The organism is Chryseobacterium phosphatilyticum, assembly GCF_002899825.2.
GTDB lineage: Bacteria > Bacteroidota > Bacteroidia > Flavobacteriales > Weeksellaceae > Chryseobacterium > Chryseobacterium phosphatilyticum.
On the sequence record NZ_PPED02000001.1, the window covers coordinates 1,152,377 to 1,383,062 of the forward strand.

Here is a 230,686-nt window from a genome sequence, read left to right on the forward strand (position 1 = left end):
GGAATAGTTTTCGGATAAAGTTATTCTTACTAAAGGCATTGTATTGTTATTTTATTACAATGCAAAATTCAGCAGAAATAATTACTTTTGATCTTGATGTAGATCAAGACTTTTAATTCTCGATAGCGTTTCAGGACGAATTTTAAGATAAGAAGCTATAAGATGTTGAGGGAAATCCTGCTCCAAATGAGCTCTTTCATGTATTAATGCCCAATAACGTTCTCTGGCCTTTAATTTAATTAATGAAGTTTCTTTAAAACACTTATTAATAAATAATTCGTCTGACACTTCTTTAAATACCAAAGCCCATTCCTGAGATTGCATCAATTCGCTGTAGGTTTTCTTTTCAATTACATAAATTTCTGTATCCGAATACGCTTTTATATAAGCAGGTGACGGAATCTCAGTTAAAAAGCTTCTATAGGATGTTACAATAGATTGCTTGTTATACAATTCATTGACAATCACATTGGCATCCGAATCTTCAAAATAAGAATACAGAGTCCCACTTTTTACAATACCTAAATGATTACAAACCTCATTCTCTTTCACAAAATAATCATTCCGCTTTAAAGCCACTGTATGACTGATGTCTATTATTTTTTGTAAAGTTTCGGATGAAAGCATAAGATGATCAATATGGGATACAATTTATTCAAAAATTAAATATCATTATAAAATTTATTGTTATTTCTTCATCTTCTTTTTAGTGGTAATGATAACGACTCCTCCTCTCGCCTTTTCAGCAAATATCTCAAATGCTTTCTCTCCTTTTAACACCTGAACTTTTTTAATCAAACCGGGCTTAAGGGACTTTACCTTCTCATAACTGAATATTTTCCCGTTGATGACATATAGTGGTTGGTATGTAGCAGTCCCGATTGACGGAGCACCTCCTATGGTATATGTACGATTGATAATGGTGTCCTGTGTAACGGGAGGAAAGGAAACAACTTTTCCTATCATTATTTCTTGTTTTACAACGTCATTTCTGGGGATACATTGTTGGGCATCAACCGTTATCATTCCTCCTGTTGTAAGAACAAAACCAACAGCAAACTTTACAAAAAGAGAGTTGATGAAAGAGTAATGCAGTTCCCTGTTAAGTTGCGAAGTTCTAAAATTACCACAGATACTTTCTGAAGAGTTTGAAAATGCATCTATAATCTCATCATCATGAGCTTCTCTGAAATCTCTGACTGTTTTAGAGCATACAGTACAGAATCTTCCTTTTTCTTCAGGAGTCATCGCCTCCCATTTCTCATTGCATGGTTGAGGTACAGTAATCTTCATAGAATCTTTTTATATAAAGATGCAGCAACGACCGAAAAGGTTGGAAAAGGCTATTAAAAATGTATTCATTATACAATAAAACCTGCCTCACAGCAGGTTTTTATTTAAATCTTTATTCAGAAATATGGGTAAGATGAAAATACCGCGGATCCGGATATTGAAATTCAAAATTCAGATCTGCAATTAATCTGGCCGGTGAAATGGTTCTGCCTTCAGCAGTACGCTCTCCGGAATAAGGCAGATCTTTTTGGGCATTGATTATTTCTTCTTTATTAGGATGAACAGGAGCCACCACATTATATACTTTGGACTGAGATTGATTATCCAGCATCTTTTCAACAACTGAACAAATATCAGCATAATGAATATGATTAACCAGCAGCTCCAAATTTGAAATATTATAATTCTTTAAAAGTCGCTGATCTCCCATTAATCCGGCTAATCTCAGAATATTGACCTGAGGAAATGTATTTTTTATAACGCTTTCACTTGGAACATTATCTGCAGATTTGTCATCTTCTGTAAATTCTTTTTCGTCATTCGGATATACCCCTGTAGAACTCATCAGATAAACCTGACCTTTATAATCTCCAAGAAAGGATATCAAATTGTGAGCTCTATCATGTAAAGGAATTTCTGCACCTCTTATCCCTGAAAAAGGAACTGTAATAATCACGGCATCTAATTGTTGCGCAATATCCCATTTCATAATGGTTTCTGATATATCATGGTCCGGAAAGTCAACTTGTGTCACATGGTATCCTTTATCAGACAGGTCTTTTATTTTAGATTCTGAAGTAGTAGTGGCAAAAATTTCATATTGACCGGATAATCTCTCCGCAATATGACCACCCAACCAACCACATCCTATTATTCCAATTTTTTTCATCCTTAAAGGTATAAAACTTATCTCAGAATATCAATGATAAGCTTTTATATAGATTCAATGTTCTACTTTTTACTTTCAATAATAATGATTCCATTTTGCCCCAGTTTTCCATAAAGTTTCACTGCTCCTTCACCGGAAAGAACTTTGATCCTCTTGACTTTATCGCCATCTATTTTTTTCATCTTTTCTTCGGAAATCCTTTTACCATCTAATAATATCACCGGTTGCGTAGATTCAATATCTTCTTTTGTAGGCATTCCCAGCCACATCGTTTTATGTAAGGTTTTGTTGATAACCTCAACTCCATCGATTCCTTTTTTAAAGTCCATTTTTTTAACTTCTTCTCCTTTTAATTCCTGCCCGTTAACGGTTGTTAAAGCTCCGCCTACAGCCAATAAACTCACAGCAATTTTACCCGTTAATGAAAAATTCAAATTTCTTCCCAACTGATCACCTCTGAATCTCCCACAGATATTTTCATCAGAACCAAGACTATTGACTAATTCTTCGTCTGAAAAATCAGTAAAGTCATGAATCGTTTTGGAACACGCCGCACAAAATCTTCCTTGTTCATCAATTGTCATATTCTCCCAATTTTCCTGGCAGGGATTTGATATGGTAATTTTCATAGAATGTCTTTTTATATATAGATGCAGTAAAGGAGAAAAAGGTTGGAAAGACTTTACATTTTTTGCTCCTCATACAACTATTTAAGCAGTAAAAATATTTTTTTTCTGAAAATAAAAACCAATAAACATGAAAACATAAATGCGCAAACAGATATCAACATTTCTATCAGATGAAATCTTCTCAAAGGATTGGTATGAAACTTTGCTTCTTTAATTAGTTTTTTTTCAACTTGCCTATCTATAGGTATTGGATGTAAATTGATTCTTTCTTTTAAAAGTGGATCTTTAAAGCCATACTCCTTTGCTTTTTCATAATCTTCCATAGCTTCTTCTTTATCTCCATACAGATAAGAAACATTTCCTAAATCAAATAAAAGCTGAGCAACAATTTTGTCGACTGGTTTCACAAAAGTCATCCTTTCATTTAATTGATAATACAATTGCTCTCTAAGAGAATGCAATTGTTTTTTATTTAAAGTTGATACCGGAATTTTCGTATTCCCAAAATCGTGGTTAATTAAAAACTGAGAGGTAATATATTGATCACCTTTAATTTTCGCTTTTAAAATATTAGCATGAATCCATTCTGAACCATAATGGGAGTCAGGCATAATTTCTATCGCTTTCTCAATCCAGTACAAAGCTTTTTCATTATTGCCCATCAGCTCATAAGCTGTTCCTATATTTGACGCTGTGGAATATCTGTCAGGGTCTGATTTTTCAATTTTGTTGTAAAGTTCAATTGCCTCCTGATATTTCCCTTGTATAATTAATATCAAACCTTTATCTGAAAGGAAATTCAAATTTTTAGTTTCATGATATCCTTTTTCCAGTGACAATAGAACCTCACTTAATCTTTTATTGTCTCCGAATTGATGTCCATGAGGGACAAAACCATCATAATCTTCATAAAGAATTGTTCCGTCTTCAAGTTTTAGGGTTTCTCCATTCAGACAAGCAAAAACGGGAATTGATATTATCCCGAGAATAAGGCCGAACATTTTTTTTCTCATACATTTAATCGCTTCGTTAGCTATAGTTTTTGGGGATTAAAAATAAAAAAACTTTGTCATATACTATAACAAAGTTTTTCCTGAAAATTTTTAAATCAACTATAACCTTCCGTCAACATCTCTCCATCCTTTAAAATCAAATACCCTTGCCCCACTTCCTCAGAAGTTTTCCGCAGGTCCCCATCATCAAACAATTGTGGAATATAACATTTTTTATGGGCAAATAACCCATAATGAATAGGAACCAGATATCTGGCATGCAATAAATGGGCTGCGGCAAAGGCTTCTTTAAGGTTGAGAGAAGCCGGAACCGGGCTGTATTCCAGGCCGATGATCTCAAAGTTGACAACGACTCCGTTGACGGGTAAAAATGCGTAATCAATATTAGGATTTTCCTTTCCCAACTTCCAGAATTGGTTGTGCCATATTGTATCACCCCCGTGAAAAACTTTAGTACTTTCATCCTCCACAATCCAGGAAGACTGGATCTCTCCAACACCATCCATCGCAAAAACCGGTTTAAAAGTAATATTGTGTTCAGTAAAGATTTCATTCAAATCCAAGACGATCATCTCAACCTCACCTGCATATTTTCTGACAAAAGATTCCAATCCTGAGTAAACAATAAGTTTACCGTCTTTCTTCAGGCACTTTTTGATTACTCCCTGGTCAAAGTGATCTAGGTGCAGATGGGTAAACAGAATATAATCTGCACGTATTTCTTCTGAAAATTCAATGAGGTTTTCTACGGCATCCCCAAGGACAGGTTTATAATAAGAGAAATCTTCTACGGCATCAATTAAGATAATTTTATCTTGAGAAATAAGTTTTATTCCTGCCCAGTTTAACTTTTGTATTTCCATATTTTCTTTTTTAGCAAAGGAAAAAACTTATGGAAAGTCAAACAATAAACAAAAGATAATAAATAAAGGTTGGAAGTTGGAGGTCAGAAGATGGAAGTTACGCTTATCTCAGGAAATTCGTTTTCTGATCCTGCTTAAAGAAATAGGGGTAATTCCGATATAAGAAGCCAGATATTTCAACGGGATATTTTGAATATAGTGAGGTTTGTGATTCAAAAGGTATTTGTATAAATCTTGTGGTGTATTTTTAAGCAAAAGCATTTCACGCTTCATCGCAGCATTTAGTTTTCTGCTTAAATAATAGTTTTGAACAAAGCGGCATTGTGGATTAACGAAAAACATTTCTTTAACCTCTTCCAATGTAATTTCCCATGCCAGGCCATTACTTATAGCTTCATAAATACCTTCAGAATCTGTTTCTCCAACAGTAAAAATATCACCGGGAAAGTAAAAATCTGCACATATTTCTGTCTCAATATCTGAAGAATGATTGATATAATATTTACGGACAAGCCCATCTTCAACAAGATAGGCTTTATCGTCCGGAAATTTATTTTTCTTTGAAAACTGAACTTCAGCAAATTTTTCCCATACGGGATCATTATCCTCTACATTGAGGTGTGAAAATATTGCTTTATTAATATTGTTCAAAGCTTCCTTTTTATATTACAGTAAATTTTCATCTACAAGGTTAGGAAGTGTCACTTTCAGATTCGGTTCCACTTCCATCGCTCTTTTAATGGCAAAAATAGCACCTTCATTTCTGGCCCAGCTTCTTCTGGAAATACCGTTATTGACATCCCAAAAAAGCATCGACTTCAGCCTTCTGTCAGCATCAGCACTTCCGTCCAGTAACATCCCGAAACCTCCGTTGATGACTTCTCCCCAGCCTACTCCACCACCATTATGAATGGATACCCAGGTTGCCCCGCGGAAGCTGTCACCAATCACATTATGAATGGCCATATCTGCAGTAAATCTCGATCCGTCATAGATGTTGGAAGTCTCTCTGTAAGGAGAATCTGTTCCGGATACATCGTGATGATCCCTTCCCAGAACTACAGGGCCTATTTCTCCATTTTTAATGGCATTATTGAAAGCTTCAGCAATTCTCATTCTTCCTTCGGCATCAGCATAAAGGATTCTTGCCTGTGAACCCACAACCAGCTTGTTTTCCTGTGCACCTTTGATCCACTGGATATTATCTTTCATCTGCTGCTGAATCTCTTCAGGAGCACTTTTGATCATCTCTTCAAGTACTGCACAGGCAATATCATCTGTTTTCTGAAGATCTTCCGGCTTTCCACTTGTACAAACCCAACGAAACGGCCCAAAACCATAATCAAAACACATAGGTCCCATAATATCCTGAACATAACTTGGATATTTGAATTCTCTTCCTAATGTAGGATTATCCGCCATCACATCAGCTCCTGCTCTGGAAGCTTCCAGTAAGAAAGCATTTCCATAATCAAAGAAATAGGTTCCTTTTTCTGTATGTTTATTGATAGCAGCCGCATGCCTTCTCAATGTTTCCTGAACTTTTTCTTTGAATAATTCAGGATCCTCAGCCATCATTGTATTCGATTCTTCAAAACTTTGTCCCGCAGGATAATAGCCCCCCGCCCATGGATTATGAAGAGAAGTCTGGTCAGATCCGATATCTATTCTCAGGTTTTCCTGATCAAATTTCTCCCAGACTTCTACAATGTTTCCAAGGTAAGCCAGAGAAACAGTTTCTTTATTTTCCTGTGCTTCTCTTACTCTTTTTACCAATTCATCAAGACTTTCATGGATCTCATTCACCCATTTCTGATCGTGACGTATTTTTGTAATCTTCGGATTTACTTCAGCACATACCGTAACACACCCAGCAATATTTCCTGCTTTTGGCTGTGCACCACTCATTCCTCCTAATCCTGAAGTCACAAAAAGACCTCCTTTTGGTTCTTTATTTATTTTTCTGAAAGCATTCAGTACCGTAATGGTAGTCCCGTGAACAATTCCTTGCGGACCAATATACATATAACTTCCTGCCGTCATCTGCCCATATTGAGTCACCCCAAGAGCGTTGAATTTTTCCCAGTCATCCGGTTTTGAATAATTCGGAATCATCATTCCGTTGGTTACAACAACTCTTGGAGCATCTTTATGGGAAGGGAATAATCCCATCGGATGTCCGGAATACATCACCAACGTTTGTTCATCACTCATTTCGGATAAATATTTCATCGTCAGCAGATATTGTGCCCAGTTGGAAAAAACCGCACCGTTTCCACCATAGGTAATCAGCTCATGAGGGTGCTGGGCAACAGCATAATCCAGGTTATTCTGAATCATCAGCATAATGGCTTTTGCCTGCTCGGATTTCCCCGGATAATCAGTGATTGATCTTGCTTTCATCTCATAATCCGGACGAAAACGATACATATAAATTCTTCCGTAGTCTTCCAGTTCCTGTTTAAATTCAGGAATTAACTCGGCATGAAACTGAGGATCAAAATAACGTAAAGCATTCTTTAATGCCAGTTTTTTTTCTTCTTCCCCTAAAATCTCCTTACGTTTCGGAGCATGGTTGATATTTGTTTCATATGGTTTCGCCAGTGGCAGCTGAGTAGGAATTCCCTGTTGGATTTGTTCTTGAAATGTCATATTGCTATTTAAAGTTCTATGTTTAAACAATTTTTTATGTTTTAAAGATATTCAAATTATAAAATATAGGCAAGTAGAGGTGAAAAGCGAATTTGTTTATTTTAAATTATCAATCTGAATTTATTATTTAATACTAAATTTGAATTTTGGAGGGTAATTTCTTCTTAGGGACTTGGATTATCATTTCAAAAAAATAAAACCTCACTGAAGCTCAGTAAGGTTCATATTGTAAATATCTGTTCAAAGTTTCAGGTTAAAACATCATCATTTTCCTCCTCATGATCGTCATCATTATCACTTAAGCTCCAATAATTATTTTCTTCATCTTCTGCTCCTATTTCTTCCATCTCATCATCATCTTCTGCTCCCGGGATATCCAGGCCTTTATCAATTTTATCATCATTTGCATCTTCATCAAAGATCGGGTTTCCGTCTCCATCCAGTGAGATGTGTTTTTCTCTTTTAAATAGATCTTCATTGGGATTATAATCCATTTGTTCTAATCTCCTGTTTTGCTCATTAATATTTTTTTCTGGTGCCATAATGTTGAGATTTTAGGTTTATACAGAAAGAACAAAAATAATTCCAACTTATTATGATAAATGAGAATAAACTTCAGGGTTGGCGCAATAAGGCATTTTCTCACCTTTTGAAAAAGCAACCAGATTTTCTGCAGCGAGTCTCGCCATACCATTCCTGGCTTCCATAGTGGCAGAACCGATATGGGGTAAAATACATACATTCGAAAGTTCCAGAATAGGATTATCGGAAGACATCGGTTCAGGATTGGTTACATCAAGCCCTGCCCCCCAGATCTGTTTTGAGATCAGAGCTTCATAAAGATCGTTCTCATTCTGGAAGCCACCTCTTGCCGTATTGATAAAAATAGCATTCGACTTCATTTTTTTAAAAACAGCCTGATTGAAAAGTTCTTTATGTTCAGGCGTAAAGCTGGCATGAACACTCAATACATCCGAACCGGCAATTAAATTCTCAAAGGAAACATATGTCGCTCCCAGCTCTTTCTCCGCTTCTTCATTGCGATGACGGTTGTGATAGATGATATCCATATCAAAAGCATTACGAGATTTTTTAGCCATTTCAAAACCTATTCTTCCCAACCCAAAAATCCCGAGTGTTTTACCATATAATTCCTGTCCTAATGCGTGTAATGGATCAAAACTTCCCCAATTTCCATCTTTTACTTTCTGAAAATTATAACTTGCCCTTCTTGCCACGGCCTGCATCAGTAAAAATGCTACATCTGAAGTGGCTCTGCTTAAAACGTCAGGAGTATTTCCTATGGGAATTTTTCTTATGACTGCCTCTTTGATATCAACATGATCAAAGCCTACCGAATACAGAGCAATTGTTTTGATATTCGGACATTCGTCAAAGAATTCTTTATTGTACTTAAAATCGTTTCCGATGCTTAGGAGGGCATCCACATTTTTACAATACTTCAGCCATTCTTTATGGGATAGAATTTCATTTTCCGGAAATATTACTTCCAGTCCTCCTTCTTTCAATATATTGAGCCCTATTTCAGGAATCATTTTATTCACAAAAACTTTCATTGTACTATTGATTGATTTAAACAAAAAACCTTACTCTGTCAAAAGTAAGGTTCTAACTTTAATATTAAAAATTATTTCTCTTCATCCAAATGTCTTCTTTGTTGATCCCAGGCTTCAGAAGCCATCTCCTGAATTTCTTCCCAGACTTCTTTTGCCGACTTTTGAGCATGGCTCATAAATCCTTGCTTCGTGGCTTCCTGATCTTTCTTTTTCATCTCACTGAGACAATCTTTTACCTGCTGAGAATAGCTTTCGGCATGATATCCAGGATTATTTTGTAAGTTCTTCTGAACGTTACTAAAATCGTGTGATGACTTGAATCTATTCGTATCCATAATAATAAGATTTTAAGTGGTTGATCTCCTAATGAAGTTCAATTTCCATTCCGAAACAGGTATAAAAAATTATTAAAAAAGATAAAATTTATTAATTATATAAATCACATACATCTTATTTCTGAACTCTTTAGGTTACTTCATTGTTCAAAAACTTTTGGGACTTTTTAGTAAAATATGTCCTGTAAAATGAAACTTTATTGATTGGTACTTCCCAGCATGGGAACAAATTTATAGGCTCCGAATTCTTCTTTTTCAAATTCTGTAGGTCCTATTTTGGTAAATCTGAACAGTACCTGCTCGTCAGTAGGCCCCAATGGAATCACCATTTTCCCTCCTATGTTCAGCTGTTTCAATAATTCTGTAGGTAATGTTGAAGCACCACAGGTCACTATAATTTTATCGAAGGGAGCAAATGTCGGCAATCCTGCAAAACCATCTCCAAAGCTTTGAAATTTTGGAAACAAATGCATCTCCCTTAGTTTCTTTTTAGAAAAATCAAAAAGATCTTTTTGTCTTTCAACCGTGTATACATGTGCTTTCATCGCCAGTAAAACGGCAGTCTGATATCCACACCCGGTTCCTATTTCCAGTATTTTTTCTCCTGCTTTTACCTGCAGTAATTCAGACTGTTCCGCCACCGTGGAGGGATGCGAAATGGTCTGATGTGCCAGAATCGGGAACGCCCGGTCTTCGTAGGCAAAATCTTCAAAAATACTTTCGATAAAAAGGTGTCTCGGAACTTCACTCATTGCCTGAAGTACATTCTCATCCGAAATTCCAATTCTGTGTCGAAGATATTCAACTAAAATCTTTCTTTTTCCTTTATGTACAAACGAATCATGCATCTGGCAAAAGTAAGAAATTAGATTTGAGATTTAAGGGATCCATGAAAAGAATTATCCACAAAAAGTAATTTCTGACCTTTGGAATCTAACTTCTTTCTTATCTTTACAAAAATTTAATACAGCTATGTTAAAAGCAGGTTTGGTAGGTGCCGGACACTTGGGAAAAATACACTTAAAACTTCTTAATCAATCAGATAGATATGAACTTGTAGGTTTCCACGATAAAGATGTTGAAAACGGAAAAAAATTAGAAGCCGAATTCGGATATAAATATTTTGAGAATTTTGATGAATTGCTGGATCAGATCGATATGCTGGACATTGTCACTCCCACAATCTATCACTATGATTATGCTTTAAAAGCCATAGAGAAAAAACTTCATTTTTTCATTGAAAAACCAGTAACGCAAACCCTTGAGCAGGCAGAAGAAATTTTAAGACTTTGCCAGGAAAACGGGATCAAAGCACAGGTAGGTCATGTGGAAAGGTACAATCCGGCTTTTATTGCGACTAAAGATTATATCAAAAATCCAATGTTCATTGAAATTCACAGGCTGGCAGAGTTCAATCCTCGTGGAACGGATGTTTCTGTGGTATTGGACCTTATGATTCATGATCTTGACATCTTGTTGAGTATGACAAGGTCTAAAGTTAAGGATATTCATGCAAGCGGAGTTTGTGTGGTAAGCAAAACACCGGATATTGCCAATGCGAGAATTGAATTTGAAAACGGATGTGTAGCAAACCTTACCACTTCCAGAATTTCGATGAAAGCAATGAGAAAAAGCAGGTTCTTCCAGAAAGATGCCTATATCTCTGTTGACTTCCTTGAGAAAAAGGCTGAAGTGATCAGAATGAAGGATGCTCCCGAAACTCCTACTCCATTTGATATGATTATTGAAAATGCTGAGGGGGAAAAGAATCAGATCTTATTTGAATATCCGAATATTCAACCGAATAATGCCATTCTGGATGAACTTAATTCTTTTGCAGACGCCATTACTACGGACAGAAATGTAGAAGTTTCTCTTGAAGACGGTACAGAAGCCCTGAAAGTAGCATTAAAAATCATACAACTGATCAGCTAAAAAATGAATATAAAGCCTGTTATACATATTTTAACGGCTATTACCACTCTATCTTGTAGTCAAAAGAAGAATGGCTACGAGGTAGGGTGTAAATTATCAAAAAAGACAGGCACAAAATAATTTTAATTATAAAAATTATACCTGGACCATTTTCTCCGGCTTAGGCTATGATGATCCCGGTGAAGAAGAATTCAAAATACTTCTGAATCAAAATCATATAAAAAACCAAAATATTTCTCTTTCCCGTATCACCTCCCCTAATGATAAATTTGCAAATTGCAGAGAAATCGAGATGAACAGACTTATCCAAAAACAGTTTGGCAATAAATTCATTTGATTCATTGCGTTATATTACAAAACAGAATTTTGTTAAAAAGCACTCTGAAGAAGTTTTTTCATACGAGTAATGTGATCAAAACTCGCGATACCCCAATTCTACCATGGATAATCAATTCGATAAAATACAAGCCGATTATCTTTTAAAATATCCAACTTCTACTCAACACAACAGGAACAACGAAGTATATTATTCTTATACTTCTGCGATGTTCATTCTTACAAAAGATGGAAGAATGAAAGATTTATTTGCAGAAAGCTACCTTCAAAACAAAAAAAACAATATATTTGAAAAACAATTCAATAATCAATTGAAAGATTTTGTTTTACATACCCGATGGATTTCTACTAAAATAAGCGGTCTGAATGTAGACTCTTATTATGATGTTACCATTCACTATGATTAAATTCTAAAAGTCCCCAATAATCTAAAATCAAAAACGACTATGAAAAGAACCATCTTACTATCCGCTTTATTATTGTCTCAATTTGGGACATCTCAATTATTAAAAACCAGCGGTCAAAAAATTGTTAATGACAAAGGTGAAAATATTCAATTGAGAGGCCTTGGTCTGGGAGGCTGGATATTGCAGGAAGGTTATATGCTGAAGACAGCTGATTTTGCGGGTCCTCAGTATAAGATTAAGGAGAAAATTGCGGGGTTGATTGGTGAAGATGGGATGAAGGAATTTTACAAAGCTTATCTAAAGAATGGTATTACCAAACAGGATATTGATTTTCTTGCTAAGGCAGGATTCAACTCTATCCGACTTCCGATGCATTATAACCTATATACCCTACCGATCGAAAAAGAGCCTGTAAAAGGCAAAGATACATGGCTGGAAGAAGGTTTTACAATGACTGATAATTTGCTTCAATGGTGTAAGGAAAACAAGATATATCTGATTCTCGACCTCCACGCGGCACCGGGTGGACAGGGAAATGATGCCAATATTTCCGATAATGATAAATCTAAACCTTCACTATGGGAAAGTGAAGAAAACCAGAGAAAAACAGTTGCCCTCTGGAAAAAACTGGCGGAACGTTATAAAAACGAGCCCTGGATTGGCGGATATGATATTATCAATGAACCGAATATTAATTTCACAGGAAAAAACCCAAATGGTACGGATGAAATGTCGAATGCCCCTCTCTGGAAATTGCAACAAGATATCACCACAGCCATTCGGGAGGTAGACCAAAAGCACATTATATTTATTGAAGGAAATGGCTGGGGAAATAATTATAATGGCTTACCGCAGATCTGGGATAAAAATATAGCTTTCAGTTTTCATAAATACTGGAATTATAATGATGATAAAACCATTCAATTTGCACTGGATCTACGGGAAAAGCATAATATACCGATATGGCTGGGAGAAACCGGTGAGAATTCAAATGTCTGGTTTACTGAGTTAATCCAATTACTGGATAAACATAATATCGGATATGCTTTCTGGCCAATGAAAAAGATTGATAATATCGCAGGAATTACCAATGTAAAAACAACTCCTGAATATGAAAAGCTTTTAGAATACTGGAAAAAAGGAGGTGAAAAACCATCCAAAGAATTTGCTAAGAAAGCCATGATGCAAATCGCTGAAAACTACAAGTTCAGTAATACAGAGGTCAAAAATGATGTTGTTGATGCCATGTTCAGACAAGTTAATGATATGACTACAAAACCATTCAAAAATCATTCTGCTCCCGGAAGAGTATTTGCTTCAGATTATGATTTGGGAAGAATGGGTTCTGCGTATCTGGACAAGGATTTTATCAATCTGTGGGTAAGTGATCCTGACAAAAGATCGGAATGGAATTCTGGTCAGCAAATGAGAAATGACGGCGTTGATATTTATCTGTGTAACGACAAAATAACCAACAAATATTATGTAGGAAAAACGGAATCCGGCGAGTGGATGCAATACACCATCAATTCCAAAGTGGATAAAAATTATACGTTCGAAGTCAGATATTCCAGTATACATCCTACGAAAGTAAGGTTTGAAGATGCTTCGGGAAAAATATTGACGACTCTTCCTTTGCAGGCTACCGGAAAAAATGAAAATTGGGAAACCACGATTGCCAAAAATATCCAGCTTAAAAAAGGAGAAAATAAGATCAGAATATTCTTTGAAAACGATGGTACTAATCTTAACTATTTTGACATAAAATAACAATAAATATCTTAAATTGCACATCCCTTTTAGCCCCTAAAAGGGATTTCTTTTTAATCTTATTACTATGAAAAAAATAACATTTCTATTACTCATGGTTTCTGCATTGGCCACCGCACAGAAATCTGCACTGGATCAAAAAATCAAAGCTGTTATAAAAGGCAAAAAGGCGACTGTAGGCATTTCTGTTTTAGACTTCGACAATAACTTCGAATACAATAAAAACGGAGATAAAAAGCTTCCCTTACTAAGTGTTTTCAAATTTCATTTAGCCAGTGCTGTATTGGATATGGCAGACAAAGGAAAGTTTTCAACCGATCAGAAGTTTTTGATTAAGAAATCAGATTTGTTAGAGAATACATGGTCACCTCTCCGCGAAAAATATCCTGAAGGAAATGTTGAGCTTTCATTAGGCGAAATTATCACTTACACTGTTGCTCAAAGCGATAATAATACCTGCGATTTCCTTTTAAGACTTATTGGAGGAACACAAACGGTACAAAACTTTATGGATTCTAAAGGAGCCAAAGATCTTAAGATCCAATACAATGAAGATGATATGCATAAGGACTGGAAAAACCAATATGGAAACTACAGTACCACCAATTCTGCTGTTGATCTTTTGAAAAAATTCTATGATGGTAAGCTACTTTCCAAGAAGTCTACAGATTTCCTAATGCAGATTATGCTGGGAACAACTACAGGAACCAACAAAATTGTTGAGCAATTACCCAAAGGGACACCTGTTGCCCATAAAACGGGATCTTCAGGGAAGCCGGATAATGTACTTACAGTTGCAGAAAACGATATGGGAATCATTACGCTACCCAACGGAAAACATTATGCAATCGCCGTATTTGTAAACAATTCCACAGAAACAGAAAAGGTAAATACCCGAATGGTTTCTGATATTTCAAAGATCGTTTGGGATAATTTTAATAAATAAAATATTAAGCTTAATTTTAGCACGGAAATTGAGTGAATTCTCAATTAAAATCATACGTATGAAAAAAGTCATATTAGCGGCAGCTTTGTTTTCTTTCACATTCTTTTATTCACAAAAGAATCAAAACTATTTGGTGATCAGTTATGGAAGTTCGTGCTGCGGACCGCCATCTGAAAAACCTGTTATCAGTTATCTGAAAGAGTTTAAAACAAAAAATCACTTGAAACGATTAGAAATCTTACAACAAAGTGGTTTGGGGAGAGAGGGCGAGTTTAAATTGTATGTAGGGACTGATTCTCTTACGGATAATCAAAAAAGACGTCTTACCCGAGGTCTTATGGCTGCAGTATCTAACCAAAACAACAGCAGAAAACAGAAAAGTGACGGAACTGTTTTTTTTGATTCGGCCACCACGGTACAACAACAGGACCTTGTGAATGCAAAAAATTTAACTATCTATAAAAAATAAAGTAAAAAATGATCAAAAACATTGTAGTTATCGGAGCGGGAACCATGGGGAATGGTATTGCACATACTTTCGCACAAAGCGGTTTTAAAGTAAACCTGGTAGATGTATCTCAGGAAGCTTTAGACAGAGGATTAAAAACCATTACTACCAATCTTGACAGAATAATTGCAAAGGGAAACCTTACTGAAGAGCAAAAAGCAGAAACATTAGGAAATATTACCACTTTTACTGCATTGAACGATGCTGTAGGATCGGCAGATCTAATTGTAGAGGCTGCTACCGAAAATATGGATCTTAAACTGAAAATCTTCGGTCAGATGGATGAATTGGCTCCTGCAGGTTGTATTCTGGCCACCAATACCTCTTCTATTTCCATCACAAAAATTGCTGCTGCGACTAAAAGAGCTGATAAAGTAATTGGTATGCACTTTATGAATCCGGTTCCGATTATGAAGCTGGTAGAGATCATCAAGGGATATTCTACTTCTAAGGAGACTTTTGATTCAATTTATGAAATGAGTAAAACGTTGGGTAAAGTTCCTGTAGAGGTCAATGACTATCCTGGTTTCGTTGCCAACAGAATACTAATGCCAATGATCAATGAATCTATTGAAACACTTTACAATGGTGTTGCAGGTGTAGAAGAGATTGATACAGTAATGAAATTGGGAATGGCTCACCCGATGGGTCCACTTCAATTGGCAGACTTTATTGGCCTTGATGTATGCCTTGCTATCCTGAATGTGATGTATGACGGTTTCAAAAATCCTAAATATGCTCCCAACCCATTGCTTGTAAACATGGTAACAGCGGGGAAACTGGGTGTAAAATCAGGAGAAGGGTTCTATGATTATTCTGAAAGCAAAAAAGCTGAAAAAGTTTCAAAAATGTTTTTGAACTCATTTTAAGTCAATAATTTTATTTATCTTTGAGCAAGTTAAAACATTAAAAAAATGAAATTACCAAAGTTTTTATTAGCAGATAATTCGGAATTTCCAGAAGATTTATTCGTAGTACACACTGAGTATCCAAGATTTATCTTAAACGTTGAGGAAGAAGAAGTTGAGTGGTTAGATGATCTTGAAGGTGACGATGAAGAAACTATGGCAGACGAAGCTACGAAAGTGGTAGAAGCAGCATTCAAATGGTGCGACGAAGAGCTGGCTAAGTATGACGAAGAAGAGGAAGATTAATCACAGTCTAAAACATAAAAAAAGGAACTCAAATTGAGTTCCTTTTTATTTTATTCAGATTTTGTAAATTTCAATAGTAATAAATTGTCTTTATACAGTTCTAAAGTATTTCCGGAAATTACATATTTATTTGCTTTTCCCATCATATCCATAAAGTTCTGCTCTACCCCGATATTGTTACACATCATTTTTGTAGATCCCATTTGCCCTGCAGAGAACCCACCTGTAGACGGATCAATTTTAGCAGTTCCAAAATAATTATTACAACCGGCATTACCTGTTATCTTTTCTCCTTCAATATTCAATGTTGGGATTTTACCTTTTACATTGTCAGCCAATGTCCATTTTGTATTAACAAGCGCAGGCTGGGCTTTTCCTACTTTAGACGCAGATGGGCTGGTCATAGATCCACATGATGCCAATACTGCTGCTGCACATATACTTAAAAAAAGATTTTTCATTTTTTTCTTTTTGAATTCATCCAAATTTACGGAAATAATATTATTTAAACGGGTTGCGATGAATTTTATTATTCTTTAACACCTGGTAATTTGAATATTTTTCTGAGCTGACTGTAAGAAAAAGTAACACATCGCAGAGTGTAGATCTTTTTCAATAACTTAAGGAATGATAAGTCAGATCAACATCATCACATAAGACGATACCTTCAAAGTTTGCCATTCCGTAGAACTCAAAACTTACTATAATCATGGGTTACAATCTTTCTCAGATTGATAAAAAATCCAAATAGATAAAAGAAAAAACGGACCTGTAGGTCCGTTTTCATATTATTTTTATCCTGATTAAGATCTCAATTCTGCGCTGAATTCTTTCTGGAAAGATTTGATCAGGGAATCCATTACTTCTGAGATTTCCTTTTCTTCAAGGGTTTTCTCTTCGTTTAAGAGCTCAAAACTCATTGCATAAGACTTTTTCCCTTCAGGAAGATTTTTCCCTTCATATACATCAAATAAGTTGATGCTCTTAATGAATGGAGATTTATTCTTCTTAGCTGTTTGATATAAATCTTGGTAGTTTACTGTTTTATCAATCAATAAAGCAAGGTCTCTTCTGATCTTATTGAATTTTGGAATGTCTTTAAACTTCAATTCATTCTTAGCTCTCAGTTCCTGTGCAAACTCCAATTCAATTTCAGCATAGAAACAATCCTGGTCGATATCAAAATCCTTCAATAACGCTGGAGCTACTTTTCCGATTCTCACCAAAGCTTTACCATCAGCTTCATATACTAAAGCATCAGAGAATCTTTCATCAGATAGTGCTGCTTCTTTATAATTGATTGCTATTCTTTCTAATAAAACTTTTACATAAGCTTTAAGGTTGTAGAAACTTACTGCAGATTTAGGCTGCAACCAGTTCTCCGCTACCTCTCTTCCGGAAACAAGAATAGCTAATTGTTTTCTTTCTTCATATTTATCTTTTTTATGATAAATTTTTCCGAATTCAAAGAACTTGATATCCTGATTTTTTCTGTTGATGTTATATACTGCATTCTGAAGAAGCCCTTCCAGTAAAGATTTTCTCATAAATGCTAAATCGTTACTTAAAGGATTCAATAGTTTTACAGCATCCGTCTCATCTTTCACTGAAGTCAATGAATTATTCATCACCTCATTGAAACCAATGCTTTGTAAGGTTCTTGCCCAGCTGTTTTCCAATTCGTCCTGATCGTTGGAGCTTAGCTTAACAGGGGTAAATGAAAATTTCTGTGGTGCATCGATTTTATTGTATCCGTAGATTCTTAAAATCTCCTCGATCACATCAATCTCTCTTGTTACATCTGCTCTGTAAGCAGGTACAGAGATTTCAAAACCATTAGGAATTTCATTTAAAACCTGAATTTCCAATGCTTTTAAGATTTCTTTTACCTTTTCTCTGTGAATTTTTGTTCCTAAAATTTGTTCAATTTTAGAGAATCTAAGAATCACATAGCTGTCTTCTATTTTCTTAGGATATTCTTCCAATAAATCACCTACCAATTTTCCTTCAGCAATTTCCTGAATGAGCTTGATTGCATGAGTGATTGCCGTTCTTGTAAGGTTCGGGTCTACTCCTCTTTCGAATCTGAAAGATGCATCAGTATTCAAACTGTGAGCTTTTGCCCCTTTTCTTACTGCAATTGGGTTGAAATATGCACTTTCAAGGAATATTGTTTTGGTGGTTGCAGATACTCCTGAGTTTTCTCCTCCGAAAACACCGGCAATACACATCGGATTATCTTTACCATCTTTGATCATAATTTCAGTACCGATCAGTGTTCTTTCAACTCCATCCAGAGTTGTGAATTTTGTTCCCGGCTTTACTACCCCTACCTTCACTTTTTTATCTGCAATTTTATCAGCATCAAAAGCGTGAAGCGGTTGCCCGTATCCGTGAAGAATATAGTTGGTAATATCTACAACATTATTGATAGGACTTAATCCGATAGCTTTTAATCTGTCTTTTAACCAGGCTGGAGATTCTGCCACTTTTACATTCTCAATAACGGCACCAATATACCTTGGAGCTAATTCTGTATCTTCAATTTCAAGGGTAAAATCATGGGAGCCTTCATTATTTAAAGCTTCAGAAGCTACTTTATTGAACTGCGATTTCAACTGATTGGTAGAAAGGTAAGCATGCAAATCTCTGGCAACACCATAATGAGACATTGCATCCGTTCTGTTGGGAGTTAAACCTATTTCAAAGACCTCATCGTTCGTCAACTCAAAATAGTCAGCAAAGTTTTTCCCTACTTCATATTGGGTTTCATCCAACACCATGATTCCACCATGATCTTCGCTAAGGCCAAGTTCATCTTCTGCACAAATCATTCCCTGAGAAACTTCACCTCTGATCTTTGCTTCTTTGATTTCAAAAAAGTTTCCGGTCTTGTCATAGATTTTAGTTCCGACAACAGCGACAGGAACCGTTTGCCCTGCTTCTACATTAGGAGCTCCGCAAACGATATTCAATATCTTTCCGTTTCCTACATCTACTGTGGTCTTCTTTAGTTTATCAGCATTCGGATGTTTTTCACAGGTTAAGACTTTACCCACAACAATTCCTTCCAGACTGCCCTTTACACTTTCAAATTTATCTATCCCTTCAACTTCAAGACCTATATCTGTAAGAAATTCACCGATTCTTTCAGTTTTCAATTCCGTTTTTACAAAGTCTTTCAGCCAGTTGTTTGATATTTTCATCTGATAATTTTATTTTTTCTAAGGCCGGATGAAATGCTTAGTTTCCTCCGAAGTATTTTCAAAAATTTATTTGAATTTTGTTCGATTACAACCGAACAATTTTAAGCATACAAATGTCGTGTTTTTTTGAGAAATACAGAAATTTGGAGACAACTTTAAGATAATAAATTTTCGTTAATTCTACTTTTACAGTTCAGGCAAATAACTCACATATGGGCATTATTTTAGACCATAGGTTTTCAGAATTATAGCATCGATTCAAATGTTTTTATTGTTTTACAGCTTTTTTCAGGCTATCAGAAAACAATACCAGCCCGGTTGCCATCATGATAATATCCTTTAGAACAAGGCGTCCTGCTCCAGACAAATAAGGAAATCCATACTGGGGAGAAGGATAATCTCCATCAAGATCAGGGACGTATGCTTCGGGAGTAGTAATCAGGAATGACAGGGTGACCAGCGACATAAGGAATGTCAAGGCACCACCAATAGTACCTATTTTAGGAAACCAAATACCTAACACCACCAAAATGCCGATCAATAGAATCATAACTCCTAAACCATAAGCAAAGGTATAAGTTCCGTTTTTCTTGTTCCAGTCAATATTTTTCTGTACAATTTTCCCTTCAGGATTTTTATATAATGTATATTCTGAAACCAGTTTCTGATCTTCATTCACTACTTTATTTCCTGCATTTTTATAGAAAAAACTCATAAAAGGACTGTTAGCAACAAAGGGAACAATTCCATCCGCTTCATATTGAAATGCTTTAAGGCCGCCAATCCAGGCCATCACAACAAAGATTGAAATTCTCAGAAAATTGAGTGCATAAATATCTAACTTTTGCAGACTATTGAATAATTTACTGTTTTGCATATGATTTACTTTTTTCACAAAGGTATTCACATGCATTACTCGCTAACATAGATATTTAAGGCCATTACATGGACATTTTTGCCACTACAGAAATTCCCACTTTTTCTCTGTAATTTTTGGGAGAGTATCCTACCGATTTCTTAAAGTACCTGCTAAAATAAAATTCGTCGTCAAATCCCAGCTCCGAAGCAATTTCCTTCACAGACCGGTATGTCAGATGCAATAGTTTCTTGGACTCCAGAATCACTCTTTCATTAATAAGCTGAGTGGGTGTTTTGGCAAATTCTTTTTTAACTACCTTACTTAGGGTGTTATTGGTAATATTTAACCGGCTGCTATAAAATGTCAGTTCTTTTTCAGTTTTATAATACGTTTCCAGTAATTTTTGAAATTCTGAAGCATTTTTATTGGGTATCTTTTCAGTAGACATCAGGCCTCCTTCAATACTGCTTTTTTGCTTGCTGCAGATTGCAAGAATAAGCTGTATGTATGTTTTGATAATTGATTCTGAAAATGGGTGTTTTTCAGATTCTTCCTGTTTAATGTGGTCAAAAAGTTCTAAAATATATGCGTAGTTTTCTTTGGTAAGCTCAATGGCAGGATTCAAATAAATATTATTGAAAAGAAGTCCATTGCAGGCGACTTCTTCTTTATGATACTCTATACAGTAATAGTCCCCGTGAAAGAAAAGGATAGACACCTTCTCATCAGACTCTGATAGCAGCCTTAATTTTTGGTAGGGTGAAAGAAATAAAATATGGTAACCACAATACGCATAATTGATGGTATCCACAGAAAAAACACCCGTGCCTTTCCATAATGCCACACTGTAATTTTCAGTAGTAAATTCTGAAGAAAAATCTGACGTATAATAGGATTCTATTTTTTTGCCCATAAATGTATTGATGGATGAACACAAAAATCGGAAAAATAAAGTATTCAAACAGCAAAGCTGCCAATTTTTTCACGAAAAGTACAAGCTTCCGGAAAATCGTAAAAATTATGCTTTAGATTTGGGTAATCAGTGTTTTTAAAAACGCAAAGATCCTGAAATTACAAAGTATATATTGATAAAAACAACAAAAAATAAAACCTGCTCAGTTTATTATTTCTAACTGACATTACAATATATTCTAATATTTACCCGGGAATTTTAATAGTCTTTCGAATAAGTTTTCTTCTCTACTAAATATTCGCCTCTGGCTCCGTTACCTGTTTTAAAAAGAGTTTTTAAAGTTTCTCTATATTTTTCATTCTCTACTCTCGGAAGGTAGCATACGAAATGTAAATGAGGGCCCTTACTCCATCCAGTGTTTCCACTTAGCCCAATAACATCCCCTTTTTTTACCTGATCTCCAATATGCACTTTTACTCCATTCTGTTTTAAATGGTAATATTGAGCAAAAGTACCATCAGGATGTAAAATAGTAATATAATTGGCCATATTCACGCAAGCTCTGGTCGGGCAACCTCTGTTATTAGTTGCAACTACATCAGTGACTAATCCTTCCCGAGCGGCTACTACTTCGGTACCTTCCGGCATTGTAAAATCTAAAGAATTCTCATTTTGATGCGAAAAACCTCCATTATATCCCTGATAGATATTGAAAGATTTACCTTTTTTAAAAGGAAGGTCATATTGGTAATCTTTATCAAAATCTTTCAATGTAACATTCCCAATATACATCATATAACCCGGGATTTTTTTCACCCGCCATGCTTTTGTCTTATCATCAACAACGAAATAGACAATTCTATTTTTCAAGGATTTAGCCGGAACAATCCGAATGTTTTCAAATGGTATAGGAGTTCTCATATTTTCAACTTCCGGAGTTCCCGAAAACACCAGGGACATAGGATAAATTTCAAGGTTATCAAAATACAGACTAAGAGTATCCCCCTTTTTTTCGTGGTATACTTTAGTATTATTTTGACATAATACATTGATGAACTGTAATAATAAAATGAATATCAGAATTCTTTTCATAGTTTATTTAGTATTACAAAAAAGAGGTCTTATTGCTTAAGACCTCTTTTTGTTTTATATAAAATATTTCTTTCTACGCGTCTACAACCCGATAACCGGCATTGATAACATTAAGATATTTTCATTTTCTTCAAGACCGTCAAGAGGTTCAATGATCCCTGGTCTGTTTGGCTGTGACATTTTCATTGTAATATCGTCAGATCCTAAGATTGTTAACATTTCTGTCAGGAACTTTGAGCTGAATCCGATATTGATATCTTCTCCATTATAATCACAAGGAATCTGCATATCTGCTTTGTTTGCATATTCTGTATCTTCGGCATGAAGGTGAAGAATATTTCCTGAAAGCTTAAATCTCACCTGATTGGTAGATTTATTAGACATGATAGATGCTCTTTTGATTGCACCCAACAAAAGGTTTCTGTTGATGGTCAACACATTAGGGTTTTCCTTTGGAATCACCGCTGTATAGTTTGGATATTTACCATCAATCAGTCTACAGATCCAGATATGTTTGTCAAAAGTAAACTTAGCCATATTCTCATTGAAGTCGATTTTCACTTCTTCATTAGAACTTGCCAGGATATTTTTGAAAATATTCAAAGGTTTTTTAGGCATGATGAATTCCATAGGCTCGGCATTCATCAGGTCTGCTCTTTTATAGACCACCAATCTGTGTGAGTCTGTAGAAACGAAATTGGTTTCGTTTTCTCCAAACTGGAACAGAACGCCTGTCATTACGGGGCGAAGAGAGTCGTTACTTGTAGCAAAAAGGGTATTGGTAAGTGCTTCAGACAGTACTCCTGCAGGCATTACAACGCTTTGGGAGGCATCAAATTCAGGTAACTCAGGATAGTCATCAGCATTATCCAATGCTACTGCGAAATTGTCTTTTTCATCTAAAATCTCAAGCTGACTTCCAGTCCCTTCCGCATTGTCTTTTACAACAAAAGTAAGAGGCTGCTCGCCATAGGTCTTGATAAAATCTTGAAAAATTTTAGCAGGAACAGCAAATTTACCTGAGTCATCAGACTTTACTTCCAGAGAAGTTACAAGAGTCGTCTCGCCGTCAGATGCTGTAATGGTAACATTATTTCCGTCTAGTTCAAAAAGATAGTTTTCTAAAATCGGTCTCGATTGAGAGCTTGATATTACGCCACTTACAGTTTGCAAAGCCTTCTGCAGTTCACTACTTGAAATAATAAATTTCATAGATTTAAAAATAAGTTTCTACAAATATAATAAATTGAGATAACAAAGAAAAAAATAATCTGTAGGAGTTTTTAACAAATATCATTAATCCGTTTTAAGACTTGATATTACGTTTAAATTTCTATAATCATTTAAATTCACATCAAAAATATCCGCTACATAATAATTTACGGTCACTTTTTTGTTCAATAATGTGTTGTATTCTGTGGGAAGATCAAGATTGGATTCTATGGGGGTCACCCAATTCAATTTTTTTAAATTTTTATTTTCATCTATCAGATGAAATACCACAAAATTACTTTTCTCAATTTTCACAATACTTCCACTCAATACGGATTCTTTTTCTGTATCTTTTTTAGACTCCCCACTTTTCAGGAAATTAAAAAAGGTATCTGAACATTCTGTCATCATCAACATTGACAGGTCCTGGAAGAAAACATCCATTTTCGGGTCATTATTATCATCCCCCATATCTTTAATGTCAAAACCATACTCCTTTTTCAGCTCCTTAGAATAAGGCATTGAAGATTTTATCACACATAGTCCGAACTGGGTATTTACTTCACCTGCGCTTATGTTTTTGCTCTTCATATCGGCTGTACATTCACATGATGCTTTTGCTATTTTCTGTTTGTAATCCTGTGAAAACAAGGATAACGAGGATAAAGCAAACAACAGTATAAATAATTTTCTTTTCATAGTTAATACTCTATCCCAAATATAGCAGATAACCTGCAACAATCAAAATACAAAACCTATCTTTGTTAAAAATAAAAAACATGCAAAAGCCTCCTGTTCATAAAAGTTTTCTGAATGCTTTCCGGGGAGTCTTTGCCATGATGAGAACAGAAAGAAATTTTCAGATTGAGCTTGTCGCTTTTTTTATCAATTTATTTTTAATTTTTTTCTTAAAGCTCTCCTGCATTGATGCAGCTCTTATCCTTCTGGTTTCTTTTGCTGTTTTAAGCGCTGAAATTTTTAATACTGCTATTGAAAAAATCTGCGATATCATCCAGCCTGATTTTGATAAAAGAATTGGTTTTATCAAAGACATTGCAGCAGGAGCAGTTGTATTAATGGCTGTTGCCTCGGTCATTGTTGGAATCCTTGTGTACTGGAAGTATATTTTTCATGAAGCTATCCTGTAGGCCACCCCGTCAAATCTGAGATTTGACACCCTCCGGAGGAGAGAAATTTGACATCTTCAGTTCAAAAGTTTGTGTGGGTACAGGATTATTCCAAAACTTATTTTACAGCAATTAAAATATCAACCTCGGCATCCGAAGGATTCTGTGCTTTTTCGCCATAGACTTCAAAATCGGCTGTAAATACTCTGTCCATATCCATTTCCCAGATTTTCAACCATTCACGAATGACCAGATCTTTTTTGAGGTCTCCTTTTGCAGTAAATTTCACGTAGTCTCCACCTTCAAAAGACTTTCCGATCAAGCCTTCCGGAATATGATCCAAATTTTCTACCTGGCATCCTAATATAGTTGTATAAGGCCTTGTATGGTCTTTTTCATAGTCCGTATAGATAGAATAGATGGTAGCATCAATCTTGTTGGGGATCATGTTCAAAATATCTTCGCCCATCAGTTTTTCCCATAATACAGGAATATCTTTTGCCGCCTGATTGTTTTCATTGGTAGTTCTTACTGAGATTCCGATTACCTTAAAAGGTTCAATTTTTACGTTATTCATTTTTATTTTTGTTGTAGAACAAAGATAAAGGCAGCTTGTGACAAGAGTATGTCAGGAGTTTTTTAAGTTTTGGCTAAATCCGGTGGATTTATATTTTTAGAGTGAGTGGGCCATAGCCCACTCCTACTGATTATTTTAAATAAAGTTTTGCTGAGGAATTATTTTCCTACATAAATAAATCCTTTTTTACCGGAGACAAAAATGGTTTCAATTCTTTTATAATCATCTACTTCATATTCATCTGCCTGAAGGATTTCGTTTTCCGTTACTTCAAAAAGTATCCCCTCTACCTGATCTTCATTATTGCCTGAAAAGTGTAATACAGGATGATATTTCTGTCCGCTTTTCCGAAGAACTTCAGGGTCTGTAATTTCTATCAGCCTGAGTTTATATTCGGACAGTGTATCTTTTTCACCTTGCAAGATTCGTCCGAACGTTTCGAGCTGTACCTGCTCTTTCTGCAGGGTTCCATAAGAGAATAAATGTGGCATTATAAATATTTTTCAATGATAGGTAATGCAATTTCGGCCATCATTCCATAGCCTTTTTCATTGGGGTGAACTCCGTCAGCCGAAAGTAAAAGTTCTTTATCTTCTAAAAATGCAGTATAAAAATCAATATATATCAGGGAATAATTGGCAGCAAGCCCTTTAAGAATCTGATTATAAACTACTACTTCTTCATTGGTTCTCAATTTTCCGGAACCTACTACTACGCCATCTATTTTTTTAGAAACAGGAAGAATACTTACCAGATAAATATCATTTGAAAATTGTTTTGTCTGCCTGATAGCAGCTTCCATATTACTTTTAAAAATTTCCGGAGAGATGATATAGGCTCCATCCTTTATGGCAAGATCATTGGCTCCGTAGGCAAGGAAAACTAAATTTCCATCAGCAGAATTTCTTGCACTCAATTCATAAGGTAATCGTTTCATCAGCCCTTCTGTACTTTCTCCTCCGATTCCTAAATTAAAAAGGATTAATTCATCACCATTTCCCTCATGAAATCTTTGAAGAGCATATCTTTTCAGAATATCTACCCAACCTCCAAACACACCGTCATATTCTCCGTAAGTAATGCTGTCACCGAAGAACAGCCCATAAATAATTTTCTTCATTCAATTCTTATTGTTTCCTTTTTGTTAAAGTAAAAATAGTGAGAAAAATTATTAATATCTTTCAACTTGCATAGTTTTTAACGCAAAAGGCGCTAAGTATTTATATTTAATTCTTATGTTTTCGTTCGCAAATGCGTTTCACTCAGCAATAGATGTATTTTTAACTTTGTTGCACGAAGTGATTTGAACCATTATGATTTGTGAAGAGGTGAAGAATTATGAATGTAATAGCTAAATTTATTATTAAGCAAACTGCTTTATTCATCATAATGAACCTTAACTTACCTTAAAGACTTTACTATTCTTAATGGTTAAATATTTTCTATATTTTTTTGACCCAAAGATTTTATTGGTATTATTTTGATTCCAGGGGGCAAAGAAGGAATCAACAAGTTGATTTGATGAAGCTAACTGGAAAATGTCAATATTTCAAAATTTCCACTCATTACTCATCATTCTAACCTCAGCGTAATATTGGTATGGGATTCTATTATTTCCACCAGAATATCAAACAACGTCTGTCCTTTTCCTTTATGTAATTCATCCAGTTTCAGTTGAATCAGTTCTATATTGAATGGTTTTCCTTGTCTGATCTTGTTTTCGTAGAATTTCTGAGTGGGCTGAAGCCCTAAATCTTCTTTCGATTTCTCTGATTCTTTCCAGATGATGTCTATTTCTTCTCTGCCTTCTATTACTCCGAAACCTCCGTAGAGAATATCATCAAAGCCATCAAGCGTTCCTACTTTCCAATCTGCATCTTTCATTAAAACATGGGAAGCTTCTTCGTAGAAACCGGCTAAAGACGAAAAATGACCGCCATGGATGACGATCATTTTCCTATTATTATTTGAAGTATTCAACTCCATTTTTGAATATATTGTGATAATTCGCAGTTGGTATATTTTTCATGAGACCTTCAGCAAATCGTTCCGGGTGTCCCATTCTTCCATAAATCTTTCCACAAGGGCTGGTAATTCCTTCGATTCCGAATAATGAATTGTTCGGATTGAACGGCATTCCGTGAGCGATGTTTCCATCAAGATCGATATACTGGGTAGCAATCTGTCCGTTTTCATACAACTTCTTGATTTCTTCTTCTGAGGCCATGAAACGTCCTTCTCCGTGAGAAATTGGAATCGTGAAATTCTGTCCTTTCATTCCTTTTAGCCAAGGGCTTTCGTCATTGACTACTTGTACAGTCACCATCTGAGAGATGTGTCTTCTGATTGCATTGTGAGCTAATGTTGGAGAGTTTTCATCCAGATCTTTAATTCTTCCGTAAGGCAACAGCCCTGACTTCACAAGAGCCTGGAATCCGTTACAGATCCCAATGATCATCCCGTCTCTGTCTAATAATTCATGAACTGCATTTCTCATCTTTTCGTTTTTCAGAACGTTGACAATGAATTTTGCAGAACCATCCGGCTCATCACCTGCAGAGAAACCTCCGGAGAAAGCCAGAATCTGAGAGGTTCTGATCTCTTCTACCCATGCATCAATGCTTTCATCCAATAATTGGTGATTGATATTGATTAAAGGTAAGCTGTTTACTACAGCACCTTCTTTCTGGAATGCATTTAATGTATCATACTCACAGTTGGTTCCCGGGAACACCGGAGCAAAAACTTTCGGCTGTGCAATTCCGTGTTTTTTAATGATAATATTTCTTGGATTGATGGAGTTTGATTTCTCATCAATTTCAATCGTTATCTTATCTTTTTCTACTGTTGGGAAAAGGTTTTCGAATGTATTTGTATATGCAGCTTCGAGGTTTGTGATTCGGGTTTCGAGATTGTTAATCTTTAAAATACCTGAATCTTTTACTTCTCCGATAAGCTGAAGAACAGCCGAGCTCAATTCTTCTTTTGATTCAATGATCAAGCTTCCGATATTTTTCGACAACAATGTATTTTCGTCTGCATTAATCTCTGCACCTAATCTGTTTCCGAAGCTCATTTTTGCTAAAGCAACAGCTAGCCCACCTTCTTTAATGGTTTTCACGGAAACAATTTTTCCGGTTTTGATATTTTCGAAAATAAATTCAAAAATTTCTTTTAAAGCCTCATAATTCGGAAGTCCGTTTTCTTGTGGAATGTGGTTGAAGAAATACAATTTATTTCCTGCATTTTTCAATTCAGGAGAAATGATATTTCCTTTATCTCCGTTAGCACATGCAAAAGATATCAAGGTTGGTGGTACATTCAGATCCTGATATGTTCCGCTCATAGAGTCTTTGCCTCCAATTGCAGCTAAACCAAGGTTAATCTGAGCATCATAAGCTCCCAACAAAGAAGCGAGAGGTTTACCCCATTTCTCAGGATTTTGTCCTAATTTCTCGAAATATTCCTGAAAGCTTAGTCTGATATTTTTAAAATCACCTCCCATCGCAACAATCTTAGCAACACTTTCTACTACTGCATAAGATGATCCCAGGAGTGAATTCTGTTTTGAAATTTCAGCATCAAATCCCCAGCTTGCCAAAGAAACGGTTTTAATATCTTTTGCTCCTAAGATTGGTAATGTCTGAACACTTCCTTCCATCAACGTTTGCTGATATTTCCCTCCTAAAGGCATCGCCACTGTAGTCGCTCCAATTGAAGAATCAAACATTTCCAGCAACCCCTTTTGAGATGCTACATTTTTATCTTTCAGGGTGTTCAGGAAGTTTTCTTCGTTGAAAGTCTTAGTTTCTTCTTTTACTTCTTCAAGATGTGTGATTTTTACTTCCTGAGATTTTGAACATCCGTTGGTAACAAGGAATGCTCTTGAAAGGTCAACAATTTTATCCCCTTTCCAGAACATCTGCATTCTTCCTGAATCTGTTACTTTTGCTACTTCTACAGCAACAATATTTTCAGCCTCACAGAACTTGATGAACTGCTCTTTATCTTTCGGATCTACTACAACGGCCATCCTTTCCTGAGATTCAGAAATAGCCAGCTCGGTTCCGTTTAATCCTTCATATTTTAATGGTAATACATCCAGGTTTACTTCTAAAGAGTCTGCAATCTCACCAATTGCCACAGAAACACCTCCTGCTCCGAAGTCATTTGATTTTTTAATCAGCTTCGTTACTTCAGGATTTCTGAATAGTCTTTGAATTTTACGTTCTTCTACGGCATTTCCTTTCTGAACTTCTGAACTCATGGTGTGGATAGAAGTTTCGTCCTGTTCTTTTGAGCTTCCGCTTGCTCCTCCTACTCCGTCACGACCTGTTGCACCTCCTAAAATAATGATTGAGTCACCATTTTCAGGCTTTTCACGTCTTACCCAATCCACTGGAACAGCTCCGGTAACGAAACCGACTTCCATTCTCTTGGCTTTGTATCCTTCGTCATAGATTTCAGAAACCATTGTCGTCGCAAGACCAATCTGGTTACCGTAAGATGAATATCCGTTGGCAGCCTGTTTTGTAATGGTTTTCTGAGGTAATTTCCCTGGTAATGTTTTATCAACCGGTTCTAAAACATCCGCAGCTCCTGTTAATCTCATCGCCTGGAATACAAAAGATCTTCCGGATAATGGGTCTCTGATTGCACCTCCTAAACAAGTTGATGCACCACCAAACGGTTCAATTTCCGTAGGGTGATTATGGGTTTCGTTTTTGAATAATAAATACCAAGGTTCTTTTTTACCATCGTATTCTGCTTCGATCTGGATGGTACAAGCATTGATCTCATCAGAAATTACAAGGTTATCAAGATTCCCTGTTTTGTGGAAATATTTTCCGCATACTGTTGCCAGATCCATTAATGAAATCGGCTTTAGCTCACGGCCTAAGAATTTTCTTTTTTCAATATAATCATTGAAAATCGTTTCCAATGTGTGTTTGAACTGACCTTCAAACTGAATGTCTGACAATTCTGTTTCAAAAGTCGTGTGACGACAGTGGTCACTCCAATACGTGTCTAATACTTTCAGTTCTGTTTCCGTAGGATTTCTTTCTTCAGTTTTGAAATATTCCTGAATAAATTTCAAGTCATCCAATCCTAAAGCAAAACCATGACTATTAAAGAAGTTTTCAAGTTCAGCATCGTTAAAATTGATAAAGTTTTCGTGAACGATCACTTTTGATGGTACTTCATCTGCCGGAATATCTAAGACAGCAAGGTCTTTTTCCTGAGATTCTACTTTGTTGATCAAAAGATCTTTAATCTTAACCAGATCTGTTTCAGAAACTCCATTAAATTCGATCAGTTTACCACTTCTTACTTTTGATTTTTCATTTTCTGTCAACAATGCGATACACTGCTGCGCAGAATCTGCTCTCTGATCGTACTGGCCAGGCAAAAATTCCATTCCGAAATGGATACTTTTTGCAGGGTTTTCTGTATGTAGGATATCGGTAACAGGATCTACGAAAGTATTGTTCACTACTTTTTCAAATTCTCCGTCATTCAAATTGAAAATGTCATACACATTGTAGACTTTTACACTTTGAATTCCCGGAACCACCGCTTTTACCTCATCAAAAATTTTTGGACTTTCAACATCGAAAATTCCTCTTTTTTCTACGAAAATTCTTTTGTTTTTAGACATTAGATGTCAGATTTTTAATATTAGATTTATTTTTTATTTTCAAATTTATTTCTTGCTATCTCTATTGAACGATGCAATTTTTCAAGCAAAACTTTTTCTGAAGGTAAGATAAGTAAATATTCTGCAACTTTTATATTATCCCCTTCCAGATTCATAAGTTCAATATGTTCGGAATTTTTTCCTGAACAAAGAATTAAGCCAATTGGCGGATTTTCACCTTCTATTTTTTCATACTTATTAAGATATGAAAGATAGAGTTCCATTTGCCCTTTATGAGCAGCCTCAAATTCCCCTAATTTCAGTTCGATAACGACTAAAGATTTTAATTTCCTATGATAGAAAAGTAAATCCAGATAGTAATCTCTGTTATCTATTGTGATTCTTTTCTGTCTTGAAAGAAATGCAAAATCACTTCCTAATTCAGAAATGAATTTTTGAAGTTCCACGATAATGGCTTCTTCTAAATCTTTTTCAGAAAAGGTATCTTTCAATTCTAAAAAGTCAAGAAAATAAGGGTCTTTAAAAACCAGATCAGGGTTTAAAATATTATTTTCAGACCAATTTTTCAGTTCTTTATCTATTATTTCCCCGGGCTTTTTGCTTATTGCTGTTCGTTCAAAAAGCAGAGAATTGATTTTTTCTCTTAAGACTCTGACACTCCAATTTTCAATTTTACAAACTTCAAGATAAAAGTTTCTTTTAGTATCTTCAGAAATAGGAATGAGAAGCAGAAAGTGAGTCCAGGATAATTGTCGCATCGCTGATGCGACAATATTAAAATCACTGAAAACAGACGCAAACTGCATCATTTTTCGGATATTTTTTTCAGAAAATGAATTTCCAAATTCTAACGCAAGTTGTTGAGAGATTTGTACAATAACTTCTTTGCCATACTCTGCTCTCTTATTATCTAAAACATCTTCATTTATTCTTTTTCCTATTTCCCAGTACAAAACCACCATTGCCGAGTTTACCTGAGCTGCAACCTGACTTCTTGTCTTGTCTACCAGCTCCTTAAGATCGGTCATTAATTGTTGATGATTTTGATTCTGTAACATTATTAAAAATTAGATGTCGATTTTTAATATTAGATTTATTTTTCTTTTTAATTTTTCTGAACTTAAAGTTTCTTTCTTTAAATCCATCTCTATTGGAAAATTTTGAAAGAGATTTTCCCTTCAACCATTATTCCCTACAAATTTAAAGGAATAAGTCTATCTTCTTCAAATTTGAGTCCTGGAATTTCCAATTTTATTTATTTCTAAATTTATTCGGATTATCCTGATGTTCTTTCTGATAGTCCTCTGCATTTTTTATTTCTTCTTTCAGCCATGTCTCAAAAGGAACTTTCTTTTCATTAAAATCCTCAATGGCATAAAATGTTTTTCCATCTTCTGAAACCAGGAACTTGAAACGATAAAGCATATCCAAATCTTTCTTCCTGTAATTATAAGTATTCAACTGATAATACGGGAAGTTTTCTTTTGGCCTTTCTACAATTTCAAAAAAAAGTTTTTTTTCGTTTTCAGATAATTTGTTATAGAAATTCACATAATAAAGATCCGAGAGTTTTTTCTCCTGTTTTTCAAAGAACTGAAGAATATGCTTCTCTTTTTCATTGTATTGAAATGGATTTGGATAAAATTTCCCATCTACTTCAACTTCATCACCTGATTGTTTTGCAACTGGCTGAACGGTTTGTCCTTTGACATTCATCACCCCCCATTTTCCACCTACGATAGATCTGTGCTCGTCATTGGTTTTTTCCCAATCACAGCCGTCACAAAATGCAGCATATCCATAATTAAAGGGTGATGCAAAATCATGTTCAGCTTCAATGACTGTTTTTCCATTTCGGTCTGCAAATCCTACTTTACCATTTTTAACCAATCTCCTCACTCCTTCTGAGAAGTAATCTGCACCATTATCATAAAGGAAAGGTTGATACAGAAATTTTCCGTTTTTATCATAGACATATCCCCACGCATTTTTTTCTGATTTTTCGCCCTCTTTACTGCCATCAAAAAGAATGGTTTCTCCTTCTACAGGATCTCCATCTTTGAGGTATCCGAAGATTTTAAATTGTGCAGGAACAATAATTTTACCTGCTTTATCCTTTACTCCAACCAGAGAGTCTTTATTTTTAAAATAATATAATACTTCTTTTTGCTGAGCAAAAGAAATCATTGGTGTTAATAAAATGGTTAATAGTAGTTTTTTCATATTAATTGGGTTGGAAATAAAAAATGCAGCCCAGAAGGCTGCATATGTTTTATACTTTAAGATCAGCTTCCAATCCTATCAGGTCTTTATTCTCGTCCAAAATCGGCTGAACTTCATTCTTAATGAATTCCTCCGTTTGAATTGGTGCAAAACCGATAAAGTTCTTAGGATCTAAAACTTCTTTTAATTTTGATTTGTCTAATTTTAAAGAATCATCGTTTAAGATTCTTTCGATAAGATCATTTTCCTTACCTTCTACTTTCACTTTTTTGGAAGCTTCCATGGAATGAACCCTGATCACCTCATGGATTTCCTGACGGTCACCCCCTGCCTTCACTTCTTCCATAATGATGTATTCCGTTGCCATGAAAGGAAGCTCTTCCATAATGTGCTTGTTGATTCTGTTCGGATAAACTACGATTCCGTTCATGATATTGTTCCAGATCAACAGAATTGCATCAACAGCTAAAAACGCCTGAGGAATTGTTAATCTCTTATTTGCAGAATCATCCAGTGTTCTTTCGAACCATTGTGTGGAAGCTACCATTGCAGAACTCGTCGTCAATGACATTACATATTTTGCCAATGCCCCGATTCTTTCACTTCTCATTGGATTACGTTTGTAAGCCATGGCAGAAGAGCCAATCTGGTTTTTCTCGAATGGTTCTTCAATTTCTTTAAGATTTTGAAGCAAACGTAAATCGTTGGTGAATTTATGGGCAGACTGAGCGATATTTCCTAATAAGGCAACAACTTTAGCATCAATTTTTCTGTCGTACGTCTGTCCTGAAACTCCGAAAACTTTTTCGAAACCGAATCTTTTTGAAAGTTCTTTATCCAGATGTTTTACTTTCGAATAATCGCCGTTGAAAAGCTCAAGGAAACTTGCAGCAGTTCCTGTTGTTCCTTTTACTCCTCTGAAACGAAGCGTTTCCAGGAAGAAATCCAATTCTTCAATATCAAGAACCAAACTTTGTAACCAAAGAGTTGCTCTTTTTCCAACTGTTGTCAACTGAGCCGGCTGGAAGTGTGTAAATCCTAAAGTCGGAAGATCTTTGTACTGAATAGCAAAATCAGAAAGACCTTTCATAACGTTCACTAACTTCTTCTTCAAGATTAAGAGTCCGTCACGGATCTGGATTAGGTCTGTATTGTCTCCTACAAAAGCTGAAGTTGCGCCTAAGTGGATAATTCCTTTTGCTGAAGGCGCCACATCACCGTACGTGTGAACGTGAGCCATTACATCATGACGAAATTTCTTTTCATACTCTGCTGCTTTCTCATAATCGATGTTTTCAGCATTAGCTTTTAACTCAGCGATCTGCTCGTCTGTAATTTCAAGTCCAAGGTCTTTTTCGATTTCAGCAAGAGCTATCCAAAGTTTTCTCCAATTCTGGAATTTGTTATTATGTGAGAAGTTAAATAACATTTCTTCACTGGAGTAGCGCTCTTCCAATGGATTTTTGTAGGAATTCATTCGTTCTTTTACTTTTTAGATGTACAAAAATACGGTTTTTCAGTGAGAGATGAAAATGCTGTTTTTATGATTTTTGAACCTTAAATTTTGAAAGGTTTTAAATAAAAAATAAAATAACTTTTTCTCTTTCTACGCCTAACATTGGATTGTTATCATCATAAAAGCTAAAAATGCACCTAAAATAGCGGCTATACTTCCCAATATATTCAACCCCAGCATTACAGATCTATGGCTCAGGTTATTGAAAAAAGTTATTACTGCTGGAATCATAAAAATATTTGAAATCATTAACAGTATAGAAAAATTGAATCCTCCCTCAAAGGGAGCAAAACCTTTTTTAATGATATATAAATTCACTGATAGTATAATGACATTAAGAATAATGATACAAACAGCAAGTATATAGTTTGTTTTGGACCGCACGAAAATTGTGTAATTAAAAGCTAAAAATAATGAATAAATAAGTAAAACCAGAAATTTTTTATTTACATTTTATCTTGAAACAAAAGTATACAAAAGTTCAAAATTGGAAGCTTCCACTAAAAATTTAAATTGACTTCTAAAATTTCCAAACTCGCATAGATCATACGGTTCTGCTTCGGTTCTTAGTAAGTTCCATATTCAGACCCGAGTCTAATGATGTAAATACAACAAGCTGTCCCATTTCTGAGGCAGCCTGTTTTTACGTTATTTTCATGAATCAGATTAATCAATAAGTCCGCACGACGACCCCACAGGAATACATTTTTTCACAAATGAGCACCAGAAGTATCCTGGCAGACACATTGGGATACCTCCCTGAACTGTTTTTAATTCTCGTTTTGAAAGTTTTCTTAGGTTTTTCATAATACTATTTTTTGATTTTTTCCTACTCTGTATGCTTTTCGGATTACGCTTTAATTTGGTAAAACCAATATACATATTTTTCGCATAACAAAATATAACCTATTCATTTAATACAATTTATAACTTATTTTTCTCTTTCGTATATACCTATATTCAATGTCACAATGCTTATCAAAGGTTTCATTACAACATAATCAACCGAACCTTATACAATAAAAAAAGGCTACTCTTCCGAATAGCCTTTGACTTCTTTACATGTAATTTTATTGATAAATCACAACATCATCTTTCTTAATCTGGTAGCCGGTCTTTTTATAAGGAACTAACATATAAGTTTCTTTAATATGGCTTCCGCTTTTCCAGATTTTACTTTTTCCTTCTCTGTCAAGGATAATACTTTTTGCATTTCCATCCGGAATGAAAATTTCGGCCCGTTTCATGTCTTTACTAAAAATAACGGCGGTCATTGTAGTATAACTTTTATCCGGGTTTACTTCCTTTAATTTGATTTTTTGATCAAAAACCCTCACACAATTATTTTTAATTTGTGAATAGGTATAACCTGCAGAGCCTTTGCAGCCATGAACATCCCTGTCCCCTCCCAGAACCGGAGCTGCCTGTTGCGCAAAAGTTAAAGAGCCAAGGAACATCGTGTAAAATAAAATTGTTTTTTTCATATTTAAATTATTAAGGTTTTTGGTTTGGTAAAAGTATTTCGGAAATAAAGATATTAATTTCATTCTTAGTTACAAAAACCTTTATTACTGAATCAGTTATCATAATTGATTCCGTTTTTACCCTCTGCAATGTTCCACTATATAAAAAGGCCACTCTTCCGAGTGGCCCTTGATTTTTTGAAAAATTGATCTTATTGATAAATTACTACATTATCTTTTTTAAGCTGATATCCGCTTTTTTTAAAAGGAACCAATGTGTAACCATCTTTTTTCCAGGCTTTCGCTTTCCCTGCTCTGGTTAGAATTAAGCTTCCTTTTTCAACATCTTTCACAAAAACTTCGGCTTTTTTCTTGTCTTTACTGAAAATAACGGCAGCCATATAGTCTCCATTAGTAGCAACTTCTTTTAACTTAATTTTTTGTTCAAAAGTTCTTACACAGTCATTTTTGATCTGCGAATACGTATACCCCGCTGAACCAATACACCCATGTGCATCTCTGTCGCCACCTAATACCGGTGTTTTTTGGGCAAATACTAAAGTTCCAAGGAACATTGCGCTAAGTAAAATTGTTTTTTTCATGTTGTTTTGTATTATTTTGATAACTGCTTATCTATTAATAAAAATCATGCCAAAAAAACATAAGACACATTTCCGTGAATAAATATCCTCCGTATTTTACTTTGTCCAGTTGATTTTTGAGTGCTTTACTTCATCAGAATTAGTACCAATCATTAGATCAAATTCACCTGATTCCCAGTCATATTTCAAATCTCCGTTATAGAATTTCAGGTTTTCAGGAGTGATATCAAAACTTACTTTTTTGGATTCTCCTTTTTTCAAAAATATTTTTTGGAAGCCTTTCAATTCTTTTACCGGTCTGGTAATCGTTCCTACCATATCTCTGATATACAACTGCACCACCTCAGCACCATCATAGTTGCCATTATTGGTAACCGTTACTGATGCCTGGATCGTTTGATTTCCCTTTGGATTAGCATTCGAAACCGTCATATCAGAATAATTGAATTTTGTATAACTCAATCCATATCCGAAAGGGTATAGTGGTGTGTTACATTCATCCATATAATTGGAGCGGAATCTCTGGTATTCGCATTTTTCTACCAATTTCTGATCTAAAGGGCGACCGGTATTTTTAGCATTATAATAAATCGGAACCTGTCCAAGGCTTCTTGGGAAAGTCATCGGAAGTTTTCCTGAAGGATTTACTTTTCCAAAAAGAACATCTGCCATCGCATTTCCTGCTTCAGAACCAGGGAACCAAGCATTCAGAATTGCATCAGGAGTATCTTTTACATTCGTTAATGCTAGGGGACGACCTGTGAAAAGTATCATCGCTATTGGTTTTCCTGTCTTTTTCAACTCATTTAACAGATCAACCTGAGACTGAGGAATTGTAATTTCACTTCTTGAAGAAGACTCCCCGCTCATTTCGGCAGATTCACCGATAGCCAATACAATAACATCTGCTTTATTGGCAGCATCAACAGCTTCTTTTAATAATTCTTCTTTTGAACGATTATCCCTGTCCGTTTTTTTACCGTGAGCCGCATAAATTTCTTCCAGTTTTGCGTCGTAATCAATATTGGCACCTTTAGCAGAAAGGAATTTAACCTCTTTTCCGTAATTAGCCTGAAGCCCCTGCATCAAATTAACAGAAATGGCATGTTTGGTCGCTACGCTCCACGTACCGGCCATATTCATTGAGTTATTCACCAATGGTCCAATCACAGCAACAGTTCCTGACTTTTTCAAAGGCAATACCTGGTTTTCATTTTTCATTAAAACCATAGATTGTGCTGCAATATTTCTGGCTATTGTACGGTTTTCCATATTGTAAACCTCTTTAGCCGCCAATTTTGCATCTCCGTGCTTGTAAGGATTATCAAATAAGCCCAAATCATATTTTGCCTCAAGAATTCTTCTCGCAGCCGTATCAATTTCAGCTTGTGTAACTTTTCCTTCTGATAAAGATTTTTTGAGAGTTGTTAAAAAGCCTTCACCTACCATATCCATATCGATACCTGCTTTTAAAGCCAATGCAGATACCTGTTGAATATCTCCCATTCCGTGATCAACCATTTCATTGATCCCTGTGTAATCGGTTACAACAAATCCTTTGAATTTCCACTGATTTCTCAATACTTCGGTCTGAAGCCACCTGTTTCCGGTAGCCGGGACTCCGTCTACTTCATTAAAAGAAGCCATAACAGAGGCTACTCCTGCATCCACTGCGGCTTTATAGGGTGGAAAATATTCATTGAACATTCTTACGTGGCTCATATCCACTGTATTATAATCTTTTCCTGACTCCCCTGCTCCATATAAAGCAAAGTGCTTTACACAAGCTAATATATTTGTCCCGTTGGCTAAATCTTTACCCTGGTAACCATACACCATATTTTTAGAAATTTCACTTCCCAGATACGGGTCTTCACCTGAACCTTCGGAAACCCTTCCCCATCTTGGTTCACGGGAAATGTCCACCATCGGAGAGAAGGTCCAGTTGATTCCATCTGAAGCAGCCTCTCTGGCAGCCACTCTGGCTGATTGCTGAACTAAATTCATATCCCATGAAGCAGCTAATCCTAATGGAATAGGAAAAGTTGTTTCATATCCATGAATGACATCCATTCCAAAAATCATCGGAATTTTGAGACGGCTTTTTTCAACAGCTACTTTCTGAACGGCTTTGATTTTGTCTGCTCCTTTTATATTGAACAATCCACCAACCAATCCCTGCTCTACTTTCTTTCCAATATCTGAGCTCTGAGCCATTCCTGTCGTAAAATCTCCGGAAGTCGGCAAATTGAGCTGGCCAATCTTCTCGTCCAGGGTCATTTTAGATAAAAGATTATCTACAAAAGCTTTCTTTTTTGCCTGATATTGGGCTGTCTGATAAGACTGTACGGGTTTATCTACCATTTCCTGTGCCGAAAATACCGGGGACAGGGCTAAGGCAGCAAGTACGATTAGTTTTTTCATAAATCTAACTTCTTATTGTTCTATTTTGATTAACGCGATGGCGTTATTTTTCTCTAATGATGATCTAATTGACCCGTTTATTATTGTCTCTAAAAAAGACAATAATCAAAAATAGGAAAATTATTCTATATTTATTAACAATTCAGAGGGTTGATTTTCTAAATTGTCGGTTAATTAATTCCGGAAGCATGCCACGATTACCCATAATCTTCTGTGTTTCCATGGTTATTTCTTCTTCGAAAGCATCCAATCATACAGCTTAGGATCCGAATAGGCGGAGTCCCATGAATTATGATTATCATTCGGGAAGATAGTTAATTCAGCGGAAGGATTAACCGGATGAAGCTTTTGATAAAACTTAAAAGCATTTTCCGGCAGGACGATATCATCCATTCCACCGTGATACATTTTTATATTCAGATTTTTATATTGCTGGATATTAGCGGTCATCACCTGATCGGTGGGTGCACATACGGAAGCTACTGCGGCAAACATTTCCGGATGTTCCATCGCTAATTTTAAAGTACCCCAAGCTCCCATGGATAATCCTGTCAGATAAATTCTGGAGGCATCTATTTTATATTTTTTCTGAATTTCTTTTATTAAATTGTAAACAGTAACGGTATCCCACCATGTATCTGCGGGACATTGCGGTGCAAGAATAGCTACCGGTTCTTTAATCAAATTTTTATACGTAAAAGGGCTGTGCACTTTTACCATCTCCAGATTATTTCCTCTTTCACCTGAGCCATGCAAAAACACGATCAAAGGAACATTCCCTTTGGTTTTTTGAGGATAATCCAGAATGTAGGACATTTTTTCAGTCCTTTTAATTTCTTTATTGAGCTCAGCTTTTATTTCCTGACCATTCAATTGTAATGAAATTGACAGAAGTAAAAACGGAATATACTTTAATTTGAATTTCATACTGTATTAAGGTTTTGGCTAAAGCCATCGAATATTTATAAATTTATTTAAACGGGGTTAAAGACCATTTCTAATGATCTGTCTTCAAGTTTGTATAGCTCATTCAAACCAGTTATTTGATACCGTATTTAGAGGATTGGAAACTTAATTTTTTCAACCCTTGCTGAATTTCCGGAGCATTCATAAACAATTTCCAAAGGAATCCGGTTCTATAATTTTCAATCATCGGAGCTATGGTACCCTGATCGATGGCCAGATATCTTGGAGTAAACCAATTGTTGTAATTGATAGAAGTAGCATCATAAGGTCCTGCAGAGCCTATAAATTCAGGTTTCCGGGTATAGATAAACCGTAAAAAATCCATGGATTCTTTAGGAGTATACGGAAAACTGCTCAAAGCAGCAGTAGGGGTTATTACTCCATGATCATTAGTTGGCATATGAGCCGTATATCCTGTAGAGCCATCATTATTTCTGGTATATCCGGCAGTCAGTCCCCAATAGTTTTTACCGTATCCTTTCCATTGTTTTGGATTTTCAATACAATATTTATAATCGATGAGGGCTTGATTTTTATTGACCTCAAAATAATTTTTGACCAATTTATCAGATAAACCGGTAGGGTCAAGGCCAATGTACGAATATTGCCCCCAGAATAAGGGACCTCCATATTCTTCAGCATAATTATGTTTTACATATAATGGTAATCCGTATTTTGTTTTGTCTGTAAGATAAGTGCCGTTTCTTGTCCATCCTTTATAATAGGTTTCAGCATCAATAGGATATGTAGGGGAAGAAGCAGCTAAAATATAGGTGATCAGACATTCATTGTATCCTTCAAGAGGAAAGTTCATTTCCCATTGATATTCCGGAGACCAATGCCAGTATAATACTTTTTCACCTCCTTTGGTATACCCGTTCCATTGTATTTGTTTCCATAGCATATCACATTTACTGGCCAATACCTTCTCGTCCGGACTCCCGTCTTTAAAATATTCACGGACCATCAGAATTCCTGAGGCAAGAAATGCGGTTTCTACAAGATCACCTCCATTATCTTTTTTACCAAAAGGAACTGTTTTGCCGGTTTCACCATTAATCCAGTGTGACCAGGCTCCCTTGTAACGGTCTGCCTTTGCCAGAAAGCTCATCATATGAGAAAGCCTTCTCACAGCTTCTTCTCTTGAAATAAACCCTCTGTCTATTCCTACCAGAATTGTTGCCAGGCCGAATCCTGAACCTCCCGTCGTGATTACATGTTTGTCATTATCGGGGTAAACACCATCTTCATGATACCGTTCTCTTCCCATGAAAGAGTTGGGTTCTGCATAATCCCAGAAATATTTTAAAGCATCTCTCTGTACTTTATCCATTAATTGTTCGTCGGTGATAGAATTCTTAATGGTTTTATTTTGAACTGTTTTCTGATTGGCAAGTGGGTTGTTTTTACAGGAGTAAGTAAAAAACAAAGAAGCAACGGCCATTGAAAATACAATCTTTTTCATGAGTAGTATGAGATATTGGGTTATAAAATCAGAGGAGAATTTTCACTCTCCTCTAAACTTATGAAATTTTTTAATAATTAGGGTTTTGCTGAGATAATCCTCCGGCTTCCATAATAAATTCGTAAGGAAGCGGGAATAATTCATGCTTTCCAACTATGAAATTCTTACCGCCATCTGCTGCCATGGCATCTTTCGCCTGCCCCGTTCTTACAAGATCAAACCACCTGTCATGTTCAAAAGCCAGCTCCAATCTTCTTTCTTTCCAGATTGCCGTTCTTACGTCTGCCTGAGAGACTGCCGTAGTAACAGCAATTTTGGCTCTCTCTCTTACTTTATTCAATAACGGAATCGCAACACTTGTCTGTCCTAATTCGTTAAGAGCTTCAGCTTTGATTAATAAAACCTCAGCATATCTCAGATAGCGAATGTTTGTATCTGTATTTTCCTTATCATAAAATGCCGACGAATAGGCTTTATAATTGTAATATTTATTTTCTACTGTATTAGGAATATACCTTCCATCGTACAGGGTCATATCTCTGTGAATGATCGTTGCATCTCTTCTTTCGGTATCCCCTTCTGCGGTATAAGCATCATAAAGCCCTTGTGTAGGTGTTGCAAAACCCCAGCCCCATCCTCCGGAGCCACGTACTCCCTGTACCTGACTATACTGTTTGATAGCTCTACCGGCATCGCTCCCTGATCCTTGAATTTCAAAGATAGATTCTGCATTATTTTCACCGGAAACTTTATAAATATCAATAAAGTTAGGTGTCAGAGAATAGCCTGTAACCAAATCACATTGATCTGAAGCTAATTGCCATTTTTTCTGATAAAGATAAACTTTTGCTAAAAGAGCATGAGCTGCTCCTACAGACGCTCTTCCTACATCACTGCCTCCATAGGCTGATTTGTTGGGCAATGCCTCAATAGCATCTTTCAGATCTTTTTCAATAAAAGCATATATTTCTTCTTTTGAAACTCTTGTAAGCTGCATCTTTTTATCATCATCATTTCCTAAACTAGGAACATGATCTACCAAAGGAACGCCTCCAAAAGATCTTACCAGAGTAAAGTACATGAATGCCCTAAGGAATTTGGCTTCTCCCATTAGTCTTGTACGCAATTCAGGAGTTGCTTTATCTAATTGGGGAATATACTTTAATGCCTGATTAGCCCTGTTGATCCCTTGATAGTTTGAAGTGAAAAGCTCTTTAAAGGAAGGAGTAGTTGATGTAATATTCAGAGCATCCAAAAGATTTTTATCGGATCCGTTATCTCCATCTGTAGACCCTTTATCTGCATCATCTGAAATGATAGAGGTTACTCCTATCCAGGCAAAGGTGCTCATATCCCAATCTAGAAATTTAGCATAGATAGAATTTACAAAATACGTAGCACCGTCATTGTTATTGAATTTTTCAAGGTCATCAATCGTCATCGACTCTGAAGGTTTTACATCAACAAAGTCATCACTACAGCTCTGCACAGCAGTTACTGTTCCTAATAACATTAAAGAGATTAATAGTATCTTATTTCTTTTCATTTTTTCTAGAAGTTTACGTTTACACCAAATACAAAAGATCTTAAAGTAGGATAAGCATTGAGCTCTACCCCTGCCATTTTATAAGGATCACCTTCTGTTTTTGAATCAGCCGGATCATATCCTGACAATTCTGTTGTGAATCCCGAATACTTTTGCCATACCAGAGGATTTATTGCACTTACATAAAACTTTACAGATTTTACGTAATCTACTACATTTTTGATCGTATATCCGATTGATATATTATTAATTCTGAAGTAATCTCCATCTTCAAGGTAATACGTTGAGGCCAATGGATTGTCGGTTGCTGGTTTCGGATTCGTTCCATTTGGGTTGGAAGAAGTCCAGTAATCCTGCGCTACTGAAGATTCAATATTTACATTATTACTTCTCTGTGCTTTTTTACCATTATAAACACTAAATCCAAACGCTCCGTAACCATTGGCTGCAAAATCCCAGTTTTTATAACTTACAGAAACATTTAGTCCCAACATTGATTTTGGAATATAAGAGTTAAAATATTTTCTATCTCCTGCATCTGCACGTCCTGTAACACCATTTCCATTAAGATCTTTATACTTCATATTTCCATTAGCATCCAACCCGTCATATTCCCACAGATAGAAACTTCCCAAAGCATGTCCTACTGTTGAACCGTTGAATAGTTTCACCCATTCTCCGTTTCCTAAGCTCCCACCACTTAACTGGGCAATATTTTTCTGAGTATCAACTCTGGTAAGGGTATTTTGGTTGTAAGAATAGTTAGCTCCTAAAGAGTATGACCAGTCTTCTCCTACTTTGTCTGCCCAGTTTAATGAAAATTCAAGACCTCTGTTTCTTACTGCTCCTACATGAGAATAATAGGTTTCAGACTGTCCTGAAGTCATATAGTTGGTGATTCCCAGGATAAGGTTAGTTGTTTCTCTGTTATACGCATCAATACTACCTGTCAATCTTTTATTGAACAATCCGAAGTCTAAACCTAAAGATGTCTCTTCAGTCACCTCCCAGCCCAATACAGGGTCATACCCTTTATTTACAGTAATTCCATTACTTACAGGATTAGCATTTCCAAATCCATAATTGTAATTGGTACCCGAGTTTAAAGGAAGATAGTTCAAAGGAACTCTTTGATTTCCTAATTTACCCCATCCTCCTCTCAGTTTTAAAAGATCAAAAAAGCCATCTTTCATGAAGTCTTCTTCAGTAATAACCCATCCTGCTCCAAACGATGGGAAAGTTCCCCACTTTTGTCCGGCAGCAAATTGTGAAGAACCATCACGTCTTATTGTTGCACTTAATAAATAACGATTCATCAATTTATATTGTGCTCTTGCAAAATAAGAAACTGTTGTATTTCTGTCAAATTTTGTAGAATTGAGACTCTGAATATTGTTTATATAATTGGTATCTTTAATATTCCAATAGTTCTGATCATTCAGTAATAAGTTTTTCCTCTTCACGATAAGCTGATCAATTCCATTTCGGACAGTAGTTTCAGTACCAATAGTCGCTTCAATATCATGGACTCCAAATTTCTTATTATATGTTAAGTAATTCGTTAAAGACCAGTTATAATAATCTTCTCTGACATTTTCCAGAGTATTCTTTGGATTACTGTTAGAAAAACCGCTTGCCACTCTTGTAGGATCTGCCGCAAGCCAGATTGCTACTTCATCTTTAAAGTTATAAGATTTATAATTGCTATACTCACCATTAAATTGAGAAGTAAACTTCAATCCTTTAATGATGTCGATATCTAGTTTTAATCCTCCTTGTAACAGCGTACTCTTATTTTGTTCATTATTCAGCAAAAGCTGGCTTACGGGATTCGTTACATCATTAAACTTGTAACCTGTATAATCAACTATACCTGTAGTCTGATTCACATATGGCATTCCAAATTGTCCTGAAGCATAATATACAGGAACCATTGGAGATTGTTTGTAAGCAGTTGTGAATGCATTAAAAGGTTTAGGAGTTGCTTTAGTAAAAGCAACACTTATATTTTGAGATAGTGTAATCCCTTTTGCAATCTTGAATTCATTATTGGATCTGATGGTTGCCCGGTTATAATCTGTTCCTCTCAGAATGGACTGTTCGTCATAATTACTTAAACTGAAGAAGTACTTGACAGCTTCAGAAGAACCGGAAACAGAAAGATTATGCTGATTATAGACTCCTGTTCTCGTAATTTCCTTAAACCAATCTGTATTAACCGGTTGGTCAGTAGAGAATCTATTTTGATTCAGTGCAATATTGTTATATGCGGCAAATTCTGATGCATTGGCCATCTTAACTGTTTTCAAAGGTGTTCTTATTCCTACTAACCCATCATAAGTAACACTTAATTTTCCTTTTCCGGATTTTGTAGTAATAATAATTACCCCATTCGCAGCTCTATTTCCATAGATAGCTAATGCTGCTGCGTCTTTTAAAATATCATAGGTAAGAATATCATTAGAATTGATGTTATTGATGTTTTCTAAAAACATTCCATCTACCACATAAAGTGGTGTTCGACCTCCTGTTACAGTCCCAAGCCCCCTGATCATCACTGAAGGGGTAGACCCCGGAACATCAGAAGCTGTAATCTGTACCCCTGCTGCTTTTCCCTGAATAGCCTGTGAAGCATTTAATACCTTTGTTTTGGTAACTTCTTCTGCACTGATGGAGCTGATGGAGGTGGTATTGTCAACTTTCTTACGACTCCCGTATCCGATCATGACTACTTCGTCAATTTTCTGAACTTTAGCAGAGTCTGATGTAACCTGCGCATCCACGTTCATTCCGAAATACAATACGGCGATGAGACAAGAATACTTTAAATTACTTTGTTTCATATAGTTTCAATTTTATTCGTACAATCAAATTCAGTAAATGTCCTGTTTCAAAGAAAATCAATTTCTCAAAAAAAGACATTAGCCAAAAATATAAAAAAAAATCAACCATGTTAAAACATCTTAAAAATTTAAAAAGAATCAGTATTTAATACACAAAACATGAATAACAACTAAATTTTATGAATTTATATTGAATAATTCCACCATTTAATCACTATATCATTAACAACAAAAGGTTATTATCAGTGAAAAAAATCACCAAATACAGCTTCTACATTTAATATTTTGTTAAATAAAGAATAGTATTTACCTTTGGTGCAGTTTTTGAAAAAAGGAATAAAAAGATCAATGAAAAAATATATCGTTGCAGCCGCGCTCATTATTGGGACCGGTGCAGTTATTACTACTACCGTACAATCATGTACCACCCTGGCAACTTCAGACATGGGACTTTCCATTATCAAAAGAATGCTGCTCAACGGTATTGACAAAGGAATGGGTATCTATACCAATAAAGAAGCTTTCTTACAAAATAATATGGTAGACAAAGCACTCCCAAAACAGCTTAGAGAAATCAACTCTATGCTGGAAAAGGTTGCTCCTTCTCTGGTTGCCAAAGAAAGAGATTTTATTGCACAGGCAGCAGCATATACCGTGAATACTTCAAGACCTATCCTGCAAGGTGCTGTGAACAGCTTAAATGCTCAGGATGTGACAAGAATTATCCAGGGAACTACTGCTACCCAGATCCTGAAAGAAAAAACATCCCAACAATTGATAGCAGCGATCGCTCCTAAGGTAGATGAGAAATTAAATGAATACGGAATTGTAAAAACAATCAATACGGCTTTATCAGGAAGTAATTTTTTAGGAAGTCTTTTGGGGGGAAATACCAATACTGTAAACGCCGGCGGATTGAGCCAACTGGCTTCTGAGCAACTCGTAAGCGGATTGTTCAATATTATCGAAGATTACGAACACCAGAACTCCAAATCGCTGTTGGGGCCATTTGGAAAATAGGGATTTTTTCGTTATATTTATATTATATTATTAACTGCAGATGGATATATTACAAGGAAATCAACACGCAAATCCTGAAGATTTTTATAAATCTTTAAAGGAAAAACTGGAGGGTCATCATGACTTTCCTGAGGATTATTTATTTAAATTTATTATTCCTACAGACCAGGCAAAACTTACTGAAATTTACAAAGTTTTTGATGGGATCAAATTTACATTAGGAAACCGTGAAAGCAAAAATGGAAAATACACTGCCTGCAATATCAATGCATTTGTATTGGATGCCAATCAGGTGGTAACTATTTATAAAGAAGTAGCAAAAATAGAAGGCGTTATTCTATTGTAACAATAAAAAGACTGTCAGATGTGACAGTCTTTTTATTTTCAGTTCAAAATCTGGTGTATTCATTTCATATTGAAAATTTTCGTAAAATAATCAGGCCTATTTTAAGATCTCATTCTGAAGCTCTAATAATTGATCTGGCCTCAATTTTACAGGCGGATACATATTTTTTTTCCTTGACCAATTGATTTCCATTTGATAAAACGTCTCCGGTTCAGTAATTTTTCCCTGTATAGCATCCTGAATAAATAAAGCCCAACGCTGGGTGTAAAGAGAACCCAACAACCCATTCCATTCTTTGTGAGCATAATCCCGCACAGATGTCCCAGATGCATTGTCAGGACCCCAAAAAGTGATCTGTGTTTTTGCATTATAGATAATATTGGCCTGATCGTCCTTGAATGGTTTACCAAATTCTTCTGCTTGTAGCAACCAACGATTAAGCGTAAAGTATTTACTATTTCCTGTCAACTGATCTTGCATATTGATTAGCTGTAAAAAACAGCTTCCTGTCTGTTTTATTTTCTCGGTTTTTTTTTCCTTAATTGATGCTACCAAATTATTATACACCTCTTCTCCTTTGTTAGCCAATACCTGTCTGAGAAAATCTATTTTGTCTGTAGAATAAGTTTCTGAATTAACAAATTCATCCTCTGCCTCCAGAAAAAGTTTCACCGCTTTTTTAAAACGTTCCTGATCATAATTTCTGGTTCGTGTTCCCCAGGAAGAAACCGATTTAATATCGAGCGAAGGACGCGCACAATATATACTTTCTGGTGGCCCTTCCTGATATGCTTCAGGACTATTGTAAATAGTTTGTGCAAATTCTTGCCAGGCATTGATAATATTTTTGTTATATTTTCCATAACGATATTCTGTGTAATACTTTAGCCAATAATCAAGATCAGGCTTTTCATCATACCAGGCTAAATCCAGCATGAGATCATAGGCTACCGGATTATTATAAATGCCTTCCGGAATAATGCCCACACCTTTAAGTTTATCACTGTATTCACTATTTTTTATCCTGAAAGGTTCATCAATAAAACGTTGTAACTTTCCATACATACCACTTTTATCACCAAAATTACTCACATTACACCAAATAAAGTTCGTTCCGTTATATCCTTTCCTTTTTAACCAGTTATCTGTATTTTCCCCAAACAATTCAATAATTAGGGTATTTTCTTTTTTTAATCCTTTTAATAATTCATCGGAGGGATTATTCTGCCAACCCTGCAGCACCCATGTACTGTTTGGAAAATTATGAAGCATAACAGACTGAATATCCGTAGCAGCCTCTCTTATACTAATTCCTTCAGCATTTCCACCTTCATGAAAAGGTTCACCGCCAAAAAAACGGATAGTATTGCCATACAGCTTTTTCAATTCTCCATAATAAGTATCTGCAATTTTGGTGAAAGTGATAGTTGTAGGATCTAAAATATCCGGTCGTTTAAACACAACCCATTTCCCCTGGTCCAATACTTTTGCCGAAGAAATTTTATACTTAAGGGAACGGGGCACCATTCCATAAAACCCTTGCAATATAGGTTCTATTCCAAGCTCATTCATTCTTCCTAGGATTTTTTTCTGAAGCTCTGCCTGTTGTTTTATTAACTGTATGCTTACGGAACCACCCCAGCCTTCCAAATTTCCCATTAGCCACCAAGCAGTATAAGCGGGCCCCGGTATAAAAGCTCGTGCTTCGGAATCCGAATAGCCTAATTGCAACATAGTATTATACCAGATAAGTTCAGTACCTACCGGCGCCAACATCAAATTGACCCCATTAAGTGCCATCCAGTCCAATTCCTGTTCCCAGTCTTCCCAGGTATAAAAGCTATACGAATAATTTATAGTACAGTAATTAAGTGCATATCGATATGTCACAAATGATTTTCTCTTTACCGGAATCTCAACAACTGGTAACCTCTCTAAATTCTCCACATTATTTCCAAGGTGAGAAATACTTTGATGAGCATATTTTTTTACATACCAATCTAATCCGCGGGAGGCTGCACTTATTGAAGAAGCTAAAATTTTTAGTTTATTATTTTCAGTTTGAATAATAGATACATCCTGATTATTTTCGAAAGGTATTTTTTGTATGACTATTTTGTTTTTCAGCCAGGGAAAGCGACGGTCAGCTAACTGTTGAACGGCTGTAAAATCCTGAGCTTCTATTAACAATGCTAAAAAAACAAAGAAAAATAAAAATATTTTTTTTAATCCTTGCATAACGGTTATGTTTCAATTGTAAATAATCTAATATACTAAAGAATATACTCCCTTTAAACAAAAAGAATAATTTCCATAATATCTAAGTATTTAACAAATATCACTATCTAAAGACATACGAAAAAGAAATTGTTATCTGTATTTTAGAATAATTACTCGAAATGATTTTAAAAAAGTAAGTACTCATTGTAATTTAAGAAAACAAAAAACGACCATTCCAGAAGTTGAAATGGTCGTTTTCTTTTAATTTATGTGTTACTTTTCAATAAAGAACTTTACATTTTCAATGGGTCTTCCCAGCATTGCTACTGACCCTTTCACAATAATAGGTCTTTGTATCAGTGAAGGATTTTCAGACAAAATTTTTATCCACTCTTCTTCAGAATAGTTTTTATCCGAATAGTTTTCCATATACAATTTATCAGTCTTACGAATGATATGAAAAACACTTTGATTCAACTTTTTGAGAACAGTTTTAATTTCCAGTATGCTTAAAGGGTCTTCAATAATATTGATGATCTCAAAAGGCACTCCATTCTCATCAAGATACTCCAGTACTGCATTTGATTTTGAACAGTTTCCGTTATGTAAAACCTTAACTACCATTTTTAATGATTTAGAAATTATACTTGTATATCCAAATTTACCGAGAAATGAATTGATCTTGTCTTAATCTTCTGATAAATATTTGTTAAAACAAGCCATGTAATTCTGCTTCAATTTTTTCAAGAATAAGTCCAAAATCTTCAGGTTTTTCCACAAAATCAAGATCATCTACCTCAATTACAAGAAGTTTACCTTCCGTATAATTGGAGATCCATTTTTCATATTTCTGGTTTAGCTTTGAAAGATATTCAATGCTGATGGATGCTTCATACTCACGGCCTCTCTTGTAAATTTTCTTTACAAGATTCGGAACGTCTGATTTAAGATAGATCAATAAATCCGGTGCGGAAACAAAAGATTTCATCAAATCGAAAACCGATGAATAGTTATTAAAATCTCTGTCAGAAAGCAACTTCATATCATTTAAGTTCTCCGCAAAAATATGGGCATCTTCATAAATAGTACGATCCTGAATAATGTTTTTTCCACTTTCTCTGATTTCTTTTACCTGACGGAATCTACTTCCCAGGAAATATACCTGCAGGGCAAAACTCCATTTGCTCATATCTGAATAAAAATCCTCCAGATAAGGATTATGGTCTACATCTTCAAATTGTGCATCCCATCCGTAATGCTTGGAAAGCATTGTCGTTAAAGTTGTTTTTCCTGCTCCAATGTTTCCTGTAACCGCAATATGCATATTCTTTTTCCTTGTATTTACTGATTAATTGATAAGCTTTTCTACAGCCTCAGTCTGAACTTCCGGAATGTCTTCGATCAGTTTTTCTAATGTATTTCCTGAAGACGATTCTTTCACTTCCGCCCCACTTGGTTTTTCATCAGCTTTTTCCACCGGTTTTTCTGTAGGTTGCTGAGGAATTTCGGGCTGGGATTCCGGTTCATTTGACTGTTTGTGTTTCTTTACTTTTTCAAGGTTGTAAAGATAGAGTTTGTTCCCGTTGATTTCAAAATAAGAAAGAATGTTTTTATCCACAATTTGTGCTTCCTGATCTTCAAAAATAGGAGTCATCCCTTTTTCAGGAACATATTTTAAAATTGAATTGTTGGTAATTACCAGAATAGTATCATTTTCTCTTCGGAATCTCTTTCCGTTATTCACCGGAGCTTCAAAGAGCTTCTCGAACTTCAGGTTGTAGACTCTGATATGATTTCTTGTCAGAATATAGACTTTAGTTTCATAGACCAGAAGGTCTGTTAAATCCTCAAAGCTGATATCAAAAGGATAAGAGTTGATGGTGGTATCATTTCTGAAGTTATATTGTATCAATCTTTTGGTACTATCATCCAGAAGCCACAGTTGTTGTAAATCTTCCACATAAGCCATTCTGATAAAACCAAATTTTTGTTTAAAATCAATTTTCTGAATTTCATTCATATTCTGATCCACAAACTTCATTTCCTGAGCATTTTCAGAAAACAAAGGAACATTCAGGGGATTTTGTACCGACTGAACTTTATAGGGAACGGTAAGCATCATTTTCCCGATCTGTTTGCCCAAAGAATCATATTTGGTAAAGCTGAAATCTTTATTCTTATAGATGTACAGATTTCCATAGTCATCGGCAAGCATATCTTTGGCTTCCTTCAGCTTAAGGGTATCTAAAGGAAGGATTTTCTGTGCTGAAGACGAACAGAAAATGAAAATACCTATTAAATATATTAATCTCAAATTGTATATTGTTACGTAATAATCTCCTTCATCAGAACATTGGCAATTTACATACTTTTATTTGAAAAATAGCGTTCCCCGGGAACGCTATTTTTCATCTATATATTTTCATTAAATTTATTTGATCTGAACTTCATAAATCTTTGGCCAGTTCTTCCCTGTCACCAACATATTTTCACCTTTAAAGGCTATTCCGTTCAAAACATCATCACTTCCTTTGGTATTTTGTTTTGCAATTTCTGTAAAATCAAATGTACCCACTACTTCACCGTTAGCTGGATTAATTTTCAGGATAACCGGCTTTTGCCAAACGTTAGCGTAGATAAACCCGTTATGGTATTCAAGCTCATTCAATTGGTCATAAGCCTGAGAACTACCTGCTACAGCAATGTATTTAACCAGTTTTGAAGGGTCGGCAGGATCCAGAAAATACAATAATTTGCTTCCGTCTGAAGCAATAAGGTTCTTTCCGTCATAGGTCAATCCCCAACCTTCTCCCAAAACGTTAGGATAAGCAAATTCTGAAAGCAGTTTTAAAGAATTTTTATCATAGATATATCCTTTTTTACTCTGCCATGTCAGTTGGTATACTTTATCACCGACGATGGTACTTCCTTCAGAAAAATCTTCCGGAGCCTGTTTTGTAGAAGCCAGCGGAGTTGTGGTGCCCAGTGTATACTTTAATATCTGGGAAGATCCGTTCTGACCGTCACTTTCATAAATTGTATTGCCCTCAACCTGAAATCCCTGTACGAAATTTTTAGGATCATGAGGATATTCTGCTATAATCTGGTAGGTTATATTTTTTTCAGGATTCTTTGCAAATACATTGATGGTTGCATCCTGATTCAATACTTCTCCTCCTTTTGTTTTGATATTGAATGTTACGGCATTGTCTCCTAATGTAAAAAACTTAGGATCAATAGTTAAATCTGTAGTTTCTTTATCTCCGAAGCTAATGGTTACACTTTCTGCATTTTCTGTTACCTCTTTCGGAAGCTGAAGTTTATCCCCAAAATGATATCCTTTTGCTTCCATTGAATTATTATAAGTATTCAATGTATTAAGAATCTCTTTATCCTTATTACAAGAGGCCAGCAATAAAATCGCTGCAAAACCTGCTATTATATTTTTTTTCATTGACTTTCTAAATATTTCCCCAAAAATAGCAAATTTTATTCCGTATTACCAATATTCTGCCTAGGTTCACCAAATTGCAGGATATATCCGTTATTATCGTAGATGGCAAATTCTCTCATTTCCCATTCAAAGGTTTCAATTTCATAACAAATTTTTGTCTTTGTTTTAAGGTCTTCCCATAGTTCATCCACTTTATCAACGTTGAAATAAAATGAGCCTGTGAAGCCAATTGTTTTGAAATCTGCTTCTTTATTGGGTTCAGAAACCATAATATAAATATCGTCTTTGCGAAGTGAGGCCCATTGCCATTCATCGTTCCGGGCTAGTAATTCAAAACCCAGAATAAGCATATAAAAACTTATGGTTTCATCTAGATTTTCCGTCCAAAGCAATGGACGAAGGCCTGTAAATTTCATGAGTTCTGTAATTGAAAATTCTTTTTTTGGATTTTCATATTCAATGAAATCCATATTTCCTGGTCAATCTTTGCTTCACTTTTCACATTGGGATCAAAAATGAAACCTACCTTTTTATAACATTCTATAGCACCGGTATTCCAATCATAGACGTTGAGTTCTGCGGTTTTTTTGTCAAAATGACTAAACCCGTACTTCAGAAGTTCCTGCATTACTTTCTTTCCATAGCCTTTCCCTCTGTTGTTTTCGTCCCAGATGAGAATTCTACCCAGCAGAAATGTATCTTCTTTTAGGAACATCTGAGCATGGCCTATACCGTTCCCGGTGGTTTGATCAATAATTTTGAATAACCTTCTTTTCTCATTCAACAGATCGGCTTCCAGCTGATTTTCGGTTAAGGGAAAATGATACATCGGACCTGCAAACTGAAGAAGGGCTCTCTCATCTTTAATCTTTGAAATCAATGCCGGAGCATCTTCTATTGTAAAAGGTTGCAATTCTATCATATTTTATTTTTCTAAATATCCTTTTAAACTTTGTCCGATAATTCCGTTCCAGCCTTCTGTAAAACTTTCTCTTGAGAAGTTGCTTCCCAGTTCGTTAAAATTTTCAATTTCATCATGTGTTAATCTGACTACAGTCCCACCCTCTTCAGGCATCAGTTCCCAGGTCACTGTCGTTTTCAGTTTTGAATAATCCGGGTAAGACCAGGTATGTTTTAATTTTTTGTTGGGAATCATTTCGAGAATCTCACATTGATGATGGTATTTGCTTTCTCCTCCTGGCTCAAAAAAGTTAAATACTTTTCCAACTTCCGGCTCAAAATCCTTAATATCAAAATACCAGGATTTCATTTCATTTTTATCGGTTAACGCTTCCCAAACCTTATCGATTGGCGCATTGATCTTGTATTGAACAGTTACAGGTGTGTCCATATTGCTAAAATTTAATTCAATATCTTAACTACAAAACGAAAATTATCTCTTTTCAGTCGACGAATCTTATTTTGACAAAATCAAAAGTCACAAAAGAATCTGAACACTTAGGTTATTGTAAGGTTACTATTCTTACTATTGAAAAGAGCTCTTAAGTTTTGATAATCCGTAGATTTTCACCTTATGAATCTTATGCAAGTTAACCTTAATTTTAGACTTAGCTTAAATCCTTTTGTGACTTTTGTAGTTTAATTTTTTTTTATCGAATTATCCGTGTGAAAATCCGGTAATCTTTGCTTCATCAAAATCCAGTTGCATTTCGATTGTTCTCATCACATGGTCATCAAATATTTTCTCTCTTTTCATTCTGTGGAGTTCGTTTCGCTGTGCCTGGATAATCTGCCTTAGCACATCTTTATTTTCATTGATAGCCGTTACATAATCTCCCGTAGATGCCATACATTGTACTTTATCTGTCATCAACATCATTTCGTTTTCCAGTTTGTGTTTTTGGTGACGTACAAGACTATTCGTCTCAGCCAGTTCAGCAAAGTCATTATCCAGTTTGTGTAAAGCAGTTTCTTTTAGTTTACGCATCAGGATCACTTCCTGTTTTTCCTCCGGTAATTCACTCCCGGCATCATTGATTTTCAGCAATTTCAAGATAGGACTCAGAAGTAAGCCTTGCCCAACCAGAGTAATCAATATAATAACGAAAGTTACAAATAAGATAATATTTCGGTGTGGAAATGCCTCTCCATTGGGTAAAAATGCCGGAATAGATAATGCTGCTGCCAATGAAACTACTCCCCTCATCGCTGCAAAACTAATGATAAAGGGTTCCCGCCAGTCTGGCCTGGGAACTTTCAACCTTAATTCTTTGGAACATATTCTTGGAAAATACATCAATGCATAACTATACAATATCCTTGTTGCAATAATGGCTCCACCAATCACAATACTATAGAAAATACCTTCTGAAATGGTATAGTCTTTCATTGCCTCAACCACTACAGGCAGCTCAAGGCCAATCAGGATAAAGATGATCGTATTCATCAGGAAAATTAAGACACTCCATACATTTCCGGATTGAATTCTCGAGGTATGACTCAGATAACAATGCGAATTGTAAGACATTAATAATCCTCCTGCCACTACAGCCAAAACCCCTGAAAAGTGGAAGTGTTCAGCACCTACATACATAATGTACGGAACAATAAGGGTAATCACTGTATCAATATTTGAATTGGAGGGTATAATTTTTAGTAATGCCCCAAAGAGAAAACCCACAGCCACTCCTACAGCGACCCCTCCGATTGCCATGGTAAAAAAATCCTGAATAGCATCTCGCCAGATAAACTGACCAGAAATGACTGCCGCCAAAGCAAATTTAAATACAATCAAACTGGAGGCATCATTGATAAGACTTTCTCCTTCCAAAATGCTTGTAATTTTTTTTGGAATTTTCATATGTTTCAATACTGAAGTAGCGGCGACTGCATCAGGTGGGGAATTCACTCCTCCCAAAAGGAATCCCATTGCTATTGTAAGTCCGGGAATGATAGAAGATGACAAATAGGCCACCACTACTGAAGTCAGAAATACCAATCCGAAAGCCATTGAGAAAATCTGCTTTCGCCATTTATGAAAATCTTGCCAGGAAGTAAACCAGGCAGCTTCAAATAAAATGGGGGGCAGGAAAATAAGAAAAACAAGATCCGGTTCTATTTCAATCGTTGGTATTCCGGGAACAAAGCTTATCAAAAGTCCTGCAATCACAAGAAAAATCGGATAGGCAACTCTTAATTTCTGCCCAATCATCACTAATATCATCACAGAAAGAAGTACTGCAATGGATATTATAACATAGCTGTGAATCATTTTTATTTAGTTTTTTTGTGTTATTCGTTAATAAAACTCCCATAGATTATTCGGGTTACATTTCTCTGCAGCTTTTAAATCAATGGGATTGTTTTTATACTTTTAAAGGAGTTTTAAAGCACAATATTATTTTTTGGAACAATAGCAGGTGGAAGATCAGTTTCATCCAGCATGTCTCTCATATCAATTTCAATCGTACGGCTTATCTGGGTAATCGGCACATCATTCGGGCTTCCTTCAAAGGGGTTTACCGATGCTTCTCCTACACTGTCTAAAGTATGGAAACACCAGGTCACCAATAACGAGAAAGGAATATTAAACCATAAAGTCATACCTTCAAGGGCTGTACCTTCTCCCAATTTATCAAGCTCTTTGATCAATCCGAATGGTACAAAAAGAATAAACAACAACAAAAGGTAAGTCGTAATGGAAGAAAAATTTCGTGGATAAGGAAAGTTTTTGATTCTTTCCGCTTTTCCCTGATCATCAGTAAATTTCACCAGTTGCTGGTTGATTTGTGACCATTGAAAATCATTGATTTCTCCATTTTTATAGGCTTCAGACAATTCTTTACTTTGGCTGGCCATAAGTTGTGTTGCTCTGTTTTTCTTGCTTAAGATATAGTGAAGTTCGTCTTCAGAAAGATATTTTTTCAATTCTTCATCAATCTTGGTCAGCCTTTCCGGAATATCATATTTCCTGGAATATTCATCGAATTGTGCGGTCCCCATATTTTCCCAGGCTCTGGGTTCTCTGAGTTGAAAACGAAGGGCCGTAAGCCATGCATAATGGCGCAGAAACATTTCTTTTACCTTCACAGGATTGGTCCCTACCAAAGAATCTCTTAAGATATATCCAAAACTCCGGCTGTCATTAATGATAGAGCCATAAATTTGTCTTGCTTCCCAAAGTCTGCTGTAACTGGCATTATTTTTAAATCCGACAATAAAGGCTACTGCCGTTCCTAAGATGGCAATCGGTTGCCATGGAATAGACAAAAACTTCCATCCCAAAAAATAGAGCACAGTAGGAATGGCTGAAAATATTGTTAAAACGTAAATACTGCGTCTCGTCCATTTCATGAACTCACCCGCTCCAAATCTTTTCCCTGAATGCATATAAGTGTGTTTTTATTTTGTTATGATTAGCTCGTTGTTTTCTACAATAGCTGTTTTCAATTTCATCCCGGCATTCAGCAAAAACAATTATTGTTATTTTTTTGTAAATGGAATATTGTTATAAAAACCAATCTGAATCTGTCCTCTGTTTTTATTTTCCTGAAGCTGATTCATATACCCTGCTTCAATCCTCATATTTTTATTAATCACATATCCTAAAGCCCCATAGACTCTGTTTCTATCAAAAACCGGACTATTGAAATGCAGGAAAATCTCATTATAAACAGATGCATAAAAGGCTTTTGGTACCATCTCTTTTTGTGTGATAGGGATCGTTACTCCTAACATGTAACGGAATCTCATCCTAAAATCATCTTCGAGAAAACGTTCTTCTAAACGATAACGATGCTGAAGGTTAAAACGCCCGAATTTCTGTTTAGTGATAAACTGCTGAAAAATTCTATGCTCTATATTTTCTTTTTTTTCCCCTTTCACATAGGGCTGGCTTAGAATAAACCCATATCCCAACAAAACATTATTGTTATTTTCACTCAGGTCATACCCTATCCCTGTACGAATTAAAAGTTGTTCCAGATCGCCGACAGCATCAAAGTTCCTGTATTGAATTTCGTTATGTAAGTTTAATTTTTTGCTGATCTTATTATTTCCAAAATACATATACCATGCACCCAGATCATTCTTTTGGGCAAAAGCAGATATCGATCCTAAACTTGCAAGGGTAAGAGCCAACTTCGTAAAAACCTTTCTCATGTTCATTAATTACTATTATCTATCGTTTTTAACAAAATTAATATTTTAAATCAATAATAACAAACAATATTTTTGAACTGAAATTCTGAGATTAAAAAAGCAGGTGATTTTAAATATGAAAGTTTTTATCTCTTTACCCGGGAATCATCTCTGTCAGAACACTATCACCACTTCTATCAAAATAAGTACAGTTCATTGAATTCAAATCCATTTTCCACCCTTTTATTCCGTTTTCTGCACAGTCATTACAGAATGTCTTGTAATCCGTTCCTCCCTGCTGGTGCAGCTTTAGTCTCACCTTGAAATAATCAAGATTTACATTGTTTGAAATGGTAAGAAGATCATACTTACTCCCGGTTTGTACAGATTGATTGTCTTCATCAAAAAATTCTGTATTACCATCTGAAATATAGGTTGTATAATGAGAAACACCCAATTTCTTTATAGCCCGGATGTACTGAGGGAAATCTGCTCCGGTTTTTACTTTCTGATGTTCAGCGATAATAGTTTCAATTGTAATTTTCATCTTTTTATATTTTGTATGAATCAATAGATTATTTCTTTGATCAGGCCAAAGGTAAAGATTTAAGAAATTAAAATAAAAAAAACCGACAGAATTACTGCCGGTATATATTGTAATGAGGTTCTACAAAAAAACATCTTACGGATGTTGCTGCATTTTTGCAGGATCATCGTAATTGACCATCCAATTGATTCCGAATTTATCGGTAAGCATTCCAAAATAAGCTCCCCAGAAAGTATCTGCCATGGGCATGGTAACCTGTCCTCCTTCAGAAAGACCGTTGAATAATTTGCCTGCTTCATCTTTTGATTCTGCATTGACAGAAATAGAAAAATTATTTCCTGCTTTGAAGCTAGAAGCCCATTCTCCACCTGTATCACTGCCCATTAATACTGTTTCCTTAGAAATCGGAAGAGTAACGTGCATGATTTTGTCTTTATCTTCTTCCGGTGTTTCTTTACCTTCCATAGGAGGCATTTCTCCGAAAGTTCCGATATAAGGATATTCTCCTCCGAAAACTGATTTATAGAAGTCGAATGCTTCTCTGCAGTTTCCATTAAATATTAAATAAACGTTTACTGATGCCATGATTGTTTTTATTAGTTAAGTTTTAATATGTTTTTTACTTCTCACTAGCGATGTTGATCGATTAAGATCATATTGCCATCCGGGTCTTTCAGATAAATATGTTCCGGGCCGGAAGTAGTTTCGTCAGCTTCTTTGTCAATTTCTATACCCTGGTCTTTTAAACGTTTCTGAATCACACGTACATCTTCAAAAGATTCAAGATTTTGTGCATTTTCATCCCACCCCGGGTTAAAAGTCAGCATATTCCCGTCAAACATTGCCTGAAACAGCCCTATGATCGTACTGCCATTCTTCATGATCAGATAATTGTGGTCTATATTTCCGCCCATTGCAGAAAAACCCAGCTTTTCATAAAACTCTTTAGATTTTTCAAGATCTTTCACACTTAAGCTTAATGAGAATACTCCTAGTTTCATAGATAAAATATTAAGGTCGAGGCTAAGCCTGTTTAAAAGTTTTAGGTTTTTATTGATTTTTAAGATGGGTTTTAAACTCCATTGTTCCATCATAACTTTTCCAATCTCCTACAAATTCAATGTATTGGCCTTCTATTTTTTCGGTTTTTCTGTTCCATTTGAAATTATAAACAAACTTTCCTTTCAGAAGTCCTGAATGTTTGCCTTTGTTTTCTTCTGCCATTTCATATTCCCCGAATATTGTTCCTTGTCTTTTGGAATCTTTATATTTTAAAATCGTTAATTTACCTTCAAATTTTGCGTAATTGGTATCTACAAGAGAATATCCTGAAACGAAATACTCCTGATCATTCTTTTTATTTTGTTCTGAAGTATTGATTTTCAGTTTCAATTCCTGTCCTTTTTTTCCGATAGTTCCCACATAAGGTTTACTGCCGTTGAGCCAGACACTTGAGATATCCGGCATTTGATTTTGGCCAAAAACAAAATTAGCGGTGAAGAGGAAAAGCAATAAATTTTTTTTCATATGTGTTGTTTTAAACTCCAAATTGTGATAAGTGATGATTAAGGTGTTTTGCAAACATATTATTCCACTCCTGGGCATTTAATTTTCCGAAAGAGAAAGATTCTTTACCATCAAAAGCATCTGCTCCTAATTGTTGGGTTTTTTGGATAAAACCGATCAATCTTGTTTTTTCTTCATGAAAATTCTTCCTTCCTGTCACCAAAAACTGAGGAGCTGTAGGGGAATCCCTTGGGTAAGCTTTTTCACCCACTACTTTAGATTTTACAAATGTCTTTAGAATAAATTTAGCAATTGCCCCCGGTTTTTTGTGTTTTTCCGGCTCATATACCATTTCATACGTTATGCTGCAATGTGCAAGCATCTGATCAACGGTCATTTTACCCCACAATCCGTGAGTGTCTTCTACCAATTTATTGATTCTATCGATGTAATTCTGAGCATCTTTTACATCAAATACATTTTCCATATTTTTTCTATTTTACCAGAAACAAATATATCAGTTTTTTCTTTTGATTTTATAGTTGAACAAAAATTTGATGATGAATATACGATCTTCCTTTATGATTTAAGATTGGAGCATCACAGATTTGAGGGAGAGAGTTTGGTGGATCATTTAAACGAATTGATAACATTTCTTATTGTCAATTAACAACAAATAGACTTGCAATCATTTTCAATTTTCAACATTATTCCGTATCTCCTTCAGAACTAGGTTCAGCAGCAATTTCCTGTGGAACAGCCTTTCTGAATATGAACCAAAGTTTAATTTTTAAAGCAATCCAGCCTAAAACACCATACACAACCAATAGAATACTTAAATGTTGCAAATAAGGAAAAGTAAGTTCTACAGACCCTTTTTGAATCAATAGAATTTTAAAAGCCTGTAAGAAAGGAGTTAGTGGGATAATATTAGCAATAAATTGTACAAAAGCCGGCATTGCACTTAAAGGCCATGTAAAACCACTGATGATAAAGGCGGGTGAAGCTATTACCATCAGAATCTGCGTTGCCTTTAAAGCATCGGGAATCAATATACTAATGAATACTCCAAGGAATGAAGCTGAACCAACAAAAACAGCTGTGAGCAAGATAAAGTTGAGTATTCCTTGCGGCATCGGAACCCTGAAGACCATATGCATCAGGTAATAAATGCTGACAATCAGAATGGAGGATATCCAAATAGGAATGACCTTAATTAACATGGTTGGAAAAGCCCATCTCTTCATTTTAAGATATTCTTTGACAAAAGAACCTCTTTCAAATTCAGCAGCAAAACTTACAGCCATTGCCAGTAAAATTACCTGCTGTAATACCACGGCCAACATCGCAGGCCACATAAAGATAAGATAGTTTCCGGTTGTATTGAAAAGAGTGATATAATTGGCCTTGAAAGGTTCATATTGGGTAGCAGCTTTCGCAGCAGGCATTCCTGCTTTCTGTAAAGCTTTGATTGAAGCCCCTGCAGAAAAAGTTCCTATAGTGAGCTGAAGCGCCTTAGAAGCAAAATTAGCTGTCAAAACGTTCCCGGTATTGATATAAACGTTCAGTTCAGGATATTTTTTCTGAAGCATGTCTCCTTCGAAACGAGACGGAATAATAACAACAGCTGCCGCTTCATGCCTGATCACCTCATCTTTAATACTGAGGGGTTCCTGTACATATTTAATGATTTTAATGCTTTTATTATCGTTCAGCATCTCAGTCAGTTGATTGGATAACGGGGTATTGTCCCTATCCACAACCAATACAGGTGTATTTTCAACTTTTCCGCTTTTGTAAACAAATCCAAGCAAGGTTGCATAAAAAACAGGTGCCACAAAAAACACTGTTCTCAGGGTGGAGTTGCCTATAAAAAGCTTGAATTCGCGAGCCAAAAGGCGGAAAAATTCTTTCATCTGTTTGTTTTATTTCAAAATAACATTAGCATTAACCAAAATACCTTTAGCCCTATTCATATCTTTAGGTTTCACTTTGATCTCGTAGATCGCGTCCTGTAGCTGATAGTCAGGATATGCCGTGGTAATATCGGCATACTTTGTCAATTGTTTGATATATACAATATTTCCTGTCAGGTTTTCTTTATTATAAACTACCTGCATATTGACCTCCTGCCCTTTTTTATATTTTGAAATTGCGCTTTCCGGAATGGTAAATCTGAAATAGGTACTTTCAGGGATGTATCCGTTGAATAAAGCAAAACCTGCTGTAGCCAGCTCTCCGGTATTCAGACTGATGGTTTCTATTTCCATGTCATTGGTAGCAATAATATATCTCTCAGAATAGGCTACATTAGCTTCCTGCAAAGCGCCCTTAGCCTGTGAAGCCTGCCCGGCAGCCATTTCTACTTTTTCAAAACGGGTACCTCTTTTTACATCATCCAATTCTGCGACTACTGCATCATATTGTGCTTTTGCCCCCTGAAGTTTTGCATATATCTCATCATGTGCTTGCGGAGACATCAGACTGTCGCGAAACATATTATTGGCTCTTCGATAGGATTTTTGGGCAAAATCATATTGCTCTTTTAATCCTTTATACTTGGCGTTAAGTTGTCTCAACTGATCAGCTGTGGCACCGTTTTTAGCCATTTGTTCCTGTGCAGTGGCAGCATTTACCGCACCTTGTGCCTGTGCTATTTTTGCAGAAACCTCAGGTACGTCAAGCTGAGCAAGCGTATCTCCTTTTTTTACTGTCTGACCTTCTGAAACGTATATTTTTAAAATTCTTCCCGTCACCTTAGGCGCAAAAGAAATCACGTCCTTTTTGGTTTTTCCTTCCGGTTCCTTTATCTTTTCATTTTTTTGCCCGCAGCTCCCCAGCAAAAACAGAGCAGCAAAGAGTATAGATATATTTTTATGCATCATTTTAATTTTTAAGGGATTAAATAAAATTTAGTGATATCCAACTCCTGGGTAGATCTCATCAGTTCTATTCCTGCTCTTCTCTGGTTGAAAATAGCATTCTGATATTCCAGCTCCGCAGCTTCAAGATCATTTTCTGCGTCAATAAGCTGTGAAGATTTGCTCATTCCGTACCGGAACTCCTTCTCGGCTTGTACCAAAGCGTTTTTTGCAAGCTCTTTTTCTTTAGCTTTCAACGTGATCTGTGCGGTAGCAATATCATAATTTGTTTGATTGTTAGCGAGGTTGAGTGTTAACTTCTTCAAAGCATCTTCTTTCTGGTTCTGCAACACCTCTTTTCCAACTTTAGCTGTTTCCTCTGCATGTTTCCCTTCTTTTCCGTCAAAAATCTCCCATTTAAAACCAACACCTGCAGTGATTAGTGGAAATACATTAATATTATTAGGACTCCAATCCAGTTTCCTTCCTTCATATCCTAAGAGTGGTACCGCAGGGATTACATTCTCGGAACTTTTAATCCTGTTTCCATACAACCCGATATAATAAGCAGAAGCCATCAACTGTACTTTAGGAATCATCCAGGTTTTTTCTGCTTTTATTTTATAATCTGCAGCATTGATCCCATGTTCCAACGCTCTGATTTCAGCTCTTTGCTCTATTCCTTTTTCTGCAGCCAACAGATCTACAGGAGATAAAACGGGATCGATCATTCTCAGACGATCTCTGTTGATTCCTGTTAAAATATAAAGCTGGGTAAGAAGTAGTTCCTTTTTTCCTTCATATTCGACTACCTTTGCATTCAACGTGGCTTGAGCCAATTCTATTTTCTTATGATCATAAGGAGTGATCAGGCCATAGCCTAAAGCTTTGTCCGCAGTTTTCTTGTTGATATCCAATCTTTTTTTACTTTCGTCGAGTACTTTTTTAGACTGATGAATCAGTGCCAGTTGATCATAGGCTTTAGAAATGCTTGCAACGACCTCATCTTTTGTTTTTTCCAGCAGAATATCTTCAGATTTTTTCTTTTCCTGAACTGCTTTCTTCAGATATTTAACTTTACCACCGGAATACAGAAGCATTTTGGCATCTGCCTTGGCAACACCTGAAAATCCTGAAACATTAAAATTATTATTAAAAGTTCCTTCCGGGATATTGATAAAAGGAGCCAGGTTGATCTCCGGCGAAGTCAGTCTTGCAGTTCCGTTCAGATATCCTGCTTTACCACTTACTTCCAGTGTAGGAAGAAAAATATCCCTCAGTTTATGTTCATCCAGATCAGTAAGCTTATTCTGGGTAATCTGCATTTTAAGATTTGAATCCCGAACCATTGCACTATCCAGGAGTTCTTTAAAATCCGGTGCAGACTGTGCCCAACCAAAAGCAGGAAAAGCAAAAAAACTAAACGTAAAAATCAATAAATTGTTTTTCATGGTTTATGTTTATAACAAATATAATGCAAAAATGTTTACACTTTTATAATTCCACTTCATAAATAGATCAATTTAAAATGAGTTTAAAATAAGTTTAACTTTAATCTATTATTTATCATTACCATACTAAAACTGTTTAATTTTAATTTGAAATCTGTTTTATTTGAAAAAAAATCAGACTTATCATTTGTCTCACAAGGACTGGAGATATTTCCCAGAGACGAGCATCTCAATAACAAAAAAGCTCCGAAAAAATCGGAGCTTTTTATATTTCTTATAAATACCTTAAAATATTTCTGCTGCCAGTGAATACATTTCATCACTTCCGTCACTATTAGGACCGGCATTGATAGAGTTACCATATCCACAAATTCCATATAAGTTCATTGCAAAATCTTTGGGACTTTTCCCCGCTCTCACTTCACTGGAATAAAGTAGATAATAGTATCCCCATTGATTGTTCCAGGTGGCCTCTCCCTGACCTCTCCCCGTTAATATTACCAATCTAAAATAGAGAAATTTGCTTTTTATACTTGCACCAGAAATAACTTCAAATCTTATTTGAATGATTTCAGGCTGAATGCTTTTATTGCCCTACTCAATAATAAAAATGAAGAATTTTCATTAGAAGATGTATATCTGACCATTGGCTTCTACAACAGATCAACTTTCAATAGGGTTTTTAAGTCAAAATTTCAAATGACTCCTCAGGAATATATTAAGAATAAATCAATCTGATTTTGATGACCGTAAAATCTTTATAAAACAAGATATTATGGCATTTCCGAAATTTTCACAATAAAAAAAATCCTCACAGTACTGTGAGGATTTTTTATCTAATAAGGGTTGATTTATTTCTGAACTGCTTTTTTCATGGCAGCATCCGGGCGTAAAACTCTGTAACGAACTTCAACATCTTTCGGAACATAGAATACCAATGGTAATTTACTGTTATACCCTACAATTTCCGGCTTAAGGGTTACAAACTTATTGGTCAGTTTTTGCCCCGGACAGGCCATTAAAGTGCCTCCCGTCTCACCGTTGGATTCTACTTCATAATAGTTGTATCCCCATCCCTGAAGATCCTGGCTTTTCATGCTTCCCATCAAGAAATAGTTGTTGCAATCTAATTTTTTTTCAATTCCTGCAAAAACTTCAACTTTTAAATCTCTTTCATTTTTTTCTATGGGAAGTTGAATATATACTTGTTTATATCCTTCTTTAGCTTTTGGGAACATTTCAATCTGCAGTTTTTCAAACTTCTCAGCCTTCTTTTGAGCGAAAGCATTTACACCAGCCATCAATACCAATCCTGCAATTAAAGTTTTTGAAAATTTCATTTTATTTGGTTTAAAAATTTAATTACTACCCTATAGCCAAAAATCATTCCAAAATCTGAACACCACTTCCTTTTGTATGCGCATTCATCTGTGGTGCATAATAATTCTGCATCGTAGTAATTCCGTTTGAGAATTTTCCTGAAGCATTTGCCACCACATCATATTCAAAAACATATTTTCCTTTTGGCATATACTGAATATAGAAATTGGTAGAAGCATCTTTTGTTGATTGATAATATCCAAGGTTGTTTTTCCACTGATATCCGGATAATGCATCAAGGGGTTCAAATCCTGCGGCGCGCATATCTTTAATATGGATAAACTCCATTGCTCTGTCAGTGTTCAAAATCATTCTTACGGTTACTTTATCTCCAACTTTCAATGGTGTTTCAGGTGAAATTTTCTGAAGCTCTTCGCCATTTACTGTTTTTACCTTTTTATAGAGTTCCTTGTTTACCGAAATATAATTTTCAGAAGATTTAATTTTATCCAGATCCTCATAATATTGCCAGAATAGACCTCCTTGAACGATCCCCGGACCAGGTTTGGTAACGGTAACAGTTCCCAGATTTTTATCGATCACATCCGCTTTTACGGCAGATTTCACATAACCTGTTGCCTGGGTTTGAGGTGTCAATTCTTTTCCTCCCCAAACAATAGTGGCTTTATCGCTATCCGCGCCTGTCCATGATTTCCCTGAATTAAGAATAGTAAAGATCACTTCTGAAGTTCCTCTTGAGCTTCCCCATGAGTTTACTTCTTTCTGCGTCACTAACCAGATCTTCATATCTTCTATAAAATTTTGATCGTTAGATTTAAGTTTGTTAAATGCTTCCAATGCTCCCGCCTGATTGACTACTTTTGAACTGAACCATCCCCAGTCATTCAGGTTCTGTTTCCAGTACACTCCTTGTGTTTTTGTATCTGTAGATGTTTCTTTAAGGTAGGTCATCAGTTTATCAGAAACATCTTTCAAACCGTAATCGTTCATCAGCAATGCTGCGCGGTGAAGCCCGAAAAATGTAAAATCTGTAATCTTTGCTGTTTTTGCTTTTTGTTTTACCAAAGATTTTAAAGCAGCTCCCTTACCTTTTAACGGATATTGTTTTTCCCAATAATTACGGGTATCAAGGAAATCAAGTACCCAGTTGTTCCAGATATTTTTATCTTTCGTATCCCAGTATTTATCAATTTCGTTGTCTACATACTGGATCAGTTTTGTCACTAATTCTTTCTGATCTGCACTTTGATAATCTTTCATATTATCCTTTAACCAGGTGTTTATTTTGCCTAGATTTTTAAGGATGTATAATGATGTTCCGTATGAACTTGGGTATCCTGCATACCATGAGAACCCTCCGTCAGGATTTTGTAATTTTTTGAAATCATCCCAATCCTGATTAATTGAATTTCTCATTGTGTTGGTATCAAACAACAATGCTAACTTTTGCATTTGTTCACCTTCACTTTTACTTTCAAGAACCCATGGAGTCTCTTCAAGTAACAATTGTTTCAACTCCTGATTCTTCTCAAGATTGGAGTTTAATAATCCTTTATTCTGATATTCTTCAAAAACGGTTTTCATTTTTGGATTCGCCTTAAATACTTCTGAAGCTACTACATCTGCAAACCACTTATTGAAGACTACATCTGCAGAATTGTTCTGATCGTTTTTCAGACTTGGCAGCGCAAACATAATCTCCCAAATCGGGTTGGTTGTCAGTTCAAGGGTATTGGACACATTGGATGCTGTTGTAGATGTATTATTCTTAAGGTTATCCAGTACAAATGTTTTGGTTTCTCCTTCTTTTACAAAAACAGGAATGGCATCGGTCACCAACATTCTATTTGGCAATACAGCCACGGCCTGCTGTTCTCCGTCAGAAAATGCGCCTGCTTTCGCCACAACTTTTAAAATAATAGAGGAAACATTGTTGGGAACTTTTAATTTCCATGTTAAAGCTCCGTTTCCGTTTTCATTTAAAGTGAAATTTTGTGTAGCCGAATTCAATCCGAATTTAGAAGAGATATCTTCGTTGGTAAATGCATCCAGGATTCTAAGCTCTGCTGAACCATTCATTTTTTTATCGGTAAGGTTGGATAGTTTTGACTGCAAGTTCAGTTCATCCCCTTCTCTTAAAAATCTAGGATAGTTTGGAGTTACCGAGAATTCTTTTTGAGTAACCACCTGTTTTTCTAATGTTGCTGCTCTGGCATCTTTTGTGTGAGCAAGAAACATTAATTTCCATTTTGTCAATGCTTCCGGAGAAGTAAATTCGAAGTTTACATTGCCTTCAGCATCTGTTTTCAGATCCGGATAAAAGAATGCTGTTTCGTTCAGATTCTGACGTACCGGAACTTTTTCCAGATCTTCTTTTTGTTGTGCCTGACCAGCAGCTCCGACAGCATCCGCTGCAATAGCCTCTTCGTTTTGTACAGCTGCATTGTTTGCAACTCTCATTTCTGCTACTTCACCGGCAACAGCAGACCTTTTGGCGCGAGCCATTGGTGCGGGAGGAGCGGAATAAGCAGGGCTTTTAACTCCTTCCTGACTGGCTATTCCCGTTTCTGTGATTGTTGAAATATAATATAAATCTCCATCAAACCAGTTAAAGTTCGGCACATTTACATAATTCCCATTGAAATATTGAATTCTTTTCTGATAACTTTTTTGTGTCAGAAAGCTTCTCAAAGCGTAAGAACTTACGATATTAAATGGCACATATAATCTATTCCAGCTATAATTGTTTACGGCAAACTGATCCAAAGACATATCGTACATATTGGCAAGCACCTCAGCATTTATTTTTTCTTTCTCGTTTCCGGTCACTTTTACGCTCCATTTTTCTTTTGAATTGGGCTCAAGTTTATCTCTGAATGTTACCGTTTCAATTTTTAAAGGCTGTTCTGTATCTTTTATTTTCAGTGTAACAGATTCTGTATTAATGTCATTAAATGCTACAATCTGGAACTGAACATTAAGTTGAGATACATTTTTATCCTTAGGAACATCTACCGTATACTCCAACATTCCTTTTTTCAGTTGATATGCTTCTGTAACAGTCTTTCCTAAGCCATCCTGAACATATACATTGACCAAAGCATCGGGAATTGCTGAATACACAAACATTTTAGCCTTTTCTCCTCTTGACACTTCTTCTTTCGGAGCAATAACCGCAAGGAATGTTTTTTGAATAGGTTTCAGTCCATTTTTATCCCACACACTGAAATATTGGGAAGACTTTATTGTATCCTTTCCTTCCATATTGAAAAGCTCCAACTGATAATCTCCGGCTTCCAGTTTTCCGAGTTCTAATTCTATTGATGGCTGCTGTTGTCTTTCTACCACAACTTTTTCTGTTTTCCAGTTTTTGATTTCATCGTTTTTATCAAACAGATCATGTGGAAATTTAGCAACAAACTCACTTTTGGAATATGTTGGCAGGTTCTGAACTTCTGTTTTAAAGTTGCTTCTGAAGATTCTGTCCGGAGCTGCAAGTCTGGACAATTTAACCTGGTAAGATTTTTTCAAATCCTGTTCATTATAATTTTTTGTCTGAACTTTTAATTTTACATTTTCATCAGTGAACGTATTTTTAATATCATCAGCCTGAATATAATGGGATACGGAAGCTACTTTCAATTGGGTATTTCCTGATTGGGTCTCTCCGTTAATATCTGTAACGGAAGCATTGATCTCATAGTTATCAATTTGTATTCCTTCCAGTTTTTCATCTTTTTTAAGGTCAAGGCGAATGACAAATTCTCCCTTTTCATTCGTTTTAGCTTCTCCCAGAATTGAGTTCTCATTATCATTATCCTGCGGGTACCACCAGAAATACCTCCATCTTATATTGTGTTTTTTAATTTCATAATTCACGGTGGTATTGCTCAATGCTACTCCTGAGAACATCATGGCTTTTCCTTTCAGCTCAATGGTCTGGCCATATTTATATTCATCTTTTACAGGATCAAAAGTTACTTCAAACTTGGGTCTTTTATACTCCTCTACTCTGATATCTTTATATCCGCTATTGGCATCTGTTCTCAGGTAAAAAGTACCGTTCAGTTTCCCTTTTGGCAGCATAAAACTTCCGTGATAAGAACCAAATTCATTGGTAGTAAAATTCTGAGAAGAAACTTCCTGATTGTTTGCATCTACCAAAGTTATTTTTTGCTTCAATCCTGAAAGTACAGACTCTATTTCTTTATTTATTCCGGTGTTGATAACCTTGAAATATACGGTCTGCCCAGGACGGTAGATAGCTCTGTCTGTAAAGATCTGGGCAATGGTACGGGATTCTTTATTGGGATTGTTATCCTCTGCATAGCCTCTCGTTCCATATACCTGCATGATTTGGAAATCATTGGTTTTAGGTTGCTGAACAAGGAAAGTTCGATAATAGTCATTACTTGTACCGGACGGAAACTTAAACACTCCCTTTTCACTGGTTTTCCCTTCGAATTTATTCAGTGTTTTATTGCTTACAAATTCATAAAATGTAAGGCTTTCATTTGTTACAGGTTTACCGTTTTCACTGTTAACCAATTTCAATTCGTTTGAAATCGGATTTCTGTCTGCTTTGGACTGGTACACGATTTTATTTCCCGAAACCAGCATGTAGAAATTCTGTTTAGAGTCGCTATCTTTCGGATCTGCTCCTGCCACAGAATATTCTACAACGTAAATACCTGCAGGAAGAGGTTTAATTTCCAGTGAAGTTTTATGAACCTGATAATCTTTTGGGTCAGAAAGCTGGTAGTTTTCTTTTCTCACCAGACTCTTTTTAACCTTTCCATATGTGTTTCCGTATGAATTCTGAACATATTGCATGAATGAAATATATTCTCCTTTTACCTCATAAATATTTAATGAAAAATCACTGATATTTCTGTATTCAGCAACAAAGTGAACAGGCAGGTTATTTTGTGTCTGCTGTTCAAATTTAATGTTCAGCAAAGGATTTGTAATTAACTCTTCTTTATATCTTATATTTTCGATAAAAGGAGATTTCGGATACTGAGCTTTTGCCTGTGCAGCCACAGCAATGGCTTCTTTTTCTTTCTTTTTGGCGGTAAGTTCATTCATGATATCTTCCATGATAAGGACTTTATAATCGCCTTCCACATTTGATTTCAAAAGAGACTGAAGTTGTTCCAATTTATCTTTACATTGGTTAAAATTACAATTATCAACCAATTTTTCTTTCATAAAATACAGCTTGGAATTTCCATTATTCTGTGCAATCAGTTCATCAAAAATTGCATTGATAACAGTACGGTTTACTGTGAGCTCATTTTTCGTAAACAGGCTATTTTCAGAGAAAAAGCTTACTTTCTTTATCCCGTACCAATCAGATAAAGATGGAAAATAGGTGATATCTTTAGTATCAGAAAAGACTTCTTTATATTTGGTTAAAGAAATTTTTTTCATTTCTGACTTTTGCTGATCAAGTTCCTGATAATTTTTAATTAAATAATTTTTAAAATCAAGTTTACTCCAGGTCTCAATCTGGGAAAGATCCTGAGAGTTGACATTGGTTCGTCCATTGATTTTCCACGAATTCTGATTGTAGTAATCAAGGAAGAAACCATTCAACAGAACATCATATACCAGCTTTTCTTCACCTTTAAGTTTGGCTTTCGCTGCCTGAAGTTTGGTGAAAAATTTTGAAGCGGCATCATTCTGATCATCGTCTATCGTTTGGTTGACAATACTGAATTCCGCCTTTAGGGAACGGATCAGCTGGAGAGTGTTATTTTCTTTCATTGCCTGGTTTTGTATATCTAAAATGATGGGAAGATTAGATTTATAAGCCCCTTTTTTAGTGTTTTCAATAATTTTTTTCCATTGGTCATCGTAACTTTTTTGTCCGAAAACCATTGAAAAGCTCAGCAATAAAAGCAAAAGCATAAAAATCTTGGAAAATCTTTTCATATATATTAATTTTGAAAAATGAACATTTTAAAAATACTGAAAAAAACCATCATAGACAGTCAAATTTATGTCTCTTTAGTGGGAACTCTTTTTGCAGTATTTTTTATGAAGGAGCAAAACACATTCCGTTTCCCAACGGTACTGCTTATTTTCATCACTTATTTCAGTGGCTACCTTTATACCAAGTATCAATACACCAGACATTTTTTTAAAATTTTGATTTTAAATGCAGTGGCAGGAATTATATGTGCTTTTCTTATTATTCACAATCACAATGAAGTAAGACTGCTTAAATGGTTTATCATTGTTGTGCTGGGCTTGCTTTACAATAGCTTTTTTCTTGATGTTTACATCCGGAAAATTCCACTCCTGAAGGTCTTTTATGTAGGCCTGGTGTGGGCTTTGGTCAATTGCTGGCTAACGCTTCCGGAGTTCAGTCTTCCGATTTTTCTGATCAGTTTCTTCTTTATTACGGCCTTGGTACTTCCTTTTGACATCCGTGATATGAAGGATGATACGGTAAAGACATTCCCCATGTTAATAGGGGTTCAGAATACAAAATATATAGCGTATATTCTTGTTTTTATCAGCAGCTTAATCGGAATATTCCATCTTAAACCAATCTATGCTGTTTCTTTTTTTCTCTCGAGTATCATTACTTATATTTTTATTTATTTCGCTGAAAATAAACGAGATGATTCGTACTTCTCATTCGGAGTAGAAACTTGTTCTGCACTTCCTTTTTTATTTTTAGTAATAATGGAGTATTTTTGACGAATGATTATCAAGAAGCTTTCTCTTTACAATTTCAAAAACCATTCAGAAAAAAAATTTGAATTCTCCCCACAAATCAATTGTTTTGTAGGAAATAACGGGGTGGGAAAAACCAATATTCTGGATGCCCTTCATTATTTATCCGTAGGAAAAAGTTTTTTAGGAAATACAGATCTGAATAATATTAAAACAGACGAGGATTTTTTCACCCTTGATGCTGAAATTCAGAATGAAGACAGTGAAGATATCATCAGAATTACCCAACCGAAAGAAGCCAAAAAGATCATCAGGAAAAATGATAAAAGCTATGACAGACTTGCCGACCATATCGGTTATCTGCCCAGCGTAATGATATCACCCTATGATTCTAATTTAATTTCGGATTCCGGGGAAAGCAGACGAAAGTTTCTGGATGCTATGATTTCTCAGACGGATTCTGAATATCTTTTTGACTTGATTCAGTATCAGAAAACCATACAGCAGAGAAACGCTTTATTAAAATATTTTGCCAAAAACAGAACGTGGGACAAGGATTCGTTGGAAATCTATGATGACCCAATTACCAGATTCGGGACAAGAATATTTAATAAAAGAAAAGAATTTGTAGAACAACTGAATCCTATTGTTCAGAATTTCTACCATATTATTTCAGGTGGAAAAGAAATGGTATCTGTTATTTATGAATCTCATTTACTGGAAGATTCTTTTGAAAACCTTTTAAAAGAAAGCCTGGAAAAAGACCGCATGCTTACCTATACTTCAAAGGGAATTCATAAAGATGACCTCCTTTTTGAAATGGATCATATTTTAATTAAAAAAATCGGTTCTCAGGGACAACAGAAGTCTTTCCTGATTTCATTAAAACTGGCTCAAATGAGCCTTGTTAAAGAGCTTACCAACAAAACACCTATCCTTTTGTTAGACGATATTTTTGATAAGCTTGACGACACCCGTGTTGCACAGCTGATTGAACTTGTCAACAAAGAAAGCTTTGGACAAATTTTTATCACAGATACCCATAGGGAACGTACGGAAAGTGTGGTGAAGAAAATTAATGAGGAAAGTGTAATTTTTGACGTTTAAGGGGGGCCGAGATTCGTGTTACGGGTTTCGAAATACGAATTATGGTGTGTAAAAATACTTTTAGGTTATTAAATTTAAACTATGTAAGGAGGAATGATAAATCCAGAAATAGCTTGTAAGTAATCTATTTTTCTTTATCTTACCTTTCATAAACACACAAATGATATGAGCTACAGAAGTTTAGATATTTACAAAATAGCTTTTGAATTGTTTTTAAAAACACATAAAGCATCCTTTCTTCTTCCCAAATATGAATTATTTGAACTCGGAAATCAATTGAGAAGATCATCTGACTCCGTAATTACTAATATTGTTGAGGGATATGGCAGATCAATATATAAAAATGACTACATTCGCTTTCTCGTATACTGTCACGCCAGTAATGACGAAACAATTAATCATCTCGAAAAGCTCATCATCCTATACCCTGATATTTCTAATGAATTTGCAACCTTACAAAATGAATACAATATATTAGGTGGAAAAATCAATGTATATAAAAAATGGGTAAAAGAAAACTGGAATGAAAATAAACAATAGAATTTTTATAAAGCTACTATAAATCGTATATTCCACCCCATAAACGCAATTCACGAACCACGTAATACACATTACATAACACGTATCTCGAACCCCGCAACACCACTATGAAAAAGAAAAAACGTGAATATCAATCCTCTGAACTGGTAAAATCTTTTGCCAGAATTTATGGTTTTGAAGATAAACTGATCGCATTTGACATCAAAGACTTTCTTGAAGACTATCTGGATGAGAGTTTGTTTAACGAAATCAGAAGTGTGAATATTGATAATGGATGTATTATTATCACCATTAATTCGCCGTTACTGAAGCATGATTTTAAAATGCGCAAAAGCTTTTACCTGAAGAAGTTTCAGGACAAATTTGGTGCAGACAAATTTCAGGATCTTCAAATACTTTAATTGTTCTCCTGAAGCCATTAAGCTTTTTAGCCTTTACAAAAAAATAATGATAACAGCTACCGCTATTTTTTAAACAGATCACTTTAGTATCCAGCCCTGACAAATCCTACTCTACCTTAATATTTTCATTAATGATTCAAAAAACATTTTTAGGCCATCAGTACACGAACTCTGATTAATAAAAAAGACTATCCCGCTTTGAAATAGTCTTTTTATATATTTTAATGCCTCGATATGTTAATGTTCTTCTTCCGATTTATTTGATATCGTACTGCTCATCAGATCGTCGGCTTGTTTATCTAATCCTGAACGCAATGGCAGGAAAAATTTTAGCGGATGTTTGGTAAAATATCTGAAAATCTCTTTATAAATTTCGCTCACCTGTCCGAAGTTCATTTTTCTTGACCTGAACGCCAGGAACATGGATAAGCTGAAGCTCACCAGGAAGTTAAAGAACCCAATCAAAAAGACGGTAAAAAAAGACATCCAGAATGTATATGAGTCTACTGAGAAATCCTTCCCGTATAATCCTAACGCAAAGTTTCCGGCGGCAAAGGTAATGTGTCTGATATCCAGGTCAAGACCGAAAAACAGACCTACAGGAGCCGTAGCCCCAAGAAATACCCCAAACCAGAAATTGGAAACAATCCCCGGCCAGTTTTTAGCATAATATTTTGAAAGTCCTTTGGCAAACTTTTTCCCAAAGAAACTTCTGATCGAAAGGTTTTTGGCAATCCTTTCCGGGATCTGATAAAAAACAGAGTTATTACCGATATTTCCTGAGATAATCCCTGAAATAAACAGGTAAAAACCTGCAATACTGGCATGCAGAATAGCTTTAGATTTGAAAGGATCAAGATCTTTTAATAATTTATCAGAGCGGTCAACAGCAAGATTTTGTGAGAAAAAAACATCCAGTCCATAAATAATGGCAAGTGCTATCGGAAAGGCCAGCAATACATTCCCTACAAAGGCAATAAACTGACTTCTGAATAATTTTGACACAAGATGGGCAAATTCTGTATTATTTCTTTTGTTGTTTCCTTCTTCAGATAACACCTTGGTCATTGTTGCAGCGGTCATAGCAGGCTGCTTTGTTGCCAGTGTGAACCCCATCAGATAAATCATCACAAATCCCATTGCATAATTCATTGAATATAAAAAAGCATGGGAAAAATCACTTCCCGGAATATATCCGTATAGCATTTTCAGGACACAAAGGGCACCTACTATAATTCCTCCTCCACTCGCTTTATAAAACATTGTCATATATTCTTTACGGGTAGAGGTGATATAATGGGCTCCTGCTTCTGCAGTATGATTGGTAATAAGATGCGAGATCAGTCTTGTACTGTCATTGATGAGATCTGCAATATTATTCTTATGAGATTTATAGCTCAGGATATTAAAGACCAGTTGTTTCGATTTAATCAAAACATCTTCGTCATTATCAATAACCAAAAGTTGTACGATTTCATAAATCCTTTCCGTCTGCTGGCGAATCTTCAGCAATGACTGATTAATCTTCCCTGAAATACCATATTTAGCAGAATTTTTAAAAGCAATATTCACAAACTCAAGGCATTGCTCAGCATAAATCTTAATTTGTTTATATCGGCTATCTTTTGAATGCAACTGTAATTCCGGATCTTTTACGAGATCTTCAGCCAAGGTCTCCAACTCATTTTGAAGAGCCAGAAAAGGATTATCAAGATTTCGGTATTGTGGGGCCATTCTTACAACTTCCACTTCCATTGCCATTCCCGTTACCCTCCACGAGAGGATATTCATAGAGAAAATAAGTTCTTTTTTTACATTGGCTCTGGTAATAAAATCGGATGCTCCGATAATCGTTAAAAACTCATCGATTTCGTTTTCAGGAAGGTTGTGCAGGTGTCTAAGATCTTTTTTGGGCCTTAAGCTCACATTGTCGATCATGTACCATACGGTCTTCTCATTTTCGACAGGTGGCAGCACCTTATTCAGGATTCTTTTTTTAAGTTCAGGGAAGAAGGCATTTTCAGACAGAATATTGGCTTCTGTAAGAGACAAATTGAAGGGCCTTCCTTTAAAAATGTTGTGGATATAGTGTTTAAAATGTTCTGCATAATTCGGATTGCTTCTGAAAAAATTGAGCACATCCGTAAAATCTGCTCTTTTTACACTCTCCAAAAACTCTGCAAAGGGCTCCAAAGAAAGAGTTTCGTTCTTAAAAGAAAAATATTTTTTAAGAACTGACTCAAAATTTGTGCTGGAATTTAAGAATTTCATTAGTACAAAGATACTATTTCAAACTCACATTCCTCATCTGTCTCATGATCCAATTATGTTTCTTTCTTAAATAGGGAGATGGATTTTTGGGATCGTACTTCTTTGGATTGGGCAATACGGCAGCAATCCATGCAGCATCTGAGGCACTTAAGTCTTTTGATGGTTTTCCAAAATAATATTGGGCAGCAGCTTCTACTCCGAATACACCTTGTCCCATTTCGATAGAATTCAGATATCTTTCAAGAATAATGTCTTTACTCCACACTTTTTCAATGATAAAAGTATAGACAGCTTCCAGTCCTTTTCTCAACCAGCTCCTTCCCTGCCAAAGGAAAACATTTTTTGCGGTCTGTTGAGAAATCGTGCTTCCTCCTCTTATTTTTTTACCCTGCTCGTTATGCTTCATCGCCTTCTCGATTGCAGTGTAATCGAATCCGTCGTGATCGAAAAACTTCTGATCTTCAGAGGCAATGACGGCTTTTTTCACATTATTTCCCATTTCATCATAGGAAATATAGTCTCTGTGAAGTTTTCCGTATTCAAAAAGACCTCCTATCTGCGTAATGGTAATAGGAGGATTAAAAAATCGTCCCCAGATAATGAACACTACATTCAGCACAAGAATGATGAAAATAAGTTGTTTAATTTTTTTCCACATAACTTTATAAAAAGGAAAGGCAAAAGTAAGCAATAGTACGGCTTACTGCAACTCTTTCATGTAAGTCAGCTGATAATTTGGCAGAAGTTCAGGATGAAAGATTTTGATATAGTCTTTAAGAATAAGGTCTGCTCTTACAGCGCCACTTTCAAAGAAATCATTAGCTCTTTGTCTTTCTTTACCAGATAATGTATATACTCTTCCTTTATTGAAAACTTCCAGCTTTTCATATAAAGGGTTTACTTTCTGCATTTCTTTTTTTGAAGCATAGCTTCCGGCATTCACCCAATACTGTACATGGTTTGTTTTTGCAAAAACCTCTTCAAAGCTCATGGTTAAAGATTTTTCATCTTTATTATCTTTCATTATATATGATGCATTGGCATCAGCAATATAATGGGCCACAGAAGTATTTCCTCCCGGAAGGTACCATACATTGCCATACATTTCATTAGCCAGAACAACCGGTTTCTCTTTTGCTTTCAGGGCAAGCTGCTTCAATTCATTATAGCTTTTCTCAATTTCCTGATATTTAGCACCGGCTTCTTTTTCTTTTCCCAGAAACTCCCCAAAAAGCTTTATATAGGCTGTTTTTTCTAATGGTTGTTGTTCCATATATTCATCCAGAAATACAACCTGGATACCATTATTTTTCAATAGTTCATAGGTATTGTCAAAGCTTGCTATGTGATTGGTAAAAATAGCATCCGGCTTCAACGAGATAATTTTTTCAACATCATACTTCTGATCACTTCCTACATTCTGAATTTTCCCTTCTTTAATCAGGTTCTGGATCTTTTCCGAATAAATATACTCCGGACTTGATACACCAACGATTAAATTTTCTGCTTCCAACTCCGAAATATACCCTGCCATACTCGCATTTAAAAGGATAATTTTTTTAAATGGAATCTGGTTTTTCTTAAAATTATAGGTGAAATTTCCCGATTTCAAATCAAGTGTACCATCATGGTCTTTAAACTGGGTACGGTCTGAGATATTTGTCCAATCTGAGGACGAAATTTTTGGTTCTCTTTTACAGGCAATTAGCGAAAATACCGTGAATAAAAGTAAAATTTTCTGTTTCATCTTTCAAAGAACGGAAAAAAGTGCTATATTTGCAAACCTTTAAACGACAAGGTAACACAAGGCCTCGTGGCGCAACTGAATAGCGCATCTGATTACGGCTCAGAAGGTTACAGGTTTGAATCCTGTCGAGGTCACAAACAGCTAAATGGCGCCAACTAAAGACAGTTAGCGCCATTTTTATTTTGGATAAGAATGAATAAATTTGTAAATGTTGGATATAAATTATTCAAAAAATTTAGAATCTAATAATCTTTCAAACATAAAATCAAATAAAGGGTTGACAAAGAATTTTACAGAGTTGGAAACTCGTAGAGATTACATAAATAATCAATAAAAGCGAAAAATTAAAAATCTATACTTTTAAACTGATGGTAAATTAAATTAATATTTGATTAAGTGCACTTTTATAACACCCTAAAATAAATTCAGTATAATATAACTGTGCATCTAATGCCTGAGTATTATCATGGAGCTCTATGCGCTTGGAAAGTACGATCTCTCCCTTGTAACTAAATGCACAGAATGAATACACTTTAAATCCCGAATTTCTTACAGATGCAGCATATCCAGTACAAGTAATTCCCCAATCTGTTCCAAATGATTCAGCAACCTTTACAGCCATTGTATCTGCCATTTTTTGGGTTTCAAAACCATTTTCATGAACTTCAATTTTATTGACATTTAAAAATTTAGCTTTTTCAGGCAATGTAAAGGTCGTTATTCCTCCTTTGTAAAATAGCTTTGCATTATGCATCTGGGAAAAAGCCAGCTGTATTAATCCCGAGGTTACACTTTCCGCTATAGAAACCGTTTCATTCATTGTAATGAGTGAATTACTGATATAATCAAGTAAACTTTGTTGAAATTTCATTGCATCTGCTATTTAATATTGATCTAAAAAACTTTTTTTAGGCTGCTGAAATCTATGTTCAGATAACGTCATAATCATTCATGGTTGTTACAAAATAATGCTCAATCATTTCCTTGGCATTGTTGCACATTGACAAAAGATCTTCTCTGGCCATATCTTCAAAAATGAAATCATCATGAACTTCAATAATGAACTCAGTCACTTTTTCGGCGTTCATCAGATCATAAGCCATTAAATCATTTAAATTATCTAATCTACATTCCTCCTTAAAAAAAGGAAGTTTTCTGGTAATGGAATTCTTAAACTGAAAAAGGTGTATTGTTTTCATGACTTTTGATATTAAAGTGATAATAAGAAAGTCTGTTTTGTATTTAAACATGTTGTTTACTCATGAATGTTCAAACAGTTTTTTATGGACTCAGTTGATGAAAATTTTTACATATCTATCATTCCCATACTATGGATGAAAAGGACAGAAACCATGGGTATCCATCCTTGATTAATTAAACCCTTTTGAAAACATATCTGCTATTTTATCGGGATTTAATATGCTCATTGTCAAAATTGAGAATCCTTAAGTCTATTAATTTTATCATGGTGTATATTGGCTTTTTCCAGTCTTTTTTTACTACTACGATGTTTTCAAATACCAGAGAACAGCAGTCTAAAATTGCACAATTTATGATGATATAAACTTTATGGATTTGGTGAATTCCTGATTATTATACTACAAAGATGGCCGTTTCAGTATATAGTAAGCTATATATATCCGGAATAATCTTACATATATCCCACCTTTTATAAGTCTTCCAGATTTCCAAGACGTCTTTGTTTCAACTGCTTGTAAAATGAAGGGGAAAGCCCTGTAATCTTTTTAAACTGGTTAGAAAGATGGGCTACACTGCTGTAATTGAGTTTATAAGAGATTTCTGTAAGATTGAGTTCATCATATAACAGTAATTCTTTTACCTTTTCTACTTTATTAATAATAATAAAATGCTGGAGTGTCATTCCTTTTACTTCTGAAAAGGTATTGGCAAGATAAGTATAATCATATCCTAATTTTTCACTTACATAATCTGAGAAATTTTCTTTTGGGAGTTCCTCTGAATAATGAATCATTTCTATCACTACATTCTTTATTTTCTCTATCAGGATACTTTTTTTATCATCTAATACTTCAAGTCCTGTTTTAAGTAAATTTTCTTTCAGAATTTGTCTTAGTTCGACGCTGATATCATCCAGTAATTCTACAGTTCCCAAATCTACAATAGCATTTTTAATGCCCAACCTTTCTAGTTCCCGATGGACAACCATTTTACAGCGCAAACTTACCATATATTTTATGTACAACTTCATCTCCCTTACTATTTATATCTGTCAATTATTTCATTAACAGTCATTTAACCAAAGTTAGTCTATTAAATCGGAAATATCTATGATTTATGCAACAAATTGAAAGACAATTGCAAAGCTTTCCTTTTTTAATGATTGAAATTTACAGTTAACAAAAAAATATTTCACAATGTCAAAAGAAAAAGACGGAAAAAAGAAATCAGATAAAACTCCACCCGCAAAATCCGCAAAAGAGAAACGGGAAGATAAGATGAATAAACGAAGAGACAGGGAAAACGAATCCCAAAATACCGGCAACTAAATGGTATCTCTGAAAAAAGACGGAATTATACTCAGAAAAACAACATTAGACTTTGAGAGTGAAGGTGTTTTAAACCCCGCAGTTATTAAGGATAACGGAAAAATACATTTATTATACAGGGCAGTTGCCAGGAATAATTTCTCCAGTATCGGATACTGTATACTATCAGATTATAAGACTATAGAAACCCGGTTGAGCAATCCGGTTATCATGCCCAAGTTTGAATACGAAAAACATGGTATTGAAGATCCTAGAATTGTAAAAATCGATAATTTATTTTACCTTACCTATACGAGTTATGACGGGATTAATGCATTGGGAACACTTGCAGTATCAAAGGACCTTATATCATGGCAAAAACGAGGTATTATTGTTCCCAAAATTCCATACAACAAGTTTAGATTTTTATCAGAATCTCAAGGTGAAGTAGGAGAAAAGTACAGACGCTTCAACAAACTCACGCCTACTTATAAAAAAAATAAAGATGTCTTCCTGTGGGATAAAAATGTGATATTTTTTCCAAGAAGAATTAACGGGAAGCTTTATTTTCTTCATCGCATAAGACCCGATATCCAAATTGCAGGTATAGAAAATATAGAAGATCTGAATACTGATTTCTGGAAAGATTATTTCCTTCACTTTAATCAGCATATCGTATTATCTCCCAAATATGAGCATGAGGTAAGCTATATTGGCGGAGGATGCCCCCCTATAGAAACCGAACATGGGTGGCTTTTGATATACCATGGTGTACATGATACCATTGAAGGCTATGTTTACAGCGCATGTGCTGCTTTACTGGATCTTGATAATCCTGAAAAAGAAATTTCAAGACTTCCTTATCCTCTTTTCAAACCCGAAGAAGAATGGGAACAGAGGGGAGAAGTGAACAATGTCTGCTTCCCTACAGGAGCCATCGTAGAAAGAGATACACTCCATATCTACTACGGAGCTGCAGATAAAAGAATAGCTGTTGCTTCTTTAAGTGTTCAGGAATTACTGAAGGAATTACTACAATACACATCATAACTGGCTATTCACTATAGCATGTCAGACTTTAAAACAGATATCAACATGAATAAAAATATAAAATCAGACGTGGAGGAAAAGATAAAGAGACGATCTGTACAAAATAAAAAAAACACAATTAATTATAAACCAGAAATCATCTTTATAAGTACTTTTCCTCCTAAGGTGTGCGGCATTGCAACGTATTGTCAGGATTTGATAAAATCTCTACAGTTAAAGTTCAGAGAATCATTTACTATAACCATCTGTCCAATGGAAACAGAGGACGAACACTATCATTATACAGAAAACATTGAATATAGCTTAAATACATCCGATGCTATTTCTTATTTGGAGCTGGCTTCTAAAATCAACAAAAATGACAATATTCAATTGGTTGTGCTCCAGCATGAATTTGGATTTTTCACTGAAGCTAAAAACGGATTGCTGCTTTTTCTTCAAAATGTAGAGAAAGACGTCATCATTACTTTTCACACAGTTCTCCCGAAACCGGACTGGGAGCTAAAAGAAAAAGTAAAAGAAATCAGCAGTTTCTGCAAATCTATTATTGTAATGACAAGTATTTCTGCGGATATCCTTTCTTATGATTATGATATTCCTGCTGAAAAAATTAACGTAATACCCCACGGTACTCATTTATTGCCATTTATCGATAAAACTTCACTGAAAGCGAAATACGGATTTAGAGATAAAAAGATACTTTCAACATTTGGTTTATTGGGTTCTGGGAAAAATATCGAAACCACTTTAGAAGCTTTGCCTGAAATTATTACAAAAAACCCCGATGTAATGTTTCTGATTATTGGAAAAACGCATCCCGGCATCATTAAATATGAAGGTGAGAAATATCGTGATTTTTTGGAGGATACTGTTAAGAGGCTCCATCTGGAAAATCATACTCATTTTATCAATCAGTACCTGCCTCTAGATAAGTTGTTGGATTATCTTCAGCTTACCAATATCTATCTTTTCACTTCAAAAGACAGAAATCAGGCAGTAAGTGGTACTTTTTCCTATGCCATCAGTTGTGGCTGCCCTGTGGTTTCCACTCCTATTCCCCATGCTTTGGAAGTACTGAATGAAGACCTGGGAATCATTATTGATTTTGAAGATCCGAAACAGCTTGCTGTTGCCGTGAATACATTACTAAAAAATGAAACTGCACAGGAAAAATTACGGTCAAATAGTTTGGAAAAAATGGCTCCCACAGCTTGGGAGAATGCTTCTATTTCACATGCCCTATTATTTCAACAATATAGCAAAGATAACATGACATTACATTATGCATTCCCCATCATCAATCTCAGCCATATCAAAAATATGACAACAGATTTTGGAATGATCCAGTTTTCTAAAATCAATAAACCTGATATCAATTCCGGGTATACTTTAGACGATAATGCCCGTGCTATGATTGTAGCCTGCAGACATTACGAACTAAACAGAGATGAATCTGACCTAGATTTAATCTCAACTTATCTTAAATTTATTAAATTTTGTCAACAACCGGATGGTAGTTTTCTTAACTATGTAAATCAAAACAAGGAATTTGCTCAGCAGAATTATGAAACTAATCTTGAAGATTCCAATGGAAGGGCTATCTGGGCACTGGGATATCTTCTTTCAATAAAAACAATCTTACCTCAACAGTTTTATGATGAAGCAGAATCAGTAATTGAAAAAAGTCTTCCATTGATTGAGAAAATCTATTCTACCCGGGCAATGGGCTTTATCATCAAAGGCTTACATTATCAAAATTCAGAAATCAATATTCTATTATTGAAAAAACTCGCTAATCGTCTGGTGAAAATGTACCAGCATGAAAAACACAAAGACTGGCATTGGTTTGAAAGCTATCTGACCTATGGAAACAGTTTACTTCCAGAGGCTTTATTATGTGCATGGATTACTACCAAAGACGATATGTATAAGCAAATTGCCAATGAATCATTCCGGTTTCTGCTTTCTAAAATATTTATTAAGGGGGAAATCAAAGTAATTTCAAATAAAGGATGGCTGCAGAAAGAAACGGTTAAAAATCCTGAATCAATTGGCGGAGAACAGCCCATAGATGTTGCTTACACCATACTGGCATTATCTACATTCTATCAAGTTTTTAAGGATGAAAAATACATACAGATGATGAGGAGTGCTTTTAATTGGTTTTTAGGAAAGAATCATTTACATCAGATTATTTATAACCCTGCAACTGGTGGCTGTTATGACGGCCTTGAAGAAAAAAATGTTAATCTTAATCAGGGAGCGGAATCAACAGTCAGCTACCTCATGGCAAGGCTCTGTTTTCCAAAATAATTAGTTTACTTGTTTTCAATCAGCAGCCAATCCTATGATTAAAACTCTGATATCACTCATTTATCTGCAACTCTGTAATAATACCTTAGGTATATGATCTGTAAGGCTTCTTCTTTTTCCGGCTCCAAATTTATACAATTATGGGCATAATCAAAGATTTTTTATAAATATCAATCTCTCAGTAAGAAAAAGATTCCCGATACTAACAATATGTTATAACTGTAAAATAAAAAACAAGTTGTAATACAATAAGTTATAAAAACACCACCTTTATACTGCAGCAATTAAGTTATATTAAATTCCATCTTATGAACACAAATCACTATAAAGGCGACAATTCTTTCCAAATTCCTGAAAAACTGAAACTTGCAGTCAAAACAAATTTATAACTTTCTTGCAAAGAAAATTAAATATTACGACAGAATTGACGCATTAAAAGTTATGCTAATATCCTTAAGAGAGTTAAAAATAGTGTATTAATTCTACTCCATATACGACAATAATAAATAGAATCACATGACTTGCAGCATATTAATGTAATTGATTAACATATACATTTACTGTTCATAATAGTTGTACATTCTCATTAGTACAATTGACTCTCCCCTAAAAAGGAGGGTTTTGTTATATACACTTCTCCTAGGCATTAGAAAGGTTAATATCAATAGGATAATTAAGACTTTAACAATTTTACTATACAAGTGTTTCCATGATATGCGTGCGATGATAGATGTTATAACGGTCTTGAAGAGAAAAATTTTATCTCAATCAAGGAGCGGAATCAACAGTCAGTTATCTCCGGGCAAGGCACTGCTTTCCAAGAAAACAACCCTTAATTCTCACCTTATCCGTATACTAATATACAATAGTTTATGGAACTATTGTAATAAAAAGATAGATTAAAAAAATAGCGATCAATACAATTCCCTGCATGATATTAGTTCTGCCTGTTGCCAGTGAAACAGTAATAATAAAAAGCGACAGTCCTAAAAGTATTGTTGATTTGATATCTATCCCCAATGTCATCCTTATACCGGTTATTACAGATATAATGGCAATCGCAGGAATACTTAGCCCGATACTCGCTAAAGCTGAACCAAAAGCCAGATTTAATGAGGTTTGAATCTGATCACTTTTTGCAGCTCTGAATGCAGCCAGACCTTCCGGAAGCAGAACAATACCAGCAATAATGATACCTACAAGAGATTTAGGGGCCCCCAAAGAAATAACTATATGTTCAACATCCTTTGAAAGAAGTTTTGCCAACAAAACAACTATTCCCAGGGATAAAATTAACAATATACAATTGATATACAATTGTTTTCTGGAAATTATTTTATTATTGCTTTCTACAGGCAGGTTCTTGGATAATTTGTTTTGTGGAGAAATGAAAAAGCTTCGATGTCTAAAAGTTTGGATCATGGTAAATCCAAGATAGAGTCCCAAAGAAATCAAGGCGATAAAAAGCAGTTGGAAGGACGTGTATTCGCCTCCGAGGTGACTTACCGTATAATTGGGCAGAATAAGCACAAAAATAATAACAGAGGTAAGCGTGATCAGTGCAGTACTTACCCCTTGTAGTGTAAAACTTTGTTCTCTATATCTTAAAGAACCTATTACAATACAGCTCCCAATGATTCCCGTAAGGATTATCATCACTGCTGCAAAAACCGTATCTCTGGCAAGAGTAATAGTTTCCAACCCCTTCGCTCCCATCATAATGGAAATAATAAGCCCTACTTCTATGACCGTAATGGCAAATGCCAAAAGTAAAGTTCCGAATGGCTCTCCCAAACGATGGGCAATAACTTCGGAATGGTACACCGCAGCCAAAACACTTCCTATTAAAAATAAAGTAAGAATCACAGAGTAATACCCTGAAGAAAAAACAGAATTTCCAACATAAGAAAACCATGCCAGGATAGGAATCAAAAACTTCCACATCCCTAAATATTTTTTTATATACATAAAAACATTAATAATTTTTTTACCATTGAATTCTCTTTTGAGAAAATCAGCAGATTTATATTCTCCTTTTCAAAAACAGTTTTATAAACGATTTGAAGCGGAACAGAGAGGTATGCCGAAAGTATTAAATAATGAAAGAAAAGAAGTGAATACGCTGGTTTTTTATAGTCCAGATTGTCAGCTCAATGCAATTGTTCAGCAAGGTACGAATAATCATTCACTTATTTGAAATTATATATTAGTATATTAATTTTGTAATCATCCCTAGACTTATAACTTCTATTACTATATCAGAGTAATCAAAGCTGTGCTTTTATGAAAAACCCGGATTTCAGATAGACAAAACAAGCTGCAATTTTGTAAAAGTGTGATATGTGCAACATAAAAGAAACAATCTATAATACAATAGATTATTAAACGTCCAACTTTGTAACGTAGCAATGAAGTTACACTAAAATCTACCTTATGGACACAAACCACAACAAAGGCAACAAATTTTTCAAAACTCCTGGAGACTGGATTGAACAGTCAAAACAATTGAAAGAAAAGTTTTCAACATTAACGGATAACGATCTGAAACTTGAAGAAGGTCAAGAAAAGGAAATGTTAGAAAGAATCGGAAACAGACTAAGAAAAAACCGTGAAGAAGTTCTCAATATTATCAAAGAAATCAATCTTTCATAAATTGTTTTCAAGGACAGTTAAAGCCAATGAAAAAGATATATTTATTAAACGCTTTCACTGGAAAAAGGGATGGGATATTATACAGTTCTGTCCCTTTTATTTACAATACCATCTGCTCTTTTTATGTTTAAACCCACAGTGATGAATCATAGAGAACTTGAAAAATCGAAAGTATATATTACAAGCCAGATTGTAGATTACATTCCAAATTCTGTAGTCAGTAAAAATATACTTGAAAAACTGACCGGTAATATCAGTGTTTTATCTTTTGATGACAAAGAAGGGTTATCTGAAAAGATATCTCCTTTCGATACTGTTGCACATATCATTGAAGGTAAAGCTGAAATCATTATAGACGGAGCTTCTTATTGTATGGAAGAAGGTGAATGCATTATCGTTCCTGCCCATAAACGTCATTCAATAAAAGGTAATAAGCGCTTCAAGATGATAGTAACAATAATAAAAAGCGGCTATGAATAATCTAAACACTATATCTATTTTAACGAAAAAGATATTTAAAAAGACAGTTGAAATCCAAAAAGAATTTCCTGAACTGTATGAACTTCTAGATGAAACTCCACTATTTTTTTCTGAGAAGGAAAAAAATATTACGATAAAAGATTTAAGACAATATCTTGTTTCCCTTATCATACAACAAAAATCCTTTGAAAAAGGAACTATGAAGAAAAATGATCTACAATAAAATTCTAATGAAAAAGTTAATCAAGCATCCAAAGAGCAAACTGGGACTCAGAAATAAAAAAAATATTTCAAGAAGAGCCTATTATTCCCAGTTTACCTCTCTGTTCTATCTGCGAAATACCAACATCACCTTAGAAAGAGACGCTAAAGAAATTCTTAGAATGTTAAAAGAATTACAGCAGCTTATCAATAAATCAAGATTGATATTTAGCACATATTGCAGTTTAAGCCAACATAACCTGTGGCAGTCTGTTTTAGAAGACCTGAGTGAGAACATAAAGAATATTAGAATCCAGTTTGAATATATACTGGGAAATATTATTAAAAAAAATAAAATCAATTCACTCATATTCTGGCAGCAAAACAAACTCTACACAGATGAAATGGAAGTAATCCATAAAAAACTTATTCTGTTGACTATTCAGGTTTTACCGGAAGAAGAAAGATTATCTTGGAAGGTAAATATTTATAATTTTTATGATGAAATTTTTTCTTTACTTACTCCACTTATCGGGATGTGCAGGCTTGAATTAGATTTTATAGAAAAATATTCACCTAAAACCTTTAATCAGAATGTTATGGATATTATTAAAGATATTCCAGAAAATTACACTTTACAGCAAGCAAAGAAATATGAACACGAATACATAAAAATATTAACTAACTACAGTCATGAATTATGTAGGAAAAATAATTTTTGGGACAGCTTATTGTATATCCTTTCAGGCGGCATGTACCAACTACCATCCGAACGTACCTTATCCAAAAGATGGATCACCAGAAGATTAAAAAATAAGCATTCTTAATAACTGCAACCTAAATTTTTCATTTTATTAAATATTTTTCCAATGAAAACAATACATCTTTTTCGGTTTAACGATTCTATTTTCCGTAAAATCCCTTTCTTCAAAGAAGAACATAGGTTGAAAACCGATGTAACGGACATCGATTTAATGAATATTGAAATAGTAACCGAATATATCATTAAAACCTACGATGACTTTAGTTTCGACAACACATCAGGAAATGATCTTTTATCAATGTGCAAAAAAGCTCAAAAAACAATTGAACATTACTTTGTCATAAAATTAGATCATTATGATTTTATTTAAAACTGTTATTTATTTTACTCAAGAGCTTTCTACAAAATAAAATTGTTGAGTTACTATAAAAGTGATGTCTTTACTAAATATCTTATTAAAATAGTTTTTAGAAGAAACAAGACAAATAAAACCAATTAAAGATAAACTAAGCCAAGTTCGCTTATGCTTAATTTTTGAAATTAAATTGTTTTGAGTTTATAACATTTTTATTCTAATAAAAGTTTCTTGATCAAAATAACTTTATAATTCTCCCTTAATCTTGCTCAAACGAACCAAATCATCGATAAAAGTGTTTGAAGATACACTCGTTAAGGTCACACAACAAAAAATCGTTACTTTTTAAGTAGCGATTTTTTTATTATTAAACAGGATAGGATTAATTCCTGCTATACTTTACAATTCTGTACATTTTTTCGGATCAGGCGCAAAAGTTGAGACTAGCACAAAATCTATACTTTTTATTGAGCGAACAGGTCTTTTTTTAATCGCGAAGAAAGATGATTCAAATGTTTTATTTTAGGAAGCTAAGAAGTGCGACTTTGTCACTGAAGAAGCTTCATGGATATGCATTTACTTAAAAAGAGACTGTATCAAAGGTGTCATTCTGAACACAGACTGAAGGTCTGCGAACGAAGTTCTGCAATGTAGTGAAGAATCTCAAACAACTGGTTAACAAAGAGATTCCTCCTTCATCAGAAATCGAATATTCGACGTAGTCAATGACAAAAGCCAAATTATTTGACTTTTGAAACAACCTCCATTCTTTGCTCCCTTGAAAATTATTTTTTGTTGGCTTCAACGTATTCTTCATCTGAGACAGCTTCCAGCCATGTATTTTGATTGGTTTGCGGATTACCATTTGTTGCTAAATGTGAAAACCAGCTTTCAGCAGTTGCACCATGCCAATGCTCAACATTCGGAGCAATTTCTACAATATCACCAGATTTTAAACGACGAGCAGATTTTCCTCTTTCCTGATATAAGCCTTCACCACCAACAACAATCAAAAGTTGTCCTCCCGTATGACTGTGCCAATTATTACGACAACCTGGTTCAAATGTGACGTTGGAAATGGGAACATTTAAATCTTTATTGCTTGTAAGAGGTGCCAAATATGATTTACCAATAAAATATTGTGCAAAAGCAGTGTTTTCTTCACCGGTTGGAAAATCACTTATTGTAGGAATATTTGTATTCATTTTGTTATATTTTATTTTGTTTGAATTTACTTTATTTTGTGCGATTACAGTTGAACTGAACACTAAAAGAATGATGATTAAATATTTTATCATTCAATTGTTTTTATGATTTTTGCAGGAATCCCTCCCACCACAACATTATCTGGAACATCTTTGGAAACCACGGCTCCAGCTGCAACCACAGCATTTTCGCCAATCGTCACTCCAGGAAGAATGGTTGCCCTGGCTCCAATCCACGCATTTTTTTTAATATGAATAGATTTTCCTATCAATCCTTTCCTGTGCTGAGGCTTTAAAGGGTGATTTTCAGTTATCAGACTAACTTTCGGGCCAATTAAAACGTCGTCTTCAATCGTAATTCCGCCCAAAGTCAGAAAAGTACAATCAAAATTGATGAATACATTCTTTCCAATAGTAAGATTCTTCCCATAGTTGATATAAAGCGGTGTAAAAACCGCTACATTCTCCAATTTTCCACCTACAATCTCGCTTAATATTTTTAAAATCTCATTCGGTTCTGTGGAAGTATTTAATAGAATCAACTGTTTCTTAACTTCATAAGAAGCTTGCAGCAATTTATGAATTTCAGGATCATCAGGCATTATTGTTTCACCATTCCGAAGTCTGGTGAAAATATCTTTGTTAAAGCTCATTTTTAAATATTTAGAAAATAAAAACGCTAAATCCGCCATCTTAAAAAGCAGATTTAGCTATTGCAATGTTCAATTATTTCAAATTCGTTCTAAAGAAATGATCCAGTTTTTCAAAAGGAATCACATCCACTTTATCGTATAAATCGACGTGAACAGCATTCGGAATAATCATCAATTCTTTCGGTTCCGCAGCCATTTTGTAAATATCTTCACTCATATATTTAGAATGTGCATTTTCTCCGGCAATCAGAAGCATTGGCCTTGGGGAAATTTCTTTGATATAACTCAACATTACCGAGTTGGCAAAAGACATCGAATTGGTTTTCGTCCAGCCTTTATTGGAGTTTAAAGAACGTTTGTGATACCCTCTTGGCGTTTTGTAATAATCAAAATAATCCTTTACAAACTGAGGTTCATCACCGTTCAATTTTTCAGGTAAATGGGTTGTCGGATATTCAGGTTTTCCGTTTTCAGCATCAACCCAACGTTGCAGACTCATTGTTTCGAAAGCTTTCGTACGTTCTTCGGGAGTCATTTTATCATAATATCCTTTGGCGCTCACTCTTGAAATATCATAAGCACTTGTTGTCGCTACTGCTTTCACTCGTTTGTCGGCAATGGTTGCATTCAACGCAAAAGTTGCAAAGCCACAGATTCCGATGATTCCGATTTTGTTTCGGTCTACATTGTGTTGAAGGCCTAAGAAATCAACTGCCGCACTGAAATCTTCGGTATTGATGTCGGGTGAAGCAATATCTCTCGGCTCACCTCCACTTTCGCCGGTATAAGAAGGGTCAAAAGCGACAACAGCAAAACCTCTTTCCGCCATTTGGTTGGCATATAAACCTGAAGACTGTTCTTTTACCGCACCAAAAGGCCCGCTGATTGCCAACGCTGCTAATTTTTCGTTCCCTGAATTTTTGGGAAGGTATAAATCTCCGGAAAGCGTTATCCCGTAACGGTTTTTGAAGGTAAATGCTTTTCGGGTTACTTTATCGCTTAGTTTAAATGTATAATGTTCGTTTTGTTCGGTTGTATTCATTGTTTTTTGATTTGATTTTTTATTCTGCGTAAATGCCTGTCCGATGAAAAGAAAGGACAAAGCCATCACTGTTGTTATTATTTTCATATCTGAATTTTGTTTAAAAATTACTGATACAAAATTAGAAACAGCAGAGTGCTAACAGTTAATGATAATCAAACCAAAAATTAAGAAATTCAAACTTCTGTCAAACGAAATGCCTTTGGATTGGTACCTGTTTGTTTTTTAAAGAAATTATTAAAATACGTCGGATAATCGAATCCGAGTGCAAAAGCAATTTCTGAGATATTCCAGTCGGTGTGTTGCAGCAATGCTTTTGCTTCTGTGAGAATGCGTTCTGTGATATGAGCCGTTGTAGATTTCCCGGTAACTTCTTTTACGGCACGATTGAGATAATTAACATGAACATTCAGGTTTTTCGCAAAATCCTGAGCTGATTTCAGTTGCAGAGATTGGTCTGTAGTTTCAATGGGAAATTGTCTTTCCAACAGTTCCAGAAAAACAGATGATAGTCTTGATGCCGCATTTTTATTCTGGTCAAAATCTTCTGCAGGTTCCAGCTTCAGAGATTCGTGAATGATAAGACTTATGTAGTTACGTATCAGTTCATCCTTATAAATATAATCACTTTCCTGCTCTGCAATCATCTTTTGGAAAATCGTGTTAAGAAATTGTCTTTGTTCTTCGGTAATTTTCAGAACGGGAGTTCCACCGATTTTAAAGAAAGAAGACTGCTGTAAACTTTCAGAACGTTCAGAATTCTTGAAAAATTCTTCAGAAAAAAGAATGGTATACCCTTTATAAGTTGTTGAAATCGTTTCCCAGGAATAAGGAATATGTGGGTTTCCGAAAAAAAGCACCGTTCCTTCCTGCTCGAAACTTTTATCAGAATAATGAATTTTACTTTTCCCGGTTGTAAGGCAAATTTTATAGAATTCTTTTCTGCTGTACACACGGGTTTCACTGCCGTCCTGCTCAATCTGGAAGGCACGGAAACCTTTTAGTTTTAATTCACTATTAAACTCCGAAACAACTCTTTTTACCTTTTCTTTCATTTTTCAAAGTTAAGAAAATCAAACCATAAGTATAAGCACTAAAAATATAGGTTACTATAACTTTATTGTATTCGTTTCTTTCTATTTTTGAATTGATTATTTGATTCAACAGTTTGAAAAAAACGGAAATTTGGATCTGCCTTTCTCATATATAACTAAGGATTTTTTCATCATTGATCTTTAAATCAGAATTTTAAGATTTTCCAATAATTTTTGCTTTTTCTTTCATAATCCCAGAGTAGGAATTGGTAAAAGCCGATAGACTTTTATAACCAATCATAAAAGCGATCTGACTTAAAGTATATTCTCCTGTATTAATGAGTTCAATACTTTTTAAAATACGAATCAGCTGCATATATTTTTGGATCGTAATACCTGTTTCCCGCTTAAATATACGCTGAAGACTTCTTACAGACATTAAGGATAGATCAGCTAAGTCATCTAAACTTACCTGTTCCATGTAATTCTTATTAATATAATTACATACAGGTAGTAATCTTGGATCGACTGGAATCGGGATTTGTAAACCTTTTTTCTCTGTGCAGAAATGAGGAAGACTATTCAATAAAGCGGTCAGGAAATATCCCTGCTCTTCATCTTCTTCCAATAATTTATTCCACTTTGAAGCATATTGCAACATTTCTCTCAAAACCGGAGGTGCTGCAAAAACATGTACTTTATTATAAAAATCATTGTCAAAAACCGTTTTGAATAAGACAACCATGAGATTAACTGTACTGGCTTCCGACTGAGTATGATGTTTTTTGCCTGAAGGAATCCAAATTAAGTGATTTTGTGGAACCAGATAGATTTTATTCTCAATATGAAAATACTGATACCCCTCTTCGACATAAGTCAGTTGATATCTTTGATGAACATGATCATAGTCATCATGGGTCCAGTCTTTCTCATACCACACATAAGCATCGATATTAATTTCATCATCAAACTCCCCTTTTCTTTTTTCTGATAATCCACATTTCATTTTGGCGTTTTATATAATAATTCTGGCAAATTTAATAAAAATACCAATTGTAAATTTGTATTATCAAATAGATACAACTTCTGTTTTTCTATAATTAGATGAATTTATAGTAAGCATTTACTGTTAGAAGATAAAAATTTATCAAAGAGAAAGACATAGGAAGATTATATATTCAATACATGGAAACTCATCTGTTGAAATTCAAACTATCTCTGAGCTAGATTAATAGTAAAAATAACATTCAATACATAAAAAATAATAGTATGAAAAAAGTTTTTGTTGCAGGAGCCACCGGATGGGCGGGTTCTGAAATTAGCAGAGCAATATTTAATAATGACGAAATGATATTAACAGGCGGACTTTCTTTATCTCAGGATGGGAAAAATCTGTCAGAGATTCTGTCATTAAAATCGGACAATAATATACCTTTGTTTAAATCTATAGAAGATGCAATAGAAAATGTAGAATTTGATATTCTTGTAGATTTTACCAAACCGGAGATCGCGAAGCATAATATCCACAATGCTTTGCAAAAAGGCAAAAAAGTCATCATTGGAACTTCAGGACTTACAGATAAAGATTATGAAGAAATAGAGCGTATTGCCAATGAAAACAACACTTCTGTTCTTGCTGCAGGGAACTTTGCACTCACTGTTGTTTTATTGCAAAAGTTTGCCGAAATGGCCGCAAAATATATCCCTCACTACGAGATCATTGACTATGCAGATGCTAAAAAAATTGATGCACCAAGCGGAACAGTGGCAGAACTGGCGTATCGTCTTTCTAAAGTTCAAAAGCCTGAACTATCTGTAGCCATAGAGGATACCATAGGAAATAAAGAGACAAGAGGTGCAACAATAAACGGTATACAGGTTCATTCTGTTCGCCTGCCCGGTCACACGCTAGGCGTTGAAACTATCTTTGGACTCAAAGGAGAAAAATTAATCCTAAGACATGATTCCGGAGAAAGTGCGGACCCCTATGTAAAAGGTGTACTCCTTGCCATCAAAAACATTGATACTTTCAAAGGTTTACGAAGAGGATTAGATTCAATAATGGAATTTTAACAATAAAAAAATATGCATTAATAATAAATTAGGAAATCACTTGGGAGTAAATTCTAATTTATACATGTTTCCTAATATGGCAACTTCTATTATTTCGAGTGTTTAAACTTTTTTGATAAAAATGAGCTTTACAATTCTTTTTTTAATTTGGCTCAAACGAACCAAATCATCTATAAAAATGTTTGAAGATACGCTCGTCTTGGTCACCAATAGCCAAACGGCGCCATTTTAAGACAAGTGGCGCCATTTTTTATTATAATTGATAGTAAGATATTTAAATATAAGAGATATAAATTTCTTAAAATTTAGTAATCTTCACCATCTCCATTATTTATTATACTCTTCTTCTGTCACAGGGTGTAACCAAACCATAACCCCATTCTTATTATCAGTGACCGCAATCTCAACAAAATAAGAATCCTTACTTGCACCATGCCAATGCTCAACATTTGGTGGACATTTTATAACGTCACCTTTGTGTAAGATCTTTTTCGGCCGCCCTTTTTCCTGGCAATATCATACCATCAGTCACTAGGATAATTACATTCAGGTTTATTTGCCGGATGTAACTGTTGTAGATTTAAATATGCCGGGGTTGGACGGATTGGAAATGGCAAAAAAGTAATGAAAAATAAATGGCATACTAAAGTTATAACCCTTACCATGCATAATGAAATTGGAGTTTTGAACAAAGCAAAAGAATTTGAAGTAGATGGTTATATTTTAAAAGAAAAAGCTACTCCTGATTTAGAAAAATGTATGAAAGAAATTGCTTTAAGAAAGAAATATTATTCTGGAGCTTTGCTTTAAAATTAAACGATAGAGCAAACAGATGATCCCGGCAAACTAAACCCATTAACAGTTTCTGAAAGAAAAATAGTAGAATTAATAGCTACTCAAAAAAACTCAGTAAGCAAATTGCAGAACTTCTTTTCCTGTCCGAAAAAACAGTAAAGGGACACCGTACCAGAATTATAGAAAAATTGGGGATTCCAAAAGAAAAAAACGCATTACTGATTTGGGCAATACAGAATTATAAAAAATCCTTGTAGGTTTAAAAATAATTATTAAAAATGAAAGATGTCTTTCGCCATATTATAAACCTACGGGAACATTTTTAATATCATAATTTTTTGAAAGTATATTCATCATAGACTGTGTTAATGAGCTCATCAGAATGAATGTTTCGTGAAAAAATAGGATAATGAAAACGATCCAGTTTATTAAGAATACGGATCAGATCCATTTTTTCACTATAATTAAGATTCCCGGCAACGATATTGGTCGCCTGACGGATTTTTTCCATTTGATTTTCCAGGATCTGCAATCCTCTTCCGGTGATACGGATTAATTTACTGCGTTTGTCCAAATCAGAATCAGTCTGTTCAATAAGTCCTTGTCGTAAAAGTCTGGCAATAATCAGCATACCTACCGGCTTATCGTGAATATTTTTTTTGATAAGAGCCATTTTTGTCATCTCACCAAATGCCTTAAGATTAATTAGATAAATAAAGTCTTCCTGAGTAGAAAATTCAGAATCTGAGATGGCAGACTTTGAGTAGGTTTTTGCATACCGGTTAAGGTGAACAAGTAATGTACTGATCGCACTTTCCGGTGTCCTTCCATTTTCCTTGCCCTCCCAGTATGGCTCATCACCAGCACGCGTAGACTCAAGATTCTCCTTACCAGAAACCCACAATTTAAAGCCCTCAATAGTAGGTGGATAGGAATTCGGAGATGTTTTATTATCTGATTCGAATTGCTCAAGAAGAGTCATAAAGTCTTTGATAAGGTCAAAATTCATTTCAATTAAATACTATACAAATATACCTGCTTTTAATTTAATATCAATTACTTGCTCACTACATATTGAGTTTATTTAAAGAATAATAAAAAAGAGGAAACAATTACTATTTTAAAACATTTATGTAAATCTCTCAATAAGTAAAAAAAGGATACAAATAAACTAAATTAAAAATTAAGAAAACTGTCCGAAACTGATAAAGTTTCGGACAGTTTGTAGTATAAAGTCTTTGAATTAATTTGTTCTTTTCCTCCATTCTGCCTTCACATCTTCAGCTGCATCTTTCGTACTTTCCCAAGCTTCATCGGCTTTATCCTTAATATCATCCCATGCATCAGAAACATTTGACTTCACTCTATCTATCCAGTCTTCCTGCGTAGCTTCCTGATCATTATCTCTTTTTTCATTGATATAATCTTTGGCTTTATCCGCTAATTCACTGATCTTCCATTTTGCATTATCAGCCGCATTTTTTAAAGAGTTTTCGGTTTCATTAACTGCATTTTCCGCTTTGTTGTAATCTGAATTATTCATAATATAATATTTTAGTAATTGGTATATAAATAAACAATGTACGTGCCTAAAACGCCCGTTAATATGTTAAAATATCTTAAAATATGAAATCATCATTTTAAAAAATCACACTCATTTAATTATACACCTCATAATCAATATCATAACCTTTCATGCATCCTACAATATTTTTTCAATGTTAATTGCGGCCTAGTTACTTCTCCCAAGATTTTTAATCATTCCATTAAAAATAAACCCATGAAACGGAAGTACCATAATCCAATATAATCTCCCCCATAAACCCTTTGGCCGAAATACAGCTTTCTGCCATATCTTATTTTTATGTACTTTAAACATAAGCCAAGCCTCTCCGGGGAGTTTCATTTCAGCAAGTAAAATAAGTATACCTTCTTTACGATCCGCATACAACACCCTCCAGAAATCCAAAGCATCTCCATCTTTAAGATCCTCAGGATGCCTCCTTCCTCTTCTGATTCCCGGCCCTCCAAAAAGTTTATCAATAAAACCTCTTATTTTCCAGAGCCCCTGCCCATACCATCCATTATTGCCACCTAACTGGAAAATTCGTCTTATACAGGCCTCCCTGTTGTCATACTCTTCACTTCTGAGATCAGTAAAACATCCATACTTAGGTACATCCTGATATGCTTTTAAAGAGGAATCATTCCGGCTACTGATAAAACTGTCTTTCCAGCTAGAGATGATTTCACTGGACTGAATTTTTGCCAGGGTTCTTTTAAGCGCACTTTCATAAGAAAACGGCTGTACTTGTGTGATGGATTTAATCTGGGCCAGGCTTTCTGGCCTGCAAACAACTTCTACTTTCATACTTCCTACAAGTGCTTTTGCCAGAGTATAAGAGGTAGAAGTAATAAAATAAAGCCAATAGGAAGAAAGCTTTGGGGTCATCACCGGAAGGGTAAAAATAGTCCTCTGTAACCCTCTAACCTCAGCAAACTTCAGCAGCATATCTTTATAGGTAAGCACATCATCACATCCTATATCAAAGTCCTTCCGATAAGACTGTTCTTTAAACAATACGAAAATCAGAAAATCGAGGACATTAGCAATTCCTATAGGCTGGCATTTCGTATAAAGCCATTTAGGAGCGATCATCAAGGGTAATTTTTCAACGAGATCCCTTATAATTTCAAAAGAAGCGCTACCAGAGCCAATAATAATACCTGCCCGAAGAACAGTCACCGGAATCTTACACTCCATCAGAATTTTTTCAACGTGATACCTTGAGCTTAAATGCTTTGATAATTGTTTTTCATTCACCAAACCTGAAAGATATACTATGTGTTTGCAATGAGTCTTTTCTATATATTCAGAAAAATTATGGGCACATTTCTTTTCCGAATCTTCATAATCTTCAGAAGTACTCATGGAATGCATCAGATAGTACGCTCCTGTGATATCATCAGGAATGTTCTTTAATGTTTCCGGTTTTAAAAAATCGACTTCAATAACTTCAAACCTATTATCATCAAGCTCCAAAACGTTTTCAAACCTGTCAACGTCTCTGCAGCAGCATATCACTTTATATCCTTGGGCTACTATGACGCTGATCATTCTTTTGCCAATATATCCGGTAGCACCGGTTAGTAGAATTTTTTCCATGACATCTGAATTTAAATGAATCCTAAAACATTATGCCCAAAAAAGCATTAAATCTTCTCTAAAAGATGGCCAAAGTATTTTTTTTTCTTCACAAGATAACTTTCATTCACTTCATTGGAATCAATTTCCAAAGGAACTCTGCTATTGAGAATAATCCCACTATTCTCTATTGATCTGATCTTATCCGGGTTATTGGTCAACAGATTAATATTCCCGACCTCCAAAATATTCAACATTTCAACGGCTATGTCAAAGTTTCTTCCGTCTGCCGGGAGGCCAAGTTTCAAATTGGCCTCAACAGTATCCAATCCTTTTTCCTGAAGTTCATAAGCCCTTAGTTTATTAATTATTCCGATATTTCTTCCTTCCTGACGAAGGTAAACAATCACTCCCCCATTTTCCGACATATATTTCATAGCGGCATCAAGTTGTTGTCCACATTCACATTTTTTGGAATGAAAAACTTCTCCTGTAATACATTCTGAATGAAAACGAACATTTACAGTTGTATTAAAATCTGTATTCTCTGCTACCCAAACCAGATGAGGACTCCAGTCTTCTTCATTTTCCGAAAATGCATATACCATGAACATCCCATATTCTGTAGGTATTTTTGATTGTGCTTGTATTTTGAGCATTTTTTCTGATTTTAAGTTAATATAATCTATTTTTCAAACGGACTTTTCCTGTCCTGTTTTACCCATATCAATTTTGAAGTATCATAACCGATCTCCTGAGCCTTAGTGATAAAATTTTGTTTTATATTTTCGGGAATGGTCTTTTCTCGGGATAGAATCCACAAATAATCTAAGTTTTTTCCAGCAATCAAGGCATATTTGTAATCTTCCAGGGCTACCACGTTGTATCCGCTGTAAAAAGGGCCAAAAAAGCTCACTTTCAGAGCTGCAGTATTCTTGTCCCCTCTAAATTTAGCGGTCCCATTAACAGACACCCATTTATTCTTTTTAAAATTGTACCCGCTGTTGACTACGTTTACATTTCCCTCCTCATTAAGACTGTACTGAGCGATTGCGTTATCAAGATCTTTTTCAAAGCGATAATCGAATCTGGCTATCTCATACCATGTTCCTAAATATCTATTGACATCAAATCGATCAACAGGCTGCGCTTTTTCGGGCATAGAAGAACAAGAAAACAAAATGATTAACAAAGTGAAACTTGATAATAATGTAAGAATGAATTTATTTTTCATTTTTAGTTATTTTTTTAAAGAAATAAATATTAAGTAAAAACTGACTGTAACCATAAACGGCATCTTCTACAGGGATCGTTCCCATTCTAATCCCTAAAAAGTCATCGGGATTATAATTAACAACCGGCGAAGGAATTATAGAGCCTGTCAGTATTCCATTCACTGAGAAAAATCCGGGCATCAGGATCAGATATACAAAACTTGCCTTTCCTATCCATTCTCTTTTAGCAATAAAATGCAGATAGCAGATGGTTATTAACGTTACAATAACTGTCAGCAAAGTATATATTCTCTCATAGTAAAGAAGTCCTGCCAAACAGAGAACAATAACAGCCGTAAACACAATGAGATTATTAAAGAGATCAGCCCATGCCAGCTTAAAAAATTTTTCAAGGCAATAGTAAGTAAAAATACAGGCGAATGGAATACAGTAAAAGAACAGCCATTCTTCTATAGGGAGCCCTGAAATTTTAACTCCTAATGTATATCTGTAATCAAACCACCATACACCTTTTCCTGTGAACCATATATCCCACATAATAAAAGGAATTGCTACGATAGTAGATGACAACAGAAACTTTCCGAAAAGTTTATTAAACTGTATTCTTCTGTCAAAAGAAGCCAAAAAGCAAATAATGACTGTGAAAAAATTAATCAGTATGTAAGTATATTGCATCATTTTTTATTGAAATACATTTTAAAATAGATCATAGGAACCCACAAGAAGCCAAAGCACTCTCCTTCTTCTTTTCCTAAATGTTTGTGGTGCTGTTTATGGGCACGTCTGATGGCAAGCAAATATGGGTTCTTTGTTTTTGTAAAAACCTTTGCTCTTTGATGAATAAAAATATCATGGACAAAGAAATAGGCCATTCCGTAAAGACTTATTCCTAGGCCAACAAAAAACAGATAGCTGAATTCCTGCCTTACCCCTGCATATAATAATGCAATAGCAGGGCTGGCAAAAATGAAAAAGAACAGATCATTTCTCTCCAGCTTACCGTCATGGCTGTGATCATGATGATCGCGGTGCAGGCCCCAAAGAAAACCATGCATAATATATCTGTGAATCAGCCATGTGGCGCCTTCCATGGAAATAAAAACACACAAAACAATCAGAAAATTCATATTAATTATGTTCTTGGTTAAAAAGATCATTCAACACTCTGTATCTGAAATCGAAAATACTTCTGAGCTTTTCCTTAACAAACAAGCGATGGGCTATTCTTCCTAAAACCCCAAACGGGAGTTCATAATCTACAGTATCTTTCATCAATATACCATTCTCATCAGGAATAAACTCATGAAAATGATTCCAATGTTTATAAGGGCCTTTTTTCTGAAAGTCCGTAAAGCTTTTACCGTCTTCTACCTGACTGATAATGGTTTTCCACTTTATCGGAATTCCCAATACAGGGGAAACTGTATAATCTATTTCCATTCCTTCAAAAATAGATTCATCCTTAATATCTGAAAGAACCACAAAACTCATATTTTCAGGTGTTATTTCGGATAAGTTATGAGGGGATGAAAAGAATTTCCATGCCGTCTCAATATTGCACCTCAAATGCTGTTCTCTATATAATCTGTACATCATTTATTTTTTGTTAATATGAAAGTTCTAAAAAACTCCTTTTAAATAGTGCATGTATTACAAATAAGCAGATTTGTATCTTATATAGCTTTTGAATGCAACCAACAGCTTCTGTGAATTGGCAATCCTGATTCTCTGCTGCAAAATATGCTGAGAATTTGTTTTCTTTATTTTTTCAAATAACAGCAGATAGTATCTGTATGCCAAGTATACCCCGAACATCGAAGAGCTTGGCAGCTTCTTAATTCCTTGTAATGCTTCTTTAAATTCTTCTTCAATTTCTTTTTCAATCTGGGCTTTTACAGTATTATCAAAGACAGACATATTCAGAGACGGGAAATAGGTTCTACCCAAAATCTGATAATCATCTTTCAGGTCCCGTAAAAAATTTACTTTTTGAAAAGCAGATCCCAACTTCATGGCAAATGGTCTAAGTTTTTCAAACTGCTTTTTATCGCCTTCTGTAAATATCTGCAGGCACATAAGACCTACCACTTCTGCAGAGCCATAGATATACTCATTATAAAGATCGGAATTGTAGTCTATTTTCTGCAGATCCATTTCCATGCTGTGCAAAAACTGATCGATCAATTGAATATTAATATCATAATGGCGAACCGCTTCCTGAAATGAATGTAAAATGGGATTGAGTGATATACCGTCCTTCAGCGCTTCATAAGTTTCGTTTTTTAGACTTTTCAAAAGCTTCTCTTTATCATACCCATGAAAGCTATCAACAATTTCATCTGCAAGACGCACATACCCATAAACAGCATAAACAGCAGGCCTGATAGAAGGCTTCAAAGCCAATATTCCTAATGAAAAACTGGTACTGTATTTTTGAGTAGTATACTTGCTTACCTTGCAAGACAACTCATCAAACAATTTTTTCATATTATTTTATTTTTAGTTTATTAACCTCTCCTGCTACAATCTTTCCAGAAATAACTGACGGGGGAACTCCTGGTCCCGGAACAGTTAACTGGCCGGTATAAAAAAGATTGCTAATCTTTTTATTCCTTATTTTAGGCTTCAGGACAGCAGTCTGTGATAAAGTGTTGGACAGTCCATAGGCATTCCCCTGATAAGCGTTATAATCCGAAATAAAATCACTTACACAATAGCTTCTCTTGTATTCAATCCTGGAGATAAGATCGGTTTCTCCTGTATGTTTTTCAATTCTTTCCAGCATTTCCTTCAGGTATTTTTCTCTTACAACCTCCTCATCATGTATTCCCGGTGTGAGGGGTAACAGTAAAAAAAGATTTTCACACCCTTCAGGAGCTATATCCGGATCAGTTTTGGAAGGGCAGCACGCATAAAAAAGCGGTTTAGCAGGCCATTTTTTATTTTTATAAATGCAGTCTATATGATCATCAAGATTGTTTTCAAAAAATAGAGTATGATGTTTTAAATGAGATATTTTCCCTTTGATCCCCAGGTAATAAATCAGACATGAAGGAGCAAAGGTTCTCGTTTTCCAATAGGCATCATTATAGTTTCTAAGTGATTTGGAAATTAACGTTTCTGTGTGATAGTAATCTGATGATGCAATCACTGCATCAAATTCATAATCTTTATCATTTGCTGTTATTGAGACCACTTTCCCGTTTTCTGTATTGATTTTCTTTACCTCATGATTGAAATGAAAAGTTACCCCCTGCTTTTCTGCAACGTCTTTCATACCAAGAACAAGTTGATAAAAACCTCCCATGGGGTATTGGGTTCCCAAAACATATCCCCCGTAATTCATAAGACTGTAAAGCGCGGGAATATTCTGAGGCGAGGCACCAAGGAATATAACCGGGAATTCCATCAGGGATCTGAGTTTAGGATCAGAAAAATAACCTGAAACATATTTCCTGAAATTACTCAAAAGATCAAGCTTCAGTGCACTGCCTGCTATTTTTAAAGAAGCAAATTCCAACCAGTTATAACAAGGTTTTGTGACAAAGTCTTTCATTCCTACCTCATACTTGAATTGAGCAGACTGCATGAATGTATCATACTTCTTCCCCGCTCCTTTTTCTGTTTTTTCAAATAACTCACGGATCTCATCATTTTTCTCAGGAACTGAAATCTTTTCTTCTGAAAAGACCATCTCAAACTGGGGATCTAAAGAAACAAGCTTAAAAAAATCAGAGACTTTGTAGTCAAAATCGCTGAAAAAGCCTTCGATAATATCAGGCATCCAGTACCAGCTTGGGCCCATGTCAAAAACATACCCTTGTTCTGTTCTAAATTGCCTTGCACGACCTCCCGGCTGGTCATGTTTTTCAAATACATGCACTTCATTTCCTGATTTAGCAGCATATGCAGCAGCAGACAGCCCTGAAAATCCAGAACCAATTACAGCAATTCTCTTTCTTAAGTTTCCAGTATCCATTGTTACTTATTTAATAGTTTTAACAACTCTATTTAATACACATCATCTCAACCTTTTATATGCAATATCCAACAGATTCCTCGTATCCAGATTCATATGGTAAAAAGAATTATGGAATTCATCCAGTTTAGAGAGTATCGCTATGAGCAGCATTTGTTCAGAGTGAGCAAGATTCCCCACCACAACATTTGAGGCTTTACGTATTTCATCCATATTTTCCTCCAATACAGTATGCCCTTTCTCAGTTATCTGAATATGCTTTGTTCGTTTATCTTTTTCAGAGCCTGTCTGCTCAACCCAACCATGACGAATTAATCGATTAATAATAAGTATACCTGAAGATTTTTCATGCACATTATGTCTTATCAATTCCATTTTTGTCATCGCTCCCATCGTTTTCAGACCTATCAGATAAATAAAATCATCCTGGCTTGAAAAAACTGAATTGCCAATTGATCTGGAGTAAGTTTTTGCATACCTTCCCATCCTTATCAATAATGTATTGATGATACTATCAGAAATTCTTCCCGATTCTTTACCTATCCAACATGGATCTATTGATTCAGAAGTATTTTTACAGGAAGAATTGATCCACTCCGTAAAACCTTGAAGATCGTTGCTGTATAACGCCTTACCTTCATTTTGTTCCATAAATTGCTGAACAAGTTCTACAACTGATTTTATAAGATCAAAACTCATAACCTACATATTAGTATACAAATATACTTATAAAAGTTTATAAATATACTTATGTGTTATTTTATTTTAAAGCTAAAGAATTACGATATGGAGATTTAAAGATTTACCTCTAAAGAAAGACTAGATATATAAAAATACAAAACACTAACAAACAGATACTTAAACAAAAATAAAGAGGGTTAAAAAAAGAAAACCATGGAAGGGAGATTAACAAGCAATAGTATATTTATAAACTTAATTATATTTTTAATATAAAATATGATTAAGAAGAAACATTTTAATACAAATCTAAAGCGGTATTGAAAAAACATCTTTATAATAAAAAAGCTTTTTAAAAAAACTTAATATCTACCAAAATAGGAAAGAAGAAAAACAGTATAAAGAAGACAATAAAAGCCATAGGAACTTGCGCCATAACACTTTTAGTTATTCTAATTTTTTGAAAGTAACTTTTAAGCAAATTTCAGATTAAATTACTAGATATTGCTAGAGAGAAATAGATTTAGTAATTCTTGTTTAATTTGACTCAAACGAATCAAATCCTCGACAAAAGTGTTTGAAGATACGCTTGTTAAGGTCACACACAACAAAAAAATCGTAACTTTTTAAGTAGCGATTTTTTTATTATTAATCTTCTTATTCTAAATTTGTATCAGCCATTTTCTTTTCTCTCCTACTTTGAAGTTATTAAGGTGTGCGGCATCCAGCATTTTCACCGTATGGATGTGGGGCATAACGATATTCCTTTCCGGTAGATTTTCATAGATGCCCATTGAGAAATAGAAGATTCCGGATATAAAATAATCAAATTCTTTGAGAGTGTATTCCCAAATGCTTTTTGAAAACCAACAGTGGACTCCTGTATCGATTAAAGCAAATATGGCATCGGGAGTTGCTGTAGGATTGCCTCGTTCCAGCTTTTGTAAATTTTCCATCACACTGCTTTTCAAATCATCATAATCCGCTAGTCTTTTGCTGGCTATTTTTAGCGATTCAGCACTGCCAAATTCAGTATTATAAGTCCCTGGTTCAATCAGCGTTACTTTGATCCCAAATCCTGCAACTTCTTTAGATAAACTATCGTAAATCGCTTCAAACGTAAATTTTGAAGAACAATAATACCCGATTAGAGGATTACTGTAAATGCGAACGGCGCTGGATGTCCCCAAAATATGGCCGTAACCTTGGGCCCACAGTATTGGTAATGCTGCCTGAATCACATGGATAGGTCCTATAATATTGGTTTCGTACATGACTTTTACCTCATCAGTGCTGCCCTCTTCGATGGTTCCTACCAAAAAATATCCGGCATTATTAAACACAATATCTAATCTTCCAAAATATTCATTGGCCTTGTTAATAGCGTTTTGCACCTGTGAGGCGTTGGTTACATCCACTTCAAGAACCAAAACCTGATCGCCATACGTTTCTTTTAAGGGCTGCAATACTATTGATATTACGTGCTGTAGCAGCCACTTTGTCTCCGCGTTTCAAAGCGGCTTCTGTCCATATTTTTCCAAATCCTCTTGAAGATCCTGTAATGAACCAAACTTTTTCTTTCTGTCTATTTTTCCATATTTTAATTATATGACTATGAATGCAAAGTTGCGCCTAAACAGAAATACTTACGTTGCCGGAATGAGGATTATCCTAACCAAAACAAAGAAAATGAACTGCTGGTATTCAGGAACTGTTTTGTTCATCTTATGATTTAAATCTAAATAGGTATGTCCTGGTTTAAACTGTTTGATTTTTTGGACACTTACAATCATTGTTATAAAATCACCTGCCCTTTTGAACAAAGTCAATTAGGCCTTTTGAACAAAGCAGAGCAGGTTAAGCTTCTCTAATTTTGTCTCAGTAATAACAATTAAATGTATTCAAAATGGAAAAGAATAATTATCAGGGAGCTCAACAACAACCAATAGGTTCTGGTTTCAATGCAAAATCAACAACTCATGATGTCATTCAAAACATCGATCTTACCGGGAAAGTCGCCATAGTTACAGGTGGCAATACTGGAATTGGGCTGGAAACCACAAAAGTTCTCACCGCAGCAGGAGCTACAGTAATCGTACCTGCACGTGATATTGAAAAGGCAAAGAAGAATCTGGAAGGAATTGCCAATGTGGAAATTGCCGCAATGGATTTGATGTCTCCCGCCTCTATTGATGCTTTTGCAGAAAATTTTATAGCATCAGGAAGACCTTTACATTTATTGATTAACAATGCAGGCATTATGTGGGTACCACTTCGCAGAGATGAACGGGGTATAGAATCCCAGCTGGCGACCAATTATGTAGCTGCGTTTCAGCTTACCTCCGGATTATGGCCAGCACTTAAAAAAGCCAATGGAGCACGGGTGATTAATGTTTCTTCCCATGGTCATCATTTTGCGTCTTTTAATTTTGATGATCCTAATTTCCTGTATAGAGAATATGAAACTTTACAGGGGTATGGACAATCCAAGACAGCCGTCAATCTTTTTTCGATGGAACTGGATGTGCGGGGACAATCTTCCCATATTAGAAGCTATGCGGTTCATCCCGGTTCTATTGGCGGAACAGAATTAGGCAGGGAAGCTCCATTGGAACTATTTCAAAAAATGGGTTTCGTGGATGCAGATGGCAATATGTTACCTGAAGTAGCGGCATCGTTAAAAACCGTTCCACAAGGAGCTGCTACAACAGTTTGGTGTGCTACCAGCCCTTTACTTGAGCATATTGGTGGAATCTATTGTGAGGATGGGGACATCGCAATACTCTCATCAGATAGTACCGACCAGAAAGGAGTACATCCTTATTCACTGGATGAAAACAATGCCAAAAAACTATGGAAGCTAACTGAAGAGATGACGGGGATCCACTTCAAACCGTAGATACTGATCATTCTCTGAATGTTTTATGTAACTCAGTCCTAAAAGCAAAAAAAAATGAAAAATCTAAAAGGTAAAATAGCCGTTATTACTGGTGGTAACAGCGGTATTGGCTATGCCACAGCCAAAAAGCTAAAAGAAAATGGTGCCCACATTATCATCACCGGAAGACGGAAAGAAGCTATTGAGAAAGCTGCTGATGAATTGAATGCAACAGCAAAGATTGCTGACCAGTCGAAATTAAATGATATAGAAAATCTGGTCAGTCAGGTAAAGGAACAATTTGGAAAAGTTGATATCTTGCTTATCAACGCCGGCATTACAAAATTTTCCACCATTGAGCAGACAACGGAAAGTTTATTTGATGAAATCATGAATGTGAATTTCAAAGGAGCCTTTTTTACATTGAGTCGCTTTATTCCGTTACTTAATGATGGCGCTTCTGTCATTATGCTTTCTTCTACTTCTGCAACCATTTCGCCACAAAGTGCTTCCATATATGCCGCCAGTAAAGCAGCCATCAATGCAGTCGTAAAAATAGCGGCACTTGAACTGGCTTTGAGAAAAATACGCATTAACGCTGTAAGTCCAGGCCCGATAGCGACAGAAATCATGGATAAAATCGGGTTGAATGAAGAATTGGAAAATCATCTGATACAAAGCATTCCGCTGGGAAGGATGGGAAAAGCAGAAGAAGTGGCTGATATGATCCATTATTTAACAAGTGAAAATGCAGGTTTTCTGACCGGAGCCAACTTTCTGGTGGATGGCGGACAATCTATTTAGAATTAATGACAATCATAAAAGAGAGGCACGATAGCCATTTTGCTTCTCTTCCCATTAATTATGAACTTTTAAACAAAGTAAATGATGCTATTTCTTATCTTTACCTTATTGATTTCCTTCTTAAAAAAGCAAAAATCATGGAATACCAAGCCCGATACATTACCGAAGATATAAAGCTTTCAAGCTACGAAGATAAGTTTTTCAAATCGGACATTATGTTTGAAGAACATATGCTGGTCTGGTTTCTTTCTGGAGAAACCAAGATTGTACAGGCTGATGCTACCTATATATTTGGAAAGGGGGATATTTTTCTGATTCCCAGAAATCAGCTGGCTACTATTATTAATTATCCTAAAGACGGTGAACCCCACAAAACTGTGGTCATGCATTTATCATTGGAAACATTAAAGAATTTTTATGCAGATAAGGATATAAACCCTCATCCCAAAAATTCACCGAAGATTTTTTGTTTCAATAATCACCCTTTGCTGGAAAGTTGCCTGGCATCGCTTATTCCCTATTTTGACATGAAGGACATCCCTGTGGACATTGCTTCCATTAAAATTACCGAAGCCATCAGTATTCTCAGATCCCTAAACCAGGAAATCGATCATGTGCTTGCGAATTTTGAAGAGCCCGGGAAAATCAATCTTGTTGACTATATGGAAAAGAATTTTATGTTCAATCTTCCGCTGGAAAAGTTTGGTTACCTCACAGGCAGAAGCCTTACCACCTTTAAGCGGGATTTTAAAAAGGCTTTCACCATGACGCCACAACGGTGGTTGACTCATAAACGTTTGGAACTTGCCTATTATCAGATTACTGAAAAGAAAAAAAGGCCATTGGATGTTTGCTATGAAGTAGGATTTGAAAACCTCTCCCATTTTTCATTTGCTTTCAAAAAGCAATTCGGGATTACACCGAGCTCTTTAGTGCCTTAAATTTTTATAGTTGAAAATCTTCTATCAGTCAATTTCTATAGCTCCATCTTACATTGTTTATTGAATAAATGGGCTAAAAAACATGTAAATATCGTCGGCAATATCAAAATGGTGGTAATGGTATACTTAACAGGGTTCAAACCAGAACAAACGCATTTTAAAGAATTAAAATTCAAATACATATATAAAATATTTTTTAAAAAAAACACTTTAATATTCCTACCAGCGAGTTCACAAAAAGTAACAAAGCGCCAACTGAAGACAGATGGCGCCGTTTTATTTTCGATTTAAAATCATTTCAACAGTTTAGTAAATTTATTTCTTTTCATAATAATTATCCTTTGCCTCAATCCAGTCTTTTTCTAAAATTTATGCTTGATTTAAATCTAATTCATCTGCGATTTCCTGAATTCCAAAGGTTTCATTCCCGTCTGCTTTTTAAATAATCGTGTGAAATAAGAGGCATTTTCAAAACCCAATTCATAAGCAATCTCAGCAACTCCCTTTTCTCCCAGCCTCAACAGGTTTTTCGCTTCGGAAATCATAAAAATATGAATCAGTTCCATTGCGGTTTTTCCTGTTTCCTGTTTCAGTAAATCACTCAGATATCTTGGAGAGACAAAAAGCTGGTCAGCCAAAAAAGCGACATTTGGAAGTCCGTTTTTTTCCGGTAAACCTTCACTCATGTATTTTCTTAACGCATCATTGAACCTGGAAGCCGTTTTTCCCGTCACCTGCGCTCGGTCGATAAACTGTCTTTTGTAATATCGCTGTGCATATTTTAAGATAGACGAAATGTGACTTAAAATAATATCACGGCTGTATTCATCAGGATTATTAAAATATTCGCTCTGAATTTTCGAGTGAAGTTCTAAAATAATCTGCTCCTCTTTTGGCGAAAGATGCAGGGCTTCCGTCACCTCATAATCAAAGAAACTGTATTTTTCAATTTCCTTAAACAGCTCGTGACCGTTCAGATAATCTTCGTGAATCAACAGCATATAGCCTTTTTCTTCAAACTCAAGATTTTTCATCTCGATAATCTGTCTTGGCTTTGCAAAAAACAGACAGCCATTATCGTGATCATACGGTGCGCGACCATACATAAAAATCCCAGATTTTATTTTTTTGAAAGCGATCACATAACAATCTGTGGTAAACTCCCTGTTCCCCAATTTGCACTCCGACAGACATCCGATCATACTAAAAAGCGGATGTTCCGGAGCGTCCCAGTGATTTCCCAAATGGAGCTCGGTAAGGGTTTTATAATGTTGCATCGGTTTAATTTTATCTAAGGTAAATTAATTTACTAAAACTAAAAACAGAAATTATACTCCCGCAAAAAAAGGTTGATGTAACCTGCCGTAAGTTCCGGATATTGATGTTGTGGACCGTGTCCTGCATCATTCAAAATAATATGCTGCATTGTTGGTGCATTTTTCAATAGTGGAAACCAGTTTTCTGTTGCAAAACTGATGTCGTGGTCTCCGGAAATAACCAGAACGGGGGATTTCAGTGTTTTATAACCTTCTCTGAAGTTCAGTTTATCTTCTTTCATTGTTCCGGAACCTGCAAAATATCTCTGGAAAACATCCTGAGTAGAAGGAATCAATGAGCGGTCTAATCTTTGCGCGATTCTGTCGTGAGATTCTTTAGCGGCACTTCTGCTTTTTTCCGAGACGGGTTCGAAAAACAGATAATATTCGTCTTCCAGGTCATTTTCAGGCTTCAAAGCGTATTCAAAAAATACAGGCTCGATCGGAATTGCATTTTCTCCCGGAGGATTGGTTCCGATTAAAACAGTATTCAAAACTCTGTCCTGATGCTGAAAAGTAACAACCTGCGCCACCAATCCACCGTAAGACCAACCCAAAACATTGAATGTATCGATTCCCAAGTAGTCAGCAAGAGCCGGAACCGTATTCGCTACTTCTAAAATACCCAAAGGAAGCGTTCCTTCTGAATTTCCGATTCCAGGATAATCAAAAAGAATGATTGTGTTTTTCTTTGCCAAAGCATCCAAAAACAATGGATCCCAGGTATCCATCACTCCTCTGAATCTGTTGACAAAGAATAATGGAGTTCCGTTTCCGAATTGTCTGTAAGCAATTGTATTGTTGTTGATTTCCGCATATTGGGTTTCTGCGTTTAAGGCCCTTATTTTCATAATGACTAAAGTTTTGATTGTTATTGACTCATACAGAGTTGAGAATATCGGATCGGAAATCATTTCACAAATCAGCGGAAGATTGGCACAAAAAAAAACAGTTATTTTTACCGCTGATCTGGATTCCAAAATTAATTAGTGACCGTGAGCAGCGATACTCACCTCTTTCCAGTTTTGGATATCATTTAATCTTTTGGTGTATACCTCATTGATAACGTGGTACGCAATTTTACCAAACAATAATCTTTGTGGCGGATTTTGATTGTCAATAAGATTCAAAACAGGTTCTACTGTTGCTTCCGGTTTTCCCCAGGTATCCGGATTATCTCCTGTTTCCGCAAAAGCTGCACGAACCGGATTGTAATCAGCAATATCCGAAGAAGTCTGAACTGCAGAAGCTCCTGCCCAATCTGTTGCAAAACCGTTAGGTTCAATTAAAGTGGTTTTGATTCCCAAGTGCGCTGTTTCCGAACCAATGGTTTCGATTAAACCTTCCACCGCAAATTTTGAAGCATTATACAATCCCAGAAGCGGTATTGTCGTTAATCCCAAAAAGCTGGAAATCTGAATAATATGTCCGCTTTTTTGCTTTCTCATTATCGGTAAAACAGCCTGTGCAACCCAAAGTGACCCGAAGAAGTTGGTTTCCATCTGTTCTCTTGCCTGCTGTTCCGTAGTTTCTTCCGTAGTTCCGAATAAACCGAAACCTGCATTATTAATCAAAACATCAATTCTTCCGAAATGTTTTTCTACTTGTTCCGCTACTTCAAAAACTTCTGAACGGTTGTTGACATCCAGTTGCAAAGGAAGAATGCTGTCTCCGTATTTGTCTTTCAAATCTTGCAGTGCAGAAGTATTTCTTGCTGTTGCCGCCACTTTATCTCCTCTTTCCAAAAGTGCTTCTGCCCATAATTTTCCGAATCCTTTTGATGCTCCTGTGATAAAAACTATTTTACTCATTGTTTTAATTTTTTAGTGTTATTTAATGAAGCAAAGTTATCATCAAACCAAAGGAACAGATAGTCCATTTTAGCTGAAAAATAGCACAGAATTACGGAAAGTTTTTTGGCTTGTTCAATTAATTATTTTATATATGATTCTTAAGATGTTCTTCAAAAGAAACCAGCTCCTGTTCAATATTCGGATTTTTGAATACATCATAAAAAGCAAACGTCGGTAACGGCCGAACTCCCACAAACTGAAGCGTAGCTGTGAAAGGCCTGGTAAACTCTTCCATTGAATGATTTTCCAGCAACTGACCTGAGTTTCCAAAAGTTTCTTCCGGAGCGTTCCAGGTATTCACAATGATTCCTTTAGATTTCAGAAGACCGCCTGTTCCGTAGTTTCCCCCACTATTCCTGCCGTCTCCGGCATAGATTTTTCCGTAGCCGCTCATCAGAACTTTATCGATATAATCTTTTGTTTTTGCGGGCATTCCAAACCAGTTGATCGGGAAATGAAACAGGATAACATCGGCATTTACCCATTTTTCGATTTCCTGAGAAATTTCGTAGCCATTATCAATAACCGTTTCGAGAATTTCATACCCATTTTGGTTAAAAACATCTTTACTTTTCTCAAAAATGATTCTGTTAAGGTTTCCTTCTGCAATTTGCGGCCATTTGATGTGCCCGTTGATTACCAGTGCTTTCATTAATTATAAATATTTACCAAGATTAAGTTCTACATCGCCATAGGTTTGTAATCCCTGGTCTAAAAGTTTTTTAATTCTGGTTCTTGCTTCAGGCTCTGTTAATGATGCGAAGAAGGCTATTTGCGTTTCCATAATATGTTCGTTTTTTGGAATAATCACCCTTTCGTTCATCGTTGCCTTTATTTTCTTGATGATTTTCAAATCAAATGAGTCTATTCTTTTTGCTAGGTTTTCTACGAATGCATCCAATTCATCATCTGGAAATGCACGGTTAATCCAACCGTAATCTGCGGCAATTTGTGCATCATAATCATCGCCACTCAAAATAATTTCAAGAGCTCTTGCTTTTCCTGTAAGTAGATGAAGACGTTCCAGCCCGCCGCCGCCGGGGAAAGAACCGATTCCGATTTCGGGTTGTGCAAAAACAGCTTTTTCCTTGCTTGCAAAACGCATATCGAAGGCCTGAATAAATTCGCTTCCCAAACCTCTCGCTCTTCCCCTGACAGAGGCTATGCTTACAAACGGAGCCTGCTCCAGACGTTTGGCAACATCGGGCCAAGATTTTGAAAGTCCCGTTTTTCCCTCACCCTTCGGAAAATCAAAAATATTGACCAATTCAGCGTGAGCGACATAAAATTCTGGGTTGGAACTTTCAAAAACCACTACTTTCAAATTTGCGTTGGCTTCCAATTCATCCATCAGTGTTCTTAACTGAACTGAAAATTCCGGATCGAATACATTTACGGGAGGATGATTAATGGCTACTTTCCAATAGCTTTCTGTTATTTTTTGTGTTGTAAAAATCATAGTAATAATTTTAATTGATATTAATCTTCTAAAGCACAGCTTATTTGTCTGTTCAAAATTAATTGCACAAATCTTGGATTTTTAACACAAATCGGGGAATATCTTATATTTTTCTCTGATTTCTGATTTCTGTAGGAGAAATGCCTTTAATCTTTTTAAAAAATCTTGAGAAATAAGGAACGTTCGTAAAGCCCAATTGGTAAGCCACATCGCTGATATTCATATTGGTCTGAAGCAATAATATTTCTGCCTGCTCAATCACAAATTCCTGAATGAAGCTTATGGTACTTTTCCCGGTTTCTGCACGGATAAGGTCTGTAAGATAGTTGGAAGACATATTAAGCTCTTCGGCAACAGACGAGACAGTAGGAAAATTCGAAACAGGTCTGGATAGATCTTTATAATGATTTTGAAGCAAGCTTTTTAATTTTGAAGAAACGGAAACGGCTTTTGTTGCTTTGTCTTTGAATTGTCTTTCATAAAAAACATCGGCATATGAAAGAACGGCATTTAACAGCGACAGAATAATATTGATGTTGGTATTGGCTTTATTTTCTACCAACTCCATATGAATTTTTGTAAAAAGCCAGGTAATAGTCTCTTCTTCCCCTGCCGTCATAAACAACGCATCATTGATTTCGTAACTGAAATATTTATACTGATGGATTTTAGCAGCAACCGGATTTTGCTTTATGAGATCAGGATGAAAAACAAAAGCATATCCATCCCAGAAAGTCAGGCTATCCCAAGAAACAACCTGTCCCGGTTCGCTAAAAAGCATTAGACCATTTTCTGTATAATATTTATTGCTTCCGTAATTAATATCTCCGGTGAAATTCTTCTTTAATGATATCTTGAAAAGATTAACTTGAATTTCTTTGCTCGTTTTTGGGAAACTGGAGATTGCCTGTTTGCAGACTCTGCTGTCCATCAATGGATGAAGAGGAGCTGAGAGATTCAGATATTTGTTATATTCAGATAAATCATTAAATGTTTTCATATTTACAAAGTTGCAAATTAGTTTTAGAATTTGGATGTAAAGTTTACTATAATCAATAAAATTATAACTAAAAGCCTATCTAAGAAAGCTAAAGTCAAATTATGACAACATCGATTGTTTCAAATGTTTAAATTATATTGTAAAAAATTCATAACTCATTATGAATGAATACTTAAAAGAGAATCAATAATTCTTGTCTAATTTGACTCAATCGAACCAAAACATGAATAATAGTAAAAATAACACTATTTTTATTGAAAAGAACCAATCAAACTGTTACATTTTTAATTAATTATCTATATGAAAAAAATCATTTCACTTTTAGCCTTATTACTTTCTGTTCTATTATTCTCCCAACAACTTACAGGAGTAGGATTTCAAAAGGGAGAAAATGAAGCCTGGGCTATTAATGTCGATCTGTCTACAAAACAAAATGCTGTAGTTTCTTATCCTGTATTAGGATGCGCTGGTAAATGGACCCTGATAAAAGACGAAGGAAAAAAGATCTTATTTAAAGAAGTGATCGAAGAAGGTGCTGATAAATGTATACCAACGAACTTTGTTACTTTAGTGAAAGACGAAATATCTCCATCCGCTTACAGATTTTATATTTTTGAAAAAAAGGAAGACAAAACCCCTTATGCTATCGGAGTTCTTGAAGAACAATAAAAACAGGCTTATCTGAACAGATAAATTATCACAATAATTGGAGCTTCGATTCTTAATAATTGATGTTTTTTTTTTAACCATTCTGCTAAATTGTTCAAGCGGTTTTTATTGAACTCTCAATATTAATCTTTGATGTAGTATCAAAATTTTAAACAAAAAATCCCGGTTAATCCGGGATTTTGATTTTTTATATTCAAGTTTATTTGATCTCTACAGGCACTGAGATTTTGTCCCAATCCATTGTGAATCCATTATTGTTTATTTTATACACCAACGTTTCCTGTGTTGCTGGTAAAGCTTTTGTTTTAACATCAACCCGTAAAGCATCTTTAGCTTCTTCATATTTATAGGCACCCCATTGTTTTGGCTCCTTGTTAAAGATTGCAGTCCATGTTCCGCTTGCTTTAGGGATTAAGAAAAAGCTGTATTTACCTGCAGGCAGTTTTTTACCCTGAACGGTAATATCTTTATCTGTTTCGAAAGTAGTTGCTTCATTGGCACCCGCGCGCCAAACTTTATCATATGCTTCTAAGCCACCCCAGATGGTACGCCCTTTAACAGAAGGACTGCTGTAAGCTATTGTAATGTTTGCATCTTTAATTTTTCCCGTAGCGGTAGCAGGAGGGCTGGCAGGTTTTTTAGTGTCCTGTGCAAAGGCATTCAAGGAGATTGTCATGGTTGCAACAAGAACAGTTGCAGATTTAATGATGGTTTTCATACTATTTTTTGTTTGTTGTTTGTTTACGAATTTACTGCTTTCTGCTTATAAAACATCAATCCGATTGCAGAAAATATAATAACTGCCGCTGCACCGATTACGTTAAGCCAAAGGAAAGAAACGATATCAAACTGATACACGGCAATCACCGCAAGTTCAGATAAAATGGCAGCAATAAATACATTCGGGCCATTGATCTTTTTGTAATAAAATGCGACCAGAAAAATCCCCAATATCGGACCATAGAAAAGAGAACCTAATACATTAACTGCTTCAATAAGGGACCCCATTTGAGTGGCGAACATGGCTACACCGATTGAGAAAATCCCCCACGCTAAAGTGTGCAGGCGGCTATACTTCAGTTCAGTTTTCTCATCAGGAATTTCTTTGCTGAATATCAAATGAACATCTTTTAATGAGGATGCTGCAAGGGAATTCAGTGCCGCCGAAATGGAACCCCAGCTGGCCAGAAAAATGACAGCAAACAGTAACCCGATCATCCCTACAGGCAAGGTATTTTTTACGAAATACAGGAAAATGTAATTGGTATCCGTTTTCTCTGCATTATAATTTGAATGATTGATCGCTTCCTCTACCCTGCCGTGCAGTGCTTTCACCTGGGTCTGGGTATCTTTAAAATCCTGAATTGTTTTATTAAGTTCAGGAGAATCAGTTTCTTTCAACTTTAAAATTTCTTTCGACTCTGCATTAAATTTAAGCTGTAAATCCTGATGCTCTTTTTCAAATACCGCGGCCTGTTCAGGTTTTGTTTCCTTTAAATATTGATAAGAGCGTTCGTTAAAATAAATGGGAGCCGGTTTCAGAGAAAAGAAGGCGAAAAGCAAAGCACCGATCAGGAGAATCGCAAATTGCATCGGAATTTTAACCAATCCGTTCAACAGTAAGCCCATTTTTGCATTGGTATTATCCTTCGCGGTAATATACCTTCCAACCTGGCTCTGGTCTGTACCAAAGTAAGAAAGTGCGAGAAAAAAACCACCAATTAAGCCGCTCCAGATATTGTATTTGTCTTTCCAGTCGAATTCTGTGGTGATTACATTGAGCTTTCCGGATTTTCCTGCCAGATAAAGTGCATCCTGAAAGCCAATTCCATTCGGCATATTCTGAATAAGCAGATACCCTGCAAAAGCCATGGTTCCCAAAATAATGAGAAACTGCAATTTTTGAGTATGAGCAATCGCTTTTGCCCCGCCAACATAGGTATAAATCAGCAGAATACCACCTGTTAAAACATTGGTTAAATAAATATTCCAGTTTAAAACACTTGATAAAATGATACTCGGAGCGTAAATACTGATTCCCGTTGATAACCCTCTGGAAAAAAGAAAAAGCAGTGAAGTGAGTACTCTTGTCTTCTTATCAAAACGGTTTTCTAAATATTCATAAGCCGTATACACATTTAGACGTTGAAAAATCGGGATGAAAGTGATACAGATCACAATCATCGCCAAAGGTAAGCCAAAATAATACTGAACGAAACGCATGCCGTCTGTATACGCCTGACCTGGCGCTGAAAGAAATGTAATGGCACTTGCCTGAGTAGCCATAATCCCTAAAAGCACAATATACCAGGGCATTTTATTATCTGCTTTCAGATAGGATTCGTTGCTTTTTTGGCCACGACCGATCATTACGCCATAAACCACCACTACAACAAGTGTAAAAATAAGAACCGTCCAATCTATCGTACTCATGCCCAGAATTTTGTAAACCAATAATAAAATGCGATCTGCAATACTAATGCAATGGCTAGTAGTATGTACCAGATATTCCAGTTTTTAAGTTGCTTGTTCATTAGTTTTTCTGCGCAGATAAAAAGTTAAAAAATAAACGTGCTGCGCCGGTATTTCCGGCAGGCAGCTGTCTGAAAAATGCCAATGGAGTATAAATAAAATTACCCTTCCCGTATCTGGCATATAAAGTGGATCCCTGAAGAGGTTCTTCATCGGTATCGTGCATTTCAAAAAGTGGTTCATACGCTGCGTCCCATTGAGCAGGGAAATAGGCACCGCGCTCCTGTACCCAGCCTTTAAAATCATCCGAAGTAATTTTGTTCGGAAAGTTTAGTAATTTATGATTGGGATTTAACAGTTTAACTACTGCATTTTCTTCGGTAACTCTCTTATTGGCAATACTGAAATTGTACATTCCCAATTGGTCAACGGTTGTATCCTGATTGGTGTTATACTGCATGACCAAATTACCTCCGGCTTTAGCATAAGACCATAAAAAAGGCATCCAGCGACCTAGTTTTTTCTCTGTGTTATTGGCACGAACACCCAATACGATGGCATCATATTGTGATAGTTTATTTTGACTGCCATTTCCGCCAGGCTCATCTGTGTTGCCATAAAAATCTTCATCTTTCAACACATCTACCTGAATACCTGCAATGCGTAGGAATTCAGGAATAAAATCGCCCGCTCCTTCTATGTAACCCACTTTTTCAACCCTTGCCTGAATATCACCTTTCATTACAGTTGCTGTTGCAGGCGCAAAATATTGTAAGGAGGGTAAATGCGGGTACTGAATTAATATTTGTTTTTTATTATACGTTACTCCATCTGCAATAAAACTGGCATCCAGTTGCAAACGGGATGAGTGTATGGAGGCAAGCTTAGCTTTTGGAATCATATAATCAATGGTAAAATCTTTCCCATTGATTGAATTTACGTTAGTACCGCCTAATCGTTCTCCGTTATACATCAGGTTTAGAATACCTTTATTAAACTGTTTATTAGAATTCATTTTAACATTTAAACTTAAGTGTACATCTTCATTTTCCCTGACCATATACACTGGTTGTGTAAATTTCAATTCCAATGCAGGAACAATGCGCAAGGCTTCAACCACATCACCACGCACCGGATCTAATTTCTTGAAAGATAAAGGAAGTTTAACCTGAAACTTCTCTGAGCCTATTTTTAAACCAAGTACAACATTGAGTGGCGATTCTGCCTCTGGCAAACCGATTAAAGTTTCATCGGGAACAGAGAAAGTTGCTGCGTTCGTAGGTGGTTTTGCCAGCCAGTAAGGTTCTGTGAGTGATGCATCTGCAGGAATCTGAATGTCATGCTGAATAGTAATTAAAGAATCTTTTGATAGTTTTCTGTTGAAACTTTCTGACTGACTTACCCATTGTACATTTTCCAAAACGACAGGATTTACAGCTCTTGAAATCAAATTTAATCTGAAATTGTGTGTATCTCCTGCAACAGCTTCAGCCCGATTGGTCACTACTTCGCCCATAAATCCGGCACAGCTCAAAATGATGTTGTCAAGAGATTTTAGTTTATCTTTTTTTAGATCTGGATCCTGAAGAGCCACAACTTTTTTTCGCAAAGTAAGCAATGCAGGCAAGCTAAGATCTGGATTATTGAAATTGAAAGCGGAAATAATTTGATCTAATGACTGGTCTATATCAGCATTTCCTTGTGAAGTCCAGGTTTTACTTACTCCGTCAAAAAGGGTTGTTTTTGCAGGCTCACCAATGACGGGTGAAAAATATTCAGTCCTGACCCCGGCTACAGACTGTGTTCCCGCACCCTGACTTTTATGTAAACTTCTGCTTAATCCTGCCAGTTCACCATAGCCCATTCCCAGTTGTGCATCATATTGCCCAATGGTAACTTTCAGTTGATTTTCAGCGGTCGTATTAACAGCGCCAAATCGAAAAGTATTCCACAATACACGTTTTGGCTGCCATACATTCACATATTTCAGCTGATTTGGGAAAGCTGTTTGATCTCCTGCCAGCTTAAAAGCTTTTTCTGCAACCACAGCCGAAGCTGCATGTTGCCCATGACCTGCTGCCGCAGTAGGAGGAAAACGGCAAATGATAACATCAGGACGGAATTGACGGATTACCCAGACTACATCTGCTGTAATGCTGTCTGCATCCCATTGTTTAAAAGTATCGGTTGTATTTTTAGAGAACCCGAAATCAATTGCCCGGGTAAAAAACTGCTGGGCACCGTCTAACTTTCTTGCCTCTAAAAGCTCATGCGTTCTGATTAAACCCAATGCAGCACCCTGCTCTGTACCTAATAAATTCTGACCACCATCGCCTCTGGTTAAAGACAGATAGCCCGTTTCTACATTCTGGTCGTTGATTAACCAGGAAAGTAATCCTGTATTCTCATCATCAGGATGAGCCGCTAGGTATAAAACTTTTGGCAGGTGTTTAAGGGTTTTGAGTTCACGGTAAATTTCAGATGATTTTGAAGGCCGGACCTGTTGAGCCGAACCAAAAACCGGGTAAAAGCCAAGGATACATACAGTAATTAGTTTTTTGAACATATGAATTTGCTTTGCGGGGTAAATATAAGTAAATCGTTTTTCTTTCAGCTTTAAAAGAAAAAGCAACACTCTTTTTGCTATGTCAACTTCGATTGTTTTTAATGCTTAAAGTTAAATGCTAAGAAGTCTTACCCACAGAAAATTTCTGATTGATCAGTCTTTAATTCAATTTACTTGTTAAATTTGCTTAACTAATGATTAATTTGCATTAATGGACATACAACAGCTCAAATATTTTCTGGCATTGGCAAAAGAGCTTCATTTCTGGAATACCTCTGCAAAAATGAATATTACACAATCTGCTTTGAGCCGACATATTCAGTCTTTAGAGAGTGAACTGGGTGTTCAGTTGTTTTATCGCGATAAGCGAAATGTGAAGCTTACCCCTGCAGGAAGGTTTTTGCAGGAAAAATGGGGCGAAGAGCTTAGCCAGATGGAATCCTTTCACCAGTTGGCCCGGCAGATTCATTTAGGCGAATCCGGAACGATAAGAATTGCCCACCCCGATTCTATCTCCTCTTCAGTTTTACCTGATTTTATAAAAAAAGTTTCCGTAGCTTTTCCAAATCTTAATCTGGAATTGTTTCAGCTGACGAACGACATCCAGGAAGATTATCTTAAAAATTACAAAATAGATCTGGCATTTTCACGGGATATCAATACGTATTCAGCCATTAATGAAAAGAAATTATGCCATGAAAATCTATCTTTCGTTGTTCCCGAAAATCATCATTTTAAAACCCTTCCTGATATTTCTGAAGAAACATTGAAAGGGCAAAAATTTCTTTTGACAACAGGCGATGATGGCAGCAGCTATGATGTACTGGTTCAGGAAGTGATCGATTTTTATAAAATCAATCCTGGATCCTACATTCGCTGCGAGTTTGGATCGACTATTATTTCATTGATTAAAAACGGATTAGGCATTTCAATCCTGCCGCATTCTTATCATCTTCATCAAAATACCGGAATCCGCTTTATACCGCTTCCCTTTGTTACCGATTTGTATATCCAATGGCGAAAAGACGATCCCAATCCGATTCTTAAAAATATTCTGGAATTAGTTTAAAACCATTTCTATGTGCGGAATTCCGTCTTCATCATAAGACTCCCCCACTTCTTTGAAGCCCAGAGAATTGTAAAATTTCAACAGGTACAATTGTGCACTGATTCGAATGGTTGATTCTCCCAGAATATCTTTACAACCTTTGACAGAATGTTCCATCAGCTGTTTTCCCAGTCCCAGTCCTCTATACTCCGATCCGATAACAACACGGCCAATTGAAGCATCTCCGTAGGTTAAGCCAGGAGGAACAATTCTGGTGTATCCCGCCAGATTTCCATCCACCAAACCCATCAGGTGATAGCATTTTAAATCTTTATCATCTATATCCTGATACACACAATTTTGTTCTACAATAAATATTTCGTTTCTTAATTTTAATATTCTATAAAGCTCGATAGCGGACAGTTCTTCGAATGACTTTACAACAAATTCAATTTTCATTTTTTTTTATTTTTCAAATTCAACTTCATCATAATATCGGTCTGCTCCTCATTTCCGAGTCTGAAAATATGCTTATCAAATTCTTCAAATCCATTTTTCTTGTAAAACCCAATAGCCCTCACATTGTTTTCCCAAACGCCCAACCACACATACTCTACATTTTTTTCTGTAGCTATGGCCATCGCTTTATCATAAAGAGCTTGTCCTACTTTCTTTCCGTGGAAGTCTTTAGAAACATAAATCCTTTCTATTTCAAGCGTATTCTCCCCTTTGATTTCAGTTTGTGCCGAACCTATGTTGAGCTTTACATATCCGATGACTTTATGATCCAGCTTTGCAAAGTAAAATTCGGAGTTTTTATCATTCACTTCAACGCTAAGTTTTTCCGTTGCAAAACTTGTTTCAAGATATTGCGTCATGCTTTCGTCCGTATTATTCTCAGCGAATGTTTCAGAGAACGTTTTTTTGCCAATCTCCTGTAATGCTAATATTTCGTTTTCCGTAATTTTTGTTATGCTAATTTCCATTTTCTATACTTTCCATTCGTAATGTAACCAATCCTTATTTTCTTTTGCACCAAGACGCTGATAGAATCTTTGCCCGGCATCGTTCCAGGGCGCAACGGTCCATTTTATTTGAGAGCAATTGTTTTTTTGGGCCTCATTTTTCAAAGCATCCATAAGCTGTTCGCCAATTTTCTGACCACGGTAATTTTCATCTACATACAGCTCTTTCATATAAATAGAAGGTTTGTTTTCCGCAGTATAAGGAAGAAAATAATACACCAGCATTCCTGCAATTTCCCCTTTATCTTCTGCAACCAAACAATAAAAATCCGGCTGACTTTTTCTAAAGCCAGATTCTTTTATAATTTCAGGGGTAATTACAAAACTGTCAATGTATTTCTCGAAAATCGCCAGTTGCTCCATCAAAACCCAAAGTTTTTCACTATCGGATTCTATTGCTTTTCTGATAATACTATCTGTACTCAACTTAATCAATTTATTGCAGCAAAATTAGCGTGTTGAGTAATGCGAAAAAATGCTAATTTTTGATTATTTGATTTGATTTTTGCATTAAATATTTAAATTATTCTCAGCTGTTTTTGATTGATTACAAAGATTGGAGGCAAAGTTTCATTACTAATTCCCCTTTTTTGTAAGTGGGTAAAGAGGGGCTACTTTATCGCTGATGAAGCAGTATGCTTATACATATACTTCAGCGAATCAACTTCGTTGATTCTATCCTTTGCTCTCTTAGAAATCAACAGTTTCAAAGATAAAAGCTTTACGTTATAAAAATAGACTATCAGTACATTAGTTACCTGCATCAACACCTCCCAACCATTTATTACAAACAACTTTTTATCCTGAATTGGTATCTGCCAACCTCTTTTCTCTCTTTCTTTGAATAATAAGATGTGCAGCAACCAGCATTTGAACCGTACGAATGTAGGGCATAATAATATTCCTATCGGGTAGATTTCCATTGATATCCAAATAGACAATTACGGACATAAAACAATCAAATTATTTGATGCTTTGCCTAGAAGAGCATAATATTTGAAAAATGATGATTGACAATCATTTCTCTTTCTTACTTATATTCTATTTTTGCAAAAAAACTAATGGACAAATTAAGTTTTCTGGAAGTTATTGCTGCGATGGCCGTTTTTATATCGTTACTGCTTGCCACATTTTTGTTAACGGTAAAAACAGAAAGAAAACTGGAAAACAGATTATTTGCAGCATTCCTTATCATTAATGCCATTGATATCAGCGGAATTTTCATGCATCTTTTTGTTGATAGTTATAATCTGAAAACTTTCAAAATCTCTGCTTATTTATTGGTAATGCCTCTTTTCTATCTGTACGTTAATGCTGTTTGTTATTCTGATTTCAGCTTAAAAAGAAAGCATTTACTGCATTTAATCCCTTTCATTGTTGCTAATTTAATTTTAGTTCCAAGGCTTTATCTTTCGGAAGGAGCTGCAAAAGGAAATTTCTTTGAAACGATGTGGTACTCTCCTGAAATGTTTGTTTACCAACTCATCGGGGAACTTCAGTTTTTCTTTTATATCGTTGGCGTATTCATAGTACTCAAAAAATATAAGAAGATTTATCTTGAAAACTACACAAATCCTAACACCTTATTATACAAATGGTTGCTTCAGCTTACCATCATTTTCTTATTCATCCATGTATGTATTATTTTTAAAAATATCATACGCTATACTGCATACAACGATCTGTTTATTTGGATCCATCTTGTAGCAGGAACTTCCTTTTTATTGGCTGCCTGTTGGTTTATGTTAAAGGCATTAAATTATCCTGAGCTTTTCCGCAGAATTGATTCTACCTTACAACCGACAAAAGATTTTGCTGAAACTGTGGAAGCTGAAAATAAGACCGACGAAACAAAAAATGTTCAGATTGAACAGCTTAAAAAATTCATGGTTGAAAAAGAACCATTTTTAGAACCTTCATTAACGATTCAGGAGCTAGCGAATCAGGTGAATATTCCTGTTCGTGAGTTGTCTGTTTTAATTAACCATCACATCAATCAGCACTTTTTTGATTTTGTGAATGAATACCGCATTAAAAAAGCAATGATCCTTCTGAAAGATCCTACGAAAAAAGAATATACGGTGCTGGAAATTTTATACGAAGTAGGTTTCAATTCAAAATCTTCTTTTCACACTTCTTTTAAAAAATATACAAACCAAACACCAAAAGAATTCAGAAACAGTTGATAATTAAACAATTGTAAATAATCAAACTTTAAATTGCAGATAGTCGGACTCATTTTATTCATTAAAATGAGTCCGACTTTTTTAGATGGACGTTTTTCAAAATTCTCTACAGCATATTTGCATCAGATAATAAGTATCGAATTAAAATTCTAACTATGAAATATGTAACCCTTGTTTTATTTTCTGTTTTAATTGGATGTAAAAGTGTTCAGCCAATCAATACATCCAATGTTGAAAATGTGATTACCAAAAACGCTCTTCAGTTATTAGAGGACAAAAGATTTCATTCTGTTTCCATTGCAGTGCTTAAAGATGGAAAATCTACCACAAAACATTTTGGAGAATTAACTATTGGAAAAAGGAATAAACCCAACGATTCTACCCTGTATGAATTAGCTTCTGTAACGAAAACCTTTACAGGTTATGTGGCTGCCAAAGCCGTACTTGATAAAAAAATAGATTTAGATGATGATATCAGAATATACCTTAACGAATCTTATCCCAATTTGGCATTTAAAGGTGAACCTATAAGAATCAGGCACCTCATCACCCATACCAGTGGATTTCCGAACCTCCCTATAAAAAGTGAAAATAAAAAAGCCTTTTTTGAAGGATTAAAACTCATCAACATTGAAACGAAACCCGGAGAAGTCTATTCCTATTCAAACACAGCCCCAGAGCTGACAGCCTATATACTTGAAAAGGTGTATCAAAAATCTTTTGAGGAGTTGGTCATTGAATATGTTTTGAAACCCAATAAAATGAATCAAACCAAGTTTACACTCAATGAAAATGACAGAACAAGACTGGTAAGGGGCTATAATGATAAAAACGAATTAATGCCGAACTTCGTCAGGACTTTATGGGGGGGAATTTCAGGCTTGCACTCTACAACTACAGATTTAGTGAAGTATATAAAACTGCAACTTGACCAATCAAATCTTATTGTCAACGAATCTCATAAAAAATTATATAAAGAAGGTTCTGATTTTTGGGAAGGTTATCATTGGTACATCATAGAAAATGATCATGAGTTAATTTACAGACATCATGGAGGCATATACGGAATGCAGAATTGGTTTGTGATTTATCCTAAACAAAATATAGGGATATCCATATTCACAAATACCAGCTTTAATGAAACAGGAGAAATTTTAGAAAAAGTGGTTGATAACTTGTATCATGACATTTTGGATTGTAAATGAGACAAAGATTTTGTTTTTTTATGTCTTTCTAATGATATTCCGCGTAAGATAGATATAATTAAACATGCAAAATGTCGCTATCGCCCCGAAAGTATGCCATAAAAAGTGGGTTCCGAAACTGAACCATTCCCATTTATCAGCGATGCGGAAGGTCAATGCAAAAACAAACGACAATACAGCAAAGCCTACCCATTTGCCAGCTTTCCATTGGGTATACATCAGATATCTTAGTACCGAGAAAACTACAAATGAGGCCAAGATTGCATAATTGACGTTGATAAAAAGAGAAGGGTTATCTGCCAGAATCCATTTTCTCAAAGCGAACATCAGGACTGCATATCCCAGGACCATTACAGCAGCATAGTACCATCTGGTACTCTGAGCGATAAAATAAAATCCGGCAGACAGGCATAATATCATAATCGGCAGCCAATCCATTATGATAAATACCGGCCATTGCCTGAATGAATGGTAAATAGTTCCTCCTATGGCGCCAATATATAACAACACCAGACAGTAGGTTAAAAAGGGATATCCTTTAAAATTACCCCTCATTTTAACGGTCCAGAAAATGGCTATGGCTAAAAAAAATGCAGCAGTGATTGCATTGAAGGGCTCAGGGAACAACTGAGCCATATCTGTTTCTTTATATAACATGCCTCCGTCCGGAGGTAGTAGGTTTATAGGCATTGTCTTTTTTTATATTATAATGATAGGCATGCTTTAGAGTACAAGATACAAACATTGGCCATTTTTCTGAACATAGTAAACATATATACTAATACACTTCTAAATATAGAAAAAATTAGAGCACTGTTACATTAATTTATAGACATCCCGAAAATATATAGGGAATACAGAATTGGTTTGTGATCTATCTTAAACAAAATCCAGAGATATCCATGTTGACCAACCCTATCTTTAATGAAACAGGAGAAATTTTAGAAAAAAGTAGCGGATAACTTGTATACTGATATTATGTAAAATAAACAGCACATCAATATACACCTATCAGATATTTTTTATTGACAGAACTCAATAAAGCATGTTTGAAGTTATTTTTTGATTAAAAATATGAATGTAAAATTCATTATCAATTCCACTTTTAGAGAAAAATAAAATTTGATACAAATAATTTTTAATCAAACCTAAAACATTGAAATCAAAAACATTACAAACCAATTCAAAAACCAATACTTTAATATAATATTCAGAATTAATTATTTTTTTTCTAATTATAAAGACAATTTATTTATTTTTTAATAAAAAAAGCTATCTTTGATTTACACAAAACAACACCTTAATATGAAAACAAAATTTACACAATTCAGTGCTATTCTTATTGCTGGATTCTCATTTGCCCAAGTAGGTTTCAATACAACTTCACCGAAAACCACAGTGGATGTATCTGCTAAAAGAGATGGTTCAGGAGTGCTTACGGATAATGCACAAACATACGGATTACAGGCTCCGAGGCTTACAAGAGCTGAACTTACAGCCAATACGGCTACCTATGGCAGTGATCAGAGAGGAGCATTGATTTATATTACGGACGTTACCGGTGGAGATGCCACAGGACAACGTATCAATGTTACTGCTATGGGCTATTATTATTTTGATGGAACAGTATGGCAAAGAATTACACAAGCAACCAATGCTATCTCACCCTCTATTTCCGCATTACAATGTACTACCGCTTACTTAAACCCTTCTACGTATACGGCCGGTACTCCTTACAATGGAAACCTGAGAGTTACCTATAGCCAGGGAAACGGAGGTTCGTATAATTCAGGAGCGCCTTTCACCGTAAACGGATTAACCTTCCAGCTAAGACCCGGAACCCTGGAGTTTGGGGATGGCGAACTGGTATTCTCAGTTACCGGAACTCCTACCACTGCTAATGATATGACCCTTCCTCTAAACAGTACTGCAGTTCCTTTCTTAACAGCAGGACAAAACTGTACCGCTACAGTGGGAAATACCAGTCGTGCAGACATTGCATCTGTCGCGGTGATGGGGTATCCTACCCTAACTACCGATTCCAACGGAAAACAGGCCTATACTTTTCCTCTGGCTACCCCGGATGGCAAGTACTCGATCAGGGTAATATTTGATACCACAAGTGGTACGACCGCTGCTGTTCCTAATGTACAATTGTATAATAATTCAGGGGCTACCGTAAATCTGTATTGGAATTATAATACCGAATATGGTGGTTATATTGGTGCAGCAGTAACCACAAACAATATTACTTCAGGAGTATGGGGTGGTATGGGAGATGCGTCAGCTACCTGGTTTCCTCAGGGCACAGGGGCAGTAGGAAACGCTTATTGGGGGAACGTAGGGATTATAGATGGAGCGAGTGGCGGACCTGAGCACAGAAGATATACCTGGATAGACAGTAATGCTTCTTCAAAAACCGCTTATACCGCAACCATTATGGCGGGAGCGCCCACTTCAGGCAGTGCCCAGCCCAACCTTTCTAAAATATTCATCAAGATAGAGCAAGTAAGAGCACAATAAATAATAGAATGCCCCTTTTCAGGGGCATTTTTTATTGATCTACGATGTGTACAATAGATGTAAAATCATAAGTGATATTCATATTAGTTACCTTCCGAAGCCTCCTGACTTTGCTAAGCCGGAGTTCCTATTTGAAATTATTTATTGAGTAAAAAAATAAACGCAAAGTTCATGACTCACTCCGCTTTATTTTAAGTGAGCTAAGGGAGGCGACTTTGTCGCTGATGAAGTGATATGCTATACGTCCGCTTCGACGAATCAACAAAGTTGATTTTATCCTTTGCTCCCTGAAAATATGCATAATGAGCTAAAACTTTGCGTCTAAAACACACATCATCAATTTATTAATCATCTGAATCAGCAATGCTCAGCCTACTTATCCTGAATGGGCGCCAGCCATTTTCTTTTCTCTTTTTCTTTGAATGATAAGATGTGCAGCATCCAGCATTTTAACGGTATGAATGTAGGGCATCACGATATTCCTTTCCGGTAGATTTTCATAAACGCCCATTGAGAAATAGACGATTCCGGATAGAAAATAATCAAATTCTCTGAGGGTGTATTCCCTGAATGCTTTTTTGAAAACCAGCAACGGATTCCGGTATTCCTTCTCCGAAAGCAAGCCAAAAACCCATGGGGAAATCTTCTCCGGCTGGGTATCAACCGTCCATTTTCTTTCCTTCAGCATCATAAGATAGCCTGCCCGGATCAATGACCTCATCGACTGATGAAACTGGAAGATCACCGCCGGATCTTCATGGATCCAGCTATTTCGCTTTACGGCATAATTCATCAAATTGCTGAGCATTTCTTTGGAAACATCCAGCTCATTGAAATGGAAGAAGTTTTCCATCAGCTGTAGCCCTGAATGCTTCTTATTTGCCTGAAACCGGGGAGCAAAACCTGTTTGTATTTTTTTCATTGTGTGTATTTTTTTATAAATGTAAGAAAAGAAATTCAATTACGGTCGATCGACCGTAATTTTTTACTATTTAATTATTTCATTTGTTCTATGACAGATATAAACGAGAAAATTTGTTTATACATTACAAAAAAATGGTTGATACCTTGGCTTCAAGAAGGCAAGTCACAAAATTCTTTTGCCAAAAATCATGGTGTAGAAGAAAGTACCATTAGAAAAATTAAAAGTGAAGAAACTTACAGAATACCCGTTGAAACACTTTTTAAAATATGTGAAGCAAGAAAAATTAGTTTATCTGATTTCTTTAAACTTATAAATGAATAATCCTGACGAAAGTTGGGATTTTTTTGTGTTGAAATTTTCAAAATCTTTAAGAAATTCCGGAAAATATGGATTGATAATTTCAAAGTGGTTTTGATTTTTGTTGTTTACGGAAAACCGTAAGGTAATATAAATTATCATTGATAAATTTGACTAAGTTAACAGCAAAACATTAATATTATGGCACTTAAACCAGGACCTAAAAGAACAGCAATATCAACTGGTAAACCAGATCAACGTCAACGCGATAATAAGGAGACACCAGGAAATACACCTTCTTTAAAACCACCAAAGAAACCGCAAGGTAAATAACTTTTTACTTCAATAACTGATCCTGACGAGAGTTGGGATTATTTACTTTTATGGAAACCCATAATGTATGTAATAACTTGTTTAGTATATTTGGTTTTTAACAACAATTATTATGATAATCTACCTTGATCTAAATATTTTTGATAGAATAGAAAAAATTGATCTTCTTGATGAAAATGAAAAAAATGAATATCTGCCATTATTAGATCTAATCTCAAATGATAATGTTGACTTACCCTATTCAAATGCACACTTAAATGATCTTCTAAGAGGTTGGAAGAAGAATCCAAATTACATTGATGGACATCTTAAAAACATTCAAAAAATAACAAAAGATTTATGTATTTGTCAATATTGGGGAGAAAAAAAAGTTTGGTGGCACAAAAGGGATATTTTTGAATTTTTCAATTCAAAAAAAGATGAGGCAGGCATATACGATGAAACTTTAGACGAAATGCTTGATTTTGGCTTAGGAGATAAAAGTCCTATTCATCTCACTAAAAAATTACCTCTTCCAATTGAATGGGTTTCACAAATCAAAAAAGATAAATTTGCTCAATTGATGTTCCCTACAACAATTGAAGAAAATTCACTGTTTAATCTATTTGCGGATCTCTATAATTTTCAAATTAAACTTAAATCAGATTATAGTTTTTATAAAGCTTTTAAAGCACAATTATCAAAAAATATCTCCACTCTTAAAGGTAATAAAGATGTTGTAAACTATATAAGGAATAATGACCAAATTCCCAATAATTTAAAGTTAGATTTCTCATCAATTGCGGATGCTTATAAACCTAAATTTGAAATTAAAGAAAATGATAATGAATCTTATTACAAAGTAATTGAAACTTTTTACAAATTTGATTTACAAGGTTATAAAACCGATTCCAATTTTAACAATATGTTTGATGATGCATTGCATACTTTTTATGCTTCACATTGTGATGTCTTTATAACAAATGATGATAGATGCAAGTATAAGGCTGAACAAACATTTTCAAAACTTGACATCAAAACCTTGGTAATAAAATCAAATGAAATTGATAAAATAACAAATTTATAATAGCATAAACAGATACTTTGTTAAAGAAAATATTCTTATTTCACTGGCTCAAAGTCAGGATGCTTTACGTAACAGAGTATTATATATTAATGTATCCTTAAATAATATGAAATAACTAGTTATGGAAAATTCTGCTTATTCTACGTTGCTTATTGAAGATAACATCTTCGGATTTGAACTAAAGAAATTACTTTGGAAACAACAATACGACCAACCAGAACACAAGCAATTACTAACGCTAATTATAAAACTTTGTAATACAGACTTAATACATTGTGAAGCAGAAGATCTTAAAATGTATTTTACTGAAAATGAAATTGACCTTTTGGGAGATAAAAATACAATCAATAGAATTGAAAATAAAGAAGTTTTAGCAAGATGGTTTGATGTGATGTTAACTTTAAATAAAAAAAACATCAAAGTATACATTAATTCAGTACATGAAGCTTATATGATGGTGTATTCAGCAAACAATGAAATGCACTATATTATCCGTTCTATTGCTTTGGTTAAATATGCAAAGAACTTTTTCAAAAACGAATTTGAAGTAATATTTGATAAAGTAAAAAAAGTTTTTTTTGAATGCACTTCGGCGTACTATCAGCAGCTTATATTAATTGAATTAATCTCCATATATGGTGAGACCAGATGCCAAGTAGAGTTTAACGAATACATAGAACAAAAAATAAATCATTTTTCCACAAATAAGGACTTTCGCTCTGCAAGATTTTGCATCAGATATTACAGCTAATTGGAACCCTAGACAAAAATCAATGCAACATTAGAATGGCTGAAAACTATGAAACAGAAGGAGACCTGTATGTGTCAGACATGCAACCCAATACTTACTATCCTACGATTTCTGCCGTATATTTAAAAGGCTTTAGATTAATTGCATCAGCAAGTCATTGCCAGGAACTACATGAGAGATTAGAGCAGAAAGTTGCAAAACTTCAGCTTGAGGATTATCGTACATTGCAAGCTGCGGGTATCAGTATGATACCAGAAATAAATCTTGGTGAAATTCATAATAATGTCTTAGGAATGAATCTCAGTACTTCTAGTATAGCATATCACACATTGTTAGAACTTCCGCTAATCTCAAATTCCGCAGTTAAAAAATTAGCGCAGTCGGACAGAAAATCAGCTACAGGATTATCAGCTTTTTTTCCAGAACAGATTAAGATTACAAGGAAAGGTGCTCAAGTCGCCTCTCAAGATATTGCAGATAGTTATGTCAGCAATGCAAGAACTTACTTCAGAGAAAAGCTGATGGCTTATATCTACTTTGTCAAAGGTGCATTGGATGCATATATTAATATTAATCATTCAATGGTAACGGAACTTTTAATAGAATCAAAAAGTCCATTTATTCCTGAGGATAGATTACATATTTATATTTTGGGAATTACGGCTGGTTTTCAGAATGATTTTATTACTGCTGCTCATTTGCTTATTCCTCAATTAGAAAATAGTCTAAGACAATTAGCAGTAACAAATAATATCATAGTTACAACTTATGAAAAGAGGTTTCAATTAGAGAATCTATTAGGAGGTTTAATCTCAAAACTTCGTCCACTGGCTACTGATGACATTATAGAAGAATTGGAAAGCTTTCTTGTACAGAATAGTTCTGTGAATTTCAGAAACGAACTACTACATGGTCTAATGGAAACTACACTCGTCCATAAATATGGACTATATGCATGGTGGCTGTGCTTAAAAATGATTTTACAAACCAAGTTGATTTTTCCAGGAATAAAATAATATTGTGGTTAATTTAAGTAAAAATTTTTTACTATTTAACCAATCACTTCGGAGAATTTACACATCACAAATCAAAACAAAAAATCCCCTCTTTAGTGGGGATTTAAGCAAAACAACCTACAATTCTCTATTATTGTAAGAACTTCCTACGAAAAAAAATACCGGATATTTCTCGTATCCGGCAATTTATACTATTAAACTATTGCTCTATTTTTGCCTTATTCGCTAATCGTTTCCTGATGGTGCTTACAAACTCCTTTGAAACGCCAAGATAGGATGCAATATAATACTGTGCTACACGCTGCGGAATGGAAGGATACACTCTGATAAATTCCAGATAACGATCTGTAGCAGGTTGAGAAATCGTGTTAACCAGTCGGTTTTGAAGCGTCACCACATACCGCTGCATCATCAGCCGAAATGCTCTTTCAAACTTCGGAACCTTCTGCATCAGTTCCTCTTTGGTTTCCGGATTCAACATATAAATTTCGGTATCTTCCAGAGCTTCTATAAAGATCTTCGAGGGGGTTTTATTATTAAAAGAATCAATATCGGTAATCCACCAATCTTCAACAGCAAACAGAAGGGTTACTTCAAAACCGTTTTCATCAAGATAATACGTTCGTACGCAGCCCTCTTTTATAAACCCTTCGAACTGACAAATCTCTCCGGCACGCAGAAGATGGGTTTTCTTCGGGTACTTCTGAAGGGTCAGCAAACCTTCATATATATTTTCTTCTTCCGGGGTCAGGATCACAAATCGTGAGATGTTTTTAATAATATTCTGAAACATACATTTATTTTACGGCCGCAAATTAGAAAAAAGTGAGTAAAATTCAGCCTTCAGACGCTATTTGATGATACCTAAAAGCTAACATAATGGTTATCTGAAGAAAAGATTGGGATCAGAAAGCAGATTAAACGGGTAAAACAAAAAAATACTATCAATAGCTACGAAATTAAACTAGATTAATTTCAGTGAAAGCAAACTGTCCTACATTTGCTAAAGAATTAAGACAATAAAAAATTATCAAATAAAACATCCATTAACATTAAAAATTTAAACCTATGAGCACACTTACATTAAAAGACGGAACAGAGATTTTTTATAAAGACCAGGGAGCAGGACCAGTATTGATGTTTCACCACGGATGGCCGTTATCCTCTGACGATTGGGATGCACAGGTCATTTTCTTCCTTCAGAGAGGGTACAGGGTCATTTCCCATGACAGAAGAGGCCACGGCCGTTCCAGCCAGAACATCTATAATCACACCATAGAGCAATACGCTTCTGACGCTGCGGAACTGGTAGAATTCCTTGATTTGAAAGACGTAGTACACATCGGTCACTCTACAGGAGGTGGTGAAGTGATCCGCTACGTTAACAAGTATTCTAACGGCCGAGCAAAAAAAGCAGTGTTAATCAGTGCCGTTCCACCGGTAATGGTAAAAAGTGAAAACAATCCTGACGGGGTTCCTATGGAAGTTTTTGACGGGATCAGAGAACAGACTTTGAATAACAGAAACCAGTTTTATTTTGACCTGACTTTCCCTTTCTACGGATACAACAGAGAAGGAGCCAATGTAAAAGACGGTGTACAAAGAAACTGGTGGAGACAGGGATTGATGGGTGGTATTGTCGCTCATTATGACGGAATCAAAGCATTTTCTGAAACTGATTTTACGGAAGATCTGAAAGCGGTGGATATTCCGGTTTTGGTTCTTCACGGTGAGGATGACCAGATTGTACCTATCGAAAATTCTGCTATAAAATCTGCAAAACTATTGAAAAACGGAAAATTGATTACGTATCCCGGTTTCCCTCACGGAATGCCCACTACGGAACACGAAACCATCAATAAAGATCTTTTAGAATTTATTGAAGCTTAATAAAAGAGCAATATCATAAAGAGATGAATCCGTTTGATTCATCTCTTTATATTTAGATTACATCCTATTATGGGCTTCATTTCCGCTATTGTCGGGATATTCCTTTTCTAAAAAACCTCTCACTAAAAGTAAGAGGTCAAATGAACATTATGGAAATAAAAAATAGTGTATTTATAGTAATGTCCATTCAAATACTATATCCAGAGAAATAACCTGGATTATGAATTTGTGAAAAAATATAAAATTATGAAACTGAAATTGCAAAAATTATCTTTTGAAATATCTACAATCAAGTTTAAATTATGCCAATTTTACGTTGACAGCATTTAAGCCCTTGTCGCTTTTTTGTACATCAAAAACGACTTTATCATTTTCACGAACAGCATTTACGCTTAATCCTGAAGAATGTACAAATATGTCTTTACTTCCATCTGCTGGAGTAATAAATCCGAAGCCTTTTGCTTCATTGAAAAATTTTACGGTGCCTTCTTGCATTGTAATTATTATTAAAAATTGAATAGTATGTTCTGTAAACGCTACAGAATTTATTTATAAAATGATCTGACCGGTACTGTAAATCCGATCAGCTTTTGAATATTTTTAAGGTCCACGCGCTCGTCTGCATCGCAAAACGAAATAGCGGTACCTTCTGCTCCTGCCCTTCCGGTTCTTCCAATCCGGTGAACATAGGTCTCCGGGGTATTAGGAAGTTCATAGTTAACAACATTGGGAAGATCATCTATATCAATACCTCTCGCTGCAATATCTGTGGCCACCAATACATTAATTCTGCTGCTTTTAAAATCATCAAGTGCATTTTGCCTTGCTGCCTGAGATTTATTTCCATGAATAGCAGCGGCAAAAATACCTACATCTTCTAATTGCTGAACAAGTTTATTCGCAACATGCTTGGTACGGGTAAAAACTAATGATCTGACAGTACTTTTTTCCTGTAATAGATCAATCAGCAGGTCTGTTTTATCTTTTTTTTCTACAAAATATACAGACTGCTTTACTGTCTGTGCAGTTGAAGATACAGGAGTTATGGTAACCTCAACAGGATTATTAAGAATGCTTGCTGCAAACCTCTTTATACTCAACGGCATAGTTGCAGAAAAAAATAAGGTTTGTCTTCTTCTGGGAATTAAGTTTAATACCTTTTTTACATCATTTACGAATCCCATATCCAGCATTCTGTCGGCCTCATCCAAAACCAATATTTCAATCTTAGAGAGATCAATATGTCTCTGATTCACCAGGTCCAGAAGTCTTCCGGGTGTTGCCACCAGGATATCTACTCTTTTTCTGAGGGCAGCAAGCTGACCGCCTATTGAAACCCCTCCGAAAACAGACAGTTGGGATAAAGGCAGATATTTGCTGTAAATAGCAAAATTTTCTTCTATCTGTATCGCCAGTTCACGGGTTGGAGTGAGAATTAAGGTACGTATTTCTTTATGTTCAGGGTTATATCTTTTCAGTAATTGTAGTATGGGCATGGCAAATGCCGCAGTTTTTCCGGTTCCGGTTTGTGCACATGCTATGATATCTCTTCCTTCCAGAATATGGGGAATTGCAGCTTCCTGTATCCCGGTAGGCTTAGAATATCCGGCTTCCGTTACAGCACGAACAATGGGATTGATTAAGTTTAAATTTTTAAAGCTCATTATAAATTCCGGTCTTCCGGCAGTTGGTAAGCAAATCTGTTGATCAGAATTTGAGTTGATCTAAGGATAAACAAATAAAGAATACTTTTCCGGTTTATCAGTTTGCTTGCTTTATCGGTAACAATATCATTCAATATTATTTATGATCAGCAATAACATATCGCTCCTATTGATAGTAGGATTTTATAATCTCCGATTTTTCACTGATGAAATCAAGATTATAAATGGGCAGCTGAAAAAGCAAAACTGGAAAAGAAAATTGTGATTTTAAACTATTACAGAATAGCAAAGGCAGAGACCTGTTTTATTAAATGTTATGCAAACGTACGATAAAAATAAACAAACAAAACTACATTTAATTAATTGATTATCAAAAATTTATTCATACCTTCCGCCCGTTAATCGAATTGTTTGCAGATGCGGATGATTTTAAGCTTCCCAAAATGCAAACTGCTTTTCCCAAAACCCAACCTCAGACCCAGACCCTGAAATCATATGCAACACCGCATATAAAAATTGCCTATTTTATTATGATTCATCATAAGCCTCATGTATTCAAGGCAATGTTTCAGAAAATTTACACAAAAGATCAGTTCTATCTCATTCACATTGACAGAAAGGCCCAAGACTCTTTTACAGAAGAAATACAGCTCTACATAACACAATTTCCGAATGTTTTTATTTTAGAAAGTCTGAATATTGTTTCAGGTGGCTTCAGTATGATCCAGGCAGAGCTTAATGCAATGGAGTTTCTCTTAAACGCAAGCCTGGAATGGGATTATTTCATCAATCTCAGTGGTGAAGATTATCCCCTGAAATCCCAGTCCATCATACGTAATTTTCTTACCGTAAATAACGGCCGGAACTATCTATTCTACTATGACCAGAAATTTTACAGACCGGATACCCTGAAAAGAATACAGAATCATTTCACGGAATTAGCCTATATGATCTCTTCATTCATCTATAAAAGAGAATTTATGAAAGGAGTAATCCCCTATATTGGTGGGAAATGGTTTATGTTTACAAGAGAAACCTGTGCTTTCTTAACAAGCAATAAAAAAGTAATGGACTTTGAGGATTATTATTTACACACTTTTTTGCCTGCCGAATCTTTTTTCCAGACTGTTCTTATGAACACATCATTTAATGACATTATTGTGAATGATGACAAAAGAGCAATATTTGAAAAATCAATTTTTCATAATCAACAGGATGTACTGAAGTATATAGAGTCTCTAAAATCTACCAATCAGCTCTTTATCAGAAAAATAAACAATAAAACGGATGAAAATATCCGGAATTATATTGAAAACACCTTTCTTCTTCCCTTAACCGAGGTTGATGAAGTGGAAAGAGAATTAAAAAGAGATGGCCGGCAAAATAATTAGTATATTGAATGACCTAAAAGTATAATCAGTAAAACAACCTACAATTCTATATTATTGTAAGATTTACATTATCTTTTCACTTATGCCTTCATGTGTTTTAATATCCAGTTTAAACATTCTTTAGAATCCATGATACTCCAGGAATGAGGGTGTCTTGTACCGTCCGGACGAATTCCACGATCATTGGTGATGACAAGATCAGCGTTTTTGTGGCCTTTTATTCGCAATAAATTAATCATAGCGGTAATATCTGCCGCATTAAGATCATAAATATCTCTTCCTCTGTTTTCCATCTGCCATATAATTCCCGGTTCTGTATAAATCAAAATAGGGATATTCATAAGATATTTTGCATTGCCACCATCTTTTTCACGATAAGAAAACATGGATTCTCTTAGATAATTGGCTCTGTTTTTATCCGGTGTGCCAATGGCCGCAACCATTTCAGCAGTTAAATATTTAGCTTCATTAGTTCCAATCTCAGAATAGTTTCTTTCTATCTCTCTTTGCAACCTGTAATACATATTCTCGTAATCCAGTGGCGCATCAAGAGCGAATACAGAATTGGGGGTAAAATAGGTATTTTTGTCCCTGACTGCTCTTTCAGCATAGGTAAAAGCCAGCATACCTCCGCCGGAAAGTCCTCCTATTGATATATTATCTTTAGAAACTTTATGCTTTTCCACTGTATCTTTTACGATTCTGTCTAAAAACTTCTGTTCTATATGAAATCCAAAATCCCCATCTTCCCAGGTTGGGAGTAATACGATAAGATTTTTTTCCAATGCCAGATTATCCAGATTAATCTGATTCATTACTTTTTCGCCATTTTCGCCTCCACCGGGTAAAATAACAAGTATTCCTTCAGCTTTATCCTTTGGAACTAATTTCAAATAATGGTTCTTGGTATCTTTAAAGGTTATTTTTTCAGAGGTCTGAGCAAAAAAGCTAGTACAAACCATTCCCAATAGAAGGGTAAAATATCGGATCTTCATGATTAAATAGTTTATTACAATGCTTACCTTATTTTTTCACCAGCTCTACTCTACGGTTTTGCGCCTTCCCATCTTCAGAACTATTGTCTGCAATCGGGTTTTTGCTGCCGAAGCCTTCTGCTGAAAGTCTTGTTTTATCAATACCTGAAGTGGTGATAGCATTTAATACCGCTGTAGCACGGTCTTTTGACAGTTGGAGATTATGGGCATCATTTCCGCTGTTATCGGTATATCCGTTAATGGCAAGTTTTAAGTTGCTGTCGTTTTTCAGGACTTTTGTAATTTCATCTACGGCTGTTTTGCCATCGGGTTGTAAGCTTGCTTTGTCTGTATCAAAGTTAATATGCAATACGGCCTTGCCTTTTGTATCTAATTCTTTTTTTATTTCATCAGATTTTATGATCGAAATCGTTTGTTCAAACGGTGCTTTCTGTAGAATTTGTATGGCTCCGGTCGCCGTATTTCCATACAGCTGAATATAAATATCATCGCCATTAGTCCTTCTGATGACATAGACTTTTACGGGCTCATTCCAATAATCTATAGAACCTTCTTCTCCAAAGTATTTGGCTTCCGGTTGTACTCTGTCAAGCTCCTTCTGGGAAACTTTACCATCAAATATTTTTACACCACCCACTTTTGTAATCGCGTCATCATAGCTTTTCAAAAAATAGGGCAGCGACCATTCTTCTGTATTGCTTTTCTCGTTGACTACATAGGTCTTCCAAACTTTTCCTTCTACTGGAGTCATTACACCTTTAAGGGGAAAAAACAGCATATCATAACTTCTTTGTACTGGTTTATTTTGGAAATCCAGCCCTTTGGGAAAGCTGAAAAAGGGAAAATTACCCACTTCAGCGGTAGAAACTGGTATGGAGTTGATATCAAAACTATTGGCACCTCCCGTAGATTTTTCTGCAGCTGTAGTAGTTCCTATTGTGATACTATCCTTTGCCGCATCTGTTTTCTGTTCAGCCTTTTTGTTACAGGCAGCAAGCAAAGCGCCTATGGATAGAATAATCAGTGTCTTCTTCATTGTAATAAATTTAGGTTTTTGGTATATAATTTTTTTATAGTTGGAGATAAAACAACACGGATCCTTCTTCTTCAAAATCGTTCGGTATATTTTACTTTACTATTTTTTTCGGCACTAACTTACAAATAAAATACGAATGGAAAATCCTTAGTTTTAAGGATTTTATCGTTTAAAAAGATTATTTATTGATAATGTATTTTTCTGAGGCAAAGTTTTTATTTTCAAAACCACTGATTTTTAAATAAGCTTTGATGTTTACTACTGACTTTGGAGCAAGTAAGGAAATGCTCTTATGTACTGCCTCAAAGTCAGGAGACTTTGTGTAGCAGATAATATCAAGAGCTACTGCTTTTTCGGATAAAATTTCACCCAGTCAATTTCCATTTCTACAGGCAATGTTGCCGGATCAACATTTCCGACCCAGCTACCTCCAATTTGCATATCAAGCAATAAATAGTGATTCACATCCGCATAGGGGAATTTATTTGTTGCGGTGCGGAGATAAGCAAAACTTCTTTTACTATTAACAAAAAATACCATACTATCCTGATACTTTTCAATGGCATAGGTATTGAAACCTTCGGCAATAGGGACTTCTGCAAAACGCTGAGGAATATTCGGACTGCCATTGTCCAGGGTGTATTGAGTATGAATGGTTTGATACACTTTTTTATCATAATTTAAATGTTCCATGATATCTATTTCACCCCCTTCCGGATATTTACCTGTTGATGAAAGCATCCAGAGAGCTGGCCAGGCTCCTTTGGCTGAACTAAATTTTGCCCTAATCTCAATACGTCCCAAACCAAAGTCTTTCTTATCCTTTGATTGTATTCCTCCTGTCAGGTAAGGCCTGGGGTCAATCGAAGTATCAGGATTTACAATTCCCCGTAATACCATTTTCCCGTCTCTCATTGCATAGCATGCATTGTTGCTGCTCATGTGTTTATTCCAGTCAGATGTTCCTGCAGGTATCTTCGACCATACTGTGGTATCAAAATTGTCTGTTTGATTAAAATCTTCAACCCATGCCGGCTGATCATCAATTTCGAATTCTTTGGTTTTAAATTTTTGACTGATCCCCGGTTTTTTTCCAGTATTTTCTATGGCTAACTGTTTTGAGCAACTGGTAAGAAGCACAACACCTGCTATACAGCTGGCAAGAGGCAAATTAAACGTAATTCTCATAAAAATAATTTAAAATCGGTTAAGGTGTTAAATAATTTTGAGTGCCTCCAATCTTTCTCATTAATTATATTACAGTTAAGGAGATCACCGGCCTAACTCATTGAAAACAAAAATACATGATTACACTGTAAATCAATAAATTTACTTAATTTATCATTCAAACATCTGGTAGATACGAAAATAATGAGCCAGCCCTATTGGGGTTCGTCTTCTTAACCTCTATCAATCAATAAAATTTTACGGTATCAATTTGTTATTGACTAAAAATGCTTTGATATCTTTCACTACTTCATTTGGGCGCTCATCTTTTACGCCATGCCAGGTGTTTTCGTATACTTTATGAACAATAAAAGGTTGATGCTCATTTGTCAACTTATCATTTTCTTCTTTAAAATCGAACCAGTCATTTTTGCTGACAGGGTCGAAAATGAGCATAGGTTTATTGAGATTCCGATAAATGATTTTAGGATTCAATTGATGTGTGGAAGCTCCGAAAGCCGTTTTGGAAGTAAAAGGAGTGTAAATAATGGCCATATTTTCTTCCGCAGAGTTTTCGCCGGTAAGTTCTTCTGCGCCGGGATTTACTTCATATTTCCCATTGGCGTTTTTCTTGATACGGGCATACGATGTAAAAATTTCTTTTTTCAGTTTTTCACTTTGTTTTCCTTTGATCCCCCAATTATTATACATCCACCAATATGCATCAAACTCGTTATCAAAAACCAGCGTTTTTTTGTTGGAATAATATTGTTTTGTTTCTGCAATATCTTTCTCGATGTTGGCTGCCTTTGTCTGAAAATCCCAGGCAACAGAGCCCCCATCTTCCAGAATAAGAGCCTGAACCATTTCAGGATACACATTATAAAATGCTGAACTTATAGTTCCTCCTCTTGACCAGCCACCAATAATTGCTTTTTTGATTTTCAATTTATCCAGAAGGAATTTGACATCATCTGCAACATGATAGATGGAGAGGTTTTTTTGAGAAATTGGGGTAAATCCGTGTCCGTAATAATCAATGGCAATGACATGCAGATTCATTTTCACCAATTGATCTATCATTTCGTATAATTCATACCCATTGCTATACGTTCCGGGAATCCAGACCAGTGTAGGATTTTTTTTATCCCCCCACTCCAAATAATGCATTTTTACATTATCGGTTTGAATATAATTGCCGTGTTGTTTTTCGTATTTCTCAAATTCAGGTTTTAAGCTTTGAAACAAATTCCTTTGTATAATGGAATCTGCGGAAGCATTTATTTGTGCTTTTGCCAATAAAGATACAATGAAAGAAACCAATAGAATGATATTTCTTTTCATAATTCGCATGTTTTTTATTTGGTTGGGTTATTAGTATTTATAGTGGTTAAATATAGAAAAAAATAGCCACTCAGGATGGAATCCCACCTACTACATTTAAATATACATCCCCTATTTACTCTTTCTTACAATTTCTTTCACCCCACCTTTTGTCAGAATTACAGAATGGTAATGGCCCGCACTGTCCGCAATGAATTCTATGGTTCTGTCATGATTATCCGCCCTGAAAAATTTGGTTTCAGACTCCGGGATAAGCTCCATTTCCACACTGTTAAAATACAGTTTACCATCAATCTTGAGTATGGCAATTGTATCATACTGGCCGATGTATTGATCATACAGATTTGTATCTATTTCAATTCGATGGTGTTTGTAAGGAAGTTCAACCTCTTTTCCCAATGCAATAGCGGAAAGGCCGTAGCTTATAATATGAGAAAATGACTCATTATTAGAAAGTACAGTCACAAAAAGGTTATCATCCGTAAATCGGTTAAAGGAAGTCATGGTACCAAAAAACCCTCCATCATGAGCAATTAACTGATGCCCGTGATTGTAAAACGGATTGATGATAAAGCCATAGCCCCAATTTTCATCATCGTAAGGCTTAAACATTAGTTTTTTCATCTGTGCAGAAAGAATACCGGTTCCATATAAGGCATGATCCCATAAGGCAAGATCCTCGACAGTGGAATACACGCCATCATGGCCTACATTAATTTCCCAATTGATATAAGGATTGTGAATCAGCCCATTTTCTGTATGACAGTAAGCCTTTGCTTTTTTTTCAACGATCGACTCATTATTACTGACGCCGGTATTATTCATCCCTGCTTTTTCAAATATATTCTTCTTTAAGAAAGTAGCATACTTCTCACCGGACACTTTTTCAATGATCTTAGCCAATACATAATAGCCGATATTACTGTAGCCGCTTTTAGTTCCGGGAGAGAATTCATAAGGTATTTTCTTTATTTGGGAATAAGCAGAATCTTTGTCCATAGAGCTTATAGCAATCTCCTTAAAGCCCATAGCCAACCCTGAAGTATGTGATAACAACATATGAATCGTGACACTATCGGCCTTGGGATAATCTGGTAGAAATTTACTCAGCTTATCATCAAGGGATAGCTTCCCTTTTTCAACCAACAGAAGGATAGCTGCGGCAGTAAATTGTTTGGTTACTGAAGCCAGCTGAAATTTAGTATCTACGGTGTTTTTAATATTCCATTCGTAATCTGCCAGACCATATGCTTTTTTCAGTAAAATACGACCCCCTTTCGACACAAGAACAGTTCCACTAAAATTATTTACCTCAACCTGGGCCTGCATATATTTTGCAAGACGGGATGATACATTTTTCTGCCCAAACATAAGAATCGGGAATAGAAGTATGATTAAAGCTGGCTTCATAAACTATTGAATGATATTATTAAGCTGCAATGTTACCATTTAACCAACCATCATCATTGTATTTTTGTAAACCTTACTAAATAAACATCCATTTTATGAGATCTTTTTCAAGTGTTGTTGTTTTTGAAAAAAAAACTTTCGGGGTAAAACCTGTTAATCTTTTAAAATCCCTGATCATGTGTGACTGGTCAAAATAATCCAGACTATAAGACCATTCTACTCTATTTTTATTGTCAAGCTGACTTTGAATAGCGGCCCTGAATCGGATAATTTTTTTGAACTCAGAGGGTGTTTTACAAATATGTTTATCAAAGTGCTTGTTGATTGTTGTGCGTGACCGCCCCGTTGCATAAGACAATTGGGTCATAGACTGATTGATCGTATCTGTATTGAACATTTCGGCCAATACCTCTGTCAACAGGGTATCCTCAAACGGATGAAATTTTGAAAGCCAATACAATTCTATAGCCTTTATTTTCTCATCCGGATCTTTTATGGAAAGAATGGTTGCCATCGTTTGTTTATAATCTCCATAAGGGCTAAAATCAGGAAAGCTTCCTTCCGAGTACTCCTTTAAATCATCTGGTATAAAATTATTGATCCCCAACGGCTTGAAGTAGGTAGTCACTTCATTGATTATGCCTTCATAACTGACCAGTACCGGTTCATTAAAATTACTTACCAGATTGGTCTCAATGGGATGGGACGGGCAGTATCTGGTCGTTATTTTATTTTTGGTGGCCAGAGTTTCTGTTTTCTCGCTGGCAGTGACAATGGTATAAATGCTGGGGAAGGTAAAATAAGTAGCAGAAGCTTCTTCAGAGGTCTGCTCAAGGATATAAAAGCATTCAATATATTTTTTCAGTATAGGGTTCTCAGGCCTGTAGACTTTTATGGTCATCCTTTTTAGCTTTTAAATGTATGTAAATCTAGTTCAATTAACCCATATCTTTTATGATTTTATTTTTTACCTATATTTGGAATCGAACGAAAAATCATTAAAAACCCCTTAATGAATCTATTCGGGCACATCACAAAACAGACTGAAATATGAGAATTGCAATATTCGGCGCTCACAAAGTTGGCAAAACCACATTAGCAGAAGAACTTCTGGAGAACCTTCCCGGATATACACTTGAAACAGAGCCTTATTATCAAATGGAATCTTCAGGGTATGAATTTTCGGAGGACGCCAGTGGTGAGGATTTCGTTGAGCAGTTTAATTATTCAGTACAACTTATTTCGCAAAGTGGAGACGATGTGATATTTGACAGATGCGTGATTGATATCTTAGCCTATCTTCACGTTCTTGATCCACACAGAAATATTCAATCCCTGTTTGAAAAAGCTCAGACAATGATTTCCGAAATAGATCTTTTTGTATTTGTTCCTATTGACGAACCGGATCCGATCCCCGCTCACGAGATGGATCTTCCCAAACTCAGAAGGCAGGTTAATGATCTACTCTATGATTGGATTGGAGATTTTGGAATAGAGGCCATTACAGTAAGTGGCACATTATCAAACCGCAAAGACCAGGTACTTGCTGCAATTCCATCATAGATATGGAGATCACTAAAATTCCTCATTGAAATTAGGCTAGACGACAGATAAACTCACAAAATAGATTATCTTTGTTACAGACCGAAATTTTATTAATCATGAAGTTAGAATTATATCAGATAGATGCCTTTACAGACACTATTTTCCATGGAAACCCGGCATGTGTTGTTCCTTTAAAAAATTGGTTACCCGATGAAATCCTTTTAAAAATAGCCCGTGAAAATGCAGTAGCAGAAACTGCTTTCTTCATTGACAATGGCCATAGCATCCACCTGAGATGGTTCACCCCTGAAATAGAAATGGACTTATGTGGACATGCCACTCTTGCTACAGCGCATTGTCTGGCATCCATCCTAAACTACGGGAATGACCGAATCATTTTTGAAACCAAAAGCGGTGAATTAACAGTAGATGTAAAAGATGGGTTTTATGAGATGGATTTCCCATCCAGAATGCCTGAAAGAGCTACTCTTCCGGATAGCATCGTCCAATCTCTCAATATACAGCCGAAGGAGATCTTCAAATCCAGAGACTACGTTCTGGTATATGAATCTGAAGAAGACATCAAAAAGATCAAAATTGAAAGATCTGTCTTTGACCTTATCAATCTGGATCCGGGAGGCGTTGTGGTCACAGCTGCCGGTACTGACTGTGACTTTGTTTCAAGATATTTTACACCGCAGTCCTCAATCCTTGAAGATCCTGTAACCGGATCAGCACATTGCTCACTGATTCCGTTCTGGTCAGCAAGATTAGGAAAAAACAAGCTTTTCGCCCGTCAGCTATCAGAAAGAGGCGGTGAACTCTATTGTGAGAACAAAAATGAAAGAGTGATTGTCGCAGGTAAAGCCAGAACCTATTCTACAGGACATCTAAACATAGATTAACTGGCATTTTCAGCAAGCGGCGAAATCCGGTAATGTAAAAGGCCACGAGAAAGAGTTTTTCATTCTAAAAGCGTTTAGAAAGTCATCCTCATAAAACCAAAAGGCACCACTTATTATTCAAGGGGTGCCTTTTTTTGTAGACATCTCTTTTAAAAGTCTGTTATTGGTTTTCTGATAAAGTAATCTCTTTTTCTGTACCAGCTTTTGCATTCTTATCATTCACATATACAGGGATTCCCCCCACCCAGGTTTCCAATACCGGAATGTTTCGCATTTTCATATATTGTAGTGATGGGGTATTGAGTGAAAGAGGATCTTGTTCCAATATAACAAAATCAGCAAAATGCCCTTTATCTAAAGACCCTACCCACTTGTCTGCATAGCACTGCCATGCCGCATCATAAGTAACTGCAATCAAAGCCTGCTCAGGAGTAAGCCGCTCAGCACTGTTTAAAACTTCAATATTGGTTGGATTCTTTTCCATAATTCTGGTAATTGATTGCTCCATCATTCTTAAAGGACCCAACGGACTTACCTCGTTGTCACTATGAAGCGTAATTCTCATTCCGGCAGCAAGCGTTGAACCGCACAGATCAAGCATTTGTGCTTTTTCACCGAAAATCACTTCCTTAAAAGCATAGCCCCAATATCCCACATGCCCGATCAGGAAGCTTGGCGAAACTCCCATCTGAAGCATATTGGTGATCTGATCGGCCGTCAGAAGCGAACAGTGTTCTATACGATTCCGAAGCTCAGGTCCCTGATATTGAGCAAGGCTTCGTTGATACGCATTGATAGCAAATGTTACCGCCTGATCCCCATTGGCATGAACCATCAATGGCCACCCTTTTACAGCTACCACCGTATTGATTAATGTGTTATAACTTGGTGGTATAGTACGTGCAGGAATACCTGCCTGTGGAAAATTAAACACCCCCGTATTATTTGCAGGATCGCACAGGTACGGAGCACTCTGATAACCGGTTAATCCTTGGTTGGAACCATCTGAAACCACTTTAACATGCCCGTAATATACAGGCTTGTAATGGTCTGGTTCTTTATAATGATCCAGCTTATCAACATCTTGCTGACTGGAACAAAGAAATGCCCCACCTGTTCTTACCCGTTCAGGATGAGTTTCGAAATATTTGGTCAAAAGACCTTCGGAACCTTTATTCAATCCGGCATCATACATAAAGGTAACCCCTCTTGAATTAGCCGTTTTAAAAAGATCCGTCAGGTAACTATTGATCCTGATGCTCATTGCAATGATCTGCAGCTTTACCACCTTCAGCGCCGGCGTCATCTGCAAGCCTTCCTGAAGCTGGCCTCTGGTCTCACTGATATATTTATCAACCGTTTTATATTCGTTCTTTATATCAGGATTGTGATTAAACACATACTCCAGTGCCTTCGTGTTCAGATAAAGCGTATGCATAGAAGCACTTAAGAGCATCATAGGTACCTCATGATTAATACTGTCAAGAATTATATTATCAATTGTTATTAATTCTTTTTTACCATTTTCTTCTTTAAAAGGCATTAACGACGGATCCAATCCTCTTCCTAAGATAACAGCCCCGGGAATTGTAGGAACATGTGCATTGATGAGTGATCCTACAGAATTCAAATCATATACGTCCTTTAAATCCTGCCCTTCAAAGGGACTCAAATCCAGCCAACCCTGCATCATAGCGGTAGGAACCATATGTACATGAGGCTCTATAAGACCCGGAAGCAACGTTTGAGTTGCAGTTAATTCTTTTTTCTGATAACCCGGATAATTTTCGTCCATGTGGTCTTTTACTGTTTTTTTATCACCGGTGATCACCACTTTTCCATCAGCCATCCCAATAGCCTCAACTGTACCCGTTGATCCACCGATCATAGGCCGGATGATTCCTCCAACGACCATCAGAGCTTGTGGTTTTTCATGGGTCGGCTTTCCGGAACCGGGATTTATTTTCGTTAGATTTTCTGCACTGAAAAGGTCTTCTTTAAAAACATCCAGAACAGGATTGTGGCAAGAGCAATGAGCGCAGCCATGCGTGTGTTGGTGTGATTTTTCCATAGAAATGATTGGTTTTTAGTGTGTTTAAGTTTTAATTCTATTGAGATCTATTTTTAATTAAATATTGATATATGGATATAAAAATCAGTCTATCCAAAGACAGAATACAATATATTATTAAAATTAAAACAGGATTATTTTTATTTATTATTAATTCATAAATAGATTATAAAGAATAATTTCCATTTATTTTAGTTTATTAGTTTTTATTTTATAAAAATATAAAAAAAATATTCTTTTGACAAGTACTTTATCACCGGATATTGATTATTTTTCTTATCTAAAATTTTAATTTCCAATATATTCAATACAATAACCGCATTACAGCGCAAAAAAAATCATGCTCCTTCACCTTATATAACACAATGAATACCGGTTTTGAATACAGTCCCAATAAATACATCCATACGCAATAAGCGCCAATTCTAATAAATTGGCGCCTAGTTTATTTCATTTATAAGTAAAGATTAAACCAATTCATCGGTTTAGTAAAGGGTAACTCAAATCACTCCTTCAGAGCTTTTTTCAGTCGTTCAAGGCCTTCCGTCAAAAGTTCCCTTGGACATCCGATATTGATTCTGAGAAAGCCTTCACCGTTTTTACCATACATTGTTCCTGAATTGAGCCAGACTTTGCCTTCCATTAAAAGAATCTTTGACAGTTCATCCGAAGTTTTGCCCCATGCACTGCAATCCAGCCAAACCAGATAGGTAGCTTCCAGAGGAGTCACTTTGACTTCTGGTATATGTTCACTGCAAAAGTTTTTCAGAAATATAAAATTCTCATACAGGTAATTTTTCAGTTCATCCATCCATTCATGTCCTTTTGTATAGGCAGCAATCATGGCTTCCATAGCAATAGGATTAGGATAACTGTTTTCCTGAAGTTCTAAAGTTTTACGGGTTTGTTCCAGGATATTTTTATTTCCGGAAATAAGATAAGAGATCGGCAGGCCTGAAAAATTAAAAGTCTTACAAGGCGAACCACAAGTAACGGATTCAAGTTCATAATGTTGAGCTACCGAAACAAATGGGATATGAGGGAGGTTGTTAAAAATCAAATCGGAATGGATCTCATCAGAAACCACCATCACTTTATTTCGGGAACAGATCTCAGCTATTTTTTCCAGATCCTTTCTGGTCCATACTTTTCCAACCGGATTATGAGGGTTACACAAGAGCAGAAGTTTCGTTTGGGGATCGGAAGCTTTCTTTTCCAGGTCATCAAAATCGATAGTATACGCTCCGTCGTCATATTTTAACTCATTGCAAACAATATGACACCCATAATTTTCCAGGATGACAAAAAAATGATTGTAAACCGGGGTTTGCAAAATTATATTTTCATCAGGCTTCACAAATGTACGGACAATTGCCGAAAGGGAGGGAAGAATTCCTGTTGCAGGCAGTAGCCAGTCTTTTTCTATTCTAAAATGATGATAAGTCTCCCACCAATCGATGACTGACTGATTGAAATTTTTGGGAATTGTACCATATCCAAAAACTCCGTGAGAAACCTTTTCAGAAATAGCATGAATCACTTCCGGAGCTGTTTTGAAATCCATATCAGCCACCCACATCGGTAAAATATTTTCTTTAGCCCAATCCCATTTTACGGAATGGGTGCCTCTTCTGTCTATGATTTCGTCGAAATTGTATTTCATGTTTAAGGTCATTATTTTGAATCCAGATAATTTTTCAGGTCAGAAATATTTTTAATCTTAAGTTCCTGTGCCTGCTTTCTTCGCATCATCAAAGCGTAAGCATTATTAAATCCAAGGGGTTTCAGCCATTCGATTCCATATTGTTTCTGGAATTCCGAATTGACGTAATCAAACGTTTTTTCGGGGCTTTTAGAAACCTCTTCAATCATTTTTGCGGAAGGTTTAAGTAAAACCAAAAGTCCGGTTCCTGTATATTCAGGATAAAAATCTATGGCATCATTCATTAAAGCATCAAAGCAAATTTTCGTTCCGCCGAGACCTGTTTTGGTTTCCACTTTATAATCGGTATAGCCTTCAATGAGCATTTTGTAAATTTCGGTAAGAATATACTGTTCACCAAAAATTTTCGACCCTATTTTTATGGTTTGGGAATTTCCTTTGCGTGGATCTTTATATAAATTCATTTGTATTAAAAAATCTCTGGCAATTTTATCGGGAGTTTGTTTGAGATAATCTGCTTTATAATTCAGGTCCGTCATGATTGAATCATTGAATTTCCCTGAAACAAGATTCAATGTTTTTTGTAATTCGGGAAACTTTGCCAATGTTTTTGTTTTGATCACCGGAGCGGCAAAATAAGGAGGAAAAATCTTCTTATCATCCTGTAAAACATATAAATCAAAAGCCTTGATTCTGCCATCTGTAGAGTATCCGCTGATCAGATCCAATTCTTTTTCATATGCTGCCTTATACATAATGGCATCACTGACAACCAGGGGATGTGCATCGAGGCCGTATACCGAACGAAGTCCCAGATCACCGTCCTGTCGTCCCATAAATTCGGGCGTAAAACCAGCCTTAAGTTTATGACCCGAAGCGGAAGTCAAGAGATAAACACCACCCAGGATCAATATGATAACAGGAACAATATATTTTAGTTTCTTTACGGACCGATAGCTCAATTTCTGTAAAACTGCGATGGTCTGATCCAAAAAAATCGCCAATAAAGCCGCCGGAATTGCTCCGGCCAGAATCATATTTGTATTATTAAGTGAAATGCCGCCAAAAATAAATTCACCCAAACCGCCAGCCGCAACAAACGAGGCTAATGTTGCCACCCCAACATTGATGACCGCCGCGGTTCTGATCCCGGCAATAATTACCGGCATTGCTAAAGGAAGTTCCACTTTGAAAAGCCTTTGCGTTCTATTCATTCCCATTGCTTTGGCTGCTTCAATCACCGCTGCATCTACTTCCGTGATTCCTGTATACGTATTTCTGATGATGGGTAAAAGGGCGTAAATAAGCAACGCTACAATAGCCGGAGTAGCTCCGATTCCGAAAGCGGGAATCATAAAACCCAATAAAGCAATACTCGGAATGGTCTGTAAAATCCCTGCTATTCCTAAAACAGAACCTGATAATTTTCTTTTTCTGGCAATTAAAATCCCTAAAGGCACACCGATAATGATGGCCAGAAAAAGAGACAAAAAAGTAAGTCCCAGATGCTGAACAACCTGTGTGAACAGTTTCTCATGCTGTTCGGTAATAAATTGCCAAAAACTTTGCTCGCTCATATAGTCTGGAATTTTCGATATTCATTAAAAGCTTTGACCAGATCTTCATAATCTTCGGAAAGTGAATAATCTGCACTCAATCGTTGCAACGCGTTCCACACAACTGTATTTTCTGAAAACTGAAGATCTTCATACAGGCGACCGCCTTTAAAATGTGATTTCACATCTTTCAGTGTGGCTACTTTGTACTCCAGTAAAAGCCTGTTTTTGGCAAAAAAACTTTTAACAAAATCATTTTCAGGGTGGTACAACATCTCTTTTGGTGTTCCCGTCTGAATAATTTTTCCTTTATCCATGAGACAGATCTTATGACCTAAGTCAAACGCCTCCTGAACATCATGAGTGACGAGAATAATGGTTTTATTTTTAAGCTCTTCCAGCGATTTGAATTCCGAATGAATATCGGCTTTGGTAATAGTATCCAATGCTCCGAATGGTTCATCCATCAATAAAACAGGTGAGGTGGCAATCAACGCCCGGGCAATCCCTACTCTTTGCTGTTGTCCGCCACTCAACTCATTGGGAAACCGGGAAAGCAATTCTTCGGAAAGGTGAAGTTTGTGCAGGAGCTCTAAGGTTCTTTCGGTCGTCCTTTTTTTGCTCCACTTAAGCAAGTCCGGAACAACTGCAATATTCTGCTGAATGGTGTAATGAGGAAACAATCCGGAATGTTGCATAACGAAACCAATTCCCATTCTTACGTCTTCTACTTTTTGTGACTGAATATTTTTACCGTCAATCAAAATATTTCCGGAATCAGCTTCAATCAAGCGGTTGATCATTTTCAACGTTGTTGTTTTTCCACATCCGCTCGTTCCCAGAAGCACCAAAACTTCCTGGTCATTGGCCTGAAAAGAAATGCTATCGACTGCCTTTTTTCCGTTAAAACTTTTTGAAACCGATTCAACTGTAATCATAGGCACAATTTATTCAGCAAGTCTGATTCCGGTAAACTGCCACTGTAAATGGGTCTGGAAGAAATTCCGGTAGGTATTTCTGCTATGCCCCGGAGGAGTAGCTACAGAAGCTCCACGCAGCACCATTTGGTTGACCATAAATTTCCCGTTGTATTCTCCGACAGCTCCTGCCTCTTTTTTATACCCGGGATAAGGAAGATAAGCGGAATTCGTCCACTCCCAACGTTTTCCCCAATCAAGATGTTGCGATGCCACTTCCCATTCTGCTTCGGTGGGCAGGCGTTTTCCTTTCCACGAAGCAAAAGCTGAAGCCTCGAAAAAACTGATATGACAAACAGCTTCGTTTAAATCAACTTCCTGTAAGCCATTTAAAGTATAATTCATCCATTTTCCATCAATATAATGCCAATATAAAGGAGATTTCGCCTTATTTTGCTTTACCCAATCCCAGCCTTCAGCGTGCCAGTGTCTGAAATCATCATAACCTCCGGCTTCTATAAATTCTAAATATTCTTTATTGGTCACCAAATGATTACAGATTTTAAAATCATTCAGATATACTTTATGTCTTCCCAGTTCATTATCAAAACAAAAACCTTCACCCTTAAAACCAATTTCATAAATACCTTCTGAAAAACACAGCATTTCTGCATCTTCATCGTTTCTATTTTGCGAAATACTTTCCCTTTTGTAAGCAGGAAATAATGGATTATGGCCTAAAATGTATTTAATGTCTGTTAATAATAATTCCTGATGCTGCTGTTCGTGGTTTAAACCCAGTTCCAACAAAGATTCCAGCGATTCTGTAAAATATCCGCTCTGAAAGAATTCTTCCATCTTTCGATCTACATATTCACGATATTTAAAAACCTCGGAAACAGAAGGACGGCTCAGGTTCCCTCTGTCTGTACGAATCACACGGGCTCCGATGGTTTCGTAATAACTGTTGAATACAAAATTGTACTGAGGATCAAAAACTTTATAACCCGGAAAATCAGGTTGCAAAATAAATGTTTCAAAAAACCAGGTCGTGTGACCCAAATGCCATTTCGGCGGACTGACATCAACGATTGGTTGAACCACATAATCTTCTATTTCTAAAGGGCGGCAGATTTCAACGGAATGATTCCGGATTTCCGAAAATTTACTCACCAGGTTTTTATGAGGACTTGTTGTTGCAAGCAAGGCATTTTTTTTCATAAAAAAATCATTTTAAGTTATACCATCCAGATAGAATCTACAAACCAGTTTTTAGCATCTTTAATTTCAGTAAGGATATGAAACCCCGAATCTCCTGCCAGTTTTTTGATATCCTGCTCGGAAAATTTCTGAGAAACCTCCATATCAATCAGTTCATTTTCTTTGAAATGAAACAAATGATTATCAACACGAACCTCCTGATCACAAAGGCTTACCAGGAAACTTCTGCAGGCTCCTGAAACCGGATCATACGTCTGATAATGCTGAAACTGTTTCTCATCGAAGTCAGCATTAAGCTCCCGGTTGATTCTTGTAAGAAGATTAAGATTGAATGAAGCGGTAATTCCTGCCGGATCATTGTATGCAGCAAGAATAGTATTCGGATTTTTCTTGAGATCAAAACCTACCAGAAATAAATCGCCGGAATTCAGTTTTCTTTTCACTTCACTACAGAAGTGGACCGCTTCCTCTATTTCCATATTTCCGATATTCCCACCTAAAAAGAGAACCACTTTTTTTCTTTTCGAAATAGCTGTTGCTTTATCGAGCATATCAAAATACTCACCTTGCAAAGGTAAAATCTTGAGTTCGGGCAATTTTTTATTCAGATTTTCCTGCAAAACCGAAAGAATATTTCCTGAGATATCTATAGGCATATAGGTAAAATCTGTTCCTTTATCCACTAATTTTTTAAGGAGGTATGATGATTTCATGGCATCACCTGCTCCCAACTCAATCAGATCAAAAGATTCATTGATATTGGAAATCGCTTTTGTGAGTTCTTCCGTCTTATTTTGAAATATGTCCAGTTCACAATTGGTAAGGTAATATTCCGGCATCGCCATTATCTGCTGAAACAGTTGATCACCTGTTTTGTCGTAAAAGTATTTTGAAGATAGTTTTTTAGGATAAGCGGCCAGGCCTTTTAAAACATCTGAATAAAAAGTATTGGCACGGTCATTTTTAAGATAACAATCTTGTTTTAACTGCATATTCATAGTTCTTATTTTGTTTTGGATATTAACTAGCTACAACTATCTTGCCGCTATCGGATAAGCTTCCATCAACCTATGAGCTTCTACAATTTCATCTATTTAAAGATAAGGTTTTTTACGGTTTTCATCCTACCACATTTCATTTTATTGATAAAAAAAGGAACAATTCTGAGTCGTCCACCTTTATCAAACCATTTCATGAGCTATTTTCTTTAGTAAAAAACAATTAAAAAAACACTGATCAAATCGTGAAATAAATACTCTTGAGATAGGACAAAGATTATTTTTCTAAAATAAGAAACAAGTATCTTTCCGAAGTCTTTAAATGAGTAATTTAGCATTGGACTAAAACTCGTTAAGATTTCTATGAGAAATATATTCTGTGTATTGCTTTTTTCAATAGTACAACCTGTACTGGCACAAACTAAATTAGAAAAAGCAATTACCAATCTTGAAAAAAATTATGAACAGGAAAAGGTATACTTACTGACCGACAAAACCCAATATGCAGCCGGAGACAAAATCTGGTTCAAAAGCTTTGTCTTTGATGGGTACAACCGTTCTACAATATCGACGACTCTGTTTGTTGAGCTGTACAATTCTGATAAAAAATTAATAGACTGGAAAACGACACTTCTCACCAATGGTGAAGGTAGTGGTGATTTTCTGCTAAAAGAAGATCTTCCTGAACAGGTGTATTTCATAAGGGCCTACACACCTTATATGACTAATTTTAGTGAAGATTTCCAGATTGTGAAAAGTATTCCGGTCTACAATCCTGATTCTGCTGAATCTTTAGTGATTTCCAAAAATTCTGATTGGTCTGTAAAAGCCTTTCCGGAAGGAGGAACTTTCATTAGTGGAACACCAACAAAATTTGCCGTCAGATTATCAGGCGATTCTTCTTTACCGGAAAACTGGACCGGAAAGGTCGTTGATACTGAAAAACCCAATATCGCTATAACAACATTTAAATCTTTTGATAAAAATGTGGCATCCTTTACCATCACTCCTGCTTCAGGAAAAAAATATCAGGTGATTGTTCAGGATAATGCCGGAAAAAATAAAACAACGGATTTACCACAAGTTGCAGACAGTGGCCTTCATTTACAGGTCAGCAGTTCCAATGAAGGGATTAAATACAGCTTAAAAGGGGTTAATCTAAAACAACAACTTCAGAATTATAAAATTATCGGAACTATTAGCAACCACCTGGCTTATAAGGCTCATATCAAGCAGCTGATCAATGAAGCGTCCAGTCTTATTCCTACCAAAATAAGCAATGGTTCTAATGGGATTCTCCAGTTAGCCATTTTTGACGAACAAGATAATCTGGTGGCTCAGAGACTTTGTTTTATAAAACCTAATAATTTAAAGATCGAAAAAGCAGAAATTATAGAGCGAAATATCAAACAGGCACCAAGATCTTTTAATAATATTGACCTTTCTCCGGAGTCCTATTTTAAAAATTACACGGTTTTGGTCAGTGAGGATGACGGCAGCAATAAGCCTGACGAAGAAAATATTCTGAGCGCACTTTGGTTAACGGGAGATTTTACCAGCAAAATAGACAGCCCGGCACAATATTTCTCTGCCAATGCTAATACTGAAGCTTTGGATGCGCTGCTTATTTCTGAAAACTGGAAAAGATTTGACTGGAATACCGTACTTAACGGATCTTTTCCAGCGATCACCACCCGCTCTCAACAATTTCTTTCTTATAAGATAAAGCCAATCAAAAATAATGCACTGATCATTAACGCCAATGTAAATTTAATGGTAAAAATGGGTAAAGAGGAGCCTGCCATTAGCCAGTTTATAACAGATCAGAATGGGTATGTCTATTTGAATAATCTCAACAATGACGAACCTTTGAATGTTTCATTATTTGTAAATTCAGGAAATAAAGACTCCAATAATGATGATCTGTTTGTTACAGCGGAACCTCTGGTGAATCCTACCCCATTTAAAGGCAACTTCCCGGGTACAAAATATAAATTAGTAAAAGCCGATAAAAATAAAGTCCTTCCTCCAGCTATTTCGAAAGCCATCAACACCCAAAAAAATACTAAAAAAATAGAAAATGCTGAGATTCAAATTGAACAGGTAAAATTAGTAGGAAAAAAGAAAGATCCCACAGAAGAGCTAGATAAGCAGCTCTCTACAGGAATGTTTACCTCCGGCAATTCTACCGTTTTTGATTTCGTGAATGAAGATCAACATACTTCAGGATCCATTAATATATTAGACTGGCTTCAGGGAAGAGCTGCGGGTTTGACCTTTCAAAGAAATAGCTCAGGGGTAAACGTACCCTCCATTCGAGGGCAACAGGCCAAGCTCTATCTGGATGAAATGCCCACTGATGTAGATATGATTGCCAACGTTCCTGTAAGCAATATCGCTATGGTAAAAGTTCTTAAAGGAGCAGGCCTGGCAGGGAATGCCGTAGCGGTCTATACCATGAAAGGCAATATGAAATCCAAAAGCAAGGAAAAGGAAATACAAAAGAACAACTCAGCGATCATAAAAGGCTATGATAAACCTTCAGAATTCCTTATTGGAGCCATAGACGAGGATGCAAAAATTGACAATGACACCCGTGAAACCCTTTACTGGAATCCTAATTTATTTGACAGTGATTATGTTCCTCCAAGAATTAAATTTTTCAATAACGACAGTGCTAAACAGTACAAAGTATTGATGATCAGTTTTGATGAAGACGACCATCTTCTTTATGATCAGCAAATCTTTAAATAGTCAAAAAGCCTTTCAATCCTGAAAGGCTTTTTTTGGTGATAAGCCGGAAGCGCGAAGAAGGAATTCAAAAGTTAAAGAATAACTTTTCGTCTTTCTTAAGGTAATGTAATATTACAAAGACGATAAGTACTGATAATTAAAAGTAACTTCCAGCCTTCTTCGCCCAACTCCCAGCCATTTTCCTTAGCTCCTCACTACCCCCGCTACGGTACGAATCCTTTCATATGGTTTTAGTATTAAAATCAAATCTTTCAAAAACAACAAATGATCTAAAAGCCCTTTTCTTTAGAATAATCTATTGCGCTGCTGTATCCATAATCTTCAGTACAAAAAACCAACCTGTTTTTACAGGATTTTAATGTAGATACCAATCATCTGGCTTCAATCCCCAACACATTCTTCAAACTTCTAATTTAAAGCCACTTAAATAAACAATCGTAGTTCTACTACAATTTTTCAGATTTAATATTATTTTACATTTTGTAATCTATTTTTTATCTAAATTCGGTGAGATAATACCAAAAAACGCACATCATACTATGAAAAATGCCTCAAATTCTGAGAAAGTTTCAGAAAACCACGTTTCGGGGATCAACCGGGTGGTCAAACTGGAAATTGTGGTTGAGGGCAAGTCTATCAATCACTTCAAACACTTTCGTTTGCAACAGAGTGCAAGAAAGCACCATGACTTTGAACTGGTATTGGCTCATGACTCATTAGGGGAAGTACAAAACCACAACCTTGAGCAGGCCCAAAAATTTTTAGGGAAAAGAATCACCGTTATTTTCAGATATAAAGATTACGAAAATGAAAGCCCGGAAAGAACATTTGTAGGGATCATTACCAAAGTAGCCTTCAGTCAGGAAAAAATGAGTCTCGGAAATATTATTTTAAAAGGGATGAGTCCCACGATTCTGATGGATGCAGCTCCGCATACCCAAAGTTTCGGAGGAAGCCAGACAGTGAATACCAATATTATTGCCAACCAGATTATCAGGGAAACTCTTGGAACCAGTAAATTTGATTTCAGGGTAGATGCTCAGAACAAAAGTTATATCAGCTACAGTGCCCAATACAACGAAACCCATTACAATTACCTGACAAGGATTGCAGAAGCTTACGGAGAACAGTTTTATTATGACGGTGAAATCCTTCATTTCGGAAAGCTTCCCTCTTCTGAAAAACCTATCCAATTGGTATATGGCAGCAATGTCATTGATGTGAATGTGGAGCTGAAAGCCGTTCATACCAAACCGGAATATTTTGGCTATAACAGCAGCAGACATACGAAAATGGTGGGTACTGACGATCGTATCAACCATCCGGGAGAATTATCATCCAAAGCCTATGAACTGAATGATAGTATTTTCACGACACGGTCATTGACTCCGACTCCTATTAATCCCAATGTATTCCTTGATGTTGATGATTCCCAAAAGAGTGCAAGGGGAAGTAAAGCCGTAGAGGTTTTTACCGTTTCTGGACAGACAACAGTTCCGTTCCTATATATCGGTTGTGTAGCAGATTTGGCCATGAGAAAGACCGATAGTAATGAGACCTCCCATTTTACAACGCTGATGATCACAGAAGTCACCCACGAAGTGAATGCAAGAGGATATTATTCCGGAAGCTTTGAAGCCATCGCTGAAGGTACCGGTTTTATGCCAAAACCTGATTTCGAAATGCCTAAAGCAGAGCCGCAGGTAGCGACTGTGATCTCCAATGTAGATCCATTGAATCAGGGCAGAATACAGGTACGGTTTGACTGGCAATTGAACGATACCACCCATTTTATCAGAATGATGAGTCCTGATGCAGGAGGAACAGATGCCGTATCACAAAACAGAGGTTTTGTAGCCGTTCCCGAAATTGGAGATCAGGTCATGGTAGGATTTGAATACCATAATCCCGATTTTCCCTTTGCAATGGGAGGCATGTTCCATGGACAGGTGGGCCTGGGCGGAGGTGTGGACAATCACCTGAAGTCGATACAGACGAGAAGCGGTATTAAGGTTTTAATGAATGATGCGGACAGAAGTGTCACTATTAAAGACCCAAGTGGAAATACCTATTTTATGGATGGACAGGGCAATATCAATGTAACGGCACCAAAGAACATGACTTTCACAGCAGGAGAAGATATGCATATCTCAGTAGGAAGGAATATGACTACCAAAATTGGACAGGACAACACCCTTCATATTGGAAATGATCATACCGAATCGATTACAAAAAGATATACTCAGACCTCTGAGAATAAAATTGTTACCGTAAAGCAGGATCAGACAGAAAGTACAGGCAGCAAATTTAAAAGTATTTCCGGAGAAGCCGATATACAGACCTCTAAAGGCGATTTAAAACTGAGAGGAACCTCATTGGCCGTATTCCAGGGCGGAAAAGATGTTAAAGTAAGTAAAGGTTAAATCTATACGAGAGATGAAAATCAATTTTCATTGCAGCCCTTGAATATGATGATAACCTTAACCATTGAATCCAATCCAAAATAGTAACGCATGGAAGATCAAAAAACTTCAGCGCACGATCAAAAGCTTTCTGAAAAAAGAGCAGAACAACAGAAAAAATCCAGCGAAGATTCTCCCATAGAAAAAAGAGAAATGGTAATGCATGGAGCTACGCTGAAGTGTCCCTATGCCCAGGGGCCGGGAGAACTGAAAGTGACCTCCAACGAAATACAACTTCAGGATCAGCCATTTGCTACAATTGGCGATGGAAATAACATGGTCAACCTTCAGTTTAAAGGAACGTGCGGACATCCCAAATGGCCGGCAAGAAACATGTCTCCCCCACCCTGTATGAGCGTTATAAAATTAACGCCATGGCAAAACCCGGGAACCACTCAAATACAGGAGCAAACCGTTTTGGTAAAAGAATCTTATATCAATTGTGATCCTGAATTTAATTCTGCAACGGCTTCACCGATTCCGAAGGCTGAAAGTATAAAAAGTGAAATTCAAAACAATGATGTTCCTAAAATCCTCGATGCTTATTTCGTAAAATGGGTTTCCGAAAAAGGAACTCCCGTTGAAAAGGAAGAAGAGGTCTTCAACAAAAAACTCGGCAAGAAAGTTACAGTTAAAAAGAAAGTAGAGACCACGAAAATATCTCCGGAAAAAATATCAGAAAGAGGATTGAGCTACCAGGTTGCTTTAATTGTTGAGACAGAAGGCCTCACAGGAAAAAAAATAAAAGTCAAAATTAAAAGTGGTAAAAATAAAGTCTTGTCAGATGTCAATACCGAGGTAAGTTTCATTGATTTAAAAGATGTAGAAAAGGTTACAGAAGCTTCAAAATATGCAGGTATAAAAGCAAAAAGTGAATTTGAAGTAGAAGTTGATAATCTGGCCAATGACTCCAAAATAGAAAATGCGAGTCAATTCAAAAATAAGGCAGTACTCAAGCTGATGCTCAATCAGCGTGCTGATGACTTATCATTCAATTTAGCAAAACTTATAGCCGCAAGCCCTGAAAAAGAAGCATCGGTATATATTGAAGTGACTTCCGATGAACCCAAAGTTGAATATCTGGGTAAACAAGGAAGTGGCAGCTTAAAGAATACCTTTTTAAATGAAGGCGGTCAATATTTTAAAATAAAATACTTTGAACAACCATGGATTGTGAAGGCCCGTGAAGAACAAGAGCTCGGCATTTCAGAAGCCACCCATTGTTCAAAGATCGTAGATGAATATCACGCCATCAACCGGCAGAATAAACCAAAAGAATGTGCTAATACCAGTAATAGCTCATGGTGTGCATCATTTGTAGGCTGGTGTTTGAATAAGAGTGGATATTCGGCCCAATTAGATCCCGGTGCCTATTCATACGGAGAAGAAAAAACCAGATACAGAGCAGGATTTAAGAAAAATCCAACCGATAAGAAAGGACTGGAAAAAGAAGAATTTGGTGACCCGGTATGGGGGAAACTTATAGCCGGTAACCAGCCTTTGCTAGGTTCAATATGTGTTTTGTTAAATAGACACCACGTAAGTATGGCGGTTGGAAAGAGTAATGATGGCAAAACCATATATTATCTGGGTGGAAATCAAGGAAATAAAGTCTGTGTAGGAACTTTCGGGCAAAGAACCTCTTCCCTGTATCCCATAGAATATACTAAAAAGACTGAAGATGATGAATTACCAATTTATTATACAACCAATGAAAAGCTTAGTTACTAGTCTTATCTTATTTTTCTTTATTCCTGTGTGCGGGCAAAAGCCCGTGCATGATAGTTTGAAGGTATATTATCAGGATTCATTGATTATCAGTAAAGATTTTAAGGATGGAGCCGTATCCAATAAGCTTACAGTAAAAGTAACTAATCCTTGTAACGCTGAAAAAACCAGATTTGACGGAGCGGTAACCATCATCAATGCAACGGTTAAAAATAAAAATTACAGCAATAGTATCGTCTATAATTACCCGGATGCACAATCTGGTCTGATCAATGTAAAAGCCGGTAATATCTCCGCTTATAGGGTAGATAAACATCAGGCAATCACGATCCCTTTCACGTATTGCGGGAATTGGGACAATGATACAAAAGTTTCATACATCGTATTGTATAACCGTAAAAAGTATCTGTATCATATCAAATACTATTGTGGTGAAGATGGCAAATGTAAGATCAATGATCATCTGAACACTAAATTAAAAGACCTGCCTTCAAAATTGAAATTAAAAGTGATCAAAGACTTGGAAACAAAATTTAAGAAATCAAATGACTTTTACTAATCAGCTCAAAATAAAATGGTATGAGTGACGAACAAGAAAAAGATAGCTATACGGCTAATCCCGTTCAAAAATCTTATGATCAGCAAGAGCAGAAAGATCATGAAGTGAATGTGGTGAGAATATATTTTGCAAAACAGGTTCCTAAAATGAATTTGGTACCTAAAGAAGAAACATATCCTGTAAAAAGCGGCGGGCTGGTATCTGATGTCAAAAAATTATATGAGAAAGAAGGAAGAAAGAACATCCGGGCCGATAAAGAAGACTCTGTAAGGTTAAAGGCAAAAGAATCGGTAAAAATTACCTGGGATGAAGAAGTACAGGAGGTGAAGGATGGTAAGCCCGTTTTTAATTATGAAAAAATTGATAAAACAGTCATCAAAAAGAAAGTATGGGTAGTAGCAGAATGCCAGGGATTCAGTGGAAAACTTTCTGTTGAGATCCATGAAAATAAATTAAAAAATCCGGAAAATGTATATGATAATCCTGTAAAGTTTTTAGAGGGCGATACAGAAAAGACTGCACTTGAATTTCCTATCAACGGAACTCTGGTGTATGCTAAAGAAATCACAATGCGTCCCAAAAGCGATCAGGATGTAAAGAAACTGGTAGATAAGTTTGTAAAAAGAGAAGATGTAAATGCTTTTTTGTATTTTAAAGCTGAGGTAAAAGATACCCAGGATAAGGCGATATTTCCGGATGACACCCATGAGTTTTTAAATAAAGACGGTGAAAGGTTTGAAATTTCAGGAACTCCTTGCTACTGCAACAGAGATATCACAGTGGATGAGATGATCGATTTGATTTATCATTTAAGAGACAAGCAGAATTACAAATCGAAGAGAGATTCATTTTTTAATGAGGGCAAAGAAAAAATTGCCGCTATTGGTATTACAAGCGGAAAGATCTCTGAAAACAGAGATAAGATCAAGCTATTTACGGATGAAATGAATGCGATGTTTAAGAAATTCAGCATTAAAACATGCAGAAGAAAAATTCATTTCCTGGGGCAGATGTATCTGGAAACCATCAGTTTCACCTATACCTATGAAAGCAGAGATACTGTCCCTGCAAATTATAAAGGCGGCGTCCCTTTCCAGGGAAGAGGAATGAAACAGATCACCCATGATTATAATTATCTGGCCTATTATGACTACGTTAATAAAACGACCCATTATGACACTTATATCAAGTTCAGATCAGGCTATGAAAGCGTTGGCGAATGCGTAGCAAGCAGACCAAAAGCTCAGGAAAAAGGTCTCAATGCAACTTTTTATGAAGAATTAAAGACCTATGCCAAGAACATTTCTGAAAACTTATTCCATGCTTTCAATTCTGCCGGCTGGTTTTCTACCATTCATAAAACCGATACTATTGCTGCGATGGATAATGGATTGGCGGACTCTGATGTTGAGAAGGTAACACAGGCTATTAACGGAGGACAGACCAATATAGCGGAAAGAAAAAATTACACCAAGTGGACCAAAGAATTTTTTAAATATGATACAGAATGCGTAAACAAATAATATACCTGTTTTTCCTCCTTTTCTATTCCCTGCAAAGCTGTCAGAGTCTTTCAGTGAGTAGTGATATTCCGGTGGTACAGAATAATAAAAAAGTAGGATTCATCAATCAGGCAGCTGATGTAAAATGTGAAAGCTGTTATGCTTTAAGAATGGTAAAAGCAAACGGCAAGGATCTTACCTTTAAAGTACCTGTTTCTTTAAATAATATTAATAACAAGAACATTTTCCAGGAGGATTATGAGCTTTTACCTGAACAGTCTGCCAACGGATTGTCGGTCAGATACAACAGTCTTACGACTTCTGATTCCTATATTTTTAAGATTAAAAAAATTAAAAATAATATGGTGCTCACTAAGGTAAGCAAAGTGAGTTCAACAGTTTATCATCATAAAATTGCCAAAGATGACTATGCCGATTACCCAGCCACTTCAATATGTGAAAAAGAGGTCAATTATATATTACCTGATAATCAGGAGATTAATTTGAATCAATATTTTATCAGTGGGGATAAGAATTGTTTTATGTGTCCCTCAAAATACAGTGTAGAGGAATGTTTGGAAAAGAAAAAAACGAATGCCAAATTTAACTGGCAGTAGCAGTCATACAAGGAGTGAAAGATTATGGAGGTAGTATTTCCTATACATGTTAAATTAAATCTTGCCGAAGGAAAAAAATTTTACCGCTTTTCCTATAATGAATATACCACCACCTACGGAGAAACTCACAGAAAGGAGCTCAATAAAGTTTTCCATGTCACAATAAAGCGTTTAGAAGCAGAAAGATTTGAATATCATATTGAAATTTTCGACAGAGTTCACCGGGATAAGGAACTTTCATTATCGGAAAAGGATTTTTTGGACAGAATTGCAGAGATCAATAATGATGTAGTACTCATAACAGACGAATACGGCAGGTTAAAAAACGTACAGGGCCTGAAGATTCTTCAGGATAAAATGGAAAAAATAGTAGAAAAGCTTTCCAGATCCTATGTTGGCAGGCAGGCTGACGATTTTTATCAGTTTTTAAAAACATTTTACCAGGATGAAATGCTGGTGAGTAAAGACTTTTTAAAGAATATTCATTTCGGAATGATCCTGCATAAATTGTACGGAAGGTATGATAAGGAGAATCGGGTAAAGCATAGTGTACGCTACAACAATCTGATGGACAATACCATCATAGATATAGATGAGAGTCTACAAATAGAAGCCATCCGTTATGATGATGAATTATTGCTGCTACAGTACACCGGCAATATCCCTTCAGATAAAAACTGGGAAATGTTCTTTGGAGAAATGAAAAGAAAAGAAATAGCTTACAGTGAAACAGATTTTCCCAAACTGGACAAGTATAAAGGGCAAATGTTATTAGATACCGCTACCAAGGAAGTTCTGGAGCATAAACTTACGATAGAGTTTTCCCTGGGAAACAACTATCAAAAGAAGATCATTTATCATATAAAAGAAATAAGCCATGAAGAATTATAAAAAAACAAGGTGGATGGAAGAAATTTGCCCCCTGCCAGATGAAAAATTCCACAAAGGGTTATTATCCGAATGGCTGAACCTTGCCTCATTGAAGGAAAATAAAACGGAGGACAATCCCCGTCAGGAACTATCAAAAACTCTGTATTAAAAAAAGAAAAATCTTACAATGGCGACACGTATTACAATAACAGATTCGGGACAAATTCAGGTTTTAAATGGCCCGGTAGCTCCGGATACCCCAGATGATTCGTTACAACGGATCTCTGATGTGTATTTTGCCAAAAAAGTGACTACAAACAATGGAACCAGGGTCAGTTTCACAAAAATTGACTCTGCTCATGTGCAGCAGGATCATAACAATCAGGCGATTCCATATGATTCCGTATTGGGAAAAACAGTATATCTGGTCATAGAGACCAGCAATATGACAGACCTGAGTATAGATGTGGTGATAAGACCTTCCACTGATGCCATGACCCAAAATACAGATACATTACAACTCATGCGTTTTGTATCTCCTGACCGATATGAAGCACAGAGGTTATTTACAGTACAAGTCGGAAATCTTGATGCGCTTAATAACAACCAGGGCAGCCATGCTCATTACAGTAATTTAAATGACCATAGCAATAAAGCCATTATTAAGCTGCAACTGAGACCTGACGGAAGGGCAATTTTTGATGAATGGACCGAAAGGCTGGCCGAGGGTATCATCAATCTGGAAGTAGCAGTAGAGAGAACAGACAATAATCCCTGTGCCTACAAAGATGGGTCGGAAGAAGTCAACGGAGCAGGTATTTTCCTGAATGATGATACAGGAAGATTCAGAGTGGTCAATAAAAATATATATACCATTCACCATGGTAGCAATACATACAATACTTTAACAGTAATTAATCCAGATCCTGAAAGAAGGAGAAGGATTCAGAAGGTAGTAAATAATCATTCTACGGAGGTTATTTATTTTTATTACGACCAACATGATAATGAACACAGGATTTGTTCCAGAATAAAAGAAAGTCTGACCCGAAAAAGAAGAGTTAATACAATTCCTCCTGTAGCTCAGAGAGGAACTTTGTTGCAAACGATAGATTACACCGCCAACAGAGCTGCAGGAGAAAATATAGATGCGCATCAGTTATTGGTGTATTCCAACGGAACTCTTGGTGATGGTGCTACCGACAAGTGGTATGCCAATCAACAGGGAAATGTAGATTTGGTGGATATGGATATTTTAGCAAACGCAGGCGTAGGGCCACAGATTTTTGAGGCTTTCAATTATAATCGGGATGGCGTCATTATCCGATATGGATTTCAGCATACAAGAAGACGAAGCATTCAGCCGGATTTGTTTGCGGGTTTCTTAGGTTCATTGGCACAATTCAGACAGGAAGGACACACCCATTACATTGTATCTCAAGGCTTTTCTTATGCTGATGCATCATGCTATCCCAGTGCAGAACACGTGAATGGAGAAGCAGGAGATCTGAATTTATTAACGGCTCAGCAGGATGGAGTAAACACCATCCTTACGGCAGCAAATTTTGATTATGATAATCAGGTTATTCTTCGGAATATCCTTTTTGATTACGGATTCGGATCGGGTCGGTCAGAGAATTTTTCCAACACCTCAAATGCCAGTACGGCAGACGATGCCAGCACACGATTGCCTCATACCACCCATACTGCCACTCCAAGACATAATAATCACTTGCATGTCCATGGTTTCACCCCAATATCAGATATCTATGCGTAACATTAATATTGCTTTTTTAACTGTTTTATTTTTCCTTTTTTCCTGCTATAGTAAGGCTCAAACTGAAAATAAAGCAATAAGTACAGAATCCCGCCCAGCAGATACAACATCTGTTTTCTTTAACACCAATACAAAGGATTGTATCAATCTGCCATTTGGATATTCAGATCTTTCAAAACGGATAACGGTTGACTCTGCTCTGGCTGCGATACAGGATAAGAATAAATTAAAGGAAATCCATGCACTACAATTTGAAAAGGGAATCAAAAAAGATTTTGTATTACTTCCTGAAGAATATGACGTTTCTCTACCTTTCAATAAAAATATCAATGAAAAAGACCGCATTGCTATTGCTTCTGATTATCTGTGTTATGGAGATTATTCATTGTACTTTATGGCGGTCTATAATACGGTTCGTTATGCTGATCCATTTATCGAAAGAATATACTTAGTTTCAACAAAGAATAACAAGCCGATCGATATGAAGAGAATCTATCTTCATCATGAAGGAGAAATGGGATTTGCCAACTATACCTTGTTCAACATAGACAAAAATAATATTATCTCTCTAAGGGATTATGAATTTAGCGAGAGTCCTTTTCAAGTAAACCCCTTACAGCAATACCAGATCCTTCCTTCCGGAAAATTTTCCCGATATTTTGATAAAGACGGGTTATATAAAAATAGTGAAGAACAAGGTGTGGTGAAAAATCACAGGAAAGAAGGAAAATGGATAGAAACCAAATCAAATGGCTCCATTAACCTACAACAATACCCGGAATTTACTGATCCTTATACTTATCTGGAAGCAGAATACAAAAATGGGCTCCCTTCCGGAACATGGAAATTTTATAAATTATTGCAAAAATATAATGAGGAAACGGGAGAACCCATAGTCAATACACGAAAAAAAGGACAATTAATTTATACTGAAATGTATAAAGACGGGATATTGGAAAAGAGAGAATTTCGTTAGAATAATTGGGGTAGTTCTCCTCTTTTTTGTTTACATAAAAATTGAAAGACTTCCAATCTCTTTAAATTTCATGTATATTCTGAAGTTTTTTCAACGTGAAGAAAAATTCAATTTATTAATAATATAACTATGCGGATACGCATCCGTTTAGAAAGAATCAATAAAGTTGACCTCACCCTTATTTCCTTAAAATAGGGTAATTGCAGTATACTATTGAAATCTGCCCATTCAAAAACAGGAATTTTAAATCGATTTATAACACTACAAACAGACCTGCATATTTACTTGTAATCAATTTTATGATTAAGCTCAATAGGGTTATTTTTCAAGCGAATATTTTTTTGCAAACTGTTTGTAATTTCCCTTAGACCAGGATTTATGGGGTTATTATTATTGTCACCAATGGTATATTTAATATTCTTTGCTTTAATTTCTGCAAAAGGATCATCATAATAGTTTTGTTGTAATTTTTGAAAAGTCAACCAATCAATTTCCTTCCCTTTCCGGAAACCCAATCTCTCATTATTTTTCATCATTTTGATTGCAGTCAGATCAAAATCAAAACTATTTGTGTCGTCTGATATTTTAACAATTAATCCTGGTAAACCATTAAATACATAGGGGCCTTCCAATACATTGACTGAGGGCGCAAACCACGCTGTCCAATGTCTTCCTCCATAATTCAATTCTGCTTGCTGGCAATCTAAGTCGCCTATCCTCATTTTATTTTTTAAAATAACCCATTTTTGCAGCTCATCAATTCTAATAAAGTATTTATCTTTCAACATAGGGGCTGTAATATGTTTTAAAATTTCTGATTTTGCTAAATCTTTTTGAATGTATAACTGATGAGCAAAAGTTGGTTGAGAACTCGTCCCAAAACCTGTTTTCTGGACCAAAGAATCTATCTTCTTCTCATTTTCTGAACGAAAAAGAGATTCTTTACCCATAATATCCAGAAAATACGTTTCTGTGACAATGTTTTTTGCTAATGAATTGGGTTTATATTTTAAGGAGTAGACTACGGTGATGTTTTGAGAGAAGAAAAGACAAGGAAAAAATAAAAATAATAACCTGACCATAATTAAAAAATCAATAGTTTGTGCTTTTCTCATATAAAAATGTTCAATTACGAGTTAATGATAAATATAAATTAACTAATAATTGAACATTATATTGTAGTATCCGTTGTGCAGTTTGTTACAAAACCTTTATGGTCTGATCATAATCAAAACCTATGTTATGAAGAATAATTATGATTAAAATAACACTAAATGACTATTTCAAACTGAAATTATTAAAATACACAATGGATATTTTAACTATAAATATTAAATATTTATTTCTTGTGATTTAATTAGACACACTGTTGGCAAATGCTACTCACTTCTCCACTGGTATTATAAGCTATATGAATACCACAAGAAAGTCCATAAGGAGCACACTGTGAATCACCACTACAAGTTCCTGAACCGCAATTATAGCCATCACTTGGTAATAATTTACCTCCGTTAAGTGTTTTCAAATCTTCTCTAGTTAATTTTCTTAATTTTGACATTTTAAATTATTAGTTTTTGTTGTTTTTCCTACTCTTTGTTAAGCTTTTCGGATACCGCTTTATTTTTCGCTAAAATAATAATTATACCAATACAATGTAAAATATATTTGAAATAATCTAATTCATTAACAATTTGAATACAAAATCAGCCCTACATAACATGAGTGCCACTTTCATCCTCATTTCTTATATTATGAAATTCAATCTATTATTGATATTCTCTGGCAACTATGGTAAAAAACTTATGAAAAAAATCAATATAAAATCCGAAAAAGTACCCGATTCAAAGTTTGATTCTGCCCTTCAAGGTCTCCATTACCGGAAGAATCCTTTTGTGTAGTTGTAGTAAAATAATTACATTGTAAACAAAAGTCTTTTTTTAACAGAATCTTTCAAAAGAAAACACTAAATATTCCGTTTAATTATTAAATTTGGCTAATGCGAAAGAATCTTTATCTCATCATTGTATCATTCTCCCTTACCAGTTGCTATACCTATCAGGTAAAAAAACAAGTGGATACTACGAACGGCAATAAGCAAGAATCTAAAAAAAATACAGCCCTTGCGAACTCTACGCTTATGAAAAATGGAGTAGCTGAGTCGCAAAACCCCAACACTCAACAAGCGCCTGTTCCGGTGAATGTTCAGGACAAACTTGCTGCTGGCAAAAATGTTAAAATTGATGTTGAAGGCAGGAGCTACAAAATAATAGTTGACAGATGGGAAAGTGACAGTCTGGTTGCTCACCCGGTTCATAATCCTAAAAAAATTCTGAAATTCCATAAGAATCAGATCAATAGCGAAAAAATAGCAGAAAAACGTTTTTCACAACCTATCGCTGATATTATTACAGTTACAGCTTATGCTGCAATAGGAGCCGGAATATGGTATCTTCTGCGCTAATTTTTTACAACCACCTCGTCAACAAATGTTTCAATCAACATATTCAAAAAAAACAAAAGCATCATTAGAACTATGATGCTTTTATATTAAATCCATAGATTCTCACCTACTCATACTTCGAAAAATCCACTGCAAAAATACATCTATTGACCTGGCTGCCATTCTGAGCTCCGGCATTGGGTTCATATTCTGTAAGGCTCCATAAATAATTATATTGGGATTCGAGATAGAGGGATTCAGCTCCATACGGCCATCGGTAACGTACCGTGTCATCGGCTCCATCAGTGTACCGCGCCAACCTGGCATTGGAGCCATAAGAATTGCTGGGAGATCCGGTACAGGAAAGCCATGTTCTATTTCCTTTCCGGAATACCCCTTGAATACCATGGGCATGGTTATCAGCAAAAAGACTGTTCTTTGGAGTTACACTTACAATTCCTGAGTTTTGAAGCATTCCACCGGGATCAACAGAAAAGCCAAAGACTTTAGGAATAATCGATGCGTCAGCACTGCCTGCATAATACTGGCCTGTCCAAAGCTGCGTTCCTTCATCATTCACCTGTATGGTGGAGAAAGGACTGGCATTGTTGATCTTCTGATATCCGGTCTGAGGCAATATATACCGATAATTGAAAGCGTATAAATTACCATTGGCATCTTTACCGCATTTATCATTGGTTGTATCCCCTGTGCTTACCTCAATCAATTTATTCAGATCAAATATCCGAACGCCAAGATTGGTACTGCTAAGATATATTTTCCCTTTAAAATAGGCAATTCCACCGGCATGCACCTTCAAGGGAGCATAAGAACCATATTGAGTGTAGGTGCTGACATTAGCAGGTATATCAGGCTGCACCAGCAGGATATGCCGATAAGTGAGATAGTTGCCTGAACCTGGGCTGATGTCGATCAGGGTAATACGGGAGCCTTTATATTCGGCATCATCTTTTGCATACCAGCTTACCAGGAGATAACGAATGCCATCTTTAGTAAATCCGGCAATTCCCTGTGGCCGCCAGATAGAGGTCGTTTCATCATCAGTATTCCAACGGATTCCTCTCACTCTGTTCTCTTCCGGAATGTTAAATCCGTACACTTCTGTGTATGCATTTCCACCAATAGCCTGACGGTTTTTATTGACCTGAGCAGGATTCAAAAAATTAAACCCTGAATTGATATAAGCACTGGTGTCTACAAAAGGATTCACACTTACATCTGTAGCCGCTTTTGCAGCATTTTTTAAAGGAAGCTCATCCTCCATCGAGGGTGAAGTTAATTGATTATTCTGGCATCCTGTGCCTGTCAGTGCAAGCATTAGCATCCATCCAAAGAGTTGTTTTTGAATCATAATCAGATAAGTAATAAAGCGTGAATGTAATAATTTCAATTGTCCACGAAGCTACCGGATTCCATTGTTATTGGAATTACCTCAGCATTAAATGTGTATTACATTTTATGATGTGCACTATTTTATTTTTCTGGTAAACACGACACGTTGTATTTGCTTTCTGATCATAATATTTAATTATATTTGAAAATCAACCAGCCAATCACTAAAAAATGAAAAATAGTAACCCTGAAATACAACTCAGACCCACAACAGTTGCTGATTTAGACATTCTTTTTCAATTTCAACTTGATCCTGAAGCGAATCATCTGGCAGCATTTACTTCAAAAGATTCCTTCAATAAAGAAGCTTATCTCGCCAAATACACCAAATTGCTGAATGATCCGACTGTTAACAACCAGACCATCGTGGTTGATGGTACCATCGCAGGAAGTATTGCCAAGTTTGTGATGGAGGGCGATACAGAAATCACTTACTGGATCGATAAAGCTTTCTGGGGACAAGGGATCGCCACAATAGCATTAAAAAATCTTCTTACCATTGAAACGACAAGACCTATTTTTGGACGCGTTGCCTTTGACAATACCGGTTCCCAGAAAGTTCTTGAAAAGTGTGGATTTACAAAAATTGGTACTGACAAAGGTTTTGCCCGAGCGAGACAAACGGAAATCGAGGAATTTATTTACAGACTTGATTCTTAGAGTTGCTTCTCTGCCTCTTCAATATTATAGGCAATCCTATGATCCTGATTTATTAAACGAACAAAAATATTGATGTATTTACTAAAGATGTTTTTATCGTAATGAACAAGTACAGGAAATAACTGGCTGCCCTGGTAATACCTTTTATTTTCTAATGCTTTGTGCATTGCCCTTTCTATTTCTTTTAAAAGTGGTTTGCAACTTTTCTTCAACAGGAAAATCTTTAGGTCAGATTCAAAAAACATCTTATCGTATAAATGTAGAAAATGTTTAATGTAAGGATATAGGTCGTGTTCATTTTTCCCATTAAAGGTCGAAATATACAACGCACGGGAAATTACATCATAAACATTATCTTCATGATAGAGTCTATGGGGTTCAAAATCTTCTTTCTCGTGCCACTTTTCAATAATAAAGCGATCAAGCAACTCAAACCCTTCTTTTATTGACCATGCCAATAAGATAAGCATTGCCTGATAAGCAATATGTTGATCCTGATGATGAAGCAGTCGTTTTAATTTTTCTACTCTTTCAATATTTATTTCTTCAAGCAGCTGTACTTCGTTCAAATCATATCCTTCTTGTCCTTCTTCATTATAGTAATAAAGAAGTTCATAGAGCTCATTATTCATCTTTAATTTAACTTAAAAAAGAAATACACTACCGCAGCCCATTCTTTCTGAATCCCTCTGGCATAGCCAATAGTACTTCGACTACTGTTTTCCACCGTTCCATCATTTTTGATATATCCAATGGTTGAGCGACTACTGTTTTCTACGGTACCATCTTTTTTAACATACCCTACAGTAGAACGGCTGCTGTCTTCTATGGTTCCGTCACTTTTGATATAACCGATTGTGGAATGATTCTTATTCTCTATGGTTCCGTCAGACTTAATATAACCGACTGTGGAGCGGCTGCTGTTTTCTATCGTTCCATCCGCTTTAATGTATCCTGTTGTACTATGACTTCCTGATTCTATGGTTTGAGCACTTACAACAGAAAGGTTGAACAAAAAGAAGCAAATGACTGCTGTTTTTTTCATGATTTTTAATTTTAATGTTATTATTTTTTGCTCACTTGAAGTATTCAAAAGTATTGATTAGTTTTTAAAAAAACAGCGCCACTTACAAAGAAGTGGCGCTATTTCAAATATAAATAAATTTTAGTTGTTATATTAAAATTTAATGTTTATCGCTTGATGACTTTTACCGTTTTCACAAAGGCATTAGCCGCATTTACTTTCACAAGGTACACTCCTGAAACGAATCCGGAAACATCAATGGTTCCTTTCGTATCATTAATCTCTTTAGTCAATACCAGTTGTCCTGCTGCATTATAAATGGTTACCGAATGAATCTTTTGATCATACGAGATCGTAAGGATATCCTGTACCGGATTCGGATAGACTTTCAACTGATCTTTATTTGTTGAAATTTTATCAACACGTAAAGTACCTCCTGAAGGGCAGTCAACCGGAGTGAAAATTGTTTTCTGAATATTGGTACCATCTCCTATCTGTCCTTTATCATTAAGTCCACAGCCTGATAAAAACCCATTGGTATCAACCACAAGTCTGTTGTACATATTGGCAGAAACACTTTTTCTATTGGCAGTTGTCCCTATTTGAGCAGGAGTAGACCTGTTCATTTTAGTTCCATCTCCTAATTGTCCATTCTGGTTATTACCCCAGGCCCAAAGTGTTCCATCTGTTTTTATTCCTGCAGAAGAATGGTAGCGATTGGCATTAGCACTCTGCCAGTTTGTTGCTGTTCCAATTTGTGTAGGAGTAATTTTAGCAACTGCGGTTCCGTCACCTAATTGTCCCCATACATTATTACCCCAAGCCCAAAATGTTCCATCTGTTTTTACTCCTACCGTATGGCTAAGCCCACCATCAACATTTTTCCAATTCGTTGCAATTCCAATTTGAACAGGTGTTTTTTTATCGACTTTGGTTCCATCTCCTAGTTCTCCTTCATTATTTTTCCCCCAGCCCCATAAAGTACCATTTGTTTTAATAGCAAGAGAATGAAGGGCGCCGGTAGCGATAATTTGCCAATCATTTTCTGTTCCGATTTGGGTTGGGATATTTTTCTTTATAGTGGTACCATCACCTAATTGTCCATAATAATTATAACCCCATGCCCATAGCGTTCCATTTGATTTTATTGCAAGTACACTACTATCCCCAGCAGCAATACTTGCCCAGTCAGATGCTGTACCCACTTGTGTTGGTGTATTTTTGCTAACATTGGTTCCATTACCTAATTGTCCATCGTAATTATCGCCCCATGCCCATAGTGTTCCATCTGCTTTAAGTCCTACTGAATAATAACTGCCAGCGGCTATTTTCACCCAATTATTTCCGGTTCCAATTTGTGTTGGCGTATTTTTTCCAATAGTCGTTCCATCTCCCAATTGGCCATAATTATTAGATCCCCATGCCCAAAGCGTTCCGTCTGTTTTGAGCCCTATCGAATGATAACCTCCCGCTATCACACTTTCCCAACAACCTGTTTCATTGGTAGGAAGAGTCGTAAATGAACCTGCCGAAATCCAGTTGACCGTGCTATATCCACAATCAGATGCTACCCACCAATAGTAAGTGGTATTAGGGAGTAAATTTGTCAAATTACCGGTTGTAGAAGATGTTTTTCCTTCTATACCTCCCAGTACTGAATTTGTACTATATAGATATGAATATCCTCCACTAGGAACGGAATTTGGTGCTGTCCAACTAAGAGTTGCCGAACTGGATGTAATATTAGAAGACATAAACTGTCCGGGAGGAATACAAGCCGGAGGACAAGCTACCGGTGTAAATATTCTCCTTTTAAGCCTTGTACCGTCTCCTATTTCTCCCAACTGATTATCACCAGCTCCTGATAAAAGACCATTGGTATTGATCAAAAGTGTATGGGCAGTTCCTGCTGAAATACTTTGCCAATTAGTACTACTCCCGATAAGCATAGGGGTACTTCTGTTAGTTGCCGTACCATCTCCTAATTGCCCATTGTTATTATTTCCCCATGTCCATAATGTTCCATCTGTTTTTAGGGCGATAGAAGAATTATTAAAGCCAGCATCAACAATTCGCCAATTGGTTTCTGTTCCGATTTGTGTTGGAATATACTTTTCAATTGTAGTTCCGTCTCCCAGTTCTCCACTGAAGTTATTTCCCCAGGCCCAAAGGGTACCGTCTGTTTTAATTCCTATCGACAGGTCTCCTCCTCCATCAATGCTTCTCCAATTTGTTGCGGTTCCTATTTTTGTTGGAGCTAATTTATCCAGCTTGGTACCATCTCCTAATTGTCCACTATTGTTATATCCCCATGCCCATAACGTTCCATCTGTTTTGAGTGCAAGTGTATGATCTTGCCCAGCACTGATACTTGCCCAGTCTGTTGCAGTTCCTATCTGTACAGGAGCATTTTTTCTGATTCTTGTACCATCACCTAACTGTCCATAGTTATTTTCACCCCAGGCCCAAATTGTTCCATTTGACTTTAGAGCTACTGTGTAATCGCTACCCGCAGCAATACTTACCCAATCTGTTGCAGTTCCAATTTGAGTTACGGTATTTTTGTTACTATTAGTTCCGTCTCCTAATTGTCCATCCTCATTACTTCCCCATGCCCAAAGGGTTCCATCTGTTTTGAGTGCTACAGAATGAAAATGACCTGCTGCAATTTTCAGCCAATTATTATCAGTTCCTACTGGGGTTGGTTTAGCATTGTTGGTATTGGTTCCATCTCCAAATTGTCCATAGGTATTATATCCCCATGCCCAAAGGGTTCCATCTGTTTTGATGGCTAATGAATGTAACCATCCTGCAGCAGCACTTTTCCAGCAACTTGTATCCGTGGTTGCAGGGGTCGTAAATGATCCCCCCGGCACCCAGTTACCCTGGCTCGATCCGCAATATGATGCGACCCACCAATAATATTTGGTACCCGGTAATAAATTGGTCAAATTCGCTGTTGTAGAAAGCGTAGCTCCCTGTATACCTCCAACAACTGTATGGGTACTATAAAGATACAGATATCCTCCATTAGGAGCTGACGTTGATCCTCCCCATGTAATAGTAGCCGTTGTAGAAGTTACATTGGTTGATGAAAACTGTGTTGGCGGAAGACAAGTTGAAGGACAGCTAATAGAAGTATAGGTAAATTTATGTTCATTCGTACCATCACCTAATTCTCCTTTATTATTGAGTCCACACACTTTTAAAAAGCCGTCGTTAGTTTTTACAAGAACATGATGATCTCCGGCATAAACCTGCATATTGTCTGAAGATGACCCTACGGGTGCAGGTGATGTAATATAGGTAGTTCCGGATGTACCGTTACCTGATGTCCCATAGTAATTGTTACCCCATGCCCATAGCGTACCATCAGTTTTAGTTGCCACTGTAAACTGCATTCCTGCGGATGCATTTAACCAATTGTTGGCCGTTCCTACCTTGGTTGGGATTGATTTTGAAACTACAGTTCCATCTCCTAATTCTCCGTAACTATTTCTTCCCCATGCCCATAGTGTACCATCTGTTTTCAGTGCTACAGAATGACTATATCCTGCATCAACACGATACCAATTATTTTCCGTTCCGATCTGAACCGGAGAATACTTATTGCCTGGAATTCCATTTACTCGTCCATCAGAATTATTACCCCAAGCCCATAATGTTCCATTTGATTTTAGAGCTAATGTGTGATAGCTTCCTGCTGAGGTAGCGATCCAGTCTGTCTCTGTTCCGATTTGTGTCGGGACCTTTCTTACAATTGAAGTTCCATCTCCTAATTCTCCCTCATTATTATATCCCCAGCCCCAAAGGCTACCATCTGTTTTGACGGCTAACACATGATAAAGTCCTGTAGTAATACTTTGCCAATTATTGGCTGTTCCAACCTGAGTGGGAGTAAATCTATCCGTATTAGTTCCGTCACCTAATTGCCCATAATCATTCTCTCCCCAGGTCCATAATGTTCCGTCTGTTTTAATTGCAACGGTATGATTATATCCGGTCTCTACCTTCAACCAGTTATTGGCTGTTCCAATTTGGATGGCAACATTTCTATCGATAGTTGTTCCGTCTCCGAGCTGCCCATTGGAGTTACTTCCCCATGTCCATAATGTTCCATCTGCTTTTATACCTGCTGAATGGTCACCTTTTGCACTAAGAGTCTGCCAGCAGCCTGAAGGTATTGGAGTTTCTATATTAATAACATTTCTAAAAACAGGGCCCCAAACACCAGCATTATCTTTGATACGGATATTGTATACGTGTAAGCCAGCGGATGGCAAAGCAATTCCTGTTTTGGTTAACTGTTCAAAAGTACTGTCAAAACTCCCATCAGCAGCTAATACTGGAGTACCATTTCCTGCTCCCGGATCAGTATCCCAAAAATATTCGGCCTGTGAAATCGCTATAATATTGGATGTTACAGGTTGCTGAACATTAATAACATTCGTAAAAACAGGTCCCCAAACCCCCGTATTATCTTTGATACGAACAGATAATTTGTGCAGACCATTACCTGGTGTAATAATTCCTGTTTTGGTTAACTGTTCAAAAGTACTGTCAAAACTCCCATCAGCAGCTAGTACCGGAGTACCATTTCCTGCTCCCGGGTCTGTGTCCCAAAAATATTCAGCCTGTGAAATAGCTATAATATTGGATGTTACAGGTTGCTGAACGTTAATAACATTGGTAAAAACAGGGCCCCAAACTCCGGTATTATCTTTGACACGGATAGATAATTTATGTAAACCATTACCTGGTGTGGCAATTCCTGTTTTGGTCAATTGCTCAAAAGCACTATTGAAACTCCCATCAGCAGCTAAAACAGCAGTTCCGTTTCCAACCCCCGGATCGGTGTCCCAAAAATATTCGGCCTGGCTTATGAATACTTGTGCCGGGCACAATATGACCATAAGCAAAGCGATTATACTATAGATATAATTCTTCATATTGTTCTATCATTAAGAATTATTTAGAAAAACCAGATCCACTTATATTTAATGTACCTCCACTGATTGTTCGTGGAGTTACCAGATAGTTTACCTGAGGTTTAGCTCCGCCATCTGTTGGCCAATAATTAATCCAACTGTTTGACCCACCATTGTGACCTGCATCGTTTCTTGTTAAATCTAAATCAGTGTATTTTACATCAGGATCTCCTGCATTTACATTCATCCCAGTTACAGTGAATGCTGTTTCATTGAAATTCATATTAACTCCTCCTGAATTATTACTTTGAGTCATCGTTCCCTGCGTCACAAATGGATTTGTAAATACATTGTAACTCGCTGTCACTGTCGCATTATTGTTATTGCTAATACACACATTGGTTGCTCCAACTACAAAAGAAGCGGCATTATTCATAATGGAAATATTCCCGGTGTTTCCATTATTTAAGTTGATGGAAAACGGGGCTATATCACCACCATAAGGGTCATAGATCGAATTATTAATAATCTCATTATTACTGCCTGTTTTAATAGCGTAAACAAAAATCCCGCGGCAAAAATTATTGTAAAATTTAAAATTATAGTTTGATTGTGAATGCGATACCCCAAAACTTGTAGCATTGCCATACACTTCAATATCAGATGTTGCAAGACTGGTATCTGTTGCCGTAGAATTAGCATAAATAGACTGTGCTTTATTAGCAGTAACTCTACCATGAGAAAAACTAATTTCCCCCAGCACGCTAGAACCGGAAATATTGGTAGTCGTATTGGCTTGATTGGTAATCACCTTATTTAAATAGCAATTATAAAGGTTTATCGTAGTTCTTCCTCCAGTGGTAGGTCCGCTTGCCACTAAGCTGTAAATGGAATAGTCTCCGGAACTTAAATTACTGATCGTTACCACTCTTCCTGCAGCTGGGTTAATGGTAATAGTTCCCTGAATAAAATATTTGTTGTAATTGGTTTCGGAAACAAAAGTTAACGATTTGTTGATGGTAAGATTTTCTACGTAGGCCGCTCCATTCGTTTTGGGCTGAATGATGATTCTGTCTCCATCCGAAGATGCAGTGATCGCTGCACTTACTGAAGAATAGGCTCCGCCCGCTCCGCCATTTCTAACATATAAATCGGCTGCAAAAGCCATAGTACTCGATAAGCCTGCGAAGGCAATGATTAGTAGTTTTTTTGTCATAATAGTAAAAATAATTGGTTTAATATTAAATGAATATCTTGATTTTTAATACTTTTCCTGATTGAGTATTGAACAGCATATAGGTAAATGAAATCATACTCAGACAGAAGCTTGAATCAATGAATGAACATTGATTTTGAAAATATATTGGTTGATAAAATCGTGTAGCACCATACCTGATACAACAACAAACTTCTTCCAGTATCCCTGAAAAACACTTTTTTCTCTTGAATGGGCAACAAAACACCTTTTATTCTATCTATTATAAGGCATTGCTTCTGTCAGATTTCAGGAAAATAAGCCGAATAACGATATTCGACTTCATGTCTCTAAAGGAATTCTGAGAAATTGCTATTGTTCTTAAATTGTTTGAAACAATCAGTTTTGATGAATTGTTATAAATACAGTATCATTTTGTTTATTCATGGTTTAATTAGTTTTCACGCTTAGGGTCTTAGTTTTTTAAAAAACACAATACAATCAATTATGATTTTATGTTGTTGATTGCAAAAATATATTTTTATTACTAATCATCAAATAGTTAATCAAAAATAACCATAATTTTATCTCTATAATTTTTTATGAACTAAATAGTAATCTTCTATATATCCGCCTTGTCGTTTGTCCCTTGCTTTACCTATTTCAGATATAATCAATATACCAACATCTAAAAAAACAGATGTTGGTATATTGAAGGCTATTTATATTCTTTTTTTGACAGACAACTCACATCAATGTTGTCAAAAGTTATTTAGCATAATGAGGTTTTTATGTACTCTGTCAAATTGCTTATTTAACCTAAGCTCGAGAGGTTGGAATCCGGGACTTACTTTGGATTTTTTTTAAAGTGTCCGTAAAATTTGCTCTGGTACTATGGAAAAATTAACAAAAATACAGGGTACTTCTATCTTCCATCTATTTCAAGACAGTATCATAAATTTGGTTCAGCAGGTCTTGTCTCAGTTTTGAATTTCTCTGATCAAGAAGGATAATAATTCCCCACTTCTTAGCCCTATTGTAGCAAATGATTGAAGATTGCCCCATAGAATCACCTGACTTTAAATAGATAGTATTCTGGTCATCGGTACTGATATTCAACCCCAACCCCATTTCTCTCTTTTCATCTTTATAATAGATTTTTTCGGCCATTACAGAGGCTTTTCCTATGGCGGTTTCAGTATTTAAAACCGCTTTTAAATAGGTAACCATGTCAGAAGCATTAGATTTAATTAATCCTGCAGGTGCGGTAACATTCCATTTAAAGAATTCCTGAATGCCTCCGCTAGGATTATGAGCAGTGGTGATGTTTTTTACATTAAAATCCTTAGTGAGTGTATGGGTCATTCGAAATGGCTTTACTATTTTAGCTCTGATAATTTCATCATAAGTCTTGCCGTATACTTTTTCTAGTATTTGGCCCAATAAAGTATATCCAATCGTAGAATAACGATATTTACCATAGTCTTTTAACTCAGTGCAATCATTGATCATGATGGCAAGTGTTTTCTCTGTGACATTGCTTACAGGCTGTTGAGGATTCAGTTCAATCAATTTTGCAAAGTCTATATCGGGTAAACCTGATTGATGAGAAGCCAGGTCGGAAATCTTAATTTTATTTTTAAGGTTATCATTCAGTACATAATCTTTGGGAAGAAAGCGGTCTATGTAATCATCTAATTTAAATTTGTGATCAATAACTGCCTGAGCAATTAAATTAGATGTCAGAATTTTAGTAATCGATGCAATTTCGAATATAGAGTTTTTATTAATTTCATTTGGGCTCTCAGCATTTAAACGGCCATGTGCAATATAATGTTCTTCATTATTTTTAATAAAACCTACACTTATACCGATGTCAGGATTTTTTTGATGGCTTGCATTGATTATTGAATCAATTTTTTGGGTAACATCTTGTCCAAAAGATAAGTTGCTTATTAGTAAAAGTGTTGCTGCAAATTTTAGTGAAGTTTTCATTGTATCGTTTTTTTTATGTTTAACAATTATTTCGATACAAAGATGTGGAAGAGGGTAAACCTATGCGACCGAGTAAAGGTAATCGGTCCCATTTATTTAAAAAAATAAGTACGAATCTTTACGAAAGAAAGTACGAGTAATCACAAGTCACTGATTTATAAATTATTACGATAGTATGTCGGGGTATTCCCCGTATGTTTTTTAAAAGCAGTATTAAAAGAAGATTTGGAATTAAAACCTACTTCATACAAGATTTCAAGGATGGTGACTTTACTTTTTGTAACATCTTTTAAAATTTCCATGGCACTTTCAATACGGTAGGTATTCACGAAGTCATAAAAATGTTGCCCCAACTGATGGTTAATTAAAACCGATAATTCCCGGGTAGGAATCTGAATGTTTTCAGAAATATCCTGAATGGTCAGAGAAGGATTGAGAAAAGGTTTTTCCTCAATCATATACCTTTTTAATTTCAACAATTCCTCATTGTATTTTTCTCCATGAGTTATTAATTGTTCCTGATTTCTTTCTTCTAAAATAATTTCCGCAACAAGTTGTAATTGTGAATCTACATTCCTGAATAAATCAGGGTTGTTTAATGCTTTGAATAGATACCAGCAAACAATAAACGGTTGCAATACCAGAATTCCAAATTTTATCCATTCAGAGATGTAAGGATAATCGGAAAATTTGAAAATATTCTTTAAAAGAGCAATAGAATATAAGACAGTAAGCACAATGGTAAACTGAAACAGCCAGTTATATGAATTAATATGAGTGCCCGCATGATTTTCAAGGTATAATTTTTTGGTCTTTTTCAAGAGCATAAAAACAGCAATAAAATAGACAACAAACTGAATATGGAACAGAATATGAACGAATTGTAGTTCTACCATTTGCTGGCGGTTGATAATAAAATCAATTTTAGAAGCAGCATCTACTGTATAAAAACGAGGAAACAAAACAATATTTACGATCAAAAAGGGAAGCAGATGGAGAAGATACCGGGGCTTAAGCATAAAATCATAATAACACACCGACATGACATAGAGATAAAAGACAGGAATCTGTAAAAAAGCCAGTGTGGTTCTCAGCATTCCCAGGTTCGAGGGACCTTCAACTATTAAATTAAATAAAGGTTCGCTTACATCTGCTGCTGATAGTATAAGAAAAACGGCAAAAAGGATATTACTTGCCTTGTATTTTGTTTTAACCGTAAGCAGGAAAAATGAAAGAATTAAAGAAATAAATATAGAGATTACAGTGACAATAAGCAGCACATTAATTTTATCCATTCCTTACTCTTCTTTGTTTATGGTTATCTTATTTTAGGGTTTTATCAGAATCAAAACAGTTTTTTCCGAAAATCCAATGGATGCAAATATAAAAATTAGATTAACATTTTTGTTTCTTTTTATGGCCGGAAAAATTTCAATGATAATATTTTAAATAAATTTCATTGTATTGGTCAGCAAATCTGCTTGAGTACAATCTATTACCATCCGGTCTGGTTACGAATTTCAAAGTATCTTTCTGTATATAACTTAGGATCAATTTTAGTTTCCAGTATAGATAAAATTCTTTTGAACTGAGGTCCGGGGTAAAAACTCTTATTCAACTTTAGTCTTCCCCCGGAATAATAGATTGTAACTGCTGGTGTTTTATATTTTCCAAGTCTATCCATATCCACCTTTGTAATATCATCCCAGGAAATAAAATACCTTTTAAAGCCTCCAACAAAATGGAGTGCATTGTTTAAGACAATAAGCTCTTGACGGGTATATACAAACATGGAAACAGAAATAAAGAAAATCAGCGGAGCTAAAAGCAATATCCAGCCTGCATCTTTTATCATGAGAACTGTAATACCTAATACAAATACCAAAGCACTTAGTATCCGATAGGTTATTTTCTGCCATCGCGATATTGAAAACACTTCTTCAGTTAACAGTTCTCCCATAAGGTAAATATATGATTTTACGGGATGTCTGACACCATTCCAATATTAGAATCATGAACTGGTAACAGGGAGCCCAATTCAGGAAAATTGTAACCCAAAATCTTTGAATTTGGTGTACAAACCTTCTTCATCGTACTCATAAAGTAATCACATCAATTAAATGATGCCCTGAATTCCAGTGGAGAAAAAGAAGTACGGTTTTTAAACAGGCGGTGGAAAGATTGAGGATGTTCAAATCCCAGTTGATAAGCAATTTCAGAAACCGACATTTCTGTAGTAGATAATAATTCTTTTGCCTTTTCAATCAATCTGTTTTGAATATGTTGTTGCGTTGTCTGCCCTGTTTGTACCCTGAGCATATCACTGAGGTAATTGGCACTCAAATTCAATTCATGAGCTACAAAATGAACAGACGGAATGCCATTGATGATCAATTTATCATTCCTGAAATAGTCATCCAATACACGCTCCAGTTTTGAAAGCAGATCATTGTTTACTTTTTTTCGGGTTAAAAACTGGCGATTATAAAAACGATCACAATACTTCAGTAAAAGTTCAAGATTAGACACCAGCAAATCCTGAGTAAAAGAATCCATATTGATCTCTATTTCCTGCTCCACATTAGCTATAATATCCAAAACTGATTTTTCTTCCTTTTCAGAAAGATGCAGAGCTTCGTTGGCTGCATAGGAGAAAAAGCCATAATCTTTCACTATTGAAGCTAAGGGATAACCTTGAAAAAAATCAGGATGAACCACCAGCACAAAACCTCTCACTCCGTTCAAAAGGATGTCTTCGAATTGCAGAACCTGATGAGGAGCAATAAAATACATGATGCCTTCATCAAAATCATAATACTGCTGTCCATATTTGAATTTTCCTCCGGCACAGTCCTTCTTCAATGCAATGACATAAAAATCAGTTATTACCGTGCTAAGAATAGTTTCCGGTGCCAGTTTTACCTCATCAAAATTAAACACGCTGATCAGAGGATTTGAAGGCTTTTTCAATCCCAAAAACTGATGGAGTGTGCTGATTGATGAAACTTTCTCCGGTCCTTTCATAGGTTAATTTTCAAATTTAGTTATTCTAAGGTAAGGATTTTATTGTTTTCCTGAAAGTTGCTCACTCCTGATATGACTAATCCCTTGCTTGTAATCCGTTACCTGAAATTCAGGAAAACGATTTCGAAACTTAGAATCATCAAATATATTATCATGTTTGTATCTTGGAAGAAGTTCCAATAATTCTTTCACTCTTTGATTAAATAAAGAACCAATGGTAAAGAAAAATTCAGGAACTACAGAATATTTCAAATCTTTTCCATAAATATCTGAAGCCATTCTTATAAATTTACGATATGTTGGGTGGCTTTTATCAACGGGAAGGTGCCAGGTTTGCCCGTATGCATCCGGCGTATTCCCAATTAAAGCGGTGGCACGGCTGGCATCGGGAGTCCATATCAAGCTTCTTTTCTTATCAGTACTTAAAGGAACTTTTAGTTTTTTTCCTTCCTTAATGTTATTAAAAATCAAAGTATTGGTAATACTTTGTGTTTTGCCAGGTCCGTAAAATTCGGGTGCACGACAGATCACCGCTTCCAGCTCACCGGATTGTATTTCCTTCAACACCATTTCCGCCATTTGTCTTCTTACTCTTCCTTTTCTTCCTACAGGGGCAAATAAGGTATTTTCATTCAACACTCTTCCATCCTGCGGATACATGTAGGTGTTATCAAAGAACACAAGTTTTGTTCCATTGATTTTGCAGGCATCAATCACATTCCGAAGGATAAGTAGAAACTGTTTTTCCCATAAATCAGAACTTATAGGAAGACCCAAAGTGAAATAAGCAATCTCACTACCTCTTACCGCTTCAATAGCCTTTTCACGAATAGAAAGATCTGCTGAAAATACCTCATCGGTATCATTTATTTTTGTTGCATTTCTGCTGACAATCCGAATATCTGAAGTAAAATTTCTTTTTAATTCTCTGGCCAGCTCTTCGCCAATCTGTCCGTTGGCTCCTAATATTGTTTGCATAATCTATATTTTTTTATTTCTAAAGTTAAAGAGCAAAGAATTGGATAATTTATCAGTCAACAACGAGTATACAATTCTTTTGTTTTAACAAGGCAAAGTTCGGAAGAACAGAAACAAAGAAAGTATCTCAATTAGGGGAAGTTGTAACAGAATCTCTGTTTTCAAGATTAGCATCGGAAAAAATCAAATTTTACAATTCACTAGCCATCCATTGGGAAAATTATCCATGATGAAGCGTGGAATATCCATTTTATCAATTCTCAAAACACGGCAACTTTGTACTGTTAAAATAATCCAACAAAATTTTAAAAATAAAAAATTATGACAACTACAACATTTACCGTTCCAACCCGCGAAGAAGTATCATCTAATAACCAGACAATTTTTGATCATTTGCAAAAAGGATTAGGATTTGTTCCCAATGCTTACGCAACAATTGCGTCAAGCAAAACAGCTCTGGAAAACTACATGACTTTCACGAATGCTAAATCATCATTGAATAAAAAAGAAAAAGAAGTCATCAATCTGGTGGTGAGCCAGGTTAATTCTTGTACATATTGTTTGGCAGCTCACACGGCAATTGGTAAAATGAACGGTTTCAGTGAAGACCAAACGATCGAAATCAGAAAAGGAGGTGCCTCATTTGACAGCAGGTTTGATGCATTGGCAAGATTTGCCAAAGAAGCAACAATCAACAAAGGTAATGTAAGTGAAACAACCTTAAATAATCTTTTGAATCAAGGCTTTACCAAAGAAAACATCATTGATATTATCCTTGCAGTAGCAGATATTTCGATCACAAATTACGTGAATAACTTAACTAATCCTCCTATTGATTTTCCTCTTGCCTCGCAATTGGATTAATCATTTTCCTCATACCACACAAATCACCTGATTTGTGTGGCTTTTATAAGATTAATGCCACATTTATTACCTTTACATTTTATAATCTCCGCCTATGTCAGGACAGAATAATTATACACTGATCAATCCCGGTACCGGGAATCTTGCCTTTAAAATATTTGATTTTGAAAGTTGTGAACGTTTCGATCATCTTCAGCGTAATAATTTCTTTTCGTTAATTTTTATCAAACAAGGTTTCGGAGAGGTTAAGGCCGATTTCTCAAAACATCAGTTTCAGGACGGGGCCATGTTTGCGTTCTCTCCGTATCAGCCGTTTTTATTTTCTTCTGACCGAGAATGCAGGGGATTTGCCATACACTTCCACCCTGACTTTTTCTGCATCCATAAACATCAGAATGAAGTGGCCTGTAACGGAGTCCTTTTTAACAATATTTATGAACCACCCTACCTTACATTAAGTACACCACAGCAGGAACAAATCAATAGCATTGTTTCACAACTTAAAAGTGAAATGATGAATAACGATCTTGCCCAATATGAACTTTTGGTAGCCCACCTGAAAATTCTGCTGATACATCTTTCCAGAATAAAAATGGAACAAAAACCAGAAGAGTCCAAAGAGTTACTGAAGGGTGATAAACCTTTTGTACTGCAAAATTTAAAAGATGCTATAGAAAATCATTTTAAAATCAAACACTCTGCCGGAGAATATGCTGATCTTCTGAATATTTCAGCTAAGGCACTAGCCAAAATAACAAAATCCCACTTTAATAAAACGGTCACTGAATTAATTTCAGAACGTATCATTATTGAAGCCAAGCGTGAGCTTTATCTTACTTCAAAAACTGTCAAAGAAATTGCCAGTGAACTTGGCTATCAGGATGAATATTACTTCAGTCGTTTTTTTAAAACCAATGCAGAGGTTTCTCCACAAATATATCGTGATACTGTAGGATTTGCTGTTGCAGAAAAATAACACCGTGATCTATTTCAGAAATTCAACTGCAATGAATTTTACGACAGAAAGCATAAGATTGAGCTCTACAAAAAACGGTATTATTACAATGAATGATACCGTTTTTATTTTCTGCTTACTATCTGTTATTTTAAGTTAGAATTGGCTTTTTGAATAAAGTCATTCCATTGGGTATTCAGATGATTCAGAGCTTTCTCTTTTTCTTTTTCGTTCAGAGAAGAATAATTAATAGAATTAAAGACAAGCTTCTTCAATGCTTTTACATCCAGCTCCCAGTACACAAATGCAGTCCAGAAATCATAGCTTAAACCTTCATATCCATAGACACTCGGATCATCACTATTGATAGAACATTGAATGCCATTGCTTAACATCACTCTGGCAGGATGATTTCTCATATCGCTTACATAACCTAAAACCTGGTTACTGATCGGACTTACCTCAACCAGTTTATTTTGACTTTTAACCATTTCCATAGATTTCGGGAAATAAATCAGATTAAGACCATGCCCGATTCTTTTATTATCCAGTAATGAAATATCCAGAACATTTTTATTAAAGACAGACGTACTTTCACCAGCATGAAGGAAAAGAGGCATTTGTACTCCATATTTCCCGGAAAGTTCTTTCAGTTTTGTCCAGTTTTTTTGAAAAGAATTGATGCTGTGTCCCGCTGCTTCATCTGCAACAAGATCAAAACCCGAAATCATGTCCGGAAATTTCTTCTTCAGGGTGAAAGCAATTTCAAGCTGTTTTTCAATACTTTCAGGATCTAAAAATTTAAAGCTTGAATAAATTAATTTCAAACTAAACTGAGGATCTGATTTCCGTATTTCTTTAACAATATCCTGCAAATCTGTTACCGTAGTTTCTAATGAATATTTTCCGTGCTTAAAATCATAAAGCTCATCAAAAACATATCTGATCTCCACATGTTGTACCTTATCATCTAATAATTCCTGAAACCCTTCTTTATAATATTCTTTGAAAAAAGGACGATATGGCAACAGCAGGTTAATACGGGTAAAACGCTTCTCAAATTCAATCCAGTAATTGTTGTAACTGCTTAAATTATCTCGTTTCAAGGTAAGAAGTCCCAATAATTCTTTTTCAAAATCAGGTTGCGCACTCAATTTTTTATCAAGACTGACAAATCCCTGAGGTACTTTTCCGGTCTCAAAAAATGCGAGCTGACCATAGATAAATTCTTTGGTATCTTTTTGAACGAAAACATAGCATTCCTTATATTTCCTTGCTGCCGAAATAACCCATTTCATGCTGGCCAGCCCACCGCTATGGGTATGCAATAACCCACCCTTAGGCATCGTCTGGAAAACTTTAAACAAGGGGCTGTTTTCAATCAACGGTTTTATTTGATTGAAAGAACTATTATAGATAGGAATTTTTTGTTGCTCTGCTTCACTAAGGAACTTCCTTCTTACCTGAAATAATTTTTTATCCAACGCAAGTTCAGCATCAGATAATTGTATATTGGCATCGAAAGCCATTGCTGCATTCTCTCTTTCTAATAAAGTCCACTTCTGCTGATAAGCAGATTGTTCGTCCACTTTAGTTTGGGCTCCCAACAATGGAAATCCGCAAAGCAGAACGTAAGTAAAATATTTTCTCATCATAATTTGGGGATCTTTTTGCACAGTCATCTATTCTTCTTCCTCTCTATACAAAACTACGCAGATAAAATAATCTTCAAAAATATAACTAATTTTTCTGTTAAAATACCCCAATCCCATTAAAAAAGTAAAAACCTTTCATCATCTTAAAATGGAGATGGTTATTTTTTTCCCTGAATTCGAAAGATAATAATGCCATAGAATCAGGATATCAATTAATTTTAATCTTCCACGGGTTTAAATGACTTTAAGATTTTTACGTACCCAAACAACTTATTTGATTCCCTACTGAAAGGAGGTCCTAAATTCCATTGGAGAGAGATGGGTCTTATTTTTAAATAATTTTGTAAATGACTGTGGATGTTCGAACCCGAGCTCATACGCAATTTCACTAATAGATAAATCTGTTGTGGATAGTTTTTCCTTGGCTTTTTCAACCAGTTTATCATGAATAAACTGTTGGGTACTCTGTCCTGTCAATGTACTCAGCAACCGACTGAGATAATTAGGAGAAAGATGAAGCTCTTGGGCTATATAACTTACTGTTGGAAGACCTTTTGTTACAAGATGATTACCGTCAAAATACTCATTTAATATGACATCCAGACGATATAAAATTGTGTGATTGGTGATTTTTCTTGTGATAAACTGTCGCTCATAGAATCGTTCACAATAATTTAGTAAAGTTTCAATATGTGAAATAATAATGCTCTGGCTAAACTTATCAATACTTCCATGATATTCCTGTTCAATATTTTCTATAATCCTATTAATTGTTATTTCTTCTTTTTTGGACAGGAATAATGCTTCATGAACTGAATAATCAAAAAAATCATAACTCTTTATGGTTTTTGCAAGGGAAGTATTCCATAAAAAGTCAGGGTGAATCAACAGCATCCATCCGGATTGTTTTTCCTGAGAGCCAACCCCTGCTTCAATTCTGAATACCTGATTGGGAGAAATAAAAAACATGGTTCCCTCATCAAAATCATATTCCTGCTGCCCATATTTCAGTTTACCGTCGATTCCAATTTTCAAAGAAATCTGATAAAAATCCAATACCCAATTGACCTCTCCAATATCATCCGGTCTTCTGACAGCATTATAATCCACCACACTGATCAAAGGATGTTCCGGAGGTGGTAATCCTCTTGAACGATGAAATTCGGTGATGCTTTTTATCCTTTTTGTGGTCCGTTGTTCCATAGTGATAAAATTACAAATTGTTTTGGCACTAACATTCTTCTTTATTTAATTAACCATTGATTACGGGATATACATAGATTTTGTATTACTTTGAATAGAAACAGACTATTTTATTATACTGTTGTTGAATAAGCACGTTCACTTTAGAAGAAATCAAAGGTTTTCAAGACCAACGTGTACTTATTGTGCATGAAGTTTGTCATTTAAATAACTTAAGTGTTCCAAACCTTTTGTGATTTGAAAAATATAAATAGCCCACAAAACCTGCTATACAACCGACTCTTCATTTTGATAAGCCGCTGCAAAATCTTTAGCAAAATCCTGAAGCTTTATCTTTCCCAGTAATGGTCGATGCTTATAATAGTCTTCATATAAAGTTCCGTTACCCTGTGCTGCCTGAGTTTCTACAAAACCTTTGGCCACCTGCTCATTGAAACCAATTTTCAGCCATCTTTCCAGTAATTCTCTATCCGAAATGACATTCCATTGCAATTCTGGTTTCCCAATGGCTTCACCAAGTGCCTTTGCAATCTCGTTGGGAGAGATCTCATCACTGGCCACATACCGTGCCGTTCTTCCTTCAAAAGGTTTTTCTACTTCTTCGGCAATTACCTCTGCAATATCCAGTGGTGATACCCAGGGTTCTTTCTGATCGCCACCATAATTTGAAATGATAGATCCTGTACTTTTAATCGTATTGATGAATGAAAACATATTGAAGTATATTCCCACCGGTCGGATAAATTTAATAGAAACATCGCCTGGCAACTGATTGAGAATATTTTCAACATGATGATGAAAAACAATAATTCCTGTTCCATGGTCTGTATGGGCACCGATACTACTCAGATGAATAACTTTTTTTACACCCGATTCTTCAATAGCCGTCTTGTAATTACGTCCTATTTCCCGGATGCTTTCAATAAAATCAACACCTTTATCAAACATATCTCCTGCTGCCTCCATTGTTTCCATCAAATATACAATATCAGCTCCTTTAAAACTCTGAACCAGAAAATCAACATCAAACATGCTTCCTATAGCTGCTTTTGCCCCCAAAGCTTCAATCTTTTTTATTCTTTCATTTGTGCTGCTGATGACCGTGACCGAATGTCCGCTATGCACAAGTTGTTCTGTAAGAGGTCTTCCGATGTTCCCGATGGAACCTGTTAAAACAATATTCATTTTTTATTTTTTTGTTGGAGTAAAATTCTGAATATTGACTGTGCAACACTTATCCGGATCTATCTTCTTCTTAGCCAAATCAGCCTGATATGAAAAACAGGGCTTTTTTAACACTTTTTTAATCTCATGTGGTTGCAGTTATTTTGAAGTTTAGTTACCTTTGTCTCCGGGATGCGGAAAAGATTTCATCAATATTTATACAGCTTGTTATTTGCATTGCTTACCGTTGTAGGTTGGTACTATGGGCAAATTCAGCAGTATATCTCAACCAATACTCCTTCCGACCTTCATTTTAGCACTGATATTCTGGTTCATCAGAAGAAAAGCATTGAAGAATCTTTTGCCTTTCTTAAAAATCATGAAGCCAATGATTCTTATAATATCAGTCACCCCCGTTACAATAAAATCAGAGCTAATCTTTCTGAAAATGATAATGAGAACGATGATAATGTAGAAACTTCGGGTTCTACAGAACTCATAGCTCTTTTTAAAGACGGTTTCTGGCATCTGATGTCAGGTTTTGTTACCACATTTCACGACAGAAAAATCGCTGTTTCACTTGCTCAGTCAGAACATTTAAAGCCCCTTGATGATGATCTGTACATCCAGTACAGGGTCATCAGACTGTGATATCGCTATAATTTTTACGAAAACCCCAACAGGAATCCTTTTCAAAATCCGGGAAGTCAATGCATTTTCTCTAAAACGTTGTGTTTTTAGAATCAAATGTGCAGATCATCAAGATCTGGAATTTTCTTACAGCTTTTGTGTTGATTCCTTACGTACTCTCCTACTCTGTTTGAGAGCAGGGAAGTCTATTTTTCAATTATACATTATTACAAAAAAACATTATTATCATGGTCAAGAAAAGTCTCATGTATATACACTTGTGCCTTATTTTCTTGTTTGTAGCCTGCCAATCTGAAAAAAAGGAAAAAGAGGAAGCGGCATCATTCAATGTAACAAGTCCTCTTATAAAAGATACTTTGGTTAATAAAGATTACGTAGCACAAATCCGTTCTATCAATCACATTGAGCTTCGCGCACAGGAAAAAGGATACATCCAGTCTATTTATGTAGATGAAGGACAATATGTACAAAAAGGGCAATTGTTATTTAAAATCATGCCTAACCTCTATGAATCTGATGTCAACCGTGCTAAAGCGGAAGCAAAATACGCACAGATAGAATATCAGAACACCAAAAATCTTTCTGATAAAGACATTGTAGCCCCTCAGGAAATGGCAATGGCAAGAGCAAAATATGAAAAAGCTCAGGCTGAACTTTCTTCAATGAATACCCATTTAAGATTTACGGAAATCCGTGCTCCTTTTACCGGAATTGTTGGAAAATTACATGTTCGGAAAGGAAGTCTTGTTGATGAAGGAGAGTTGGTTACTGAACTTTCCGACAATAGCAAAATGTGGGTATATTTTAACGTTCCTGAAGCAGAATATCTGGATCAGATGGATGCTAAAAAAGATAGCAACCCGATGCATGTTCGCCTGAGAATGGCCAATGGTAAAGAATTCTCACAGGATGGTATTGTACAAACCATCGAATCTGATTTTAACAACGAAACAGGAAATATTGCCTACAGAGCGACTTTCCCTAATCCAAAAGGACTATTGAGATACGGAGAAACGGGAAATATTGTCATCACTTCTCCTTACACCAATGCTATGATGATTCCTCAGAAAGCTACGTTTGAAGAGCTCGAAAAGAAATACGTCTACGTAATCACCAAAGAGGGCAAAGTAAAAGCCAGAGAAATAAAAATTGCTGCTGAATTACCACACATTTATGTAGTCGCTTCCGGACTTGGAAAGGATGAAAGAATCCTTTTGGATGGTCTTCGAATGGTTCAGGAAAACCAGAAAATCGCTTCCAGATACCAAAAGCCCGAGAAAGTAATGTCGAACCTGGATCTGTATGCAGAGTAATCAAAAAGCAGCATTATGTTTAAAAAAGTAATACACCGGCCGGTATTCGCGATTGTGATATCGGTTGTTATCCTGTTTATGGGAGGTATCGCGATGAAACAACTTCCTACGGAACAATTTCCTAAGATTGCCCCTACAACGGTAGCTGTTTCTATCGCCTATCCCGGCGCCAGCGCCGATGTACTGGTAAAATCCTCTTTGATAACCATTGAAAATGCCATTAATGGTGTTCAGGGAATGCGCTACATCACCACTGATGCCACCAGTGCCGGAGAAGCTACAGTAAACGTGGTTTTTGATCCCGGGACCGACCCGAATGAGGCAGTAGTACTGGTAAAAACCAGAGTAGATCAGGTAATGCCCCTGTTACCTGAGTTGGTACAAAAAGAAGGAGTCGTCGTCAACCCCATTCAACCGAGTATGTTAATGTACGTGAACCTTTACAGTACCAATAAAAGTATGGATGAAAAGTTCCTGTACAACTACTCTATGGTTAATATCATCCCGGAAATCAATCGTATTCACGGGATTGCCAAATCTCAGATCCTTGGGAGCCGAAGATATGCGATGCGTATCTGGCTGAATCCAGATCGTATGCGTGCTTACGACATTTCTGTAGATGAAGTAATGAAGGCTATTGGTGAACAAAGTATTATCGGGCGTCCGGGAAGAATCGGGCAAAGTTCCGGTATTGCAGCCCAGTCTCTTGAATATGTATTGACGTATAAAGGCCAGTACAATAAACCTGAAGAATATGAAAACATTATCGTTCGATCTAATGCAGACGGAGAAAATGTAAAGTTAAAAGATGTTGCCAAGGTAGAACTTGGCAGTGAGTTTTTTGATATTTACTCCAATCTGGACGGACATCCTTCCGCCTCTATTGTATTAAAACAAAACTACGGAAGTAATGCCAACGATGTGATTAAAGATGTGAAAGCAAAACTTGCAGAAATGAAAGGCAATTTCCCTCCGGGAGTAGATTATAAAATAAGTTACGACGTTTCGCAGTTCCTTGATGCATCTATTGAACAGGTAATGCATACATTGAGAGATGCCTTTATCCTGGTAGCTATCGTGGTGTTCATCTTCCTGGGTGACTGGCGTTCAACCCTGATCCCGATTATTGCGGTACCGGTTTCATTGATCGGAACCTTCTTTGTGATTCAGTTTTTCGGATTAACCATCAACCTGGTGACGCTTTTCGCCTTAGTATTGGCCATCGGAATCGTAGTTGATAATGCGATTGTGGTTATCGAAGCCGTTCACGCCAAAATGGAGGAAAGTAATATTTCACCTTATAAAGCAGTAAAAGAGGTCATGGGAGAAATTGCCGGAGCAATTATTGCCATAACAGCTGTAATGGTAGCCGTATTTATTCCGATTTCGTTTATGACAGGTCCTGTTGGAACTTTTTACCGCCAGTTTTCAATTACCATGGCAAGTTCCATTGTTATTTCAGCAGTTGTAGCGCTTACCTTAACTCCGGTATTAGCTGCTATGTTGTTGAAAAATAATCATGGAAAACCCAAAAAATCTAATATTTTCACTAAAGCATTAGATGCCTTCAACAGTGGTTTTGATAAAGTGACAGGAAAGTACGCTTCATTTCTTAGAAAAATTGTTAACCGTAAAATAGTGACATGGGGTATCCTGATCGCCTTCTGTGCAGGAATTTTTGTAATCAACAAAGCACTTCCGGGCGGTTTTATCCCGAATGAGGACCAGGGAACAGTATATGCCATTATTCAGACGCCTCCAGGATCTACTTTGGAACAGACCAATAAAGTTTCTAGAACGTTGCAGAAAATAGCAATGGGGGTAGATGGTGTAGAATCTGTATCATCACTGGCAGGATATGAAATTATGACTGAAGGACGCGGATCCAACGCCGGAACCTGTCTGATTAACCTTAAAACCTGGAGCGATCGTGATCATTCGGTAAAAGAAATCATGAAAGAGCTTGAAGAAAAATCAAAAGATCTCGGAGCGACCATTGAATTCTTTGAACCACCAGCGGTTCCGGGATTCGGATCTTCAGGAGGTTTTTCCATGAGATTGCTGGATCTGAACAGAACGACCAATTATCAGGATTTTGACAAGGTGAATAAAGACTTTATCGTCCAGTTGAAAAAACGTAAAGAACTTAGTGGTGTGTTCACTTTCTTTGCAGCAAACTACCCTCAGTATGAACTTGTTTTCGATAATAATGCAGCTATGCAGAAAGGTGTTTCTATCGGGAAAGCCATGGATAACCTTAATATTCTGATCGGAAGTACCTACGAACAAGGATTTATCCGTTTCGGACAGTTCTTTAAAGTGTATGTACAATCTTCCCCGGAATTCAGGAGACTTCCTTCCGACATCATGAATCTGTATGTAAAAAATGACAGAGATGAAATGGTTCCTTATTCTGCTTTCATGACCATGAAAAAGACGCAGGGCCCCAATGAAATTACCCGTTACAACATGTACAATTCTGCTGCCATCCGTGGACTTCCTGCTGCTGGCTACACCACCGCTGATGCCATTCAGGCCATCAATGAAACAGCGGCCAAATCTTTACCTCACGGATATAAAGTAGCATGGGAAGGGCTCTCTTTTGATGAGGCACAGCGTGGTAATGAAGCGATCTATGTCTTCCTTGTGGTGCTCGTATTCGTTTACCTTGTACTGGCAGCACAGTATGAGAGTTTCCTTATTCCGTTTGCTGTACTTTGTTCGTTACCGGTAGGGGTTTTCGGATCTTTCCTTTTGTTAAAAGCTATGGGACTTGAAAATGACATCTACGCACAGGTTGGACTGATCATGATCATCGGATTATTAGGTAAAAATGCCGTACTTATTGTAGAATTTGCCGTAAAAAGGCGACAGGCCGGTGATTCTATTCTGGAAGCCGCTGTAGAAGGCTCTAAAGCCCGTTTCAGACCTATCCTGATGACTTCATTTGCATTTATTGCAGGATTGGTGCCCCTTGTTTTTGCCAGAGGTGCCGGAGCAATAGGAAACCATACCATTGGAGCATCCTCACTGGGAGGAATGTTGGTAGGAACTGTATTCGGAGTCATTGTGATCCCGGGCCTCTATTACATATTTGCCAAATGGTCTGACGGTAAAAAAATGATTAAAGACGAAGACGAATCTCCATTAAGCGAAGACATGATCCATTATGAATAAAAGAAAAATATATCAATACGCAGGTGTGGCAGTCTTCTTATTAAGTCTTACTGCCTGTAAACCTATAGAAATAGCACAGCGCACAGAAAATAAAATGGTTCCTGAAAAATACAATTCCACAGAAAATGACTCCCAAAACACGGGAAAGATGAAGTGGAACGAATATTTCAGTGACCCGAATCTTCAGGCATTGATCAATCAGGCACTTCAAAATAATCAGGAGCTGAATATCGTGCTTCAGGAAATCGAAATGTCTAAAAACGAGATCAAAGCCCGGAAGGGAGAATATCTTCCTTCGGTTGGTTTAAAGGCTGGTGCCGGGGTTGACAAAGTAAGCCGATACACCAATATCGGAGCAATGGAAGCCAATACAGACATAGAACCGGGGAAAGAAATGCCCGAACCTTTGTTCGACTTTGGAGTCGGGGCACAGGCTCAATGGGAAACAGATATCTGGGGAAAACTTCATAACGCTACCAAAGCTCAGGTACAGCGTTATCTGGCAGGTATTGAAGGAAAAAATTTCATGTTGACCCACCTCATCTCCGAAATTGCAGATTCTTATTACGAATTATTAGCACTGGATAATGAACTGGTTATTCTAAATCAAAATATTAAGATCCAGAACGATGCTTTGGACATTATCAGAGATTTAAAAAAGAATGCCAGATCCAATGAGCTGGCAGTACAGAGATTTGAAGCCCAGGTCCTGAAAACTCAAGGCATGCAATACGATATTCAACAGAAAATCGTTGAAACAGAAAACAGGATCAATTATCTGGTGGGTAGATTTCCTCAACCTGTGGAAAGAACTCAGAACTCTTTTGATTCCATTCTCCCTCAAGCAGTATATAGCGGAATTCCTTCTGAACTTCTGGAAAATCGCCCGGATATCAAGCAGGCAGAATATGAACTGGCTGCTGCAAAACTCGACATCAAAGTAGCCAAAGCAAGGTTCTACCCTTCCCTTGATCTTGCTGCCGGTATCGGATTGCAGGCTTTTAACCCGACTTACCTCATCAAGCCGCAATCGTTTTTGTTTTCTCTGGCAGGAGAACTTACCGCTCCACTGATTAACAGAAGGGCGATAAAAGCAGCATATTACAACGCCAATGCAAAACAGGTTCAGGCAGTGTATCATTATGAACAAACAGTCTTAAGTGCGTACATTGAAGTTGCGAATCAGTTGTCTAAAATCCATAATCTCGAAAGCAGCGTCAATATCAAAACCAAAGAGGTCAATGCTTTGACAAAATCAATTGATATTTCAAATGATCTCTTTAAGTATGCCCGTGCTGATTATATGGAAGTTTTACTGACACAGCGCGATGCCCTGGAATCCAAGTTTGAATTGGTAGAGAAGAAGGTCAATCAGCTTAAAGCCAGCGTGGCAGTGTACCGTGCACTGGGCGGAGGCTGGGACCAAAGTCCTTTGACAGCTCCGGATATTAAAAAGTTATAAATATCATATTAACCTTGTTTTCAATGAGGAGTCTATCGAAAGGTAGGCTCCTTTTTTATTCTTATTATTACTATTTTAAGTTTTGGCTGAAGCCATAAGAATTGGAACCATATTTGAGCGGGCTAAAGCATACTTTTTTGGTATCGTAAACAAATATTGAGGTCTAATAAAAGCTTACCTCATACCCTTTCACTCCTTCTGGGCGTTTACTCCCGGTAATAAAATAAACAAAAAGTCTACAAAAACAATAGACTTATAGTATTAATTTTAATTCATGACTCAAAATATTCTTTTTTTAAAACTTTTTAACATGTCATAAAAATAAATAAACACCTGTATTACAGCAATATAAACATTTAAATTATCAGTCAATTTTAATAACCTACCAATTTAGTAGACTAATATGATTTTTCTCATATCTGCATTTGAACCATCTTTATGAATTATTAAATAATTTTGACCCAGTTAAAAAAACATAAACTTTATTCTCATGAATAAGAACGACTTTGATTCTTACCTATTGACCATCATGGCTATTTCAGCTGTTCAGCCAGAAAGTTGTACAGAGAATGGCTTTTCAAAACACCACATCACTTCTAAAGACCTATGTTTTGAATCTATGATGTGTATGTGTACCATGATGATGTCATAACCTTCCAAAGAAATACACATTACTGTAGGAATTAAAGCCCATTCAGCTCGAAGCACGATCTAATCAGGGCAATTCTCCCTTAGCTTTTAATACGTCCTATTACACCTTCCCTGAAAAAGGAGGGCAGGAACCTCATTATCTCATCACCGGAGAGATCAACAGTAGTACACCCGTTCAATTTTAAACTTAAATATGATACTAGAATGAGAAAAAAACAATGCAAACTCGGTGTATTAGCCCTGCTCTTCATTGCAGAATATGGCTTTGCACAAACTAAAGACAGTCTTTCAAAAGAAAATACCATCAAAGAGGTGGTTGTAGTAGCTTTTGGAAAGCAGAAAAAAGAAGAAATTACCGGATCGGTGCAATCTTTAAAAGCTAAAGATCTTTCTAATCTTCAAAACGGAAATATCCTTCAGGGAATCGTAGGTAAAGTAGCCGGAGTACAGGTTATTTCTTCCGGTCAGCCGGGTTCCCAACCTACCATCAGGATGAGAGGAATTGGTTCCATCAATGCATCCAGTGATCCCCTGATCGTCCTGGACGGAATTCCTTATAACGGAAACCTGAACAGTATTGCGGCGGCTGATATTGAAAGTATTTCATTTCTTGAAGATGCTTCGTCCAATGCGTTATACGGTTCAAGAGGAGCCAATGGTGTTATTATTGTAAACACCAAAAGAGGTAAGAATAAAGGGCTCAGCATTGAAGCTGATGTGAGAACAGGCGTTAATTTCAGATCTATCGAAGACTATCCGGTGTTCACTTCTCCACAAGATTATTATACTGCCTTTTACAACAGAGCAAGAATTGGTGAAGTGGCAAGATTAAAGCAACCAGGTGCCGTTCCTTCAGGCCCTACTCCACACGATGTAGGTCTGGCTGCATTAAATAAACTTGGATATAACGCCTATAATGTACCTTTTGCCCAGTTGATCAGGCAGGATGGTTCATTTAATCCTGAAGCTCAGTTATTATACCAGGACAACTGGAAAAAGCTCCTTTTCAAGCCGGCTTTGAGAAGAGAAGCAACGGTTGGAATTAATGCCAATGGTGATCAGGTTAAGTCCTATACTTCATTGAATTACCTCGATGACAAAGGATATCTTATCTCATCAGGATTTGAAAGATTTGGAATACGATCCAATGTGGACTACTCCATTACTTCAAAATTAAAGTTAACCAGTGCCCTTTCCTACACTTACAGCAAACAGGATTTTGGGGAAACAGGAGGTTTCTCTAATCCTTTTCAGTTTGCCAGAAACATATCCCCTTTTTACCCTGTCTACCTTAGAAACGATAATTACCAACAATTGTATGACAGTTACGGAAACCCTCTGTATGATTATGGAGACGGAAGCGGACCCAACGGAGCATCAAGATCCTATGCCGTTTTTGAAAACCCGGTAGGGAATCTTCAAAAGGATAAATCTCAAACCACAAGCAATGTTACCAACGTCAACCTGGGATTAAATTATGAAATCATCAAGGGACTGGATTTCACCTATAATTTTGGAGCTTATCTTGAAAATATAAGAAATCTTCAGTTCGGAAATACAGAAGGAGGAACCTCTTCATCGGTAGGTGGTACGATTACAAAAGGGTCACAATTCAGATATACGTTGAATCACCAGCAATTGCTTACCTATCAGAAAAAACTGGATAAACACAACTTTAATATTCTGATTGGACATGAATTAAATAAAATCAAAAATGAGGGAATATCAGGCACAAAACAACAACTTTTACTGCCTAACTCATTGTCTTTTGATAATGCCGTGAAAATAACAGATCTATCCGGAAACGGTTATGAATATGCTGTAGAAGGATATTTTTCAAGATTGTTGTATAACTACGATGGTAAATATTTCTTCAATGCCAATGTACGTAGAGATGGTTCTTCTGTTTTCTCTCCTGAAAGCAGATGGGGTACTTTCTACGGATTGGGAGCTGCCTGGAATGTAGCTAAAGAAGATTTTCTAAAGGATAACAATGTGGTAAACGCTCTGAAATTAAAGGTTTCCTACGGTCAGCAAGGAAATGACAACATCTTATTAGATGATTCCACAAGAGATTATTATGCTTACCAGGATATCTACGGGATTAATAATTTCGGAGATGATAAAGCGGTTGTATCACCAAAAAAAATAGGGAACAGAAATCTTAAGTGGGAAACCTCAAAAAACCTGAACGCAGGGTTTGAGGCTTCATTTTTCCAAAACAGGATTACTTTGAATGCGGATTACTTTGAACGAAAAGTATCGGATATGATTTATGCTCTTCCTCTTCCTCCATCCAATGCAGGTTCTTATGTAAAGTACGGCAACATCGGGGATATGACTAACCGGGGAGTACAGGCTAATGTTAATGTGGATATTCTTAAAAAAGAAGATGTACAATGGAGTGTATATGCCAATGCTACCCATTATAAAAATACCATTACAAAACTTCCGGCAGAACAGAGAGGAACAGGGCTTGTTTCAGGTTTGTTTATTTTGACAGAAGGCGGAGACCGGTACACTTACTATCTTAAAGAATTTGCAGGAGTAAATCCCGAAAACGGAGATGCATTATGGTACCGAACTTCTATCAATCCAACGACTCAAAAGGAAGAAAGAACCATCACCAACAATTATAAAGAAGCCACCGACTACAATACCGGAAAATCTGCCATTCCAAAAGTATATGGAGGATTCGGAACTGATGTCACCTATAAAAGATTGAATCTATCCGTGAACTTTGCCTATCAGTTTGGAGGCTATGGGTATGATAATATCTACAGAAGCTTATTCCATTCCGATACCTATGGTTCCAATTACTCTACAGACCTGGACAAAACATGGACGCCGGAGAATCCTGGTGCAGCATTACCAAGGGTAGACCTGACTTCCACCAATCAAAATGGAAATTCAACACTTTACCTGATTAAATCAGATTATATCAGTCTTCAGGATGTAACCCTATCTTACCAATTACCAGAGGATTTTGCCAAACAAGCCGGCTTGTCAGGTTTAAAAGTATATCTGACAGGAAACAATCTGTATCTGTGGTCCAAGAGAAAAGGATATGATCCGAGAGCTTCCTTAACCGGAGTTTCCGATGCATACAGGTATTCCTTGTTATCCAGTGTCTCTTTAGGTTTTAAACTCACTTTTTAAAAAAATTTATGAAAACAATAAAATACTTTATCGCAACCATAGCCATTGGCCTTACCACAAGCTGCGCCAATGATCTCAATACTCTGCCGGATGGTGATATTTCCGGAGAACAACTGAACACCGACAAATCAAGTCCTGAAAAAATTCTGGGCGGAATCTATCTTGACCTTCGCAGCAACGGAGCAGGTGGAGTTCCCAGCTCACATTCGGATTTCGGAATTATGGGTATTAAAGCGGGTGCTGATCTGATGTCCAATGATGTGATACAGTCTACCAACCAGCATTTAGGAATGTTTTATAACTATGAAGCTACGAATGCCAGCAATACAGCTTCAGAAATTGTATGGACCACTTTTTATGCCAGAATATTTGTCATCAATAAGCTTCTTGATGAGTTAAAAAATGACACAGGTTCCAAAAACAGGGCTATCAAGGGACAATTATTAGCTTTAAGAGCCTATTCTTATTTCTACCTTGTCCGTTTCTATGCCAATGATTATAAAGGACACGAATCAAATCCGGGATTACCTCTTGTTTTGACAAGCGGCAATTCTAATCAGGGGCTTCCAAGATCAACAGTAGCAGAAGTGTACGGACAGATTACGAAAGACATTGAAGAATCCATTCAGCTTCTGGACAGCTTTACCCGCCCCACCCGAGCACAGATCGACCAGAGAACCGCCAAAGCCATTGCCGCCGAGGTGTATCTGCAAACAGGAAATTATGTAAAAGCAGGTCAATATGCTGCAGAAAGCAAAAACGGCATCGCCTTAATGACAGAAAACGATTATACAACTACCGGTTTTTCCAATATCAATAATCCTGAAGTGATCTGGGGATTCCATAATACAATATCCACGATGAGCATAGGAAACTATTATGCCTCTTTCTTCTCTATGTTCGACAATACCAATGAAGGATACGCCGGTGCAGCCCAAATCCGTAAGTTGATCGACAAACGTTTGTATGAAGCAATCCCTGAATCCGACTACCGTAAAAAAGTGTTTAATGGCAGCCAGAATGCTCAATATACTTTCAATGGGAAAACGAAAAACTATCCTGCATATGTGAGTTGGAAATTTAAAGATCCAAGTCTTTTTGAAGGAGATTATATTTACATCAGAGCTTCCTCCCTGTATTATATAGAAGCTGAAGCACTGGCAAGACAAGGAAGAGAAGCTGAAGCAAGACAGGTGTTATTCGACATTTCATCAAAAAGAGATAAAGCGTATACCCTTTCTTCAAATTCCGGAAATGACCTGATTACAGAGATTATCCTGCAAAAAAGAATAGAACTTTGGGGAGAAGGTTACGCATGGTTTGATATGAAGAGACTAAATATCCCTCTGGAAAGGGTATATACCGGAACGAATCATACTTTCGGTAGATTTAACCTTACTCCTGATAAATTCAAATTCCAGATCCCAAATAAAGAAATCAATAATAACCCTCAAATTAAACAGAATGATTAGATAAGCCCCTCGCTGAAAAGCCTTTACAATTTTTTTAATATATTTCTATGTAAGACATCATTTTCTTTTAAATGGTGTCTTTTTATATTGTTGTATACAGAAACTAAAAATGATACTTTTTTATTGCCACCAATGCACGAATTTTTTGTTAGCTGGTACATATTTAAAATCTCATAATAATCATACAATGCACTTTATTCGTATTAACGCATACCTTGACAAAGTCCACTTACAATACAATCTTCAATTTTAAAATGCATCTGCACTTCATATACATTAAGCCTTTTAACTAAAAAAATTAAGTGTTCAAAACTTTTGTGGTTCAGGTTTAACCAGAGATTAATTGAATTTGTATAAATTCTTATGGATGATTTCATTCATTGCTAATACAACAAAACTTTCAAGATTCGTGCATTCGTAACACAATCAAAAAACACGTCTTAAAAACAAAGCATTATTTGTGCTTAAAGTAAAAAATACAGAGTATTAAAAATTTCGTTCAAATTCTCTCTAATTACAGTAAACATTTACGTAATAATTAAAAAGATATTTCCACTTTCATTCCCTTCAAAAAAAAATAAATATTGCCCCGAATTTCAAAATATCTCTAATAATAAAAAAAATATCATGAAACAAAAATTTCATTTTTTTTTAACATTTTAGAACCATATTTCACTATCTATCAAAAGAATATAAAAACAGACAATAAGTCCAAAGTGTGAAATACTTTATTTAACTCACTTTTCTTAAAAAGAACAGACTTGTTTTTATCAAATTTACAATGTTAATTTTTCCCAATTTTAAGTCCGTAATTCTATATTATTATTTTGTAATATTAAGAAAAACAAATCTCTTAATATTGAAATATTATATTTTTTATTATTACCTTTGCTTAATATCATGTTAATTATAATCAATTATTTTTGTAATTATCAAGATTGTACTGGCTTGTTTTATAAGGATAAACAGATAATTAATACACTTTAATAGCTTTTAAATAATTTACACTTAATTATTTAAACATTACAACAAAAATGTATTTATTAATAAACAAAAAATATAGATTTATCATATTTAACAAAATATAACAAACAAATATGCCGTAAACATACAGTATTGCATTTTGTTTAAAAAAAATAAATTATCATTTCAATACCGTTTTGCTATGAAAAAATTGACTCATTTAAGGCTCATGCCTTTTAAAAAGCCGGGCCTCACCCTCAGATCCAATGCCATATTGGAAGATAAGGTTTCATTTGAAAATAAACACCAAACAACTCTTATAATTAAGAATATCATAAAAGAATAATTTTATTCTTTTATACAAAAACTACTGTCCTTATGTCGATGAATTTGATTCATTTATCATAAAATTTATCGCTATCACTTCAATAATTATTGACGCCATGAAAAACTTGACTATTATCGGATTAACCCCTTTTGAAAAACCGGACGTTAACCTTATTTTAAAATTACATCAGGCAGGTGCTTTTCCCGTTCTAAGTTTAGGAAACGAAATAGCCACTGCTCAGGAAGCGCTGAATCAACTTGACCAAATAGATGTCCCTGCATATGGTATCCAGTTCACAACCAAAGAACAGGACATTCTCCAGATTCCGGGTAAAGTAAGCTTTGCCATTGTTCCGTTTGGAAGTTCGGTAAATTTATCATCTGAACTCTCCGTGATCTACCAGGTGACAAGCCTGGAAGAAGCCCTTCAGGCTGAACAGTGCGGAGCAAAAGGAATCATTATCAAAGGAAATGAAGCCGCCGGATTAGTAGGGTACGAATCTACGTTCATTCTTTTCCAGCGTATTATCCAGGAGGTAAAAAGTATACCGGTGTGGGTACAGGGCGGAATAGGACTTCATACCGCAGCTGCTGTGAAATCACTCGGAGCAACAGGGGTTGTTTTAGATAGTCAGCTAGCCTTATTCCCGGAATGTTCTGTTCCACAGGATATAAAAGAGGTATGCTCAAAATTAAATGGCACAGAAACCAGAATTATAGCCAATCACAGAGTGTTAGTAAGGCCCAACTCACCGGCAATCTCTGACCATATTACCACAGAAGAACTTACCAAATACTTCAAAGATCTGAATATCAGCAGCAGTTATATCCCAATGGGACAAGATATTTCTCTGGCAACAGATCTTTATGAAGATTTCAAAACATTGAAAAAACTGGTTTTTGCATTGAAAGAAGCCATGTATGGCCACTTGAAACAGGCAAAAGCCCTTCAGGTTATTGATAAAGATAACACCATCGCTCAGGAACTCGGACTTCGCTACCCTATCGCTCAAGGTCCCATGACCCGCGTAAGTGACGTTCCCGCATTTGCCAATGCTGTAGCAGAAGCCGGGGCCTTACCTTTTGTCGCTTTATCTTTATTAAAAGGTGAATCAGCAAAATCATTGGTGATGGAAACCAAGCAACTGGCCGGAGAAAAAACCTGGGGTGTAGGTATTTTAGGATTTGCACCACAGGAATTAAGAGAAGAACAAACTTCCTATATATTAGAAGCTAAACCTCCTGTTGTTCTGATTGCAGGCGGAAGACCAGCACAGGCAAAAGTATTTGAAAAAGCAGGAATAAAATCATTCCTTCACGTTCCATCTCCCGCTCTATTGGATATTTTCCTGAAAGAAGGAGCAAAAAATTTCATCTTTGAAGGACGTGAATGTGGGGGCCATGTAGGCCCGTTATCAAGTACCGTTCTTTGGGAAAAACAAATTGAACGTATCTTAAAAGAAGACCATCCCGAGAATATCAGTATATTCTTTGCAGGAGGAATCCATAATGCATTTTCAACAGCCTTTGTTTCTATTATGGCTGCTCCGTTAGCTGCCAGAGGTGTAAAAATCGGAGTATTAATGGGAACAGCTTATCTTTATACTCATGAAGCTGTAGAGACCGGAGCTATTCAACAAGAATTTCAGCTACAGGCGATGCAGGCAAAAGATACTGTATTACTGGAAACAGCACCGGGACACGAAACACGTTGCCTGAATACAGCCTTTGCCGATCATTTCAACACAGAAAAAGCAAAATTACTGGCTGCCGGAACAGACAAGAAAGTCGTATGGGAACAACTTGAAAAACTCAACGTAGGACGTCTTCGTATCGCAGCCAAAGGGATAGAACGCCAGGGTGATCAATTAGTTAATATTCCTAAAGAAGAACAGCTTGATCTGGGTATGTATATGATCGGGCAGGTTGCGACGATGCACAATAAAGTTATTTCTCTTGAACAACTTCACCAGACAGTGGTTGATAATTATGAATTTGTTCAGAATGCCACCCTTCCTGAAGAGCCTTCTTCCACAGAAAAGCCATTGGACATTGCTATCGTTGGAATGGAATGTATTTTCCCCGGAGCCAAAAACCTTGAAGAATACTGGAGAAATATCATTTTAGGAAAAGATAGCGTTACGGAAGTTCCGGACGAAAGATGGAATAAAGACCTTTATTACCATCCGGATTCAGACGGTCCGGACGTTTCACACTCCAAATGGGGCGGGTTTATTCCAAAAATCGACTTCGATCCGCTAACATTCGGTATCCCACCACAATCTCTTGCTGCTATTGAGCCGACACAGTTATTGACCTTACTGGTTGCCAAAAGAGCAATGGAAGATGCCGGATATGGTGAAAAACATATTAACAGAGACAATATTTCCGTGATCATTGGAGCCGAAGGAGGTAATGACCTTGCCAACAGCTACAGCTTCAGAGGATATTATAAGCAGGTTTTCGGAGAACTTCATCCTGAAGTACAGGAAGCCTTCCCTCATACAACAGAGGATTCCTTCCCAGGTATTCTGGCCAATGTAATCGCAGGTAGGATTACGAACCGTCTGGATCTTGGTGGAAGAAACTTTACCGTAGATGCAGCTTGCGCTTCATCTTTAGCCGCGATTGACCTGGCATGTCAGGAACTCGTATTAGGAAAATCTGATATGGTTCTTGCCGGAGGAGCAGACTTACACAACGGAATCAACGATTATTTGATGTTCTCCAGTACTCATGCACTTTCCAGAAAAGGAAGATGCGCTACTTTCGACAGTGAGGCAGACGGGATTGCTCTTGGAGAAGGAATTGCTATCCTTGTATTAAAAAGGTACGAAGATGCAGTACGTGACGGTGACCGTATTTACTCTGTTATCAAAGGAGTTGGCGGATCAAGTGACGGAAAAGCACTGGGATTAACTGCTCCGAGAAAAATTGGTCAGGTAAGAGCTTTAGAACGTGCTTATGCTCAAGCTGGTATCAGCCCTGCAGCAGTAGGATTGATAGAAGCTCACGGTACAGGAACCGTAGTAGGAGACAAAACTGAATTAAGTGCATTGACGAACCTGTTCAGCCGCTCAGGAGCCCTGCCGGGACAAACCCATTTAGGTTCCGTGAAAACACAGATCGGGCATACAAAATGTGCTGCAGGATTAGCAGGATTAATCAAGGCTTCACTTGCGGTGTACCATGGAGTAAAACCTCCTACCCTGCATCTTCAGCAGCCTAATGCTTATTACAATGCTCAAACCAGTCCATTTGCTTTCTATGCGGAAAGTGGTTTATGGACAGAAGAAAACAGATATGCTGGAATCAGTGCTTTCGGATTTGGAGGAACAAATTTCCATACCGTTATCGCCAATCACCCTAAACAGGACAATTCTATTGCTATGCAGTCATGGCCATCAGAACTTTTTGTATTCCGTGGAGACACTTACGAAGAAGCAAAAGGACAGTCGAGCCAGATCAAAGCTTTACTGGAAATCAATGATGGTATTGCTTTAAAAGATATTGCCTATAGCTTAAGTATCAACTCAGAAAAGCCAATCCAGTTCAGTATTGTTGCAGACACCGCCGAAGACCTGATGATGAAGCTTGAATTGGTGCTATTAGGAATTGAAACCAAAGATACTTTCACCGTCAATAAAAAAGAAGGTAAAGTAGCTTTCTTATTCCCGGGACAAGGCAGCCAGAGAATCAATATGGCTCGTGATTTATTCGTAGTATTCCCTGCGATGCGCAGCCTTATCGATCAATATCCTGAGCTTGAAAAAGTAGTATTCCCATCCACTACATTTAATGAAGCTGCTTTAAAACAACAAAAAGAAACGATTAAAGATACGCGCCTAGCGCAGCCTCTTTTGGGAATTGTTGATCTGGCATTGGCAAAATTTCTGGAATCCCTGGACATTGTTCCTGATATGCTGGCAGGCCACAGTTATGGGGAGTTACCGGCTTTATGTTTTGCAGGAGTATTTGACGAAGAAAAACTGGTGGACTTAAGTATCCAGAGAGCGCATTCTATTTTAAACTCTGTAGAAGGCGGAGATCCGGGGTCTATGTTGGCAGCAAGCGCAACACATGAACGTTTACAACCCATTCTTGCTAAAATAGAAGGATGCTATCCCGTGAACTTTAATGCTCCTACACAATGTGTGATTGCAGGAAGTACGGATGCCATCAACAAACTGTTGGAAATTCTTAAGCAGGAAGGTATTTCTGCCAAAAAACTGGAAGTTGCCTGCGCATTCCACAGCCCGTTACTGGCAAAATCCAAAGGTTTATATGCCGATGTATTGAAAGATGTTGCTTTCAGTGAAATGCAGATTCCGGTATGGTCGAATACGACGGCAACCGTCTATCCGGCTCAGCCATCAGAAATAAAAGAAAGGTTGACCGATCATCTGGTACAACCCGTAAGATACGTAGAACAACTTCAGGCCATGTATAACGATGGAGCAAGAATATTCATCGAAGTAGGTCCTGGAAAAGTATTAACCGGATTAACGAAATCCTGTATCGAAAAAGATCAGCTAAGCTTATATGTAGAAGACAACAGCCGTAATAAATTTACGCACCTTCTTTGCATGCTTGCCCAATATCTGGGTACAGGCCGTAATTTCAATATCAACAAACTTTTTGATGGCCGAAATGTTCAGGTGATCGATATCGCACAGCCTGAATTGTATAAGAAAAGCCCGGCGATCTGGCGCGTTAACGGACAAACTGCACATCCGACTACAGGCACACTGCCTTCCAATGGTGCATTACCTATTTTAAATCCAATCCAAATGAACAGTTTTACCAACCCACAATCTCCGGCAGCGGAAGGCCAGTCTACGGCTGAACGTATGCTCCAGGAATATTTAAATAGTATGAAATTGATGATACAGGCACAACGTGATGTGATGCTTTCCTTCATGGGACAGAATCCACATATACAATCTGCTCCTGTATACACTACACCGGTAACTGCTCCTGCGCAACCGCAAATGGCAGCCATCCCGGCTCAACCTGCCTATCAGCAAGCTCCGGCAGCCGTAGCTGTACCCGTACAACACGCACCGGTAAAAGATATTAAATCCTTATTACTACAGGTGGTAAGTGATAAAACCGGATATCCTCAGGAAATGCTGGGCATGGAAATGGACCTTGAAGCCGATTTAAGTATCGATTCCATTAAAAGAGTGGAAATCATAGGAACGCTTCGTAGTGAACTGGGAACTTTAGCCAACGGTAATGCTAATGAAGATACGGTAATGGAACAATTAGCAGGAATCAAAACCCTTAGCGGACTGGTTTCATGGCTTACTGAATTTACCGGAGCACCTGCGACAGCAACTCCTGAGAAAAACGGATCTGCAACTGAATCAGCCGTTTCAAAATCACAGGCACAAGCGGGATTCTCTCTTGAAGATCTTCAAAATGCCATCTTAAATATTGTAAGCGAGAAAACAGGATATCCTAAAGAAATGTTAGGCTTAGATCTGGATTTGGAGGCAGACTTAAGCATCGATTCCATCAAGCGTATGGAGATCATTGCTGACCTTAAAAATACAATCGGCTTCGGAGAAAACCTTGAACAGGCTGATGATATCATGGAAAAACTAGCCGCTATTAAAACCCTCCGCGGATTGGCTGGCTGGATCAGTGAGATGAATGGTGAAACCAACGAAATTACCAGTGAAGCAAAGGAAGCTAACGCTCCTGAAGGAGCGAATAATGTATTATCAAGACTTCGTTTTGATATTACGCCTACCGATGCTTCTTTAGTACAAAATACTGAAGTTCTTCACGGAAAACGCTTCGCCATCACTCAGGACAACAGCAAACAAACCTCAGCAATCAAAACCGAACTGGAAAAACATGGTGCTATTGTAGATCTGGTAGATGCTGAAAAAGATCTTTCCGATTTTGACGGATTGATTATGCTGGATATCTTCTCCTCTTCTGACAAACCAAGCATTATCGATCATGTTGATTTGATTAAAAAACTTGATTTTGATAAAGCGAAATGGGTCTATCTTATTTCAGATGTTCCTGCTCACCTTCAGGAGATCAATGATGCCCGTGCATTACGCCATCATCAGGGATATCCCGGACTTTTCAAAAGTCTGGCAAGAGAATTTGATCAGACGACTTGCAGACTGATCAGCTTAAGCACGCCTCAGGAAATGGATCAGATTGCTGAAATTACTTTAAAGGAAATACTGACCAACGATAAACCTGCTGAGGTTATTTATAAAAACGAAAAAAGACATAAAGTAGACATCATCCCGTCTCCATTGTCAACAAGCCTTGAAGAAGCCCATATTCAATTAGATACAAAATCCGTTGTATTGGTATTAGGAGGCGGACAAGGAATAACAGCAGAGTTGGTAAAACATATGTCTGAGGCATATCCTTGTACTTATATTCTGGTAGGAAGATCAGCAGATCCAAGAGAAGAAGCTGAAAATCTGAAAGAATTTGAAAGCATGAAATCCAAGGAGGAAATAAGAGCTTACCTTATCAAATCCGGACAATTCACTTCTCCTGCTCAGATTGAAAAAGAGACGGTAAGGGTCTTCAAAAACAACCAGATCTTACGTACTATCCGAGATATGGAAGAATTGGGAAATACCATTATTTATCAATCGTTAGATCTTTGTGACGAAGAAGGATTGAGTACTTTAATCAGCAATATTTATAACAAATACGATCGTCTGGATGGGGTAATCCACGGGGCAGGTCTTTTGGAAGATAAATTATTCAAACAAAAAACAACAAGCTCTTTCGGACGTGTATTTGACACCAAAGTGAAACCCCTTCGTGTACTGGCTGAACAGCTTCGCTCAGACTGCCAGTTTGTCGTATTATTCTCAAGCATTGCTTCCGTATATGGTAACAAAGGTCAGACAGATTATGCTGCGGCCAACAGTGTATTGGATGATTATGCCAATGCTTTAAACAAAAGGTTAAAAGGAAAAGTACTTTCTATTAACTGGGGCCCATGGAAAGGCGCAGGAATGGTTTCATCCACTCTTGAAACAGAATACGAGCGCAGAGGTATTTCGATGATTCCATTGGATGAAGGAAAAGAAATCTTCCTTAACGAGATCAAGTACGGTACTGAAAGCCAGGTACTGATCATGTCTGGAAATAATTGGTAAACACTGCATAAACTAAGTATGAAAAAAACAGATGTTGCTGTCATTGGTCTTTCTTGTGTCTTTCCCGGGGCACAAGATGCCAACACTTTTTGGCAAAATATTGTCAATAAAGTAGATTCTACCCAATTGGCTCCTGCCGATCGGATAGATCCGGTTCACTTCAGTGATGCTACCCATCCTGTTGACCGTTTTTACTGTCAGCGGGGAGGATTTATCCCTGACTATGAATTTGATCCCACTGCTTTTGGTATTTTACCGCTGGCTGTTGAAGGAACCGAGCCTGACCATTTACTGACCCTTGATTTAGTGCAGAAAGCACTGGAAGATGCAGGGGTTTTTCAAAAAAAAACTTCCCTTGAAAAAACAGGGATTATTATAGGGAAAGGAAACTATACCGGACCCGGAGCTACCCGTGCGATAGAAATCGTAAGAACCGGAGAACAAATCTCTTCGCTGCTGCAGGAACTTTTACCTCAGGTATCTACTGCAGACATCGAAAAAGTAAAACATGCTTTTCAGGAGCGCAAAGGACGTTTTGCAGCCGATACTGCGATGGGATTAATTCCTAATCTTGTAGCATCACTTGTTGCCAATCGTTTTGACCTTGGGGGAGCAGCTTTCACCGTAGATGCAGCCTGCGCCAGCGCCCTTATTGCCGTAGACCATGCAGTACAGGAACTTCAGCGTGGCCGTGCAGATATCATGATCGCAGGAGGAGTTCATACAGGACAAAATGCCGCTTTCTGGAGTATTTTTGCTCAGCTGGGAGCCATGTCCCGCCAGCAGCAGATCAAGCCGTTCAGCATGGATGCTGACGGATTACTGATTGGAGAAGGTTGTGGATTCGTCGTTTTAAAACGACTGGAAGACGCCGTTCGTGATCAGGATAAAATCTATGCTGTTATTAAAGGGGTGGGCGTAAGCAGCGATGGTAACGGAACCAGCGTAATGAGTCCATCCGTAAAAGGTCAGTTGAAAGCCCTTGAACAAGCCTGGACAAATGCTGATCTTGATAAAAACAACGTGGGTTATCTTGAAGCTCATGGTACCGGAACTCCGCTTGGAGATAAAACAGAACTTCAGACCCTGGCACAATTCTTCGGAAAAGAAGAAACAGCTCAGGCAGCCGGTATCGGATCGGTAAAGTCCAATATCGGACATGCTATGCCCGCTGCCGGAATTGCAGGATTAATCAAAACCTGTCTTGCATTACACCACGATACCTTACCTCCTACCTTATATTGTGAGAATCCCATTGCAGATATGCAGAAAACCCGTTTTGCTCCTGTACAGGAACCCCAAAACTGGTCAAAAACCGGACTTCCGAAAGTAGCAGCCGTGAATGCCTTCGGTTTCGGAGGAATCAATGCTCACGTAGTACTGGAAGGTTATGATATGCCGAAAAAAGACAGCGTATTATTACTGGCAAGACCCACTCACGAAGAACTTCTTTCTGCTTTACAAAATAACGATACAACCGTAGGAGAAGGAGATTTCAGAGTAGCCATATTTGACCCGACACCAGCAAGAATTGAAAAAGCACTTAAAATTATCTCCAAAAATATTACCTGGAGAAATAAACAGGATATCTGGTACACTTCTGCCCCGCTATTAAAAGACGGCGGCAAAGTAGCCTTTGTATTTCCAGGTTTAGACGGCCTTGCAAAAGGTGAAGTAGAAACCGTTAGCCGTTATTTCGGATTAACAGCGCCTATCGAAACGGAAGGTGAAGGTCTTTTAACCGATGCCTTAAACATTTTCAACAACTGCAGTATCCTTGACAATTCCTTAAAAAAACTGGGAATCATTCCTGATATGAATGCAGGACACAGTTTAGGAGAATGGCTCGCAGGATATTCCTCAGAACTGGCAGAAGCCAACTCTGTAAAAGCCCTGATTGACGTTCTGAATCCTGAAACATTTGAACTAAAAGATTCTAAATTCATTGCTATAGGAGCCGGAATTGATGTAGTAAAACCTTTTATTACAGAGATTTCAGACTTATATGTATCCAATGATAACTGCCCAAATCAGGTCATCCTTTGCGGAAGCAATGCTGCATTGGACGAGTTGGTCCCTTTATTAAAATCAAAACAGATTTTCCATCAGGTGCTGCCATTCCAATCCGGGTTTCACTCTCCTTTTATCGCAGATAAGCTGGAGGTCATCCTTGCCGGAATGGAAAAAGCACAGTTCCAGCAAACAAAAATCCCTTTATGGTCCGCGACTACCCTTGAACCTTATCCTGCTGATCAGGCTGCCATCAGACAACTGAGTGCAGAACATCTCGTTCAGCCGGTTCGCTTCCGTGAACTGACCGACAGATTGTATGAAGAAGGCGCAAGATGCTTTATTCAGGTCGGTACCGGAGGATTGATCGGGTTTATTGATGATACTTTAAAAGGAAAAGCATTCAGTACGATTGCTTCCAGTGTTCCTACAAGATCTGCACTGGCTCAGCTGCAGCGAGTAGTCGCTTCATTATTTGTTGAGGGCAAAGGTATAGCCCTTGACTTTTTACACATTCAGAATCACACCAAAAAATCGTCAGGAAAAGGAATTAAACTGGAATTGGGCTCCCCGATTATCCGTAATTTTAAAGAAGCCCAGGCTTTAATTCCCGCCTTTGAAACACCAAAACAATACACCGCATCAGCCTCTATCGCTACCAAAACAGGACATCCTCTTGTGCAGGCCTTTCAGGATAACGTAGCAGATATGATCCGTATGCAGGAAGAGGTTTTAACCCTTTTCCAAAACCCACCAAATATTAAAATTCAACGTCCGGCTCCTGTGCAGCCAGTCGCTCCCGTAGCACCGCGAAGTACTGCCTTTTCAAAAGATCTGCATGTAACGCTGGAAAGTCATCCGTACCTTATCGATCACAGCTTATTGAGACAGCCTAAAGGATGGGCTCATGTAGCCGATATGGAACCAGTCATTCCGATGACCATGATCTTTGAACAGCTCGCAGAAATTGCGGAAGCAGAAATCCCGGGAACACAGGTTCATAAAATCATGAACGTAAGTGTTTTCCAATGGATGAACGTCGCCAAACCTTTTGAAAAAACCGTAAAAGGAGAATGGCGTTCCCAAAACCATGCGTATCTGGATATTGAAAATTTTGCCAATGCGGAAGTATTGCTGAAATCTTCTCCCGTTCCGGTTCCTGCATTCAATTTCTCTATCGGTGATCTTTTACCTATTGAGAGAACACCTGAAGAAATCTATGACATGCATATGTTCCATGGAGATCAGTATCAGGGAATCACTGAAGTTTCTGCCGTTGGTTCCAAAGGGATTATCGGAAAAATCAAAGGAAACGGCGGTAAAGGTTCGTTACTGGATAATGCGGGACAATTATTCGGGCTTTGGTTACAGCTTACGTTAGTCAAAGACCGTATTGCATTCCCTGTAAAAATCAGAGATATAGAGTTCTTCGGAGATATGCATGATCAGGAAGGTATTTTTGAATGTACCTGTATGCTGACCGATCTTAACGATGAGTTCGCCATTGCCAACATCCTTCTGACCAGAGACGGAAAACCATGGTGTTCCATTACAGGCTGGCAAAACAGAAGATTGGAAATTGACGCTGCTTTATGGAATGTTTCCATGTCACCGTTGCACAATCGCCTTTCTGAAGAGATCGCTCCTGAAGTATTCTACTTCCATCAGGCGTATACAAGAGTGGCTTCATGGGATTTTATCCTGAAAAGATATTTCAACCAGACGGAAAAACAGCATCACCAGCAATTATTACCGAATAAGAAGAAAAACTGGATGGTAAGCCGTGTAGCGGTAAAAGATGCCGTAAGAAACCTTCTTCGTCAGGAAAAAAATCATGCCTGCTTCCCGATTACCTTTGAGATTCGCTCCGATGAAGTGGGGAAACCTCATCTCATCAGTGATTTTACGGAAAACATCCATATTTCACTGGCTCACAAAGGAAAAGAGGCCGTAGGTATCGCACGATACGGAAAATCTGTAGGAATCGACATGGAGACTATTGAAGAACGCAGCTCCGGATTCTACGACATGGTATTTACCGACCATGAATTAACATTATTAAAAGACAGAGATCAGGCCGAGTGGACTACCCGGTTCTGGGTTGCCAAGGAAGCCTATGGAAAGTTCCTGGGGACAGGACTGAAAGGAAATCCAAAAGCCTTCGAAGTCGAATTGATAAAAGATGATCACTTGTGGATCAACAACATTGAAATCAAAACTATTAAACATCAAAATTATATTATCGGATGGACACTGTAAACCCAACATTAAAAATGAACCACGAAGAACTTTTCACTTTATTAAAAGGTTTTATTACTGAAGTGATCGGTGCTGAATTTGTAGAAGAAATGGATATTACTCCGGAAAGTTCATTCACCAAGGATCTGGAAATGGACAGTATTGAAATTGTTTCTTTCTCTGAAAAGATCAAAGCGCATTTTGGAGATCAGATCGATTTTACAGGCTGGTTGTCTTCTATGGACCTTGACCAGCTGATCAATCTTGACCTTAGTATGATCATCAATTACATCTACGAATGCCAATAATCACTGTCAATAATAAACAGGTTCATATACAGGAACTCAACAAAACAGCTGAACAGACCGTGGTTTTAATCCACGGGATGTTCAGCAATCTGTCTATTTATTATTTTAATATTGCTCCGATTCTGGCGCAGCACTTCCATGTAGTCATGTACGATCTGAAAAGCCACGGAATGAGTGAGCGTTTCCTTGACGGATATGACCTTGATACCATGTCATCCGATCTGATTTGTTTAATGGATACGTTGCAACTGAAAAAGGTACATCTTGCCGGCTATAGTTTCGGTGGTCTTATTGCTTTAAAAACAGCTTTACAGTACCCTGAACGCGTCAATAAACTGGTGGTAACGGAAGCTCCCGATCCTCAGGATGAAAAGGCCCGCAATATTATTGATGAATACAGCAAAGAGTTTCTGGAACATTATGTAGCCAATTTTACGGATACCACTAAAGTTCAGATGGGGAAAAGACAAATGGAGAAGAACCATCGTATGTATGAGTTTCTGTTTAATCAAACCAGCATTAAAGCAGACATGATCAGGGAAAAAGACTTCCTGAACGAAGCTGATTTTAACGAATTAAAAGCTTCCACCTTATTGCTTTACGGTGCTGACTCCAATTGCAGACCTACCGGAGAATGGCTGCAGACTCAGATCGGGAATTCAGTTCTGGAACTGATTCCGGGCGATCATAATATTCCTATTCAGGAACCGCAGATGATCGCTGAGACCATCACTCATTTTTTATCTAAAATTTTAACACAAAACCATGGCTAAATTCGCATTTATAGTTCCACCCCTTACAGGACATGTCAATCCTACCTTAAGCATTGGTGCTACCCTATTGGAAAGAGGCCACGAAGTAGCGTGGATCAGCCTTGATCCTACCCTGGAAGCCAAACTTCCAGAGGGCGGAAAGCTCCTTCTTATTCAATACGATCAAACCGATGAAGAAAAGAAAGAGAGTGAACAGTACCTGGATATTATTTCAAAAAAAGTAGTCTACGGCATTGATAGCGTTAAATTTCTGTATGAAGAGGTCTTGATCCCTTTAAACAGACATTGCTATAACGGAATCATTGCTTTGTTAAAAATATACCAACCCGATTTGATTATCGGGGACCATCAGTTATTTGCAGCCCCGGTTGCTGCTAAAACGCTTGGAATTCCCTACGCAACTTCCGTGACCGCTCCGGCAGCCATTAAAATTATGAATGAGCTTCCGAAGGTACACGAATGGGAGGTGAACCAAATTGTAGATTTACAGAAGGAGTTGGGCTTTCATGAAGAACGCTCTCTGGCAACCTCTGACCTGCTCACTCTGGTCTTAACTTCCAATTATTTCTTTGGTGAAATGGAGGATCTGCCTTCTCAATATCAATTTACAGGACCTGTTCTTACGGAACGACGCATCTCTTGTGAGTTTGACTGGAACAGGCTCAACAGTGCCACCAACAAAAAGATTCTCGTAAGCATCGGAACCACTTTCGATCATGATCATAAAAAAGCATTTTTCCAGAAAGTGGTGGACGCCTTTAAAGATGAAGACTTAACGGTTGTCGTCGTTTCCGATCCACAGCTTTTCGAGCAGTGGCCGGACAACTTTATGGTGTATCAACAGGTTCCCCAACTGGATCTATTACCTCATCTCGACGGAGTGGTTTGCCACGGTGGTCACAACACCGTTTCAGAAACCTTATCCAACGGTATTCCATTGGTGGTCATTCCAATTGCGTATGATCAGTCACACGTTGCAGGACGTGTCGTGCGTACCGAAGCTGGGGAACGTCTGAATTTTAATAGGTTTAAAGCGAATCATCTTAGAGAAGCAGTACAACAGATTCTGAACAACCCCAGCTATCGTGAAGCAGCTCAGAAAGTCGGACAATCGTTTGTTGAAGCCGGCGGTTCAGCGACTGCAGCTGATTTACTTGAACAAGCAATAACACCTACCACAAAAATGAAAAAAGCGAAATTCTTATTTGTTATCCCTCCGTTTTTCGGACATATCAGCCCTACATTAAGTGTTGGGGTAAGCCTTATTGCCCGTGGCCACGAAGTAAAATGGTTCGGGATCACTCCATTATCAGACGAACACATTCCGGAAGGAGGATCTTACTATTACCCTCATGAAGATCTTATCCCTTATCAGGACGAAATACAACGCATTCTAAAAAGACAAGATGACGGACCTGCCTGTTCAGGTCCTGAAGTGATGAAACTAGCCCTTGAAGAAACCTATGTTCCTTTTGCCAAAATGATGATGCCGGGATTGAGCCGGTTAACAGAGAGCTGGAAGCCCGATGTTATCGTCAATGACTGTATCACCTTCGGGGGCGCTTTATTTGCTCATAAACACAATATCCCTTGTGTAACAACCACTCCGGTACCACCGGATGTCATGGGAGATACTGAAAAAAGTGCTCCTAAAATCTGGGAATGGCAGCAAAACCTGATCAAAAACCTGCAAAAAGAAGTAGGAATTGAGGATGACGGTATTTTTATTCATTCCCACAAACTGAATATGGTATTTACTTCCCAGGCATTTGCCGGATTTGAAACCGTTCCTTCCCACATGAAATTTGTAGGTCCGGTAAAAGGACGTCCGAACGACGCTCCATTTGAATGGGATCGTTTGCATGCCGCAACCACTCCGAAGATCTTTGTATCATTAGGAACATTATTGGTCGATATCAGAAAAGCATTCTTCGAAAAGGTGATCGCCGCTTTTGCAGACCAACCAGTGACTGTGATAGCCGCTACTCCACCTGATATTTTTGAAGAGTGGCCATCTAATTTTATTGTGAACAGCTTTGTTCCTCAATCGGAATTAATGCCTCATATGGATATGGTCATCTGTCATGGCGGTTTCAACACCGTTAACGATACGTTCCGTAATGGTTTACCAATGTTAATCACTCCTATCGCTTATGACCACTTCCATATTGCGAAATTAATTGAGCAGGCCGGTTGTGGAATCAGCATCCGATACAAACGTCTACGTGTAGAAGCCCTTCGCGAAACTGTTTTTGAATTATTAGAAAACCCGAAATACAGAGCTGCCGCCAGGGAAGTTCAAAACACTTTCCATACGGCAGGCGGTAATGATAAGGCTGTAGAATTATTAGAAAACTTTGTTCAACAGGAATCCACTTTAATTTCTGTATAAGCCTATGAGACGAAGATTGTTATTTGGCGAACGCATGCTTTTGGGGGACGGTACCGAACCGTTCAACGGGGTTATTCCGTTCAGACTAAAAGGTAGCTTCACATTAGAAGATATCAAGAGAGCCTTAGCTCGTATTCAACAAAAACATCCCTGGCTCAGAGCACTCATCACCTACGATGAGAAAAATATCCCATGCTTTGATGTCCCGGAATCTCCCATATCTATTCCGATAAAAATTCTGGTTCGCCAACATGAAGACCAGTGGCAGGAGGAATCCAAAAGAGAATGGCAGACCACCTTTAATTATGAAAAACTTCCTCTCATCCGCTTTATATGGATCAAAGGAGAGGGAATATCCGATATGATTTTTTCATTCCACCATTGTTTATGCGATGGGGGTTCCGGTATGGCTTTTTTATATGAATTTTTACAGGTTCTGGATAATCCTTCCGCCGATATCGGGATTGAAAAACCTATTCTGGGTATTCAGGATGTGGTTCCTGCTCACATTCTCAACAGTCGCAGACAAAAACTAAAGGCAAAATTCATCAGCAGACTGGCCGCTACAGCTATTAAGTTTATTCCTGTCAACAAAAAAACAGTGGACAGACAAAACGATTACCTGATTCACTGGAAATTTGATCAGAAAAGAAGTCAGGAATTAATCTCTTATTGTAAATCCAATCAGGTGACGGTCAACACGCTTTTGTGTGCTGCGGTTCTTCAGGCTTTTAAAACCGTAAGAGGAGCAGCTGCTTTTAACAAAGTTTCCTGTCCTGTAGATATCAGACGTTTTGCCAATCAGGTTAAAAATGATCATATTTTCGCTTTCGGATTGATGATCGTTGTTTCAGCCAATGAAAAAATGAACTTTCTGGACAATGTACGTTCCATGCAGGCCGCTGTGGAGCGTAAAACGTCTAAACTGGATCCTTATATTACCATGATGGTGATGGAATCAGGACATGATGCACTCCCCAACTTCACGAAATTGTTAAAGAATGGAAAATCATCCAATGACTGTATGTTTTCCAACCTGGGACGCATTCAGATTCCTCATCAGTATAAAGAATTTACCCTGGAAACGATTTTCAGCCCTACGGTGATCGGTCCTTTAGGAAATACCACTACCCTTGTTACCTCAACATTTCAGGGAGAAATGGGCTTTTCTTTTGTGGGAAGTGAAGGCTATCTGCCATATTCCGAAGCATTAGCCATTCGTGATGAGATTATAAAAACAGTTCAGCAGCAAATTGAAAATTTAGTAACATCATGATGAAAAGAAGATTAATGATGGTGGAAAGGATCATGTATGTAGATTCTAAAACCCCCGTCAACTGTATATTTACCGCCAAAATCTCCGGACAACTTTCGGAGGAGAATTTCAGACTGGCATTAGATAAAATTCAGCAAAAACATGCTTTGCTTCGGGTTTCGATTGATGAAAAAACCGAGCAATATCCTTTTTTTACAGAAGAAAAAAACATCACCCCCATTCCCCTTCGGATCGTTCAGCGACAAACGGAGAAAGACTGGTTGTATGAATCTGAAACAGAATGGTTTAAATTGTTTAATGAAGATAAAAAACCACTGGCCCGTCTGGTATGGGTAAAAGGAAAAGAAGCTTCTGAAATCCTCTGGGTCATGCCGCATTGTATTTCAGACGGAACAACCGGTGTTACTCTGATGCGGGAACTCCTTCAGCTATTGGATAATCCTTCTGCTGAGCTCCTTCCTTATGAGCCTTTTGAATCGGTCAATGATTTTCTGCCTTCGAATTTTAATGCAACCACAAAGAAATTCAAAGCCCGTGTCTATCTGATGTTTGCCGGATTTTTCTTTATGTTGCAAGCAAAAAGTAAAAAAAGAAACCTCGGAAAAAACTACGCCCTTCACCGCAAGCTGGATCCTCAAACTACAACACAGATTACCGAAAAATGCAAAGCCAACGGTATTTCTGTGCACGCCTTGTTGTGTGCTGCCTTTATGCAGGCCTTCCGTGAGGTGCAGGGTGAAAAAGCCAAAGGAAAAGTAATCAGCCCGGTAGATGTGCGCCACTTTATCCCCGAGATCAAGCAGGATCATTTGTTTGCCTTTGCCCCTACCGTGGAATTGTCCATTAAAAAAGGAAATCACAGTGTACTGGACAATGCGAAAGAAATTAAGAAAGATCTTTTTGAAAAGATCAATAAAATGGAAGCCCGTGAGCTTCTGTGGATGGGTGAACAAATGCACCCGATCGTAGAGCGCATGATTTCCCTGTTGAAATCAAGTAATGGCGGACATGATGTGACGCTATCGAATATGGGTAAAATTGATATTCCAAGCGACTATCAGCACTTTAAACTTGAAACGATCATGAGTCCTACCGTCGCTTTCCCATGGCTGAATTCCAATACGTTGGTGACCAGCACTTACAACCGACAAATGGATTTCACCTTTATGTCCAATGAACACTTCCTTCCGAAAGAGGAAGCCATGAAAATAAAAGATAAAGCCCTTGAGCTATTGATCACCTCTGTATGAAATTGAAATTTAAGCCGAAGCCGCCCAAAAAACTCAAGAAAACCACCCTCAAACGCTTTTTATTAAAGCGGATGATCTACTATGTCCTCCCGAATGTATTCTTCAACTTTATTATTGCGTATGCCAGCTTTAAAGAGCTAGGCTACACCCATTTCTTCTCGGGAGAACAAAACCTCGCCCGTCTTACTTTACCGATGGCCATCTTCCTTCCCGTTGTCCTTACCATTGACATTATCAAAAGAGTCACAGACGCTGCCGGACAAGGCGCCATCGAGTTCACCGTAGACGAGCAGCTGAATATTAAAAAATTAATGACCAAACTGAGTATTTTACACGGTTTGGTTACCGGTTCGCTGGTCCTGTCTTTGCTGTTTCTGGGACAGTTTAATCTATCAAAGGATTATAAGCTGGATGGTGCAGCAATGGCTGTAGTGGTGGGTGTGCTGGCAGGGATTCTGTCTGTGGTGTTTGTGTATTTGCCGGTGTGGAGGTTGAGGAGGTGGATGTGTAGACGAGTACAGCCTGTGATTGTCGACTTAAATCAATAGTTAATTTTAATATAAATTCATATCTTTGATAATATCATATGATACTATCAAGGATATGAAACCTCCATATACTATTACAGATACCATTTTATTTTTAGTGGCTTCTATTTCTGAAAAAATAGGAGAAATAAATGCTTCACATCTGTATAAACCCGCCACTGAATTAAGGAAAAAGAACAGAATCAAAACCATCCAGTCTTCATTGGAGATTGAAGGGAATACTCTTACTGAAGAACAGATCACCGCATTACTGGAAAATAAAAGAGTCATTGCTCCCCAAAAAGATATTCTTGAAGTACAGAATGCGATACAGGTATATGAAGAAATCAATCAGCTGAATCCTTATCACTTAAAAGACTTAGAAAAAGCGCATTCCATTCTGATGAAAGGATTGGTTGATCATGCTGGTAAATTAAGAACCACTAATGTGGGTATCATTAAAGGTTCAAAAGTAGAACATATAGCGCCAGGGGGTACCATGGTAAAAGGATTGATGAAAGACCTCTTCGCTTATCTGAAAAAAAACAAAGACCTGATTTTAATTAAAAGCTGCGTCTTCCACTATGAATTTGAATTTATACATCCTTTTACAGACGGTAACGGAAGAATGGGCAGACTCTGGCAGACTTTGATTCTGATGCAGCAATATCCTGTATTTGAATATCTGCCAATAGAGTCCCTCATCAAGCAAAAACAAATTGAATATTATCATACATTATCAGAATCTGATAAAAAAGGAAATTCTACGCCTTTTATAGAATTTATGCTCGGTATTATTCTGGAATCTTTACAAGAACTTTTGCAATCTCAAAATAAGACATTATATACGGAAGACAGGATTCTCTTATTTAAAGAGAAAGTAAAACAAAATAAGTTCGGCAGGAAAGACTATATGCAGAACTTCAGGAATATCTCTGCCCCTACAGCAAGCAGAGACCTGAAATGGGCTGTTGAGCAGGAAATTTTAAATAAGTCCGGAGCGCAAAGGTTGACGGAATATTGGTTTAAAGAATAATGAAGTAGAATGAATTTAGACACTTAATAAATCCTCCAAACTCTTAAATATTGATAATAAAATAATTGAAATTTTAACACTAGAAAAATAGAAATTACTTGTCTTATTTCTTCGTTTGAGGAGCTCGGAATCTTATCTTTGCCGAACTAAAGCAATAACAGAGAAAATTCCTAATGGCATTTAACGAAGATTCAAGAGTAAAAATACCTGCAATACTACATCTTTGTAGACTTGGTTATCAATATATTCCTAGAAATAAACAGAATAGGCTTGAGGAAAATAATATTTTTCCAGATATATTTAAAGAAAGCATTAGTAAGATTAATGGGTCACTTTCAGAGCATGAAGTTCAGAAAATTTTAGATGAAACAATTCTGAAATTGAAATATGATGACTTTGGAAAGGGTTTTTATAAGTCTCTAGTAAACACTTCAGGCACCAAACTAATTGATTTCGAAAATTTTAACAATAACTTTTTTCATGTTACTACAGAATTAGTATACAAAAATGGAGATGAAGAATTTCGCCCTGACATTACAGTTCTTGTCAATGGACTCCCTTTGATATTTATTGAAGTAAAAAAACCTAATAATAAGGAAGGTATTTTAGCTGAAAGAAAAAGAATAAATAAGCGATTTTCTTTAAAAGCATTTAATGCATTCACGAATATTACACAGCTCATGATATTTTCCAATAACATGGAATATGAAGATGGCGTAATAGAACCAATTATGGGAGCTTATTATGGAACGCCATCCCAAGAGGATGTTTATTTTAATTATTTCCGTGAAGAAGAAAATTTAGATTTAACAAGATTATTACTTCCCGAAAATCAGGATTTAGAGAACCTGATTCTTAAAGATAATAATATCGTTGCAATTAAACATACGGACGAGTTTATTACAAATAAGGATTATAATAAACCTACCAATAGAATTTTAACTTCATTACTTTCTAAAGACCGACTTGCATTTATTCTTCGGTATGCCATTGCATACGTTAAGGAAGAAAAGCCAGATGGTTCTAAAGAAATTCAAAAACATATTATGCGTTATCCACAAATTTTTGCAACAAAAGCCATTGCAAAAAAGTTGGATGAAGGTATCAAAAAAGGTATTATTTGGCATACACAAGGTTCTGGAAAAACAGCTTTAGCTTTTTACAATGTTAAGTTTCTGACGGATTATTACCAGAAAAAAAATACGATTCCAAAGTTCTATTTTATCGTAGATCGTTTGGATCTTGCGATTCAAGCTAATAACGAATTTTCAAAAAGAGGCTTATTTTCGAAAATGATTGCTTCGCGTGCAGATTTTGTTGCTGATATGAAGAAAGTAGCCGCATTGCAAAATAATTCAGGAGAATTAGAAATTACAATAGTTAATATTCAGAAATTTACAGAAGACAGTACCGCTATTGAAAAAATTGATTACGATCTCAATATTCAACGTGTGTTCTTCATTGATGAAGCTCATAGAAGTTACAATCCTAAAGGAAGTTATTTATTAAATTTATTGAAGTCAGATCAAGATGCAGTAAAGATTGCACTTACGGGAACTCCGCTTTTAAGAGAAGTTGCAAAACAATACGATTCTAAATTAATTTTTGGAGATTACATCCATAAATATTATTACAATTCTTCAATAGCAGATGGATATACTTTGCGATTAATTCGTGAAGCTATTGCTACTAAATATAGCATGCAAATGAAGGATATTATAGAGCAAATCAAAGTTTTGAGAGGCGATATTTCAAAAAGTGAAATTTTTGCGCATCCAAAGTTCGTTGAACCTATGTTAGAATATATTTTAGAAGACTTATATTCATTTAGGGAATATTGGCAAGATGATACTTTAGGAGGCATGGTAGTTTGTGATAGTGCCGATCAAGCAAGAGAATTATTTCATTTTTTTGAAAATAAATTCGGAAAACAAGAAACTGAGTCTGAAAAATTAGTCGCTGAGCCAAGAGCTTCTTATAAAATTACCAATCGACAAAATTTAACAGCTTCTTTAATCTTACATGATGAAAATGATAAATCAATACGAAAAGATTTAATTTCTGCTTATAAATTAGGAAAAATTGACATACTCTTTGTATACAATATGCTTTTAACAGGTTTTGATTCCAAACGATTGAAGAAGCTGTATCTCGCACGTGTTGTTAAAAATCATAATCTTTTGCAAACACTTACTCGTGTAAATCGTCCATATAAAAAGTATAGGTTTGGGCATGTTGTAGATTTTGCAGACATCACCAAAGAATTCAAAGAAACCAACCAGAATTATTTTGAAGAACTGCAACAAGAACTTGGTGATGATGTGCAGTCATATAGTGACTTATTTAAAACACGTGAAGAAATTGAAGCAGACATAATAAATATTAAAGAAAAACTATTCCATTTTGATATCAATAATGCTGAAAATTTCAGATTGCAAACGGATGAAATTAAGGATAGAACGCAGCTTATTGAATTAATCAAAGTACTTAATGATGCAAGAGAGCTAAAGAATATCATTCGCTTCCAAGATGAAGCAGATTTATTAAAAGCTCTAGATTTTTATAAACTGAATCAATTATTGAAAGTGGCTCAAAGTAGATTGGACATGCTCAATTTAGTTGAAGATATTAATTCGGATTCGGATACCTCTAATATTTTAAATTTAGCGTTGGAAGATATTTTCTTCCAGTTTGAGAAAATTTCTGAAGAAGAAATGATTTTGGCTGATAGATTAAAAGATCAATTAAGAAAAACAAGAGAAGAATTACAACGAAATTTTGATCAGGCTTCTCCCGAATTTGTTTCTCTGAGAGAAGAGCTCGAGCGTATTTTTAAAAATAAAAATTTAGATGAAGTCTCGCAGGAAGATATGAGGGAAAACATTGCTATTTTATCTAGGATTTATGATGAAGTTAAAGAACTTAACCGAAAGAACAATAATTTGAAAGATAAATATGAAGGAGATGAAAAATATGTGAGAATGCATAAACGATTATTAGAAAATAAGGCTATATCTGCTAAAGAAATACAAATTTATAATGCACTTATGGAAACAAGAAGTGTTGTAGATGGCATTTTCTTAAAAAATATCAACTTAATGCAAAATGATGAGTATTTTAAAGAAGAAGTTTTAAGTATTGTTATTCAACAATTTATAGATGAACAAAAACTAAAACTAGATTTTGATACCACAGAAAAAATTAATCACTTAATTGTAAACGAGTATCTTTACCAGTTTAATTACCAATAAAAGAAATGACAGAGCAAGAATTTGTGACTAAAACCAAATCACTGATTGACGGACTAAAGAGTGTTTGTGCAAATTATGGTTTAGGAAATGATGCAAGCGAATTTAATATTATTACTCAAGTATTTTTATATAAATATTTGAACGATAAATTTATATATGAAGCAAAGAAAGCTGATCCCAAATTAGCTAAGGCTGAAAACTTTCAGAAAGCATATGAAACTTTATCTGAATCTGAACAGAAATTCTTGCTGGGAAGGATTGGGACAAAAGCTGCTAAAATGAAGCCTGAACAAATGATCTCTTATATCTATAATAAAAATGGAGCAGAAAATTTTGCAGCAATTCATTTTGATGGAACTTTGCGAAGCTTAAATGCAGATAACGAGCATTTATACGCTGTAAAATCTGAAGGAGGGGGAAAAGAAAAAATGTTTGACGATTTGAGTCAATATATCCGTGATGTTTCGCAAAGAGATACATTTTGTAAAGCTTTACTTAACAAAATTGTAGATGTAAGTTTTGAGAAGATGTTTTCTGAGAAATACGACTTTTTCTCTACTATTTTCGAATACTTAATCAAAGATTATAACTCAGATTCTGGAGGAAAATATGCAGAATATTATACTCCACATGCAGTTGCAAGAATTATGGCTGCAATTTTAGTTACTGAAAAAGATAATGGTGTAAAAGTATATGATCCCAGTGCAGGATCAGGAACACTTCTTATGAATATAGCACATGCTATTGGAGAAAAAAACTGTAGCATTTATTCTGAGGATGTCTCTCAGAAATCAGCAAACATGTTGAGATTAAATCTTATCATTAACAACCTTTCGCATTCTATTCCGAATATTATAAAAGGAAATACTATTTTAAGTTCTTCTTATTTGACAGAAAAGTTTGACTATATAGTCTCAAATCCACCTTTTAAATTGGATTTCTCGGATTATCAGACAAAATTATTATCAGATACTTATAAAACCCGTTTTTTTGCTGGAGTTCCAAAAATACCTGCAAAAGACAAAGATAAAATGGCGATTTATCTACTGTTTATACAACACATCATGTATAGTCTTTCCGACAAAGGGAAAGCAGCAATTGTAGTTCCAACAGGTTTTATCACAGCACAAAGCGGTATTGAAAAGAAAATTCGTGAAGCTTTAATTGAACGTGGTTGGTTACGTGGTGTAGTAAGTATGCCTAGTAATATTTTTGCAAGTACTGGAACCAATGTTTCTATTCTATTTTTTGATAAAAGTGCAGATAATGAGCACATAGTTTTGGTGGACGCTTCAAAACTAGGCGAAATTGTGAAAGAAGGTAAAAACCAACGCACTGTTTTAACCAAGAAAGAAGAACAAAAGATAATCTCTGCTATGAATGATAAAATGGCTATAGAAGATTTTTCTATTGTTGTAAAAACTGAAGAAATAAAAGCTAAAAACTATTCTTTCTCGGCGGGACAATATTTTGAAGTAAAAATTGAATATATAGATATTAGCCCAAAAGAATTTGCTGAAAAAATGAATGGCTTTGAAAACCGATTGACCTCATTATTTAGGCAAGGAAATGAATTAGATGTCGAAATTCAGAATCAGTTAAAAAAATTGAAATATGAGTAATTGGAAACAGATTTCTATTGGTGAATTCATTGATTTTAATCCTCATGAATCTATAAAAAAAGGTTTAATTGCAAGGAAAATCGGAATGGATAAACTAGGTATATTTCAAAGAAAAATTAATGGATCTGAAAATCTAGAATATTCTGCTGGACCAAAATTCCGTAACAAAGATACATTAGTCGCTAAAATTACACCCTGTCTTGAAAATGGAAAAACAGCGTATGTTGACAATTTAAATGAAGATGAAGTTGCATTCGGCTCTTCTGAGTTTATTGTACTAAGAGAAAATGAAAACTCTGATTCTAAATTCATTTATTATTTAGCAAGAAGTCCTTTATTTAGAGAACGTGCTATTAGCTGTATGGAAGGCACATCTGGAAGAAAAAGAGTAAATGAAGGTGCTTTAAAAAGACAAGAGATATTAGTACCCACAACAAAAATAGAACAACAAAAAATTGCCTCTGTTTTATCTACATTAGACGATAAAATAGAACTCAATAATAGCATTAATACTGAACTTGAACAAATGGCCAAAACATTATATGATTATTGGTTTGTACAGTTTGATTTTCCTAATGAAGATGGTAAGCCTTATAAATCTTCAGGCGGAAAAATGATATATAATAAAACATTGAAGAGAGAAATTCCCCAAGGTTGGGAAGTAAAGAGATTAGAGGAGATCGAAAATAATATCATTACTGGGAAGACGCCATCCACTTTAGTTAAAGATAATTTTGGGGGTGATATTCCATTCGTAACAATCGACGATATTAGAAAGCAACTTTTCATAATTAATAGTGATAGAAAATTATCCGAAAAAGGAGCTGGAACTCAACAAAGTAAATTTTTGGAGATTGGTGATATTTGTGTTTCGTGTATTGGCACTGTCGGAGTTATTGGAATTGTAGGCAAAAAATGTCAAACTAACCAACAAATAAATACTATTTCAAAAGTTAAAGATTATAACAGATATTTTTTACTTAATGCATTAAAAAAATATTTTGAATTTAATGTTGCTGCAAAACAAGGGGCTGTTTTATCTAATATGAATAAGGGCGAATTTTCGGATATTCCAATTTTAGATTGTCCAAAAGAAATTAAGACTAAATTTTTAAAAATTGTTATGCCATTTTATGACAAATTAAACCTTAATCTACAACAAAACCAAGAACTGGCTTCTCTCCGAGATTGGCTATTACCTATGCTAATGAATGGACAAGTAAAAGTAGAAAACTAAAAATACAAAAAGCTCAACGAAAATGTTGAGCTTTTCAATTTATAATGTCTTAAACTATTTCTTCTCAATCAACCTCTCCAGCCTCCCCATCATCTCATCCTTCTCCTTCAGCATACGCTCATAAAGCTCAATCTTCTCATCATACAATTCTACAATTTTGTCAATTGGATTAAATGTAGGATAATGATTATACATAAAACCTGTAGCATTATCACTGGCTGTAAACGTATTAGAAATAATATTCACCGCCTGCTCCTCATCAAAATTCTGAAACGCTTCCACCGGAATTTTCAATACTTCGGAAATTCTTTTCAGTAAAGGGTCTTCAATAATTTCTTTCTGTTCCAACAGAGAAACTTTCTTCTGGTTCCAGTCGTCTCCAAGGTCAAGAGCCAATGCTTCCTGCTTGATGCCCAGCATTTCCCTGAATCGTTTTACATTGCGGCCCTGATGTATTTTATGTTCCATGACAATTCAACTTTTATGAAGAGTTAAATATAGAAAAATATCTGCAAAAAAGGCTTTAAAAAAGCAGACGAAATCTGTTTTTTCCGTTGTGCCAGATTTAAATGATTGAATTTCTGAAATAAGAGCATCTTGGCCAAAAATTTTACGCTTTCCCGTAATCATGCCTTAAAGATTTTCCTTATTATTGTAATCTATACACTACAAATACATGAAAACTAATATCATTGATGCTTTAATACCTTAGAAAGTATCTTTCAATTTTAAAAACTTATCATTTTATCAACGACCCGTTCATGATGTAGTAATAAATTATATCTATACAGAAAACTAAAAACCAACATGACTTTTACAGAATTAATTGACG

General features: G+C 36.3%; 205 protein-coding genes and 1 tRNA gene (2 of these 206 cut by a window edge). 78 read left to right on the forward strand and 128 right to left on the reverse strand.

The window, feature by feature from the left end; translation table 11 throughout:
• From C1631_RS05295 to C1631_RS05355, 13 genes are all read right to left on the reverse strand, one after another.
• Nucleotides 1-39 carry the beginning of a tautomerase family protein gene (locus C1631_RS05295; protein WP_109710922.1) on the reverse strand. The gene continues 351 nt to the left of window position 1, outside the view, so 39 of the gene's 390 nt are visible here — the first part of the coding sequence; its start codon is at nt 37-39; its stop codon lies off the left edge, out of view.
• Nucleotides 40-81: 42 nt separating this feature from the next.
• Complete coding sequence (locus C1631_RS05300; protein WP_109710924.1) at nt 82-627, reverse strand: Crp/Fnr family transcriptional regulator; 546 nt, start codon at nt 625-627, stop codon at nt 82-84.
• Between the two features lie 60 nt (nt 628-687).
• Entirely contained in the window at nt 688-1,293 is a 606-nt protein-coding gene (locus C1631_RS05305; protein ID WP_109710926.1) for a hypothetical protein, read from the reverse strand.
• A 112-nt stretch (nt 1,294-1,405) separates the two neighbouring features.
• The gene (locus tag C1631_RS05310; protein ID WP_109710928.1) at nt 1,406-2,182 is read right to left on the reverse strand and encodes an NAD-binding protein; all 777 of its coding nucleotides are present in this window, start codon (nt 2,180-2,182) and stop codon (nt 1,406-1,408) included.
• A 62-nt stretch (nt 2,183-2,244) separates the two neighbouring features.
• Entirely contained in the window at nt 2,245-2,811 is a 567-nt protein-coding gene (locus C1631_RS05315) for a SusC/RagA family TonB-linked outer membrane protein (RefSeq protein WP_109710930.1), read from the reverse strand.
• A 77-nt stretch (nt 2,812-2,888) separates the two neighbouring features.
• Nucleotides 2,889-3,824 (reverse strand): tetratricopeptide repeat protein, encoded by a 936-nt coding sequence (locus tag C1631_RS05320; RefSeq protein ID WP_103248836.1) that lies wholly within the window; start codon nt 3,822-3,824, stop codon nt 2,889-2,891.
• A 95-nt stretch (nt 3,825-3,919) separates the two neighbouring features.
• Entirely contained in the window at nt 3,920-4,687 is a 768-nt protein-coding gene (locus tag C1631_RS05325; RefSeq protein WP_109710932.1) for an MBL fold metallo-hydrolase, read from the reverse strand.
• A 108-nt stretch (nt 4,688-4,795) separates the two neighbouring features.
• A complete protein-coding gene (locus C1631_RS05330; protein ID WP_103248834.1) occupies nt 4,796-5,338 on the reverse strand; it encodes a Crp/Fnr family transcriptional regulator in 543 nt (180 codons plus the stop codon).
• A gap of 15 nt (nt 5,339-5,353) precedes the next feature.
• Nucleotides 5,354-7,339, reverse strand: a complete 1,986-nt coding sequence (gene hutU, locus C1631_RS05335) for a urocanate hydratase (RefSeq protein WP_109710934.1) — start codon at nt 7,337-7,339, stop codon at nt 5,354-5,356.
• 248 nt (nt 7,340-7,587) lie between these two features.
• Nucleotides 7,588-7,881 (reverse strand): hypothetical protein, encoded by a 294-nt coding sequence (locus tag C1631_RS05340; RefSeq protein WP_103249237.1) that lies wholly within the window; start codon nt 7,879-7,881, stop codon nt 7,588-7,590.
• 51 nt (nt 7,882-7,932) lie between these two features.
• Nucleotides 7,933-8,916 (reverse strand): 2-hydroxyacid dehydrogenase, encoded by a 984-nt coding sequence (locus tag C1631_RS05345; protein ID WP_103249238.1) that lies wholly within the window; start codon nt 8,914-8,916, stop codon nt 7,933-7,935.
• 71 nt (nt 8,917-8,987) lie between these two features.
• Nucleotides 8,988-9,251, reverse strand: a complete 264-nt coding sequence (locus C1631_RS05350) for a prevent-host-death protein (RefSeq protein ID WP_103249239.1) — start codon at nt 9,249-9,251, stop codon at nt 8,988-8,990.
• A 197-nt stretch (nt 9,252-9,448) separates the two neighbouring features.
• Nucleotides 9,449-10,099 carry a protein-L-isoaspartate(D-aspartate) O-methyltransferase gene (locus tag C1631_RS05355; protein WP_103249240.1) on the reverse strand — a complete coding sequence of 217 codons (651 nt, stop codon included), beginning with the start codon at nt 10,097-10,099 and terminating at the stop codon, nt 9,449-9,451.
• Nucleotides 10,100-10,223: 124 nt separating this feature from the next.
• On the opposite strand from C1631_RS05355, the gene C1631_RS05360 reads away from it, so the two are divergent.
• From C1631_RS05360 to C1631_RS05390, 7 genes are all read left to right on the forward strand, one after another.
• Nucleotides 10,224-11,186, forward strand: a complete 963-nt coding sequence (locus tag C1631_RS05360; RefSeq protein ID WP_109710936.1) for a Gfo/Idh/MocA family protein — start codon at nt 10,224-10,226, stop codon at nt 11,184-11,186.
• 440 nt (nt 11,187-11,626) lie between these two features.
• Nucleotides 11,627-11,929: a hypothetical protein gene (locus C1631_RS05365; RefSeq protein ID WP_109710938.1), complete on the forward strand. Its 303-nt coding sequence runs from the start codon at nt 11,627-11,629 to the stop codon at nt 11,927-11,929.
• 39 nt (nt 11,930-11,968) lie between these two features.
• Nucleotides 11,969-13,699 carry a cellulase family glycosylhydrolase gene (locus C1631_RS05370; RefSeq protein ID WP_109710940.1) on the forward strand — a complete coding sequence of 577 codons (1,731 nt, stop codon included), beginning with the start codon at nt 11,969-11,971 and terminating at the stop codon, nt 13,697-13,699.
• A gap of 67 nt (nt 13,700-13,766) precedes the next feature.
• Nucleotides 13,767-14,645 (forward strand): CGA/CIA family class A beta-lactamase, encoded by an 879-nt coding sequence (gene bla-A, locus C1631_RS05375; protein ID WP_109710942.1) that lies wholly within the window; start codon nt 13,767-13,769, stop codon nt 14,643-14,645.
• Nucleotides 14,646-14,703: 58 nt separating this feature from the next.
• Complete coding sequence (locus C1631_RS05380; RefSeq protein WP_109710944.1) at nt 14,704-15,114, forward strand: hypothetical protein; 411 nt, start codon at nt 14,704-14,706, stop codon at nt 15,112-15,114.
• 11 nt (nt 15,115-15,125) lie between these two features.
• Nucleotides 15,126-16,022, forward strand: coding sequence for a 3-hydroxybutyryl-CoA dehydrogenase (locus C1631_RS05385; RefSeq protein ID WP_185144653.1), 897 nt, complete (start codon nt 15,126-15,128; stop codon nt 16,020-16,022).
• A 45-nt stretch (nt 16,023-16,067) separates the two neighbouring features.
• Complete coding sequence (locus C1631_RS05390) at nt 16,068-16,307, forward strand: DUF8828 family protein (RefSeq protein WP_002977986.1); 240 nt, start codon at nt 16,068-16,070, stop codon at nt 16,305-16,307.
• Nucleotides 16,308-16,357: 50 nt separating this feature from the next.
• On the opposite strand, the gene C1631_RS05395 is transcribed toward C1631_RS05390, so the two are convergent.
• The 7 genes from C1631_RS05395 to C1631_RS05425 form a co-directional block, all read right to left on the reverse strand.
• Nucleotides 16,358-16,768: an META domain-containing protein gene (locus C1631_RS05395; RefSeq protein ID WP_027373442.1), complete on the reverse strand. Its 411-nt coding sequence runs from the start codon at nt 16,766-16,768 to the stop codon at nt 16,358-16,360.
• Nucleotides 16,769-17,110: 342 nt separating this feature from the next.
• A complete protein-coding gene (gene pheT, locus C1631_RS05400; RefSeq protein WP_109710946.1) occupies nt 17,111-19,513 on the reverse strand; it encodes a phenylalanine--tRNA ligase subunit beta in 2,403 nt (800 codons plus the stop codon).
• 268 nt (nt 19,514-19,781) lie between these two features.
• A complete protein-coding gene (locus tag C1631_RS05405) occupies nt 19,782-20,390 on the reverse strand; it encodes a DUF417 family protein (RefSeq protein WP_109710948.1) in 609 nt (202 codons plus the stop codon).
• Between the two features lie 64 nt (nt 20,391-20,454).
• Nucleotides 20,455-21,285: an AraC family transcriptional regulator gene (locus C1631_RS05410; protein ID WP_109710950.1), complete on the reverse strand. Its 831-nt coding sequence runs from the start codon at nt 21,283-21,285 to the stop codon at nt 20,455-20,457.
• A 258-nt stretch (nt 21,286-21,543) separates the two neighbouring features.
• Nucleotides 21,544-22,377, reverse strand: coding sequence for a M23 family metallopeptidase (locus tag C1631_RS24530; protein WP_109710952.1), 834 nt, complete (start codon nt 22,375-22,377; stop codon nt 21,544-21,546).
• An 81-nt stretch (nt 22,378-22,458) separates the two neighbouring features.
• The gene (dnaN, locus tag C1631_RS05420; RefSeq protein ID WP_103248323.1) at nt 22,459-23,589 is read right to left on the reverse strand and encodes a DNA polymerase III subunit beta; all 1,131 of its coding nucleotides are present in this window, start codon (nt 23,587-23,589) and stop codon (nt 22,459-22,461) included.
• Nucleotides 23,590-23,673: 84 nt separating this feature from the next.
• Nucleotides 23,674-24,288, reverse strand: a complete 615-nt coding sequence (locus C1631_RS05425; protein ID WP_123966596.1) for a hypothetical protein — start codon at nt 24,286-24,288, stop codon at nt 23,674-23,676.
• 80 nt (nt 24,289-24,368) lie between these two features.
• Here C1631_RS05425 and C1631_RS05430 point away from each other — a divergent pair, with 80 nt between their 5' ends.
• Nucleotides 24,369-24,737, forward strand: a complete 369-nt coding sequence (locus tag C1631_RS05430; RefSeq protein WP_109710956.1) for a diacylglycerol kinase family protein — start codon at nt 24,369-24,371, stop codon at nt 24,735-24,737.
• 97 nt (nt 24,738-24,834) lie between these two features.
• Here the strand turns inward: C1631_RS05430 and C1631_RS05435 are convergent, their stop codons facing one another.
• The 16 genes from C1631_RS05435 to C1631_RS05515 form a co-directional block, all read right to left on the reverse strand.
• The gene (locus tag C1631_RS05435; RefSeq protein WP_109710958.1) at nt 24,835-25,293 is read right to left on the reverse strand and encodes a GyrI-like domain-containing protein; all 459 of its coding nucleotides are present in this window, start codon (nt 25,291-25,293) and stop codon (nt 24,835-24,837) included.
• A 158-nt stretch (nt 25,294-25,451) separates the two neighbouring features.
• Nucleotides 25,452-25,784: a gamma-glutamylcyclotransferase family protein gene (locus C1631_RS05440; RefSeq protein ID WP_109710960.1), complete on the reverse strand. Its 333-nt coding sequence runs from the start codon at nt 25,782-25,784 to the stop codon at nt 25,452-25,454.
• Nucleotides 25,784-26,413, reverse strand: coding sequence for an SGNH/GDSL hydrolase family protein (locus C1631_RS05445; protein ID WP_103249886.1), 630 nt, complete (start codon nt 26,411-26,413; stop codon nt 25,784-25,786). The genes C1631_RS05440 and C1631_RS05445 overlap by 1 nt, the downstream gene beginning before the upstream one ends.
• A gap of 452 nt (nt 26,414-26,865) precedes the next feature.
• Nucleotides 26,866-27,279: a barstar family protein gene (locus C1631_RS05450; protein ID WP_109710962.1), complete on the reverse strand. Its 414-nt coding sequence runs from the start codon at nt 27,277-27,279 to the stop codon at nt 26,866-26,868.
• Nucleotides 27,257-30,952: a phosphoribosylformylglycinamidine synthase gene (locus tag C1631_RS05455; RefSeq protein ID WP_109710964.1), complete on the reverse strand. Its 3,696-nt coding sequence runs from the start codon at nt 30,950-30,952 to the stop codon at nt 27,257-27,259. The genes C1631_RS05450 and C1631_RS05455 overlap by 23 nt, the downstream gene beginning before the upstream one ends.
• Before the next feature lie 26 nt (nt 30,953-30,978).
• The gene (locus tag C1631_RS05460; protein WP_109710966.1) at nt 30,979-32,010 is read right to left on the reverse strand and encodes a PDDEXK nuclease domain-containing protein; all 1,032 of its coding nucleotides are present in this window, start codon (nt 32,008-32,010) and stop codon (nt 30,979-30,981) included.
• 193 nt (nt 32,011-32,203) lie between these two features.
• A complete protein-coding gene (locus C1631_RS05465; protein WP_109710968.1) occupies nt 32,204-33,175 on the reverse strand; it encodes a WG repeat-containing protein in 972 nt (323 codons plus the stop codon).
• A 49-nt stretch (nt 33,176-33,224) separates the two neighbouring features.
• Nucleotides 33,225-34,652: an adenylosuccinate lyase gene (gene purB / locus C1631_RS05470; RefSeq protein ID WP_109710970.1), complete on the reverse strand. Its 1,428-nt coding sequence runs from the start codon at nt 34,650-34,652 to the stop codon at nt 33,225-33,227.
• A 705-nt stretch (nt 34,653-35,357) separates the two neighbouring features.
• Nucleotides 35,358-35,498 carry a bacteriocin-like protein gene (locus C1631_RS23950; RefSeq protein ID WP_156118435.1) on the reverse strand — a complete coding sequence of 47 codons (141 nt, stop codon included), beginning with the start codon at nt 35,496-35,498 and terminating at the stop codon, nt 35,358-35,360.
• 263 nt (nt 35,499-35,761) lie between these two features.
• A complete protein-coding gene (locus C1631_RS05485; RefSeq protein ID WP_109711474.1) occupies nt 35,762-36,175 on the reverse strand; it encodes a hypothetical protein in 414 nt (137 codons plus the stop codon).
• 191 nt (nt 36,176-36,366) lie between these two features.
• A complete protein-coding gene (locus C1631_RS05490) occupies nt 36,367-36,756 on the reverse strand; it encodes a hypothetical protein (protein WP_103249489.1) in 390 nt (129 codons plus the stop codon).
• A gap of 96 nt (nt 36,757-36,852) precedes the next feature.
• A complete protein-coding gene (gene bglX, locus C1631_RS05495; RefSeq protein ID WP_109710976.1) occupies nt 36,853-39,180 on the reverse strand; it encodes a beta-glucosidase BglX in 2,328 nt (775 codons plus the stop codon).
• A gap of 225 nt (nt 39,181-39,405) precedes the next feature.
• Complete coding sequence (locus tag C1631_RS05500) at nt 39,406-40,107, reverse strand: carboxylesterase family protein (protein WP_109710978.1); 702 nt, start codon at nt 40,105-40,107, stop codon at nt 39,406-39,408.
• Between the two features lie 112 nt (nt 40,108-40,219).
• Nucleotides 40,220-41,611, reverse strand: a complete 1,392-nt coding sequence (locus C1631_RS05505; protein ID WP_109710980.1) for a glucoamylase family protein — start codon at nt 41,609-41,611, stop codon at nt 40,220-40,222.
• A gap of 70 nt (nt 41,612-41,681) precedes the next feature.
• Nucleotides 41,682-43,157, reverse strand: a complete 1,476-nt coding sequence (locus C1631_RS05510) for a RagB/SusD family nutrient uptake outer membrane protein (protein ID WP_109710982.1) — start codon at nt 43,155-43,157, stop codon at nt 41,682-41,684.
• A 5-nt stretch (nt 43,158-43,162) separates the two neighbouring features.
• The gene (locus tag C1631_RS05515) at nt 43,163-46,000 is read right to left on the reverse strand and encodes a SusC/RagA family TonB-linked outer membrane protein (RefSeq protein WP_109710984.1); all 2,838 of its coding nucleotides are present in this window, start codon (nt 45,998-46,000) and stop codon (nt 43,163-43,165) included.
• Nucleotides 46,001-46,348: 348 nt separating this feature from the next.
• Here C1631_RS05515 and C1631_RS05520 point away from each other — a divergent pair, with 348 nt between their 5' ends.
• Together C1631_RS05520 and C1631_RS05525 are read left to right on the forward strand one after the other, a co-directional pair.
• Nucleotides 46,349-47,020: a DUF4197 family protein gene (locus C1631_RS05520; protein WP_103249070.1), complete on the forward strand. Its 672-nt coding sequence runs from the start codon at nt 46,349-46,351 to the stop codon at nt 47,018-47,020.
• Between the two features lie 40 nt (nt 47,021-47,060).
• Nucleotides 47,061-47,366, forward strand: coding sequence for a DUF493 family protein (locus C1631_RS05525; RefSeq protein WP_103249069.1), 306 nt, complete (start codon nt 47,061-47,063; stop codon nt 47,364-47,366).
• Between the two features lie 96 nt (nt 47,367-47,462).
• On the opposite strand, the gene C1631_RS05530 is transcribed toward C1631_RS05525, so the two are convergent.
• The 20 genes from C1631_RS05530 to C1631_RS05625 form a co-directional block, all read right to left on the reverse strand.
• Nucleotides 47,463-49,604, reverse strand: coding sequence for an alpha-N-acetylglucosaminidase (locus C1631_RS05530; RefSeq protein WP_109710986.1), 2,142 nt, complete (start codon nt 49,602-49,604; stop codon nt 47,463-47,465).
• A gap of 255 nt (nt 49,605-49,859) precedes the next feature.
• Nucleotides 49,860-50,210 (reverse strand): ArsC/Spx/MgsR family protein, encoded by a 351-nt coding sequence (locus C1631_RS05535; RefSeq protein WP_103247501.1) that lies wholly within the window; start codon nt 50,208-50,210, stop codon nt 49,860-49,862.
• Nucleotides 50,211-50,295: 85 nt separating this feature from the next.
• Entirely contained in the window at nt 50,296-50,910 is a 615-nt protein-coding gene (locus C1631_RS05540; protein ID WP_103247502.1) for a deoxynucleoside kinase, read from the reverse strand.
• Between the two features lie 24 nt (nt 50,911-50,934).
• Nucleotides 50,935-51,900 carry a hypothetical protein gene (locus C1631_RS05545; protein ID WP_109710988.1) on the reverse strand — a complete coding sequence of 322 codons (966 nt, stop codon included), beginning with the start codon at nt 51,898-51,900 and terminating at the stop codon, nt 50,935-50,937.
• A gap of 117 nt (nt 51,901-52,017) precedes the next feature.
• Nucleotides 52,018-53,040, reverse strand: a complete 1,023-nt coding sequence (locus tag C1631_RS05550) for a glutaminyl-peptide cyclotransferase (RefSeq protein ID WP_109710990.1) — start codon at nt 53,038-53,040, stop codon at nt 52,018-52,020.
• 35 nt (nt 53,041-53,075) lie between these two features.
• Entirely contained in the window at nt 53,076-53,456 is a 381-nt protein-coding gene (locus C1631_RS05555; RefSeq protein ID WP_103247505.1) for a VOC family protein, read from the reverse strand.
• Nucleotides 53,453-53,962, reverse strand: coding sequence for a GNAT family N-acetyltransferase (locus tag C1631_RS05560; protein ID WP_103247506.1), 510 nt, complete (start codon nt 53,960-53,962; stop codon nt 53,453-53,455). The genes C1631_RS05555 and C1631_RS05560 overlap by 4 nt, the downstream gene beginning before the upstream one ends.
• Nucleotides 53,963-53,965: 3 nt before the next feature.
• Entirely contained in the window at nt 53,966-54,391 is a 426-nt protein-coding gene (locus C1631_RS05565) for an SRPBCC family protein (RefSeq protein WP_103247507.1), read from the reverse strand.
• A 267-nt stretch (nt 54,392-54,658) separates the two neighbouring features.
• Nucleotides 54,659-56,272, reverse strand: coding sequence for a Na+/H+ antiporter (locus C1631_RS05570; protein ID WP_109710992.1), 1,614 nt, complete (start codon nt 56,270-56,272; stop codon nt 54,659-54,661).
• 113 nt (nt 56,273-56,385) lie between these two features.
• Nucleotides 56,386-57,390: a bestrophin family protein gene (locus C1631_RS05575; RefSeq protein ID WP_109710994.1), complete on the reverse strand. Its 1,005-nt coding sequence runs from the start codon at nt 57,388-57,390 to the stop codon at nt 56,386-56,388.
• Between the two features lie 93 nt (nt 57,391-57,483).
• A complete protein-coding gene (locus tag C1631_RS05580; RefSeq protein ID WP_109711475.1) occupies nt 57,484-58,161 on the reverse strand; it encodes a DUF2490 domain-containing protein in 678 nt (225 codons plus the stop codon).
• Nucleotides 58,162-58,294: 133 nt separating this feature from the next.
• On the reverse strand, nt 58,295-58,687 hold the full coding sequence (locus C1631_RS05585) for a DUF1398 domain-containing protein (RefSeq protein WP_103247519.1): 393 nt from the start codon (nt 58,685-58,687) through the stop codon (nt 58,295-58,297).
• Nucleotides 58,688-58,822: 135 nt separating this feature from the next.
• Nucleotides 58,823-59,272 (reverse strand): VOC family protein, encoded by a 450-nt coding sequence (locus C1631_RS05590; RefSeq protein WP_109710996.1) that lies wholly within the window; start codon nt 59,270-59,272, stop codon nt 58,823-58,825.
• Nucleotides 59,273-59,316: 44 nt separating this feature from the next.
• Nucleotides 59,317-59,688, reverse strand: coding sequence for a VOC family protein (locus tag C1631_RS05595; RefSeq protein ID WP_103247520.1), 372 nt, complete (start codon nt 59,686-59,688; stop codon nt 59,317-59,319).
• 49 nt (nt 59,689-59,737) lie between these two features.
• Nucleotides 59,738-60,214: a hypothetical protein gene (locus C1631_RS05600; protein WP_109711477.1), complete on the reverse strand. Its 477-nt coding sequence runs from the start codon at nt 60,212-60,214 to the stop codon at nt 59,738-59,740.
• Between the two features lie 10 nt (nt 60,215-60,224).
• Nucleotides 60,225-60,680: a DUF1569 domain-containing protein gene (locus C1631_RS05605; RefSeq protein WP_103247511.1), complete on the reverse strand. Its 456-nt coding sequence runs from the start codon at nt 60,678-60,680 to the stop codon at nt 60,225-60,227.
• Nucleotides 60,681-60,900: 220 nt separating this feature from the next.
• A complete protein-coding gene (locus tag C1631_RS05610) occupies nt 60,901-62,109 on the reverse strand; it encodes an ABC transporter permease (RefSeq protein WP_109710999.1) in 1,209 nt (402 codons plus the stop codon).
• A 9-nt stretch (nt 62,110-62,118) separates the two neighbouring features.
• Complete coding sequence (locus tag C1631_RS05615; RefSeq protein WP_103247513.1) at nt 62,119-63,075, reverse strand: HlyD family secretion protein; 957 nt, start codon at nt 63,073-63,075, stop codon at nt 62,119-62,121.
• An 11-nt stretch (nt 63,076-63,086) separates the two neighbouring features.
• The gene (locus C1631_RS05620; RefSeq protein WP_109711001.1) at nt 63,087-64,505 is read right to left on the reverse strand and encodes a TolC family protein; all 1,419 of its coding nucleotides are present in this window, start codon (nt 64,503-64,505) and stop codon (nt 63,087-63,089) included.
• Nucleotides 64,506-64,790: 285 nt separating this feature from the next.
• Entirely contained in the window at nt 64,791-65,009 is a 219-nt protein-coding gene (locus C1631_RS05625) for a hypothetical protein (protein ID WP_103247515.1), read from the reverse strand.
• A 6-nt stretch (nt 65,010-65,015) separates the two neighbouring features.
• On the opposite strand from C1631_RS05625, the gene C1631_RS24555 reads away from it, so the two are divergent.
• A complete protein-coding gene (locus C1631_RS24555; RefSeq protein ID WP_103247516.1) occupies nt 65,016-65,243 on the forward strand; it encodes a helix-turn-helix domain-containing protein in 228 nt (75 codons plus the stop codon).
• Between the two features lie 113 nt (nt 65,244-65,356).
• Here the strand turns inward: C1631_RS24555 and C1631_RS05635 are convergent, their stop codons facing one another.
• Nucleotides 65,357-65,845, reverse strand: a complete 489-nt coding sequence (locus C1631_RS05635; protein ID WP_103247517.1) for an ecotin — start codon at nt 65,843-65,845, stop codon at nt 65,357-65,359.
• A gap of 43 nt (nt 65,846-65,888) precedes the next feature.
• Entirely contained in the window at nt 65,889-71,783 is a 5,895-nt protein-coding gene (locus C1631_RS05640; protein WP_109711003.1) for an alpha-2-macroglobulin family protein, read from the reverse strand.
• A gap of 18 nt (nt 71,784-71,801) precedes the next feature.
• Here C1631_RS05640 and C1631_RS05645 point away from each other — a divergent pair, with 18 nt between their 5' ends.
• The 4 genes from C1631_RS05645 (at nt 71,802) to C1631_RS05660 (ending at nt 74,581) form a co-directional block, all read left to right on the forward strand.
• On the forward strand, nt 71,802-72,557 hold the full coding sequence (locus C1631_RS05645; protein WP_109711005.1) for a UbiA prenyltransferase family protein: 756 nt from the start codon (nt 71,802-71,804) through the stop codon (nt 72,555-72,557).
• 3 nt (nt 72,558-72,560) lie between these two features.
• Nucleotides 72,561-73,640: a DNA replication/repair protein RecF gene (gene recF / locus C1631_RS05650; RefSeq protein ID WP_109711007.1), complete on the forward strand. Its 1,080-nt coding sequence runs from the start codon at nt 72,561-72,563 to the stop codon at nt 73,638-73,640.
• 165 nt (nt 73,641-73,805) lie between these two features.
• Nucleotides 73,806-74,180 carry a four helix bundle protein gene (locus C1631_RS05655; protein WP_109711009.1) on the forward strand — a complete coding sequence of 125 codons (375 nt, stop codon included), beginning with the start codon at nt 73,806-73,808 and terminating at the stop codon, nt 74,178-74,180.
• A gap of 107 nt (nt 74,181-74,287) precedes the next feature.
• A complete protein-coding gene (locus C1631_RS05660; RefSeq protein WP_103250059.1) occupies nt 74,288-74,581 on the forward strand; it encodes a hypothetical protein in 294 nt (97 codons plus the stop codon).
• 237 nt (nt 74,582-74,818) lie between these two features.
• Here the strand turns inward: C1631_RS05660 and C1631_RS05665 are convergent, their stop codons facing one another.
• From C1631_RS05665 to C1631_RS05675, 3 genes are read right to left on the reverse strand one after another with little or no spacing between them, the layout of a single operon-like run.
• Nucleotides 74,819-76,852 carry a transporter-like protein gene (locus tag C1631_RS05665; RefSeq protein WP_109711011.1) on the reverse strand — a complete coding sequence of 678 codons (2,034 nt, stop codon included), beginning with the start codon at nt 76,850-76,852 and terminating at the stop codon, nt 74,819-74,821.
• Between the two features lie 13 nt (nt 76,853-76,865).
• Nucleotides 76,866-77,510, reverse strand: coding sequence for a monofunctional biosynthetic peptidoglycan transglycosylase (gene mtgA, locus C1631_RS05670; RefSeq protein WP_103248754.1), 645 nt, complete (start codon nt 77,508-77,510; stop codon nt 76,866-76,868).
• 42 nt (nt 77,511-77,552) lie between these two features.
• Complete coding sequence (locus C1631_RS05675; RefSeq protein WP_109711013.1) at nt 77,553-78,599, reverse strand: ABC transporter substrate-binding protein; 1,047 nt, start codon at nt 78,597-78,599, stop codon at nt 77,553-77,555.
• Between the two features lie 60 nt (nt 78,600-78,659).
• Here C1631_RS05675 and C1631_RS05680 point away from each other — a divergent pair.
• Nucleotides 78,660-78,733, forward strand: a tRNA-Arg gene (locus C1631_RS05680).
• Nucleotides 78,734-78,975: 242 nt separating this feature from the next.
• Here the strand turns inward: C1631_RS05680 and C1631_RS05685 are convergent.
• The 3 genes from C1631_RS05685 to C1631_RS05695 form a co-directional block, all read right to left on the reverse strand.
• Nucleotides 78,976-79,470 (reverse strand): CinA family protein, encoded by a 495-nt coding sequence (locus C1631_RS05685; protein ID WP_103248752.1) that lies wholly within the window; start codon nt 79,468-79,470, stop codon nt 78,976-78,978.
• A 58-nt stretch (nt 79,471-79,528) separates the two neighbouring features.
• Complete coding sequence (locus tag C1631_RS05690; protein ID WP_228441038.1) at nt 79,529-79,798, reverse strand: heme oxygenase; 270 nt, start codon at nt 79,796-79,798, stop codon at nt 79,529-79,531.
• 470 nt (nt 79,799-80,268) lie between these two features.
• On the reverse strand, nt 80,269-80,829 hold the full coding sequence (locus C1631_RS05695) for a helix-turn-helix domain-containing protein (protein WP_228441041.1): 561 nt from the start codon (nt 80,827-80,829) through the stop codon (nt 80,269-80,271).
• Nucleotides 80,830-80,995: 166 nt separating this feature from the next.
• Between C1631_RS05695 and C1631_RS24495 the strand changes: the two genes are divergently transcribed.
• The 3 genes from C1631_RS24495 to C1631_RS05705 all read left to right on the forward strand — a co-directional run bounded on the left by C1631_RS24495 (nt 80,996) and on the right by C1631_RS05705 (nt 84,469).
• Nucleotides 80,996-81,127, forward strand: a complete 132-nt coding sequence (locus tag C1631_RS24495; protein WP_262510197.1) for a hypothetical protein — start codon at nt 80,996-80,998, stop codon at nt 81,125-81,127.
• Nucleotides 81,128-82,156: a glycoside hydrolase family 130 protein gene (locus C1631_RS05700; RefSeq protein ID WP_109711015.1), complete on the forward strand. Its 1,029-nt coding sequence runs from the start codon at nt 81,128-81,130 to the stop codon at nt 82,154-82,156.
• Nucleotides 82,157-82,408: 252 nt separating this feature from the next.
• Nucleotides 82,409-84,469 (forward strand): glycosyltransferase, encoded by a 2,061-nt coding sequence (locus C1631_RS05705; RefSeq protein WP_228441044.1) that lies wholly within the window; start codon nt 82,409-82,411, stop codon nt 84,467-84,469.
• A gap of 870 nt (nt 84,470-85,339) precedes the next feature.
• Here C1631_RS05705 and C1631_RS05710 read toward each other — a convergent pair.
• Nucleotides 85,340-86,437, reverse strand: coding sequence for a calcium:cation antiporter (locus tag C1631_RS05710; protein ID WP_103247408.1), 1,098 nt, complete (start codon nt 86,435-86,437; stop codon nt 85,340-85,342).
• Between the two features lie 465 nt (nt 86,438-86,902).
• Here C1631_RS05710 and C1631_RS05720 point away from each other — a divergent pair, with 465 nt between their 5' ends.
• The 5 genes from C1631_RS05720 to C1631_RS05740 all read left to right on the forward strand — a co-directional run bounded on the left by C1631_RS05720 (nt 86,903) and on the right by C1631_RS05740 (nt 88,935).
• Entirely contained in the window at nt 86,903-87,121 is a 219-nt protein-coding gene (locus C1631_RS05720) for a hypothetical protein (protein ID WP_103247406.1), read from the forward strand.
• 141 nt (nt 87,122-87,262) lie between these two features.
• Nucleotides 87,263-87,601, forward strand: coding sequence for a cupin domain-containing protein (locus C1631_RS05725; protein ID WP_165828237.1), 339 nt, complete (start codon nt 87,263-87,265; stop codon nt 87,599-87,601).
• Nucleotides 87,594-87,824, forward strand: a complete 231-nt coding sequence (locus tag C1631_RS05730; protein WP_076550606.1) for a hypothetical protein — start codon at nt 87,594-87,596, stop codon at nt 87,822-87,824. Before C1631_RS05725 ends, C1631_RS05730 begins: the two co-directional genes overlap by 8 nt.
• Before the next feature lie 7 nt (nt 87,825-87,831).
• Nucleotides 87,832-88,629: a hypothetical protein gene (locus tag C1631_RS05735; RefSeq protein ID WP_123966598.1), complete on the forward strand. Its 798-nt coding sequence runs from the start codon at nt 87,832-87,834 to the stop codon at nt 88,627-88,629.
• 42 nt (nt 88,630-88,671) lie between these two features.
• Nucleotides 88,672-88,935: a heme oxygenase gene (locus C1631_RS05740; RefSeq protein ID WP_109711023.1), complete on the forward strand. Its 264-nt coding sequence runs from the start codon at nt 88,672-88,674 to the stop codon at nt 88,933-88,935.
• A gap of 770 nt (nt 88,936-89,705) precedes the next feature.
• Here C1631_RS05740 and C1631_RS05745 read toward each other — a convergent pair.
• From C1631_RS05745 to C1631_RS05765, 5 genes are all read right to left on the reverse strand, one after another.
• Nucleotides 89,706-90,218 (reverse strand): cupin domain-containing protein, encoded by a 513-nt coding sequence (locus C1631_RS05745; protein ID WP_109711025.1) that lies wholly within the window; start codon nt 90,216-90,218, stop codon nt 89,706-89,708.
• On the reverse strand, nt 90,215-90,778 hold the full coding sequence (locus C1631_RS05750; protein WP_165828238.1) for a DapH/DapD/GlmU-related protein: 564 nt from the start codon (nt 90,776-90,778) through the stop codon (nt 90,215-90,217). The genes C1631_RS05745 and C1631_RS05750 overlap by 4 nt, the downstream gene beginning before the upstream one ends.
• Before the next feature lie 73 nt (nt 90,779-90,851).
• Nucleotides 90,852-91,907, reverse strand: coding sequence for an alpha/beta hydrolase (locus C1631_RS05755; RefSeq protein ID WP_109711030.1), 1,056 nt, complete (start codon nt 91,905-91,907; stop codon nt 90,852-90,854).
• Nucleotides 91,908-91,996: 89 nt separating this feature from the next.
• A complete protein-coding gene (locus C1631_RS05760) occupies nt 91,997-92,875 on the reverse strand; it encodes a helix-turn-helix domain-containing protein (protein ID WP_109711032.1) in 879 nt (292 codons plus the stop codon).
• Nucleotides 92,876-93,068: 193 nt separating this feature from the next.
• Nucleotides 93,069-93,860: a helix-turn-helix domain-containing protein gene (locus C1631_RS05765; RefSeq protein ID WP_109711034.1), complete on the reverse strand. Its 792-nt coding sequence runs from the start codon at nt 93,858-93,860 to the stop codon at nt 93,069-93,071.
• A 263-nt stretch (nt 93,861-94,123) separates the two neighbouring features.
• On the opposite strand from C1631_RS05765, the gene dapB reads away from it, so the two are divergent.
• The 3 genes from dapB to C1631_RS24560 all read left to right on the forward strand — a co-directional run bounded on the left by dapB (nt 94,124) and on the right by C1631_RS24560 (nt 95,979).
• Nucleotides 94,124-94,927: a 4-hydroxy-tetrahydrodipicolinate reductase gene (gene dapB, locus C1631_RS05770; RefSeq protein WP_103247400.1), complete on the forward strand. Its 804-nt coding sequence runs from the start codon at nt 94,124-94,126 to the stop codon at nt 94,925-94,927.
• Between the two features lie 624 nt (nt 94,928-95,551).
• Nucleotides 95,552-95,737: a response regulator transcription factor gene (locus tag C1631_RS05785; RefSeq protein ID WP_103247399.1), complete on the forward strand. Its 186-nt coding sequence runs from the start codon at nt 95,552-95,554 to the stop codon at nt 95,735-95,737.
• Between the two features lie 107 nt (nt 95,738-95,844).
• Nucleotides 95,845-95,979 (forward strand): LuxR C-terminal-related transcriptional regulator, encoded by a 135-nt coding sequence (locus tag C1631_RS24560; protein WP_368731364.1) that lies wholly within the window; start codon nt 95,845-95,847, stop codon nt 95,977-95,979.
• Nucleotides 95,980-96,050: 71 nt separating this feature from the next.
• Here the strand turns inward: C1631_RS24560 and C1631_RS05795 are convergent, their stop codons facing one another.
• From C1631_RS05795 to C1631_RS05850, 12 genes are all read right to left on the reverse strand, one after another.
• Nucleotides 96,051-96,731: a MarR family winged helix-turn-helix transcriptional regulator gene (locus C1631_RS05795; protein ID WP_103247398.1), complete on the reverse strand. Its 681-nt coding sequence runs from the start codon at nt 96,729-96,731 to the stop codon at nt 96,051-96,053.
• A gap of 234 nt (nt 96,732-96,965) precedes the next feature.
• Nucleotides 96,966-97,265 carry a DUF883 domain-containing protein gene (locus C1631_RS05800; RefSeq protein WP_103247397.1) on the reverse strand — a complete coding sequence of 100 codons (300 nt, stop codon included), beginning with the start codon at nt 97,263-97,265 and terminating at the stop codon, nt 96,966-96,968.
• 189 nt (nt 97,266-97,454) lie between these two features.
• Nucleotides 97,455-98,888, reverse strand: coding sequence for an SDR family oxidoreductase (locus C1631_RS05805; RefSeq protein ID WP_103247396.1), 1,434 nt, complete (start codon nt 98,886-98,888; stop codon nt 97,455-97,457).
• Nucleotides 98,889-98,935: 47 nt separating this feature from the next.
• On the reverse strand, nt 98,936-99,526 hold the full coding sequence (ribA, locus tag C1631_RS05810) for a GTP cyclohydrolase II (RefSeq protein ID WP_103247395.1): 591 nt from the start codon (nt 99,524-99,526) through the stop codon (nt 98,936-98,938).
• 26 nt (nt 99,527-99,552) lie between these two features.
• On the reverse strand, nt 99,553-100,101 hold the full coding sequence (locus C1631_RS05815) for a lipocalin family protein (RefSeq protein ID WP_109711036.1): 549 nt from the start codon (nt 100,099-100,101) through the stop codon (nt 99,553-99,555).
• Complete coding sequence (locus C1631_RS05820) at nt 100,091-100,780, reverse strand: lycopene cyclase domain-containing protein (RefSeq protein WP_109711038.1); 690 nt, start codon at nt 100,778-100,780, stop codon at nt 100,091-100,093. Before C1631_RS05820 ends, C1631_RS05815 begins: the two co-directional genes overlap by 11 nt.
• Complete coding sequence (locus C1631_RS05825) at nt 100,777-101,229, reverse strand: sterol desaturase family protein (RefSeq protein ID WP_109711040.1); 453 nt, start codon at nt 101,227-101,229, stop codon at nt 100,777-100,779. The genes C1631_RS05820 and C1631_RS05825 overlap by 4 nt, the downstream gene beginning before the upstream one ends.
• Before the next feature lies 1 nt (nt 101,230).
• Nucleotides 101,231-101,698 carry an SRPBCC family protein gene (locus C1631_RS05830; protein ID WP_103248410.1) on the reverse strand — a complete coding sequence of 156 codons (468 nt, stop codon included), beginning with the start codon at nt 101,696-101,698 and terminating at the stop codon, nt 101,231-101,233.
• Between the two features lie 54 nt (nt 101,699-101,752).
• A complete protein-coding gene (locus C1631_RS05835) occupies nt 101,753-102,589 on the reverse strand; it encodes a phytoene/squalene synthase family protein (protein ID WP_109711042.1) in 837 nt (278 codons plus the stop codon).
• 1 nt (nt 102,590) lies between these two features.
• The gene (gene crtID, locus C1631_RS05840) at nt 102,591-104,081 is read right to left on the reverse strand and encodes a bifunctional phytoene desaturase/3,4-desaturase (protein ID WP_109711044.1); all 1,491 of its coding nucleotides are present in this window, start codon (nt 104,079-104,081) and stop codon (nt 102,591-102,593) included.
• 42 nt (nt 104,082-104,123) lie between these two features.
• Entirely contained in the window at nt 104,124-104,780 is a 657-nt protein-coding gene (locus C1631_RS05845; RefSeq protein WP_103248413.1) for a MarR family winged helix-turn-helix transcriptional regulator, read from the reverse strand.
• Nucleotides 104,781-105,421: 641 nt separating this feature from the next.
• Nucleotides 105,422-106,225, reverse strand: a complete 804-nt coding sequence (locus tag C1631_RS05850; RefSeq protein ID WP_228441048.1) for an SDR family NAD(P)-dependent oxidoreductase — start codon at nt 106,223-106,225, stop codon at nt 105,422-105,424.
• Between the two features lie 440 nt (nt 106,226-106,665).
• Here C1631_RS05850 and C1631_RS05855 point away from each other — a divergent pair, with 440 nt between their 5' ends.
• From C1631_RS05855 to C1631_RS05865, 3 genes are all read left to right on the forward strand, one after another.
• Entirely contained in the window at nt 106,666-107,658 is a 993-nt protein-coding gene (locus C1631_RS05855; RefSeq protein ID WP_103248414.1) for an SDR family NAD(P)-dependent oxidoreductase, read from the forward strand.
• A 54-nt stretch (nt 107,659-107,712) separates the two neighbouring features.
• Entirely contained in the window at nt 107,713-108,441 is a 729-nt protein-coding gene (locus tag C1631_RS05860) for an SDR family NAD(P)-dependent oxidoreductase (protein WP_103248415.1), read from the forward strand.
• A 137-nt stretch (nt 108,442-108,578) separates the two neighbouring features.
• On the forward strand, nt 108,579-109,382 hold the full coding sequence (locus tag C1631_RS05865; protein WP_109711483.1) for a helix-turn-helix domain-containing protein: 804 nt from the start codon (nt 108,579-108,581) through the stop codon (nt 109,380-109,382).
• A gap of 386 nt (nt 109,383-109,768) precedes the next feature.
• Here the strand turns inward: C1631_RS05865 and C1631_RS05875 are convergent, their stop codons facing one another.
• From C1631_RS05875 to C1631_RS05900, 6 genes are all read right to left on the reverse strand, one after another.
• Complete coding sequence (locus C1631_RS05875) at nt 109,769-110,659, reverse strand: helix-turn-helix domain-containing protein (RefSeq protein ID WP_109711046.1); 891 nt, start codon at nt 110,657-110,659, stop codon at nt 109,769-109,771.
• A 38-nt stretch (nt 110,660-110,697) separates the two neighbouring features.
• On the reverse strand, nt 110,698-111,549 hold the full coding sequence (locus C1631_RS05880; protein ID WP_109711048.1) for an alpha/beta fold hydrolase: 852 nt from the start codon (nt 111,547-111,549) through the stop codon (nt 110,698-110,700).
• Between the two features lie 135 nt (nt 111,550-111,684).
• Nucleotides 111,685-112,509, reverse strand: coding sequence for an SDR family NAD(P)-dependent oxidoreductase (locus tag C1631_RS05885; protein WP_109711050.1), 825 nt, complete (start codon nt 112,507-112,509; stop codon nt 111,685-111,687).
• 127 nt (nt 112,510-112,636) lie between these two features.
• Nucleotides 112,637-113,203, reverse strand: coding sequence for an NAD(P)H-dependent oxidoreductase (locus C1631_RS05890; protein ID WP_109711052.1), 567 nt, complete (start codon nt 113,201-113,203; stop codon nt 112,637-112,639).
• A 3-nt stretch (nt 113,204-113,206) separates the two neighbouring features.
• Nucleotides 113,207-114,010, reverse strand: a complete 804-nt coding sequence (locus tag C1631_RS05895) for an enoyl-CoA hydratase/isomerase family protein (RefSeq protein WP_109711054.1) — start codon at nt 114,008-114,010, stop codon at nt 113,207-113,209.
• A 103-nt stretch (nt 114,011-114,113) separates the two neighbouring features.
• Nucleotides 114,114-115,010: a helix-turn-helix domain-containing protein gene (locus tag C1631_RS05900; protein ID WP_109711056.1), complete on the reverse strand. Its 897-nt coding sequence runs from the start codon at nt 115,008-115,010 to the stop codon at nt 114,114-114,116.
• A gap of 300 nt (nt 115,011-115,310) precedes the next feature.
• On the opposite strand from C1631_RS05900, the gene C1631_RS05905 reads away from it, so the two are divergent.
• Nucleotides 115,311-115,679, forward strand: a complete 369-nt coding sequence (locus tag C1631_RS05905; protein WP_103248149.1) for a hypothetical protein — start codon at nt 115,311-115,313, stop codon at nt 115,677-115,679.
• 199 nt (nt 115,680-115,878) lie between these two features.
• Here C1631_RS05905 and C1631_RS05910 read toward each other — a convergent pair whose 3' ends face one another.
• The 3 genes from C1631_RS05910 to C1631_RS05920 form a co-directional block, all read right to left on the reverse strand.
• Nucleotides 115,879-116,397, reverse strand: a complete 519-nt coding sequence (locus C1631_RS05910) for a DUF2911 domain-containing protein (protein ID WP_103248150.1) — start codon at nt 116,395-116,397, stop codon at nt 115,879-115,881.
• Between the two features lie 23 nt (nt 116,398-116,420).
• Entirely contained in the window at nt 116,421-118,112 is a 1,692-nt protein-coding gene (locus C1631_RS05915) for a sodium:solute symporter family protein (protein WP_103248151.1), read from the reverse strand.
• Nucleotides 118,113-118,212: 100 nt separating this feature from the next.
• On the reverse strand, nt 118,213-120,717 hold the full coding sequence (locus tag C1631_RS05920; RefSeq protein ID WP_109711058.1) for a PIG-L family deacetylase: 2,505 nt from the start codon (nt 120,715-120,717) through the stop codon (nt 118,213-118,215).
• Between the two features lie 211 nt (nt 120,718-120,928).
• Between C1631_RS05920 and C1631_RS05925 the strand changes: the two genes are divergently transcribed.
• On the forward strand, nt 120,929-121,786 hold the full coding sequence (locus C1631_RS05925) for a LysR family transcriptional regulator (RefSeq protein WP_109711060.1): 858 nt from the start codon (nt 120,929-120,931) through the stop codon (nt 121,784-121,786).
• Here the strand turns inward: C1631_RS05925 and C1631_RS05930 are convergent.
• The 4 genes from C1631_RS05930 to C1631_RS23955 all read right to left on the reverse strand — a co-directional run bounded on the left by C1631_RS05930 (nt 121,778) and on the right by C1631_RS23955 (nt 123,741).
• On the reverse strand, nt 121,778-122,224 hold the full coding sequence (locus C1631_RS05930) for a GNAT family N-acetyltransferase (protein ID WP_109711062.1): 447 nt from the start codon (nt 122,222-122,224) through the stop codon (nt 121,778-121,780). The genes C1631_RS05925 and C1631_RS05930 overlap by 9 nt on opposite strands.
• On the reverse strand, nt 122,221-122,751 hold the full coding sequence (locus C1631_RS05935) for a GNAT family N-acetyltransferase (RefSeq protein WP_109711064.1): 531 nt from the start codon (nt 122,749-122,751) through the stop codon (nt 122,221-122,223). The genes C1631_RS05930 and C1631_RS05935 overlap by 4 nt, the downstream gene beginning before the upstream one ends.
• Nucleotides 122,752-122,754: 3 nt before the next feature.
• A complete protein-coding gene (locus C1631_RS05940) occupies nt 122,755-123,216 on the reverse strand; it encodes a GNAT family N-acetyltransferase (RefSeq protein ID WP_228441051.1) in 462 nt (153 codons plus the stop codon).
• Between the two features lie 372 nt (nt 123,217-123,588).
• A complete protein-coding gene (locus C1631_RS23955; RefSeq protein WP_165828239.1) occupies nt 123,589-123,741 on the reverse strand; it encodes a hypothetical protein in 153 nt (50 codons plus the stop codon).
• 110 nt (nt 123,742-123,851) lie between these two features.
• Here C1631_RS23955 and C1631_RS05950 point away from each other — a divergent pair, with 110 nt between their 5' ends.
• Together C1631_RS05950 and C1631_RS05955 are read left to right on the forward strand one after the other, a co-directional pair.
• Nucleotides 123,852-124,976 (forward strand): helix-turn-helix domain-containing protein, encoded by a 1,125-nt coding sequence (locus C1631_RS05950; protein ID WP_109711068.1) that lies wholly within the window; start codon nt 123,852-123,854, stop codon nt 124,974-124,976.
• A 155-nt stretch (nt 124,977-125,131) separates the two neighbouring features.
• A complete protein-coding gene (locus tag C1631_RS05955; RefSeq protein ID WP_109711070.1) occupies nt 125,132-126,181 on the forward strand; it encodes a serine hydrolase domain-containing protein in 1,050 nt (349 codons plus the stop codon).
• An 18-nt stretch (nt 126,182-126,199) separates the two neighbouring features.
• Here the strand turns inward: C1631_RS05955 and C1631_RS05960 are convergent, their stop codons facing one another.
• A complete protein-coding gene (locus tag C1631_RS05960; protein WP_103248937.1) occupies nt 126,200-126,871 on the reverse strand; it encodes a hypothetical protein in 672 nt (223 codons plus the stop codon).
• Between the two features lie 615 nt (nt 126,872-127,486).
• Here C1631_RS05960 and C1631_RS05965 point away from each other — a divergent pair.
• Nucleotides 127,487-128,704: a phage tail-like protein gene (locus C1631_RS05965; RefSeq protein ID WP_109711072.1), complete on the forward strand. Its 1,218-nt coding sequence runs from the start codon at nt 127,487-127,489 to the stop codon at nt 128,702-128,704.
• 376 nt (nt 128,705-129,080) lie between these two features.
• Here the strand turns inward: C1631_RS05965 and C1631_RS05970 are convergent, their stop codons facing one another.
• The gene (locus C1631_RS05970; protein ID WP_103248939.1) at nt 129,081-129,626 is read right to left on the reverse strand and encodes a hypothetical protein; all 546 of its coding nucleotides are present in this window, start codon (nt 129,624-129,626) and stop codon (nt 129,081-129,083) included.
• 90 nt (nt 129,627-129,716) lie between these two features.
• Here C1631_RS05970 and C1631_RS05975 point away from each other — a divergent pair, with 90 nt between their 5' ends.
• The 5 genes from C1631_RS05975 to C1631_RS05990 all read left to right on the forward strand — a co-directional run bounded on the left by C1631_RS05975 (nt 129,717) and on the right by C1631_RS05990 (nt 133,092).
• Nucleotides 129,717-129,950, forward strand: a complete 234-nt coding sequence (locus C1631_RS05975) for a helix-turn-helix domain-containing protein (RefSeq protein WP_047486272.1) — start codon at nt 129,717-129,719, stop codon at nt 129,948-129,950.
• A 177-nt stretch (nt 129,951-130,127) separates the two neighbouring features.
• Entirely contained in the window at nt 130,128-130,259 is a 132-nt protein-coding gene (locus tag C1631_RS24500; protein WP_257189333.1) for a hypothetical protein, read from the forward strand.
• 112 nt (nt 130,260-130,371) lie between these two features.
• A complete protein-coding gene (locus C1631_RS05980) occupies nt 130,372-131,325 on the forward strand; it encodes a hypothetical protein (protein ID WP_109711074.1) in 954 nt (317 codons plus the stop codon).
• Between the two features lie 121 nt (nt 131,326-131,446).
• The gene (locus tag C1631_RS05985) at nt 131,447-132,076 is read left to right on the forward strand and encodes a hypothetical protein (RefSeq protein ID WP_123966600.1); all 630 of its coding nucleotides are present in this window, start codon (nt 131,447-131,449) and stop codon (nt 132,074-132,076) included.
• Nucleotides 132,077-132,111: 35 nt separating this feature from the next.
• Entirely contained in the window at nt 132,112-133,092 is a 981-nt protein-coding gene (locus C1631_RS05990; RefSeq protein ID WP_123966602.1) for a DUF4209 domain-containing protein, read from the forward strand.
• Between the two features lie 199 nt (nt 133,093-133,291).
• Here the strand turns inward: C1631_RS05990 and C1631_RS05995 are convergent, their stop codons facing one another.
• Nucleotides 133,292-133,885: a Crp/Fnr family transcriptional regulator gene (locus C1631_RS05995; RefSeq protein WP_109711078.1), complete on the reverse strand. Its 594-nt coding sequence runs from the start codon at nt 133,883-133,885 to the stop codon at nt 133,292-133,294.
• Nucleotides 133,886-134,160: 275 nt separating this feature from the next.
• Between C1631_RS05995 and C1631_RS06000 the strand changes: the two genes are divergently transcribed.
• Nucleotides 134,161-134,982: an alpha/beta fold hydrolase gene (locus C1631_RS06000; RefSeq protein ID WP_109711080.1), complete on the forward strand. Its 822-nt coding sequence runs from the start codon at nt 134,161-134,163 to the stop codon at nt 134,980-134,982.
• A gap of 300 nt (nt 134,983-135,282) precedes the next feature.
• Here C1631_RS06000 and C1631_RS06005 read toward each other — a convergent pair whose 3' ends face one another.
• Both C1631_RS06005 and C1631_RS06010 read right to left on the reverse strand, forming a co-directional pair.
• The gene (locus tag C1631_RS06005; RefSeq protein ID WP_103247906.1) at nt 135,283-135,477 is read right to left on the reverse strand and encodes a cold-shock protein; all 195 of its coding nucleotides are present in this window, start codon (nt 135,475-135,477) and stop codon (nt 135,283-135,285) included.
• A 50-nt stretch (nt 135,478-135,527) separates the two neighbouring features.
• Nucleotides 135,528-136,646: a DEAD/DEAH box helicase gene (locus C1631_RS06010; RefSeq protein ID WP_109711082.1), complete on the reverse strand. Its 1,119-nt coding sequence runs from the start codon at nt 136,644-136,646 to the stop codon at nt 135,528-135,530.
• Between the two features lie 443 nt (nt 136,647-137,089).
• Between C1631_RS06010 and C1631_RS06015 the strand changes: the two genes are divergently transcribed.
• The gene (locus tag C1631_RS06015; RefSeq protein ID WP_103247912.1) at nt 137,090-138,037 is read left to right on the forward strand and encodes a beta-1,6-N-acetylglucosaminyltransferase; all 948 of its coding nucleotides are present in this window, start codon (nt 137,090-137,092) and stop codon (nt 138,035-138,037) included.
• 80 nt (nt 138,038-138,117) lie between these two features.
• On the opposite strand, the gene C1631_RS06020 is transcribed toward C1631_RS06015, so the two are convergent.
• The 6 genes from C1631_RS06020 to C1631_RS06045 form a co-directional block, all read right to left on the reverse strand.
• Complete coding sequence (locus tag C1631_RS06020; RefSeq protein ID WP_103247905.1) at nt 138,118-139,032, reverse strand: amidohydrolase family protein; 915 nt, start codon at nt 139,030-139,032, stop codon at nt 138,118-138,120.
• A 28-nt stretch (nt 139,033-139,060) separates the two neighbouring features.
• Nucleotides 139,061-140,068, reverse strand: a complete 1,008-nt coding sequence (locus C1631_RS06025) for an OmpA family protein (RefSeq protein WP_103247904.1) — start codon at nt 140,066-140,068, stop codon at nt 139,061-139,063.
• Nucleotides 140,069-140,410: 342 nt separating this feature from the next.
• Nucleotides 140,411-141,256 (reverse strand): glycoside hydrolase family 16 protein, encoded by an 846-nt coding sequence (locus C1631_RS06030; protein WP_109711084.1) that lies wholly within the window; start codon nt 141,254-141,256, stop codon nt 140,411-140,413.
• Nucleotides 141,257-141,493: 237 nt separating this feature from the next.
• Nucleotides 141,494-142,579, reverse strand: a complete 1,086-nt coding sequence (locus C1631_RS06035) for an alpha/beta fold hydrolase (RefSeq protein WP_109711487.1) — start codon at nt 142,577-142,579, stop codon at nt 141,494-141,496.
• Between the two features lie 111 nt (nt 142,580-142,690).
• Nucleotides 142,691-143,989, reverse strand: a complete 1,299-nt coding sequence (locus C1631_RS06040; RefSeq protein ID WP_109711086.1) for a serine hydrolase domain-containing protein — start codon at nt 143,987-143,989, stop codon at nt 142,691-142,693.
• A 76-nt stretch (nt 143,990-144,065) separates the two neighbouring features.
• Complete coding sequence (locus C1631_RS06045) at nt 144,066-144,890, reverse strand: helix-turn-helix domain-containing protein (protein ID WP_103249078.1); 825 nt, start codon at nt 144,888-144,890, stop codon at nt 144,066-144,068.
• Between the two features lie 149 nt (nt 144,891-145,039).
• Between C1631_RS06045 and C1631_RS06050 the strand changes: the two genes are divergently transcribed.
• Nucleotides 145,040-145,552 carry an ATP/GTP-binding protein gene (locus C1631_RS06050; protein WP_109711088.1) on the forward strand — a complete coding sequence of 171 codons (513 nt, stop codon included), beginning with the start codon at nt 145,040-145,042 and terminating at the stop codon, nt 145,550-145,552.
• 98 nt (nt 145,553-145,650) lie between these two features.
• Nucleotides 145,651-146,439: a PhzF family phenazine biosynthesis protein gene (locus tag C1631_RS06055; protein ID WP_109711089.1), complete on the forward strand. Its 789-nt coding sequence runs from the start codon at nt 145,651-145,653 to the stop codon at nt 146,437-146,439.
• A gap of 160 nt (nt 146,440-146,599) precedes the next feature.
• Here C1631_RS06055 and C1631_RS06060 read toward each other — a convergent pair whose 3' ends face one another.
• The 6 genes from C1631_RS06060 to egtD form a co-directional block, all read right to left on the reverse strand.
• Nucleotides 146,600-148,510: an amidohydrolase gene (locus C1631_RS06060; protein ID WP_109711090.1), complete on the reverse strand. Its 1,911-nt coding sequence runs from the start codon at nt 148,508-148,510 to the stop codon at nt 146,600-146,602.
• 505 nt (nt 148,511-149,015) lie between these two features.
• On the reverse strand, nt 149,016-150,173 hold the full coding sequence (locus C1631_RS06065) for a MalY/PatB family protein (RefSeq protein WP_103249808.1): 1,158 nt from the start codon (nt 150,171-150,173) through the stop codon (nt 149,016-149,018).
• 11 nt (nt 150,174-150,184) lie between these two features.
• The gene (locus tag C1631_RS06070; protein ID WP_109711092.1) at nt 150,185-151,750 is read right to left on the reverse strand and encodes an ABC transporter permease/substrate-binding protein; all 1,566 of its coding nucleotides are present in this window, start codon (nt 151,748-151,750) and stop codon (nt 150,185-150,187) included.
• Nucleotides 151,747-152,667: an ABC transporter ATP-binding protein gene (locus C1631_RS06075; RefSeq protein WP_109711094.1), complete on the reverse strand. Its 921-nt coding sequence runs from the start codon at nt 152,665-152,667 to the stop codon at nt 151,747-151,749. The genes C1631_RS06070 and C1631_RS06075 overlap by 4 nt, the downstream gene beginning before the upstream one ends.
• 9 nt (nt 152,668-152,676) lie before the next feature.
• On the reverse strand, nt 152,677-153,867 hold the full coding sequence (egtB, locus tag C1631_RS06080) for an ergothioneine biosynthesis protein EgtB (protein WP_109711096.1): 1,191 nt from the start codon (nt 153,865-153,867) through the stop codon (nt 152,677-152,679).
• A gap of 17 nt (nt 153,868-153,884) precedes the next feature.
• Entirely contained in the window at nt 153,885-154,865 is a 981-nt protein-coding gene (gene egtD / locus C1631_RS06085; RefSeq protein WP_109711098.1) for an L-histidine N(alpha)-methyltransferase, read from the reverse strand.
• A gap of 363 nt (nt 154,866-155,228) precedes the next feature.
• On the opposite strand from egtD, the gene C1631_RS06090 reads away from it, so the two are divergent.
• The 10 genes from C1631_RS06090 to C1631_RS06130 all read left to right on the forward strand — a co-directional run bounded on the left by C1631_RS06090 (nt 155,229) and on the right by C1631_RS06130 (nt 168,110).
• On the forward strand, nt 155,229-157,619 hold the full coding sequence (locus C1631_RS06090; protein ID WP_109711100.1) for a TonB-dependent receptor plug domain-containing protein: 2,391 nt from the start codon (nt 155,229-155,231) through the stop codon (nt 157,617-157,619).
• 539 nt (nt 157,620-158,158) lie between these two features.
• Nucleotides 158,159-160,042 carry a type VI secretion system Vgr family protein gene (locus C1631_RS06095; RefSeq protein ID WP_109711102.1) on the forward strand — a complete coding sequence of 628 codons (1,884 nt, stop codon included), beginning with the start codon at nt 158,159-158,161 and terminating at the stop codon, nt 160,040-160,042.
• 90 nt (nt 160,043-160,132) lie between these two features.
• Complete coding sequence (locus C1631_RS06100; RefSeq protein WP_109711104.1) at nt 160,133-161,812, forward strand: PAAR-like protein; 1,680 nt, start codon at nt 160,133-160,135, stop codon at nt 161,810-161,812.
• On the forward strand, nt 161,793-162,368 hold the full coding sequence (locus C1631_RS06105; protein WP_109711106.1) for a hypothetical protein: 576 nt from the start codon (nt 161,793-161,795) through the stop codon (nt 162,366-162,368). Before C1631_RS06100 ends, C1631_RS06105 begins: the two co-directional genes overlap by 20 nt.
• Before the next feature lie 20 nt (nt 162,369-162,388).
• A complete protein-coding gene (locus C1631_RS06110) occupies nt 162,389-163,891 on the forward strand; it encodes a hypothetical protein (protein ID WP_103248706.1) in 1,503 nt (500 codons plus the stop codon).
• Nucleotides 163,876-164,487: a hypothetical protein gene (locus C1631_RS06115; RefSeq protein WP_103248707.1), complete on the forward strand. Its 612-nt coding sequence runs from the start codon at nt 163,876-163,878 to the stop codon at nt 164,485-164,487. Before C1631_RS06110 ends, C1631_RS06115 begins: the two co-directional genes overlap by 16 nt.
• Before the next feature lie 24 nt (nt 164,488-164,511).
• Nucleotides 164,512-165,378, forward strand: a complete 867-nt coding sequence (locus tag C1631_RS06120; protein WP_103248708.1) for a hypothetical protein — start codon at nt 164,512-164,514, stop codon at nt 165,376-165,378.
• Nucleotides 165,365-165,526, forward strand: a complete 162-nt coding sequence (locus C1631_RS23960) for a hypothetical protein (RefSeq protein WP_165828240.1) — start codon at nt 165,365-165,367, stop codon at nt 165,524-165,526. Before C1631_RS06120 ends, C1631_RS23960 begins: the two co-directional genes overlap by 14 nt.
• An 18-nt stretch (nt 165,527-165,544) precedes the next feature.
• A complete protein-coding gene (locus C1631_RS06125; protein WP_103248709.1) occupies nt 165,545-167,134 on the forward strand; it encodes a hypothetical protein in 1,590 nt (529 codons plus the stop codon).
• Nucleotides 167,127-168,110, forward strand: a complete 984-nt coding sequence (locus C1631_RS06130) for a hypothetical protein (protein ID WP_109711108.1) — start codon at nt 167,127-167,129, stop codon at nt 168,108-168,110. The genes C1631_RS06125 and C1631_RS06130 overlap by 8 nt, the downstream gene beginning before the upstream one ends.
• A gap of 281 nt (nt 168,111-168,391) precedes the next feature.
• Here the strand turns inward: C1631_RS06130 and C1631_RS06135 are convergent, their stop codons facing one another.
• Together C1631_RS06135 and C1631_RS23845 are read right to left on the reverse strand one after the other, a co-directional pair.
• A complete protein-coding gene (locus C1631_RS06135) occupies nt 168,392-169,225 on the reverse strand; it encodes a GLPGLI family protein (RefSeq protein WP_103249839.1) in 834 nt (277 codons plus the stop codon).
• A gap of 242 nt (nt 169,226-169,467) precedes the next feature.
• Nucleotides 169,468-169,668 carry a hypothetical protein gene (locus C1631_RS23845; RefSeq protein ID WP_123966604.1) on the reverse strand — a complete coding sequence of 67 codons (201 nt, stop codon included), beginning with the start codon at nt 169,666-169,668 and terminating at the stop codon, nt 169,468-169,470.
• A gap of 438 nt (nt 169,669-170,106) precedes the next feature.
• Here C1631_RS23845 and C1631_RS06145 point away from each other — a divergent pair, with 438 nt between their 5' ends.
• Nucleotides 170,107-170,571: a hypothetical protein gene (locus C1631_RS06145; RefSeq protein WP_109711110.1), complete on the forward strand. Its 465-nt coding sequence runs from the start codon at nt 170,107-170,109 to the stop codon at nt 170,569-170,571.
• A gap of 106 nt (nt 170,572-170,677) precedes the next feature.
• On the opposite strand, the gene C1631_RS06150 is transcribed toward C1631_RS06145, so the two are convergent.
• Nucleotides 170,678-171,922 (reverse strand): hypothetical protein, encoded by a 1,245-nt coding sequence (locus C1631_RS06150; RefSeq protein WP_123966605.1) that lies wholly within the window; start codon nt 171,920-171,922, stop codon nt 170,678-170,680.
• A 212-nt stretch (nt 171,923-172,134) separates the two neighbouring features.
• On the opposite strand from C1631_RS06150, the gene C1631_RS06155 reads away from it, so the two are divergent.
• Complete coding sequence (locus tag C1631_RS06155) at nt 172,135-172,623, forward strand: GNAT family N-acetyltransferase (protein ID WP_109711114.1); 489 nt, start codon at nt 172,135-172,137, stop codon at nt 172,621-172,623.
• On the opposite strand, the gene C1631_RS06160 is transcribed toward C1631_RS06155, so the two are convergent.
• From C1631_RS06160 to C1631_RS06200, 9 genes are all read right to left on the reverse strand, one after another.
• Nucleotides 172,620-173,255, reverse strand: a complete 636-nt coding sequence (locus tag C1631_RS06160; RefSeq protein WP_103250185.1) for a hypothetical protein — start codon at nt 173,253-173,255, stop codon at nt 172,620-172,622. The two genes, C1631_RS06155 and C1631_RS06160, sit on opposite strands and share 4 nt — an antisense overlap.
• Before the next feature lie 2 nt (nt 173,256-173,257).
• Nucleotides 173,258-173,668, reverse strand: a complete 411-nt coding sequence (locus C1631_RS06165) for a 5-fold beta-flower protein (protein WP_109711489.1) — start codon at nt 173,666-173,668, stop codon at nt 173,258-173,260.
• Nucleotides 173,669-173,814: 146 nt separating this feature from the next.
• Nucleotides 173,815-178,596 (reverse strand): RCC1 domain-containing protein, encoded by a 4,782-nt coding sequence (locus C1631_RS06170; RefSeq protein WP_109711116.1) that lies wholly within the window; start codon nt 178,594-178,596, stop codon nt 173,815-173,817.
• Nucleotides 178,597-178,615: 19 nt separating this feature from the next.
• A complete protein-coding gene (locus tag C1631_RS06175; protein WP_123966607.1) occupies nt 178,616-179,791 on the reverse strand; it encodes an autotransporter outer membrane beta-barrel domain-containing protein in 1,176 nt (391 codons plus the stop codon).
• A gap of 915 nt (nt 179,792-180,706) precedes the next feature.
• Nucleotides 180,707-181,765, reverse strand: coding sequence for a serine hydrolase domain-containing protein (locus C1631_RS06180; RefSeq protein ID WP_109711120.1), 1,059 nt, complete (start codon nt 181,763-181,765; stop codon nt 180,707-180,709).
• Between the two features lie 155 nt (nt 181,766-181,920).
• Nucleotides 181,921-183,060, reverse strand: coding sequence for a helix-turn-helix domain-containing protein (locus tag C1631_RS06185; protein WP_109711122.1), 1,140 nt, complete (start codon nt 183,058-183,060; stop codon nt 181,921-181,923).
• Between the two features lie 200 nt (nt 183,061-183,260).
• The gene (locus C1631_RS06190) at nt 183,261-183,725 is read right to left on the reverse strand and encodes a hypothetical protein (protein WP_123966608.1); all 465 of its coding nucleotides are present in this window, start codon (nt 183,723-183,725) and stop codon (nt 183,261-183,263) included.
• Nucleotides 183,726-183,877: 152 nt separating this feature from the next.
• Complete coding sequence (locus C1631_RS06195) at nt 183,878-184,789, reverse strand: helix-turn-helix domain-containing protein (protein ID WP_103248985.1); 912 nt, start codon at nt 184,787-184,789, stop codon at nt 183,878-183,880.
• Between the two features lie 39 nt (nt 184,790-184,828).
• On the reverse strand, nt 184,829-185,767 hold the full coding sequence (locus C1631_RS06200; RefSeq protein WP_109711124.1) for an NAD-dependent epimerase/dehydratase family protein: 939 nt from the start codon (nt 185,765-185,767) through the stop codon (nt 184,829-184,831).
• 321 nt (nt 185,768-186,088) lie between these two features.
• On the opposite strand from C1631_RS06200, the gene C1631_RS06205 reads away from it, so the two are divergent.
• Together C1631_RS06205 and C1631_RS06210 are read left to right on the forward strand one after the other, a co-directional pair.
• Nucleotides 186,089-186,631, forward strand: coding sequence for a carboxymuconolactone decarboxylase family protein (locus C1631_RS06205; protein ID WP_103249965.1), 543 nt, complete (start codon nt 186,089-186,091; stop codon nt 186,629-186,631).
• A gap of 94 nt (nt 186,632-186,725) precedes the next feature.
• Nucleotides 186,726-187,607, forward strand: a complete 882-nt coding sequence (locus C1631_RS06210; protein WP_103249966.1) for a helix-turn-helix domain-containing protein — start codon at nt 186,726-186,728, stop codon at nt 187,605-187,607.
• Between the two features lie 125 nt (nt 187,608-187,732).
• Here the strand turns inward: C1631_RS06210 and C1631_RS06215 are convergent, their stop codons facing one another.
• From C1631_RS06215 to C1631_RS06225, 3 genes are all read right to left on the reverse strand, one after another.
• Nucleotides 187,733-189,241 (reverse strand): amidohydrolase family protein, encoded by a 1,509-nt coding sequence (locus tag C1631_RS06215; RefSeq protein WP_109711491.1) that lies wholly within the window; start codon nt 189,239-189,241, stop codon nt 187,733-187,735.
• A gap of 282 nt (nt 189,242-189,523) precedes the next feature.
• The gene (locus C1631_RS06220) at nt 189,524-190,444 is read right to left on the reverse strand and encodes an AraC family transcriptional regulator (protein WP_109711126.1); all 921 of its coding nucleotides are present in this window, start codon (nt 190,442-190,444) and stop codon (nt 189,524-189,526) included.
• Nucleotides 190,445-190,711: 267 nt separating this feature from the next.
• Nucleotides 190,712-191,629, reverse strand: coding sequence for an NmrA family NAD(P)-binding protein (locus tag C1631_RS06225; RefSeq protein WP_103249984.1), 918 nt, complete (start codon nt 191,627-191,629; stop codon nt 190,712-190,714).
• Nucleotides 191,630-191,833: 204 nt separating this feature from the next.
• On the opposite strand from C1631_RS06225, the gene C1631_RS06230 reads away from it, so the two are divergent.
• From C1631_RS06230 to C1631_RS06315, 19 genes are all read left to right on the forward strand, one after another.
• Nucleotides 191,834-192,259 (forward strand): hypothetical protein, encoded by a 426-nt coding sequence (locus C1631_RS06230; protein WP_165828241.1) that lies wholly within the window; start codon nt 191,834-191,836, stop codon nt 192,257-192,259.
• A 227-nt stretch (nt 192,260-192,486) separates the two neighbouring features.
• Complete coding sequence (locus C1631_RS06235; protein WP_109711130.1) at nt 192,487-193,572, forward strand: efflux RND transporter periplasmic adaptor subunit; 1,086 nt, start codon at nt 192,487-192,489, stop codon at nt 193,570-193,572.
• Between the two features lie 15 nt (nt 193,573-193,587).
• Entirely contained in the window at nt 193,588-196,749 is a 3,162-nt protein-coding gene (locus C1631_RS06240) for an efflux RND transporter permease subunit (RefSeq protein WP_109711132.1), read from the forward strand.
• The gene (locus C1631_RS06245) at nt 196,742-198,211 is read left to right on the forward strand and encodes a TolC family protein (RefSeq protein ID WP_109711134.1); all 1,470 of its coding nucleotides are present in this window, start codon (nt 196,742-196,744) and stop codon (nt 198,209-198,211) included. Before C1631_RS06240 ends, C1631_RS06245 begins: the two co-directional genes overlap by 8 nt.
• 490 nt (nt 198,212-198,701) lie before the next feature.
• Nucleotides 198,702-198,863 (forward strand): hypothetical protein, encoded by a 162-nt coding sequence (locus C1631_RS23965; protein WP_165828242.1) that lies wholly within the window; start codon nt 198,702-198,704, stop codon nt 198,861-198,863.
• A gap of 203 nt (nt 198,864-199,066) precedes the next feature.
• On the forward strand, nt 199,067-202,021 hold the full coding sequence (locus tag C1631_RS06250) for a SusC/RagA family TonB-linked outer membrane protein (RefSeq protein WP_109711136.1): 2,955 nt from the start codon (nt 199,067-199,069) through the stop codon (nt 202,019-202,021).
• 8 nt (nt 202,022-202,029) lie between these two features.
• Nucleotides 202,030-203,493: a RagB/SusD family nutrient uptake outer membrane protein gene (locus tag C1631_RS06255; protein WP_109711138.1), complete on the forward strand. Its 1,464-nt coding sequence runs from the start codon at nt 202,030-202,032 to the stop codon at nt 203,491-203,493.
• 1,406 nt (nt 203,494-204,899) lie between these two features.
• Nucleotides 204,900-211,934, forward strand: a complete 7,035-nt coding sequence (locus C1631_RS06260; RefSeq protein WP_109711140.1) for a type I polyketide synthase — start codon at nt 204,900-204,902, stop codon at nt 211,932-211,934.
• 18 nt (nt 211,935-211,952) lie between these two features.
• Nucleotides 211,953-216,203 carry a type I polyketide synthase gene (locus tag C1631_RS06265; RefSeq protein ID WP_109711142.1) on the forward strand — a complete coding sequence of 1,417 codons (4,251 nt, stop codon included), beginning with the start codon at nt 211,953-211,955 and terminating at the stop codon, nt 216,201-216,203.
• Nucleotides 216,191-216,490, forward strand: a complete 300-nt coding sequence (locus tag C1631_RS06270; protein ID WP_103249500.1) for an acyl carrier protein — start codon at nt 216,191-216,193, stop codon at nt 216,488-216,490. The genes C1631_RS06265 and C1631_RS06270 overlap by 13 nt, the downstream gene beginning before the upstream one ends.
• Nucleotides 216,481-217,263 carry an alpha/beta fold hydrolase gene (locus C1631_RS06275; protein WP_109711144.1) on the forward strand — a complete coding sequence of 261 codons (783 nt, stop codon included), beginning with the start codon at nt 216,481-216,483 and terminating at the stop codon, nt 217,261-217,263. The genes C1631_RS06270 and C1631_RS06275 overlap by 10 nt, the downstream gene beginning before the upstream one ends.
• Nucleotides 217,256-219,655, forward strand: a complete 2,400-nt coding sequence (locus C1631_RS06280; RefSeq protein ID WP_109711147.1) for a glycosyltransferase — start codon at nt 217,256-217,258, stop codon at nt 219,653-219,655. Before C1631_RS06275 ends, C1631_RS06280 begins: the two co-directional genes overlap by 8 nt.
• A 4-nt stretch (nt 219,656-219,659) precedes the next feature.
• Nucleotides 219,660-220,931 carry a condensation domain-containing protein gene (locus C1631_RS06285; RefSeq protein ID WP_165828243.1) on the forward strand — a complete coding sequence of 424 codons (1,272 nt, stop codon included), beginning with the start codon at nt 219,660-219,662 and terminating at the stop codon, nt 220,929-220,931.
• Complete coding sequence (locus tag C1631_RS06290; RefSeq protein WP_103248632.1) at nt 220,928-222,181, forward strand: condensation domain-containing protein; 1,254 nt, start codon at nt 220,928-220,930, stop codon at nt 222,179-222,181. Before C1631_RS06285 ends, C1631_RS06290 begins: the two co-directional genes overlap by 4 nt.
• A 71-nt stretch (nt 222,182-222,252) precedes the next feature.
• A complete protein-coding gene (locus tag C1631_RS06295) occupies nt 222,253-222,729 on the forward strand; it encodes a hypothetical protein (protein WP_228441054.1) in 477 nt (158 codons plus the stop codon).
• A 55-nt stretch (nt 222,730-222,784) separates the two neighbouring features.
• Nucleotides 222,785-223,744: a Fic family protein gene (locus C1631_RS06300; protein WP_185144647.1), complete on the forward strand. Its 960-nt coding sequence runs from the start codon at nt 222,785-222,787 to the stop codon at nt 223,742-223,744.
• 173 nt (nt 223,745-223,917) lie between these two features.
• On the forward strand, nt 223,918-226,995 hold the full coding sequence (locus C1631_RS06305) for a DEAD/DEAH box helicase family protein (protein ID WP_109711153.1): 3,078 nt from the start codon (nt 223,918-223,920) through the stop codon (nt 226,993-226,995).
• A 5-nt stretch (nt 226,996-227,000) separates the two neighbouring features.
• Nucleotides 227,001-228,617 (forward strand): HsdM family class I SAM-dependent methyltransferase, encoded by a 1,617-nt coding sequence (locus tag C1631_RS06310; protein WP_109711155.1) that lies wholly within the window; start codon nt 227,001-227,003, stop codon nt 228,615-228,617.
• Nucleotides 228,610-229,854, forward strand: coding sequence for a restriction endonuclease subunit S (locus C1631_RS06315; RefSeq protein WP_109711157.1), 1,245 nt, complete (start codon nt 228,610-228,612; stop codon nt 229,852-229,854). Before C1631_RS06310 ends, C1631_RS06315 begins: the two co-directional genes overlap by 8 nt.
• 54 nt (nt 229,855-229,908) lie before the next feature.
• On the opposite strand, the gene C1631_RS06320 is transcribed toward C1631_RS06315, so the two are convergent.
• Nucleotides 229,909-230,322 carry a helix-turn-helix domain-containing protein gene (locus tag C1631_RS06320; RefSeq protein WP_109711159.1) on the reverse strand — a complete coding sequence of 138 codons (414 nt, stop codon included), beginning with the start codon at nt 230,320-230,322 and terminating at the stop codon, nt 229,909-229,911.
• Nucleotides 230,323-230,661: 339 nt separating this feature from the next.
• Between C1631_RS06320 and C1631_RS06325 the strand changes: the two genes are divergently transcribed.
• A protein-coding gene (locus tag C1631_RS06325) for an McrB family protein (RefSeq protein WP_109711161.1) crosses the window boundary here: on the forward strand, nt 230,662-230,686 show its 5' portion. Its footprint extends 1,886 nt past the window's final position; 25 of the gene's 1,911 nt are visible here — the first part of the coding sequence; it begins with the start codon at nt 230,662-230,664; its stop codon lies off the right edge, out of view.

Bases quoted from the DNA above. Each gene is read 5' to 3' on its own strand.
- bla-A (WP_109710942.1), top strand. From the start codon at position 13,767: ATGAAAAAAATAACATTTCTATTACTCATGGTTTCTGCATTGGCCACC.
- C1631_RS05325 (WP_109710932.1), bottom strand. From the start codon at position 4,687: ATGGAAATACAAAAGTTAAACTGGGCAGGAATAAAACTTATTTCTCAA.
- C1631_RS05350 (WP_103249239.1), bottom strand. From the start codon at position 9,251: ATGGATACGAATAGATTCAAGTCATCACACGATTTTAGTAACGTTCAG.
- C1631_RS06095 (WP_109711102.1), top strand. From the start codon at position 158,159: ATGAAAAATGCCTCAAATTCTGAGAAAGTTTCAGAAAACCACGTTTCG.
- C1631_RS05380 (WP_109710944.1), top strand. From the start codon at position 14,704: ATGAAAAAAGTCATATTAGCGGCAGCTTTGTTTTCTTTCACATTCTTT.
- C1631_RS05875 (WP_109711046.1), bottom strand. From the start codon at position 110,659: ATGCAACATTATAAAACCCTTACCGAGCTCCATTTGGGAAATCACTGG.
- C1631_RS05955 (WP_109711070.1), top strand. From the start codon at position 125,132: ATGAAATATGTAACCCTTGTTTTATTTTCTGTTTTAATTGGATGTAAA.
- C1631_RS05405 (WP_109710948.1), bottom strand. From the start codon at position 20,390: ATGCAAAACAGTAAATTATTCAATAGTCTGCAAAAGTTAGATATTTAT.
- C1631_RS05825 (WP_109711040.1), bottom strand. From the start codon at position 101,229: ATGAATTTTCTGATTGTTTTGTGTGTTTTTATTTCCATGGAAGGCGCC.
- C1631_RS05535 (WP_103247501.1), bottom strand. From the start codon at position 50,210: ATGGTAGTTAAGGTTTTACATAACGGAAACTGTTCAAAATCAAATGCA.
- C1631_RS06040 (WP_109711086.1), bottom strand. From the start codon at position 143,989: ATGAAGCCAGCTTTAATCATACTTCTATTCCCGATTCTTATGTTTGGG.
- C1631_RS23955 (WP_165828239.1), bottom strand. From the start codon at position 123,741: ATGTCCGTAATTGTCTATTTGGATATCAATGGAAATCTACCCGATAGG.
- C1631_RS05685 (WP_103248752.1), bottom strand. From the start codon at position 79,470: ATGAAATTTCAACAAAGTTTACTTGATTATATCAGTAATTCACTCATT.
- C1631_RS06135 (WP_103249839.1), bottom strand. From the start codon at position 169,225: ATGAGAAAAGCACAAACTATTGATTTTTTAATTATGGTCAGGTTATTA.
- C1631_RS05575 (WP_109710994.1), bottom strand. From the start codon at position 57,390: ATGCATTCAGGGAAAAGATTTGGAGCGGGTGAGTTCATGAAATGGACG.
- C1631_RS06275 (WP_109711144.1), top strand. From the start codon at position 216,481: ATGCCAATAATCACTGTCAATAATAAACAGGTTCATATACAGGAACTC.
- C1631_RS05695 (WP_228441041.1), bottom strand. From the start codon at position 80,829: ATGAAGTTGTACATAAAATATATGGTAAGTTTGCGCTGTAAAATGGTT.
- C1631_RS05345 (WP_103249238.1), bottom strand. From the start codon at position 8,916: ATGAAAGTTTTTGTGAATAAAATGATTCCTGAAATAGGGCTCAATATA.
- C1631_RS05540 (WP_103247502.1), bottom strand. From the start codon at position 50,910: ATGCATATTGCGGTTACAGGAAACATTGGAGCAGGAAAAACAACTTTA.
- C1631_RS06265 (WP_109711142.1), top strand. From the start codon at position 211,953: ATGAAAAAAACAGATGTTGCTGTCATTGGTCTTTCTTGTGTCTTTCCC.
- C1631_RS05710 (WP_103247408.1), bottom strand. From the start codon at position 86,437: ATGTATATAAAAAAATATTTAGGGATGTGGAAGTTTTTGATTCCTATC.
- C1631_RS05580 (WP_109711475.1), bottom strand. From the start codon at position 58,161: ATGAGAAAGGTTTTTACGAAGTTGGCTCTTACCCTTGCAAGTTTAGGA.
- C1631_RS05520 (WP_103249070.1), top strand. From the start codon at position 46,349: ATGAAAAAATATATCGTTGCAGCCGCGCTCATTATTGGGACCGGTGCA.
- C1631_RS06065 (WP_103249808.1), bottom strand. From the start codon at position 150,173: ATGAAATACAATTTCGACGAAATCATAGACAGAAGAGGCACCCATTCC.
- C1631_RS06220 (WP_109711126.1), bottom strand. From the start codon at position 190,444: ATGGAACAACGGACCACAAAAAGGATAAAAAGCATCACCGAATTTCAT.
- C1631_RS05755 (WP_109711030.1), bottom strand. From the start codon at position 91,907: ATGAAAATAATAACAACAGTGATGGCTTTGTCCTTTCTTTTCATCGGA.
- C1631_RS06180 (WP_109711120.1), bottom strand. From the start codon at position 181,765: ATGAAAACTTCACTAAAATTTGCAGCAACACTTTTACTAATAAGCAAC.
- C1631_RS05745 (WP_109711025.1), bottom strand. From the start codon at position 90,218: ATGATAAAATATTTAATCATCATTCTTTTAGTGTTCAGTTCAACTGTA.
- C1631_RS06285 (WP_165828243.1), top strand. From the start codon at position 219,660: ATGAGACGAAGATTGTTATTTGGCGAACGCATGCTTTTGGGGGACGGT.
- C1631_RS05565 (WP_103247507.1), bottom strand. From the start codon at position 54,391: ATGGACACACCTGTAACTGTTCAATACAAGATCAATGCGCCAATCGAT.
- C1631_RS05490 (WP_103249489.1), bottom strand. From the start codon at position 36,756: ATGAAAAAAACAATTTTACTTAGCGCAATGTTCCTTGGAACTTTAGTA.
- C1631_RS05910 (WP_103248150.1), bottom strand. From the start codon at position 116,397: ATGAAAACCATCATTAAATCTGCAACTGTTCTTGTTGCAACCATGACA.
- egtD (WP_109711098.1), bottom strand. From the start codon at position 154,865: ATGAATATGCAGTTAAAACAAGATTGTTATCTTAAAAATGACCGTGCC.
- C1631_RS05885 (WP_109711050.1), bottom strand. From the start codon at position 112,509: ATGAGTAAAATAGTTTTTATCACAGGAGCATCAAAAGGATTCGGAAAA.
- C1631_RS06175 (WP_123966607.1), bottom strand. From the start codon at position 179,791: ATGACAAAAAAACTACTAATCATTGCCTTCGCAGGCTTATCGAGTACT.
- C1631_RS05970 (WP_103248939.1), bottom strand. From the start codon at position 129,626: ATGAAAAAAATACAAACAGGTTTTGCTCCCCGGTTTCAGGCAAATAAG.
- C1631_RS05555 (WP_103247505.1), bottom strand. From the start codon at position 53,456: ATGAAATTTACAGGCCTTCGTCCATTGCTTTGGACGGAAAATCTAGAT.
- C1631_RS05750 (WP_165828238.1), bottom strand. From the start codon at position 90,778: ATGAGCTTTAACAAAGATATTTTCACCAGACTTCGGAATGGTGAAACA.
- C1631_RS05635 (WP_103247517.1), bottom strand. From the start codon at position 65,845: ATGAAATTTTCAAAAACTTTAATTGCAGGATTGGTATTGATGGCTGGT.
- C1631_RS05860 (WP_103248415.1), top strand. From the start codon at position 107,713: ATGAAAAATCTAAAAGGTAAAATAGCCGTTATTACTGGTGGTAACAGC.
- C1631_RS05500 (WP_109710978.1), bottom strand. From the start codon at position 40,107: ATGAAATTCAAATTAAAGTATATTCCGTTTTTACTTCTGTCAATTTCA.
- C1631_RS06165 (WP_109711489.1), bottom strand. From the start codon at position 173,668: ATGAAAAAAACAGCAGTCATTTGCTTCTTTTTGTTCAACCTTTCTGTT.
- C1631_RS05900 (WP_109711056.1), bottom strand. From the start codon at position 115,010: ATGAAAACATTTAATGATTTATCTGAATATAACAAATATCTGAATCTC.
- C1631_RS05995 (WP_109711078.1), bottom strand. From the start codon at position 133,885: ATGTTTCAGAATATTATTAAAAACATCTCACGATTTGTGATCCTGACC.
- C1631_RS06020 (WP_103247905.1), bottom strand. From the start codon at position 139,032: ATGAAGATCCGATATTTTACCCTTCTATTGGGAATGGTTTGTACTAGC.
- C1631_RS06075 (WP_109711094.1), bottom strand. From the start codon at position 152,667: ATGATTACAGTTGAATCGGTTTCAAAAAGTTTTAACGGAAAAAAGGCA.
- C1631_RS06205 (WP_103249965.1), top strand. From the start codon at position 186,089: ATGACAACTACAACATTTACCGTTCCAACCCGCGAAGAAGTATCATCT.
- C1631_RS06090 (WP_109711100.1), top strand. From the start codon at position 155,229: ATGAGAAATATATTCTGTGTATTGCTTTTTTCAATAGTACAACCTGTA.
- C1631_RS05505 (WP_109710980.1), bottom strand. From the start codon at position 41,611: ATGAAAAAGATTGTATTTTCAATGGCCGTTGCTTCTTTGTTTTTTACT.
- C1631_RS05310 (WP_109710928.1), bottom strand. From the start codon at position 2,182: ATGAAAAAAATTGGAATAATAGGATGTGGTTGGTTGGGTGGTCATATT.
- C1631_RS06120 (WP_103248708.1), top strand. From the start codon at position 164,512: ATGGAGGTAGTATTTCCTATACATGTTAAATTAAATCTTGCCGAAGGA.
- C1631_RS05485 (WP_109711474.1), bottom strand. From the start codon at position 36,175: ATGAAAAAAACAATTTTATTTTACACGATGTTCCTTGGCTCTTTAACT.
- C1631_RS05370 (WP_109710940.1), top strand. From the start codon at position 11,969: ATGAAAAGAACCATCTTACTATCCGCTTTATTATTGTCTCAATTTGGG.
- hutU (WP_109710934.1), bottom strand. From the start codon at position 7,339: ATGACATTTCAAGAACAAATCCAACAGGGAATTCCTACTCAGCTGCCA.
- C1631_RS05355 (WP_103249240.1), bottom strand. From the start codon at position 10,099: ATGCATGATTCGTTTGTACATAAAGGAAAAAGAAAGATTTTAGTTGAA.
- C1631_RS05515 (WP_109710984.1), bottom strand. From the start codon at position 46,000: ATGAAACAAAGTAATTTAAAGTATTCTTGTCTCATCGCCGTATTGTAT.
- C1631_RS06190 (WP_123966608.1), bottom strand. From the start codon at position 183,725: ATGGGAGAACTGTTAACTGAAGAAGTGTTTTCAATATCGCGATGGCAG.
- C1631_RS05855 (WP_103248414.1), top strand. From the start codon at position 106,666: ATGGAAAAGAATAATTATCAGGGAGCTCAACAACAACCAATAGGTTCT.
- C1631_RS05530 (WP_109710986.1), bottom strand. From the start codon at position 49,604: ATGCAAGGATTAAAAAAAATATTTTTATTTTTCTTTGTTTTTTTAGCA.
- C1631_RS05845 (WP_103248413.1), bottom strand. From the start codon at position 104,780: ATGAGTTTTGATCTTATAAAATCAGTTGTAGAACTTGTTCAGCAATTT.
- C1631_RS06150 (WP_123966605.1), bottom strand. From the start codon at position 171,922: ATGATTCAAAAACAACTCTTTGGATGGATGCTAATGCTTGCACTGACA.
- C1631_RS06195 (WP_103248985.1), bottom strand. From the start codon at position 184,789: ATGAAAGGACCGGAGAAAGTTTCATCAATCAGCACACTCCATCAGTTT.
- C1631_RS05640 (WP_109711003.1), bottom strand. From the start codon at position 71,783: ATGAAAAGATTTTCCAAGATTTTTATGCTTTTGCTTTTATTGCTGAGC.
- C1631_RS06145 (WP_109711110.1), top strand. From the start codon at position 170,107: ATGCGAAAGAATCTTTATCTCATCATTGTATCATTCTCCCTTACCAGT.
- C1631_RS06005 (WP_103247906.1), bottom strand. From the start codon at position 135,477: ATGCAAGAAGGCACCGTAAAATTTTTCAATGAAGCAAAAGGCTTCGGA.
- C1631_RS05740 (WP_109711023.1), top strand. From the start codon at position 88,672: ATGAAAACAATACATCTTTTTCGGTTTAACGATTCTATTTTCCGTAAA.
- C1631_RS06245 (WP_109711134.1), top strand. From the start codon at position 196,742: ATGAATAAAAGAAAAATATATCAATACGCAGGTGTGGCAGTCTTCTTA.
- C1631_RS05560 (WP_103247506.1), bottom strand. From the start codon at position 53,962: ATGATAGAATTGCAACCTTTTACAATAGAAGATGCTCCGGCATTGATT.
- C1631_RS06130 (WP_109711108.1), top strand. From the start codon at position 167,127: ATGCGTAACATTAATATTGCTTTTTTAACTGTTTTATTTTTCCTTTTT.
- bglX (WP_109710976.1), bottom strand. From the start codon at position 39,180: ATGAAAAAACTAATCGTACTTGCTGCCTTAGCCCTGTCCCCGGTATTT.
- C1631_RS06170 (WP_109711116.1), bottom strand. From the start codon at position 178,596: ATGAAGAATTATATCTATAGTATAATCGCTTTGCTTATGGTCATATTG.
- C1631_RS06320 (WP_109711159.1), bottom strand. From the start codon at position 230,322: ATGGAACATAAAATACATCAGGGCCGCAATGTAAAACGATTCAGGGAA.
- C1631_RS05600 (WP_109711477.1), bottom strand. From the start codon at position 60,214: ATGAAAAAAAATTTATTGCTTTTCCTCTTCACCGCTAATTTTGTTTTT.
- C1631_RS05430 (WP_109710956.1), top strand. From the start codon at position 24,369: ATGCAAAAGCCTCCTGTTCATAAAAGTTTTCTGAATGCTTTCCGGGGA.
- C1631_RS05360 (WP_109710936.1), top strand. From the start codon at position 10,224: ATGTTAAAAGCAGGTTTGGTAGGTGCCGGACACTTGGGAAAAATACAC.
- C1631_RS24500 (WP_257189333.1), top strand. From the start codon at position 130,128: ATGGCACTTAAACCAGGACCTAAAAGAACAGCAATATCAACTGGTAAA.
- C1631_RS06295 (WP_228441054.1), top strand. From the start codon at position 222,253: ATGATCTACTATGTCCTCCCGAATGTATTCTTCAACTTTATTATTGCG.
- C1631_RS05465 (WP_109710968.1), bottom strand. From the start codon at position 33,175: ATGAAAAAACTACTATTAACCATTTTATTAACACCAATGATTTCTTTT.
- C1631_RS06125 (WP_103248709.1), top strand. From the start codon at position 165,545: ATGGCGACACGTATTACAATAACAGATTCGGGACAAATTCAGGTTTTA.
- C1631_RS05570 (WP_109710992.1), bottom strand. From the start codon at position 56,272: ATGATTCACAGCTATGTTATAATATCCATTGCAGTACTTCTTTCTGTG.
- C1631_RS05655 (WP_109711009.1), top strand. From the start codon at position 73,806: ATGAGCTACAGAAGTTTAGATATTTACAAAATAGCTTTTGAATTGTTT.
- C1631_RS05935 (WP_109711064.1), bottom strand. From the start codon at position 122,751: ATGGAAATTAGCATAACAAAAATTACGGAAAACGAAATATTAGCATTA.
- C1631_RS06155 (WP_109711114.1), top strand. From the start codon at position 172,135: ATGAAAAATAGTAACCCTGAAATACAACTCAGACCCACAACAGTTGCT.
- ribA (WP_103247395.1), bottom strand. From the start codon at position 99,526: ATGCTCAAAATACAAGCACAATCAAAAATACCTACAGAATATGGGATG.
- C1631_RS23950 (WP_156118435.1), bottom strand. From the start codon at position 35,498: ATGAAAAACCTAAGAAAACTTTCAAAACGAGAATTAAAAACAGTTCAG.
- C1631_RS05720 (WP_103247406.1), top strand. From the start codon at position 86,903: ATGGACACAAACCACAACAAAGGCAACAAATTTTTCAAAACTCCTGGA.
- C1631_RS06055 (WP_109711089.1), top strand. From the start codon at position 145,651: ATGAAGTTAGAATTATATCAGATAGATGCCTTTACAGACACTATTTTC.
- C1631_RS06050 (WP_109711088.1), top strand. From the start codon at position 145,040: ATGAGAATTGCAATATTCGGCGCTCACAAAGTTGGCAAAACCACATTA.
- C1631_RS05950 (WP_109711068.1), top strand. From the start codon at position 123,852: ATGGACAAATTAAGTTTTCTGGAAGTTATTGCTGCGATGGCCGTTTTT.
- C1631_RS05320 (WP_103248836.1), bottom strand. From the start codon at position 3,824: ATGAGAAAAAAAATGTTCGGCCTTATTCTCGGGATAATATCAATTCCC.
- C1631_RS05965 (WP_109711072.1), top strand. From the start codon at position 127,487: ATGAAAACAAAATTTACACAATTCAGTGCTATTCTTATTGCTGGATTC.
- C1631_RS06025 (WP_103247904.1), bottom strand. From the start codon at position 140,068: ATGAAGAAGACACTGATTATTCTATCCATAGGCGCTTTGCTTGCTGCC.
- C1631_RS05880 (WP_109711048.1), bottom strand. From the start codon at position 111,549: ATGAAAATAAGGGCCTTAAACGCAGAAACCCAATATGCGGAAATCAAC.
- purB (WP_109710970.1), bottom strand. From the start codon at position 34,652: ATGAATTCCTACAAAAATCCATTGGAAGAGCGCTACTCCAGTGAAGAA.
- C1631_RS24495 (WP_262510197.1), top strand. From the start codon at position 80,996: ATGTCAAAAGAAAAAGACGGAAAAAAGAAATCAGATAAAACTCCACCC.
- C1631_RS05460 (WP_109710966.1), bottom strand. From the start codon at position 32,010: ATGTTACAGAATCAAAATCATCAACAATTAATGACCGATCTTAAGGAG.
- C1631_RS05985 (WP_123966600.1), top strand. From the start codon at position 131,447: ATGGAAAATTCTGCTTATTCTACGTTGCTTATTGAAGATAACATCTTC.
- C1631_RS05805 (WP_103247396.1), bottom strand. From the start codon at position 98,888: ATGGAAAAAATTCTACTAACCGGTGCTACCGGATATATTGGCAAAAGA.
- C1631_RS05915 (WP_103248151.1), bottom strand. From the start codon at position 118,112: ATGAGTACGATAGATTGGACGGTTCTTATTTTTACACTTGTTGTAGTG.
- C1631_RS06310 (WP_109711155.1), top strand. From the start codon at position 227,001: ATGACAGAGCAAGAATTTGTGACTAAAACCAAATCACTGATTGACGGA.
- C1631_RS06235 (WP_109711130.1), top strand. From the start codon at position 192,487: ATGGTCAAGAAAAGTCTCATGTATATACACTTGTGCCTTATTTTCTTG.
- C1631_RS05585 (WP_103247519.1), bottom strand. From the start codon at position 58,687: ATGAAAATTACAATTGAAACTATTATCGCTGAACATCAGAAAGTAAAA.
- C1631_RS05595 (WP_103247520.1), bottom strand. From the start codon at position 59,688: ATGAAACTAGGAGTATTCTCATTAAGCTTAAGTGTGAAAGATCTTGAA.
- C1631_RS06070 (WP_109711092.1), bottom strand. From the start codon at position 151,750: ATGAGCGAGCAAAGTTTTTGGCAATTTATTACCGAACAGCATGAGAAA.
- C1631_RS05830 (WP_103248410.1), bottom strand. From the start codon at position 101,698: ATGATGTACAGATTATATAGAGAACAGCATTTGAGGTGCAATATTGAG.
- C1631_RS05930 (WP_109711062.1), bottom strand. From the start codon at position 122,224: ATGAAAATTGAATTTGTTGTAAAGTCATTCGAAGAACTGTCCGCTATC.
- C1631_RS06250 (WP_109711136.1), top strand. From the start codon at position 199,067: ATGAGAAAAAAACAATGCAAACTCGGTGTATTAGCCCTGCTCTTCATT.
- C1631_RS05920 (WP_109711058.1), bottom strand. From the start codon at position 120,717: ATGTTCAAAAAACTAATTACTGTATGTATCCTTGGCTTTTACCCGGTT.
- C1631_RS05765 (WP_109711034.1), bottom strand. From the start codon at position 93,860: ATGAAATGTGGATTATCAGAAAAAAGAAAAGGGGAGTTTGATGATGAA.
- C1631_RS05365 (WP_109710938.1), top strand. From the start codon at position 11,627: ATGGATAATCAATTCGATAAAATACAAGCCGATTATCTTTTAAAATAT.
- C1631_RS05675 (WP_109711013.1), bottom strand. From the start codon at position 78,599: ATGAAACAGAAAATTTTACTTTTATTCACGGTATTTTCGCTAATTGCC.
- C1631_RS23845 (WP_123966604.1), bottom strand. From the start codon at position 169,668: ATGTCAAAATTAAGAAAATTAACTAGAGAAGATTTGAAAACACTTAAC.
- C1631_RS06100 (WP_109711104.1), top strand. From the start codon at position 160,133: ATGGAAGATCAAAAAACTTCAGCGCACGATCAAAAGCTTTCTGAAAAA.
- C1631_RS06000 (WP_109711080.1), top strand. From the start codon at position 134,161: ATGAGCACACTTACATTAAAAGACGGAACAGAGATTTTTTATAAAGAC.
- C1631_RS05975 (WP_047486272.1), top strand. From the start codon at position 129,717: ATGACAGATATAAACGAGAAAATTTGTTTATACATTACAAAAAAATGG.
- C1631_RS05660 (WP_103250059.1), top strand. From the start codon at position 74,288: ATGAAAAAGAAAAAACGTGAATATCAATCCTCTGAACTGGTAAAATCT.
- C1631_RS05835 (WP_109711042.1), bottom strand. From the start codon at position 102,589: ATGAAAAAATTGTTTGATGAGTTGTCTTGCAAGGTAAGCAAGTATACT.
- pheT (WP_109710946.1), bottom strand. From the start codon at position 19,513: ATGAAAATATCAAACAACTGGCTGAAAGACTTTGTAAAAACGGAATTG.
- C1631_RS05300 (WP_109710924.1), bottom strand. From the start codon at position 627: ATGCTTTCATCCGAAACTTTACAAAAAATAATAGACATCAGTCATACA.
- C1631_RS05980 (WP_109711074.1), top strand. From the start codon at position 130,372: ATGATAATCTACCTTGATCTAAATATTTTTGATAGAATAGAAAAAATT.
- C1631_RS06045 (WP_103249078.1), bottom strand. From the start codon at position 144,890: ATGACCATAAAAGTCTACAGGCCTGAGAACCCTATACTGAAAAAATAT.
- C1631_RS06280 (WP_109711147.1), top strand. From the start codon at position 217,256: ATGGCTAAATTCGCATTTATAGTTCCACCCCTTACAGGACATGTCAAT.
- C1631_RS06160 (WP_103250185.1), bottom strand. From the start codon at position 173,255: ATGAATAATGAGCTCTATGAACTTCTTTATTACTATAATGAAGAAGGA.
- C1631_RS06015 (WP_103247912.1), top strand. From the start codon at position 137,090: ATGCAAACTGCTTTTCCCAAAACCCAACCTCAGACCCAGACCCTGAAA.
- C1631_RS05795 (WP_103247398.1), bottom strand. From the start codon at position 96,731: ATGAATTTTGACCTTATCAAAGACTTTATGACTCTTCTTGAGCAATTC.
- C1631_RS06315 (WP_109711157.1), top strand. From the start codon at position 228,610: ATGAGTAATTGGAAACAGATTTCTATTGGTGAATTCATTGATTTTAAT.
- C1631_RS06060 (WP_109711090.1), bottom strand. From the start codon at position 148,510: ATGGAAAAATCACACCAACACACGCATGGCTGCGCTCATTGCTCTTGC.
- C1631_RS05425 (WP_123966596.1), bottom strand. From the start codon at position 24,288: ATGAAAAGAAAATTATTTATACTGTTGTTTGCTTTATCCTCGTTATCC.
- C1631_RS05340 (WP_103249237.1), bottom strand. From the start codon at position 7,881: ATGGCACCAGAAAAAAATATTAATGAGCAAAACAGGAGATTAGAACAA.
- C1631_RS05760 (WP_109711032.1), bottom strand. From the start codon at position 92,875: ATGAAAGAAAAGGTAAAAAGAGTTGTTTCGGAGTTTAATAGTGAATTA.
- C1631_RS06305 (WP_109711153.1), top strand. From the start codon at position 223,918: ATGGCATTTAACGAAGATTCAAGAGTAAAAATACCTGCAATACTACAT.
- C1631_RS06300 (WP_185144647.1), top strand. From the start codon at position 222,785: ATGAAACCTCCATATACTATTACAGATACCATTTTATTTTTAGTGGCT.
- C1631_RS06240 (WP_109711132.1), top strand. From the start codon at position 193,588: ATGTTTAAAAAAGTAATACACCGGCCGGTATTCGCGATTGTGATATCG.
- C1631_RS05665 (WP_109711011.1), bottom strand. From the start codon at position 76,852: ATGAAATTCTTAAATTCCAGCACAAATTTTGAGTCAGTTCTTAAAAAA.
- C1631_RS05410 (WP_109710950.1), bottom strand. From the start codon at position 21,285: ATGGGCAAAAAAATAGAATCCTATTATACGTCAGATTTTTCTTCAGAA.
- C1631_RS05550 (WP_109710990.1), bottom strand. From the start codon at position 53,040: ATGAAAAAAAATATAATAGCAGGTTTTGCAGCGATTTTATTGCTGGCC.
- C1631_RS05440 (WP_109710960.1), bottom strand. From the start codon at position 25,784: ATGCCACATTTATTCTCTTATGGAACCCTGCAGAAAGAGCAGGTACAG.
- egtB (WP_109711096.1), bottom strand. From the start codon at position 153,867: ATGAAAAAAAATGCCTTGCTTGCAACAACAAGTCCTCATAAAAACCTG.
- C1631_RS05990 (WP_123966602.1), top strand. From the start codon at position 132,112: ATGGCTGAAAACTATGAAACAGAAGGAGACCTGTATGTGTCAGACATG.
- C1631_RS05690 (WP_228441038.1), bottom strand. From the start codon at position 79,798: ATGAAAACAATACACCTTTTTCAGTTTAAGAATTCCATTACCAGAAAA.
- C1631_RS06110 (WP_103248706.1), top strand. From the start codon at position 162,389: ATGAGTGACGAACAAGAAAAAGATAGCTATACGGCTAATCCCGTTCAA.
- C1631_RS05525 (WP_103249069.1), top strand. From the start codon at position 47,061: ATGGATATATTACAAGGAAATCAACACGCAAATCCTGAAGATTTTTAT.
- C1631_RS06260 (WP_109711140.1), top strand. From the start codon at position 204,900: ATGAAAAACTTGACTATTATCGGATTAACCCCTTTTGAAAAACCGGAC.
- mtgA (WP_103248754.1), bottom strand. From the start codon at position 77,510: ATGTGGAAAAAAATTAAACAACTTATTTTCATCATTCTTGTGCTGAAT.
- C1631_RS05735 (WP_123966598.1), top strand. From the start codon at position 87,832: ATGAAAAAGTTAATCAAGCATCCAAAGAGCAAACTGGGACTCAGAAAT.
- C1631_RS05815 (WP_109711036.1), bottom strand. From the start codon at position 100,101: ATGAAAAATAAATTCATTCTTACATTATTATCAAGTTTCACTTTGTTA.
- C1631_RS05390 (WP_002977986.1), top strand. From the start codon at position 16,068: ATGAAATTACCAAAGTTTTTATTAGCAGATAATTCGGAATTTCCAGAA.
- C1631_RS05610 (WP_109710999.1), bottom strand. From the start codon at position 62,109: ATGAAAGAATTTTTCCGCCTTTTGGCTCGCGAATTCAAGCTTTTTATA.
- dnaN (WP_103248323.1), bottom strand. From the start codon at position 23,589: ATGAAATTTATTATTTCAAGTAGTGAACTGCAGAAGGCTTTGCAAACT.
- C1631_RS06185 (WP_109711122.1), bottom strand. From the start codon at position 183,060: ATGGATAAAATTAATGTGCTGCTTATTGTCACTGTAATCTCTATATTT.
- C1631_RS05435 (WP_109710958.1), bottom strand. From the start codon at position 25,293: ATGAATAACGTAAAAATTGAACCTTTTAAGGTAATCGGAATCTCAGTA.
- C1631_RS05730 (WP_076550606.1), top strand. From the start codon at position 87,594: ATGAATAATCTAAACACTATATCTATTTTAACGAAAAAGATATTTAAA.
- C1631_RS06215 (WP_109711491.1), bottom strand. From the start codon at position 189,241: ATGATGAGAAAATATTTTACTTACGTTCTGCTTTGCGGATTTCCATTG.
- recF (WP_109711007.1), top strand. From the start codon at position 72,561: ATGATTATCAAGAAGCTTTCTCTTTACAATTTCAAAAACCATTCAGAA.
- C1631_RS05800 (WP_103247397.1), bottom strand. From the start codon at position 97,265: ATGAATAATTCAGATTACAACAAAGCGGAAAATGCAGTTAATGAAACC.
- crtID (WP_109711044.1), bottom strand. From the start codon at position 104,081: ATGGATACTGGAAACTTAAGAAAGAGAATTGCTGTAATTGGTTCTGGA.
- C1631_RS05620 (WP_109711001.1), bottom strand. From the start codon at position 64,505: ATGAAAAACAATTTATTGATTTTTACGTTTAGTTTTTTTGCTTTTCCT.
- C1631_RS05315 (WP_109710930.1), bottom strand. From the start codon at position 2,811: ATGAAAATTACCATATCAAATCCCTGCCAGGAAAATTGGGAGAATATG.
- C1631_RS06115 (WP_103248707.1), top strand. From the start codon at position 163,876: ATGCGTAAACAAATAATATACCTGTTTTTCCTCCTTTTCTATTCCCTG.
- C1631_RS06290 (WP_103248632.1), top strand. From the start codon at position 220,928: ATGATGAAAAGAAGATTAATGATGGTGGAAAGGATCATGTATGTAGAT.
- C1631_RS06210 (WP_103249966.1), top strand. From the start codon at position 186,726: ATGTCAGGACAGAATAATTATACACTGATCAATCCCGGTACCGGGAAT.
- C1631_RS05905 (WP_103248149.1), top strand. From the start codon at position 115,311: ATGAAAAAAATCATTTCACTTTTAGCCTTATTACTTTCTGTTCTATTA.
- C1631_RS05705 (WP_228441044.1), top strand. From the start codon at position 82,409: ATGGAAACAGAGGACGAACACTATCATTATACAGAAAACATTGAATAT.
- C1631_RS05645 (WP_109711005.1), top strand. From the start codon at position 71,802: ATGAACATTTTAAAAATACTGAAAAAAACCATCATAGACAGTCAAATT.
- C1631_RS06255 (WP_109711138.1), top strand. From the start codon at position 202,030: ATGAAAACAATAAAATACTTTATCGCAACCATAGCCATTGGCCTTACC.
- C1631_RS05890 (WP_109711052.1), bottom strand. From the start codon at position 113,203: ATGAAAGCACTGGTAATCAACGGGCACATCAAATGGCCGCAAATTGCA.
- C1631_RS06200 (WP_109711124.1), bottom strand. From the start codon at position 185,767: ATGCAAACAATATTAGGAGCCAACGGACAGATTGGCGAAGAGCTGGCC.
- C1631_RS06270 (WP_103249500.1), top strand. From the start codon at position 216,191: ATGGACACTGTAAACCCAACATTAAAAATGAACCACGAAGAACTTTTC.
- C1631_RS05960 (WP_103248937.1), bottom strand. From the start codon at position 126,871: ATGCCTATAAACCTACTACCTCCGGACGGAGGCATGTTATATAAAGAA.
- C1631_RS06010 (WP_109711082.1), bottom strand. From the start codon at position 136,646: ATGAGCTTTAAAAATTTAAACTTAATCAATCCCATTGTTCGTGCTGTA.
- C1631_RS05305 (WP_109710926.1), bottom strand. From the start codon at position 1,293: ATGAAGATTACTGTACCTCAACCATGCAATGAGAAATGGGAGGCGATG.
- C1631_RS05700 (WP_109711015.1), top strand. From the start codon at position 81,128: ATGGTATCTCTGAAAAAAGACGGAATTATACTCAGAAAAACAACATTA.
- C1631_RS06225 (WP_103249984.1), bottom strand. From the start codon at position 191,629: ATGAATATTGTTTTAACAGGTTCCATCGGGAACATCGGAAGACCTCTT.
- C1631_RS24530 (WP_109710952.1), bottom strand. From the start codon at position 22,377: ATGAAAAGAATTCTGATATTCATTTTATTATTACAGTTCATCAATGTA.
- C1631_RS05395 (WP_027373442.1), bottom strand. From the start codon at position 16,768: ATGAAAAATCTTTTTTTAAGTATATGTGCAGCAGCAGTATTGGCATCA.
- C1631_RS05450 (WP_109710962.1), bottom strand. From the start codon at position 27,279: ATGGAGTTGAATACTTCAAATAATAATAGGAAAATGATCGTCATCCAT.
- C1631_RS05615 (WP_103247513.1), bottom strand. From the start codon at position 63,075: ATGCATAAAAATATATCTATACTCTTTGCTGCTCTGTTTTTGCTGGGG.
- C1631_RS05925 (WP_109711060.1), top strand. From the start codon at position 120,929: ATGGACATACAACAGCTCAAATATTTTCTGGCATTGGCAAAAGAGCTT.
- C1631_RS05455 (WP_109710964.1), bottom strand. From the start codon at position 30,952: ATGTCTAAAAACAAAAGAATTTTCGTAGAAAAAAGAGGAATTTTCGAT.
- C1631_RS05445 (WP_103249886.1), bottom strand. From the start codon at position 26,413: ATGAAGAAAATTATTTATGGGCTGTTCTTCGGTGACAGCATTACTTAC.
- C1631_RS06035 (WP_109711487.1), bottom strand. From the start codon at position 142,579: ATGAAAAGAAATATCATTCTATTGGTTTCTTTCATTGTATCTTTATTG.
- C1631_RS05590 (WP_109710996.1), bottom strand. From the start codon at position 59,272: ATGGCATCAGTAAACGTTTATTTAATATTTAATGGAAACTGCAGAGAA.
- C1631_RS05865 (WP_109711483.1), top strand. From the start codon at position 108,579: ATGGAATACCAAGCCCGATACATTACCGAAGATATAAAGCTTTCAAGC.
- C1631_RS23965 (WP_165828242.1), top strand. From the start codon at position 198,702: ATGAATAAGAACGACTTTGATTCTTACCTATTGACCATCATGGCTATT.
- C1631_RS05785 (WP_103247399.1), top strand. From the start codon at position 95,552: ATGAAAAATAAATGGCATACTAAAGTTATAACCCTTACCATGCATAAT.
- C1631_RS23960 (WP_165828240.1), top strand. From the start codon at position 165,365: ATGAAGAATTATAAAAAAACAAGGTGGATGGAAGAAATTTGCCCCCTG.
- C1631_RS05510 (WP_109710982.1), bottom strand. From the start codon at position 43,157: ATGAAAAGAAATAAGATACTATTAATCTCTTTAATGTTATTAGGAACA.
- C1631_RS05895 (WP_109711054.1), bottom strand. From the start codon at position 114,010: ATGATTTTTACAACACAAAAAATAACAGAAAGCTATTGGAAAGTAGCC.
- C1631_RS06030 (WP_109711084.1), bottom strand. From the start codon at position 141,256: ATGAGAATTACGTTTAATTTGCCTCTTGCCAGCTGTATAGCAGGTGTT.
- C1631_RS05725 (WP_165828237.1), top strand. From the start codon at position 87,263: ATGAATCATAGAGAACTTGAAAAATCGAAAGTATATATTACAAGCCAG.
- C1631_RS05605 (WP_103247511.1), bottom strand. From the start codon at position 60,680: ATGGAAAATGTATTTGATGTAAAAGATGCTCAGAATTACATCGATAGA.
- C1631_RS05820 (WP_109711038.1), bottom strand. From the start codon at position 100,780: ATGATGCAATATACTTACATACTGATTAATTTTTTCACAGTCATTATT.
- dapB (WP_103247400.1), top strand. From the start codon at position 94,124: ATGAAAAAAGTTTTTGTTGCAGGAGCCACCGGATGGGCGGGTTCTGAA.
- C1631_RS06105 (WP_109711106.1), top strand. From the start codon at position 161,793: ATGAAAAGCTTAGTTACTAGTCTTATCTTATTTTTCTTTATTCCTGTG.